This is a genomic window from Paenibacillus sp. V4I7 (assembly GCF_030817275.1).
Lineage (GTDB): Bacteria > Bacillota > Bacilli > Paenibacillales > NBRC-103111 > Paenibacillus_E.
The window spans coordinates 288,357-519,042 of the sequence record NZ_JAUSZD010000002.1 but is presented as its reverse complement, the minus strand read 5'-3'; the positions used below and the strand labels follow the sequence as shown (position 1 = coordinate 519,042).

Annotated in this window: 194 protein-coding genes and 6 pseudogenes (2 of these 200 only partly in view); 41 read left to right on the top strand and 159 right to left on the bottom strand. The window is 44.8% G+C overall.

The features are described from left to right. Both QFZ80_RS03515 and QFZ80_RS03510 read left to right on the top strand, forming a co-directional pair. Positions 1 to 630: the 3' portion of a helix-turn-helix transcriptional regulator gene (locus QFZ80_RS03515; protein ID WP_307557294.1), read on the top strand. Its footprint begins 696 nt before the window's first position; only the last 630 of its 1,326 coding nucleotides appear in the window; the start codon falls outside the window, past its left edge; it ends in the stop codon at positions 628 to 630. Beyond that, positions 593 to 1,405, top strand: coding sequence for a WYL domain-containing protein (locus tag QFZ80_RS03510; protein WP_307557292.1), 813 nt, complete (start codon positions 593 to 595; stop codon positions 1,403 to 1,405). Before QFZ80_RS03515 ends, QFZ80_RS03510 begins: the two co-directional genes overlap by 38 nt. A 1-nt stretch (position 1,406) precedes the next feature. Here the strand turns inward: QFZ80_RS03510 and QFZ80_RS03505 are convergent, their stop codons facing one another. The 6 genes from QFZ80_RS03505 to QFZ80_RS03480 all read right to left on the bottom strand — a co-directional run bounded on the left by QFZ80_RS03505 (position 1,407) and on the right by QFZ80_RS03480 (position 8,412). Continuing rightward, the gene (locus QFZ80_RS03505; RefSeq protein WP_307548790.1) at positions 1,407 to 2,933 is read right to left on the bottom strand and encodes a solute symporter family protein; all 1,527 of its coding nucleotides are present in this window, start codon (positions 2,931 to 2,933) and stop codon (positions 1,407 to 1,409) included. A 141-nt stretch (positions 2,934 to 3,074) separates the two neighbouring features. Next, positions 3,075 to 4,595, bottom strand: a complete 1,521-nt coding sequence (locus tag QFZ80_RS03500; protein ID WP_307548791.1) for a solute symporter family protein — start codon at positions 4,593 to 4,595, stop codon at positions 3,075 to 3,077. Beyond that, positions 4,592 to 4,909 (bottom strand): DUF485 domain-containing protein, encoded by a 318-nt coding sequence (locus QFZ80_RS03495; protein ID WP_307548792.1) that lies wholly within the window; start codon positions 4,907 to 4,909, stop codon positions 4,592 to 4,594. Before QFZ80_RS03495 ends, QFZ80_RS03500 begins: the two co-directional genes overlap by 4 nt. Positions 4,910 to 5,043: 134 nt before the next feature. Further along, positions 5,044 to 5,805: a LytR/AlgR family response regulator transcription factor gene (locus QFZ80_RS03490; RefSeq protein WP_307557289.1), complete on the bottom strand. Its 762-nt coding sequence runs from the start codon at positions 5,803 to 5,805 to the stop codon at positions 5,044 to 5,046. Then, entirely contained in the window at positions 5,792 to 7,558 is a 1,767-nt protein-coding gene (locus QFZ80_RS03485; RefSeq protein WP_307548797.1) for a LytS/YhcK type 5TM receptor domain-containing protein, read from the bottom strand. The genes QFZ80_RS03490 and QFZ80_RS03485 overlap by 14 nt, the downstream gene beginning before the upstream one ends. Positions 7,559 to 7,596: 38 nt before the next feature. Next, a complete protein-coding gene (locus QFZ80_RS03480; protein ID WP_307557287.1) occupies positions 7,597 to 8,412 on the bottom strand; it encodes an RQC-minor-1 family DNA-binding protein in 816 nt (271 codons plus the stop codon). Between the two features lie 113 nt (positions 8,413 to 8,525). Here QFZ80_RS03480 and QFZ80_RS03475 point away from each other — a divergent pair, with 113 nt between their 5' ends. Next, positions 8,526 to 9,740 (top strand): SEC-C metal-binding domain-containing protein, encoded by a 1,215-nt coding sequence (locus QFZ80_RS03475; RefSeq protein ID WP_307548801.1) that lies wholly within the window; start codon positions 8,526 to 8,528, stop codon positions 9,738 to 9,740. 555 nt (positions 9,741 to 10,295) lie between these two features. Here QFZ80_RS03475 and QFZ80_RS03470 read toward each other — a convergent pair. From QFZ80_RS03470 to QFZ80_RS03425, 10 genes are all read right to left on the bottom strand, one after another. Beyond that, complete coding sequence (locus tag QFZ80_RS03470) at positions 10,296 to 14,726, bottom strand: coiled-coil domain-containing protein (protein ID WP_307557285.1); 4,431 nt, start codon at positions 14,724 to 14,726, stop codon at positions 10,296 to 10,298. Continuing rightward, on the bottom strand, positions 14,710 to 15,471 hold the full coding sequence (locus tag QFZ80_RS03465) for a DUF6063 family protein (RefSeq protein ID WP_307548807.1): 762 nt from the start codon (positions 15,469 to 15,471) through the stop codon (positions 14,710 to 14,712). The genes QFZ80_RS03470 and QFZ80_RS03465 overlap by 17 nt, the downstream gene beginning before the upstream one ends. Continuing rightward, on the bottom strand, positions 15,455 to 16,981 hold the full coding sequence (locus QFZ80_RS03460; RefSeq protein ID WP_307548809.1) for a replicative DNA helicase: 1,527 nt from the start codon (positions 16,979 to 16,981) through the stop codon (positions 15,455 to 15,457). Before QFZ80_RS03460 ends, QFZ80_RS03465 begins: the two co-directional genes overlap by 17 nt. Before the next feature lie 420 nt (positions 16,982 to 17,401). Next, on the bottom strand, positions 17,402 to 18,304 hold the full coding sequence (locus QFZ80_RS03455) for a carbohydrate ABC transporter permease (protein ID WP_307548810.1): 903 nt from the start codon (positions 18,302 to 18,304) through the stop codon (positions 17,402 to 17,404). Continuing rightward, the gene (locus tag QFZ80_RS03450) at positions 18,304 to 19,185 is read right to left on the bottom strand and encodes a carbohydrate ABC transporter permease (protein ID WP_307557283.1); all 882 of its coding nucleotides are present in this window, start codon (positions 19,183 to 19,185) and stop codon (positions 18,304 to 18,306) included. The genes QFZ80_RS03455 and QFZ80_RS03450 overlap by 1 nt, the downstream gene beginning before the upstream one ends. 13 nt (positions 19,186 to 19,198) lie before the next feature. Beyond that, positions 19,199 to 20,509 carry an ABC transporter substrate-binding protein gene (locus QFZ80_RS03445; protein WP_307548813.1) on the bottom strand — a complete coding sequence of 437 codons (1,311 nt, stop codon included), beginning with the start codon at positions 20,507 to 20,509 and terminating at the stop codon, positions 19,199 to 19,201. 121 nt (positions 20,510 to 20,630) lie between these two features. Next, positions 20,631 to 21,806: a response regulator transcription factor gene (locus QFZ80_RS03440; RefSeq protein WP_307548815.1), complete on the bottom strand. Its 1,176-nt coding sequence runs from the start codon at positions 21,804 to 21,806 to the stop codon at positions 20,631 to 20,633. 4 nt (positions 21,807 to 21,810) lie between these two features. Beyond that, the gene (locus QFZ80_RS03435; RefSeq protein WP_307548818.1) at positions 21,811 to 23,094 is read right to left on the bottom strand and encodes an ABC transporter substrate-binding protein; all 1,284 of its coding nucleotides are present in this window, start codon (positions 23,092 to 23,094) and stop codon (positions 21,811 to 21,813) included. After that, a complete protein-coding gene (locus QFZ80_RS03430; RefSeq protein ID WP_307548819.1) occupies positions 23,078 to 24,919 on the bottom strand; it encodes a cache domain-containing sensor histidine kinase in 1,842 nt (613 codons plus the stop codon). The genes QFZ80_RS03435 and QFZ80_RS03430 overlap by 17 nt, the downstream gene beginning before the upstream one ends. A gap of 284 nt (positions 24,920 to 25,203) precedes the next feature. Beyond that, positions 25,204 to 26,388, bottom strand: a complete 1,185-nt coding sequence (locus QFZ80_RS03425; RefSeq protein WP_307548820.1) for an MFS transporter — start codon at positions 26,386 to 26,388, stop codon at positions 25,204 to 25,206. 696 nt (positions 26,389 to 27,084) lie between these two features. Here QFZ80_RS03425 and QFZ80_RS03420 point away from each other — a divergent pair. Together QFZ80_RS03420 and QFZ80_RS03415 are read left to right on the top strand one after the other, a co-directional pair. Next, complete coding sequence (locus QFZ80_RS03420; RefSeq protein WP_373460001.1) at positions 27,085 to 27,909, top strand: bclA protein; 825 nt, start codon at positions 27,085 to 27,087, stop codon at positions 27,907 to 27,909. A 125-nt stretch (positions 27,910 to 28,034) separates the two neighbouring features. After that, a complete protein-coding gene (locus QFZ80_RS03415; RefSeq protein ID WP_307556131.1) occupies positions 28,035 to 28,256 on the top strand; it encodes a hypothetical protein in 222 nt (73 codons plus the stop codon). A gap of 91 nt (positions 28,257 to 28,347) precedes the next feature. Here the strand turns inward: QFZ80_RS03415 and QFZ80_RS03410 are convergent, their stop codons facing one another. From QFZ80_RS03410 to QFZ80_RS03390, 5 genes and pseudogenes are all read right to left on the bottom strand, one after another. Continuing rightward, the gene (locus QFZ80_RS03410; protein ID WP_307557278.1) at positions 28,348 to 29,451 is read right to left on the bottom strand and encodes an ABC transporter permease; all 1,104 of its coding nucleotides are present in this window, start codon (positions 29,449 to 29,451) and stop codon (positions 28,348 to 28,350) included. After that, complete coding sequence (locus QFZ80_RS03405; RefSeq protein WP_307557275.1) at positions 29,448 to 30,404, bottom strand: ABC transporter ATP-binding protein; 957 nt, start codon at positions 30,402 to 30,404, stop codon at positions 29,448 to 29,450. Before QFZ80_RS03405 ends, QFZ80_RS03410 begins: the two co-directional genes overlap by 4 nt. 186 nt (positions 30,405 to 30,590) lie before the next feature. Further along, positions 30,591 to 32,174: an extracellular solute-binding protein gene (locus QFZ80_RS03400; protein ID WP_373460000.1), complete on the bottom strand. Its 1,584-nt coding sequence runs from the start codon at positions 32,172 to 32,174 to the stop codon at positions 30,591 to 30,593. Positions 32,175 to 32,272: 98 nt separating this feature from the next. Beyond that, on the bottom strand, positions 32,273 to 33,157 hold the full coding sequence (locus QFZ80_RS03395; RefSeq protein ID WP_307548826.1) for a carbohydrate ABC transporter permease: 885 nt from the start codon (positions 33,155 to 33,157) through the stop codon (positions 32,273 to 32,275). A gap of 20 nt (positions 33,158 to 33,177) precedes the next feature. Beyond that, positions 33,178 to 34,102 (bottom strand): annotated as a pseudogene (locus QFZ80_RS03390) (ABC transporter permease). Positions 34,103 to 34,350: 248 nt separating this feature from the next. Between QFZ80_RS03390 and QFZ80_RS03385 the strand changes: the two are divergent. Beyond that, positions 34,351 to 36,339 (top strand): beta-galactosidase, encoded by a 1,989-nt coding sequence (locus tag QFZ80_RS03385; RefSeq protein WP_307557271.1) that lies wholly within the window; start codon positions 34,351 to 34,353, stop codon positions 36,337 to 36,339. Between the two features lie 60 nt (positions 36,340 to 36,399). On the opposite strand, the gene QFZ80_RS03380 is transcribed toward QFZ80_RS03385, so the two are convergent. The 6 genes from QFZ80_RS03380 to bglB all read right to left on the bottom strand — a co-directional run bounded on the left by QFZ80_RS03380 (position 36,400) and on the right by bglB (position 46,906). After that, positions 36,400 to 37,200: a polysaccharide deacetylase family protein gene (locus QFZ80_RS03380; protein WP_307548830.1), complete on the bottom strand. Its 801-nt coding sequence runs from the start codon at positions 37,198 to 37,200 to the stop codon at positions 36,400 to 36,402. Positions 37,201 to 37,230: 30 nt separating this feature from the next. Further along, positions 37,231 to 39,516 carry a helix-turn-helix domain-containing protein gene (locus QFZ80_RS03375; protein ID WP_307548831.1) on the bottom strand — a complete coding sequence of 762 codons (2,286 nt, stop codon included), beginning with the start codon at positions 39,514 to 39,516 and terminating at the stop codon, positions 37,231 to 37,233. A 189-nt stretch (positions 39,517 to 39,705) separates the two neighbouring features. Next, positions 39,706 to 41,880 carry a glycoside hydrolase family 88/105 protein gene (locus QFZ80_RS03370; RefSeq protein ID WP_307557268.1) on the bottom strand — a complete coding sequence of 725 codons (2,175 nt, stop codon included), beginning with the start codon at positions 41,878 to 41,880 and terminating at the stop codon, positions 39,706 to 39,708. A gap of 21 nt (positions 41,881 to 41,901) precedes the next feature. Beyond that, positions 41,902 to 43,170 (bottom strand): FG-GAP-like repeat-containing protein, encoded by a 1,269-nt coding sequence (locus tag QFZ80_RS03365; protein ID WP_307548836.1) that lies wholly within the window; start codon positions 43,168 to 43,170, stop codon positions 41,902 to 41,904. A gap of 48 nt (positions 43,171 to 43,218) precedes the next feature. Next, entirely contained in the window at positions 43,219 to 45,813 is a 2,595-nt protein-coding gene (locus QFZ80_RS03360; protein ID WP_307557266.1) for an exo-rhamnogalacturonan lyase family protein, read from the bottom strand. Positions 45,814 to 45,826: 13 nt separating this feature from the next. Next, a complete protein-coding gene (gene bglB, locus QFZ80_RS03355; protein WP_307557263.1) occupies positions 45,827 to 46,906 on the bottom strand; it encodes a beta-galactosidase BglB in 1,080 nt (359 codons plus the stop codon). Between the two features lie 284 nt (positions 46,907 to 47,190). Between bglB and yhbH the strand changes: the two genes are divergently transcribed. The 3 genes from yhbH to QFZ80_RS03340 all read left to right on the top strand — a co-directional run bounded on the left by yhbH (position 47,191) and on the right by QFZ80_RS03340 (position 50,173). Beyond that, the gene (gene yhbH, locus QFZ80_RS03350) at positions 47,191 to 48,348 is read left to right on the top strand and encodes a sporulation protein YhbH (protein ID WP_307548842.1); all 1,158 of its coding nucleotides are present in this window, start codon (positions 47,191 to 47,193) and stop codon (positions 48,346 to 48,348) included. Then, entirely contained in the window at positions 48,345 to 49,775 is a 1,431-nt protein-coding gene (locus QFZ80_RS03345) for a SpoVR family protein (protein ID WP_307548844.1), read from the top strand. Before yhbH ends, QFZ80_RS03345 begins: the two co-directional genes overlap by 4 nt. A gap of 185 nt (positions 49,776 to 49,960) precedes the next feature. After that, positions 49,961 to 50,173, top strand: coding sequence for a hypothetical protein (locus QFZ80_RS03340; RefSeq protein WP_307548846.1), 213 nt, complete (start codon positions 49,961 to 49,963; stop codon positions 50,171 to 50,173). Positions 50,174 to 50,281: 108 nt separating this feature from the next. Here the strand turns inward: QFZ80_RS03340 and QFZ80_RS03335 are convergent, their stop codons facing one another. The 6 genes from QFZ80_RS03335 to QFZ80_RS03310 form a co-directional block, all read right to left on the bottom strand. Continuing rightward, positions 50,282 to 51,010, bottom strand: coding sequence for a nucleoside phosphorylase (locus QFZ80_RS03335; protein WP_307548848.1), 729 nt, complete (start codon positions 51,008 to 51,010; stop codon positions 50,282 to 50,284). A 1-nt stretch (position 51,011) separates the two neighbouring features. Next, positions 51,012 to 51,683 (bottom strand): sulfite oxidase-like oxidoreductase, encoded by a 672-nt coding sequence (locus QFZ80_RS03330; protein WP_307548850.1) that lies wholly within the window; start codon positions 51,681 to 51,683, stop codon positions 51,012 to 51,014. A gap of 24 nt (positions 51,684 to 51,707) precedes the next feature. Further along, positions 51,708 to 52,586 (bottom strand): ABC transporter permease, encoded by an 879-nt coding sequence (locus tag QFZ80_RS03325; RefSeq protein WP_373460367.1) that lies wholly within the window; start codon positions 52,584 to 52,586, stop codon positions 51,708 to 51,710. A gap of 28 nt (positions 52,587 to 52,614) precedes the next feature. Next, positions 52,615 to 53,682, bottom strand: coding sequence for an ABC transporter permease (locus QFZ80_RS03320; RefSeq protein ID WP_307548854.1), 1,068 nt, complete (start codon positions 53,680 to 53,682; stop codon positions 52,615 to 52,617). Further along, positions 53,675 to 55,180 (bottom strand): ABC transporter ATP-binding protein, encoded by a 1,506-nt coding sequence (locus QFZ80_RS03315; protein ID WP_307557258.1) that lies wholly within the window; start codon positions 55,178 to 55,180, stop codon positions 53,675 to 53,677. The genes QFZ80_RS03320 and QFZ80_RS03315 overlap by 8 nt, the downstream gene beginning before the upstream one ends. A 94-nt stretch (positions 55,181 to 55,274) precedes the next feature. Further along, a complete protein-coding gene (locus QFZ80_RS03310; RefSeq protein ID WP_307557256.1) occupies positions 55,275 to 56,309 on the bottom strand; it encodes a BMP family lipoprotein in 1,035 nt (344 codons plus the stop codon). Positions 56,310 to 56,574: 265 nt separating this feature from the next. Between QFZ80_RS03310 and QFZ80_RS03305 the strand changes: the two genes are divergently transcribed. Both QFZ80_RS03305 and QFZ80_RS03300 read left to right on the top strand, forming a co-directional pair. Next, a complete protein-coding gene (locus QFZ80_RS03305) occupies positions 56,575 to 57,912 on the top strand; it encodes a hypothetical protein (RefSeq protein ID WP_307557254.1) in 1,338 nt (445 codons plus the stop codon). 126 nt (positions 57,913 to 58,038) lie between these two features. Beyond that, the gene (locus tag QFZ80_RS03300) at positions 58,039 to 58,833 is read left to right on the top strand and encodes a hypothetical protein (RefSeq protein WP_307557252.1); all 795 of its coding nucleotides are present in this window, start codon (positions 58,039 to 58,041) and stop codon (positions 58,831 to 58,833) included. Positions 58,834 to 58,865: 32 nt separating this feature from the next. Here the strand turns inward: QFZ80_RS03300 and QFZ80_RS03295 are convergent, their stop codons facing one another. The 7 genes from QFZ80_RS03295 to QFZ80_RS03265 all read right to left on the bottom strand — a co-directional run bounded on the left by QFZ80_RS03295 (position 58,866) and on the right by QFZ80_RS03265 (position 66,465). Then, positions 58,866 to 60,308, bottom strand: coding sequence for a nicotinate phosphoribosyltransferase (locus QFZ80_RS03295; RefSeq protein ID WP_307557250.1), 1,443 nt, complete (start codon positions 60,306 to 60,308; stop codon positions 58,866 to 58,868). A gap of 5 nt (positions 60,309 to 60,313) precedes the next feature. Beyond that, positions 60,314 to 61,135: an ammonia-dependent NAD(+) synthetase gene (gene nadE, locus QFZ80_RS03290; protein WP_373460365.1), complete on the bottom strand. Its 822-nt coding sequence runs from the start codon at positions 61,133 to 61,135 to the stop codon at positions 60,314 to 60,316. Between the two features lie 81 nt (positions 61,136 to 61,216). Continuing rightward, a complete protein-coding gene (locus tag QFZ80_RS03285; RefSeq protein ID WP_307557248.1) occupies positions 61,217 to 61,750 on the bottom strand; it encodes a cysteine hydrolase family protein in 534 nt (177 codons plus the stop codon). Positions 61,751 to 61,819: 69 nt separating this feature from the next. Then, entirely contained in the window at positions 61,820 to 62,587 is a 768-nt protein-coding gene (locus QFZ80_RS03280) for an NUDIX domain-containing protein (protein WP_373460363.1), read from the bottom strand. Between the two features lie 112 nt (positions 62,588 to 62,699). After that, a complete protein-coding gene (locus tag QFZ80_RS03275; RefSeq protein WP_307557244.1) occupies positions 62,700 to 64,793 on the bottom strand; it encodes a class I SAM-dependent methyltransferase in 2,094 nt (697 codons plus the stop codon). A gap of 90 nt (positions 64,794 to 64,883) precedes the next feature. Continuing rightward, positions 64,884 to 65,204, bottom strand: a complete 321-nt coding sequence (locus QFZ80_RS03270) for an SPW repeat domain-containing protein (protein WP_307557242.1) — start codon at positions 65,202 to 65,204, stop codon at positions 64,884 to 64,886. 127 nt (positions 65,205 to 65,331) lie between these two features. Further along, positions 65,332 to 66,465, bottom strand: coding sequence for a stalk domain-containing protein (locus QFZ80_RS03265; protein ID WP_307557240.1), 1,134 nt, complete (start codon positions 66,463 to 66,465; stop codon positions 65,332 to 65,334). A gap of 332 nt (positions 66,466 to 66,797) precedes the next feature. Between QFZ80_RS03265 and QFZ80_RS03260 the strand changes: the two genes are divergently transcribed. After that, on the top strand, positions 66,798 to 70,553 hold the full coding sequence (locus tag QFZ80_RS03260) for a response regulator (RefSeq protein ID WP_307557238.1): 3,756 nt from the start codon (positions 66,798 to 66,800) through the stop codon (positions 70,551 to 70,553). Positions 70,554 to 70,638: 85 nt separating this feature from the next. After that, entirely contained in the window at positions 70,639 to 71,544 is a 906-nt protein-coding gene (trhO, locus tag QFZ80_RS03255; protein WP_307548877.1) for an oxygen-dependent tRNA uridine(34) hydroxylase TrhO, read from the top strand. Positions 71,545 to 71,841: 297 nt separating this feature from the next. Here trhO and QFZ80_RS03250 read toward each other — a convergent pair whose 3' ends face one another. Both QFZ80_RS03250 and QFZ80_RS03245 read right to left on the bottom strand, forming a co-directional pair. Further along, positions 71,842 to 72,372 carry a hemerythrin domain-containing protein gene (locus tag QFZ80_RS03250; RefSeq protein WP_307548879.1) on the bottom strand — a complete coding sequence of 177 codons (531 nt, stop codon included), beginning with the start codon at positions 72,370 to 72,372 and terminating at the stop codon, positions 71,842 to 71,844. Between the two features lie 130 nt (positions 72,373 to 72,502). Continuing rightward, a complete protein-coding gene (locus tag QFZ80_RS03245; RefSeq protein WP_307557236.1) occupies positions 72,503 to 74,704 on the bottom strand; it encodes a methyl-accepting chemotaxis protein in 2,202 nt (733 codons plus the stop codon). Between the two features lie 348 nt (positions 74,705 to 75,052). Between QFZ80_RS03245 and QFZ80_RS03240 the strand changes: the two genes are divergently transcribed. From QFZ80_RS03240 to QFZ80_RS03220, 5 genes are all read left to right on the top strand, one after another. Further along, positions 75,053 to 76,510 carry a circularly permuted type 2 ATP-grasp protein gene (locus tag QFZ80_RS03240; RefSeq protein WP_307548881.1) on the top strand — a complete coding sequence of 486 codons (1,458 nt, stop codon included), beginning with the start codon at positions 75,053 to 75,055 and terminating at the stop codon, positions 76,508 to 76,510. A 31-nt stretch (positions 76,511 to 76,541) separates the two neighbouring features. Then, positions 76,542 to 77,501, top strand: coding sequence for an alpha-E domain-containing protein (locus QFZ80_RS03235; RefSeq protein WP_307557235.1), 960 nt, complete (start codon positions 76,542 to 76,544; stop codon positions 77,499 to 77,501). Further along, on the top strand, positions 77,498 to 78,361 hold the full coding sequence (locus QFZ80_RS03230; protein ID WP_307557233.1) for a transglutaminase family protein: 864 nt from the start codon (positions 77,498 to 77,500) through the stop codon (positions 78,359 to 78,361). Before QFZ80_RS03235 ends, QFZ80_RS03230 begins: the two co-directional genes overlap by 4 nt. Positions 78,362 to 78,490: 129 nt before the next feature. After that, entirely contained in the window at positions 78,491 to 78,802 is a 312-nt protein-coding gene (locus QFZ80_RS03225; RefSeq protein WP_307557231.1) for a hypothetical protein, read from the top strand. Between the two features lie 195 nt (positions 78,803 to 78,997). Then, entirely contained in the window at positions 78,998 to 79,234 is a 237-nt protein-coding gene (locus tag QFZ80_RS03220; protein ID WP_047677188.1) for an AbrB/MazE/SpoVT family DNA-binding domain-containing protein, read from the top strand. A 74-nt stretch (positions 79,235 to 79,308) separates the two neighbouring features. On the opposite strand, the gene QFZ80_RS03215 is transcribed toward QFZ80_RS03220, so the two are convergent. The 5 genes from QFZ80_RS03215 to QFZ80_RS03195 form a co-directional block, all read right to left on the bottom strand. Further along, positions 79,309 to 79,584, bottom strand: a complete 276-nt coding sequence (locus tag QFZ80_RS03215; protein ID WP_307557230.1) for a hypothetical protein — start codon at positions 79,582 to 79,584, stop codon at positions 79,309 to 79,311. A gap of 120 nt (positions 79,585 to 79,704) precedes the next feature. Further along, the gene (locus QFZ80_RS03210; RefSeq protein ID WP_307548892.1) at positions 79,705 to 80,271 is read right to left on the bottom strand and encodes a peroxiredoxin; all 567 of its coding nucleotides are present in this window, start codon (positions 80,269 to 80,271) and stop codon (positions 79,705 to 79,707) included. 36 nt (positions 80,272 to 80,307) lie between these two features. Beyond that, entirely contained in the window at positions 80,308 to 80,547 is a 240-nt protein-coding gene (locus QFZ80_RS03205; RefSeq protein ID WP_029196850.1) for a glutaredoxin family protein, read from the bottom strand. A gap of 29 nt (positions 80,548 to 80,576) precedes the next feature. Continuing rightward, positions 80,577 to 81,500 carry an NAD(P)/FAD-dependent oxidoreductase gene (locus QFZ80_RS03200; protein ID WP_307557227.1) on the bottom strand — a complete coding sequence of 308 codons (924 nt, stop codon included), beginning with the start codon at positions 81,498 to 81,500 and terminating at the stop codon, positions 80,577 to 80,579. A gap of 767 nt (positions 81,501 to 82,267) precedes the next feature. Beyond that, positions 82,268 to 82,804, bottom strand: coding sequence for a reverse transcriptase domain-containing protein (locus QFZ80_RS03195; protein WP_307557225.1), 537 nt, complete (start codon positions 82,802 to 82,804; stop codon positions 82,268 to 82,270). 952 nt (positions 82,805 to 83,756) lie between these two features. Here QFZ80_RS03195 and QFZ80_RS03190 point away from each other — a divergent pair. Then, positions 83,757 to 84,293 carry a hypothetical protein gene (locus tag QFZ80_RS03190; protein ID WP_307548898.1) on the top strand — a complete coding sequence of 179 codons (537 nt, stop codon included), beginning with the start codon at positions 83,757 to 83,759 and terminating at the stop codon, positions 84,291 to 84,293. Positions 84,294 to 84,642: 349 nt separating this feature from the next. Here the strand turns inward: QFZ80_RS03190 and QFZ80_RS03185 are convergent, their stop codons facing one another. Beyond that, positions 84,643 to 84,789: a hypothetical protein gene (locus tag QFZ80_RS03185; protein ID WP_307548900.1), complete on the bottom strand. Its 147-nt coding sequence runs from the start codon at positions 84,787 to 84,789 to the stop codon at positions 84,643 to 84,645. A gap of 138 nt (positions 84,790 to 84,927) precedes the next feature. Next, entirely contained in the window at positions 84,928 to 85,497 is a 570-nt protein-coding gene (locus tag QFZ80_RS03180) for a hypothetical protein (protein ID WP_307557223.1), read from the bottom strand. Positions 85,498 to 85,732: 235 nt separating this feature from the next. Between QFZ80_RS03180 and QFZ80_RS03175 the strand changes: the two genes are divergently transcribed. Then, entirely contained in the window at positions 85,733 to 86,299 is a 567-nt protein-coding gene (locus QFZ80_RS03175) for a 5' nucleotidase, NT5C type (protein WP_307548904.1), read from the top strand. A 152-nt stretch (positions 86,300 to 86,451) separates the two neighbouring features. Here QFZ80_RS03175 and QFZ80_RS03170 read toward each other — a convergent pair whose 3' ends face one another. The 8 genes and pseudogenes from QFZ80_RS03170 to QFZ80_RS03135 form a co-directional block, all read right to left on the bottom strand. Beyond that, positions 86,452 to 86,808, bottom strand: a complete 357-nt coding sequence (locus QFZ80_RS03170; RefSeq protein WP_307557221.1) for a DUF3221 domain-containing protein — start codon at positions 86,806 to 86,808, stop codon at positions 86,452 to 86,454. Between the two features lie 401 nt (positions 86,809 to 87,209). Then, complete coding sequence (locus tag QFZ80_RS03165; protein ID WP_307557219.1) at positions 87,210 to 87,974, bottom strand: 2-phosphosulfolactate phosphatase; 765 nt, start codon at positions 87,972 to 87,974, stop codon at positions 87,210 to 87,212. A gap of 365 nt (positions 87,975 to 88,339) precedes the next feature. Beyond that, complete coding sequence (locus tag QFZ80_RS03160; RefSeq protein WP_307557216.1) at positions 88,340 to 88,978, bottom strand: SGNH/GDSL hydrolase family protein; 639 nt, start codon at positions 88,976 to 88,978, stop codon at positions 88,340 to 88,342. Positions 88,979 to 89,904: 926 nt separating this feature from the next. Further along, positions 89,905 to 91,389 (bottom strand): amidase family protein, encoded by a 1,485-nt coding sequence (locus QFZ80_RS03155; protein WP_307557214.1) that lies wholly within the window; start codon positions 91,387 to 91,389, stop codon positions 89,905 to 89,907. 248 nt (positions 91,390 to 91,637) lie between these two features. Continuing rightward, complete coding sequence (locus QFZ80_RS03150) at positions 91,638 to 92,096, bottom strand: hypothetical protein (protein WP_307557212.1); 459 nt, start codon at positions 92,094 to 92,096, stop codon at positions 91,638 to 91,640. A 141-nt stretch (positions 92,097 to 92,237) separates the two neighbouring features. Next, positions 92,238 to 92,432, bottom strand: coding sequence for a hypothetical protein (locus QFZ80_RS03145; RefSeq protein ID WP_307557210.1), 195 nt, complete (start codon positions 92,430 to 92,432; stop codon positions 92,238 to 92,240). A 495-nt stretch (positions 92,433 to 92,927) separates the two neighbouring features. Then, the gene (locus tag QFZ80_RS03140; protein WP_082596080.1) at positions 92,928 to 93,443 is read right to left on the bottom strand and encodes a GNAT family N-acetyltransferase; all 516 of its coding nucleotides are present in this window, start codon (positions 93,441 to 93,443) and stop codon (positions 92,928 to 92,930) included. 52 nt (positions 93,444 to 93,495) lie between these two features. Then, a pseudogene (locus QFZ80_RS03135) lies at positions 93,496 to 93,852 on the bottom strand (class I SAM-dependent methyltransferase); the annotation flags it as partial. Positions 93,853 to 94,015: 163 nt separating this feature from the next. Between QFZ80_RS03135 and QFZ80_RS38795 the strand changes: the two are divergent. Together QFZ80_RS38795 and QFZ80_RS03125 are read left to right on the top strand one after the other, a co-directional pair. Then, positions 94,016 to 94,186: a hypothetical protein gene (locus QFZ80_RS38795; protein WP_171688074.1), complete on the top strand. Its 171-nt coding sequence runs from the start codon at positions 94,016 to 94,018 to the stop codon at positions 94,184 to 94,186. A gap of 119 nt (positions 94,187 to 94,305) precedes the next feature. Next, the gene (locus tag QFZ80_RS03125) at positions 94,306 to 94,737 is read left to right on the top strand and encodes a DUF6326 family protein (RefSeq protein WP_171688075.1); all 432 of its coding nucleotides are present in this window, start codon (positions 94,306 to 94,308) and stop codon (positions 94,735 to 94,737) included. A 49-nt stretch (positions 94,738 to 94,786) separates the two neighbouring features. Here QFZ80_RS03125 and QFZ80_RS03120 read toward each other — a convergent pair whose 3' ends face one another. Continuing rightward, complete coding sequence (locus QFZ80_RS03120; protein ID WP_307557204.1) at positions 94,787 to 95,191, bottom strand: hypothetical protein; 405 nt, start codon at positions 95,189 to 95,191, stop codon at positions 94,787 to 94,789. A gap of 150 nt (positions 95,192 to 95,341) precedes the next feature. After that, positions 95,342 to 96,097 (bottom strand): hypothetical protein, encoded by a 756-nt coding sequence (locus QFZ80_RS03115; RefSeq protein WP_307557202.1) that lies wholly within the window; start codon positions 96,095 to 96,097, stop codon positions 95,342 to 95,344. A 180-nt stretch (positions 96,098 to 96,277) separates the two neighbouring features. On the opposite strand from QFZ80_RS03115, the gene QFZ80_RS03110 reads away from it, so the two are divergent. Next, on the top strand, positions 96,278 to 97,555 hold the full coding sequence (locus QFZ80_RS03110) for an IS110 family RNA-guided transposase (protein WP_307557200.1): 1,278 nt from the start codon (positions 96,278 to 96,280) through the stop codon (positions 97,553 to 97,555). A gap of 1,120 nt (positions 97,556 to 98,675) precedes the next feature. On the opposite strand, the gene QFZ80_RS03105 is transcribed toward QFZ80_RS03110, so the two are convergent. The 4 genes and pseudogenes from QFZ80_RS03105 to QFZ80_RS03090 all read right to left on the bottom strand — a co-directional run bounded on the left by QFZ80_RS03105 (position 98,676) and on the right by QFZ80_RS03090 (position 102,114). Further along, positions 98,676 to 99,668 (bottom strand): aldo/keto reductase, encoded by a 993-nt coding sequence (locus QFZ80_RS03105; protein ID WP_307557197.1) that lies wholly within the window; start codon positions 99,666 to 99,668, stop codon positions 98,676 to 98,678. Positions 99,669 to 99,727: 59 nt separating this feature from the next. Next, positions 99,728 to 100,390, bottom strand: a complete 663-nt coding sequence (locus QFZ80_RS03100) for an NAD(P)-dependent oxidoreductase (RefSeq protein WP_307548990.1) — start codon at positions 100,388 to 100,390, stop codon at positions 99,728 to 99,730. 10 nt (positions 100,391 to 100,400) lie between these two features. Beyond that, a pseudogene (locus tag QFZ80_RS03095) lies at positions 100,401 to 100,961 on the bottom strand (zinc-binding dehydrogenase); the annotation flags it as partial. Between the two features lie 211 nt (positions 100,962 to 101,172). Further along, a complete protein-coding gene (locus QFZ80_RS03090; RefSeq protein WP_307548994.1) occupies positions 101,173 to 102,114 on the bottom strand; it encodes a zinc-binding dehydrogenase in 942 nt (313 codons plus the stop codon). Between the two features lie 136 nt (positions 102,115 to 102,250). Between QFZ80_RS03090 and QFZ80_RS03085 the strand changes: the two genes are divergently transcribed. Next, positions 102,251 to 103,174 carry an MmyB family transcriptional regulator gene (locus QFZ80_RS03085; protein ID WP_307557195.1) on the top strand — a complete coding sequence of 308 codons (924 nt, stop codon included), beginning with the start codon at positions 102,251 to 102,253 and terminating at the stop codon, positions 103,172 to 103,174. Between the two features lie 134 nt (positions 103,175 to 103,308). Here QFZ80_RS03085 and QFZ80_RS03080 read toward each other — a convergent pair whose 3' ends face one another. The 7 genes from QFZ80_RS03080 to QFZ80_RS03050 all read right to left on the bottom strand — a co-directional run bounded on the left by QFZ80_RS03080 (position 103,309) and on the right by QFZ80_RS03050 (position 108,735). Continuing rightward, positions 103,309 to 104,463: an MFS transporter gene (locus QFZ80_RS03080; RefSeq protein WP_307557193.1), complete on the bottom strand. Its 1,155-nt coding sequence runs from the start codon at positions 104,461 to 104,463 to the stop codon at positions 103,309 to 103,311. Between the two features lie 42 nt (positions 104,464 to 104,505). Beyond that, the gene (locus QFZ80_RS03075) at positions 104,506 to 104,970 is read right to left on the bottom strand and encodes a DMT family transporter (protein ID WP_307548999.1); all 465 of its coding nucleotides are present in this window, start codon (positions 104,968 to 104,970) and stop codon (positions 104,506 to 104,508) included. An 81-nt stretch (positions 104,971 to 105,051) separates the two neighbouring features. After that, positions 105,052 to 105,750 carry a Crp/Fnr family transcriptional regulator gene (locus QFZ80_RS03070; protein WP_307549001.1) on the bottom strand — a complete coding sequence of 233 codons (699 nt, stop codon included), beginning with the start codon at positions 105,748 to 105,750 and terminating at the stop codon, positions 105,052 to 105,054. A 54-nt stretch (positions 105,751 to 105,804) separates the two neighbouring features. Then, the gene (locus QFZ80_RS03065) at positions 105,805 to 106,230 is read right to left on the bottom strand and encodes a DMT family transporter (RefSeq protein WP_307549003.1); all 426 of its coding nucleotides are present in this window, start codon (positions 106,228 to 106,230) and stop codon (positions 105,805 to 105,807) included. A 435-nt stretch (positions 106,231 to 106,665) separates the two neighbouring features. Continuing rightward, on the bottom strand, positions 106,666 to 107,034 hold the full coding sequence (locus tag QFZ80_RS03060) for a hypothetical protein (RefSeq protein ID WP_307549005.1): 369 nt from the start codon (positions 107,032 to 107,034) through the stop codon (positions 106,666 to 106,668). Positions 107,035 to 107,054: 20 nt separating this feature from the next. Next, positions 107,055 to 107,975: a pyridoxamine 5'-phosphate oxidase family protein gene (locus tag QFZ80_RS03055; RefSeq protein ID WP_307549007.1), complete on the bottom strand. Its 921-nt coding sequence runs from the start codon at positions 107,973 to 107,975 to the stop codon at positions 107,055 to 107,057. Positions 107,976 to 108,123: 148 nt separating this feature from the next. Further along, the gene (locus tag QFZ80_RS03050) at positions 108,124 to 108,735 is read right to left on the bottom strand and encodes a CGNR zinc finger domain-containing protein (protein WP_307549009.1); all 612 of its coding nucleotides are present in this window, start codon (positions 108,733 to 108,735) and stop codon (positions 108,124 to 108,126) included. 387 nt (positions 108,736 to 109,122) lie between these two features. Here QFZ80_RS03050 and QFZ80_RS03045 point away from each other — a divergent pair, with 387 nt between their 5' ends. From QFZ80_RS03045 to QFZ80_RS03035, 3 genes are all read left to right on the top strand, one after another. Beyond that, a complete protein-coding gene (locus QFZ80_RS03045) occupies positions 109,123 to 110,406 on the top strand; it encodes an IS110 family RNA-guided transposase (protein WP_307545751.1) in 1,284 nt (427 codons plus the stop codon). A gap of 549 nt (positions 110,407 to 110,955) precedes the next feature. Next, positions 110,956 to 111,948, top strand: coding sequence for a hypothetical protein (locus QFZ80_RS03040; protein WP_307557190.1), 993 nt, complete (start codon positions 110,956 to 110,958; stop codon positions 111,946 to 111,948). Next, on the top strand, positions 111,941 to 112,981 hold the full coding sequence (locus QFZ80_RS03035) for an ATP-binding protein (protein WP_307557188.1): 1,041 nt from the start codon (positions 111,941 to 111,943) through the stop codon (positions 112,979 to 112,981). The genes QFZ80_RS03040 and QFZ80_RS03035 overlap by 8 nt, the downstream gene beginning before the upstream one ends. Positions 112,982 to 113,471: 490 nt before the next feature. Here QFZ80_RS03035 and QFZ80_RS03030 read toward each other — a convergent pair whose 3' ends face one another. The 26 genes and pseudogenes from QFZ80_RS03030 to QFZ80_RS02910 all read right to left on the bottom strand — a co-directional run bounded on the left by QFZ80_RS03030 (position 113,472) and on the right by QFZ80_RS02910 (position 144,986). Further along, on the bottom strand, positions 113,472 to 113,882 hold the full coding sequence (locus QFZ80_RS03030; protein ID WP_307548945.1) for a hypothetical protein: 411 nt from the start codon (positions 113,880 to 113,882) through the stop codon (positions 113,472 to 113,474). Positions 113,883 to 113,934: 52 nt separating this feature from the next. Beyond that, entirely contained in the window at positions 113,935 to 115,356 is a 1,422-nt protein-coding gene (locus QFZ80_RS03025) for an FAD-dependent oxidoreductase (RefSeq protein WP_307548947.1), read from the bottom strand. A 501-nt stretch (positions 115,357 to 115,857) separates the two neighbouring features. Then, positions 115,858 to 116,343, bottom strand: a complete 486-nt coding sequence (locus QFZ80_RS03020; RefSeq protein WP_307548930.1) for a DUF4362 domain-containing protein — start codon at positions 116,341 to 116,343, stop codon at positions 115,858 to 115,860. Between the two features lie 32 nt (positions 116,344 to 116,375). Further along, positions 116,376 to 117,425 carry a DUF1835 domain-containing protein gene (locus QFZ80_RS03015; protein WP_307548931.1) on the bottom strand — a complete coding sequence of 350 codons (1,050 nt, stop codon included), beginning with the start codon at positions 117,423 to 117,425 and terminating at the stop codon, positions 116,376 to 116,378. Positions 117,426 to 118,224: 799 nt separating this feature from the next. Next, the gene (locus QFZ80_RS03010; protein WP_307548932.1) at positions 118,225 to 118,635 is read right to left on the bottom strand and encodes a Fur family transcriptional regulator; all 411 of its coding nucleotides are present in this window, start codon (positions 118,633 to 118,635) and stop codon (positions 118,225 to 118,227) included. A 110-nt stretch (positions 118,636 to 118,745) separates the two neighbouring features. Continuing rightward, positions 118,746 to 120,938, bottom strand: a complete 2,193-nt coding sequence (katG, locus tag QFZ80_RS03005) for a catalase/peroxidase HPI (protein ID WP_307548934.1) — start codon at positions 120,936 to 120,938, stop codon at positions 118,746 to 118,748. A gap of 407 nt (positions 120,939 to 121,345) precedes the next feature. Then, positions 121,346 to 121,900 carry a 2'-5' RNA ligase family protein gene (locus QFZ80_RS03000; RefSeq protein WP_307557185.1) on the bottom strand — a complete coding sequence of 185 codons (555 nt, stop codon included), beginning with the start codon at positions 121,898 to 121,900 and terminating at the stop codon, positions 121,346 to 121,348. A gap of 19 nt (positions 121,901 to 121,919) precedes the next feature. After that, positions 121,920 to 122,059: pseudogene (locus QFZ80_RS38790) on the bottom strand (DNA topology modulation protein FlaR); the annotation flags it as partial. A 102-nt stretch (positions 122,060 to 122,161) separates the two neighbouring features. Then, positions 122,162 to 122,752 carry a VanZ family protein gene (locus QFZ80_RS02995; protein ID WP_307557183.1) on the bottom strand — a complete coding sequence of 197 codons (591 nt, stop codon included), beginning with the start codon at positions 122,750 to 122,752 and terminating at the stop codon, positions 122,162 to 122,164. 134 nt (positions 122,753 to 122,886) lie between these two features. Next, positions 122,887 to 123,354 carry a hypothetical protein gene (locus QFZ80_RS02990; protein WP_307557181.1) on the bottom strand — a complete coding sequence of 156 codons (468 nt, stop codon included), beginning with the start codon at positions 123,352 to 123,354 and terminating at the stop codon, positions 122,887 to 122,889. Positions 123,355 to 123,806: 452 nt separating this feature from the next. After that, complete coding sequence (locus QFZ80_RS02985) at positions 123,807 to 124,937, bottom strand: glycosyltransferase (RefSeq protein WP_307549033.1); 1,131 nt, start codon at positions 124,935 to 124,937, stop codon at positions 123,807 to 123,809. Positions 124,938 to 125,270: 333 nt separating this feature from the next. Beyond that, on the bottom strand, positions 125,271 to 125,624 hold the full coding sequence (locus QFZ80_RS02980; protein WP_307557179.1) for a hypothetical protein: 354 nt from the start codon (positions 125,622 to 125,624) through the stop codon (positions 125,271 to 125,273). 125 nt (positions 125,625 to 125,749) lie between these two features. Next, positions 125,750 to 126,067, bottom strand: coding sequence for a hypothetical protein (locus tag QFZ80_RS02975; RefSeq protein WP_307549037.1), 318 nt, complete (start codon positions 126,065 to 126,067; stop codon positions 125,750 to 125,752). Beyond that, positions 126,039 to 126,260 (bottom strand): hypothetical protein, encoded by a 222-nt coding sequence (locus tag QFZ80_RS02970; protein WP_307549039.1) that lies wholly within the window; start codon positions 126,258 to 126,260, stop codon positions 126,039 to 126,041. The genes QFZ80_RS02975 and QFZ80_RS02970 overlap by 29 nt, the downstream gene beginning before the upstream one ends. A gap of 153 nt (positions 126,261 to 126,413) precedes the next feature. Continuing rightward, positions 126,414 to 128,309: a PrkA family serine protein kinase gene (locus QFZ80_RS02965; RefSeq protein WP_307557177.1), complete on the bottom strand. Its 1,896-nt coding sequence runs from the start codon at positions 128,307 to 128,309 to the stop codon at positions 126,414 to 126,416. Positions 128,310 to 128,539: 230 nt separating this feature from the next. Beyond that, positions 128,540 to 130,828, bottom strand: coding sequence for a glycoside hydrolase family 95 protein (locus tag QFZ80_RS02960; protein ID WP_307557175.1), 2,289 nt, complete (start codon positions 130,826 to 130,828; stop codon positions 128,540 to 128,542). Between the two features lie 11 nt (positions 130,829 to 130,839). Further along, positions 130,840 to 132,675 (bottom strand): cache domain-containing sensor histidine kinase, encoded by a 1,836-nt coding sequence (locus tag QFZ80_RS02955; protein WP_307557173.1) that lies wholly within the window; start codon positions 132,673 to 132,675, stop codon positions 130,840 to 130,842. After that, positions 132,672 to 133,691, bottom strand: coding sequence for a response regulator transcription factor (locus tag QFZ80_RS02950; RefSeq protein ID WP_307557171.1), 1,020 nt, complete (start codon positions 133,689 to 133,691; stop codon positions 132,672 to 132,674). Before QFZ80_RS02950 ends, QFZ80_RS02955 begins: the two co-directional genes overlap by 4 nt. Before the next feature lie 79 nt (positions 133,692 to 133,770). After that, positions 133,771 to 135,891 carry a glycoside hydrolase family 31 protein gene (locus QFZ80_RS02945; protein ID WP_307557169.1) on the bottom strand — a complete coding sequence of 707 codons (2,121 nt, stop codon included), beginning with the start codon at positions 135,889 to 135,891 and terminating at the stop codon, positions 133,771 to 133,773. A gap of 18 nt (positions 135,892 to 135,909) precedes the next feature. After that, the gene (locus tag QFZ80_RS02940) at positions 135,910 to 136,872 is read right to left on the bottom strand and encodes a Gfo/Idh/MocA family protein (RefSeq protein ID WP_307557167.1); all 963 of its coding nucleotides are present in this window, start codon (positions 136,870 to 136,872) and stop codon (positions 135,910 to 135,912) included. Positions 136,873 to 136,887: 15 nt separating this feature from the next. Then, entirely contained in the window at positions 136,888 to 137,910 is a 1,023-nt protein-coding gene (locus QFZ80_RS02935) for a glycoside hydrolase family protein (RefSeq protein ID WP_307557165.1), read from the bottom strand. 168 nt (positions 137,911 to 138,078) lie between these two features. Beyond that, positions 138,079 to 139,656, bottom strand: a complete 1,578-nt coding sequence (locus QFZ80_RS02930) for a type 2 periplasmic-binding domain-containing protein (RefSeq protein WP_307549052.1) — start codon at positions 139,654 to 139,656, stop codon at positions 138,079 to 138,081. A 458-nt stretch (positions 139,657 to 140,114) separates the two neighbouring features. After that, positions 140,115 to 141,689: an extracellular solute-binding protein gene (locus QFZ80_RS02925; RefSeq protein ID WP_307557163.1), complete on the bottom strand. Its 1,575-nt coding sequence runs from the start codon at positions 141,687 to 141,689 to the stop codon at positions 140,115 to 140,117. Positions 141,690 to 141,810: 121 nt separating this feature from the next. Next, complete coding sequence (locus tag QFZ80_RS02920) at positions 141,811 to 142,680, bottom strand: carbohydrate ABC transporter permease (protein ID WP_307549056.1); 870 nt, start codon at positions 142,678 to 142,680, stop codon at positions 141,811 to 141,813. 28 nt (positions 142,681 to 142,708) lie between these two features. Beyond that, positions 142,709 to 143,665 (bottom strand): ABC transporter permease, encoded by a 957-nt coding sequence (locus QFZ80_RS02915; RefSeq protein WP_307549058.1) that lies wholly within the window; start codon positions 143,663 to 143,665, stop codon positions 142,709 to 142,711. Positions 143,666 to 143,786: 121 nt separating this feature from the next. Continuing rightward, on the bottom strand, positions 143,787 to 144,986 hold the full coding sequence (locus tag QFZ80_RS02910) for a glucuronate isomerase (RefSeq protein ID WP_307557161.1): 1,200 nt from the start codon (positions 144,984 to 144,986) through the stop codon (positions 143,787 to 143,789). Positions 144,987 to 145,562: 576 nt separating this feature from the next. Here QFZ80_RS02910 and QFZ80_RS02905 point away from each other — a divergent pair. Next, a complete protein-coding gene (locus QFZ80_RS02905; protein ID WP_307557159.1) occupies positions 145,563 to 146,027 on the top strand; it encodes a DUF559 domain-containing protein in 465 nt (154 codons plus the stop codon). A gap of 378 nt (positions 146,028 to 146,405) precedes the next feature. Here the strand turns inward: QFZ80_RS02905 and QFZ80_RS02900 are convergent, their stop codons facing one another. The 8 genes from QFZ80_RS02900 to QFZ80_RS02865 are packed head-to-tail and all read right to left on the bottom strand — an operon-like array spanning position 146,406 to position 154,788. After that, on the bottom strand, positions 146,406 to 147,437 hold the full coding sequence (locus QFZ80_RS02900; RefSeq protein WP_307557157.1) for a zinc-dependent alcohol dehydrogenase: 1,032 nt from the start codon (positions 147,435 to 147,437) through the stop codon (positions 146,406 to 146,408). A 43-nt stretch (positions 147,438 to 147,480) separates the two neighbouring features. Beyond that, positions 147,481 to 148,473, bottom strand: coding sequence for a hydroxyacid dehydrogenase (locus QFZ80_RS02895; protein WP_307557155.1), 993 nt, complete (start codon positions 148,471 to 148,473; stop codon positions 147,481 to 147,483). Positions 148,474 to 148,505: 32 nt separating this feature from the next. After that, positions 148,506 to 149,534 carry a Gfo/Idh/MocA family protein gene (locus QFZ80_RS02890; RefSeq protein WP_307557153.1) on the bottom strand — a complete coding sequence of 343 codons (1,029 nt, stop codon included), beginning with the start codon at positions 149,532 to 149,534 and terminating at the stop codon, positions 148,506 to 148,508. A gap of 24 nt (positions 149,535 to 149,558) precedes the next feature. After that, complete coding sequence (locus tag QFZ80_RS02885) at positions 149,559 to 151,094, bottom strand: type 2 periplasmic-binding domain-containing protein (protein WP_307549071.1); 1,536 nt, start codon at positions 151,092 to 151,094, stop codon at positions 149,559 to 149,561. Positions 151,095 to 151,123: 29 nt separating this feature from the next. Further along, positions 151,124 to 152,005: a carbohydrate ABC transporter permease gene (locus QFZ80_RS02880; RefSeq protein WP_307557150.1), complete on the bottom strand. Its 882-nt coding sequence runs from the start codon at positions 152,003 to 152,005 to the stop codon at positions 151,124 to 151,126. A 33-nt stretch (positions 152,006 to 152,038) separates the two neighbouring features. After that, a complete protein-coding gene (locus QFZ80_RS02875; RefSeq protein ID WP_307549074.1) occupies positions 152,039 to 153,004 on the bottom strand; it encodes an ABC transporter permease in 966 nt (321 codons plus the stop codon). Positions 153,005 to 153,021: 17 nt separating this feature from the next. After that, positions 153,022 to 153,819, bottom strand: coding sequence for a sugar phosphate isomerase/epimerase family protein (locus QFZ80_RS02870; protein ID WP_307549075.1), 798 nt, complete (start codon positions 153,817 to 153,819; stop codon positions 153,022 to 153,024). Positions 153,820 to 153,849: 30 nt separating this feature from the next. Then, positions 153,850 to 154,788, bottom strand: coding sequence for a sugar phosphate isomerase/epimerase family protein (locus QFZ80_RS02865; protein WP_307557148.1), 939 nt, complete (start codon positions 154,786 to 154,788; stop codon positions 153,850 to 153,852). Between the two features lie 243 nt (positions 154,789 to 155,031). On the opposite strand from QFZ80_RS02865, the gene QFZ80_RS02860 reads away from it, so the two are divergent. Both QFZ80_RS02860 and QFZ80_RS02855 read left to right on the top strand, forming a co-directional pair. Continuing rightward, complete coding sequence (locus QFZ80_RS02860; protein ID WP_307557146.1) at positions 155,032 to 156,237, top strand: ROK family protein; 1,206 nt, start codon at positions 155,032 to 155,034, stop codon at positions 156,235 to 156,237. Between the two features lie 101 nt (positions 156,238 to 156,338). Beyond that, positions 156,339 to 156,599 carry a stage V sporulation protein S gene (locus tag QFZ80_RS02855; protein ID WP_307557144.1) on the top strand — a complete coding sequence of 87 codons (261 nt, stop codon included), beginning with the start codon at positions 156,339 to 156,341 and terminating at the stop codon, positions 156,597 to 156,599. A gap of 155 nt (positions 156,600 to 156,754) precedes the next feature. Here the strand turns inward: QFZ80_RS02855 and QFZ80_RS02850 are convergent, their stop codons facing one another. The 9 genes and pseudogenes from QFZ80_RS02850 to QFZ80_RS02815 form a co-directional block, all read right to left on the bottom strand. Further along, entirely contained in the window at positions 156,755 to 157,717 is a 963-nt protein-coding gene (locus QFZ80_RS02850) for a bile acid:sodium symporter family protein (protein ID WP_307549083.1), read from the bottom strand. Positions 157,718 to 157,802: 85 nt separating this feature from the next. Continuing rightward, positions 157,803 to 158,054, bottom strand: a complete 252-nt coding sequence (locus QFZ80_RS39305) for an aldo/keto reductase (RefSeq protein ID WP_483874709.1) — start codon at positions 158,052 to 158,054, stop codon at positions 157,803 to 157,805. Next, positions 158,048 to 158,332 (bottom strand): annotated as a pseudogene (locus QFZ80_RS39300) (aldo/keto reductase); the annotation flags it as partial. The pseudogene QFZ80_RS39300 and the gene QFZ80_RS39305, both read right to left, overlap by 7 nt. A 12-nt stretch (positions 158,333 to 158,344) precedes the next feature. Beyond that, positions 158,345 to 160,150, bottom strand: coding sequence for a glycoside hydrolase family 36 protein (locus QFZ80_RS02840; RefSeq protein ID WP_307557142.1), 1,806 nt, complete (start codon positions 160,148 to 160,150; stop codon positions 158,345 to 158,347). Further along, on the bottom strand, positions 160,147 to 160,521 hold the full coding sequence (locus QFZ80_RS02835) for a cupin domain-containing protein (protein WP_307549086.1): 375 nt from the start codon (positions 160,519 to 160,521) through the stop codon (positions 160,147 to 160,149). Before QFZ80_RS02835 ends, QFZ80_RS02840 begins: the two co-directional genes overlap by 4 nt. A gap of 4 nt (positions 160,522 to 160,525) precedes the next feature. Continuing rightward, positions 160,526 to 162,736, bottom strand: coding sequence for an alpha-galactosidase (locus QFZ80_RS02830; RefSeq protein ID WP_307557140.1), 2,211 nt, complete (start codon positions 162,734 to 162,736; stop codon positions 160,526 to 160,528). A gap of 23 nt (positions 162,737 to 162,759) precedes the next feature. Further along, entirely contained in the window at positions 162,760 to 164,142 is a 1,383-nt protein-coding gene (locus QFZ80_RS02825; RefSeq protein WP_307557138.1) for an MATE family efflux transporter, read from the bottom strand. Between the two features lie 13 nt (positions 164,143 to 164,155). Beyond that, on the bottom strand, positions 164,156 to 165,541 hold the full coding sequence (locus tag QFZ80_RS02820; RefSeq protein WP_307557136.1) for a family 4 glycosyl hydrolase: 1,386 nt from the start codon (positions 165,539 to 165,541) through the stop codon (positions 164,156 to 164,158). A 335-nt stretch (positions 165,542 to 165,876) separates the two neighbouring features. Then, positions 165,877 to 167,181 (bottom strand): sn-glycerol-1-phosphate dehydrogenase, encoded by a 1,305-nt coding sequence (locus tag QFZ80_RS02815; RefSeq protein ID WP_307557134.1) that lies wholly within the window; start codon positions 167,179 to 167,181, stop codon positions 165,877 to 165,879. A gap of 120 nt (positions 167,182 to 167,301) precedes the next feature. Between QFZ80_RS02815 and QFZ80_RS02810 the strand changes: the two genes are divergently transcribed. Beyond that, a complete protein-coding gene (locus QFZ80_RS02810) occupies positions 167,302 to 168,048 on the top strand; it encodes a DUF2161 domain-containing phosphodiesterase (protein ID WP_307549093.1) in 747 nt (248 codons plus the stop codon). Here the strand turns inward: QFZ80_RS02810 and QFZ80_RS02805 are convergent. The 5 genes from QFZ80_RS02805 to QFZ80_RS02785 all read right to left on the bottom strand — a co-directional run bounded on the left by QFZ80_RS02805 (position 168,045) and on the right by QFZ80_RS02785 (position 173,600). Beyond that, complete coding sequence (locus QFZ80_RS02805) at positions 168,045 to 168,995, bottom strand: NAD(P)/FAD-dependent oxidoreductase (protein WP_307549094.1); 951 nt, start codon at positions 168,993 to 168,995, stop codon at positions 168,045 to 168,047. The genes QFZ80_RS02810 and QFZ80_RS02805 overlap by 4 nt on opposite strands. Before the next feature lie 69 nt (positions 168,996 to 169,064). After that, a complete protein-coding gene (locus QFZ80_RS02800; protein WP_307557132.1) occupies positions 169,065 to 170,297 on the bottom strand; it encodes an MFS transporter in 1,233 nt (410 codons plus the stop codon). A 101-nt stretch (positions 170,298 to 170,398) separates the two neighbouring features. After that, on the bottom strand, positions 170,399 to 171,718 hold the full coding sequence (locus tag QFZ80_RS02795; RefSeq protein WP_307549097.1) for an ABC transporter substrate-binding protein: 1,320 nt from the start codon (positions 171,716 to 171,718) through the stop codon (positions 170,399 to 170,401). Between the two features lie 161 nt (positions 171,719 to 171,879). Further along, on the bottom strand, positions 171,880 to 172,716 hold the full coding sequence (locus QFZ80_RS02790; RefSeq protein WP_307549099.1) for a carbohydrate ABC transporter permease: 837 nt from the start codon (positions 172,714 to 172,716) through the stop codon (positions 171,880 to 171,882). Next, a complete protein-coding gene (locus tag QFZ80_RS02785; RefSeq protein WP_307549101.1) occupies positions 172,716 to 173,600 on the bottom strand; it encodes a carbohydrate ABC transporter permease in 885 nt (294 codons plus the stop codon). The genes QFZ80_RS02790 and QFZ80_RS02785 overlap by 1 nt, the downstream gene beginning before the upstream one ends. Before the next feature lie 157 nt (positions 173,601 to 173,757). On the opposite strand from QFZ80_RS02785, the gene QFZ80_RS02780 reads away from it, so the two are divergent. The 4 genes from QFZ80_RS02780 to QFZ80_RS02765 are packed head-to-tail and all read left to right on the top strand — an operon-like array spanning position 173,758 to position 178,763. Then, on the top strand, positions 173,758 to 175,578 hold the full coding sequence (locus tag QFZ80_RS02780) for a sensor histidine kinase (RefSeq protein WP_307557130.1): 1,821 nt from the start codon (positions 173,758 to 173,760) through the stop codon (positions 175,576 to 175,578). After that, positions 175,575 to 177,203: a response regulator gene (locus QFZ80_RS02775; protein WP_307557127.1), complete on the top strand. Its 1,629-nt coding sequence runs from the start codon at positions 175,575 to 175,577 to the stop codon at positions 177,201 to 177,203. Before QFZ80_RS02780 ends, QFZ80_RS02775 begins: the two co-directional genes overlap by 4 nt. Positions 177,204 to 177,255: 52 nt before the next feature. After that, complete coding sequence (locus tag QFZ80_RS02770) at positions 177,256 to 177,690, top strand: hypothetical protein (RefSeq protein WP_047677233.1); 435 nt, start codon at positions 177,256 to 177,258, stop codon at positions 177,688 to 177,690. Further along, positions 177,690 to 178,763 carry a phosphodiester glycosidase family protein gene (locus QFZ80_RS02765; protein WP_307557125.1) on the top strand — a complete coding sequence of 358 codons (1,074 nt, stop codon included), beginning with the start codon at positions 177,690 to 177,692 and terminating at the stop codon, positions 178,761 to 178,763. The genes QFZ80_RS02770 and QFZ80_RS02765 overlap by 1 nt, the downstream gene beginning before the upstream one ends. A 327-nt stretch (positions 178,764 to 179,090) precedes the next feature. On the opposite strand, the gene QFZ80_RS02760 is transcribed toward QFZ80_RS02765, so the two are convergent. Together QFZ80_RS02760 and trmL are read right to left on the bottom strand one after the other, a co-directional pair. After that, positions 179,091 to 179,345, bottom strand: coding sequence for an AbrB/MazE/SpoVT family DNA-binding domain-containing protein (locus QFZ80_RS02760; RefSeq protein WP_047677456.1), 255 nt, complete (start codon positions 179,343 to 179,345; stop codon positions 179,091 to 179,093). 183 nt (positions 179,346 to 179,528) lie between these two features. After that, the gene (trmL, locus tag QFZ80_RS02755; protein ID WP_307549107.1) at positions 179,529 to 179,993 is read right to left on the bottom strand and encodes a tRNA (uridine(34)/cytosine(34)/5-carboxymethylaminomethyluridine(34)-2'-O)-methyltransferase TrmL; all 465 of its coding nucleotides are present in this window, start codon (positions 179,991 to 179,993) and stop codon (positions 179,529 to 179,531) included. A gap of 143 nt (positions 179,994 to 180,136) precedes the next feature. Between trmL and QFZ80_RS02750 the strand changes: the two genes are divergently transcribed. Continuing rightward, the gene (locus QFZ80_RS02750) at positions 180,137 to 180,850 is read left to right on the top strand and encodes a response regulator transcription factor (RefSeq protein WP_307549109.1); all 714 of its coding nucleotides are present in this window, start codon (positions 180,137 to 180,139) and stop codon (positions 180,848 to 180,850) included. Positions 180,851 to 180,970: 120 nt separating this feature from the next. Here the strand turns inward: QFZ80_RS02750 and QFZ80_RS02745 are convergent, their stop codons facing one another. From QFZ80_RS02745 to serC, 10 genes are all read right to left on the bottom strand, one after another. Continuing rightward, a complete protein-coding gene (locus QFZ80_RS02745; protein WP_307549111.1) occupies positions 180,971 to 181,606 on the bottom strand; it encodes an SGNH/GDSL hydrolase family protein in 636 nt (211 codons plus the stop codon). Between the two features lie 33 nt (positions 181,607 to 181,639). Beyond that, positions 181,640 to 183,838 (bottom strand): glycosyl hydrolase family 95 catalytic domain-containing protein, encoded by a 2,199-nt coding sequence (locus tag QFZ80_RS02740; RefSeq protein WP_307557123.1) that lies wholly within the window; start codon positions 183,836 to 183,838, stop codon positions 181,640 to 181,642. Positions 183,839 to 183,853: 15 nt separating this feature from the next. After that, on the bottom strand, positions 183,854 to 184,732 hold the full coding sequence (locus tag QFZ80_RS02735; protein ID WP_307549114.1) for a carbohydrate ABC transporter permease: 879 nt from the start codon (positions 184,730 to 184,732) through the stop codon (positions 183,854 to 183,856). Between the two features lie 16 nt (positions 184,733 to 184,748). Continuing rightward, entirely contained in the window at positions 184,749 to 185,705 is a 957-nt protein-coding gene (locus QFZ80_RS02730) for an ABC transporter permease (protein ID WP_307549116.1), read from the bottom strand. Between the two features lie 110 nt (positions 185,706 to 185,815). Then, positions 185,816 to 187,450, bottom strand: a complete 1,635-nt coding sequence (locus tag QFZ80_RS02725) for an extracellular solute-binding protein (RefSeq protein ID WP_307549118.1) — start codon at positions 187,448 to 187,450, stop codon at positions 185,816 to 185,818. Positions 187,451 to 187,646: 196 nt separating this feature from the next. Continuing rightward, positions 187,647 to 189,965 carry a helix-turn-helix domain-containing protein gene (locus tag QFZ80_RS02720; protein WP_307549119.1) on the bottom strand — a complete coding sequence of 773 codons (2,319 nt, stop codon included), beginning with the start codon at positions 189,963 to 189,965 and terminating at the stop codon, positions 187,647 to 187,649. 633 nt (positions 189,966 to 190,598) lie between these two features. Then, entirely contained in the window at positions 190,599 to 191,585 is a 987-nt protein-coding gene (gene nrdF, locus QFZ80_RS02715; protein ID WP_307557120.1) for a class 1b ribonucleoside-diphosphate reductase subunit beta, read from the bottom strand. A gap of 22 nt (positions 191,586 to 191,607) precedes the next feature. Continuing rightward, a complete protein-coding gene (nrdE, locus tag QFZ80_RS02710; protein ID WP_307557118.1) occupies positions 191,608 to 193,692 on the bottom strand; it encodes a class 1b ribonucleoside-diphosphate reductase subunit alpha in 2,085 nt (694 codons plus the stop codon). Next, complete coding sequence (gene nrdI, locus QFZ80_RS02705) at positions 193,679 to 194,038, bottom strand: class Ib ribonucleoside-diphosphate reductase assembly flavoprotein NrdI (protein ID WP_047677314.1); 360 nt, start codon at positions 194,036 to 194,038, stop codon at positions 193,679 to 193,681. The genes nrdE and nrdI overlap by 14 nt, the downstream gene beginning before the upstream one ends. Before the next feature lie 589 nt (positions 194,039 to 194,627). Continuing rightward, positions 194,628 to 195,716: a 3-phosphoserine/phosphohydroxythreonine transaminase gene (serC, locus tag QFZ80_RS02700; RefSeq protein ID WP_307557116.1), complete on the bottom strand. Its 1,089-nt coding sequence runs from the start codon at positions 195,714 to 195,716 to the stop codon at positions 194,628 to 194,630. A 141-nt stretch (positions 195,717 to 195,857) separates the two neighbouring features. On the opposite strand from serC, the gene thpR reads away from it, so the two are divergent. Together thpR and QFZ80_RS02690 are read left to right on the top strand one after the other, a co-directional pair. Further along, complete coding sequence (gene thpR, locus QFZ80_RS02695) at positions 195,858 to 196,631, top strand: RNA 2',3'-cyclic phosphodiesterase (protein WP_307557114.1); 774 nt, start codon at positions 195,858 to 195,860, stop codon at positions 196,629 to 196,631. A 114-nt stretch (positions 196,632 to 196,745) separates the two neighbouring features. Next, complete coding sequence (locus QFZ80_RS02690; protein WP_307557112.1) at positions 196,746 to 197,606, top strand: DUF421 domain-containing protein; 861 nt, start codon at positions 196,746 to 196,748, stop codon at positions 197,604 to 197,606. Positions 197,607 to 197,622: 16 nt separating this feature from the next. Here QFZ80_RS02690 and QFZ80_RS02685 read toward each other — a convergent pair whose 3' ends face one another. The 20 genes from QFZ80_RS02685 to liaF all read right to left on the bottom strand — a co-directional run bounded on the left by QFZ80_RS02685 (position 197,623) and on the right by liaF (position 217,635). Continuing rightward, positions 197,623 to 198,243 (bottom strand): NUDIX hydrolase, encoded by a 621-nt coding sequence (locus tag QFZ80_RS02685; RefSeq protein WP_307557110.1) that lies wholly within the window; start codon positions 198,241 to 198,243, stop codon positions 197,623 to 197,625. Further along, positions 198,240 to 198,761, bottom strand: a complete 522-nt coding sequence (locus tag QFZ80_RS02680) for a mismatch-specific DNA-glycosylase (RefSeq protein WP_307563997.1) — start codon at positions 198,759 to 198,761, stop codon at positions 198,240 to 198,242. Before QFZ80_RS02680 ends, QFZ80_RS02685 begins: the two co-directional genes overlap by 4 nt. 122 nt (positions 198,762 to 198,883) lie before the next feature. Beyond that, a complete protein-coding gene (gene bioC, locus QFZ80_RS02675; RefSeq protein ID WP_307549131.1) occupies positions 198,884 to 199,768 on the bottom strand; it encodes a malonyl-ACP O-methyltransferase BioC in 885 nt (294 codons plus the stop codon). After that, the gene (locus tag QFZ80_RS02670) at positions 199,758 to 200,537 is read right to left on the bottom strand and encodes an alpha/beta hydrolase (protein WP_307557108.1); all 780 of its coding nucleotides are present in this window, start codon (positions 200,535 to 200,537) and stop codon (positions 199,758 to 199,760) included. The genes bioC and QFZ80_RS02670 overlap by 11 nt, the downstream gene beginning before the upstream one ends. Beyond that, positions 200,534 to 201,706 carry an 8-amino-7-oxononanoate synthase gene (gene bioF, locus QFZ80_RS02665; protein WP_307557106.1) on the bottom strand — a complete coding sequence of 391 codons (1,173 nt, stop codon included), beginning with the start codon at positions 201,704 to 201,706 and terminating at the stop codon, positions 200,534 to 200,536. Before bioF ends, QFZ80_RS02670 begins: the two co-directional genes overlap by 4 nt. Before the next feature lie 16 nt (positions 201,707 to 201,722). Beyond that, positions 201,723 to 202,721 (bottom strand): biotin synthase BioB, encoded by a 999-nt coding sequence (gene bioB, locus QFZ80_RS02660; protein ID WP_307557104.1) that lies wholly within the window; start codon positions 202,719 to 202,721, stop codon positions 201,723 to 201,725. Between the two features lie 53 nt (positions 202,722 to 202,774). Beyond that, positions 202,775 to 203,512 (bottom strand): dethiobiotin synthase, encoded by a 738-nt coding sequence (gene bioD, locus QFZ80_RS02655; protein ID WP_307557102.1) that lies wholly within the window; start codon positions 203,510 to 203,512, stop codon positions 202,775 to 202,777. Continuing rightward, the gene (gene bioA / locus QFZ80_RS02650) at positions 203,509 to 204,870 is read right to left on the bottom strand and encodes an adenosylmethionine--8-amino-7-oxononanoate transaminase (protein WP_307557100.1); all 1,362 of its coding nucleotides are present in this window, start codon (positions 204,868 to 204,870) and stop codon (positions 203,509 to 203,511) included. Before bioA ends, bioD begins: the two co-directional genes overlap by 4 nt. Before the next feature lie 216 nt (positions 204,871 to 205,086). Beyond that, on the bottom strand, positions 205,087 to 205,641 hold the full coding sequence (locus QFZ80_RS02645) for an NADPH-dependent FMN reductase (RefSeq protein ID WP_307557098.1): 555 nt from the start codon (positions 205,639 to 205,641) through the stop codon (positions 205,087 to 205,089). A 186-nt stretch (positions 205,642 to 205,827) separates the two neighbouring features. Further along, a complete protein-coding gene (gene glnA / locus QFZ80_RS02640; protein WP_307549146.1) occupies positions 205,828 to 207,252 on the bottom strand; it encodes a type I glutamate--ammonia ligase in 1,425 nt (474 codons plus the stop codon). Between the two features lie 241 nt (positions 207,253 to 207,493). Next, positions 207,494 to 208,537, bottom strand: a complete 1,044-nt coding sequence (aroF, locus tag QFZ80_RS02635; RefSeq protein WP_057304848.1) for a 3-deoxy-7-phosphoheptulonate synthase — start codon at positions 208,535 to 208,537, stop codon at positions 207,494 to 207,496. Between the two features lie 129 nt (positions 208,538 to 208,666). Continuing rightward, positions 208,667 to 209,212 (bottom strand): DUF2062 domain-containing protein, encoded by a 546-nt coding sequence (locus QFZ80_RS02630; RefSeq protein ID WP_307557096.1) that lies wholly within the window; start codon positions 209,210 to 209,212, stop codon positions 208,667 to 208,669. 36 nt (positions 209,213 to 209,248) lie between these two features. Beyond that, positions 209,249 to 210,205 carry a 4-hydroxy-3-methylbut-2-enyl diphosphate reductase gene (locus QFZ80_RS02625; protein WP_307549150.1) on the bottom strand — a complete coding sequence of 319 codons (957 nt, stop codon included), beginning with the start codon at positions 210,203 to 210,205 and terminating at the stop codon, positions 209,249 to 209,251. Positions 210,206 to 210,251: 46 nt separating this feature from the next. Further along, positions 210,252 to 211,724: a sensor histidine kinase gene (locus QFZ80_RS02620; RefSeq protein ID WP_307557094.1), complete on the bottom strand. Its 1,473-nt coding sequence runs from the start codon at positions 211,722 to 211,724 to the stop codon at positions 210,252 to 210,254. A gap of 1 nt (position 211,725) precedes the next feature. Next, positions 211,726 to 212,415 (bottom strand): response regulator transcription factor, encoded by a 690-nt coding sequence (locus tag QFZ80_RS02615; RefSeq protein ID WP_307549153.1) that lies wholly within the window; start codon positions 212,413 to 212,415, stop codon positions 211,726 to 211,728. A 143-nt stretch (positions 212,416 to 212,558) separates the two neighbouring features. After that, on the bottom strand, positions 212,559 to 214,163 hold the full coding sequence (locus tag QFZ80_RS02610) for a S1C family serine protease (RefSeq protein ID WP_307549155.1): 1,605 nt from the start codon (positions 214,161 to 214,163) through the stop codon (positions 212,559 to 212,561). A 141-nt stretch (positions 214,164 to 214,304) separates the two neighbouring features. Then, entirely contained in the window at positions 214,305 to 214,718 is a 414-nt protein-coding gene (locus QFZ80_RS02605) for a YugN family protein (protein ID WP_307549157.1), read from the bottom strand. A gap of 87 nt (positions 214,719 to 214,805) precedes the next feature. Continuing rightward, positions 214,806 to 215,456, bottom strand: a complete 651-nt coding sequence (locus QFZ80_RS02600; RefSeq protein WP_307549159.1) for a response regulator transcription factor — start codon at positions 215,454 to 215,456, stop codon at positions 214,806 to 214,808. Next, the gene (locus QFZ80_RS02595; protein WP_307549162.1) at positions 215,446 to 216,513 is read right to left on the bottom strand and encodes a sensor histidine kinase; all 1,068 of its coding nucleotides are present in this window, start codon (positions 216,511 to 216,513) and stop codon (positions 215,446 to 215,448) included. The genes QFZ80_RS02600 and QFZ80_RS02595 overlap by 11 nt, the downstream gene beginning before the upstream one ends. A gap of 9 nt (positions 216,514 to 216,522) precedes the next feature. Further along, entirely contained in the window at positions 216,523 to 217,635 is a 1,113-nt protein-coding gene (gene liaF, locus QFZ80_RS02590; RefSeq protein ID WP_307557092.1) for a cell wall-active antibiotics response protein LiaF, read from the bottom strand. Between the two features lie 266 nt (positions 217,636 to 217,901). Between liaF and QFZ80_RS02585 the strand changes: the two genes are divergently transcribed. Continuing rightward, positions 217,902 to 219,191 carry an ammonium transporter gene (locus QFZ80_RS02585; protein ID WP_307549165.1) on the top strand — a complete coding sequence of 430 codons (1,290 nt, stop codon included), beginning with the start codon at positions 217,902 to 217,904 and terminating at the stop codon, positions 219,189 to 219,191. Positions 219,192 to 219,233: 42 nt separating this feature from the next. On the opposite strand, the gene QFZ80_RS02580 is transcribed toward QFZ80_RS02585, so the two are convergent. The 5 genes and pseudogenes from QFZ80_RS02580 to QFZ80_RS02560 form a co-directional block, all read right to left on the bottom strand. Continuing rightward, the gene (locus QFZ80_RS02580) at positions 219,234 to 219,611 is read right to left on the bottom strand and encodes a hypothetical protein (protein WP_307549167.1); all 378 of its coding nucleotides are present in this window, start codon (positions 219,609 to 219,611) and stop codon (positions 219,234 to 219,236) included. A gap of 78 nt (positions 219,612 to 219,689) precedes the next feature. After that, positions 219,690 to 221,213 (bottom strand): methyl-accepting chemotaxis protein, encoded by a 1,524-nt coding sequence (locus tag QFZ80_RS02575; protein WP_307557090.1) that lies wholly within the window; start codon positions 221,211 to 221,213, stop codon positions 219,690 to 219,692. A gap of 148 nt (positions 221,214 to 221,361) precedes the next feature. Next, the gene (locus QFZ80_RS02570; RefSeq protein ID WP_307549173.1) at positions 221,362 to 221,490 is read right to left on the bottom strand and encodes a hypothetical protein; all 129 of its coding nucleotides are present in this window, start codon (positions 221,488 to 221,490) and stop codon (positions 221,362 to 221,364) included. An 86-nt stretch (positions 221,491 to 221,576) separates the two neighbouring features. Then, positions 221,577 to 221,984 (bottom strand): annotated as a pseudogene (locus tag QFZ80_RS02565) (3D domain-containing protein); the annotation flags it as partial. Continuing rightward, positions 221,929 to 222,231, bottom strand: coding sequence for a hypothetical protein (locus QFZ80_RS02560; protein ID WP_307557088.1), 303 nt, complete (start codon positions 222,229 to 222,231; stop codon positions 221,929 to 221,931). The gene QFZ80_RS02560 and the pseudogene QFZ80_RS02565, both read right to left, overlap by 56 nt. Before the next feature lie 264 nt (positions 222,232 to 222,495). Here QFZ80_RS02560 and QFZ80_RS02555 point away from each other — a divergent pair, with 264 nt between their 5' ends. Next, a complete protein-coding gene (locus tag QFZ80_RS02555; protein WP_307557086.1) occupies positions 222,496 to 224,064 on the top strand; it encodes an IS1182 family transposase in 1,569 nt (522 codons plus the stop codon). A gap of 105 nt (positions 224,065 to 224,169) precedes the next feature. Here the strand turns inward: QFZ80_RS02555 and thrS are convergent, their stop codons facing one another. Together thrS and ytxC are read right to left on the bottom strand one after the other, a co-directional pair. Then, entirely contained in the window at positions 224,170 to 226,104 is a 1,935-nt protein-coding gene (thrS, locus tag QFZ80_RS02550) for a threonine--tRNA ligase (RefSeq protein ID WP_307557083.1), read from the bottom strand. A 500-nt stretch (positions 226,105 to 226,604) separates the two neighbouring features. Then, positions 226,605 to 227,546 carry a putative sporulation protein YtxC gene (ytxC, locus tag QFZ80_RS02545; RefSeq protein ID WP_307549179.1) on the bottom strand — a complete coding sequence of 314 codons (942 nt, stop codon included), beginning with the start codon at positions 227,544 to 227,546 and terminating at the stop codon, positions 226,605 to 226,607. A 318-nt stretch (positions 227,547 to 227,864) separates the two neighbouring features. Here ytxC and QFZ80_RS02540 point away from each other — a divergent pair, with 318 nt between their 5' ends. Beyond that, on the top strand, positions 227,865 to 228,176 hold the full coding sequence (locus QFZ80_RS02540; RefSeq protein ID WP_307563995.1) for a GGDEF domain-containing protein: 312 nt from the start codon (positions 227,865 to 227,867) through the stop codon (positions 228,174 to 228,176). Positions 228,177 to 228,263: 87 nt separating this feature from the next. Here QFZ80_RS02540 and mqnC read toward each other — a convergent pair whose 3' ends face one another. After that, positions 228,264 to 229,400 (bottom strand): cyclic dehypoxanthinyl futalosine synthase, encoded by a 1,137-nt coding sequence (mqnC, locus tag QFZ80_RS02535; RefSeq protein ID WP_307549181.1) that lies wholly within the window; start codon positions 229,398 to 229,400, stop codon positions 228,264 to 228,266. Between the two features lie 136 nt (positions 229,401 to 229,536). Next, positions 229,537 to 230,686: the 3' portion of a trans-sulfuration enzyme family protein gene (locus tag QFZ80_RS02530; protein WP_171691880.1), read on the bottom strand. The gene runs 23 nt beyond the window's last position; only the last 1,150 of its 1,173 coding nucleotides appear in the window; the start codon falls outside the window, past its right edge; it ends in the stop codon at positions 229,537 to 229,539.

Sequence of the window (230,686 nt, the reverse complement as noted above, 5' to 3'; positions counted from 1 at the left end):
CATCTATCCATCCTTCTATCAGCGATCCAAAATCGCCGTAAGATCGATTTCCTATACTTTTCGCCTAAAAATTCGCAATCCTATTCCTCGAAAAACACAAACCCTTTGTTTGAACGTGAATTGGAAGGGAAGCTGCAGAAAACATTACCGCTCAAAATTGTCTACGATCACCAATATGGACGATGGTACCTTCTTGCTTATGATTCCCGGCATGGCATCAAGAAATATCGGATGGAAGGCATGACTCAGATTGAGCAAGGTGAGACTGTCGACTCAAGCCTTTTTGATGAGAATAAAAGGGTATTAGAGGAGAGTATAAAATATAGTTGGGTCCTTGATACCGGAAGATCGGTTATCTTGAAAGTAAGATTTTTTAACCCAGGCGATACGGGGCCGAATTTCATTAAAGATCGTGTCTTTCTTCAAGGGCAATGGGGAGAGATTACGGAAGAAGAGATAGATTCGTTTATTTTCGAAATTCAGGTCAATGGAACCACGGAAATTAAACCATGGATTAGAAGCTTTGGATCTAGCTGCGAAGTGCTTGAACCGATCTATTTTCGGAATGAGATGATTGCGGAGTGGAAGGAGCTTGAGACGTATTATGAACCTGTTCGAGAAAATTTTTAACTATCAAATGATTACGCGGCTTGAGAAATCAGGCACTTTCATGATCACCTCACAGGAGAGGTCATGGCTGAAGACCATGCTTAACCATCCCTCTGCGTCCTATGCTTTCACACCGGAAACGCTGGAGAAGCTTGAATTTGTGTTAGTTGATGAGAAGCCCTTTGATTTTTCTAATGCCTTTATCGAGAAAGCTCGAAGTAAGGAGAAGCTAGTCTATCACCCGCTGCTGCGCGCTTTACGTCGATTCATTACGAGTCAAGCTGCTATCCAACTTACTTATAGAGTGAAGGATGATCGGACTTTTACCAATGAAATGGCTTTTCCTTATAAGCTTGAGTATTCCTTAGTGAAAAAAGAATGGTACTTGCTCTGGTATCACATCAGGCATCGGGCGATGATGAGTACGAAGCTCGAAAAAATTGAATCGATCAAAGAGTTGAGCATTTCTCCAGAACGAGTCACCCAAATTGTTTCAGACATAGTGAAACTGCTGCAGAAACGTCAGATCCACGCAACGATTACAGTTATTAAGGAGTACAATCGAGAATTGTCCCGGATTTTATATGCCTTCTCTTGTTTTGAGAAGCAAGTCGATTACGATGAAACGCAAGAAACGTATACAATCCGTTTAACTTTTCTAAATAATGAAGCCGAATATGTCCTTAGCAAACTTCGCTTCTTGGGTAAGAGGGTGCGCGTCACCCAAGGCGAGCATTTACAAAGGAGAATGCTTGAATCGGCCAAAAAAGCTCTGGCTAGGTATGGGGAATCCTAGACTATTCTCTCAATTCCACCCGTGCCAATTGGGATTGAACCACCATCTTATCGTAATGATCCGGATCATTCTTCTTCGAAGACAGTAAGGTACCCAAAATCCCTCCAAGGAATCCAAGCGGTATAGAAACAATTCCTGGATTATTCAAAGGGAACAGAGCTTCACGACGAATCCAGCCAGACGATGGATCCATCACATTGGGACTTAGAATCACGAATAAGATCGAAGCAATAAGTCCCGTTAACAGCCCGATTATGGCACCAGTTGAATTGAATCGGCGCCAGTACAGCGTTAGCAGCAATAAAGGCAAGTTCGCGGAAGCGGCAACTGCAAAAGCCAGCGAGACAAGGAATGCCACGTTTAACCGCTGCGCACCTAAAGCAAGTACAATAGACAATACGCCTACCACTACCGCCGAACATTTGGCAACCAGCATCTGCTGGGCCTCCGTGGCTTTTCCCTTTTTCAATATACTGCTGTAAATATCATGCGAAAAAGCGGACGTTGCAGCCAGCACTAACCCAGAGACAACAGCCAGAATGGTGGCAAAAGCAACCGCTGAAATGAAAGCCATCCAAAACTCGCCGCCAAGCGCCTTTGCGAGTAAAGGTGCCGCCATATTGTCCTCACCCAATAATAAAGTTCGGTCAACGAAAGCGGCAGCACCAAAACCAAGAAAGATGGTCATCACATAAAAAGCACCGATTAGCCAAGTTGCATGAATGACGGAAGACCTGACGGTCTGCGCCTCCTTGACCGTATAGAATCTGGAGATGATGTGCGGCAGCCCTGCTGTCCCTAGTACCAAAGCCAAATTAAAGGAAAGCGTATCCAAAGGTCCCGAAAAAAAATTCCCAGGCTGTACAAACTTCTCCTTTAACGGAGTTGCTTGCGAAACATACACATACAGATCAAATAAATTCCAGTTAAATCTGGAAAGTACCATCAGACTGATCATAAAAGTACTGCACACGAGTAAAATAGCCTTGATGATTTGCACCCAAGAAGTGGCAAGCATACCGCCGAAAGCCACATAAATGGTCATCAAGCTGCCGACTGCAAGGATTGCAGAGGAATATTCCACCCCAAGCAGTAAATGAATGATACCCCCTGCGCCAACCAACTGAGCAATCATATAAAAGATCGTGATCAAAATATTGTTAATCGCCATCCAACCTCTAAGATTCTTCTCTTGAAACCTCACTGCTATCGCGTCTGCCATCGTAAAACGTCCCAGATTATGCAGCGGTTCAGCAATTATATAAAGTACAATCACGTAGGATGCTAAAAAACCTATTGAATAGAAAAAACCATCAAAGCCATATATGGCAATGGTCCCCGTAATACCAAGAAAAGATGCGGCACTCATATAATCACCGGAAATAGCTAGCCCGTTTTGAAAGCCAGTGAGTCGATTTCCAGCTACGTAAAAGTCATTCGTATTCATTGTTCGTTTAGCAGAATGGTACGTAATAACCAGCGTTCCAATCACTACGGCCACGAAAAAGACAAACGCGGAAAAATTCATAATAACCCGATTCCTTCCTAGGCTGCTCTTTTTTTACTACTAAAAGAATAGCATATTTAGGCTTACAAAAAAGCAAAAACATACAGCAAGCCTTAGTAAAGGCTGACTGCATGTTTCTTGGCGTTCAAGAGAATGGGCTGCTTACATGCCCGTATTTGCTTTTACATTAATTTCTGTATATTTGACATCATCTCTTTGTGTGGAAAGCATCGTTCCGATATAGGCTCCAAGGAATCCAAGCGGAATGGAGATAATGCCGGGATTGGCCAAATTAATAAGCGGATTGCCCACCAGAATCGCCTTTCCTGCCTCTCCCCAAATATTTGGACCCACAGCAACAAGAAGGATACAGCTTAAAAGTCCACTTAACATACCGACAATCGCGCCCGTCGTATTAAACCTTTTCCAGTAGACGGTGAAGAGAATGACTGGCAAATTGGCGCTTGCCGCAACAGCGAAGGCAATGGATACCAAGAAAGCTACATTGAGCTTTTGGGCAAACAATGCCAAAATAATCGAGAGCACGGCTACTCCAATCGAAGCGAAACGGGCTATTTTCAATTCTTCCTTATCCGTCGCTTTGCCTTTACGAACGATTTGTCCGTAAAAATCATGGGAGAAAGCTGAAGCAGCAGAAAGCACCAATCCGGTAACAACCGCTAATATCGTAGCAAAAGCAACCGCGGAAATAAAAGCAAACAAGAAGTCCCCGCCTAGCGCTTTGGCCAATAGCGGTGCAGCCATGTTTCCACCTTTATCAATCGCTGTGATATCCTTAGCGCCAACAAATGCCGCAGCCCCAAAACCAAGGAATAAGGTCATGACATAGAAAATACCGATTACCCATGTTGCCGAGACGACAGAACTTCTTGCCGTAGCAGCATTTTTCACCGTATAGAAACGAGTAAGAATATGCGGTAATCCGGCAGTTCCGAGCACCAGTGCAAGGTTGAGGGAGAGCGTTTCAACCGGAATCTTATATTTGTTACCAGGATTTAAAAACGCCTCTTTCAAGGGTGTTGCTGTTTTCATTTGGGTGAACATTTCGGAAATACTGAAATTAAACTTAGCTAGAACGATAAGTGACAGGATCAACGTACCACCCATCAGAAGAACTGCTTTTGTAATTTGCACCCAACTCGTGGCCCTCATTCCGCCGAATACCACATAGATAGTCATCAGGATGCCCACAATTAATACTGAGGTATAGTAATTAAAGCCGAATAATAGTTTGATCAAAGCACCCGCACCAACAAGCTGCGCGATCATATAGAAGATGGAAATGGTGATAGTGTTTAATGCGGCAACCCCACGAACATTCTGATTAGCAAATCGTGCCGCGATCATATCCGCCATCGTATATTTCCCTAAATTCCGAAGCGGTTCCGCCACTAAATAGAGGACGACAAGATAAGCAACTAGAAAACCTAAACTGTAGAAGAATCCATCAAATCCAGTCAAGGCGATCGTCCCTGCGATTCCCAAGAACGATGCTGCCGACATATAATCTCCTGCAATCGCAAGTCCGTTCTGCCAACCTGTTAATCCACCGCCACCCGTATAAAACTCATTCGAGCTGTCTGTTTTTTTAGCTGCATAATACGTAATAATGATTGTTAATAAAATAATGCAAAGAAATAGAATGACGGCTGTTGGACTCATAACGAATTACCCCCAATTTCCGATTTTATTTCTTCAATTTGTCGGTCGAATTCCTTGGATTTCCTGGAGTAAATGATACAGAGTGCCCAAGTCATCAGAAACTGGGCAAATGCGTACACCCATGCCCACGAAATAGGACCGATTGCCGGATTATTCAATACTTTCGTGTAAGAGGTTAAGATGGGTAGAGTAAAGTAAAAAAGGAGGAAAAAGACTGTCATCGGAATAATGAATCGTTTTTTGCTGCCGATTAATTTCTTGAATTTTTCTGACTGTGCCACTTCCCCATATTGAATAGGCTTGCCGTTTGACATTTGCTTAGTCCCTCCTAATGTAAGCGTCTTCAAGTTGATTATATGCGAATTTTTGCCCTTTGTATTAAGACTGTCGCGAATCGTCATATTCCCTGCCTGAATTGCCTAAAAAGGAGCTTTAAACGGTTTCATTTTCATTTAAGCAGCCTAAACAGCTCTTTGGCCATCTCCCGTGAAACGGGTATTTGCGTTCTTGTTTCATTTTTCAAAATCAAATTAAAAGCGCCATTGAACCACGGAACTAATTCATCAATACCATTTAAATTAACCAAATAACTGCGATGAGGACGAAAAAAAGGGAGTTCCCCGAGCTTATTTTCCAATTCCTGCAGGCTCATTTTGCTCATATAAATCTGGTTGGAATACGTATAGATATGGATGCTTTTCTCTTCCCTCTCGGCATAAAGGATGGTCTCAGGATCAAGCAGGACATGCTTTTCCCCGTCTATGATCAATAATTTATTCCAGTTCCTTGCTTTGGAGGAAAATTGCATTTTGCTATGCAGTGACGTCGTCAGTGGGCTATTGGAAAGCTTACTGCGAATCCGTGCCAGTGATTCCTTTAGACGCTCAGTACTATAAGGTTTAAGTAAATAATCAACAGCATTCAACCCGAACGCCTCAACCGCATGATCATCGTGGGCCGTTGTAAATACAATTAGGGGTGCTTGTGCAGCAGTTTTCAGCATACGGGCGGCTTGCAGGCCATCTAATTCCGGCATTTGTATATCCAAAAATATAGCGTCTGGCTCCCATTCTTTTACAAGCTCCAATAACTCCTTACCGTTGGAGGCATGCGGCATCAGCTCTATATCCTCTTCCATCCCCAACAGGTAGATCAGCTCTTTACGGGCTAACCACTCATCTTCAGCAATCATGACCTTAATGGTTCTCACCTACGTATCCCCTCCTTTCGGTACTTTTCCCAGGAATGTTAAATGAAAATCTACATCCGCCATTTACATTATTTTCGATAAAAAGTCGAGATTCCTCGCCAAACAAGCCGATCAGCCGTTGATTGACATTGTAAACACCAATCCCGTTCCCCTCGCTGCTGTTTACCGGACCTTTGCCTAATTGCTCTAGCAAATCAGGGGGTATGCCGCTTCCGTTATCTTCGATTGATATTTGTAAAGTATCCTCATGGTTCAACACTGCTATTCGGATTCGCCCGCCGTGATTCCTATCTTTCAATCCATGTTTGATACAGTTCTCAACCAAGGGCTGCAGCGTAACGGGAGGAATCATAGCTATCAGCAAATCAGAGTCTAACTGAACTTCCATCGTGATCTGATCCTTGAATCGAATCTGGATAATTTCCAAATACGAGCTAAGGTGCATGATTTCTTGTTGGATCGAAATCGTATGAGACGCAATAAGCTTTATGTTGAGCCTCATATAAGTACTAAGCTGCATAGTAATATGCCTTGCCATATCAGGCTCAATTCGAATCAGGGAGATTATTGAGTTCAAAGTATTGAATAAGAAATGCGGATTGATTTGCGACTGCAGGATCCTTAGTTCGGATTCCTTCATTAATGCCTCCATACTCTCATGCAGAGCCACACTAAGTTGATAAGACAATAGTTTGCCTAATCCTTCTGCAAGTACGATCTCAACCGAACGAATTTCTTGCGGTTTTTTAAAATATAGCTTGATCAAACCTGCAACTTGTCCAGCCTGCTTGATCGGAACTATGATCGCAGCTCTAAGCAATCTATGATTCGGTTGGATATCCTCGTGGTTAAGAGCGATTTGCAGCTTTCCCGTTCCAATGGCTTGCCTCGAAAGCTCAGAGCGAATCGGCTCACCGGGTATGAGAATCCTATCACCGAGCCCAGCGTGAGCAAGAATGTTCTCCGCATCGGTAACAGCAACGGCCGCCGTCTTAAGCTCCCTTAGCAGTAACCTAGTGATCGCATCTGCTGATTGATAAGTTAATCCCTGTTTCAGATGAGGCAGCGCAGCTTCTGCAATATGCAGGGCGCGCTGAGTTTCATAAGCAACAGCGCGTTCCTCTTCTCGAAATACAACACGCAGCATGGTTGTGAAAATCGCGATGGAGATGCTGTTCGTAAGCACCATTGGAATGCCGATCAAGTCCACAAGTTCAATCGCTTTCTCGGATGGCGCTGATACAATAAGGATAATTCCCATCTGCACGATAGGTGCGAACATGCCGATAAAAATAGCTTTAGCTGGAGAAATGACCCGTTCCTGCAAGAAGAATCTCGCCACTCCTCCCGCTAATAATCCGGTCAGCGGAGCGGCGATTCCGCCCGCCAAACCAGTAAATCCACCCATCATATATAAGTGGCTTCCAGTAATTAAACCCGCGCCGACCCCCACAAGAGGTCCCCCCATTAAACCTCCGATGACAACACCAACCAGAGCGGAATGGGCTAATGCTTGATCGGACTGCAGAGGAAAGATCCAAAAGGAAGACGACACAACTCCCCCCTCGATCACCACACCTGCATAGGTACCAAGAATGCCGAACAAGCCGAATAAACAGATGAAATAAATCGTATTCATAACGGACATTTTTCTGTCCAGAAGCTGACGAACGATAGGAATTCGCGTTAAGATAAACGTTACGATCAACAGAATACCCATACGCTCAAAGAGCAGAAGTGCAAGCGCCTCCATGTTACCCCTCCTGCTGTATAACATCATAACACGATGGCTTAATCAAAATCATTCCATGTGAAGCCTTCTTTTTGCCTACGGCGTTCATCCCGACAAGAAGAACAACGTTTTGGCGGATCCCATCCACGCATACGGAAAACATCCTGTTCCTCTACCATCCATTCAAAACGTTTTCCACATTCCCAGCATTTAAGTCGTTCCACTTCGCGCGGTTGATGGAACAGATCGGAAGTAATTTCCACTTGAGGTGCTTCACCTTCTAGAACTAGGGGACTCTTACCCTTATTTTGAAGATGAGCAATCACATCCCTTATCGCTTTCTTCACCTTCTGATAATCGACAAGCTGCCACTGCTTGAGCAGTGGAATGAAGCGTTCATCCGAAGTGCCAGCAACTTTCTGTAAAAAAAGCAGAATCAAGCCTCGGTTACGATCTTTCAGATAGGTCATATCTATGTCGCCAATTCCGGCTCCAATCCACTGTCTCCACTGATGAAGCAGCAGATCAGCCATCTGATCACACTGGATCAGCCATCCTTTTTTTGTGAAAATAAGAAGGGGCATATCGCGATTGTACTGCAATTCAAGAAAATCATTCTTGATCATCCAATCGACTCGTTCTGTAATTTGCTCTAGAGTCAAGTAACCATAGAAGCCATAAGCCATATTCGTGTTCAGTTCCAGCTCCAACAGCTTTTTATCGCGTGAACCCTTTAAAATTTTAGCCAACATGTTCCTTCCTCCACTACCGATCAAACTATCTGCTGCGTGAAGGATATAACGGATTTCCTCTTCTTTTAAACTAGCTGCCAACTCCGGTTTCGTCTGCTTTTTTTTATGATTCAACGTGGCCATGAACATCTGTTCCTCCTCGCCATACAGTTTCTTTTTCAAACTCATTCTAGTATTGTATTATAATTATAGACAATATTTTAATATAGCAAAACTAAAAAGAAAGGTTGTTCTCCGTGCTCACACCTATTCAGGTTAAACCGTTTATTTTACACCCGGAGCTAGTCGTTAGCCACGCTGCGATCAATTATTTTTCTAACAGCAATTTATATTTGAATGATGCTACACTTATGCCGCTCGTCCTTCAAAGGCTGAAACAAGTTAAGAAGGGTGAGACCTTCCACCTGTTCGCAGCCCGCTTATTCACTCAATCACAGGAAACGATCTCAGAGATCATGGAGCTTCTTCAAGCAGCGAATATGGATGCCAACACCAAATTTCATTTATTTAACATTCTCATTCATAGCGATCTATCTCTGCTTGAACCTTATCTGGATGTTCTGACTAAGACTGAGGAGTTAAATAAACGGATACAAACCAGAATGAACATTGCAATTTTGGAAAATGATGCTCTCTTCGATGCATTCGAACATTTCATTAAAGAAGCTTACGGCAAATACTATAATGACATTGATACATTTTATGGCGACCAACTGATACATGAACTCGCACACCGCAAGAGTGTATCGCCTGACTACATTTTGAATGTACTTGATTCCTACGATCCGGACGATTTTAGTTACGAGACGATCTTTTACACACAATTGGCAGGTGAAATGCAGCTGGAAACGGCAATTCCATTACTATGCAGCTTTGTGGGAGCTGAAGATGATGTTCTGCCGGAAACTGCTGTGAAGGCCCTTGTTCGGATTGGCACTGAATCTGTCATTACGACATTAGCTGAAAAATACACTGCAGCATCCGAGGAATACTATCGCCTCTTTGCATCGGATGTGTTCGGAAATATTAAGCTGCCTGCTTCTGAGAAAGCACTCCTTGCGCTGCTTCCCAGCGAGAATGATATCACTTATGCAACAAAGCTGGCCGACGGACTGTGCGAGTTAGGCTCCACTATAGGTATTCCCTTGGTGCAAGAACTCGTGGAGAATGGCTATGACAGCGGACACCTGAATCTCAAAGAAACGCTTTATGCCCATTGTATAATGTCTGACACTCTGCTGCCTCAGAGGAGTCTCTGGAAGCTGGAGCTAGAAGAAGAGAATAAAAGACGCGCCAAACGAACAAATGAGATAAATCGGCACTTTACGGGTAAAAGTCCAGTAAGTCCAGTATCAACCACCTCCTACATGAAGATGGATAAAGTAGGACGTAACGACCCTTGTCATTGCGGAAGCGGTAAAAAATACAAGAAGTGCTGCAGTAACGCATAGAAAAATTTGACTCTCATAAAAAAAACCATCAAGGAACAGGAACGCCCGGACAAAGGAAAACGCGCTTTCAGCGAGAGCTCTGCGAGCCAAGACTCGTTGACAGAGTCTGAGAAGTCGAAATTCGACTTCTCAGCAGACTGTCCTGCGCGTCCGCAGTAAATAAGTGCGGAAAACGCGCTTAAACTGGAGCGCCCAAACAACTAAGCGCGAAAACCGCGCTTTCAGCGAGCGCTCTGCGAGCAGAAGCTCGTTGTCAGATTCTGAGAAGCCGAAAATCGACTTCTCAGCAGACTGTCTCGCGCGTCCGCAGTAAATAAGCACGGAAAACGCGCTTAAACTGGAGCGCCCAAACAAATAAGCATCGAAAACGCGCTTTCAGCGAGAACTCTCCGGGAAGCGTACGAATAAAAAAAGTAAGCTTTGCTTACCCCAAACCCAAAACGTATAAATTCTTCCGTCAAAAAGAGCCTGCCTGATCTCCGATGCGTAACCACAGGAGATAGGGCAGACTTTCTTAATGTCTATTTTACTTTTCACCAGGAAATAAAACAGCAGCTATATGAATAACTCCATCTGCTTAACATCCCCTAATCTTTCTAATGAAATCGGTGCGTAATCACGGAAATAGGCCTGGTTAATTTCCTTCTCTTTGGTCATGACTAGTTTACTTCCATTTGCTGCTTGTCTGAGCCTGCAGCTAAAGACGACTGGAAAATAGTCTTTAAGAAACTTGCCTTCCGCATGCGCTGTGAGCGCTATGATCTGGAAGCCGAGCTGCTCGGCTATAAAAAATACAGGACTGAGTACATGGTCACTCGACGCTTTACCGAAGGGATTATCGAGGATCACGGTACGATGTCTTTTCATATTCGCTTGAATATGTTGACGTTTTTCGGCGACATAGTTGAGTAATCCCAAGAACAAGGTCATATTCTTGCTCCATTTTTCCCCGCCAGACCAATTATTAGACTGCTCCCAAGAGAAGGACGCCTTCGTTACGTTATTCTCATTAGTTACTTTGCGGCAGGATACTTTCATCGGCCTTTCCTGTAAAACAATGTGCAGAAGCTGCTTGGTATCCAGCCATTTCTCAATCTCCTTGCGTACCGTCGATTTCACTTCTTGACCGTTGTCATCACGGTAGGAACCTTTTTCCAGTTCAGCCAAAATCCATTCCAGATGCTTGCGCAGATGGTCCTTGGCTTCCAGCTCATCCCATTCGGGAATTTGAAACGAGTAAATGTGCTTCCACTGATCCTCGACCTTGACTCTGGTTTTGTTAGGAATATCTCGAAGTTCAGAAGCGATCAGCTTGATATGGCTGTGCACATGAATAATATACTGCTCGAGCTGTTGATTATGTGTACGCATCGTTTCTTCTGCGACATGGTTGACACGTTCAATCCGGCTGTGCATTTTCTGTTGAAATTGCGTTAGCTCCTGATAGTTGTCTTTTTTCTCGACACCTTGCTCAGCCATATCTCTCATTTTGATATCTTTGATTTGTTTCCGGCAAAAATCGATAAAATGAACTCTCGCCTTTTTTACCAATGTCTCTTCTGCTTCCAGTTCTTTCATAACGCCAGACAGCAAAGTCACGGATTTTCGGACCATTTTCATCCTGTCAAACGGAAACTCTGCTTTCAGCTCTTGCGTAATAAATGAAGCCTGAATAAGTGGATTTTCAAAACCATGCATGATTTTATATTGATTCAAGTATTGGATAACATCTTCGATTTTGCCTAATTGAGCCTGAATTTGTGTATGCAGCTGCTGTAATCCCATTTTCTGCTGTTGCAGACGTGTATCTTCGCTTTGAACTTGCTCATGCACCACAGTCAGAGACTCCATGAAGGCTACAGGTAGCTCACCCGAATGCGCAGCGCCATACTGCTCAATGAGTAGTTTAATTGTCGTCGCTAGTGCATCAAATTGCTTCTCAACTCGCGTAAATTCTTCTTTGTCACGAGACAACCGAGATTCATGTTCCTTGAGCTCCGATAACAGCTGCGACATCTGTTCTTCACCGGTCGCGGTAAACGCAAGATCTTCATTTAAATCCAAGTCAGCTTGCTCCAGTCGAAGCTTGTTCATCTCCTTCTCCAGCGTTGTTCTGCTGGTCTTGGCATGATTCCACTCCGCTTCAAGCTGTTGACGCCCCTGGGATATACGATTTAACTTGAGATCTAAATCCTTCCGTTCCGTTTTCAACCACTCTAAGCTATAATTCGCTTTAATCGGCTGCACATCGACAGTCTCCATATACAGCTCTTGATTTTGTTGACTCGCTTTCTCGGTTCTCAAATAGTTCATTCTGCTTTTCACGGATTCGATCTGCAGCTTCACTTGCTCCATAGAGCGCTGCCTGCTATCCCACTTGCTTTGCTGATCTTCTGCCTGTTCAACAAGCAGATCGATGACCCCGTTCAATGCGTCGATTTCTTTCCCCAGCTCGACATATGTCCGTCCTTTTTCAATCCATTGCTGAAGCTGAATCATTTCACCTTTTTGCTCGTCCATGATGCTATTGTGCTGTTGTATCGTTTGCTCAGCCTGTCGCACCGATTTCCTGATTGAATCCTCTTGGCTCTCTAATTCACGCACTAGTTCGCGCTTAAGTCCAACTTGCCTTTCCATCTCTTGTACGATCTCAAGCGGGTATGAAGCAATGAATCGAGAGAAAGAAGTTTGTAAATCAGACGTACGCTGCAATTCACTTTCCTTTACTTTACGTGCTGTCAGGACCTCTTCGCCTTTTTGAGATATCGCTTGTTTCCAGCTCGCAAATTCAACGACATCCGCATTTTCACGCCAATGCTGCGGTTCAACCCAAGCTTTTTCTTGCACAGCTATCGGTGTATCCATATTGGCTAGACGCGATGCTTTCTGCGATGAGATGACTTGAATCGGGAACTGCATATCCTCCGCATACTGCCGCAGCTTGCTTGTTAATAACCCAACCTCTTCTTCTGTCGTAATCAAAGTCACGGACCAGAGAGGATGTGTCATTGCCCGCTCGGTTAGGTCTAAGCCCTGCAAATATTGAATGCCTGTCTCCAATAACGCGAATTGATTACGCCATTTCTCCACCAATCCTGCCACATAGACATCTGCAAAAAAAGTATGCTGGTAGCTGTAATCATCGATATAGCGAAAAGCAAGGCGCTCTTTCAACAAATATGCTTCCTTATCCAGGTGCAGCTTTTCCAAATCCTCCCTAAGCCGTTCTTCAATCGAACTCTGCTTCTCATAAACGGATGAGAGTCTCCCCCATGAAGCCCTGTACGCAGCAATTTCAGTAAGCATGGATTGGTGTTCTTTTTTAAATGCTTCGAGATTTTGCTCTGAGCTGACGCGTTGCACATAGGCGATCTTAAGGTTTTCATTAACTCGTTCAAGCTCTCTTCCGCTTTCCTCCTTACCGAATGCCAAATCCTTGTTTTTCTGCACAAGCAGCACATTGCTGTCATCCAACTTCTGATAACGCTGAATCCAATCCGACATACTGCCTTCCATGCTCTCGACCGCTGGATTTGCCAGAACATTGATCTTAAGCACGTCCCTATCTTTCTCGCGAGCCTGCACAATGGATCTATGTTCAATGAGCTGCTTGTTCAATTCCTCTAGTTCGCTCGATAGATCTCTCAGAATCGTTTCCTCTAAGGCCGTCCTATTCTGATAAGCATCTAATTCCTGCCTGAGTTTCTCTTCTTCCACCTGCCACTCTTGCTCCATCTTGCTGTAAATACTGCGAATTTGCCCGCCGTTATTGATCCATGCTTCCCGGAGAACAACCTCATCCTCGGTATTTCCGAATTGATCAAGTTCGCGCTGCAAATAATTCATGCGCTCTTCTGCAGAGGTCCACTGCTGCTTGTAGTCGGCCAAACGCAGAGAGTAGTAGTGCTGCTTAGCACTTCGTACTTGCGCCTCTTTCCGTTCAACGTCTTCCTCGACCAATCTTAGCTTTGTTTCCAAAGCGGATTGCTCCTGTTTTTGCTTTGCAATCTGAAGGGAATCTTTCTTCCGAGCCAATAACAGCAACTGCTGGTCGCATTCTGACATTTGACGGTGCCATTGTGAAAGCTTGGCGCTTTCCTCATTTTTCTGCTCATTGACTAATAACCAATAGGCCTTCGTTTCAGCCTGGGCAGCTGCATAAGCCACCTGTTTGGCATCCATTTTGGCAAAATGAAGCACATAGCCATCCAATTCAACGAGGATTTTTTTATTTTCTTCGATTTTCTCTTTTAATTCTTTATATTTTTTGAAGCTGTCCCTGTGCATTTCAAAATTATTCGCGAACTCGCCTTGTTCGTATCCTCCCATCGCATCTTCGACCGTTGGGATCAACAAGCGATCGAACAATTGGCTCGTCGTTTTACATTCATCAAAAAAGCTCTCTACACCGCCCTCTGAGCTGTTGATCTTCGCAATACGATCCCACTCTGATGCGATAATGTGATAATCATTTTCCAAAACTTTCTTGTAATCTTTTATCGTAGGCGGTAGCTTCGCGTTCATTCTTTTCGACGTCATCTGGTGGTAATAATCATGGATTTCGCCTTTATCCGCTGCTCGAAGGTTGCCTGCACTTTCCTTGACAAAAGGTATCCGATCAATGCTATCTGCATCAAGCTCCGGATAATCATAGACATACCGAAAGGAATCTATTCCTGTTGCTGTCAGAAACAAACTAACGCAAGTAACCACATATCTCCGTGGCCGTTCACTCAGAATCCACTCAATTGCGATATGCGCAGGGCCGTTTTCGAGACTTAACGTATCCTTCATTTTACGACCAGCAAGCTCCGCATGCGGCAGTATGGCTTGAATCGCAGATTGAATAAAAACCGTCTTGCCTCCTCCATTTTCCAACAGAATCGCGCCATTATGCCCATCGAAATGAAACAATTCATCGTTGTAGCGCTTATTTCCATCCTCATAGACCACATTCGTAAAACGTATTTTAGAGATGGCTGGCATGTTCGCTTCCCTCCCCCTCATTTGCATCGCTTTGATATAAAAACTCCAAAATGCCACGGTTATATTCCAGCTCCATAAAATAACGCTGAACAACTACTTTGGCCTTTTCGGTTAACGTAATTTCCTGGTTGCCAATATCGATCACTAACTCTTGGGCGACCAGAAACTTGCGGACAGAATCCATAAAGCTAACCCTGCTAATCGTATTCCCGCTTTGCCTCGCAGCTGTTTCCTTGATATCGTCCATGGCACTCCATTTTTCAATCAAGGCTGTCCAGTTATAGGAAAATTCCTTCTCCATCTCTCTTAATTCAGCTTCAGGATGCGTCTTCAATAACGCTATTCGCTCATTCACAAGCTCCGTCCACTCTTCAATTCCGATAAAGCTTCTCGTTGGCTCCATCGTTTGGTAGCTGTCATAAAAGGCCCCAATCAACACAATGATGCTGACATACATCAGATATAGATCCGCATTCACGGCATTCGCCCGCAAATAGGTACGTTTAATCACTTCGTTGTTCATATGAAAAGGCGATAGCCGTGTCTCCGGTATCATATACAGCTGTTCGCCGGCAATAACCGTCACACAATCGACTTCACGCGCGAATTGATCCACAAGCCCACGCACCACATCGTCCGCCATGTATTCTTGGAGCCATTCTTTGCTGGCAGCGTTATCGCGAGCGAGCAAGGTATAGATGCGAAAAGCTCTCATTACTGTCCCATTTTCAAGTCCAATTGTCATCCTGTTCTCCCCATGAAATCAACATATTCTGTATGCTAAACCTATCGTTTACCTTAATAATATCCTCTTGCTCTATGATGACCAGACAGCGGTTTCCCAGAAGCATATACATGTCTTCCAGCAACGTACCCTGCTCTTCATTTTGCTGTTTATCCTTATCATCCGCCTGAAGCGGACTTCTTTGATGCAGATAGATCCAGAAATCATAGAAAGCTCTCTCACCCAGCAGTCTTGCATGCTCGCTCTCTTCGAACAATTGAATAAACGGTTTCAATTCAACGTGACCCTGCTCTTCCATCCTTTGCAGCAGCTGCTCCATAAGAAGCTTATACAGCTTTTTCTGCATCGTCTGGTACCGATATTCGTCGCTGTCTCCGCCAAGTTCCAGGAACCTGTCATCCCGCTCCTGACCGCTGCCGTCTTCCAGCATATTTTGCTCAGCCCATACCGTCAAAAGCGACCACATCTTCGTCTCTTGAACCGGCAGGAACGGTGCCAGCACACCTTTCATCGTCTCCAAAGGCAGTGGCGTACTAAAGATAAGAGAAGCTATATCCTGATCAAAATTAAAGGAATCCAACCCGGTATAATATAAGGATTCTTGCGCTGCGCCTAGTGCATGTGATTTCAATACCATACTCTGATGAAATAGATTCGAATGCTCGCCATGCACTTTCTCCAGCTCATTGGATATGCGTAAAATTAACTCATAAGGCCGTTGATCTGCTTGTCTAACCGTTTGTGCCTGAACGCGATCCTTCGTCTCCTTCACGAATTGCCTCAGTTCTTCAAACTCTTCATTCTCCATCTGCAAGCGCAAATAAATATCTTCCAGCAGTCCTTTATATCGTCCGAACGTTTCTTCCGACACGATGTTTCTTTTCAACTCATGCTCCAGCTTGACCATCCGCTCCTGCAAAGCTTCTACATCAATTCGCATTTCATTAATTTGCCGCAGTGCGCCTTCGAACTCGCCCTTCTCCAATTGCTTGCGCAGCACCAGCTGATGAATCGATAATTGAAATTCTGTATAAAACTCCTTGGTCGCAAAAATAAGCTCCAACCCATCTTCGTCGAGCGTGTAGTACTGCGTATTCGTTTTTAAGTCGAAGGCATTCGCTTTCAGAATCGATATGTAAATATGCTCCGACTGACCGGTTTCCCAATTCATAAATGTAAAATCCCGCTTCTTCCCTGTCGTTGGGCGAAATACTTGCGTGATCTGCCTGGCCAGATCCTCAAATCCGGCTTCATCCAAATCGATGAAGATCCCCGTCACCTTCAATAGAAACTCGGCTAAGTCTTTGACACCCGCCTTATTGTTTCGCATCAACTTCTGTTCAAAAAAGTAAAGCAGAGTCAGCAGACCAAGCTCCATGAAATCTATCGGTTTGTTTTGTCGGTCGGTTTGCCGCTTTCTCTGAAGCTCATAAAGAGGATCAAAAAGTGCCAGCTTGGTCATACGTTCCCGAAACCCGGAAATAACCTGACCAATTTCTACGTAATCCATGCTGTATGCCTCCAAATCGTACAAAGCTCGTATGTAGGTAATATTTCTTGGGGGAAGTAACCGCCAGCTGCTATGCAGCGGGGTCCATTCACACATGCTCCTGTTTGAGAATATATGCCTATTATATCAAAATTTCAAAGGTTGAAGGATTGGTAGGCCATTGGGAAGTAGTTCCATCCAATAAAAAAAGCCTGTTTGAGCGATTAAGCCCAAACAGACTTTATCAAACTGATGTTTTCACTTCGATTTCCAACCGATCTTTTTTCGTCACTTTTAGTATAGCACCATGGGCGAATGTTTGTACGCATTTTATGCAAAAAAAGGGCTATCCCTCAGCCATTTTTCATGGCTTTTGGGGCAGCCCCTTCCTGCAATAGCAACTATATCCTGCCTTCGATTGCTCCCATACTCACCGGATTGTCAATCCTTCACCGACCCCTGCATAAGCCCGGCAATAAACTGCCGACTGAAGATTGAGAACACTATAATGAGCGGTACCGTAGCCATCAGCGTTGCGGCCATGACCATAGAGTAGTCCGTGCTGTATACGCCATTCATTGAGGCAATCAGCATCTGGATCGTGAATTTGTTCTGTACGGAGATGACGACGAGCGGCCACAAATAATCATTCCAGGAGTTCAGGAACGTAATGATGCCGAGGGTCGCCAACGCCGGGCGAAGCACCGGAAGCGCTACACGATAGTACAGGTCAAAAGAGTTACAGCCGTCAATGCGTCCTGCATTGATAAGCTCATCATGCAGCACGGAGGCCGCATACTGCCGCATCCAGAAGATACCAAATGCACTCGCCGCCCCCGGGATGATCAAGGCTTTCAGATCATTGATCCAGCCCAGCTTTTGTATAATGATGAACTGGGGAATTAGCCCCAACTGCTGCGGCACCATCATGGTCATCAACAGAAAGAAGAACAGGAACGGCTTGGCTGGAAATGAAAATTTGGCAAAGGCAAAGCCCGCCATCGAGCAAAAAAACAGAACCAGAAGTGTGTGTACACCTGCCACGATCAAGCTGTTGCCGAACGATCGGAAAAACCCGACATGATCGATAACCTTTCCGATATTAACCAACAGCTGATCACTAGGCAGAAACCTCGGGGGAAACCGGAACATATCCGAAGTCGTTGCGGTAGACATCACGAACAGCCAGTAAAAAGGAAATAGCGACAATAGAGTACCGACCAGCATCCCGATGTGAATAAGGAACGTTCCTGAAGCCCAAGAGGACTTCGCTGGGGTCTTGGTTAGGGCGACGGCATCTCTGCTTCGGCGAGTGACCGTTACTTTGGAAGATTCCGATCTCATTAGATTCCCTCCCCTCTCGAAACGAATTTCCAATTCAAGAAGGAGAAAACACCGATGATCAGGAACAGCATCCAAGCGATAGCGGAAGCATAGCCGAACAACTGATTGCCGAAGGCTTGGTTATACAGATACAGCACCAGCGTTAACCCGCCTTTGGTTGCCCCGCCGGTATTGCCGACTAGAATTAAGGGTTCTGTAAACAACTGCATGCCGCCAATCGTCGAAAGGATCACAGTGAACAGAATGATCGGCTTCAACAGCGGCAGCGTAATGCTGAAGAACTGCTGCTTCCGGTTCGCTCCGTCAATCGTAGCTGCTTCATACAAGTCATGCGGGATACTCTGCAGCCCGGCCAAGTAAATGATGGCATTGTAGCCCGTCCACCGCCAAATGACCATGAGCGACACAGCGACCTTCACCCAGAATGGATCGTTGATCCATTCAATCCGGGGCAGCCCAACGACCTGGAGCAGCCCATTAATCAGCCCGAATTGGCTGCCGAAGAACGACCCGAAAATAATGGCTACAGCCACAATCGACGTAATATTCGGCAGAAAATAGACCGCTCGGTAAAAGTCCTTGAACCGCACGAAAGCGGCGTTGAGCAGAAATGCGACGACCAGTGCCAGAAACAGCTGCGGTAAGGTCGAAAAAAACCAGATGACGAAGGTGTTGCCGACCGACTTCCAGAAATCTGGATCATCGGTCAGCAGGTTACGGAAATTGCGAAGTCCCACGAACTCCATCGGCCCGAGCCCATCCCACGAGTGGAAAGCTAGGTACAGCGAGAACAGGATCGGAAACAAGCCGAATACGATAAACAAGATATAAAATGGAGATATCATCAGGTAGGGCGCCAGATACGTCTTCAACCCTCTCATCGCAGCCACATCCCTATTTGTTTTTCAATTTGGTCTTGGCCTTCTCAATGAGGGCCGCGAATTCTTTGTCAGGATCCTTGGTCTTATCGACCGTCACGGCCTGCATGCCATCGCTAATAATATCTTCCACGGTTTGATAGAAAGGTCCTTTACGCTGTACCTTCACGTCCTTGGCTACCTCGGAGAACAAGATGCCGAGCTTCTGGTTGCCCCAGAATTCATACCCCGCCTCTGTGAACGCTTTATCGCCATAGACCGACGGAGTCGAAGGGAAATTGCCTGAAATCTTGAATACCTCTAACTGCTGCTGGGGTGAAAGCATCCAACTAATAGCTGTGTAAGCTTCCTTGGCGTTCTTCGTTTCCTTCGGAATAAGTAAGAACGAACCACCCATGTTGCCGGTGCCCTCCGGAATTTTGGCTGCACGCCATTTGCCCTTCGTATCCGGTGCGCGGGTTTCAACGTGGCCTTTGCCCCATGCGGCAGAGATGTACGTAGCGATTTTGCCGGAATTCAGAGCGGCAGAGTACTCCTGCAGCGCATTTTTCTGGTCATAAGCTCCAGCGATGCCCATTTCACGGGCTTTCTTATAATAATCCAACGCTTTCTTGATTTGCGGGTTGGAATCCATTGTCAAATTCTCGTCTTTATCAAAGTACAGTTCATTGCCCTGGTCGCGAATCGCACCATATAATTCATAAGGGTTGGATAAAATACTAGCGCCTGTTTTCTCCTTTAATGTTTTGCCAGCAGCGAGGAAGTCGTCCCAATTCTTAATCTTGGCCGCAACATCGTTAGGCTCCGAAGGGAGTCCGGCTTGTTGGAACAGATCTTGGCGGTAGTAAAGCACCATCGGACCGATGTCCGTAGGAAATCCAAGCTGCTTGCTGCCAGCGCTGCCTTGCTTCCATTTCCAATCCAGATAATCCTTGGACAGATCCTTAGCTCCATACTCGTTCAGGTCGTAAAATTTATCAGGGTACTTCAAGAATTGGTCCATCTGTGAAATATCGATCATCGCAATGTCCGGAGCCCCCGAGCCTGCCGACATCGCCGTCAAAAGCTTCTTATGGGCGTCCTCCCACTTATAGATCTGTGGAACAATCTCGATGTTCGGATGGGTGCGGTTAAACTCTGGTATTATCTTTTCAAATGATGCCCCCTGCCAAAACCACATTTGCAGTTGAACCTTTTTCCCGCTGTTTCCACCTGCTTCATTTTTTACTGCGACTTGCGTTCCTCCGCTGCTGCTGCATGCACTTAGAAGAACAAGAAGAGAAACCAAGAGCAGAAACATGGACTTGCGTTTAGGCATCCAATTCATTCGATAAACGCTCCCTTCACCATTTTCAACTGGACTTTCATATTAGTAAGTCCTTACATTTAGTATAGGCAGGACTTTACAGCTCGTATAGGTAACGAATCTTCGATTTCTTGGACTCTTCTCAGGAATGTTCCACCGTCCGATAATCCCCGGGGGCCATACCGACGAAGGTTTTGAAGATGCGACTGAAATAGGCTGGGTCCTTATACCCTACCCTTATGCATATCTCATATACTTTCAGGTTCGTCTCGCGCAGCCATCGCTTGGCCTCCGTGAGCCTGATTTGCGTCAAGTACTGGGTATAGGTGAGTCCCATCTCCTGATGAAACAAATTGCTTAAATAATTGGCATTCACTTGGAATTGCTGGGCAAAATCGGACAAATTCACCGCTTCGTTGGCATATTCATTATGTACGTATTTCAAAAGCGCCTTAATAATCGGCGGAAATGAGTCCCCTCTTTCCTTCCTTGTAATTTCATTGAAGCCCAAGCTCATCATGCTGCGCATATACATCAACCCAAGATCACTTATCTCCTTGGTGCAGCCGCCATGACCTATCTTCACTTCAATGCGGAGCTTTGCTTCCATCCACTTCGAAATCTCCTGCACCTGCTGCTCCCAGGCCTCTTTATCATCGTTCTCGATGAACAGCACCACGGTGATGAGCCGGTCCTCAACGCATACTGCTGCCGTCCCCAGTCCGCTGAACGATTCCTGGGCACATTCCCGGATGAAGTAACGTACCGAGGTCTCCCCCAGTGACCGCAAATCCTTTGTCGAGAAGGAGACGAGCCGGATGGCGGCATATTGCGGAATTAGCCCTTCATCGAAGGTTGGCACCGGCACCCCGTGGAGCAGGTCGTGCATTCGTTTCTCCAGCAAGGCTCGGCTGCGGATCACATTCACCTGCTCGGACTCCATTCGCCGGCGGTAGTTCCCATAAGCTTCGTTGTACACTTCTAGCAGCTTCTCCTTGGAAAGAGGCTTAAGCAGGTAGGCTGCCACTTGATGCTGCATCGCTTTCATGGCATAATCGAATTCCGCATGCCCCGTCAGCACATACACATCAGTTTGCGGTGAATGCTGCCTTATATATTCGGCAAGCTGCAAGCCGTCCCCAGCCGGCATGCGGATATCGGTAATAACGAGCTGCACCGTCCTCTGCTGCAGTATAGTAATCGCCTCCAACCCGCTAGAGGCATCCAACACTTCACCCACGCCTTCGAATCGGACCAGTGTTCTGCACATTGGAAGACGTACATTTGCTTCATCGTCTACAATCAGAACAGTAAACATGCGGTTAGCCTCCTCCTTCTACATGGTTTAGCGTCTCAAACTGCTGCATAATCCCTTTCCACGTTAACTCAGGATCTGCACCGTCAGATTCAACCCGCCGAAGACCGTCGCGAATCCATCTTTCAATCGTCGTATAATCGTAATCATCATAGCCTGATTTGTAGCGAAGCGCCGTGTAAGAATAAATTTGACCAACTGGCGCATCATTGAAAAAGGGATCGTTAACCTCCAGGAAATCGGAAGAGGAGTACGATTCCGGTGTGGAAGGAAAATTCCCGCTGCCAATAAAATTCGCCAGCTGCTGCTGTGGAGCCGTTAACCAGCAAGCTAGCGAATACGCCGCTTTGGGAGATGAACTTGTCTTCGGCATCGCCAAATACGTCCCTGTTAAATTGGATGGCAGACCAGGTGCCCGGGTCAGATCCCACTTGCCCGCAGTAGCAGGAGCATTCTTCTTCATCATGCCGTGAAGCCAAGAAGGAGCCAATACGAGGGCGAATTTTCGATTGACCGCTCCTTCGGCCCAAGCTGAAGTTTGCGATGGCAACCCGGCGCTGAGGCCATGCTTGTGGAAATACACCGCCCGATCCCAAGCTTCCTTAACATGAGGACTTAATTCGTGCTCCACAGGCAGCACATATTGACCGTCAAACTGGTTGAGATAGCTAAGGAAGATATTCGTTATATTATCGAATAATACGGCCCCCGTTCGCTGCTTCAATAGGACTCCTGCTTGCTCCAGCGCGTCCCAATCGGACAGATAGGCCGCCACCTTCTCCCGTTCCGTTGGTAAACCGGCCTCCTGAAATAAGTCATGGCGGTACGCAAGTGCCACAGGCCCGATATCTACAGGCATGGCATACAAGAAGCCACCATTCTTGCTTTCCGCTTGCCGCCATTTCCAGTCCAGATAATGAACTCGCTCGTCGCCGTAATCATAGAGGTTATAGAACTGGTTCTGGAAGCGCTTTAATTGATTCAGCTGCGAAGCCTCCAACAGAACAAGATCGGGGGAATCAGCCTTCGTTGCTAGCGAGGTCATGAGACTCGGCACCACATCGTCGTATTGAAAAGTAACCATTTCGACATCCATCTGAGGATATTCTGCCGCATACTTCTTAATCAGCGGCTCCAGCCCACTTCCCGGCCACAGCCAGATACGCAGTGTACTGGGCTTCGGAGAGCTTTTCACACTCGGCATGACCATTTCGGGGGAGCAGGAGCACAGCAGGCTGATCATTGCCAGTACTAGCGAAAGCCGAAGAAATAAATTAGGCAGCACCATCATCCCCTCTTTTACCCAGCATTAACAATCCTTGCTCCCTATCTAACTGAGATGGCGGGTCCAGCAGAGGAAGTGATAATACCACTTGCAGTCCTCCCAAAAGACTTGGCATCAGGCGAATTCCGTAGCCTGGACCAAAGAAAGCCTGCAGCTGCTTATGCAGATTGCTTAATCCGATACCGCCCGCCTTCTTCTCAAAGCCTTGCTCCCGATGAATCGAGTCTTCAAGCAACTGCAGGGCCGCAAGCGGCATACCTACGCCATTGTCTTCCACTGAGCACAGGATCTTGCCGTCCTGCCGGTAGATCCGGACTCGAATGAGCCAGTCCCCCTCGTCCTTGTGCTCTAAGCCATGGTGGAAGGCATTCTCGACGAGCGGCTGCAGGACGAGCCGGATCACACTTTGCTGCTGCAATCCTTCTTCTACGTCGAGACTAACGTTGAATTTCTCACCGAAGCGCGCCCGCTGGAGCAATAAATACCGGTCCAGCTGCGCCAGATCCTCCCCGAGCGTCACGAAATCGGTCGACGGATGGACGCTATAGCGAAGCAGTTCACCGAGCGCGAGTGTCATTTCCTGCGCCTTCTCTGGCCTCTCGTCCTCAATCGTCCAGTAAATCAGATTGAGTGAATTGTATAAGAAATGCGGTCGGAACTGTGCTTTCAACGCGACAAGCTCCGCCCTCTGGGCACTGATCTGCTGCTCGGAGAGCCGTTGAACGACTTCCTCCAGCTGACGCACCATGCCATTGTAGTTTGAATACAGCTGCGTAATCTCCCGGCTCGCAAAAGGCCGGTCGATCGGCTTGATGCCTTCCTTGCTCAGCTTGTTCATCCCATCGGCCAATTGACGAATTGGCTTCGTAAGCGTCCATGTGAAGTACGCTACCAGTGCGAGGGCAATCCCGATACCTGCAGCCATGGTCAGCAGCGCATTCGCCCACATCTGCGAAGCGTCACTGTACACCGCTTCAGGTTTGAAATAGGCGATGGTGGTCCAATCACTGTAATTGGACTTGGCATAGGTCACAAGCATCCGCTTGCGATCCTCCCTCGTCGTCCATTCGAAGAAAGGCTGCGCATTCCCACCGAACTTGGAAAACAGCCCTTGATCTGCCGCCGTTCCAATCTCGCGAGGCTCCGTCGAATACACAATATTCCCTATGGAATCCATGACCTGCACCTTTCGCTCGATACGCTGTCCCGTTTCACCAATCATCCGGTTCATTTTCTCCACAGGAAACACCACGAACTGATCCCCCAAAACGGTAAGGTTTCGAGAGTCCTTCAGCTTTCGGGCCCCAATAATGGCAGGAATCTCACCATCTCGCCAAGCCGGACCATACACCCACAGCATATGACCATCAAGCTCCTCCATTTTCCTGTACCAAGTGACAGCACTCACAGCGTCATCCGCTTTCGGCCAAAACAACTGGAGCGACTCGTTAGACGAGTAAGCATTGCCTTCCCGGTCAAAAAGGTGAATGAGCATTTCACCTGCGATATAGCGCGTTTTCTCCGCAAGGTAGCGGTTCAACGCAAGCTGCTCTTGCCCTCCTTGCTTTGTAATCGGCTTGTTCAAAGCGGTCTGCACCTTTTCATCGAACGCAATCATCTGGGAGGCTTGATCATATTGACGCAGCAGCACATCAATCTTAGCCGACAATTGGTCGACAGACTCCTGCGTATAGCCAGCCGTACGATTCAGCGCAAGCTGTGAGGTTAAGCGATAGTTGAACAGATTGGTAAGCGCAATAGCAAGAGCCGCAATGAGAAACATACCGGCCAGCAACTGGATGAAGATAGGAATAGGTCGTCGTCGTACCATGGTTCACCTCGCTTCCACGCATTAACACTTAACGGATATGTTCTGACACATAATTCTAGATAAGGACAATATCCCCTTCTATCGATGTGAAAATGAAGAATATGAACTAAATCATCTGAATATTCGACATTTTTCGGCTATCTCAAAATAAAGGCTATCCTCCGCTCATTTTTTATTCCATGGGTATTTTAGAAGTAACTAAAAAATCTGCCTGATTTCCAGCGTAGCCACGGGAGATTAGACAGACTTTATTTACTCTAGAAGATCACTAATGGAATATTTTTTTATTCACTTCGAGACTTACCGTGCTTCGAGGAATCGGCTGCATCTCCCATTTTATTTGAAACAAGCGGAGTAATCACCGCACACAAAATGGCAACTATCATGAGCGAAATAAAAACAGGTCCCTGGATTTTTTCAACGCTAAGGATAAGAGCAAGCATAATGATTCGAGAAATCGTAAGGGATAACTCTCGCCAAATTAAAATTTTAGATTGTTCGATAATAGAGTGCTTCGCAATGATTTTAAATTGTTTTGTATTCCATATCGTACCAAAGTAAAACATACCCATGGTCGTCAGCACGTTCGAAGCAATGAGCATCCAAGGATATTGAAAGAGTGCAAGCAAAAAACCAAAAGAAATCATAACCATTCCGAGCGATAACCACGTTGAATCTCGAACTTTCTTCTTTCTGTACAAAATCATCGCCACAATTGTAGACAGCGTATAGACAATGCTTAATAGCGCAATAACTAGTTTGTTTTCGGAAATGGAAAATGTAAATACAAGTGCGAATAACCCCTGGAACTGCAAGAAAAAACCGGCAATCATACAAGAGAGCATGATCCACTGGATCGGGCGAATTCTTAATATATTTTTAATCTCCTCTTCCTGCTTCTCATCTTTTAAAGAGATAGCGGGAATGTAAAAAGAAACAACCATAAGAAGAGCGACAAATACAAACATTAGCAAAAAAGAACCGTTAAAACCAATGAAAGAAATGACTCCGGCAAAAAGAAGCGGATTTACAATCGAAACGATTTGACCGATGATGCTTGAAAACGAAAAATAGCTTTCAAAATCTTTGCCTTTTCCGAGTTTCGTCAACGATATATTTTGAGCTACAGCATAAAAACTCCACATGATGCCTACAGGAACCGCAATACAAGCAATCCAGAACATTCGATTTTCCAGTTCTAAAAAAGACAACATGGTAAATGTTACTGCCCCGCAAAGAGCCACGACGCGTATCAATAATTGTGTGGTCCATTTTTTTATAAGCTGAGTTCCGAAAATAAAAGCAAATCCCCACGTAGTAAACATCACTAAATTAAACCAAGTTACATCAAAAATACTCTGATTTTTTTGCCAGATATAAAGATTAACAAATATCCCAATAAAGTTAAAAATAATCATAGATGACGTATTCATCAACAAAAGTTGTTTTATATCTCTATTAATTCCCATCACTGCCTCCTTTACGCTTCCTATATTAAAGAGAAATGCGGATTATTTCCATAGGGTTGAACATTTTATTTTTGGAAAAATGAACGAGCCTAATAGGCACGATTGAAGCTCTGGTGATGCTCAACCCTCAAAAAGAAAACCCTTAACTATTAGTGAGGCCACTGAAAAAGTTCCTTAATGTCGGACAACAAGAACTTGTATCCTTGTTTGACAAGAACTTATATCCTTAACCGTAACCCGTATCTTGTACGTCGTAAAAAAAAAGATGAACGAAATATCCGTTCACCGCCCTTTATTTAATATGTACGATATTGTTAGAGCAATAATTCTTTGGATAATTATGTGCTCATATTTTTGGTTGGCAGCTGACTTATTCAGCAGGTTCGATGACATTCTACAAAAGGCGATACCCATAATGATAAAAATTACCCCTATCCATCCGAATACCGTTAACTTTTCATTAAGTAAAGTTACTCCAAGAAAGTGGCACTAATAAAGGACTTGTTCCTCGCATGATGGGATAAACCTGTGATAAATCACCTAAGGACCGCATCAATGGCGTATCTTTGTGACCGGGAATTTTGGTCAACGATTAACGCCCAATATTCTTAAAATGGTTTTTAGTCTAGCTATAGCCGGCTAATAGTCCATGCTAAAATAAACAACTCACGTACACTGAACTATCTTTATAGGGAGGTGTCGTTGTTGAGTTGTCCGGATAGAAAAAAACGGTGTAAAAAGAAAACCGCAATTGTGTTATCCAAAAGAAAAAAAAAGAAACGTCGTCTTCGAGTTATTAAAAAAATAGTTATAAAAAAAGTAGTGCGGGTGCCGTGTCCCCCGCCAGAAGGACAGCAATTACTTCAAGGGCTTGCGGGAGCAATTGCAGAAGCTGGACCTGAAGGGCTTGCAGGAGCACTTGGACCACAAGGACTTGCAGGACTTGCGGGAGCAATTGGCGCTGCTGGACCAGCAGGACCACCAGGACCACCAGGACCACCAGGGCCATCAGGAGTTCCAGGACCATCAGGACCTGAATTTAGTGTTTGTGATTGTTGTGTTTCTCCGATGCAGAATGTCTTAGAACAATTAATTGGTGTGACCGTTATTCTTTCTACTGTTGCAGACGCACCTAATGTGCAACCCTTATTATTTCAAGTCACCATCAATGAAGTGAATGATTTTCTGGTTACGGTAATAGACGAAGAGACTAACACAACCTCTATAGTCAGCATTGCAGATGTGAATGCAGTCCTCTTTTTACCTGGTCCTGAAATCGAATTGGATACTCCTATCAATTTCCCGGGCGAATGTGATTGTCGTGAAAGACCTCTTAGAGAGTTATTTGATACACTTATTAATACAACAGTTAATTTTCGGAGCAGTAATGGCTCAATGGCGGAAAATTTTAACGTAGAAAGAACGGGACTTGGAATTATTTATGGACAATTGGATATAGGAGGAGGTACAGTAGTAAATGCTGCTATTTCAATATGCCAAATTACACAGGTGAATCCATAATAGTCACTAGTACCACTAAAATAAAATAGAGTTAAGTTTACAAATAGCACTCATCTTAATCACAAGGTGTGGGCTATTTGACGCTTACCACTATAGTGCATTGTAAATATAAAGGACTCTCCCAGTTGATAATTATATCCTTCGGTAAATCCCGTACAGCTGATCTAGGTGTGGAATACCGAAAGGTTCTCTCCGAACTGCATGCAGCCATTGTCACAACAGGAGAAAAGAATGACGGGAAGCAATTGCAGACATTGATAGAAAAGAGCAAGGCGACTAAAAAGAATTACCAAACAGGGCTTTACATAGGGAAAAAGACGGCGTATCCCCCCAGAATGTGGGAGTAAACGCCGTCTTTGTCTATAGAGCATTAACTTGATTTAGGAGGACACAGTTTTTCAGTGGCCTCCTATTAGTTAAGGGCTTTCTTTTCTCTTCCTACTCCCACTTAAAAGTAAAAGTAGCAATAATGAACGACACCACCAGCCAGATGCTAAGCAGCAGCGCTTCCAGCCACAGATCACCAAGTCCCGCTCCCACATTCATGACCTGCCTTAAAGCGGTGCTCAATTGGGTTATCGGGATGGATTTCACGATCGGCTGCAAAAACTCCGGCATGTTGGATACGGAGAAGAAGACGCCGCCTAAGAACAGAAGCGGAAACGATATGAACCCGGCTATTGGCCCGGCGCTTTCCGGCGTTTTGGCCACACCGGCAATGATAAAGCCGATGGACATGAACGTCAGCGTGCCCAGCACGACAAAGAGCAGTAACAGCAGCCACGAGCCGTTCACTTGCGTTCCGAAAATCAGGGAGCCCACGAGCAGCACAATCATTGCCTGCAAATTGTTCAACACGAGGCGCGCCGTAATTTGTGCAGCGATAAACGTCGATGCTTTCAGCGGAGTGCTTTGCATCCGTCTCAGCACCCCCCTCTCCCGCCAGGAAGCAATCTGTCCAGCCACCCCGTTCAGATTGTTCGACATGATCATCATAGCGAGAATTCCGGGTACGAGGAAATCGATGTATCGAAGTTGCAACGCCTGTACGCCAAGCGGTTCGATTTGGACGATAGGGACGTAATTCGTAATGCTTTTGGATACACCGTCAGCAACCCTCTCAACGGCTTGCAATCCGATCTGTGAGTTCATTTGGTTCGTCTGATCATAGTAGACCTGCAGAAAACTCGCCTTAGAACTATCCAAGCCCTTCTTCGCGACAGCACTGCCATAATTTTTCTGAATAACGACGACTAGCTTCTGATCACCATGCTTGAGCTGCTCCAGAGCAGCATTCAAATCTTCGGCAGGCTTCAGCTTCAACACCTGATTCGCCTGAAGAGCTTCTACCATAACCCGGGACTCCGCACTTTGATCTTGGTCGATGACTACTCCGTTCAAGCTGATGTCATTGCCATTGCCCAGAAAGGAGCCGAGCATAATCATGAAAAACAAAGGCATAAACAGCGTAAAAAACAGTACTTGCCGGTTCCGCGCAAATAACCGGAGCTGCGCCAGCGTTAATTGAATGTAAGCTTTCATTTTTCTTCCAGGCTCCTTCCGGTCATCGTAATAAATACATCTTCAAGTGTAGCCGTGCGGGTCTGCAAATCAGCCAGCTCAAGTACGCCGCCAGCACTTTTCTCAATAAGGTCTGTAAGCGATACCTGAAGCTTATCTGTATATAACACGAATACGTCCTTACGCAGTTCTACACCTTTCACTTCACGTACTTCGCTGAGCTCACGAAGTAAGTGTTTCTTGTTCTCCTCCGTCCTTTCGTCCAGCCCTTTGAGCCGGAACTCGATCGCGCTATCGGACTGAAGGCTCAGTACCAGATTGCGCGGCGTATCGAGCGCCACTACTTTACCTTGATCCATCAGGCAAATGCGATCGCAAAGCACATGTGCTTCTTCCATATAATGCGTCGAGAGAACGATCGTCTTGCCTCTCTCCTTCAGCTTCAGGATGATGTCCCAAAGCGTACGGCGGGCTTGTGGATCCAGCCCCGTCGTCGGTTCATCCAGGAAAATGACCTTTGGGTCATTAACAAGGGCGAGACCGATAGCAAGACGCTGCTTTTGGCCTCCGGAGAGATGCTTGACGCGGCCGCTTCTTTTGTCCGTTAAAGTCAAATCTTCCAGCAGCGGTTCAACCGGAACCGGACTAGGATAGAAGCTTGCGTACATTTTCATAATTTCCTCAACCGTCAACAGTTCAAAAAGCGAGGTCGACTGAAGTTGAACGCCGATGACTTCTTTCACTTTTGCCAAGTCCTTTTGCGTATCGTATCCGGCCACTCGGGCATAGCCCCCATCGGGCCTACGCAGGCCTTCGATCATTTCCATCGTTGTCGTTTTGCCTGCGCCGTTAGGACCAAGCAGACCAAATACTTCTCCTTGATATACCTGGAAGTTGACTCCCCGTACGGCCTGAAAGGTACCGTAGTTTTTCACTAATCCGTCCGCTTCAATAACAATCTGTGTAGACTCCAAAGTCCTAACCCCTTCCGCTTCCCATTCTTATATATGTATCGCTTTCTATAATCTACCATATGGTTTAGGCAGATGCACTTCCGTATGGAATATGAAGCGAATATTTGCCACACTCAGGAATGTGAAAGGACGCCGATAGCAGTCGGCGTCCCTGATGATATCTATGAAGTTGAAAATTATTACCTGCTACTTTTTGATATTGGCGTAAAGGTCATTGATTTCTTTCACATAGTCGTCGCCGCCACTCTTCTTCCAGAGGTCAAGCGCCGCTTTGAAGCCAGCTTCATCGATTTGACCAACAATGAATTTAACACGTGCATCGTTAATGATGTTATCCAATTGCGGACCTTTTTGTGTATATACATTCGAGATTAACGGTTCAGCTGGATTAGCGAGAACGATTTTCTCATTATCTTTTTGAACCTGATCCTGCTTTTTCCGAATCGGTGTCTGCACTACGGTCAACGCCTTACTTTCCGGAAGGAAGTTTAGTATTTGATTTAAACCTTCCAATTCTGATTCCATTAACGCTGAATCCTTACTAGGCTCGATACCGCCTTCAACTTTCTTGTAATGCTTTCCTTCAATCCCATTGCTCGCGAGGATTTGCGCTTTTTCATCATTCATTTTATCGAGGAACGAAAGTACTTGGCGAAGCTCTTTTTCCGTTTTCACGCTTGATTTGGAGATGGCGATCAAACCTGCATACCCGGAAGTTGGTAAAGCTCGCAGCCCCTTCGGACCACTTACTGAACCGATAACATCCATATATTGCTTATTCTTATCGTCCTTGCCTGCCTTCTCCATCGCTTGATGGATTTTATCCTCATTGCGCGCTGCAGAATCTGCCACGTCAACGATCACTCCAGCTTGGCTGTTAAAAATAGGATCATTATACTTGGCTGTATCAAATACAGCGAAATCTTGGTTAATCAATTTTTCATCATACAGCTTTTTCATGAATTTGACTGCATCCAAGTATTCATTAGTTAGAAAATTAGGTTGGAGCTTACCACTGGCATCCTCGCCCCATTTGTTCGGAGCGCCAAACCAAATCGCAATTTGATCAAGAGGGCCGGCCCAGCCGCCACCCCATTTAGATACAACCATCCCATAGGTGTCATTTTTCCCATTTTTGTCCGGATCGTTTAAGGTGAACGCTTTCAACATGTTATAAAAATCATCAATGGTTTGCGGCGGCTTCATACCTACGTTCTCAAGCCAATCTTTACGATATACGATTGCGTTCCTGCCCAAGGCTCTTCCACGATATAAACCGTAGATTTTGCCGTCTATTGTCGTATTATTAAGCACGATCGGATTTGCTTTACTGAGGTTCGGATAATCTTTCAAATAAGGTCCAAGCTCCCAGAAAGCTCCGGTTCTTGCCGCATTAATAAAGCTTGCTCCTTTATCTGTAGAAACAAGGATTGTCGGAAGCTTGCCTGATGCCAACGTGATGTTAAATTTGTCACCATAGGAAGAGTTTGCAGCCCATTCGAAATGAATATTAGCGTTTGTATATTTCTCAAGTTCCGCAGCTACAGGGCTGTCATCCTTCGGAAAGGTTGGTTTAAATATAGGCGCCATGATACTGATATCGATTGGAGCTTCTTTCGCCGGACTTCCAGAATTAGCTGGAGCTGAATTAGAAGGCTTCTCGTTTCCACTGCTGCCTGAGGAGCATGCTGCAACAGATAATGCCAGTGTAGTCATCACAATGCTAGACGCCCAACGTTTCATTGCTTTTTTGTTCTTATTCATGTTCATTTGCCTCCCTTAATTTTAAACTTCATTATGCTTATTTAAGCTTATAATAAATCCGCGCTGCCTTACCTATTCTTGTGGCAATGCGAAAAACTACTAAGTTAGCCCTTGATGGATCCGATTAATACCCCTTTAGCAAAATGCTTCTGCAGGAACGGATATACCATTAGAATCGGAAGTGTACCCACTACGATGACCGCCATTTTAACCGTTTGATCCGGAGGCAGAACGAAATTCGGATCCAACTGTGACATATCACCAAGCGTCCCTTGGGATAGCAGAACAATTTGCCTCAACATAACCTGCAGTGGCCATTTGGTTGGGTCGTTGATGTACAGAAGTGCAGAAAAAAAGTTATTCCAGTGACCGACTGCGTAAAAAAGGCCAAATGTAGCAAGTACCGGTTTAGATAATGGAAGAACAATTCGCCATAGGACACCGATCTCTGTGCATCCATCGATTTTGGCCGATTCCTCCAGACCCGGAGGAAGCTCTTGGAAGAAATTCTTCACGACGATCATGTTAAAAGCGCTTATTGCACCTGGGAGCATTAAAGACCAGAAGGAATCCAGCAGCCCCAAGCTTTTCACTACGAGATAGGTTGGAATCATTCCTCCGGAGAAGAGCATAGAAAACACAACCATATTTAGCACCGTATTTCTGCCCCACAGATTTCGGCGGGCTAACGGGTAAGCCATCGTGACGGTAAAGAATAGGTTAACTAAGGTCCCTACAACCGTGATGTAGATGGTTACACCAATGCTTTTAAACAACGTACCCGTTGAGAAAATAAATTTATAGCCTGCCAGAGAGAATGTTTCGGGAATCAAAAAGAACGCTCGTTCAGTAAGTTCTGCATCAGTAGCAAACGAACCCGCAATAATGTAAATGAAAGGCAATATCGTACATAATGCGAAAATTCCTAAGAATGCATAGTTAAAACCGTCGAATAGGAAGCTAGAGACGCTTTTTTTATGTCTTACCAATGGATTCAAGCCCCCTCTTATCAATAAATGCCGGATTGGCCAAATCTTCTAGCCAAATAGTTACTCGTAAATACCAGAAAGACTCCGACCAAAGATTTAAACAAACCAACCGCGGTACTGTAGCTGAAAGCTCCTTGGGTAATGCCCATTAAGTACACATAAGTATCGAATACATCTGCGACCTCACGGTTCAATGCGTTCGTCATTAAATAAATTTGCTCAAAGCCGTTTTCCAGCACATCACCCATTCTAAGAATCAACAGGATGACAATTGTGCTTTTAATAGAAGGCAGCGTGATGTGCCAAAGCTGACGCCAGCGGTTAGCACCATCTACAATCGCCGCTTCATATTGCTCCGCATCGACCCCAGCCAGTGCAGCCAAGAAAAATGATCGTTCCGAATCCGCACTCTTTCCAAATCGTTTGAAGAATAATGATCGGCCGGAACCACTCCGGATCCGCCAAAAAATTAATTTTTTGGCCCGTAAACTGCTGCAGCAGCCCGTTTACAACGCCGCCTTCCGTTGTTAAGAACACGTATGAAATACTTGCTACAATTACCATAGAAATGAAGTGTGGTATGTAGATCAACGTTTGAATAGCTTTCTTGTACAACGCAATTCGCACTTCATTTAACAACAGGGCGAGAATAATCGGAGCCGGAAAGAAGAATATCAAATTATATAAGGAAAGGAGTAATGTATTGCGCAGCAACTTCACAAAATCAGGATTTTGGAAGAAATTGCGGAAGTGTTCCATACCAACCCAATCGCTTTTCATAAAACCTAAGAAAGGCTGATAGTTCTTAAATGCTAGAACCACTCCCCACATAGGAATGTACTTAAAAACCAGAAAATACAACACTCCCGGCAAAAGAAGCAAGTACAGCCATTTATCTCTTTGCCAACGCCTTATCAAGCTGCCATTAGATGCCGCGCTCTTCATAGGGACTGTTTTACTTACGTTCGTATGCTCCATAGTTACACTCCTCATTCGTTTCGCTTCGTATCCTGATTGTGCCCCCTGCGTCGTTTTACTTCAATTAGACATTTTTGTAACTCTTCCATTTCTCAAACAACACAGATTAGGATGATCCCGACAAAAAAGTGCAAGCCGAGTAAAAAAATGCAATTGTTTATAAACGGAAGATTTATTATAGTCAATATCAAAACAACAAGGATGGAGAGAGTGAAATGGACAAAAAATTATTCCACGGGACCGCTTATTATCCTGAGCTTTGGAACGATGAACAGGTTATTGAACAAGATATCCTTTTAATGAAAGAAGCAGGAATGAATGTCGTTCGGATTGGAGAATTTGCTTGGTCAACGTTAGAAAAGGAACAAGGAAACATCGATATCCGTTTTTTTGTTGACATCATCAATAAGCTATATGAGAACGGTATTGAAACCGTCATGTGCACCCCAACTCCCACACCTCCGATTTGGTTATCACATGGCCATCCAGAGCGTATGTTTGTTGACGCTAATGGTAAAGTAATGGGCCATGGTTCCAGACAGCATGTTTGTACGAATAACGCGTTCTTTCGAGAACGTGCAGCCATTATTACAGAACATATCGCGAAAGCAGTTGGAAGTTTGCCGGGTGTCATTGGCTGGCAGATTGATAATGAATTTAAAGCACATGTAGCAGCCTGTATGTGTGAGACATGCAAAAGCTTATGGCACCAATGGTTACAAGAACGTTATGGGACAATAGATCAATTAAATGATGCGTGGGGTACGCAAATCTGGAGTGAATATTACCTTGCGTTTGAACAAGTTCCACAGCCAGGTCCAGCACCATTTTTGCATAATTCCTCATTAAGCACCATGTACCAATTATTCTCAATGGAAAAAATCGCGGAATTTTCCGATGAACAGGCTCATATCATCCGCCAGCATTCCAATGCACCGATTACACACAATAGCAGTGTCGCCTTTCATGTAGATAATGAACGATTATTTAAAAACTTGGACTTTGCTTCGTTTGACACCTATGCGAATTACGATAATACTCCCGCTTATTTAATTAACTGTGATTTGTGGAGAAATTTTAAAAAAGGCAAAGATTTTTGGATTATGGAGACAAGCCCGTCGTTTAGCGCATCACTAGAAAGCTATGCCATGCCTCACCCCAATGGCTATTTAAAGGCTGAAGCTGTAGCGGCATATGCCTTAGGAGCAGAGGCTTTTTGCTATTGGCTATGGAGGCAGCAACGAACAGGATGTGAACAACCTCATGGATCGGTCATTAGTGCATGGGGAAAACCGACCGTAGGATTTCAGAATGTAATCGAAGTTGAACAAGCGAGAAAGGAAATTGAATCCATCATCCTTTCATCGAGACCTTCTCAAGCTGAAGTAGCGATGACTTATTCGGACCGATCGAAAGCATTTTTGCAAACGGAGCCACATCGAAAATTAAATCATCGGGGTCTGGTAAGCGCCTTTTATGAGCGGATTTTATCCATGGGCATTCATCGAGATGTCATACCAGAAGGGGCGGAACTGGACGGGTATAAACTGTTATTTACACCGTTTATTCATTATTTATCATCCGATTATATAGAACGGGCACAAGCTTTCGTCCAAAATGGCGGGATCTGGGTAGTTGGTCCGCTTACAGGAGGCAGAACAGAGAACCATACGATTCATACCGATGCAGCTTTAGGAGAGTTAGAACATCTTGCAGGTATCGAAACCTTATTTAACTATCCAATGGAAGGTACAGGTACAATCGGACAAGCATTTGGCGTTAGCGCCCCTTTAGGAATGTGGAGTGCTGTATTTGAACCGAAGGAAGCCATAGCTATAGGTATCCTTGAGGAAGGGTTAACGCCAGGAAAAGCCTTTATTACGGAGCATCAGCTCGGCAAAGGAAAAATAGTTATGCTCGGTTCGATGCCCATGGGTGAAGATGGAGATGTGATGTTAAAGAAACTCATCGACCACTATGCAGTTGATGCTCATGTACGCCTTAGAACAGATGTCACTGTAGGCACTATTGTCGCTCCAAGGCAAGGTGATGGTTATCACCTATGGATCATCATTAATATGGATGGTAAAGGAGGCAGCGTCACTATTCCGCATGAGGGATATGATCTATTGGCACAAACCGAAATAAAGCCAGGGAAATTAGGAATCGGAAAATATGAATATCGCATAATCCGATTTATGTGAACGAACTGAAAAAATGAGCTGCTGCAGCAGCTCATTTTATTTGCCAGAGAAACCCTGATTCTATCCGAATAAAAGTTGACTTCCACCTTTCACTTCGCGAATGTCATTATCGACACGAAGCCAGACGGAAGACGCATTAGGGTTGAATACTAGATGACCTGATGCGGAAAATTTCAGGTTATGAAAGGCTTTCAAATAATCAACAATCTCGATATTGGTTGCATACCATATATCTTCCCTCTTGCCGATATACTCACAAAATTCCTCCATTACTCCCCAATTACCATCTAAATCAAACTCATAACTATGTCCCCATACGTACATCATGTAAAGATATTGTTTCTTTTGCAAATTCACGAAATCCTCCGCCAGTTTCATTAGATTTGCTTTGTGGTGGCAGGTGGGTTTCCACTCATATAAATCATCTGGCATGGAGAAATTACCGGTGCTTTCAACTACTCTTGCGTATTCTATGCCTAGAACAGGGAGCATCTCTTTGATTTGTTGATTAAAAGAACCGTTGGGATAAGACATTCCTCTTACTGTATAGCCTACAATTCGCTCTAAATTTATCCTGTCTTGAAATATCTCATCCACTATTTGTTCTTTGGGGCACCTTGCTAGCGTTGGATGGGTTACCGTATGAGCGGAGACCTCATGTCCTTGATATCGTTCTGCGACCTCCTTCTGTGATAACCGGTCCTCTAAGCCAATCAAGCCTGAATTAATATGAAAGGTACCTTTTACCAAATGTTTATTAAAAAGTTCAACAAGCCTAATATCTGCTGATTTACCATCATCATAACTCATGGTTAGAACTTTATGCTTTCCTTCAGGGAAAGTCATTACGATTTTGGGCATTCCCGTATACCTCCTTGAAAATAGATGACTTTACGCATTACGGCTGGTTTCACGATATTGGCTAGGCGTCACGCCCTCATATTTCTTAAATAACCGATTAAAATAACTGTGCTGATAGCCTACCTGCTCCGCGATATCATTGATTCTCCGTTCAGAATCACGAAGCAGAGCTTTTGCTTTGCTCATCCGCAGTTCCGTTAAATAATCAATAAAATTTTTCCCGGATACCTGTTTGAATGTTCTACTAAGGACGAAGACATTGGTTGTACAATGCTCTGCACAATCATCCAAGGAAATATCCTTCATGTAATGAGCGTTAATAAAAGTCATTGCTTGCTCGATCACTTTCTTCAGCTTATAATCAGAACGGTGCTCCATTTCTGTCATGAACGGATGAATGATTTTATCCACAAACCACCGCTTGATCTGCTCTGGCTCCCGAATCACCGATAATTGCTCGAACCGATTGACGGACTTAAATAGCTGATTGGGATTAAGTCCGGACTGCATAATGGTATGCTCCAGACTTCCTAATAAATTCAAAACACAGGTCTGCACATCAAGTTCCTTGGCTCGCTCCAGTACCAAGGCCTCTAGAAATGCTTGAATATGCTGCTCGGCCTCATCGAGCTTGCCTGTTCGCATGGCTTGAATGATCTCTCTTTCTAACGTAAAAGGATATTGAAACCCTGACTCTTGAACATTGCTCTTCAACGCTGCAAGATCAATGATTTGATTCTCATCGTAAATGCCCCGGAAACTAAGTGCAAGCTTGGTTTCCTCAAACAACAGAGGAATCTGCTTTACCTGCTCACTTATTCTTCCGACGGATAGCGTTACTTTCATTTCCAGAATCCGATTAATCGCTTGGATCAACGTATTGCCCAGCTCATCGATGTCGGAATAAGCATCTTCTCCACTCGGAATACTGAGCAGCAACCCCATCGTTAAATCGTGAAAGTTGATGACATGACTTTCTTCGAATTGCTCTCGCGCCATTTCCTCCACTACATTCGCCGCTGCGAACGTAACAAGCCCTTCGTCACCCAGAGAATATCTGCCCGTCTTTCCGACATGGGCCATTCCGGTTAGTTGAATATAAAGCACCCGATAGCTTCGCTTATCAACCATCCACCCGTACTGTCTCATTCTCTCACGAAGCTCTTCCTCGGAGTAGGAAGACAAATAGCCTTGCGTTAATTGATAAAGAAAACCTTGCTGCACATGGGGAAGTTGGTTTTGGAGCTTGCTTTGAAGGGCGAGGCTCTCTCGGGTTAAATTCTGCCACTCCTTTTCAATCAAAGTAAACTCATCTTCCCTCCCACCTGCAGAGGGTGGCGTTCCACTGGTCAGCAGCCTTACCAGCCGATCCAGCGGAGAATAAATTTTTCGGGAGGCGATACTTGCGAGTAAGAGCGCGAGAAGCAGTACCGTACAGCTTATCATGATAATCAACTTAGACAGAAAAACAACCGGCTTTGTAATCGCATTGATTGGAGCCGCTGATACATAGATCCACTGTGCTCCAATTCGGTCCAAACCCCCAAAGGACACTGAATAGGTTACATGATCCCATTCCATTAGAAAGGAGGTCTGGTTTTTGCCCTTAAAGGTTTTTACATTCTTCTTCATCGCTTCCATTAGAGGAGAAGTGTCGCCACTCCCGGTCGATACCAATACGGTTCCATCCTCCTGCATAAGAAAAGCTTCGCCCCCCTCATAGGGTGTTAGCGTTTTCAACAAATTAAGTACTTCATCATGGTCTATATGGACACGCAGCAGCGCAAATGGCTCTGAAGCTCCACCGGGCATTTTATGCACAATGGTTAAATCAGGGTTCCCCGAGCTCGCCAGGGAAGGCATTAAGGTCCAATAAACAGAGGAACCTTTTCTCATCAGCTCCATCGTGTGCAACCAATCCATTGAATCCGGATCCATGCGGTTAAAATTCGGGTGAAACAGAACAGGAATGGAACCGTTTACATAAAACTCTATTTTATCTATTAATGGCAATGAGCCTTGCATGATGACAAGGGTTTTGGATATATCATTGGTCACTTGAAAATTACGGTAGAAATCAACTTCCTTTAATGCGAAACCAAACTTTGGATCAAAAGCCCAATGGGACAAAAATAGTTCCAAATTATCAAACTGACTATTGATGCTTTCCGCACGGCGAACAATTTGGTTTTTATGAAGCGACACCATTTCATTCTCGATTCTTCCACCTGCAAACCAATAAATGAGCAAACCCGTTATTAAACCCGGAATGCCTGTAATAAGTAAAATAATAGCCCATATTTTTCTATAATGCATTCTACGGCTTCCGTTCATGAATGGAAAACCAGCTTTAAATCGTGTTCCTAGCCTTCTTATCACCTCATCCTCACCACCACCCATTTGATTATTGAACATTATATATGAAATCCAGCACTCCTTGCCTTTAAAATATCATTTATTTTGTTCAATAATCAGTGTATTTTCTATCATCGTCCACACCGCGCCTCAATCCCGTCCGAGGTACTTGCTTAGCTTTATTGTTTCGATACCTGCCAATAGGACAATGCCAATTCCATGGGTGTCATTCAATTGCCAAGATAACTGTTCCTTGTAATAACGACTGGAAAACGAGTAGCCTGAACCCCGGCAAACGCCAAAGATGTTTCCATGCTTATCAATGGAAATTCGTGTCAGTCCCTCCCAGCCTTTCCAAACAGCTTGAATGTAAGCTTCAGGCTGCAATAACCACCCGTATCGAATCCCACGTGCAAAAGCATAGATAAACATAGAGGTGCATGAGGTTTCTTCATAGGATTGCGGATCAGTTAGCACCTGATGCCAAAGTCCGTTGTCCCCTTGTAATTGTAAGTATCCCTCGCACAATTCACGAAATAAGTTCAGTGCCTCTTCACGAAGCTCGTGCCCCTCAGGTAAAAGAGCCAAAACTTCCGTAAGCGAGAAAAGCACCCAGCCATTACCGCGACCCCATGGAACATCATTTTGCCGATGAAACTTAAAATCATACACGTGAGACATAATCTGATGTTCAGGCATATATAAATATTGCTTGTAAAGCAAAAATTGCCGTACTGCATCGGTTATATAGAGCTCTTCCCCTGTAAGCTTAAAGTATCGGCAAAGAAACGGGGTGCTCATATACAAATCGTCGCACCACATCGTATCTTGCATGAAATCAACACTGCCTTGCACACGGTATAAGGCACCATCCTTACGCCTATCCTGAACATGGGAAATATAATGTGCGATCCGATTAGCCGCCACTTCAGCTCCTTGGAGCATTCGCTCTTCCATAGCAACCAGCATAGTTGCACCAAAGGAACCGCAATCGTCCAAACTGTCTATGCTTGTGAGCTGGTGATTAACAGCCGGTGCTCCATATTGCTCAACGTCCCATAAAGCATAAGCGTCAAGCGACGTGATTTGCTCAATATGATCCGTTACATAATTGGTATAATGTGTGATATTCAGTTCTTTGCCCGTTTGCAATAAACCATACAAGGTAACACCCAACGGGTAGTTCCAACGTCCATACATGGGATTCTCCAGATAGGGCCTAATCCAAGTATTTCGCAGATCGGCACGCCAGTAGATGCCCCCATCTTCCTTTTGGAATACCTTGTCCATGAAAGGTATATGATCTACTTGATCCGAACTCTCATACTTGAATGGACCGAGGTACAACCAGGGATCTTGAAGTCCCTCCACGGGATATGGCTTAGTCCACTTGAAGCCGCTCTGCTCGGGGATGTCCTCCCAATCCACACCCCACCGGACCCCGCTGCAAGTAGATTGAACTATAACATGCTGTGAGCCATAGGATGGGAGCAGCGAAATCTCAAAGCGCCCCTCTGTCTCGATGGTGGCAAACACCTTTGTCCCATTTACGAATATTGAGATTGGACCTTGGTGAGTACCCCTGAGCTTAAATTTCTGTTCAAGCCCATGGTTACATGCAAGCTTAGCCCACGCATAGGCATGCTGACTCACAGGAGTACCATACAGCCTCGTGAACACACCTGCGTTACGTTCTGTTTCGGACCAGCTTACGTTCGGATACCATCGAATGCCCGTGTCTACTTCTGCTATTTCTTCCCGGGGAATAGAAGGCCAAGCCTCCTGCAGCGGTTCACTGTATATCCAGCCTTCCTGCCCTGACCTGTCCGCCGATGGTGCCAAAACATGCAGGGGGAAGCCCTTTATTGAGCCAGTACCAAATTTCCCGCCGCAGCCGGTGCCCGTCTTTACAAATTCCAGAACGATATGATTCCAGCCCTTCTGAACCTTTGCTCGAAAGCCTGTTTTACGATCTGGGAACACATCATCGTTCAGATTCGATTGAAATTGTGCTTCTCCTTGGATAAAAACACGAACCGGACTATAGCAGCTTAAGCTAAACGGCACTTCCTGCTCCTGCTCGCTCCAAAGCTTGGACCAAACATAAACCAGCTGCCCCGCCTGAAGACCAGGTAGTTTCTCATCTAGGTTAATCTCATAGCGATAATCCTTCTCTCGCAAGAATCCATCCTTGCATATCGTCCGATAAACGGGCGGATGCTTCGGATGTAGACCAATAAAGCGATTGGAAATCGCAGTTAATACCGATTCCGTACGGTTGTTCCATTTGGTAAAAGCTGATTCCATATCATCAAAGTAGTTCATGGATATCCTCCTGTGCTGCATTCATTCCACTTCTCCGCCCGGGTACAGCGTCGAGCTGTAAAGGCGTTTTGGTTGCGGCATAGCTTTGCCTGCTCGCTTCGAGGCTATATCCCCAGCTTGGTTCGAAAAGATATGGGCCGTTTCATCGTCGTATATAATAACTTGTTCATTGCCAGAGCCAAACAAGTCAGCATGTACCACATAACCGTCAACGGGAAATTCGGTCACTAGGTTCATATGTCCGTCATAAAGGCTTGGATGAACACCTCCACCTCTGCGGTAAGCCAAAATATAATCCATTGGCTCTTCATCCCAACCGCGAAGCGTTTCAATAATTGTCAACCAGCCGTCCGTCTTTCGATTTTCCTTCCAAAGTTCTTCCCCTTGAGAATCAAGCAGGAACAATCCATCCTTGCCTTTATCGAAGCCTTGGTCACCCCGAACGATCCGATCCAGCCCAGCAATTTGAAGACCAGGCAGATCGTGCCGAAATTTGCCTAAAGCTACGTGCTGTGACTCTATGGAACCATCGTAACGCCAAAGCTCTGTACCCTCCCGATCGTACATGACCGTCACACTGCCACCAATGACTAACTCAGGTTGCCCGTCGCCATTGACATCGCCGATCCAAATGCAGTCCGCGTGATCCTCTAAATCCTGGCATGACCACACAATCTGGCCGTTATGATCCAACAGATCATAACCTGCCATCACCTCATCGTATCCATCCCCGTCCAAGTCGTACACCCACGGAAAATGGCCGGGATTTCCTTTAAAGGTCCATAGCAGATTAAAGTCCCGATCCATCGCCCACAATTGTGAATAGCGGTTTTTCAATATAATATCGCTAGGTCTTTCTCCACCAGTGAGATTCGCTATAATGATGCAATCGTGAGCCTCTGGATCTGGGAGCGCGTAGACCTTTTTAACTTCTCCCGTTACTCCATCGATAATCTGGAAGCTGCCATTCATAACGCACAGCACTTCCAAGCATCCATCCCCATCAATATCATACAGCTGAGCCGGATAATCAGATCCAGGTTTACCAGCCTCTGGATGAGGAGTGCCCGTTTGCCAAAGAAGGTTCCCTTCCAAATCGAACGCGGTTAAGCACTGCACCTGGTGAGGGATATACCTGACATCCTGACGATTGTCTGGCTGAACCAACACCATTTCCATTCTTCCGTCTCCGTTCAAGTCTCCTAAGAGCATCTTACTGTGAAGTCCAGCTGCCCGGATATCTACTTTTCCTAATAAATGGGGTACCTTTTGTGAAGTTCGATTGACCATGGAATGCCCTCCTATAACCGCGTATGATGCCGTTTAGCGCATCTATATTTAATTGTTACCTATCTTCTCCGGCAGCCATTGTCCGATCAGTTCTAAACAAATCATCATATTCAGTGACCACTGAGAAGCGGTATTTGTGGAGATACCCTGCAGTTCTTTAATTTCTCTGATATACTCAAGCGGCTGTACATCTGTTGTTTCTACTGGCAGGTTAATCTGCCAATGCGCTTGATCCTTAAGAAGGTAAGACCAAGCTTGCTCTGCTAGAGTCTTATCGTTATTTCTGGCAGCAGCAATCGCCATCATCGTGGTGGACAGCATTGGAATGTTCCAATCCTTGCCTTTAATTGCTCCAGAAGTTCGCTGAATCTTCTCTTCTGCGGAGAGATTATAGAATTCTCCGAACTCCGCCAACATCTCCTCCCATTCCGGATCCTTAATCATCGCAGCCAACTCCATCCAAACTTGTGGGGCTCCCATACAAATGATCAAATGATGACCATAGTTCTCATCACCCATGTAATGGAGGACACCTGTTGACGGATCGTATCCGAAGGTAGGTCCTGTGAGAAGGCGATACGGCATGTTCTTCAAGCATTCAATACCCGTCAAAATTTTATCCCGATAACATGTATCCTCATATCGCTCCCAGCGTGTAAGCCAGTTTGAACTGAAGGCTGCCCAATCTGGTCCGCTGCGTGCGTGCGTAGGAAATTCATCCTTCGGAAAATAGGAGCGCATCGGATCGATATGCACTGTTGTATAATCGGAGTCCTTCACTTCATCCATGATATCTCCGATCCGTTCATCCGCTGTCAAGTAATAATAGATTTTGTGCAGCCCAGACATCCCTATCCGTGCTTCCTTGCAGCCGCAGCCCCAATGAAGCACATTATGTCTTGAACCTAGACCTGCGTATTCGCCAATGTGGTATACATCGACCTCACTGGTATGCCTTGCCATCGCTTCAGCCATCCGGAATACATCTCTCCTGCCGGACCTTAGGAACATGTACCAGAGCCACAAATTGGGCACAAGCTCTGTATTCTGCCATGCGCAGCCTCCAATATCATAACGCCAAGTGTGACGCACTGGATCATAACTGTGCATAACATCTCCGTAATCCCAAAAGCCGTACCACCTTCGCTGCTCGATCTCATCCTGATAAAACTGAAATAACGTATCTAGTCCGTCTTCGATCATTTCTTTGACCTGAGTGCTTCGGTCTGGCAGACTCCAGACTCCCATTGCCCCAGACTCATAGTAATATGCCGGATTGCATACAAGCAACGATGGATCTTCCTTCTCCTCAAGCATCTCGTTTAGACTCTGCAAAGTGGGGGTTTCTTCCAAACACCAAAGATTGAGTTCGCTTGTGTTACCGATCCCGTAAGGCGTACTCCGCATCTCATCAGCCCCCTCGTAAGCTGACTTTAGATGAGTAACCGTATCATAATGCCGTAAGTCCATGGCCTGTACGTCGGGAGACCAGAACCAAGCCGTAAGGTCCGCTTCATCTAATGAAAGATGACTTGCTTGCAAAGATGAGGGCGCTTTCTGCCAAAAGTTCCTTACCCCTATAGCTAGACCACCGTCATCTGATCCCACATACATCAGTCCGCCTGCGCGATTCCCTACCGCTGCTTTGACCCAGCAGCATTCTTCCTTGGTTTGTTTAGAAATACTGTAAGAATCTGCCGTATACTGAACTAGTTTGAAGCTGTTCCAAACCGCTAGGTCATCCACCATTTCAACAAATTTGGCATCCTGCTCAAGGTCAAAATGGATCTTTTTGCCCTCGGTTTGCTCTTGATACAGCTCCTTATACTTCCCCGTGGTACGAAATGTTTCCAGCCCTTTGGGAGATTCACTAAAGAAGCCTGCATCTCCGGCTATCCGGACATGACGGTTATATAACTCGCCCTTCATCGGCACCTTAAAGGAAATCCCTAACCCTTTAATGAAATCATGATGCGGATCACCATCATATAGAAAGGTATGTACAGCTTTAATACCCTCCTGTTTTGCATAGAAATAAAGCCGTAGGGTGAACGGCAACCAATGACGGCCGCCCGACTCCATTTGATGTCTACCCGTAAACTTTATCACCACGCGCACAGGTCCCCGTTGCTCAACTTCCGCGTTATCCACGATGCTGTGAAAGGGTTCCTCCTTAAAGCTCTTAGCGCCATCGATCGTTAAACGCGCTTCACGGATGCCTACAAGCTTACCATCCGAGCAAAGCTGCCTTCCTCCGCGATTGATCTCTTGAATCAAGGAAGAGCCTTGACGATGAAGACGGCAATCCATAGAACCTGTATGGACATCGATATAGCCTTCCGTTTCCTCTACGCTTAGTGCGCTATTCTCTAAGTTAGACTCACCCTTTATCAAGGTATAGGACAAGTCGCTTGCTCCCTTCACCATAGCAGCCGCGTGAGCCGTCCATTTGACACTGCCGTCCGCCCAGTAAGCTGTTGGCCAGCTTTGGACAGCTACCTGCCTCGCCCGATCATCCAGTAGAATAAGATTCTCACTCCGCTGCAGAGCGCCTTCCTTCCATGGAACTCCCCAGGTCACTCCCTTTTGCAGTTCAGTCTTCTTAGTTAACCAATGCAGCTGCACAGCAATATGATTATTCATTCGTATTCACCGCCTATCCGTTTTTTTTCAAGACATCCGCTCCTATAGGTGATAGCAATTCCATTGCCTCCGTCAGAAGCAATAAAGCCAGTGATTGCCCATAAGCGGTCGGACATAGGGGAATATTCCTATAATGCTCATCATTCCAACCAATGGCGGTTCCATAAGATACCTCAAGCACAGTACCATCCTCATCGATTCGAGAATACACCGCTTGGATCGCCTTTTTTCCCGCTGTAAGATAAGTTTCTGGCAAATAACCCGCTCGAATGCCCTTCAGAATGCCATAACCAAAACCTGCAGTAGCGGAGGTCTCCGCATAAGAGGAAGGATCATTCAACAATGTATGCCACATCCCATCCTCACGTTGGAGCTCTACCAAAGCTTTCACTTGCACTTCCAAAGCCTCCAATAAGAATCGTTTTACTGCTCCCTGGACACCACTAATTTCTATAAATTCCACGACTCCAGCGGTAAACCAACAATTCCCTCTCGCCCATAAGGTTTTCCCGAAATGGTGTCTCCCGATAAAGCTCCACCCATGAAACCAAAGTCCGGTTTGTGCGTCTTGCAAATATTTGATATGCAGTAAAAACTGGTAAACCGCTTCTTCCATGTAGGCTTTCTTACCCGTGGTTGTTCCCATTTTGGCAAGAAAAAGCACCGTCATAAACAGCGTATCGTCCCATAACTGTTCCTCGTTCGCAGCCACAATCGTTATATGCTGAAGCCCGCCTTCTTCTGTTCTCGGCATCTCGTGTAGAACCCAATCGGCCCATTCTGTACACACTTCCAGATAAGTTTCCTCTTTCGTAATTTCATATAAATGAATCAAAGCCAACAAAGGGGCTACCGTATTCACATTTTTTTCCGGCAATCCATCGGCCAAATGCTTGTTAAACCAGTCCTTCATAAAAAGCAAATATGCCTCTTTGCCCGTATTCTTGTAATATTTGAAAAGCCCGTATAAGGCAACTCCCTGCGGCCATTCCCATGTATCGAAATCCATGTGATCATTCGAATTGTCCCGATTTGCGGAAATGAGCCGCTGAAATACTTTATTAAGCTGTTCTCCATACCGTGTTGCTTCCATTCCACACTCACTCTCCCTTTTGAAACAACCATAACGCCCATATCCTTTGCAAACAATCATACATTTTTGAAAAGAGGTATTTTACGTTAACACTTTCTTGACTGGAATAAGACTTTTTTGCCGCGAAAACCCCGAACCCCCAATTAGTCAAACCGTAGCCAAGTCGAAAATTCCTACTTCCCTACCACATATCCACATATTCCTTGAATATATTAGTAACAAGCTTTTTTTGTCTCTGCTGCTCAGCGTTAAGCTTGCCATAAAGCATCCAAGGAGGTGTCCTCATGACAGAACCCCTTTTTATCGTTTCCAAAGAGGATTGGTCCTTGCATCGCAAAGGATATCAGGATCAGACCAGGCACCAAGAGAAGGTGAAAGAAGCCATTAAACAGAATCTTCCCGATCTGGTTACCGACGAAAGTATTGTCATGTCCAATGGGAAGCAGGTCGTAAAGGTACCTATTAAGAGTCTGGACGAATACCGATTCCGCTATAACTTTAGTAAAGGAAAGCATGTCGGTCAGGGTGATGGTGACTCTCAAGTTGGCGATGTATTAGGAACAGATCCACAGCCTGTCCAAGGCCCTGGGAAAGGTGAGGGTGCAGGCGATCAAGCCGGTGAAGATTACTATGAAGCGGAAGTGAGCATGGAGGAACTGCAAGCCATGTTGTTCTCTGAGCTGGAGCTGCCTAATTTGCAGAAAAAAGATAAGCGCAATATGACCACGACGGAAGTGATTTTCAATGATATCCGCAAAAAAGGGATTATGTCCAACATCGATAAGAAACGGACAATTTTGGAGAATATGCGCCGTAATTCGCGCTCGAACTCCCCTGGGATTCATCATATCAGCCCCGATGACCTTCGTTTCAAAACGTGGGAAGAGATAGAGAAGCCGCACTCGAATGCGCTTATTATTGCGATGATGGATACGTCAGGAAGTATGGGATCCTTCGAAAAGTACATAGCGCGCAGCTTCTTCTTCTGGATGACGCGCTTCCTTCGCACGAAATACGAGAATGTCGAGATTGTATTTATTTCCCACCATACCGAAGCTAAAGAGGTCACGGAGGAAGAGTTTTTCACCAAAGGTGAAAGCGGAGGTACGATTTGCTCCTCGGCTTACCAAGCAGCGATTGATATTATCGACAAACGGTATCCACCGTCGCAATTTAATATTTATCCGTTTCATTTCTCCGATGGAGATAATTTGACGTCAGATAACGAACGCTGTGTGAAGCTTATTACGCAATTAATGGAGCGCTCCAACATGTTCGGTTACGGAGAAGTCAACCAGTACAATCGCAGCAGTACCCTTATGTCCGCTTTCCGCCATATTCATGATCCTAAATTTCTTCATTATGTCATTCGTGAGAAAGGTGAAGTGTACAAAGCACTGAAAACCTTTTTTACAAAGCAGGAAGGAGTGGCTGTTCAGTGAGTAAAACCGAAATCCAAAAGCTCGAATACGCCATTGATGAAATAACGGAAATTGCTAAAGGTTTTGGACTTGATTTCTTCCCGATGAGGTATGAAATCTGTCCCGCCGAAATTATATATACCTTCGGTGCTTATGGGATGCCGACGCGTTACAGTCACTGGAGTTTCGGTAAAAATTTCCACCGTATGAAAACACAATATGATTTTGGTTTAAGCAAAATTTACGAATTGGTCATCAATTCTGACCCCTGTTATGCCTTTTTGTTAGACGGGAATTCTCTCATTCAAAATAAGCTGATCGTCGCGCACGTTCTTGCCCATTGTGATTTTTTCAAAAATAACGCCCGTTTCGCAAACACGAACCGCAATATGGTAGAAAGCATGTCCGCTACCGCCGAAAGAATTCGGCAATATGAAATCGAACACGGCATTGACGAAGTCGAGCAATTCATTGACGCCGTACTAGCGATTCAGGAGCACATTGATCCTGTGCTGAAACTATCCTATAGACAGACGCGTAAGCGTCAGGAAACCCATAAAGCCTCCACACCAGCCGCACGCTCCGTAGCTACCTATGGATATGAGGATTTATGGGATCTAGATGTTAAGAACAAACCCCCTACACCTGATAAAGACGAAAACAAACGCTTTCCACCTCAACCTGAAAAAGATATTTTGCTCTTCATCGAGGAGAATGCCCCCTATATGGAAGAATGGCAGCGGGATATTCTGACGATGCTCCGCGATGAAATGCTCTATTTCTGGCCGCAGCTTGAAACGAAAATCATGAACGAAGGCTGGGCTTCGTACTGGCACCAACGCATACTGCGTGAGCTGGATTTGACTGAAGAGGAGACGATTGAGTACTCCAAACTCAACTCCTCGGTCGTGGTTCCGTCCCGTCATACCTTAAATCCTTATTATCTCGGGCTCAAAATTTATGAAGATATCGAGAAGCACTGGGACAATCCGACGGATGAAGAAATAAGAAGGCATGGGCGCAAACCCGGAAATGGTCGTGCCAAAATCTTCGAAGTCCGCGAATACGAATCAGATACCTCGTTTATCCGGAATTATTTGAATAAGCCTCTTGTGGAAGAACTTGATTTATATGTATTTGAAAAGAAAGGCCCTGAGTGGAAGATTACCGATAAAACGTGGGAAAACACCCGGGACCAGCTCATCTACTCACGTGTAAATGGCGGCTTCCCCTACATTGTTGTGGAAGATGGTGATTACCAGCGCAGTGGCGAATTGTATTTGAAGCACGCTTTCGAAGGGGTTGAACTTGATCTCAAGTATGTCGAGCGAACGCTCCCCTACATTTACAAGCTCTGGGGCAAGTCTATTCATATGCATACCATCGTCGAGGATAAGCCCGTTTTATTCACCTATGACGGTAAAAAGCATCATCGCCGTTTTCTCTAATACCGGAGAGGCCACTTGAACGCATGGGTTCAAGCGGCCTCTATTTGCACCTGTTTTTATTTTCCCGAACCTCGACAGAAATAGTGGTATTCCGACAACGACAATCGACGGACTTAGTATTTAATAGATGGTATTCTTAATTCTCAGGCTAATCATATTTATTTTTTTATAGGAGATGAGTTGAAGTGAGAATGAATATTCTATTTAACAAAACGCCGATTTCTGTCAATTTCGTTGGAACGGACCACAAATTAATTCCCTCTCTGATCAACGCTCTTCGTTATAACAAATTTACAACGATGAGCCTTGCTCAACCGTTAGAGCACGTTGATTTATTTAGTTCAGAAGCCATTTTATATGCCAAAGATGGGAATAAAGCAAGAATCCCTATTTTTTAATTACATAATGGTTACATATGCATAAAGCCCATCCGATAGTGATTAGATCACTAGTCGGATGGGCTTTTTAACTTAGCGGATTCAGTGTCATCGGTCATCCCAATGTGTCTACGCCTTAGCGTGCAGTTTGATAACGGCACGAATCGCCGTCATAATTTCACGTTCAACCGCTTGAGCGACAACATCGGTATGAGGGTTGTAGACTTCTCTCAAATCGGCATCGGCATAACCGTCCAGCGCAACAATCGCACCCGCGCGCACGCCGCGCAATGAAGCAATCACATAGAGCGCTGCGATTTCCATCTCAACGGCAAGGGCGCCGGCTTGCTTGTACTTGCGGTGTGGAAATTCCTCGACACCTTGGAAGAAGGCATCCAGGGTAACGGTAATTCCTTTGCGCACAAGACCATCCGTCTCTGATGCGGTTTCGTACAATGCCTGCACGACATCCAAGTCAGCAACTGCTGGGAAGCCATGCGGAACGAGTTGGCGGGTTAAGCCCTCTTCCCTCACGGCTGCCGTACTGACAACTAAGCTGCCTGGCGGCACTTCAGCTGAATATGAGCCTGCTGTGCCAACGCGAATCAGTGTCTTTACACCGCCTTTGATTAGTTCCTCGAAGCAAACAGCAGCACCCGGTGAGCCTACGCCATGACTTACAACCGTAATCGGAACTCCTTGGAATTCACCGACAAACGTGCGGTATTCACGGCTGAAGGCGAGTTCTTTGCTCTGATCAAGCTTGCTGGCTATGACTTCCGCGCGAAAAGGGTCACCGCATACGATTGCATAGGGTGATAAATCCTCTGAATGAACCTGTAAAATTGGCAATAGCATGTCAATCAAACTCCTTCTTTTCCCATTCATCTTCTGGAATCGGAATCGCTTCTCCTGAGAAACGCTGCTCTTGGAATGGATCGGCTACATTATGGAAGCCGTTTTGTTCCCAGAATCCTTCGCGGTCAGCTGTCATAAATTCGACGCCTCGAATCCATTTTGGACTTTTCCAAAAATACAGATGAGGTACTATCAGTCTTAGAGGCCAACCATGTTTAGGGGTCAGTGGCTTCCCATCATATTTCAAAGCCAACAAAACGTGATCGCCCATCAGATCCTCTAACGGAACGTTCGTTTCGTAATCATTGTCGGCATGCAGCATGACGAACTTGCCTTGCGGCTTAATTTCCAGCAGTTGAAGAAAATCGCGAAATAGAATCCCTTCCCAGGCTGTGTCAAGCTTAGACCAACGGGTTACGCAGTGAATGTCACAGAGAACTTGCGTTTGAGGCATCGTGAGCAATTGTTCATAAGTGACAACTTTGTCCTCTTCGACCTCGCCAAACACTCGCAACGTCCACTCCGTCATGTCGTACTCCGGTACTTCTCCTTCATGCAAAATAGGAAACCGGTCTGTCAAAACCTGTCCCGGCGGGACTCGGTTTGACATGGAGGAACCTACGGAGGGAACCTTCATTTTTCTGATTCGATCAGCTTTGGTGTCTTTTGCCATCTGTTATTATCTCCTTTTAGCAGCCTAGCGCGAGCTTCCGTTAGCTTTTTGAGCATCTGCCATATAACTGCTCTTTCTAAAAAAGAGCATCGCCAGCAGCGTCACAAGATAAGGAAGCATTTGTGTGAAATGAGTCGGCAGCGAGAAGCCCTGCAGCCTGATACTGAATGCATCCATCAGTCCGAACAGGAGGCTTGATGCCATGACGCCAAGCGGATTGGCTTGTCCTAGCATCGTTGCGACCAGCGCAATAAAGCCTCTGCCCGCCGTCATGCCTTCGGTAAACATCGTGACTTGACCGAGTGAAAGCTGAGCGCCTGCCAACCCGCAAAGCAAGCCGCAAATTAATACGGCTAGATACTGCATTCGGCCCACTTTAATGCCTATGCTTTTCGCAGCAACTGGGTTCTCACCCACGGCCAGCAAGCGGAAACCAAGGACTGATTTAAATAAAAAGTACTGCAGGCCAAGCACCAGTGCAAAGGCCAAATAAATAAGGGGGGAATGGCCCGAAATAATACCGCCAATCACTGGTATATCTTGAACAATCGGAATATTCCACTTCGGAAGCCCAACCATATTTTTATCGTAGAAGGCGCCTTTCACATGGAAAATGGCTTTTAGGCAGAACGCTGTTAAGCCAAGCGCCAGAAAATTAAATGAAATACCGACGACGATCACGTTCGCTTGCAAATGGATGCTAATATACGCAAATGCGAGTGAAAATAACATCGTCACCGCAATGGCAATCAAGACAGCTAGATACACATTGCCGGAAAAATGATTGCCTACAATAGCAGAGAACGCGCCTACAAGCACGAAGCCTTCCAATCCAACATTGAACAACCCCACTCTTGAGCAAATCGCACCGCCCAACGCAGCGAGGAGAATTGGAGCAACCATCCGAATCATAGAATTAAATAAAGAAACATCAAGAAGATGCTGCACCGCTTCCCCCTCCTTTCCTGCGTTTCCATAGGGTATAACTGAACTTGGCCGTTACGAACAAGATCAAGAGAGACTGAATGACACTTGAAATTTCGAGGGGTATGCTGGTGTTTCGTTCAACACCCATGCCACCTGTCTGCAGTGCAGCCAGAAGGACAGCGGCAACAGTCGTACCTAGCGGATGTGCACCAGAAAGGAGCGTAGCCATAATACCGGACCAAGCGAAACCCGGATTCGTTATCATACCGTCCGTATAGCGATACTGCATGCCGAGTACTTCGACTGCACCTGCCAAACCAGCAAAGCCACCACTTGCGAACATGCTCGCGAGCATTAATTTACCGCGGTTTACGCCTCCATAAGCGGCAAACAACGGATTGTACCCAAGCATACGGATTTCGTAACCGGCAGCACTGTATTTAATAAACAAAAATAAGAGAACTGCAAAAACAATGGCTATGATGAAGCCCGCATGCATGCTCATCCCTTGGAAAAGCTTGGGCAGCCATATACTTTTATCAACCATCATCGTTTGCGCTAGTGCAGCTGAACCTGTTTTATCCTTGAGCGGATAGGCTACCAAATAGCCTGCAAACAAGGCTGCAATATAATTGAGCAAGAGTGTGGTGACAATCAAATTCATTTTAAATCGCGCATCAAGCCAACCAGCAAAGGCTGACCATATACCGCCAACTGCAATGCCGCCTAGCAGTGCGGCGAATAATTTAAATACAGGAGGTCCAGGAAAGTAGAGTGCAATCATCGCGCTGGTTAAAGCACCGAGGATCATTTGACCTTCAGAACCCATGTTGAAGAATCCGGCGCGGAAGGCTATTGAAACGCCTAATCCGACTAAAATAAGAGGTGTCGCTCGCGTCAACGTATTTGTTAAAAAGTAAAAATTGCCGAAAGCGCCTTTCCACATTTGTGCGTATGTGTCCGAAATGGACCCGCCAATCAAAACGATGGCAATGGCTCCGCCAAGTAAACCGATAAATACCGCAATAAGCGGCTGCAGCAGTGCGCCAATGTTTCCTTTCCAATTAAGCATGGGAACCACCTTCACCTCCTGCCATCAACAGACTGATTTGCTCCTCAGTCGCGTGCAGCGCTGATAGCTCTCCCGCAATTCGACCTTCGTACATCACGATAATACGATCAGAAAGCTTGAGAATCTCCGTCAACTCCGAAGATACCAATAGAATGGCACCCTGCTCATCGCGTTTTTTCAGCAGCTCATCATGGATCACTTCCATCGCTCCAACATCCACACCACGCGTGGGTTCAGCTGCGATAAGAAACGGCTGTTTTTGGGCAATTTCTCTGGCTACAATCAGCTTCTGAAGATTGCCTCCAGACAGAAATTTGACTTTCGTTTCCTGGGAACCCGTTTTAATCTGGAATTGCTGAATGAATCCGTCAACCATATTTCGCAGTGACTTGCCTTGCAAAAATCCGTTACGCCGATGCGTTCTGTGATGCCCCATTATGCCGTTTTCAAGAACGCTGCCTTCTTTAGCAGCTCCCCATTGGTAACGATCCTCAGGAATATGCGAAAGCCCGCTTTCTCTGATCTCACGAACTAAACGGCCTGTAATGTCTTTGCCCATCAAACGAATGTGACCTTGATCAATCGGTAGGAGTCCTGTAATGCTTTGGATCAGCTCAGACTGTCCGTTACCGGAAATACCAGCGACGCCTAAGATCTCACCAGCCTTCACCTCAAGACTGACACGACCCAGCACAGGCTTTCCTTTCTTGCCTTGTATGGTAACCTCTTTCACTTCGAGAACCGTTTCACCAAATCTTGCGGCACTTTTGCTCGTTTGCACCAGTTCTCTTCCTACCATTAATTTAGAAAGTTCTTCTGCGTTAGTTGCCGAAGTATTTACAGTCCCTCTGATTTTACCGTCTCGAAGCACCGTAACTCGGTCTGCAACTTCCATGACCTCATGTAATTTGTGCGTGATGACAATGAAGCTTTTACCCTGGCTCGCTAAGCTCTTCATAATGACAAGCAGTTCCTTGGCTTCCAGCGGCGTCAAAACACCCGTAGGCTCGTCCAAAATAATGATATCCGCACCTTGATAGAGCACCTTCAAAATCTCAACGCGTTGTTGTAATCCTAGCGGAAGGTTAGCAACTTTCCTCAATGGATCAATGGGTAGTCGGTACATGTCACACAATGCCTTAACTTGCTGGGCAGCTTTCTTTCGGTCGAACTTCACGCCAACCTGCGGTTCATTGCCGATGACGATATTTTCAGCCACCGTAAAAGAAGGAAACAGCATGAAATGCTGATGCACCATACCGATGCCATGACGAATCGCATCCGTAGGGTTTACGAACTGGATTTTTCTTCCGCGTAAAAGAATCGTGCCCGACGTTGGCTGTTCCATTCCGTAAAGGATGCGCATCAGGGTTGTTTTACCCGCCCCATTCTCGCCGACTAGCGCATGGATTTCACCTTCGCGCAGTGAAAAATCTACGTTGGAGTTGGCTGTCAAGCTTCCATAGGCTTTGGTAATTTGGTTCATTTGAAGCAGCATAACGGGTTTCGCACTCCTTTCCTAGAAATGCGGAAACTGCCTACGTCGCCGTAAACAGTTTCCAGGGTCATATTATGGTTGTAAGGACGTACTACTATTTAAGAGGATTCGGAACCGTAACTTTGCCAGATACGATATCGTCTTTGATGGCTTTAACTTTATTCACAACGTCTTGTCCAATAAACGGACTCAGTTTGGATTTGCTTTCTTTTGTTACGAAAGTAAGACCAACGCCGTCTTCTTTCAAGCCGTAATCCATAGCGCCAAATCTGAAGGTGCCATTCACGAAATCTTTCACGGTTTGGTAAGCTACGCTGTCAGTACCTTTTAATTGAGAGAGAACGATATGCTCAGGATCCGTCACCGTACGGTCGATATCTTGACCGGATGTGTAGAAGCCTTTTTCCTTAGCCGCTTCGAACACGCCTAAATCGCCTACAGCTGATGCCGCTGCGATGAAATCTGCTCCTTGAGCGAATTGCGTCAACGCCAGTTCTTTCGCTTTGGCTGGATCCGTGAAGCTGCCTACATAGTTCACGATGAATTTTGCATTCGGATTCGTTGATTTCAAACCTTCTTGGAAACCGACTGTGTATTTTTTGATCAAAGGTATATCCATTGCAGCCACCATACCGACAACATTTTTCTTAGTCGCAAGACCCGCAGCTGCACCAAGCAAGTATGCTGCTTCATGCTCACGGAATACTACGCTTCTAACGTTCGGCAAATCAACAACTGTATCAATAATAGCAAAAGATTTCTTCGGATTTTCAGCAGCTACCTTTTTCAGAGCATCCTCGGATTCAAATGAGCTGGTAATAATAAGATCATAATTATCTGCAACAGCAGCACGCAGGTTTTGTTCAATCGCGCTGGCATCCGTAGATTCTATTGTTTTCACATCAACACCGAATTCTTTACCTGCTTTTTTAACACCCTCATCCTCTTGAGCAAAGAAAGGGTTCACACCAATTTTTTCTGGTGTTATTAGAACGATTTTTTTGGATGATTTGGTTTCAGGCGCTTTTGTTGCTTCTGCAGCTTTTGTAGCTGCTGTATCATTTTTAGCGGTGCCGCAACCAGTCAGTATTAATGTAACGGCGAAAATGGATAATAACGTTTTTTTCATGTATGGCTCTCCCCTTTTAATCTGTTTTTAGTGGACTCATTGACAGTTATCTACGAAATAACACAGATATAGTCAAAGCTTTTTTTATCCTATTCGACAAAGTGCGACTTTTCAACTAAGACTGATAGTAGTGGATTCCATAAGTCATGTCAAGAATAAAAACGACAACCATTATGATTGACACCTATAGGCTTAACTGATATATTTCAATAAACCATACTATTCCTATATGAATTAAAAAAACCGGAGGTGTTTTATTATTCTTATGAAACAATTGAAATCCCGCAAATCTATGCAAATAGCTGTTTTAACAGCTGTCCTCTTCTCCTCAGTGAGCACATTAAGCACTGCCGCTGAAGCGAGTGATTCCGTAGCCGCATATAAACAGTTTTTGAAAGACCAGTATACCATCAGCTTGTCAGACTCCTTATCAAAGGGCGATTTCGTTATCGCAGTCGACCGCATCTTGAAAGCTGAAGCGAAATCTCAGACCCATGCATTCACAGACTTGCAAAAGGACAGCCCTTATTACAAAGCAGCACTTGCTTTGCACGAAAAAGGCATTCTGTCCGAAGGCAAGCTGCAAGGGGATCAGTCCCTTACCCAACTGCAGGCGACATTCATAGCGTTAAAAGCCGCTGGCTTGAAAGAACTCGCTTATACCTATCCCAAAGAAAAAATCAAAGCCGCTCTGGCGAAAGTACATATTGACTACGATCAAAACAATCAACTGACGCTGCAAGCCGCCCAGGAGCTGGCCGCCGCTATTGATACTGGCCTTGTCTCCTCCGATTTCGAAGCGGATGCGGCGGCTGGCGAAAGCTTTGCGAACGAACTGCTTGGTAAGATTCTTACTTTCCAGGGACAATATAAGCACTATATTGGAACAACTTCCGATGATGATATTTTCCGCAAAATTAATGATGCCTGGCGTACAGAGGATCTTATTTCATCAACTGATTTGCGTGCTGTCTTCGATGAAGCCTTGAAAAAGAATCTAGTTACCGGCTACAACTTGAAGGATTCTCGTTTCGATGCGAACTTTGATTCGTTGCTTTCTCTCACCTATGGACATTCTGACATTACGCACGCGATTCAGTTAATCGGACTCTTGCGCAGCGAGAACATCCAAGCGAAAGTACAGCTGGAGCCCAAAACATCTGCTTTCATCTATTTGAAAGAATGGGGCGAGCCGACACAATCCGACGATTATCAAGTCGTCCAAATCGAGAATGGCAATTTCATAGCCTACGCCAAGGAATACGACATTCAGTTCGAATTCGATAACGCCGAGCAAAAAAACAAGTTCCAGCAGGTCATTTTCCAATATGCCAAAAAGAACAGTAAAGACGAGACAGGACTTATTTATTCTTCCTGGTGGCAACCGCTCTACTATTCATTAACCGATGTGAAAGACTATAAAGTGATTGCTAATAATAAAATCAGTAAGGGCCATTATTATGCACAGTCCTTCTCCCTCAGCGATAAATCCGACGATGTCGTTACTGGCCTAAAGAAAATCAACGCCAGCTTGACTGTCGACTCCTACAAGTTCTGGGTGGATGAACCCTTCTACAATTATTTGCTAGGCGATTTTAAATAAAAAATAAACAGTTGCACGGGATCCATATGCTCCCGCTCAACTGTTTTTTTATTTACAAGCATAATTCAAAATTTAGTTTCATAGACTCATAGAAAGGATCTGATCTAAGAGAATAGGAGTTGCCCCATGTACATGTTACGACTTGTAAAAATGAATGCAGCCCACCTACTTATCTATCTCCTTATTATGATAACTAGTTTGATATGGACCATCATCTGGGGAACTCAAATAAAGGTGAAGCCACCGCCAAGCCTCCCTGTTTCCGAATACAGCATCAAGCAAGCTAGTAATGGCGTTACGCTCCATAGCATTCGGACTCCACCACAGAACATTGGGCTGAAGGCAATTACAGGCAATGTGACAGAAAGGCAGGAAAATGGGATTAACGGCGGGTTTTTCTGGCAGGGCTATCTCCTTAGTATTGCTGTCGTTAATGATCGTCCCGTCAAAGGGGAACCTGGCGATTATGGCTCTGGCTGGTTTAATATAGACCGCAAACGGGGAACGCTCGTATGGGATGAGAAGGCTCAAACCTTCACCATTCAAGTCGTTGAACATGCGGACGAGCTGAAGGTGATGGATCGCGCTCATTATTGGGCGCAGGGAGGCGTGAGCATGGGACTTACGAATCCAGACGGATGGGCGGACCAAGCGATAGCGGAAGAGATGCCTGTCATTAACGAGAAGCGCATGCGCTCAGGTATCGTCTACGACAGGAATAACAACGTTTATCTAGTCGTGGCTCCAACGCCATGCACCGGAGAGCAGTTCCGCACAGCCCTGCAAGAGCAGGTTGGAAATGGACAGCTGGTGGATGGGCTGTTCCTTGATGGCGACGGTTCCTCCCAGCTCAAAGTTGCCAATTACTTGCTCCCCGGCGATCATCGCGAGGTGTATCAGATGATAGCGTTGTTGAATTGAACGAAAGGGGCAGAACACCTACAGTGCGATAACTACCCTTGATGCTCATGAATTAAATCCATCTTCAGCTTCCATAAAGCCGCGCTTAAATTCACACGATAAACTTCCGGATTAAGCTTACGCAAATACTGCGGCCAAACGGACTGCAACTGCTGCGCATGATAATCTCGAATTTCATCCAACGTGGGCTCCTCATAGACAAGCTTCCCTTGGAGAAAGATGGGGTGGAGCAATGGAATTGCTTTATAGTCATTAATATATTTGTAGATATAAGGGTGGATGGGATCGAACAGCTTGATTCGTTCCCCCTTCTTGATATCGACTTCATGCTGAAGTGCCAAATAGTCGGCTTCCGCTTTGCCTGTCTTCTTGTTGATGATCCGGTAAGCTTCCTTGAAGCCCGGATTGGTTACTTTCTCAGGATTGCCCGAAATCTTAATGACCGGCTCGAATTCGCCGTTCTTCTCACGGGCAACTAGCTTGTAAACCCCGCCCAGCGCAGGTTGATCGGCTGCAGTAATGAGCTGGGTGCCGACGCCCCAGACGTCGATCTTCGCATCTTGGGCTTTCAGCCCCTCGATGATGTTCTCATCCAGATCATTCGATGCGACAATCTTCACCTCGGGAAAGCCCGCTTCATCCAGCATGCGCCTAGCTTGCTGAGATAAATACGCCAAATCGCCGCTATCCAAGCGAATGGCGTTCATGCTCTTGCCGTGGCTCTGCAGCAGACGCGCGGTCTTGATTGCGTTCGGTACGCCGCTGCGCAGCGTATCGTACGTATCGACGAGCAGCGTCACTTGCTCCGGCAGCGCCTCAGCATAAGCACGGAAGGCTTCCTCTTCCGTGTCGTGCGCCTGCACCCATGCGTGAGCGTGCGTGCCTTTGGTCGGGATGCCGAACAGCATCCCGGCTCGGAGGTTGGATGTCGCATGAAACCCTGCGACATAGGCCGCTCTTGCGCCCCAGATAGCAGCGTCAGCTTCTTGGGCGCGTCTTGTGCCGAACTCCAGCAGCACATCGCGCGGAGCAACTTGTTTGATCCGCGAAGCTTTGGTCGCGACAAGTGTCTGATAGTTCACGAAGTTGAGAATCGCCGTCTCAACCAGCTGCGCTTCGAACATGCTTGCCACTACGCGTACGAGCGGCTCATTCGGGAAGACAAGGGTACCTTCCGGGACAGCCTGCAAGTCTCCACCGAATTTAAATGCGCGCAGCGCCTCCAGGAAATCTTCCCGATAATTCTCTTCCTGTGTCCGCAAGTAGGCGATCTCCTCATCGCCAAAATGTAGATTTTGAATGTAATGAATCACCCGCTCTAAACCAGCGAAGACCGCATATCCGCTCCCGAAAGGCAGCTTACGGAAGTAGGCTTCGAAAACAGCTTTCTGCTGATAAGTGCCCTGCAGCCAATGCGCGTACATCATATTAATTTGGTATTTGTCTGTGTGCAGCGTCAAATTGTCGTATTTCATAGAATTCATCCTTTCCACCAATTGTCATAGCAGTTTACTTGACCCCTGCGTTTATGTTCGGTAATGACGTAGCGCTCCTCAATCTTCTGCACAGCAGAAGCGAGCAGGGGGCTTCCTTCCAAGTAGTCATCCAACTGATCGTAAGTGAGTCCCAGTGCTTCTTCATCCGGAAGACCTGGTTTTAAATCTTCCAAATCTGCCGTAGGCTTTTTCAAATACAAATGTTCCGGGCACCCCAACTGCTCGAGCAGCAGCTTGCCTTGCCGCTTATTAAGACCATAGATCGGAGCCACATCGCATGCACCATCTCCATGTTTCGTGAAAAAACCAGTAATCGCCTCAGCCGCATGATCCGTCCCCAAAACAAGCAATTGATAGTGCGCGGCCAAGTCATACTGCACCTTCATGCGCTCACGAGCCTTCACATTCCCTTTGTGAAAATCACTCAAAACCTCACCCGTAGCTTCGGCAAATTGCCGTACAGACGCATCCACCGCGGATTGTATGTTAACCGTTACGACGCGGCTAGGCCCAATAAAACGTATTGCAGCCTGTGCATCATCTTCATCTTTCTGGATACCGTAAGGCAGCCTAACAGCCATGAATGGATAGGTTTCCGTGCTGCCTTCCGCATTCAGCTCTTGGATGGCTATTTCGGCCAGCTTGCCAGTTAATGTGGAGTCTTGACCTCCAGAAAGCCCAAGCACGTAGCCTTTAGCCCCCGTATGAATCAGATAGGCCTTAAGGAATTGTACTCGACGCTCGATTTCGTAGGCCACGTCGATGTTTCCCTGCACAAATAATGAAGCTTGAATCGTTTCCTGCATAAGATTCCGCATATTCATCATCTCCTCATTCTCCGTGATTTCTGTCTGATTCATACCTCATCTGCCATCGCAGCTACCGCCTTAACCTCGAGCGACTTTCGCCCCAAGTGTATTTTGAAAATGCTGCAAGGCCCATTCATGCCCTGTCTGATTAAAACTAGCGACTGCATCTTCATGAACAACAATGTCGAAGCCTTTGTTGTAAGCATCCATTGCTGTATGCAGCACACAAATATCTGTGCAAACCCCAACCAAATGCACCTCATGAATTCCTCTTGCCCTTAAATTAAGCTCCAACTCGGTGCCGCAGAAGGCGCTGTATCTTGTTTTGTCCATCCAATTAATCGTATTCTTATTACGCTCATGTACGGTTTTCAACCTGCCATATAAATCGCGCCCCGCTGTGCCGCGAATATTATGTGGAGGAAACAGCTTCGTCTCTGGATGGAAAGGGTCTTGTTCATCGTGGAGATCAACGGCCATGACCACAAATTCCTGCTGGGCCAAAAATTGCTCTGTAATTTCACAAATTCTCGCTTCAATCGCAACGCCCGGTTCCCCACAGTTCCCAACAACAAAATCCACCGTATAATCAATGATAATAAGAGCTTTCATCCTAAACACTCCTTCATATTGTATGATTGATAGTATTATTAAGACAATATCAAAACGAAAAAGAGAGGCCTAGCTGTAAATAGACAGCTGAGGCACATAATCCGTAAATCGGTACAACTGAGCAGCTCGCTGGGAGTAACGGTTAGACATTTTGCCCTGTCCGTTATGATCCAGCACTTCTTCGATAATCCCTTTGCGACTTTGGGTCGATGTAATTTTACGAATGAAATTCCGTTCCTTGAACGTCGGAACGACCGTTTGAATGACTTGATACAGCTCACTCATCGTGAATTCTTCGGACAGGAACTCTCTGGCAATCGTCGTCGTCAGCATCTTCTGCTGAATTTGAGCAAGAGCATCTTTCATTATGATTTCATGATCAAAAGCGAGATCCATCGCCAGTGCTTCATCGATAGGGAAGAGGCGCACATCAGCTGCATCATCCGCGGCTTGACGTTTCTCAAGATGACGTTCGTGCACGAGCGCGAAGAACGCATGTGAGATCATCCACCCCCGTGGATCGCGCTGCGGCGTACTATATACATTGAAATATTCAATGTGTACGTCCGAAACCCCCGTCTCCTCCGTTAGTTCACGCCGGGCGCTCTCTTGAATCGTTTCGGTTTCCATCGTGAAACCACCCGGAAGTGCCCAGTGACCTTCGAATGGCCATTGCTTTCTTTGAATCAATAACACTTGCAGCTCCCGAGTAGGAAGCGACTTCTTCACTGATCCTTTTCCTTCTGAGGTAATCGTAAAGATGACGATATCCGTAGGCGCGCCGTCAGGTGTGCGGTATTTACTCGCTTGGTAATTACTTTCATTCTCTATCGGCATGCTCATTAGATCACCTGCTTAGTCACATTTCTTTCCATATTGTCAATTTGATATTTTCATTATGACACAATTGAAATCCTTTTACAATAGGAATTCATCGATGGTCTGCTGCCTACTTCTCTATCACAATCAAACACGTGCTATCCGGCAGCGGAACCACGTTTCCATCTTGATCCATGATCCTTACTTTATCCGCCAACGCGTCCGTATACCCTTCCTGGAGGAAGTGCTTGCTCTCCACAATTTTGGCCCCATTACCTAATGTATCCAGAATGAAAGCAGTAAACTCGCTTGGGGTAAAGTAACCGAATTGTTCCTGCACTTCATGCACATAAGCTTCTTCCCCCCACGTATAGGTATAAAGGAATTCCATCGCATCATTCACGGGCATGATGACTTCATCCGCAGCTACGACCTCATACTGAATCGTTCGCCCTGCGAAATCCTTCGCATACCGCTGCAGCCAAGCCATCGCCCCTTCTTGCAAAAAGCGAATGGTCCGCTTCTGTTCCGCCGGTTCCGTCATAATACCATCGCGGATAACGATTCGGCCTCCGGGTGCGAGAACATCGAAAGCGCTTCGCAGCGCAGCAGCAACCGTAGCATGGTTGAATTTCTTTCCGCCAAAAGGGATGTAGGAATACAATTCATGCAGGATCGATGAGAAAATGACCGTGCCGATTGTACCCGGCTCTACATACAGCTTGAGATCAAGTGCATCCCCCTTCATAACGTCCCACCGATGCCCCTCCAGCTGTTTCTTGCGTTCCAGTGCTTCAATTACATTCGACGAAATGTCGATCCCAATCGGATGCTTGTCCGGCAAATACTGCTCAATGAGATCCAGCATAACCCCACCGCCTGGGCCTATATCGACAACCCGCTTCCCAACAACATAATCCAGCATCATCTTCTTATAGTCAGCCGTTTGGTTCATCGTGGCTAAGTATTCTTCCTCGTTATGAAACCGGTCATAAGCATCTCTTCGCAATTCGAACAGATCGAACAGTAGCAGAACAGCCTTTTCATATAGAGGAGATTTCTCTGCTTCTACACAAAATTCAATCAGCTTCTCAGCTGCAGGAGAAAAGTGGAAGGTAAAGAATAACGTGTCCGGGAGCTGCGGCTTTCGATCAATGAGGTGCTTCAGATGGGCATTGCCCCACTTCCCATCGGGGTTGAACCTTTGCGATAATTCCAACGGTTCCTTCATCAAATCATTCCAAGCAAGCTCACCCAAATATTTCTCAATCATCCTCTTCTTATACACGTTTACTTTTTTGCTGCCTTTGTAATCGTAATACATCGTATTCATCAAAGGTTCGAAGCTAATATGTTGAATGGAATCAGTTTGACTTGAAACCTGAATAATCAGGAATACTTTTACCAACTGCTCCAAAGAGAATTCTTGCAGGGCCGCTTCTACGAACCATAGAGTTGTACCATTCAAAAATGCCTTCAATGCGTCTAATGGCACTTCATCCAGCAGTTTCCCATATTCGGCATCGAAATTTTCTCCCTTTAGAATCGTGTTTCCCCGTAATCTGGCAAGGCGATCCTTTATGGCAGGCTCTTTTTCCAGAGAATCGGATACGATCTGCTCTATTAATGATTCTACTTGAGCACGAACGGATTGCCAGAGTTCTTCTGACACACCTGCAATAATGCATTGATTTAGCGGCAAGAGCAAGCCTCTTAATTCATCAGCTGAAAACAAGTTATCCTTTATCAAACGAATTAACGGTGCATGTTCTTTAAGCGGAACTTCGCCACGGATCGTTTGGCCAATTAGCCCATGGGTGTAGATTAACGTATGTATGACAGTTGACTTATCGCTTGGATTTCCAATATCAAGCTTATATAGCTGCGCGGAACCCAGGTTATGGGCATAAAGATGAATACCTGCTTCTTGCCACATGAAACGGTCTCTTGAAGTCCCCCCCTTCGCTACTTCAGACCAGATCAACACCTCTTCTAGTAAATCTTTCTTCCAAAAGGACAACGCTAGCCCGTCCAAAATATGTAATGTCCGCTCAACATAATCAAGCACAGGGTTCGCCTGTGCCAGCTCTTGGATCGACTGAATCCGCTCAAAGTTAACGATGCGCTCCTCCGCCGAAACGATATAGGTTAACCATTTAGGTTGGTCTGCGGCATTTGTGTCCCCTGCCCGATACCTTTTTATTAATTCTAATGAACTTAACATGCCGGTATTTATCCTCCCATTCCTACCTATCACTTTATGACTAGTATAAACCAACCTCATGGCAATCTCACGTTTACGCATTCGACTACTTCATTGATGATCGGCATATAGATTGGCATAATTGACAAGTATGGTCATAAAGCCAAACACGACAAATGAAAAAAAGGCCAGTAAATCCAAATGATACACGTTGGGAACGACAATGAAAACAGCGCCAATCATAAAACAAAGCCAATTTTGCCAAACTTTTTTACCGGTTTTCCCAAGGGCCATCAGAGATCCTACGAACTGCAAGCTGCCTAGCAGCGCGCAGGTATAAAGTGCATTCGTATGAGCTTCAAAGCCGAACACCCAGGGACTCACCAGAAACCAAAGGCCCATACAAGCGGACAATACGTTTTTCAAATACATCGTCTGCTTCCACCTCCTACTTTACGAGATGCAATAGTATACGCAAACGCTTTCAGTATGGTGAAATGGAAAAGCCTCCAGCTCACCCAAATAAATAGGCAGCAAGAGGCTAGTGCTTTTAAATTTCTTATTGTTCAATATGAATGGCACCTGTATCGCCCGTTTTCACATCTGCACGTAGGATGTCTGTTACGAATTTTAAAGGCACATACAGCGTGTCATTCAGAATAACTGGAGCTGTACTTAGCGTAACCGGAGCCATTTTCGCGAAGAAATAACTGTCTTGACCCACGGAAACACTCGTCCAGCCAGCACCCTTTTTCAACTCAGCAGCGTATGTCTCTTGATTCCATTTCACTTCGTAGCCAAGTCCTTCTGCTACTTTGCGTAAGGGCACCAGACTCACGCCTTCGGCATTGGCTAGGCTGTCATTTGCTACTAAATCCAGCTTCATTTTCTCCACAGGCATAGGGGCAACGGGTTTAGGTGTGATATTCAATTTCTCTGGCAAATTAAAACGGAATTCCGGCGTGCCTGTTGAGCCTGGCGCGATTGCATATTTCGGGAACACAATAACCACTTGGCCTTTTTCCACATAAAAGCTTTGCTCTTCGCTGATGCCTTTAAATCCATCTTTGAAATAATTCTCAGGTTTTTCATTGATTTTGCCCTGAATTTCGGCATTTACATGTTCCTTGAAGTTATCACCAAGTAAATCCTGCAAAGTAACACGCTGTCCTTGTGCGCCATTTAGAACATTGTACGTATCAACGCGTGGCATACCTGTACCGCCTGTAGCTGCATACGTTGTGACTTCAAGTGAGACAACACCCGCCGGGTTACTCGAACCATCCGATTTCAACACATATTGAATCGTCAACTCGTAGGGACGATATGTGAAACCATTCGTTTTTGCATCAGTAGCGGCTTCAGCAGCCTCTTTCTCCCAATTCGCCAAATCTTTGTTCGCATGAGATAAAATGATGTGATTCGTTTGCTCTTGATACTTCGTATCCAACATGCCTGAAAGCTGAGGTACTTTGATATTGGTTTTTAGATCTTGCGTTTTAGATGTGAGATCTACTTCCTTCATTTGAACTAGGGAAGTTGATTCTGGTGCAGCTGGTGAAACAATTGGAACTACGGTAACTGTTTCCGCTGATGCCATACCTGTGAATGGTAAGACTGCACCACTAACACCCACCAGCATGGCACATCCGACTACACTAAGTTTCAACATGTTAAAAGGATTTTTTTTCATTTCATGTTCACTCCTCATTCGTTATCGTGAGTAATCTTGGTTGGTTAACCTTCACGATAACTAGACGCGCCAACGTTCAAGAAAGTCTGAACGTCAACCTACTTTTATGAAATTCGAAATGAACTCACAGCTTGATGCGAATCTTGCTGGCAACTTCTTGTGAAGTCGCATATGCCAATTCCCCTCAAATAATGAATGAATGATCCAACTATGATGTATACTCAATTCATCTGCTGCAATCATCATAATATTTATTCATTAAATTTCTTGCCTTACATTCATTGTGAAACTGTTAGCTTTGCTAACCGTTAGAAATTTCACGGAGGTTACCCATGTCATCATCTTTACGTTTCAAGCTAGTCTCATTACTTGTTCTTATCACTTGTATTTCCTTAACTGTCGTAGGGATTACAAATTATTGGCTCTCGAGAGATAAACTAATTCACCAAATGAAAGAGCAATCGATCACTTCCGTTTCCAATTCCGCACAAAATTTTTACGATTTCTTATCCATTCGTTTAGCAGAAGTGGAGTTAATAAGTCGTGTGGATGTTATGAAGCATGGGACACTTGAGGAACGGCTCCAATTTTTGACCAAAGAATTAAAAGCAGGCGCTAATCGCTATCATTCCATGGGTATTATCGATCTCAATGGTTATATGACTCTCACTTCCGGACAAACGTTCTATATAACAGGTGAACGAAGATTCCAAGAAGCTCTAAAAGGGAAAACATTTATCTCTGATCCTCAGATAGGTAAATTAACCGGCAAATACATCATTTCCATTACCGCACCTGTCTTCAATGAGAGAAACGAAGTGACAAGTATCGTAAACATCTCTCTTGATGCGGAACAAACCTTTTTCGAGCATCTTCATACCCCTTTGGATAAGGGCGAAATACTTATCGTGAACCATGAGGGACTCATTCTGTATCATACCGATACACCTTTAATTCTAAACCTTAATATTTTTACCGAATACCCTTCACTTGTGCCAGCCTTTCAAAAAGCGTTGCAGTCAAATGAAGGCTTTCTGGATGAATCTTATTACGGCGGTCAAAAAGCTCGGTGGTTTTATGCGCGTGTACCTCAATTAGATTGGTACCTCGCTTACTCCATGCCACTTTCAGCTTTCGAAGCTCCTACGAGCCCCTTGCTTTGGTCGACTATCGGATTAATTATGATGACGGCCGTGGTTATTTTTATCCTCATTTACTTGACTGCTAATACACTGATTATTAAACGCATCAAGCAAATTCTCCATGTCACAGAATCAGTCGCTGCGGGTAATTTCTATATAAAACCGCTTATTTTCAAAAGCAAGGATGAGCTGGGTGCTCTTGCACATTCTGTGAATGGCATGATAGAAAACTTACGTGAACTATTCGAACCGTTCGAAGCTTTTATTCATCACAATCAATACGCCATGATCGTGACAGATCCTTCCTTCACCATTAATCATCTCAACAGTAGAGCTGTACAGCTTCTTGGCTATTCTTTAGCAGAAGTTCATAAGAAAGCGACTCCCCTCTTGTGGTTGGATCAAGAACAACTGATGGAAAGAGCCGCGCAATACTCGTCTGAGCTGGGGGAATATGTTCCAGCAGATTGTACAACTCTCGTGATCCGAACATTACGTCACCTGAAAGAAGATTCTGAGTGGATCTGGTATCACAAAGATGGCACTCGTTTCTTCGTTCAGGTTAGTGTCAGCAGCATTACACATCCGAATGGTGAGCTGAAAGGGTTCGTATTCATTGCTCGAGACATTAGCGATATTAAGGAAAGCAATGAGTCGAGGGAGAGGTTGCTAACGATTGTAGAAAGCGCACGTGATTCCATTGTCTCATTTGATGAGCAAGGCTATATCTTTTATATGAATCAAGCTGGCAAGAACATAATTGGATTAGATAAACAGCAAACCGTGGGCAATCATTTCAGTGAGTACGTAGATATCCAGAATGACATCAATTTTGAAGAGGGTCTGAACACTGCCATTCGGGTAGGATTCTGGGAATTTGAAGCTGAGGTCCTGACGAAGGATCAACGGCAAATATTCATTTCCGTTATCATCGTGCCCCATTGCCCAACAGAAAAAGGAGAGCCATATTTCTCAGCCATTACACGAGATATTACGGACCAAGTACAATCCAAAGAGGAGCTCATTCGAGCGAAGCAAGAGGCGGATGAAGCCAATCTAGCTAAAGGGATTTTTCTGGCTCGTATGAGTCATGAAATTCGGACACCTCTCAATGGTATTGTCGGACTTTCCTACTTGTTGGAGCGAACGATCATGTCACCGCTTCAGAGGGATTATATAAGCAAAATAGTGAGATCCTCGGTGTCTCTATCCAATATTATTAATGACATTCTAGACTTCTCGAAGCTCGAGGTGGACAAGCTAGCCATTGAACATCATGCATTCCAGCTGGATGAGACCATTGACCGTGTTTGCGAAACCCTTAGCGTGCTGCTCGGCCACAAACCGGTTGATTTTATTTGCGATATCCATGACAATGTGCCGCTTGGACTCATTGGGGATTCACTACGCATGTATCAAGTCTTGCTGAATCTAACTAGCAATGCGATAAAATTTACGGAGCAAGGAACAGTCACACTGCGTGTTTACGTGGAACAGCTCCGAGAGGAAGAAGTCAGAATTGGCTTTACCGTCAGCGATACAGGCATCGGAATGGATGAAGAGCACCTATCCAAGCTGTTCCAGCCGTTTGTACAGGCGGATGAAGTAACGAGCCGGAAATTCGGGGGTACGGGTCTCGGTCTTGTTATCTCAAAGAACATCATTGAGAACATGGGCGGCACCATCGAGGTGTCAAGCCAACCAGAGCTCGGCAGTGAATTCCGGATTAGCTTGCCTTTCTCGATGTCCTTGCAACCTATGAAGACTCAGGCAATCCTCCCGCTGCGCACATTAATTGTGGAAGATCACCCTGGTCTGAACCAAGTGCTTGTTCATACCCTTCAATCCATGTGTACAGAAGCAGCTGGTGTTTATTCTTGGAAAGAAGCAAGGAATGCCATTGATGTTATTCCCGTAGATGCGATTCTGCTTGATATGGAAGCTGTCGATATGTACGGAGAGGAAGTATGGCTGGGCATGCTTGAAGCCTGCAATCGAATGAACATTTTAACGATTATTTACACCACATTATCCGGAAGGGATGCCTTGGAGCAGCTGCCTACACGGTCGGCTCCGCATGCCATTTTGGTCAAACCTATCTCACGGATTGTCCTGTACCAGACGCTGCAAACACTAACAGGCTCCCCTGCCGATAAGGAGCTCTTATCTACGACAGACTTCCTGCATACAGCAGAAACAATGACATCCTTTCATCGCATTCTGCTAGTCGAAGATAATGAAATTAATCAGACTGTTGCTCGTTCGCTGCTTGAAAGCTGTATGAATTGTGACGTTCAATTGGCTTCGAACGGTTTTGAAGCATTAAATAACCTAGAGAATAATGGGTATGACTTGATTTTAATGGATATCCATATGCCCGTTCTAGACGGCATTGAGACTACCAAACGAATTCGTCTTGAGCCTAAATGGATGCACATTCCTATTATTGCATTAACCGCGGACTCTACTTTGGAGAAGCGTTTAGATTGTATTCGCGCTGGTATGAACGAAGTGATCTCCAAGCCTATCATTCCTAGCCGATTGTTTGCAGCCGTCGATGCTGTTCTTAGCGAGAAGAATAGGATGACCATTCCAGGACTGGATATGGAAGAAGCACTCGGACGGCTTGGCGGAAAAACCGAGATCTATCACGAAATGCTTCGGAAATTTCATAGTCAATCCACTCCTATTATTTCGCAATTAACCCTTGCGATTCAGAAAGGTGACTATACCGAAGCCATAAGTCAGCTGCATGCGCTGCGCGGCTCTTCTAGCAACTTGTCAGCTAATCGGGTATTCGCCGCGGCAACTGCCCTAGAAGAAATGTTAGAACATCACGCTGGGCCCGATGAAACAAATACCAGCATGATCCAGAACCAACTTCAATCGGTTGCCATTGCTCTGGAGGAAGTATTTCATTCTATCCAAAAATTGCTGTTAGATTGAAAAATACGCTGATTTATGTCACTATATGCTTATGCTTTTTTCTGTTTGAGCATGCAATTTATACGTATAGGTGGTTAAGTTAAATATGACAGTAGAAGGCGCTCCATATCGCATTTTGTTGTATTATAAATTCGTTACCGTAATAGATCACGAAGCTTTGGCTCAGGAACATTTAGCTTATTGCAAAAAGCTCGGAATTAAAGGCCGTATCCTTATCGCTCCTGAAGGCATTAACGGGACGCTTTCAGGAACGGTTGAACAAACCGAAGCTTACATGGCGATGATGCGTCAAATGCCGCTGTTCAAAGACATGATCTACAAGATAGATGAAAGTGAACAACATGCTTTCAAAAAGTTATTTGTTCGTCCGAAAAAGGAACTCGTCACTTTCCGACTTGAAGAAGACGTGAATCCGAACGAACTAACCGGTACACATCTGAAGCCAAAGGAATTCTACGAGAAGCTCCAGCACGAAGATGTCATTGTCCTTGATGGACGCAACCATTATGAGTACGATATCGGACATTTCCGAGGCGCCATTCGTCCAGAGGTTGAGACTACGAAGGAATTCCCTGAGTGGATTCGCAACAATCTCCAGGAATTTAAGGACAAACCCATTCTCACGTATTGTACCGGCGGTATCCGCTGTGAGAAGCTCTCAGGTTTCCTTTTACAGGAAGGCTTCAAAGAGGTTTACCAGCTGGATGGCGGGATTGTGAGCTATGGGAAAGATGAAGATGTTCAAGGTCGCTTATTCGATGGCAAATGCTATGTCTTCGACGAGCGGATTTCTGTCCCCATCAACCGTACAGACGAAGATATCGTCGTAGGCAAATGCTACCACTGTGGAACAGCCGAAGATCGCTACATCAACTGTGCGAACGATGCTTGCCACTTGAAGCATATCAGCTGTGAAGCCTGCGAAGAGAAGCATAATAGCTTCTGCTCGAAGGAATGCGAAGAGAAAACGATGAGCACGCTTGAGGCTTAAGCGTTACGCCAACTATTAAAAATAACCTAAGGCGCTGGCGCTGCCTTAGGTTATTTTTGTTGCAAAGCGTTTCAATAACACTTCCCCACCAACTTACTCAGCCCTTATTCTGTTCTACGCATTGGTAACCTAATTCTTACGGCGACTAGCTGAGATGTCCTTTTCAGACGTCTCGTGCCACTTTGGCTTCATTCCGGGCATCCGTGACAGCCTTTTCAGACGTCTCGCACCACTTTATCTTTCAAAAAAAGGTCCTCTACAAGCCAAATGACTTGAGAGGACCCTCTTTTTATGTACTTAGGCTAATTGTTCCACGATACGATCGGTGAGCGGATACACAAGTTCCTCTTCTAAGGTGAAATGTTTGAGCAGTATTAAGCAAGCCGTCATTAGTTCCGATGCCATCAAATGTAAAAATTCCTCATCTATCGGCACTTTCATCGCATTCACACCATCTACGAAAGCCTGCACGACTCTTTTCGCCAAGTCATGATCCTGCTCTATAACCGTCATGGAACGAGAGACAGACAGCGCTGTTGTTGGTTGTAAATAAGATTGCAGAAGAGGAAACAGTTCTTTTTCTTCCCATTCCGAATGCTGTTCCAGCTCTTCAACAAGGGAAAGAATCAAATCTTGGAGTTCAATCAGCTTGCACATTCCTATTGAGCAATCCTCGAGGGAGTACAAGGAAGCAGCCATCGTTCGGATCTCGGAGAGCTGCTCGCGCATCTGCACATGCTCCTTCTTCAGACGCTCTACGAGCATTGGAAAATAGCCGGGATCCATCATGTACTCCCTATTCGTTCGAATGCTCAAACGGTCATTCATTAGACATCCTCCTTCGAGTTTTCGTTAGAAAACTTACTCGTAAGCATAATAAAGCTAACCCATTCCGCATTATCATTGTATGCAGGATGGGTTAACTAACATGCGCAGGAAATGTCTTAGAAACAAACCGTTATCGAATACGGTTCTCCGTTAAATGAAACTGATTTACAAGCAGGAGCAGCGACTCCGTAATCGCGCCAACATCCCCCGTCGTTTGGCGCACGTGAAGCATATCCTGCAGAAGCTCTTGCACGGTACGCTCAACCTCCGCCGAGATTTGGCGATTCTCCAGGCTTACCGCCGCTACCTTCTCCATCAGCGCCACCACTTCATCCACCACCTGTGTCTTCATGGTGTCGTGCGCGTTCGCGCTGCTGAGAATCTCAGACGCCGCCGCCACAATTTGCGTTCCCTCCAGAACAACCTTGGTGCCTTCTTCCATTGAGATGAAGGCTTCATTCGCATGACGTTCAATATGCTCAATGGTGTCATTGATTTCCATTGTCGACTTCTTGGTCAACTCAGCCAGCTTACGAATCTCTCCGGCCACGACAGCGAAGCCCTTCCCGTGCTCACCTACCCTCGCTGCTTCAATAGAGGCATTCAGGGAAAGCAGATTGGTTTGAGCGGAAATCTCTTCGATGACTTTAAGCAGCTTCGGAATTTCTTGCGTCGTTTGCAAAAAAGTTTGAATGGTACGATTCGTTTCAGCTACTTTCGCCGAAATATGATTCATCTTTTCGCCAATACGGTCCACTTCATCCTGCGCTACAGCAATTTGACCCGAAGCCTTCTCTTCCAATTCGCGCAGTGTCCCGCTCATATTCTGCGTTACATCCTTCGCAACATCGATGTCCTTGAGCTGACCACGCAGCGAACGAATCATATCATGTATCTTGGTGCTCATTCGTCCAGTTGATTGTTCCGTTGAACCCGTCGATTCGTTCATACGTTCCTGGCTTAGCTGAACTTCAGCCGCGGCTTGTTTCACCTGCAGCATAATACCCTCAAGGGAATCAATCATATTATTAATCCATTTCGCTAATTCCCGCGTCTCATCGCCAGCGAACTCCTGCACTTGCAGGCGCTGTGTCAAATCACCGCTACCCTCTGCGTTAATGCGGATGAACTTATTCATTTGCGCGAGCTGCCTTACAATCGGCCTGCTGCCTTTTTGCCTTATAAGGCTTGCGCCTATTCCTCCATACACAAGGCTTACAGCAGCCATTATGACTGATCCCCACCTACTAGAAACTTGTCCATTTAGCAGCCAAAAGCCGCCTGCTGTGAGTAATATATATCCTACAATGAACCGCAGCTGCAGCTTAAGCAATTTCCAGTCGATACTGCGAATCCGGTATACTTCCTCTAGATCGCCTTCACACATCATCCCCCAAACATCCGGGCAGTGCGGAAGCTGGAAAGTAACACCTTTGCCAATGACAGAAATATGCCGATAATCGGAATAACCTGGAAACTCCACGAATAAATTATGTCCCTTTGCAATCGTTCCTGCAACCCCCGGATGCAGCTGTCCCGTTGCCGGATCCGTAAAAATGAGCTCAAGCTCCGTATGCTCCTTTACACCGACAATGCCGTAATCTGTGCGCACGCCATCTTTTAAATTGTCACCATGGGTAAAGGTAAGATCCTCAAAACGGCTTCGAGATAATGCTGTGCCTGGGGCAATCTGTTTATTTAACACAGGCTTCGCCATAAATAAATAATTATCTCCAGAGTCTGGATACACATGTCCTGATTCACGCTGGATCAGATCGCCGAGCACATCGTTCGGGACACGTCCGCAAATGGCCCCTTTCCATATTCCCTTAACCATTATAGGAGTAATAAATGCAAGTGTCATAGCATCGTGAAACGGCGAAGTGCTTGGACCTAGCTTTAATGTAAGGGGATCAGAATAAGGTCCGTATAAGCATTTCTTGCCTTTACGTGCTTCCTCTAGCCCTTTTGTAAGATCACTACCTGAATCATAAGATTTCCCAACATGAGTGGGGGACGTGGAGTATATCACTTCTGCTTTCTCATTCACTATGAAGATCTCCGAGAAATCGGCCCCGCTCTTTGACGCAGCTGCCAGGAGCCGTTGTACCATAGAACCATCTTGTGTCGTTAGTCCAGGTTCAGAATCAGTGAGCTGCTCGAGCAGTCGATCCAAATTGGACCAATATGCCTCTACCCAGCTTCGCAAAATTTCAATTCTCGTATGCGCAATCCCTTCGAAGATATGTTCCACATCTTCCTTGAGGTGACGATTCAGACGATACGACCACCACAAAGGCAGACCTTTACGAAATCCAAGCCAATCAAACATACCCCAACCCCCTATATTCACAATTATCGTGTGACATTATGTAACATTTACATATTCGACATTCTATAGCTGATTTCGACGTAAATCAAGATAAAAACAGAAAATTCTTGAAAATTTCAAACATTTGATCTATTTGCGCATTTCTTGTCAGTTAAATTATACGTCAGGTATATTGACATAATTTTCTGATAAATTTACAATATAATAAAATCCATTGTTTCTTCATCAATTCATGTCATATTTCCTAACACAAAATAAGAACTTAGATCAGAAAGGAGGCCTGGTTTCTGCTTCGGGCCCTCTAACGTAACTTCCACTCGAAGTATAGCTAAGAAACCAGGAGCTGCGATGTCCAAACCTGAGAATCTGGTCACCACCCCCTATGATCCCCGTCCTTTTTTTGATGAGATGTTTGTGAACTCGTACTCGGTAAGATCACATTATCAAAATGTTTTCCTTCAGTTCATGTCGATGAAGGCGGGAAATTTGAGCAAGCGCCAAACGGCCACCATGAAACGCATGATGGAAGAAGGAATTACGTTTACACTCTACAGCCCCGATCAAGCAGAAGCATTGGAACGAACCATCCCTTTCGATCCGATCCCACGAATCATTCCACGGGATGAATGGCTCAAGCTTGAACGAGGGCTTCAGCAGCGCGTTAAGGCGCTTAATCTATTTCTCAAGGATATTTATCATGACCAATGCATCTTAAAGGAAGGTATTATCCCTAGAAAAATGGTTCTTTCCAACTGCTATTTCCGACCTGAAATGATGCGTCTATCCATCCCGAATGATGTGTATGTAACGGTATCAGGTATCGATTTAATTCGTGATGAGCATGGCGAATATTTCGTTCTGGAGGATAATCTACGATCACCTTCAGGCTTCTCTTATTTGTACAAAAGCCGTTCCATCATGACGCACTTATTCCCTGAACTCGTTTTTAGCCATTCGATTCAAGACATTGAGCATAGTTTAAATGTGTTTCTATCCGCATTACGCAGGCTAAGCCCTTCGGGCAAATCCGATCCTGTCATTGGCCTACTGACCCCAGGTTGCTACAATTCAGCCTATTTCGAACATACGTTCCTTGCGCAGCAAATGGGCATACAGCTTGTAGAAGGACACGATCTTGTCGTCATTGATCATAAGGTTTATATTCGCGGGATCAAAGGGCTCCGCCAAATCGATGTCTTATATCGAAGAATCGACGACGATTTCTTGGATCCGCTCGCTTTTGATCCGAACTCGATGTTAGGTGTCGCAGGGATCATGAATGCCTATCGCGCGGGTAATATTAACATTGTGAATGCCCCTGGAACAGGCGTGGCCGACGATAAAGCCATTTATGCTTATGTTCCGGATATGATTCGTTACTATTTGAACGAAGAACCGATCCTGAATAATGTGCCTACTTATATCCTTTCTAGACCGGAAGAACGTGATCATGTCCTGCAGCATCTAGATGAAATGGTCGTCAAAGAGACATCGCTCTCCGGTGGCTACGGTATGCTCATCGGGCCTTCGGCCTCTGAAAGTGAATTGGCTGATTTTCGGCTTAAAATTATAGCGAATCCCGAGCGTTATATCGCTCAACCAACGATCCAGCTTTCCAGAGCCCCTGTCATGTTGGACGGCCAAATGGCTGCGCGGCATATCGATCTTCGGGCCTTCGTCATCGCTGGCGAGAGCATTCAGGTTATACCTGGCGGACTTACGCGGGTAGCGCTTAAAGAAGGTTCACTCGTAGTGAACTCCTCGCAAGGCGGGGGATGTAAGGACACTTGGGTCACTCATTCATAAAGAAACAAATATTGATTGGAGGCAAGCGTTCATGGTGATGATGGGACGTACAGCGGAAGCTTTATTCTGGATCGGCAGGTATACGGAAAGAACGGAGAATCACGCAAGACTAATCGATGTGTATTATCATATTCGCGAGGAGAAGGAGAATAGCAGCGATCAATCGTGGAGCCGTTTAATTGATACGATTGGCGATCGTGCCGCATTTACTGAGCAGTACGGGAGCTTCACCGAGCAGCATGTCCTCCACTATATTACACTCGATAAAAATAATTCGAATTCTTTGCTGGCTTGCACCAACCATGCCCGCTCCAATCTTCGTAATATCCGCGAGAAAATGCCCGCAGAGCTGTGGGATATTATGAATGGCTTGTATCTGTGGCTAAAAGAAAAAGAAGTACGAGATATCGCAAACGATTCGCCTCATTTGTTCTATCGTTTTATTCGAGACACCTTGTCTATGTTTCAAGGGGCGGCCACATCCGTCATGCCGCGTCAAAATGAATGGCACTTCGTGGAAGCCGGACGATATTTGGAGCGTGCTGAGAATTTGCTGCGCCTACTCCAATCGTTATGTCATGATTACGCCAGGGAAGAGCTTTCTTCTTACCCGCTTATGCTGTCCGTATTGAAGTCGGTTAGCGGTTATGAGTCATATCGCAGGGAACATGCAGACACAGTTAATCTAAGCAGCATTATTAAATTCCTGATGCTTCATGAAACATTTCCACGCTCGGTTAGCTTCTCTTTCCAATCCTTGGAGCGTTCCTTACAGGGCATTCAAATGGAGGACCCCGATTTAAACCTTGCTGTACACAGGCTCGCTAAGCTGGCGGGAAAAGTAAAGGCTAACCTTGCTTGCATGGACGAAGATGATATTTTATCCGGCAAACTGGAAATGACTTTAAGTGCACTGCGGGAATCCTGTAACGTGATGGGTTTAAGGATGTCAAAAGTCTTTTTTCCCTCCCGGGAAGAGGTCATCGCATGAAAAAGCTGGAGATTACGCATATCACGCGTTATTCCTACACCGGTACAGCGCAGGACAGTGTCAATGAAGTTCGTTTAACACCTCTAACTGACAATCGTCAAGCCTGTTATCACCACTCCATCACCACGGAACCTGCTTCTGCTTTCTTTACATACTCGGATTTTTTTCATAATCGCGTACATGCTTTTACAGTCAATAAGCTTCATCGCGAGCTAACCATTAAAATGGTGTCCACTGTCGTCACGAACGACAACGATAACATCCCATCAGGCGTCACTTCTCCCTTAGAGGAGAACGCGATGAGACTTAGCGATGATTTCCAGAATCAACATGCGGAGTACTTACTGCCTACCAGTTATACGGGTTTGACCCCTGAACTCAAGGCTTACTCAGACGCCATTTCTGATCAAGATATAACTTTATACGAATTACTGCGTACGATCTACACAACGATTCATCGCGACTTCACCTATGATCCCTCAGCCACTTCCGTACAGACCACCGTCGGAGAAATGCTTCAATTTAAGCGTGGCGTTTGTCAGGACTACTCTCATTTCATGATTGCCATATGCCGAGATAAAGGGATTCCTGCTAGGTATGTTAGCGGTTATCACTTTGTTGGCGATCTACAAGGAGGCAGCACGGAATTCACCCAAGCCTCCCATGCATGGGTGGAGTGCCTGATCCCGGGAACGGGTTGGTTCGGTTACGACCCTACGAACAACTGTGAGGTCAATTGGCGCTATATTAAGCTCGGACACGGCCGCGACTACAACGATATCGTTCCCGTCAAAGGCGTCTATCGCGGTGCCGGTCAGCAAGATTTGGAAGTCATTGTTGATGTAAAGCTAATTGAGTAGTTCATTCCACATGAAATTCAGCGTTGCCGCCCCGCTTCACACCCCTCTTTTTCATCCCCCTTTTGGCACGGACCATGTATTTAGTGTAGAATGGTGTGAAGCTACACTAAACTGCTAAGAGGTGTTTGAATGGCTATAAGTTTCACTTTATCTATCATAAATCGCTTAAAAAAAGAAATTGCTGAAATTCAACAAAGAAGTATCGACGAACAGAAAAAAAAGGAAAAAGCACTTTCAAAAATTAATCAATTACAAAGGGATATAAAAATAAGTACTTCACCCAGTGATTTAAGCAGCAAGATGTCTCGACTTAGTAAATTAAAGGATGAGATTAATAAAATCAACCTTTTACAAGTTGAATTATCCAAACAGTTGGTTCTTAAAAATACGGCACTTAAAGAGCAAATCGCCAAAGATCAACAACAGGAGAACAAAAACTAGATCCTTATACGTATAAAGGGCTTAAATGTGTTCAATGAAACACGTTTAAGCCCTTTTTTTGCTGTCCACTTTCATGCATTAATCAGATAATTGACTAAAATGTTTGAAGTAAATAAAAGGAATTCAAGTTTATATGTGGAATTGAATATACAACATAAATGATCGAAGTCAATGAAATAATTAGGAGGCTTTCAGATGAAATCGACGGGAATAGTGAGAAAAGTAGACGAGTTAGGCCGGATTGTTTTGCCGATTGAGCTGCGACGAACACTTCATATCGATATCGGTGACGCGATCGAGGTTTATGTCGATCCGGAGCGCATTACACTCAAGAAGTATATGCCGGCCTGTGTATTCTGCGGTAATTTCGAGAATATGACCTATTTCAAAGGCAAGCTGGTCTGCAGTTCCTGCGTAGAAGAAATTGTTTAGATCATGATTCCGGTTAAATTAGGATACCAACAAAGGCGTATAACACTCATCCCGAGGGTTATACGCCTTATATTTTATTTAGAGCTAAGCCAAGAAAGTCCAATGGATATTAGAATGCCTGCTATCGCGATCCAAAATAAGTAGGAACGCAGCACACGTCCCAAGCTTTTATCTTGCCGATCCATAACGGCCTTCTTTCTAGAACCGCTATCTTGCGTCTCCCCATCTAACTCATCTGTCACTTGTGTGCGCCAATTCACGAATTGAAAGCCAATTCCGCTAACCACAATGGAAATCATGAGTAAAATCAATGAACCCATAAACAGTTTGTCCGATATGGACTGCATCATGCATCTAACCTCTCTGTCTTCAACTATATAGTTCTTCTATTATACTTCAAAACAGACTTTGAATACACACAAAAGCCCCAATCGAGTGAGAGTCGATTGAGGCTTGTTTACTTTTGCAGCTTATAGTGTTTTATCGCCTGGTTTCCAATTCGCTGGACAAAGTCCACCAGCTTGAAGCGCTTGAAGCACACGCAGCGTCTCATCTACAGAGCGCCCAACATTCATATCCGTGACCACTTGGTAGCGCAGCACGCCTTCTGGATCGATAATGAACAATCCGCGATGCGCAGCGCCGCTTTCATCGTCTAACACGCCATATGCGCGTGCTGTTTCTTTGGAGAAATCACTGACCAGCGGAAACTTCACAGGACCGATACCGCTTTGGTCGCGCGGCGTTTGAGTCCAAGCTCTATGTGTATACACACTGTCGACAGAAGCCCCAACTATTTCACAATCCAGTTCAAGGAACTGCTCGTAATTGTCACTGAAAGCAGTGATTTCGGTTGGACACACGAATGTAAAGTCGAATGGCCAGAAGAAGAAAACAAGCCATTTTCCTCTATAATCTTCAAGCGTTATTTTCTCTTCTAAGGTTTCCATATTCTTCGTCGATAGCAATGAGAATGAAGGCGCAGGAAGCCCTATTTTAGCAAAAGAAGGTGAGGGTTGTACGGTTAATTGTGTCATGGTTAGCTCTCCTCTATCTATTTATATTGTATGGTATTAGCTTGCGATTTCGGCCAAAGCTTTTTTAAGTTTGGTAACGTTGAGACCCAAAATTTTGTGTTCGCCAATGACTGTCACAGGCAAAGACATCAAGCCTAAATCGTGAAGCTCTTGTCCGAATTGATCATTCAGATCAATGTTTCTTTCTTCGTAGGAGACATTTTGTTCCGTTAAATATTTTTTCAACTGTTGGCAGTAAGGGCAATTTGTACTTGAATAAACAATGACATTAGACATCGGAATTCATCTCCTTGTAGAGTATAAGATTATTTGTATTGCGGAATCAGCTGAGCCCGCTTATTAATAAATTTATCGACCGCCATGGCTGCGATGGCTCCATCAGCAGCTGCAACTACCGCTTGCTTCACTGGTGTGCGTCTAACTTCTCCAGCCCCGAATACACCTGCAATAGGTGATTGCATCGAGCTATCCAGAATCATAAAACCATCCGCGTCCAGCGGAACCTGATCCTGTAGGAAATCTGTGCCAGGCTTACTGCCGGATAGGAAGACAAACACACCATCCACATGGAGTACTTCCTCTGCACCAGAACTCGTACGTATTCGAAGTCCCTCTACATGCTTGTCTCCAAGCACTTCAAGCGGTTTGGCTTTGTAGAGAAAGTCAGTGCCCGGCAATACTGGAACGTGATGAACACCCTGCAGTTCAGGTCGTGGAACTATGAAATATATTTTATCGGTAAATTTACTTAACGCTTGTGCTTCTTCCAAGGCTTCCTCTGAATCACCAATGACAGCAACCGTTTTGCCATCGAAAAAGGCTCCATCACACGTTGCACATGTACTAACGCCACGGCCTAACAAGCTTTCTTCCCCAGGCAGCATACGGTTGCGTCCTTTGGAACCCGTCGCGATTACGATTGACTTACCTTCATAGATACCGTCAGCCGTAAATACATACTTCGTATCGCCTTCCACATCTACAGCTGTAATCGTTGTTTGGATGAACTCCGCCCCAAAACATTTGGCTTGCTCCCGCATCGTATCGAGCAAATCTTTACCTGATAGCTCTCCAATTACACCCGGATAATTCGCAATTTTGTGAGTGATGGCCAAAGCTCCTGTATTCGGTGCCTTGTCAATAACGAGTGTCTTCAGATTTCCTCTTGCTGTATAGATAGCAGCTGAAGCTCCCGCCGGTCCAGCTCCAATAATAATGACATCATACATCGCTGTGCACTCCTTTCAACCCATACTGACTGCTTGTCCAATGAGAATCCATATCAGATAATAATTATTATAAATAAATAATAACAAAAGTCAATCCTTTTTAATAATAATTATAAATAAGGAAAGAAGAAGTACAACGACAAGAAAATCTCCTCATTAGCGACAAAAAAATCCCGACATCATTAAAAATGATTAATATTAACGACAAGAAAATACCAATAATACAGAAAATCGGTTTTTCCACGACATAAAAATCACAAAAATAGGAAATATGAATGTATATCTAGTGCCCTAGGATGGAAATTAATATATCTAGAAACTCATTTGAGGGGATTCTAACGACACAAATGTTCCTACTTAAACGACACAAAAGTGCCTACATTACCTTCTACCTCCTCAACATAGGTCCCCTAGATCCGTAAGCGTAAACAGCCCTCACCTTTGTTGTTAAGATGAGGGCTGTCTTCTTATTTTAAGACTTAATCACCCACGCGAGATATACCAGCGGTAGTAGCGACGATGACAATAGGCTGTCCATTTTGTAGTAATTCGACTATTACAGATGTACTATAGCCTTCCAAGTTTTCGACCTTGTCGGCCCCCGGATATCTCACGAGGCTCTATCGCTTCACTTGCGTTACGGCCTGGACGTCGCTCTGTCTACGCTTAACCCGTATCGTTACCTTTACGTGTTCAAGACTCGATTCCGGGTAGGGCGGCTTTTCCCTTTGCCCGGGTGGGAATTACACCCACTGAAAGCACCCAGCTTACCTAGGCGCACCGAAGAAACCCAATATGTCGATGTCGACTACATAATGCATCGACGCTTGATTGAGAAGAAACTGGACTCTTGCCATGGCATGATGTGTAGATCGAAGGGGTCTGAACCCGTAGCTATGGTTGTAAAAATGGGCTTCTGCTATGGGCTCAAGGACTTGTTTGAAGCACTGTTGAATGATCCGGTCGAGGATACACGGGATGCCAAGTGGTCTCATTTTGCCGTTGTCTTTTTCGATAAGCTTCCGTCTGACCTTCTCAGGGTGGCAATTTTCAAGTCTGTTTTGGATTTCACTCACTAATTCGTATTCGGGTCGTTGTTCGATGTCTTTGATGGTCAATCCATCTGTTCCTGGTGTCTTTGATCCTTTATTGGACTTCATCGTACGGTATGCCAGCAATATATTTTCTCTGGATGTGACGATCTCGTAGAGATGTGAGAAAGTCTCCTTGTTTGTCGCTCTTGCGTGCAAATCCGTAAAAGATTCCGTCATGCCGTAATACTCCCAATTTCGTAAAGTTTGCACTGTGGCACCCCTCCTAAATGAAGCGATGTCCCCACGTTCCTACCTGATCGGTGCAATTCACGCATGGAAAATGATCGTTCTTTTCAATTAGACTTGGGGCTGTTCCTCCACCTCCATTACAGAGGTTTCTTCGGTCGTGCCCCTACCCTCACAAGGATAAATTCATTTCGGCAAGTGCCTTATTGCAACCGTTTCGGGTAACAGCCCTTGTAGCAACGTCCCTTGTTTTCCAAGTCCCTTACAGCCTAGCTATCTTTTCTGAACTTAGGTGCTTCCTCTGAGCCTGTGAGACCAATGCCACCATTGTTCGGCATAGCGTATTTCAGAGCAGAAAGTTTTACTTTACGCCACTCACCCCATCGTTTGATGGTACATACGTTTCCGCATGCTCTAACTTTAGACCTGTACATTCGGAAGTTCGTCAGATCGCTTCTATGCGAACATTCTCACCATATCCAGTTTTTCAGCCGCGCGACATATCCGCCCGCATACCTTTTCTATTCGAATGGCTACAGCCTTCGTTCTGTCGAATCTACCTGTACTTCACACCTCATTATTCTGTTAAACATTGACCGTGCAGGAGTATTGGCGGGATGGTTTCAGGATACATGGTTCCGTCATTCCCATCCTTGGTTGTAAAGTTAAAATTACTGCTGTAATTTCCTGCTTTTCGCACTGTTTGGTGCTTATAGCAGAACTTGTCGTACTTCTGCATTAGCTCAATACTTAATAGAACATATAGTCAAAAGAAAAACAAAAGCCCATGAACACGTGTAAGTAGGAATAGAGGATGCTCTATTAAAAAATGATAAAGAACGGTTGTCCAAAAAATTTAAAATCGGTTGGATAATTTGGACGTAGACTTGTTCATCAAATATATATTCTCCCAATATAACTACCCAATCCAAACTATAAGAATTCAATATACTATATAAGTTTAATAGGAGGGGAGTTGGAACTTAAATTGAGTATATTAACGGTAGTAGCGCTGCGAAAAGCGGCTACGAAAACGATCCCAATTTACCGTGAAATTGTTTGTAATCCGGTATATGCAACACGCTTAACCATCGCGATCCGGAACAATAATTTGGATTCACTCAATCGTTTACTCAAGGAAGTTACATCTGGTTTCAACGATTTTGGAACCAATAGTTTTGGATTTAGCATCGGCTTTAAGGCTCCGGCTCCGGCGAATCAAGTAGAAAATGCGACCAACACAAAAGGGAGAGTCCGCTTAACGGTAATCAGCTTGAGAAGCATTTCTAAGAGGATTCTGCCGTTATACCGTAAAATTGGCAGTAACAACGCATTCGCCACCCAGCTCGTCCTAGCTGCAAGAAATAGAAACAATACCATACTTCGCGCATTAATATCACCATTGCTGCCAGCCAATAGTTTGGTATCTGTACGGGGTGACCGCACAGGTATTATACTTGAGATTAAGTCAGTGACGGGCGTTGTGTTTATTACTCAATTTTTTGTATTATAAACTTTTATCCCAAAGCAAAGACCTCCAAATCAAAGAGGTTGGGTTCATTTGTTGATCTGATTAAAGGCATTAATGAAGAAACGGAACATCTCGGGTTCATTCCTCCCGTAATGCTCCGTTTCTCTTGATTTTACCGCCTTCATAACGTTCATGAAGGAGCCGACGGACAACCATCTTATTACTTCCCTGTTAACCCAGCCTGGTTTAACAGGGCAGAAGTTATAGTCGCTCCTTTACGTCATCTTGGATGGATTGTGGTTGAATGCCCTACGCTGTGGCTTTATCGGCAATCGGACGATATTCTTGGCCTGGATCCGATAAAATAAAAAAACCGCCATTTAGGCGGATACTAATTTTGTATAACTTCACTATCCTCTATTAAAACAGATATATCGTAGTCAATTACCAAGTGACTTTGACTTTGTTCATCTTTTGAACATCCAGATATAACACCAAGTAAGTGCAATAATATAATGGCAATTAAAAGAAATTTCATATAGTCACCTCCAGATGAATTAAATAAGGCCATTGAAAGGACAGCAAAGGGCTGCAATCCGCAGCCCTTCTGAAATTGAACTATAGTTTTTCGGTAGAAAAGTAGAAATACCTCTATTCTCGGTTCTAATAGAATTAACTATTTGTTATGCACTTGAGCAACAACACTGCCAAAAAGCTTCTCTTCAATGTAAGCATCTAATCTCCAAAGCCCAGAGGGTATTGACATCATAGTAACTCCTTTAGCAACTTTATCGTTATCTAGAATAGGAGGTTGAACATTAGGATTTGGTATTCCGATCCCACCCTTAAAAACACTAATTTCTTCTCCCGTTTGCTTGCTAACTCCTCTTATTTCCATTTTCTTTCCGAATAATTGTTGCGTCTCTTCTAGCGTACTACCCCAAAAGTACCACATATATTTATTAGATTTCCCTGCAATAATAGGTTGTCCTCCAGTAAGGAAACCTAACTTTCCTTCATTTCCAATCAAAATATATTCGCCTTTTGTTCCATCACCAAATGTAACTGGAATATTAAATGTTGGACTTACTTCCCATCCTTTTGGATTGATGTCTACTTTTAAAGCTGATTTATTTTCTTCTTGAACATTAATTTCTTTTTCTATCCCTGTCTGAATCGAACAACCTGTTAGGACAAATACAGATATTAAAAGGAATATTAAATAAAATGAATTCTTTTTTACCATCATACACCTCCAAAATGATTCATATTAGATTAGACGGTAATAAATTGAGAATCTATTGTAGATTCAATAGAATTATTTCGTTTCTTATGCCCGTTACTTGAATAGGCAAAAGGAGGAGCTACCGCGAAGTAAGATTCTCCACTATCGTTTCTCGTTAGCGGAATTACCAGAATCCAGCATATGGTAAACTGGGTTTACAGAAATAGTTAGTCATTTAGTTAGGAGGTTGTTAACCTTGCATATTGGAATAGATTTAGATAATACAATTCTTGATGCCACTTCAGCTTATTTGCAATATTATAATAGAGCATCTGGATTATCATTAACACCCGACGATGTTAATGATTTTTATCTCTACCGTTTATATGGGTGGGATAAGGCTGAACGAGATGCAATTTATAATAAATATGGGCATGAAATTCATTGGAACTCATCACCTTTGCCGATGGCAGTTGAAATATTACAGCAACTGTTTAATCAGCATCAATTATCAATTATTACTGCTCGACCATTACTTTTTCGCGATGTTACCATTGAATGGCTTAAACACTATAAGATTAATTATCACAATATTACACTTGTTGAAAATAAACTCCAAGAATGTATTAATTCAGAGGTAGATGTGTTGATTGATGATGGTCCTCACTATGCAGAGGAATTTGCTCTAGTAAATAAGCCAGTTATTTTGTATGAACAGCCATATAATTTATCGGTTACTCATGACTTCGTGTTTCGTGCTTCAAATTGGATTGAGGTAAAAAAGCATATCGATTACTTAGAATCTAAACCAAACTTGATATGATAGGAATTACTTTGTTAATCTGCCCGTTAACCCGGAATAGGCCACCGAATTTATCACCGGCAGCCTGCTAGATCTTGTTATGAAGCTATCGTATCTTCGTTAGCTTAACGACGATACGATTATTATTATGGTTCTCGTTCATAATAACCTAATCAATCCTTTTGTCTTTCTATCTCACCAGCTACAATTTGAGGGGGATCGGATTGCATTACAATATATTCGCCTTTGTCATTTGTTTTAGGAGTTACATTAACTTTTTCACATACCCTAAGCTCGTTGTAGAGTTGGGAATCTTCTACAATATAATAGACTAATTCGATATTACTCTTTTTGAAGGTAGCAAAGGTCTTACTTTCTGCATCCTTTTTAGAAATTTGCTTCGCCACTAAGATTCTTTGCTCTTCCTTTGCGATAATGTAATTCCCCTTTTCAGCTTCAGACGAAGCACTACAACCACTAAATGCACATACGGCAAGTGTTAAGGCTACGCCTAAAACTAACTTTTTCAATATTTTCACTCCTCCCGGTAAAAAAAGTATTTATCCTACCCACTTTATTAGACGAATCTCTGGTAATAATTTGTTGCGTTAAACTGGACGTTACCTGTACAGGCTGCCAATAATGCTGGCAGCCTGTTGTCATGGTGTTATCGTTACCCGTTAGCTTAGGGTCATTGCAATCATAAGGATATCTTGCAACTCTGAGTGCCACGTTCAAATGATTCTACATCTGGCTTTTTTCGTTTGCACTTGGAGTTGCATGGTACATTTCCGTAGTTATTTGCAATCCAAATGTTTTTCGTAAATATCAATTTGATTATGCTTATCCATGCCATAGGCACTTCCATCGACCGACTATGTGTAAAACTTTTAGCGAAATGACCACGAATCCCAACATATGGTATAAAGGCTTAGCGATTTAACAAAAATGGTTGTACATAAGCTCCGTTATGGAATACGGGAACCACTTGGCTAACATTCAGTTCACTTGCAATAATAACATCCTCTGGAAAGCCCTTTTCTATTAGCTCACGACCAGACGAACATTCCTTCAAAATCGTTTTTATGTCATGTTCTGCATGTATAAAGGCACTAACAGCAATTTTGGCTTCTGGCGAAAGACTCGATTGGTCAAACTGACTAAGAATTGCACCAGCCGCAATTAAATCCTCGATAGCTGGACGCAACATACCATTTTCCCACTGTTCACCACATGCAATTACACTTATCACATCACCTGGATAATGCCTCTTAATAAAATCTGAAACAGCAAATGCGTTCCGTAAACACCCAGCAATCGTAAACGCATTAGACTCATTAGCGACGACGGTGCACGTTGAACCATTCGGGGAAGGTAATACGATTCGTGATTGAGGTGGCAAGGATAGTAACGATTCTGGAGATAGTGATGGAGTCTTGCCACGTTTTTCAGCCAAAATAGCACTAACAGACTGAGCAAATTTTATGGCGGACTCATCTTTGTATCGATATGGATAAACCAAAGATTCTCTTGAAACTGCAACTTCAACACATGTTGTAAACGATAAAACATCAATTATGACCACAACACTTGAAATTGGAGCTAGTCGTTTTACCCCTTCTGCTCCCCATTCAAATCGAACATAGTATTGACCTTGATTAAAAACATCGTCGTTGTGGCAAGTATTATTATCCATTGATTAAACACTCCATTTTTAAGTTTTGCCGGCAACCCAATAGTAAATAATATCCATCAAAAAGTATAGACTTTTTCTTTATGAATTGTTATGATGTTGAATAAGGTCTAGAAAAAAATAGGCATACAAAAAGCCCTTGGATATTATTCCAAAGGCTTTTTTAATGAAAGTCCAGCACTCCTTGGCATACCTCTTCGCTCAACTATCCTGCCCTTTAGCTTAATGATAACAAAAAGAACGGCTACATTGTTAGCCGTTCTCGAAGTGATTACCACGTAAATTTAACTGACGATTAAAAAAACATCGGGCCCCCATCCTTATCGTATCGCCTTCGATCCGCGACTGTGGAACCCTAATGCCAGCAACTAAATCCTGCTCTGCACGACGGATAGCCACTGCCGTGCGATCAGATCGTGTCCCGCCGCCGTCGGGTGCACTCCATCCCAGAGCCAGTACGATGCATCAGCTCTCTTGCAGGCATCGTATAGTACAGCTTGTAGCGGAACAAAGACTGCTTGAAATTCGTTGGCGAGTGTCCGGACGGTGTCCTGATAATGGGCGATCCGTTCCTGCCAAGCTTCCCATTTTTCCACGGTTCCGCCGGTTTTGAGTATGAACGGCTCACACAATATGAGGCGGGCGGCTGGAAGAACCTCTTTCGTTTCCCCCAGCAGGTGACGGTAAGAACGCTCAAATCGATCAGTCGCACCGCCGGGGTCGCCATTTACGATCCTTCCTGCATCATTGACCCCGATCAGTATACTGATCACATCGGGACTAAGACTGAATGCGTCCTCATTCCAACGTGCATACAAATCCGATACCCGGTTCCCGCTGATACCCCGGTTAATAAAAAGCGGCTGTTTCTCCGCCAGTTCATTTCCAAGCTTGCTTGCGATAAGATATGGGTAACCATGCCCCAATATATGATTGAGATCATCATTGCGTCCTCTTGCCCCATCTGTAATCGAATCACCTTGAAACAATATCCTTCCTGCATTCATCTTGTAGCCTCCTTCGAATAGCAATATATTCACATTTTAGATGAGAAATTAACAAATAGAAAGCACGATCTACGGTATTGTTCAGCAGGTTCTATAGCACCTTTACATAGGGTCTCGCCAACATTCGTTAATTAACTAAACGAGCGCGTGAAAAAACCTTGAAATATAAGACTCTGCACATTTTTTACATGTATTCTATGTATTCTTGTGGGAGCATCACAAAAAGCAGTCCAAAACTGGAACAATACAGTCTTGGCCTGCTTTTCTTTCAACTATCGTATCCGTCCCTCGCGAAGTAGATGTACCATCTAAGTTTTTTTCATAATCATCGATATTACCCCTCAACAATCTCAATTTTTAAATAAATATTCCCATAAAAGCCTAACGATGGTATTCCTGATTTCTTTTCTAGAAATATGATCCGTCAGTTACTCTATATCCTTATCGAAGTTTTCGGCAGGAACGAATAGCCGACCATTTCTCTTTTGCATGGAGAGCCTCTAATCCACTACCTTCGAGATTATTCTGTTAATCTGCCCGTTACTTCAACAGACAACGGCAGCCGATCGTGTGTCGGCTGCCGTCATGTCATTCTTGAACTATCGTGTCCCGTTAGCGTAACGAAGGCATTGATTGCCAGAGTCTATCCACCGAATGAAATTCTGAACTGTGTCAAAGTTGCTACCTTCCACATGAACTTCATCTTTTATTTCTACCTGACATACTCAATAGAACAATTGCTAAAGCAATTATTGGGATTCCGAAAGTTACAAACAAAATAAAATGAGCAAGATCATTCAAGAGTATCACCTTCTCCCTTATCGAACTCTCGTTTCCCGTTAGCGTAATCATGATGGTTAAGTCCAATGCACTGACATGGTCAGTACGTAGTTGTTAATTCTAACGGTGTCATTGGGAAACAGTAATTACATCAATTCGCCTAGATCTGGCGGTCGACGGAAAAGTGTTGCCTGCTCAAAACTATAGGCGATGCTGATTAGCGTGGGCTCACTGAAGGCCCTCCCGGAAAAGACAACACCAAATGGACCCTGTGTCGAATCGCCATCCGCATCAATTGTTCCTTTTTCTGAATAACCGGCGGGCACCGTAATAAGGGGATACCCTAACCGGGCAGCAATGTACATGCCATCAATGTCACCGGGTAACATTAATGCATCTAAGCCGTGTTGATCGAGTGTATAGTCAATCCCTTGCGTTACAGCCGGATGGTTATATTCTTGACGTTTAAGTTGATAGGTTGTCTCGTTTAGCGCATTTTGTTCCGAGCGAATCAGATTGTCTTGGCCAAACTTCAATGCGGAAGCAGCGTGCTTCTGATTATAAGCAATCAGTTCTTGAAGCGAATGTACGGGTATATCCGAGTTCAACTTCGACAAATAGCGATTCAGGCCTGTTTTGAATTCGTAGCAGATAACATCATTGTTCCATGGATGCTGTTCCAAATGGAGGTTCACAGGATCGATAACTGTAGCACCTTGCTCACGCAGAACATCGATGGCGGATTCCATGATGGAAAGTCTTTCTTCATCCAATGACCGATAGTAATGTCTGGGAATCCCAACACGAGCTTTACGCAGAAAGTCTCGATCAAGATAAGTTGTGTAGTCATGAAAAGTACGATGCGGGCTAGTCCATGTTGCCTTGTCGTTTTCATCAATCCCGACGATTGCCCCGAGTAGAGTCGCTGCATCAGTGACTGTTCTGGAAATTGGTCCTGGTGTATCCTGACTTATGGAGATCGGGATAATACCGCTGCGGCTCGCAAGCCCTACAGTAGGCTTTATTCCGACAAGAAAATGTTGGCTGGCCGGCCCAATAATCGAACCTGCGGTTTCTGTTCCGAACGCTGCTGCTGCCAGGTTTGCCGCTACGGCTGCAGCCGATCCTGAACTTGACCCGCTCACGAAGAGCTTGCCAGGTCCATATGGATTCAATACATATCCGCCTCTGGAACTGTATCCAGCTGGCATACGGTTGGACATAAAATTCGACCACTCGGTCATATTTGCCTTACCTAGAAGAACTGCACCGGCAGCGCGGAGCTTTGCGGCTATGAACGAATCTTCATGAGCAAACGACTCAGCCAATGCGATTGAACCAGCGCTCGTATGCATCCGGTCGTGCGTATCGATGTTATCCTTGAGCAGGATTGGAATTCCGTGCAGCGGCCCCCTACTACCTGTTGTATTTCGCTCAAGGTCAAGATTCCTTGCGATTTCAAGCGCATCTGGATTAATCTCTAATATGGCATTAATCAAAGGATTATAACTATTAATGCGTTCGATATATGCAAGAACGAGGGCTTCAGATGTACATTCACCCGAAGTCATTGCCTTTTGCATGCTCACCAAATCGGCTTCCTGAATCCAATATTGTAAGTTGATGCTCATATATTAAGAAACCCCCGGTACTGGTAAATTTTCGGACAACAGTAATATGGTAACATGCTGCCTTACCAAGGGTATAGGGAAAGTTTTGATTAGATAAGAAAGTATCGGTTGGGCATAGCAGTAGAGCTTGTATTTTCCCGAACGTCAAAGTTGTAACTAAAGAAATCTGCCCGTTAGCGTGGAAACGGCAGCCGATCATCATGGCCGGCTGCCGCGGTGTCATTATTCAACTATCGTTCTCCGTTAGTTCAATCGTAAATTTTGCTGAGTTGAGAATAATATTGGTCAGCCACAAAAGTCATTGGGGGAATCTTTTCAAGCCAATCAACTCTCGAACCAATCCCATCACACCTCAATAGCTTAATTTCCTCATGACTCCGATCAATACCGATTTTCTTCCAAATGATACGTCCACCGGCTTTGACTACATTTGCAACAATTACAGTACAAAACAAATCGCAATCGTCTGGGCACATTAATACTGGCAAACTAACCTCTTTGCCAACTGAATTGAACCTTCCTTTAAGTAGTTCTTTTTCTTTCGGGCTATCAATCCAATCAATGATGGTTGGGATCATTCCCAGGAGAAGATCTGTAGGATATTGACTATGAAGCATTATATCCAGAGGGATACCATCAATGGCGATCGTATGATGTTCAACACTGCAATACTCACTTTTCATAGACACGACTTCAATTTTATTCACCAGCGCATCTCCCATTTATAATTCCACATCAATAGCAGCTAATCGTTCTTGCCGGCTGCCCTCGTAACATGATTGAGCTATCAATCCTGCGTTAGCGTAATAAGATTCCCAAAATAACCAATCATTCATCAGTACGCTCTTTCAGGAACCTGTCACAGCCACAATATTTCCTTCATCATCGAATGCTTTCGCAGATAATTTCCATTCCTTAGATAGTTTTATTTCAGACTCGAAAAAATCCTGTGTAGGATAACCTATAAATACATTATCTGCTACTGGCATTGTCACTTTAATCTGACTGTCAGAAGCATTTCTGTTAATAAATGTGACCTCCACAGTTGCTACCTTTTTATCGTAACCGTGATGGCTTCATCAATTCCCATAATAATTACCCCCGCTAAATAAATAGACATTAGAAAATAATATCACATTGGAGTGGACTTAAGTATTGTTTTTATAAGCTATGCTGCCAGTTACTTCAATAAAAAAAGAGGAGTTGCTGATATCTTATTATAAGTAATATATATACTGAATAAGCTTGAGCCCTTTAGAATAAAGGGCTTAAGATTTAGTATATATACTAAAACTTATACCAAAACTTTATAGTTTAAGTGCTGATACTCTTTATATCAATTAAGCTCTGTTAGATAATAATATTGGTATATGGATATGCTTAAAGGAGGGATGTAATTTTCCCTCCTTTTATATTCGCAATTGAAAACGATTGAGAATCAAAATTATCTCTACAACTTTGGAATTTATCAATTTGACTTTCATAATAGCATTTAAAGGCATATTACATTATCAATTGTTTTTTACTTTGTATTATGCTCATTTTGTTCGCTCTACAGAATACAGAAAAAATTCCATATCTATATTCCTAAAATTCTTAGTATCTTTATCAATAATATTCATACCGTTTCGAACAGCAACTTTTTGAGAGGCTATATTTGTGTCCCTAATAATAGAATAAACCCTATTTGCATTAAGAACTGAGAAAGCGTATTCCTTGCAAGCAATTGCCGCTTCTGTTGCGTAACCTTTGTGCCAATACGCTTTTTGAAACAAAAATCCTATTTCCAAAATTTCTTTTTCTCTCCAGCCTTGCATTGTCAAGCCACATTGACCAATCATTTCGTTTGTTTCTTTTAATACAACAGCCCAAAGTCCAAAACCATACTCTTCATATCTTTTAAGATGTCTGTTAAGCCAATTTTGTGCTTCTTCTAAGTTGAATGCACTTTCATAAGCAGCACGCATTACTTCCTCATCACACAATATTCCGCACAATGCATCATAATCGGACTGCACCATTTCTCTAATTATAAGACGTTTTGTTTCTATCAAAAATCTCCCACCTTTCTATTATATCAATAACCTTTCAAAAATTCCTTTCTTCTCGTTGTTCTATGAGTAAAAATGACCCGCCAGGAATAATTATTGCTTCATATTTGTGTGGTAAAGAAAGCACCTGTATATCCGACTCATATAAGGTTGTGTTTAATCCTCGTTCGTCACAACGTTTACGACAAGAAGCTAACATTTCGGGAGAATAGTCAACACCGTCTATTACAAGACCAGATTCCAGTAATGGAATTAATATTCTTCCAGAACCAACCATTGCTTCAAGAATGCGTCCCTTTGTATGTTTTAACTGATCTCGATAATACTCTACATCCCCACCAAAAGAATCACCAATTTTCTTTGTGTGGTCATATACCTCTGTACATAATGCACCATATTTACTGAAAGACATTTAGTTATTTCCCCTCCATATTTGGTATCTTAGAAAGGTGAGCGTATTTGAGCTGCTAGATTGTTTTTCAGGTGCTGGAGGGTCTTTTATGCATTAACTTTGAATAAATTTAATATTACAGGTAAGAATTCTAATAAATAGTAGTAGAAAGAGGTGACTAGAGTTGGGTGATAAAAAACGTGAGGACTCCTGGAATGACGAGCATGATCAATTATTAGCCGAAGTAGTATTATCTCATATTAGGACTGGCAGCACACAATTGGCTGCTTTTGAGGTGAGTGGAAAACCACCAATGGATGTGGATGGACTTGTTGATGAGCGGCAAAACCCATGAACCCTCAAAATGTTATATTTTAGAAAATTTTTAGAATTGCTTTCGAGGGTGTTTATACTTCTCATTTAGACTAAGGTTGTAGGCAAGAGAAACCATATAACCTTAAAGGAGAGATTAATATGAATACACAAAATAAAGCACAAAATGCACTGGAAGACATCAAAGTCAGTTCGAAACTGAAGATTGCTACGCTGTGGGCGAGTTTTATGTTTCTCTATATTTATGTTGATTATTTCGCCTTATATATGCCGGGCAAAATAGAAGGTATTCTGGCAGGAAAAATATTTATATTTGACATTTCATATGTATTTCTATTGATAGCACTGATTTCGGTAACAATTCCAGCTCTTATGATTTTCCTTTCTGTTGCCCTGCCGGCAAAAGTAAGTCGCTGGGCAAATATCATTATTGCCGCGGTGTATATTCCCTATACATTGTTTAATTTGACAGGAGAGGCTTGGGTGCACATGGTGTTTGGCGCTGTTGTAGAAGTCGCTCTTCTTTGTCTAATTATCTGGTATGCATGGAAATGGCCTTCTTCGTTACGGTAATTACGTTACTAATTATCTTTACTGCATGGAAGTGGCCTAGGCAGGATAGCTAGCAACGCGGGTTTCGGGCATTACTAAGAAGAATGATGATGACATAGTCGCAACTTTTGCATATCTTTTTATCTGTCTTTATAGCACCCCAAAACACGTTACCAACACTTTTTGTATTAAGTGACCTAAACAAGAAGGGAGTCAATCCATTGTTTGCAGTAAATGTCCACCCATCTTCCCCATCAGTAGAATAAATGTATTTATCTCCTTTTTTCTCGAAAGTGTTAAACACATATTGGTCTTGGTCTAGAAAGACTACCGTGTTTTTCTTTTTATCGCTGTAAAGAACCTTTATTGGTGATTTCCACTTACTCTGTATAGCTTCATCTAATGATTTGTAAGTGTTACAACCAGTTATAACTAATAACATAATTAAACACACTAAATTGATTTTTTGTCTCAATAGACCACCACCTCAAAAAAGAATTTCGTTATATTTTATTTGAATATCCTTTTGGAAATACCTCCTGCACTAACCTCCGATTAACTTAATGAAGGCCACCAATCATACCGGCAGCCTCGTCCTGGGTGTTCATTCCACTATCGTTTACCGTTAGCGTAACAATCGAGCGAGTAACGACTCTGCCTCATGGGTCATTCTCATTTTAAAAAGTTCATTCGCATGGCGCTCAATTATAACCTTGTTAGAAGAGAATGTATGTTGCAAGTTCCGAATCGAAGCAAGGAATAATTCTTTCTCCTGTGCTTCTGAGGGCGGAGCCATTATGCCCAGAGAATCTTCCGTCAAAGTTGTTATCTGTAAACTCCGTTCAAACCGAATCTCTTGCAGGTATTGGACAGGCTTCGGAATAGGTGTCAGGTTAAACCTTCCCTGGACTTCGTTCAACACCTTCTGTTTCTCTCGTTTCCAGCGATCATGATCAAACCATTCTGAATTCAGATCTCGAGCATCTTCCTTACGAACACTCTCAAGATACGCCTCTTCACTCGAAAATTCATTAAGTAATGCTAGTTCGTCAAATAAGTGTAACGAAAAAAAGTCATGCAGATTTCGAGCAACAAGCCGTACGCGATCTGAATCCATTGGTGAGACTCGTATCACTGGTGCTTCATCCAAGTCTTTGACAAGACCAAAATCAGTTAACAACGCGTAATGTATACCGTCTCCTCCAGTACGTGCAAACGGAAAAGAATCCACTGGCGTGCAGAAATACCCTTCCTTCTCATTAAAATCAACGCCTAGGAAAAGCCCCGTAGGAGTCTCTAAATATTCTACTTCTCGGGAAAACTCTCGTTCCCAACGAATTATTTGTTGAAGCAACGTAGGGGTCCGATACTCAATGATCATTACACGTACCTCACGATTAAATAAATTTCTCCTTATGAATTCAAGGTTACTATCACGTTATCCTGCCCGTTAACATTCCTGTAGGTGTTAGTAGATTGAACTTGCAGAAAAAAGGACGCCTCGCTAGGATGAGTATGTACTGGGTTGCAGCCCTCAGAACTCACCTTAGGAGGCGTTATCATGAAGTCTAATCCAATTAAGTCTCAAAATCAACGCGTAGAACGAATCTCCACTACCACTCTGGTCATAGGCATCGACATTGCCAAAGAGAAGCACGCTGCACAAGCCATTAATTTTCGAGGTATTGTCCTCACCAAGCGCCCTATTCTATTTTCGAATGACCTAGCTGGCTTTGAGCATCTAGAAGACAGTATTCGGAAATTACAGAAGATGCACGGCATGAATGACTTGGTTGTGGGAATGGAGAGCACCGGTCACTACTGGTTCAATCTTGCCAACTGGTTGGTGGATCAAGGAATTGATGTGGCTCTTGTCAATCCAATGACAACCAAACGCAATAAGGAAAACAGAGATAACTCACCTTCCAAGAACGACCCAAAGGATGCTCTGGTCATCGCCGATGCGGTGAGTCGTGGGTTCTACACAGCCTTCGCTCCAAAGGATGAAGCATTCCGCCGTATACGGGTTATGGTTACAAACAGAGAGCACTGGGTTGTTAAATCAGGACGGATTAAGAATAGAATCCACCGCTGGCTCGATATCCGTTTTCCAGAATACAGACAAGCATTTGATGATATTTTTAGCGATCGTTCCTTGGCCACTTTGCGCCGGTTCCCAGCCCCTTCTGACCTATTGCAGCTAACTCCGGAGCAAATGGTACAGATCTGGGGTGAGTATATGGCCAGACCTGGCGGGGTGCGAGGTACGAACAAGGCTTTGGAACTTCAATCACTCGCTAGACATAGCGTGGGAGACACTACTGCCCTTGAAGAAGACAAATGGGAGCTGAGGCACCTCATCGAAGAGTATGAAAGGATCCGCCGAATTATTGACGAAGCGGACGAGATGATTGAAAAGATACTGCCTGAAATTCCTTGTTCTGATCTCGTTCGATCTGTCGGTACTTCCGTTCCTGCAACGGCTGCCATATTGGCATTTGGCGGGGACTTACGTAAGCTGTCTCACGGAAATCAATTATTGCGCAAGGCAGGATTGAACTTAGCAGAACGAAGTTCAGGCAAGTATAAGGGGCAAATCAAGCTCACCAAACGAGGCAACTCGCTACTGCGCAAGCATCTCTACTTCACTGTGTTTCACCTGTTATCTTTCAATGAAGCGTTCCAAGCCATGCATACGCATAATACCGAAGTGAAACGAATGACGAAAATGCAGTCCATGATGAAGCTGATTGGGAAACTAGCCCGTATGCTTGTAGCCATGGCAAGAGAAGGACAATCATTCTCCATGGATAAGGCCCAGCTACCATTATCTGCATAAAAAATAAATCTTAACTCTGACACGTAAATTGGCTCATTCGCAGGAACTCATAAAGAAAGCACGGAGTACCGATATTTTTAAGCTTTAGGGCATAGACCCGTTCCGTTAACGTTGATCGGACTCCACACCTTGGAAAGATAGGACGAAGGAATGTGAGGGCAAAGACCCGTCGAGATTTGGGAGAGTGAATCCCCAAGGACCTTGTGGAGAGAAGCGTGCAGCATAACTTTTCTTATGGAAGATGTTGTAAAAATATTCAGCACCTTCTGTTCCCGCATGCGCACTAACGGAACTGCCTGTCCCACACTACCCAAACACCTGAACTCCTGTTTAACAAGCATATTGAAATCCTGCGAATGAGCGAGCATTCGTGAGATAATCCTTATTCTCTGAGGGAGTTTAACGATGCAGTTTGTAACGCCCATTTTTTTACAACATGATTGAAAGTTGGCTGAAGTGAATGAGATAATGATAATCAGTTGCTGCAGCGCACTTAATCAAAACTCTGATCCATCTGTGGTTTCTTGCCAAGATTCGAAATCCTACAATGTTGGTAGTTTTGTGTCACAATACTACAATGTAGGCACTTTTGTGCATTTTTTGCTGACACAAATCTCCCTACATAAAAAAATAAAAGCTTGATTTCTCAAGCTTTTTCAAATTGGTTTATGTAGGCACTTTTGTGTCATTGGACAAAAAAAAAAAAAAAATCGAGGACAAGAATAATGTCGGATGACAAGAACATATATCGTTCGCCGCCATCTCACAAAAAAAAGCCGTCAATTTATTGACGACGACCCCCCTCTTTAAAATCTAAGTTTTGACACATAACGATCAATTTGTTGTTGGAGTTGCTTATTTTCTTTGCTTGGGTTCCATCATTAAAATCGTACTGCGAGCAATTTGGAAGACAAGCCAATGATCGGGGTTTTTGTATACTGAAAAGAAGGTAAAAGTACGGAATTTGCATTAATTGTTCTGTTAGTCTTGATCAAATCATCGAAATTTCCATACCCAAACTCAGGTATACAAAAAAGGAGCTAACTCAGGAAGCTCCTCAACTATCGTTTCTCGTTGAACAAAGGCTGTCGACAGGATCCGCAGCCGCCCCTCCTCGTCCTTACAGAGTACGTCTGAATCTCTCTTGCATCCGTGCCGGATACTCGCTTGGCAGACTGCTGACGCTATCCAATTGCTCCCACTGCTCGGTGGTAAGCGACCAACCGACCGCACCCATGTTATCTTCGAATTGCGCGATGCTGCTGGCGCCAATGATCGGGGACGTGATGCCCTTTTTGCCCAATAACCAATTCAATGCAACCTGGGAAGACGTCTTCTCGGTTTGCTGCACCATTTCTTTAACCGCATTCACAATTTCGAAGTTTTTCGGTGTGAACTTGTTATTGTAATCGAACTCGCCCTTTAGCCCCAAGGAGAATCGGCCGAAGTCCGGCTTTTCCATATTGTTGTATTTGCCGGTTAACAAGCCTCCCCCAAGCGGTCCCCATGGGATGATGCCGACATTCTCCTCCAGACATAAAGACATGTGCTCGCGATCCGCATCACGGCTTACCAAGCTGTACTGCTGCTGAATCGCGACAAAACGGGCATAGTCCTTGGCATCGCTATAGGCCAGTGACTTCATCAGCTGCCATGCGAGAAAATTGCAACAGCCGATATAGCGGACTTTTCCGGATGAGACCAGGTCGTCAAGCGCTCTTAAGGTTTCTTCAATCGGCGTTAGATCATCCCATACATGCAGATAGAACAAGTCGATATAGTCTGTATTCAAACGGCGAAGACTGGCATCAACACCATCCATAATATGCTTTCTGGAATTGCCTCTATCATTCGGATGCGGACCAACGCTTATGCCAGCCTTCGTAGCCAAAATGACCTCCGATCTGCGCTCGCCAATCGCCTTCCCGACGATCTCCTCGGAGACCCCTTCGGTATAAATATCAGCCGTATCTATAAAATTCCCGCCGGCATCCAGAAAACGGTGCACCATTCGCGTCGATTCCTCCGCATCGGTCGAACTTCCAAACAACATCGTGCCTAAGCACAGCTCAGATACGAGTACTCCACTGTTTCCTAATTTCCGGTATTTCATATTCATTTCCTCCTCAAAATGTCAAATACGATAGTTGCATTGGTTTGGATGTGTCCCGGCTACTTAATAAATTCGGCATAGGGAGACGCGGCAGGAGAATGTTGAATCATTTGAAATACAAGCTCTCGATTAAGTGAAAATGCTTCGGCCAAAACAAGGGATTCAACGAGTCCTTGCATTATCGTATCAATGTAAAGTTTTTTTACTATCTTTGCTTCCGATCCCTTTCCGGCCTCTCCAAAGTAAATGCTGTTTTTGCCCAATATTTCAAAAATATCGATCAAGCTTTGATAGGCTCTCTGTTCTCCCCCAACCATAAAGACTAAGTTTCCTTCTCTGGCATGAAGGGTACTTCCCGAGACAGGGGCATCAAGTTTAACAATTCCTTTCTGTTCAGCCAATTCAGCTAAATATCTGGAAGTAGACGGTGAAATTGTGCTCATATCAACGACCATTGTGCCCTGCTCCACATGACGATAAACACCATTATCGTCTGTTAAAACTTGTGTAACAGCCTCATCATTCGCTAGCATCGTTATAATAATATCCTGTTCTTTTACACATTCAGCTATTGAATCAACTACTCGAACGCCCATATCAGCAAGAGGCTTTGTTCGTTCGTTATCATGATCATATGCGGTTAACTTATAGTCTGCTTTATGCAACCGGGTCGCCATGTGTATTCCCATCATTCCAATACCGATAAAGCCGATTGTCTTCATATAAATCAAATTATCCTTTCGTTATTTTTGATTCGAAATTTTGCAAATTTGCGACTTTTACGATTAGTTTGCCGATATTCTCCCCATTGAATAAGTCAATTAACGCTTGGGGTGTATTTTCGAAACCTTCGATAATATGCTCAACGTTCCGCAGCTTGCCCTCCTGTAACCACTCTAATAACCTGCTTCGTGCATGCTCGAATTGTCGCTCATAATCATGCATCATAAAACCTTTCATTTGTGCGCTTCTCTTCCACATTTCAAAAGGCAGATTGAGGCTTGGAGCAACTGAACGATCGTTATACTGAGATATTTGACCACAAACGACGACTCTCGCGTATCTGTTCAGCAGTGTGATTACGTTGTTTGTAATGTTTCCGCCGACATTATCGAAATAGATGTCAACTCCGTTTGGGCAAGCCTCTTGAAGTGCTGTTGTAATATCGGCAGCCGTTTTGTAATTGACTACAGCATCAAAGCCAAGCTCATCCAGCAGAAATTGGGCCTTGCTGTCCGAGCCTGCAATACCAACGACGCGGCAGCCAAGCAACTTGGCAATTTGTCCGGCAGTTGATCCAACAGCGCCGGCTTCGGACGTTTAATCAGCAGGATTTGACGATTTAGTTCGATTTTCATGTGATTCCCTACCCTTCGTTTTGCATGGCTTCATTATTTTTATCGGAATAATTCGCTAACCGAACTCGGTTTATCCCTAGATCCCATCCTGACGACGCTTGTTGAATAGGGCGGAATGTACGTAGAGCAGCGATTTCTCACTTATCTTACTCGTCTATATGCAGAACTGCCTTTCCGGTATACTGCCGTTCCATCAACTGGGTGGCTATCGATTGAATCTCTTTCCAGGATGCTTCCACTTCAATTCGGGGATGAAGCCTTTCGTCTGCGACCAACTGTGCAAGAAGACGCAAATCATCGGCTCCCGAATAGCGGTTTAACTCCTCCAATAGGAACAGCCCATACAAAGTAGTTCCTCCCGTATGGATTAAATCTCTAACATCAATGGAAGCGTATGGAGAGTTGGAATACCCCATCGTCACGCAGATTCCTCCGGATACCAGCTGCGAAAGAAGACCCGCCAGGATATCTCCTCCCACCGTATCTAAGATCAGGTGAAATGGCCCGAGCTGGCTTGCTGCAGAATAGGATTCTCCCACAAGCACTTCGCTCGCTCCGGCACTACGAACCAATTCAGCCTTCTTCTCCGTTCTGGCCGTTCCGACAACATATGCTCCCGCCAGTGTAGCGAGCTGATGAGCGAACAAACCGACGCCACCGGTCGACCCTGTAATCAAAACCCGCTTTTGCAGCAGAAGTCCCCCTTTACGGAGAGCATACATCGCACTCAATCCCGCAACCGGCAATGTGGCTGCTTGTGCAAATGTAACCGTTTCTGGAATTTCGCTTAACCAAGAAGTTCTGGCCGCAACCTGTTCGGCCCAGGCACCCATAGGGATCAGACCGACCACTCGACTTCCCTTTTTCGGACCGGTTCCGTCTTCCGCAGACTTCAATACAACTCCGGCAAAATCCCAACCGGGTTTTGTAGCAATTTCCCCATTTAGCGCGTCTCTTACTTCTCCGCGGTTTAGGGACACGGCTTTAACCTGAACGATTGCTTCTGATGGGGCCGGTGTCGCCATCTCTACTTCCCTAATGGTAAATCGTCCAGCAACAAGTGGGTCAGATATAATAGCACGTACCATCTCTATCTCCTCCAGATCCTTAATAAAGCTCCGGGTTTGACCGGCTTCTTATAGGGCAGTATAATATATCGATAACTTCTGACCAAGTGTAAAACTACACCTAACCTATTGGTCCTTTAGGTGAGGAGCTGGAAATATGGACGTTCAGTTGAATCTTCATTCGGAACCTAAAGTGTTAAAAATGCTTCTTGGCGAAATCGAAACGATCCGAACAAGCCGTTGGCAACAGTACCGGGAAGAATCTCATCCAATGCTGAAACGTTTTACTCAACAAGAACTAAACGACGAGGCGTATGCAACTTATAAAAATTTGCTGACTAATCGTTCGCGACGTCTGCCGAGCCGGGAAGCCGTACTTGCGATTTCCAACTATCTCGAATGTACATCCTCGGAGAGGAACGACTTGCTTCTTGCTGCCGGTTATCTTCCGGAACATCACGAACTTGAAGGGCGCTCGTTGAAACTCGCACTGGAACAGTCTCATTTGATTATGAACGCACTTCCTCTTCCGGCATTTATCGCGACCCATAAATTCGAAATCGTTGAAGCGAATAAAGCCTTCTGTCTTTTATATGAGATACCGATCGAAGAACTTCCCCCCCAGCACAGGAGTATGATCCATCTTCACTTTAATTCCGAATATCCAATCCGTTCACGTTCCACTTTTGATGCTACTGCATTTCAACTATGGGAATCGCATGCGGTATACGGTATTCAAACTTTCAAGCAGAATAATATATACTCCCGTTATGATGCCTGGTACCTCAGTTTAATCCGGCAATTTAATGAGATTAACGATTTTAAAGCGTATTGGAGCCGAAAAGCGCCAGATTCCGAAAGCGATATATCGCAATCAAAAGTCGTGATGGCCCGGATGGGTGAAGGAAACGAATGGATGCCGATTCGTCTCCGGCAAATCCATATATCCGTCAGCAGCCGCATGTATCCTCGAATCGAAGCTTTCCTACCCGAGGATGAGCCTGCTCGAAAATTGTTTACCTGGTTGGGATGTCCATTCGAAGGGATTCTTCAAGACAAGTTGAAAAGTTACATCTGTTAGCTCCAGCCATTACCAGTTGCGCGATGACATGGAGATCGTATAGGCTGCCTGTATTCTTGGCGTCGGAAAAGCTCGGGAACTGAGTCATGCCCCAGTCCAGATCGGATTTGGCCATTTTTATTGGCGTGAAGCACTTAAGAATTTTCAGTCAGTTGATTATTTTTAGAGCTTCGCTCAAACGCAAATAACATAATTGCCATTAGTAAAGCTAGAATAACAATGCTACATCCCACCCAGCTAAGGTTTAAAACAGATGAATTATTTATAACAAGACCCCCTATACCTGAACCTAATGCGAATCCCAACTGAATGAAAGATGTATTTATACTTAAGGCAATATCGGGAGATTTGGGAACTAGTGTAACTAAATATAATTGCTGTGCTGAAGACGTACCCCAAGTAGCCCCCATCCAAACCAATATAACAGCAATTAAACCCACTAAATATCCTCCGACAATAGTTAGAAAAAGTAATATAACTACCTGTAAAGATAATCCAGTATAAATCGTAAACTTGGGTCCTTTTTTGTCTGCTGTCAGCCCCCCGACCCTTGAGCCGATGAAACTACAAATACCTGCAAGAAAAAGAATGCCACTAATTTCCACCATTGCGAGGTCCGATGAAGCTTGTAAAAATGGGGTTAAATAGGTAAATATAGTCGAGTAGCCACCTATATAAAGTAACGTTATGACGACCGCCGTCACAATTCTCTTGTCTTTTAATATTGATAGTTGAATACCAATCGCTACAGGTTCTTGTTCTTTTAGAATAGGGACATTTCTATAGACTACGATAAGCGGAATGAGAGTCAATAAACCGATATATATAAATAAGGATCTCCAACCCAGTATATCGCTAAGGAATGTGCCAATCGGAACTCCGAATACAAGAGAACTACTTAGGCCCATTAAGATGATTCCAATTGCATTCCCTCTCTTTTCTTTCTCAACAAGTCGAGTAGCCACCGCCATTGCTACCACAGTAACAATCCCCCCACTTACTCCCTGTAAAACTCGTGTGAAGAGCACCATTCCATAAGAGGAGCTAAAAAAGGTCATAAAGTTGCTACATATAAAAACGGCGAGCATGGCAAGCAATATTTTTTTTCGGTCAAAATTAATGGTAAGGGCGATTACAATGGGTGCACCTATTGCTGCAGAAAGAGCAAACGAAGTCACAAGCAATCCGGCTACAGATGTAGATACAGTCAAATCTATCGCCACCATTTGAATAATACCTGTGATAATGTATTCAATCGTTCCTATTAAAAAAACGGCAAGGGCAAGCAATTAAACTACAGTTTTATTGTTCATTAGGTCTCTCCCCTGATTCTAAGTCATCTTAGTCGACTTCCGGGTTTCACGTCCACTTAATTTAAATACAAGAATACCACCGACTATGACCAGCACACCTATCAACTGGTTGAATGTAAAAGAAACCTTGTCCAGACCAAACCAGCCTAGTGAGTCCCACAATAAAGCAAACCCGAGCTGTGATATCAGAATGATAGAGACGGCATACGTAGGACCAAGCAGCCTGATCCCTTGTACCAGGCAAATTACTACTCCTATTCCGATCAAACCACTGATCCAATACCAGGGATGCATATTTTGCAAGGTAAACATATGTTTCCCTTCAAAGATTAGACCGATAGTCAGTGAAGCTACGAATCCCATACCCAACACTAAGGTGGTTGTTGCCCAAGATCCCGCACGTTCATTCACCTTACTGTTGAAAATATTTTGCAATCCAACCAGTGAACCCGCGATAAGCGCCAATATTAGACCTGAATTCATAACCTTTGCTCCCCCATTTGCTGATTATATTCCGATGCTTAATGGTATAGCATTGTTTGCCTGCTACATGAATGAATAAGTCTATTTGTAAATATTTTGACTTGCCAACGCACTTAATCCTTCTCTATCCTTAACAAGGATGAACTCTTTGTTGCGCTCAATCAGACCTTCTGTGCAGAACTTTTGGATGACCCGATTCAGATGTCTGTAGCTGGTTCCAATTAAGTGCGCTGCATCCGTTAGACTGGATGTGCTTAGTTGCCCTCTAAATAAAGAATCAGATTCATCAAAGGATACAGACAGCAGATAACTTGCCAATCTCACTTCCACCGGATACATCAAATTGAAACTCAGGGAATTGGATTTAATAAAAAACTTTTTTGTAATTATTTCCAATAAAAATTGCAGCAGCGGGGAATAATCGCTGCCGTATTTTTTCAACCAGTGCTGATGAACACCGATCATACATACAGACGATACCGCCTCAACCGTATTGATAATGTCGATACCTTGTATATATTCAATGTCCCCGATAACCTCAAGCGGTGTTTTAAAAGAGATAACAAGCGTTCTGCCTTCTGCCGAAGTGGTATAGATTTTAATCTTCCCCTTTACAAGCACGTACAGATACTTTGAAGGTTCTCCTTGGGAACAGATGAGTTCCCCTTGATCAAAGATGAATAGCGACAAATGCGGTATTAATGCTTCATTAAATGTGGATTCCAACTGATAAGCATGCAAATAACGATTCAATTGCTCACGATCTTGAATTTCTTTCATTACCCGGTTTCACCTCTATCCTTTCATCCGTCACAATCCGGAATGTTCGATCGATCAAAATTTCAGTACAATTACACCGACCATCATCATTCCGATACCGATGAACTGCGGCAGCCTCATCTTCCTCTTCACCACGCCGAACCACCCTTTACTATCGATTAAAAAAGTCAGACACAGCTGGGCAATCAGAAGAGCAGATATAGTAAAGGTAACACCGATCTGCTGAATAGCCGTGACATTACTGAAGATAATGACCGCGGCTAAGGCGCCGCCAGTTAGATATAACGGCTTCACTTGCTTAAGCCCTTGCCAATTTCCATCTCGGACGAACATCAGGATAAGTAAGGCCATCATGAATCCGGTTAACTGGGTAACCGTCGCCGCTTGCCAAGTGCCAATATCCTGACTAATCCGGGAATTGGCTACTCCTTGCAGTGTAATACAGGCTCCGCCTAAAAAAGCAAATACATTCCCTCTCATGTTTTATTTCTCCTTCATTTGGACTTATCCATTATTAAATAATAGATTCAGGTACTTGGGGAAGGACAGATGTCCTCAGCTAGCCAAAGATTGTGTTCTTCTTCCCCATGATTAAGTATGATGCAGCGAAAATTGGTCGCTTGGGTACATGGTTTCCTTCACTATGCTCGATACCCACAACAAGGTCAAATGTGTATTCGTTCAATGTGTTGATTTTGTCCGTCTGATTGTTAACCTCATAGTAAGAGCGCCTCCTTGATGATGTTGGGTTATAAACCCTTTGACAAACCCATCATACCGAGGCGCTCCTTTTTTGACAAAATGCTATTTCTTAGGCCCTACAAGAATGTTGTCAGTGTCCGCGGCTCGGGATCTGGCAGCACAAAAGCAGGCCACCGAGGCAGCCTGCTATATGTCTTATATTCGATTCTGTGCTTAAAGAATAATGGGGAAAAATCCGTCTTTTATATATTGAGCAAATGGAATATGTCCTCCGGTCTTTTCATTACCTACCAGCGAGACCCCTGCTTCTTGGATTTCCTCTTCAATATTGTGGAATCCGGAACAAGCTTGGCATCCGCCTTTAATGATCCCCGACTTCATAACTTGCTTATATAACGCGTTAAAAGGATGATCTGCCTTACTGAGTTCATTTGGCCATTCAGTCCCAGCCCCGTCAAAAAGGATTTCTACTTCAAAGCCCTCATCATGCAGCTCTTGTCCATACAATAATCCATGAACCGCTTTGCCTACATCCTGTTGATTCGCTTGAACGATAATCACATACTTGTTTGCTGTTGCCATTTTCAATTCCTCCTCAAATTTTAATTATTACGCTGCAACGTTGGATTTGCAGAGGAAAACTCTACAAAATCCCAACGGATCGGCGTGCCGTTTTCCGTATACAGAACCTCATCGATCTCAAATCGAACCAACCGTTCCGCCCCCGAGAAACAGGAAATTTCATTCTCATCCCATATGATTTGGGATCGTCCGGTTAGCTGCAGGGAGTGGCCGGTATCAAAATCAATAAATAAAAGACCGGTGCTCGGATTACTATAAATATTCCCGAGGGTATTAAACATAGAGTTGCCGAAATAATCGGGAAAAAGCAGCGTGTTTTCATCGACAACCTTTATAAACCCGGGAGCACCTCCCCGGTGGGAAGCATCAGCGTTCCCTTCCGAGCTGATACTCCCAATAAAGAACGTGTCCGCATTGCGAATCCATTCTTGTTGTTCTGGACTTACATGGTAGCTTCGATGCGCGGACATCTGAGTTCTATGGAAACCGCCACTTGGCTGCAACGATCTTTTCTGTATGTACTTCGGGCAGTTTCCATACACTTGCTCCGTTGATACCGCCAATCGTCGATCCGCATCGAATTCTCCCTTTCCGTTAATCCTCATTCGAATCCTTCTGTTGAAATCAATCGCCAGCAAGCCGATCTCAGGACTCGATAACAAATTCCCGACCAAGGGATCGCTCGTAACAGGGCTGGATGTTATGGTTAACGCTGCCTCAGACTTTACGTCGATAAACCCCGGTTCGCCAGTTAGAAACGAACTCCATACTCTTCCGTCCCAATCAACGGATGACGCTATGATGAGTGATTGCGTCCTTAGAAATGCCATCGCCCCTTTGAAAATAGTAGGAGTTATGTTCGTACCATTATGTTGTGCAACGATATCCGCACCAGCTAGCTTTTGTACAGTCAATTCTCCTGCATGGTACACGCTGCTCATTTTTTCTCACCCCCTTTTTTAACCTCCATAAAGGCTATATGGGTATTATACATTAAACATTTTAACTTGCAAACATTAATTTTGGGTATTAATAAAAACAACGCAAAAATGAGCCTTAGAAATAATTCTAAGACTCATCTACGCTTACTTATTGATTTCGACGCCTTTCCAGGAAAGCCGCCACCTTCATTCGGTTGCCGCACGTTTTTTGGCTGCACCATCGGCGGGTGTTGTTTTTGCTGTTGTCATAAAAGTGAAGCACACAATCCGGATTCTCGCACTTCTTTACGAGATGAAGATCGTAATGACTGAAAAAATCGATTGCCGCCTCTGCAATGGGGATGAGAAGATCGATCGGCTTTTGGATCTTAACATGTCTTTCACTAGTAAATCGGCTATCCTTTCTAACCAGCCTAGTTGTAATGACCTGATCCGTAAGAAGGCTATTAATGCGCTCCATATCTTCCTCTGAAGCCTTGTCCTCTTCCTTGCATTTTTGAATCATGGCCAACAAACTGCTTCTGAGCGCTCTGGCAGCCGTCACGACCGGTTCTCCTTCTCCGCCACTCCCCCATCGTTGTTCATATTCCTCCATTTCTTTTTTACTAAGAAGATCCGCTTTGGACAACCAGCCCATCACATCCGAAAACTTCTCCAGTAAATCTACAGGCTTTCCATCAACCGCAATTTTCGTATTTGTAAAGTCCAAGACCGTATGGTTGCCAATAAAATAAAAGGCAGGGGCAATTTTTTTAGGCATGTTAAACTCCTTACTCCGCAACATCTTAAGCAGATTTACACTGCTCTTCTCCAGAACACAGGAAAAAGTACGACCTTATCCGAGGCTAATGCCTTGAGATCATTATACACCGCGGAAGAGGCAGATACACGTGTTGGTTGCCCTTCTGTTAACAAATCTGGACGACTGAGAGGTGACCTAATGAAAAAAAACGCTCGCAGAATTGTTTTTTTGGTGATACAAAAAAAGGATTAATGGCGGTTGGTTGTGGTATCGACATCTTCAGCTTTAATAAGCATTCCTGTAGATGCTAAGATTTTGGCTTTGAAAAAAGTACAAGCGTCCCTGTATGATGGATCATGTCACCGCCAGTGACTTACAGACCCATATTGAGGAGGACGCTTTACTATGAAGTTTAAACAACGTTACGCGGAAAATCAACGTATTGAGAGAATTACAACTCAGCATCTTGTAATCGGCATCGATATTGCTAAGGAAACACACGTTGCACGTGCGGTCAATTTTCGTGGAATCGAGATTGGACGATACATTTCCTTTAGAAATTCCGATGACGGCTTTACGAAACTGCTACATTGGTATCAGAAACTCCAAGAAAGTCACGGTTACACTTCCGTGCTTATTGGACTTGAACCAACAGGTCACTATTGGTTTAACTTAGCGGATTGGCTGACTGCCAGGCAAATCGAACTGGTGCTGGTGAACCCGCTAACAACGAAGCGAAACAAGGAAAATCGAGATAATTCCCAGTCCAAAAATGATGTGAAAGACGCTCTGGTGATCGCAGATGCCGTATGTCGCGGATTTTACTCTCTCTACGCCCCAAATGAAGCGATATATCAGCGTTTACGCACAATCATGAACAATCGGGAGTCCTGGTCGAAGGACCTTGCCCACATAAAAAATCGAATCTTTCGCTGGATAGACATCAACTTCCCTGAATATGGAAAAATATTTAAGGATTGGACAATTCCGCGTTCGATTGCAACACTCAAGTCTTTTCCCTTACCGATAGATCTCAAGGCTCTATCCGCTGAGGAGATCATTACAGGTTGGCGGAAGCATATGAAACGTGCCGGCGGTTCCAGCAGTCTACAGAAAGCGGCTCTACTTCTTGCTGTATCCCGTCGTTCCATTGGACGTACCACTTGCGAGCAGGAAGAAAGGCAAAACCTGAAGTACCTCCTTGAAGATTACGAGAAGCTTGCAGCAAGGCTGAAAGAGATTGAGCAGGAGATCCTGAAGTTGCTGGATATGATTCCCGACATCACTACTCCTCTACGCTCCATTAAAGGGCTCAGTACGCTCTTCATCGCCGCCATTTTGGCCGGAACCGGAGACCTACGTAACTATACACACGGCAACCAAATACTTTCTCATGCCGGTCTAAATCTTGCAGAGGACAGCTCTGGTAAGCATAAGGGTAAAATCGTTATCTCCAAACGAGGAAGGCGTCAGTTACGCAAGTACCTGTATCTCGCCGTAGTGCATCTAGTTACGAACAATCCGGCTTTCCGGTCATGGCATGACCACAACGTTCAAGTGAAGAAAATGAAGAAGAACCGCTCCATTTTTAAACTCATTGGCAAGCTCGCCCGTATTCTGATTGGGATTTCACGAAGTAAGGATCATTTTGATCCTACAATTGCGATGCCTCTGCAGGAGGCAGCTTAAAGTCGTTTTAATTGCTAAGTCGTCGTAACACATCTTTGTTTTTGCATGTTGGCTCATTCGCAGGATAAACAGCTATAAATAGCGCTGGCAGTACCGAGTGAAACATTCAAAAGGGCACAGACCCGTTGCTTAACAGCATCACCGGCCTCCACCTCTTGGACAGGTATAACGAAGGAATGTAAGGGCATAGACCCGTTGAGACATGGGAGGGTGAACCTCCAAGGGCATCGTGGAGAATAGCGCTCATACTGGATGAATATGGGAGATGGTACTTTCCCTCTGTTCCCGCATGCCTAAATTTCATAGAGTCTAGTAACTATCCTAGAAATTCAATCGGTATCCTCCATAAAAGGGGCAGATATCCTGCGAATGAGCGAGCATTAGCGAGAAAAACCTTTCATACAGAGGGAGGAATGTTTAAGTAATGAAGCTTCCGCAAAACCTCGTTGTATGGTTTACTCTGCTCATGTTCACTCTACGCAAACATTTTGTCGAATGGATGGGATTAATGGTATAATTTTGTAAACTATTATCGAAAGAGGGCATTCTATGCGATTGCATTTCAAACTAGACTCTCGCACAATACTAATTACAATTGTCATATATATGTTAGCTTTTTATGCTTGGAATTTCTCCGTTCCCCTGTCTTCCCGCTTGTGGTCGGTCGGTTGCAATTTGTTCTCGACAATTGGATCGTTAACCGCAGCCATTTGGCTGGCCATGGGCAGCCGCACCTACGAACCGACAGAAAGACGCTTCTGGCTTATTGTGACGTTCAGTGCATTCTGTTATTTTTGCGGTGACGCAACTTGGTTCGCGATTCAAGTAGTGCTCTCAAGTGAGGTCCCGTCTCCCGGTTTGCCCGACGTTCTTTATTTGCTGTGTACGTTGTCTTACATAATTGCGTTTATTCTAAAGATCCTGAAGCGGAAATTAAAGTTTAGTTTGGACCCGATGTTTGATATCGCAATCATTATGGCGGTAGCCATAAGCATGAGTTGGGAATTCATTGTTAAGCCTATTTTCTTACTGGGCGGAGGCGCTATTACGTCATCTATACTCGTCTCCCTCGTCTACATTACAAGCGACTTAGTTCTTCTTCTCGGTGCTCTCTGTTTGTATTGGGTGATAGAAAATGTTCATAGCAAGAAATCAATGCTTTGTTTTATTTTTGGAATGATTCTCCAAATTACCGCGGACTCGGTTTATTATTCTCCTTTTGCAAACTCAAACGGGTGGATTTACGCGATCGTCGATCCTCTTTACACACTCTCCCTTTTTCTTATCGCGTTCGGGGGCTATCTTAGCCGCAAACCAGGAACCAAGAACAGAACACCAGAAAATCGTCAGGTCTATAATGGAGCGATCCGCCTGGCGCTGCCTTATGTGATGATCATAATTCTGCTTGTTACCTTGTTCCTTTCAACAGGAACAAGTCAGCATCGTCATATGGGGATTCGCTACGTCCATTGTTCTGATTATTCTCCGGCAGTTCAGCAGCTATCGGGACAAGCTGAAGAACGCATCAGAAGAATTGCGTAGCACCCGCAATTACTTAGACTCCTTCGTGAACCATACGTCTGATGCCATTCATGTGGAGGATCTAAACGGAAAAGTATTACAAATGAACAGCGCCTTCGAAAAAATGTATGGCTGGAGCGCAGATGAAATATTGGGCAAGCCTCTGTCGAACATTCCGGACCAGCTTGAACAAGAATACGAGAAAATACTAAGGTCAATCTACCAACATGAATCTATTACAGATTACGAAACGGTCCGGTATACCAAAAGCGGACATCACATTGATGTCAGTATCACGATCTCTCCGATCCGAGACGACAAAGATGAGGTCGTCGCTATTGCTTCGATTACGCGGAACATCACAGCCCGCAAACAATCGGAAGAAGCTCTGCTTCAGTCGGAAAAACTTTCCGCAATCGGCCAGTTGGCCGCTGGTGTCGCCCATGAAATCCGCAATCCGTTAACAACACTCAAAGGGTTCGTCCAGCTTCAGCAGAAAGGCATTTCTGTAAAAGAAGACAACTTGAAGGTAATGCTCTCTGAATTGGACAGGATTAACTTAATCGTCAGCGAATTTCTCTTCTTGGCCAAACCGCAGGCAAGCAACTTTCAAACGGTGGATATCAAGGCAATCTTGGAGGATATCGGGGTATTTTTGCAGCCTCAGGCTATTTTACATAACATACTATTCACAATGACCTTCCCAGCAGAACTGCCACCCGTTTATGGGGAAATGAATCAACTGAAGCAAGTCTTCATCAATGTACTCAAAAACGCAATGGAAGCAATGCCAAGTGGCGGTACTGTAAGGATTGAACTGTTAACTGAGACACCCAAGCATAACATCGTGCGGATCATCGATCACGGATGCGGCATCCCACAGGAAGCGCTAAATCGTCTTGGCGATCCTTTCTTTACGAGCAAAGAGAACGGAACAGGCCTCGGTCTCATGGTCAGCAAACGAATAATCACCAACCATAAAGGAACAATTTCGTTCGAAAGTAAACCTGGACAAGGCTCAACTGTCGATATTCGTTTGCCCACAGCGCACTAACGTGCGGTTGTTTGATTTCTTTCTCATGCCGACAGCAAACTCTACTATAAAAAAATTTAATCAGAACAGTACTACGACTATTGATCACTGCCGTTCAAAATAACTTATCTTATGTATTGTAAAAACCAGTCCCTCAAAAGGGACTGGTTTTGCTGCCTATATTCAATCGTTCTCTTTTTGTTGAAGAATAGGTTTTATATTAATAACCCCAAATCAACTGATGTCTCTATTCGTACATCACCTATAAAGAAATGTGATGCGTTATTAGGTGAAACAGCATCTGGAGCAATGCTTCCAAGTAATAATGCTGTTCTATCTCTGGAATGTGGATTGGAGAGGTTTACCACATTAACCTGCCCGTTAGTTTAACGCCCACGGCCAGTCTAAAACTTTATTTCCATCGGACACCATGATTACATAGCACCCTTGATAGACGCAAAAAAGCGGCTGCGACAGGAATGTATTGCTACAGTTATGAACTGTTTGTGAGCTAGGTAGTCTTTTCACACTTCTCTACATTTAATATTTTCCACTCATTATTCTTCTTCATCAAAGTAATTACAATGACCTCATTTGAATCATGATTTCCTTGGTCTAAAGAATGAAATCCATCATTGTACAAAAAACTGACCTCCACAACAGCATTTTTATTGTTTGCTTTAAGTATATTTATCGGCTTTTCAATCAGCTTACCTATGTAAAATGGCTCGTCTGTAAAAATCTTCTCGGCAGGACTATTTTTCTCAGTTAGCTTTAAAAGATTCAGTTTATTATTCTCTTCTTGTATAGCATTGAAGAATAAATCAATGACCGTTGTTATAGTTTGATCTTCTTTCTGGCTGGAACAACCTATTCCTGTGAAAAGAATAATATGAATGATGATGAAAGTGCGTACTAACATATTTCAACCAATCACCCCAAACAACAATATTAATAGTGTTATAAGGAACTAACTATTTCACTACAAAAGAACCCCGATTAAGCTTTTCCAACTGCTCCGGTGTCAGGTGTTTGATTTTATCTTTACCTTGCACTCCGGAAATGGTTAGACCTCTCTTTTTTAGCGACTCATGAAAGTCATTCATCTGCTTCTTAGTAAGGAGTGTCAATTCATGTTTATCCTCAATATAACCTAGCAAATAGCCAATAACCTCTCCGGCCAGAGCAGTGTTAGGTTGAATTCGGGCACTACCATACGCAGGTCCGGTTGCCCCAACGTTTTTTCCTGCAACAATTACATTTTTAAATCCTTTTGATATAAAAGACCGTAGTGGCATGCCGTACAAATCAGGATCTCCTTTAGAACTTCCCCATACAGAGTTTTGTGTCCCTTGTAGGTCGAGCGGGTATCCGGCAATGCTTACGTTATCCCAAAAGGTCTTACCGCTCATTAGATCTGAAGCCTCAAGTACATACTCCGTTTCGTATCGGTCATAATCTCTTATATATAAATAATCGGGATAACCGTTCAGCTCTGCTTTTTCCCAACCAGGTAACTCCTTACGAAGGTGTTGAAGTACCAGTGCGGTTTCACTTCTCCCTAGTTCCTTTGCCTTTTGAAGACTATCTGGATTCGCAGCGTCTACGTTATAGACGAGCAGTGCGTTAATCATTGCTTCACCGTTTAGCTGATTCACTGTATTAAGACCACGAAGGAAAACTTCTGAAGTGGTTGGCTTATATCGGGCTCCTACTTTACTGAATCCCCAAGTAAACATTTCTGTAACGGTCGTACCACTACCGTACTTTTCCTCAATTTCTTTTCGACTCAAGTTGTTTACTTCTTTTTTAAAGGTATTCCAATCAACGTTCTTAAACTTCATCATAAGCGAAGACGCCATATAATCCTTAGCCCCACCAAATACAAGTTCTACCCCCTGAATGCGGCTCAGCCCCAAACGGCTTGTCATCGCTGCAAAATCTGTATTCTCTACAAAATATTTGGCGGTAATACTTTTTTCCTGGCCATCTTTTGTGCGATAGTGAAGCTGGTTGATCTGCTTTAGGGATGTACTCGAATCAGTTGCAACCTCAAGTTTTGTGATGGTAATGCCTGATTCCATCGGAATACCCTCGATGAGCTTATTATAATAAGACTCAAATTCCAAAGATTTGCGGATACTGCCGTCTTTATAAGCATCAAATAGTGTCTTCACTTTACCTTGAAGAAGCGATCTACCACTATCCGACTGAGGTTCGTCCAAGTATAACATTTGCCCTTGGATTAATTGCCCACCTGGTTTCTCTCTTGGATCCAAAATAACCACTGAAAGACCTTCTTCCCGCGCAGCATCGGCTAAATATATACCTTCAATTTCAGAACCAATTAAAACAATGTCTGGACGGCTGGGATCGGCAGAAACTGTTTTTTTCACTGCACTTTCTTTATCCTTACAACCGGATATTATTAGGATCGTTACCAACAAAATAACCTTAACCGTAGCTTTATGCATAAGCATGCTTAAATTTATCTCCTTTTCCTAAAATCCACTATTATCCAGTAATACTAATAGTTAGACGATAACCACGAATAATAGTTGCACTTACGATTAAAAGTTTACATAATCATCTAAATGTGGCCGCGCAATCCATTATACTGAAAAGGCTTAAGCCGAGAATCCGACTAGATTCGATTAGTCCCTGGCAGCCGATTAACCTTCCATGGAACAATACAAAAAGAAGCTCCTTTCCCAGTGAGGGACAAGCTTCTTTTTTCTTTGATTTTCTCTTGTTTTCTATACCGTCGATTTCCGGACCCACCTGCCAGTTGCTGAACTATCGTTTTCCGTTAGTTCAATACAATTTTCAACTGACTAATCAATCTAAGCCACGCTAGTGTATGTTATCAGAAGATAATGCCTTCTTCTAAGCATCAACTATAATATCTCTTTTCTAAATGATATTAGCCTCAGTTGCTCATCTTCCTTGAAGTTATTACATTTAGACAATGCAACATCAAAGAACTCATCGTCTCTTTCATTCATTCGAATTGATTTACAGACATATTCCGTCTTGCCTTTGTCTGTACTCCATGCGTCTCGTGTGTTATCAACTATCCAATTTATTTCTTTACCATTTGAATTTACGTCATGAATCAATGGACCGCTATCCATTGTCGGAGAAATAATCATTAAGTTATCTCCTTTACCTTCATTAAATCTTTTCACCATTTCATCTACACGATCCAAATCCACTTGGTCAAGGTTAATAATAATTGACTTGTTTTTGTTTGTTTTTTCTTTATGAGATTGTTGATTTAAGAGTATAAAAATGACACCGATCAATCCAATAAAGACGATTAGTTGAATGTAAATTATCGTTTTCTTGTATTTAACGATTTTCCACCTCCGCAATAATTCCATATTTTGACTCCATAATATTGTACTACCTGAATTTATTTTTCTGCCCGCTGTTTTCGCCGGATGCTGTAAAATCTCATTCCTTCAGGAATGCCTTTGATTTCGAGGATACCGTCATAAATCATCTCTCTCAGTCGGTATTCAAAATAAGAATCACCGATATCCTGTTCGCAATAAGCAATAGCTTCTCCAATCAGACGGGGGGATATCAGAAATCCGTTATTGCCACTGGGTGGCTTCAGATCGTCCAGTTTCTCAAGCAAGTATTGGTCGTAATAATCGACAGATACAGAGAACACTACACCATCCTGCCAATTACGCAACGTTCCGCCTTGATCCGAAATGGCCAGCCATTCCTTTGCCAGCAGCGTCATATCAGCAGTGCCCAACTTATTGTTACCGTTCATACGGATAAGCGCTTCCTGAAGCTTGTCCGGCGGTATTTCACCTGAGTGCCTATATTCGATGAAGGCGTCCGGGCGGTTGTAAAGCTCTTCACATGTCGCGCAAGCATCACACACACTAATAATGTTTCGTTTATTGCGCAGCAGGTGTATCGCGTGTCGCATCCCTATCTGCTCACGTACACTGCGGCTGATCCAGACAATTACTTCTGCCTGTTCCGGAATTTGTTCCAACTTGTATAGCAGATCGTTGTACTCTTCTTCAAATTGAATGTAAGTCTCGAATGATTCCGTGATATTCTCGTGAAACCAGTCGCTCCGTGCCTTTCGCCCTTCTGTCGAGTCCAGATTGCCGAGTGGACCAATGGTGTAATTCTCTTTCATCGTAATTAGCTTGTGCGTTTCCGTCCATCCGACTCCTTTGAGTGCTTGCTTCATACCACCTGCAAAGGACTCGCCAACAACGATGTGCACATGCGTGCAACCTGGATCAGGATCCCAGAACGCCTTTTTTTCTTGATCTCCCATCAATTCATCGTTCAGCTCAATCAACTCAGCATCTGTCCCTTCTTCCTGCTCTTTCAGTAATCTAATTTGCTTTAATGCAAGCCTGAGATATAACATCAAATCTGTGTCCTTGAAACTATCGACTGCCATTTTTATTTCAAGTTTATCTTTCATTTGCTTTCCCCTCCTTCACGATTAGAGGCCTCATACTCCTAATCGGCTGGCTAACTCTCATCTACCACCATCCAATTTTAACATATTTCTCCACTAACCTGCCCGTTCGTAACGCGACTACCGTTCGGCGTTGTTATTTAGCTCCCCCGTCAGTTAGATCAACCAGAAATTGACGTGATCAAGATTACTAAACTCTTGAAAACAAAAAAAGCCCTCGTCCTCGAAAAGGACGAAAGCTGTTGCTCACGTGTTTCCACCTAAATTTACCGATCCCTCACGGTGACCGGCCTCTACAGGTACGTCAGTCACCGCATGAGGTGATTATACCCTGGCACGTTAACGGGTGCGCCCGGTGCGGCCTACTACCTCACCGGGAGGGTTCGATGCACAGCTCTGAGACCATGTTCGTCAGACGTTTCTTTACTCCTTTGCACCTACCGGAGCTCTCTGTTAAAAGAACTGGGTCCTACTACTCTTTCTCGTTTGCCTTATTCATATTCCTTATATATCCTTGGCGGTAAGTGGGCGACCACGGAATTCCAAGCTGGCGATGTGCTTAATTTCGGTATGTTCTTGCTGCACTGCTCACTCAAAAATACGACCAATCAGTATCGGATCAGCGTTGATGCGAGGTATCAGTCTGCTAACCAGAAGGTAGATGAAAGATGGAAAGACAAAAAGACACGGGGACATTTTAAATAAGTTCCTTAAAGTTCAAATAACATTTAAAAAAACCACAGCATGCAGCAGCCTGTTAAATCTTAACTGGCTGTTGCATACTGTGGTTTTCTCACAAAGACTACATGCATTTCGCACATACGCCATAAAACTCGACCTGATAGCTTTCAACCTGGAACGCACCTTTTTGGTTACCGACTGCCATCAATGCTTCGGTCTTTGCCGGCTCCAAATCGTAGATCTCACCGCAAACCTTACAATTGAAATGCCAGTGTTCCATTTCGTTGACTTCAAAGTTACTGGATTTGTCGCCATTCGTGAGCTCTTTGACGACTCCGATCTCTTTCAACTTCTTTAGCGTGTTATAGACTGTCGCTTGACTGACATAAGGAAATTTCTCGGTCATCAGGGTATAAATCCGATCCGCTGTCGGATGTGACAATTCGAATAAGAGCTCGACGATATGAACGCGCTGTGGAGTAAGACGCAGCCCTTTTTCTTTCATATGGTCTAATATCGTCTCCTTACTCATTATGATCCCCCTCTTTTCCTTTATTTTCCTTTTTGAACTTTAATAAAACTATAGCAAAGAACAGTATTTGTCGTTAAATACTGCTCCTTGCTTTACGTTATAAGTGCGTTTTACTTCAGATCGAAACGATCCGCATTCATTACTTTAACCCAGCTAGCTACAAAGTCGCGCACAAACTTTTCTTGGTTATCGTCTTGCGCATATACCTCTGCAATGGCACGCAGAATGGAGTTTGAACCGAATACAAGGTCAACAGTAGTCGCTGTACGCAGGATTTTACCCGTCTTGCGATCGCGTCCTTCAAATAGATCTCCGCCTACTGGGTTCCATTGTACGTTCATATCAAGCAAGTTAATGAAGAAATCGTTGGTGAGTGTGCCTACACGTTCGGTGAATACGCCGTGTTTGGTTCCCTCGAAGTTCGTACCTAATACACGCATACCGCCAACAAGAGCTGTCATTTCCGGAGCAGTCAGGTTGAGCAGATGTGCCTTGTCTACTAGAAGCTCTGCTGAGCTGATGCTATAATTCTTCTTCTGATAATTGCGGAAACCATCAAAGATTGGCTCTAGCACTGCGAAGCTTTCTACATCCGTTTGCTCTTGTGTTGCATCACCGCGTCCAGGAGTGAAAGGAACAGTTACGTTAAAGCCTGCATCACGGGCAGCTTTTTCCACCGCGGCGCTGCCGCCAAGTACTATCAGATCAGCGAGGCTCATTTCAGCATCAAGCTCTGATTGAATACCTTCTAAGATCGTAAGCACTTTAGTCAGTTGTGCAGGTTGGTTCACTTCCCAGTACTTCTGTGGGGCAAGACGGATACGAGCACCGTTTGCGCCGCCACGCATGTCAGAACCACGGAAAGTGCTAGCCGAAGCCCAAGCTGTAGTTACCAGTTCACTGACGGTAAGGCCTGAGTTTATAATTTTTGTTTTAAGATCTTCTACTTGTGCGTCTGTTAACGTATATCCAACAGCCGGCACAGCATCTTGCCAGATGAGAACTTCTTCAGGAACTTCTGGCCCTAAATATCTGGCAAGAGGACCCATGTCACGGTGAGTAAGCTTAAACCATGCACGAGCAAATGCATCAGCAAACTCATCTGAATTCTCATAGAAACGACGAGAAATTTTCTCGTAGGCAGGATCCACACGCAATGCCATATCTGCGGTAGTCATGATCGTCGCAACACGAATGGATGCATCTTCTGCATCAGGAGCTAGATGCTCTGCAACAGGATTGACTGGCGCCCACTGATTTGCGCCTGCTGGGCTTTTCGTAAGCGTCCATTCATACCCAAACAGTAGTTCAAAATAACCATTATCCCACTGTGTCGGATTCGCTGTCCAAGCACCTTCAATTCCGCTGGTGATGGTGTCGCGGCCTTTACCGGAGCCGTGCGAGCTGAGCCAACCTAAGCCTAGTGCTTCAATAGCAGCAGCCTCCGGCTCTGCACCCACATGCGCAGCATCGCCTGCACCATGTGCTTTACCAAATGTATGTCCACCGGCTACGAGTGCAACGGTTTCTTCATCGTTCATACCCATCCGTTTGAACGTTTCGCGAATATCACGAGCACTTGCAAGTGGATCTGGATTGCCATTAGGACCTTCTGGATTCACATAGATAAGTCCCATTTGAACGGCAGCAAGCGGATTCTGAAGCTCGCGATCACCTGTATAACGCTTATCCCCTAGCCACTCCGTTTCAATACCCCAGTAGATGTCTTCTTCTGGGTGCCACACGTCAGCACGTCCGCCGCCAAAACCAAATGTTTTGCCGCCCATCGATTCAATAGCGACATTACCAGTTAGAATGAACAAGTCGGCCCAAGAGATTTTGTTGCCATATTTTTGTTTAATCGGCCATAGTAATCTACGAGCTTTATCAAGGTTGCCGTTATCCGGCCAACTGTTAAGGGGAGCAAAACGCTGTGTTCCGGTTCCGCCACCTCCACGGCCGTCACCTGTACGATATGTACCTGCGGAGTGCCAAGCCATACGAATAAAGAACGGACCATAATGTCCGTAGTCAGCTGGCCACCAGTCTTGACTGTCAGTCATGAGAGCAGTTAAATCCTGCTTAAGCGATTGATAGTCTAATTTTGCAAATTCCTCTGCGTAATCAAAATCGTCTCCTAAAGGATTCGTTTTCCGGTCATGCTGATGGAGAATGTTCAAATTCAACTGATTAGGCCACCAGTTTCTATTCGTCGTACCACTAGATTTGTGCGTTGAAGCGCTTCCAGTGCTTCCATGCGAGAACGGGCATTTTCCTGAATTAGCAGCATCCATAGAGTTCATTTAAACCTCTCCATTCAATTTATAATAAGTTCTTAATAATAATAACTCTAATATAAGTTATAAACCTTTTTGGGATAGAAATCAACGTATTTATCTATGACTGACCAATCCACTAACAAGGATTTCCAGACACCTCTGCGCTGATAATCAGACATCCAATACACAACCTAATCCAATTAATATTGGGGAGTTGGCTCCAGATTGACCGTAATACCGTTAAACCCACTTTTAACAAAAGTCACTCTATGATACTCTGTTTTAAAGAAATCCTTTTCAAGGTTAACTTGCTCATAACCTATATTCCGGTTAAAACGTTAACGTATTTTCAGCAAAATAGGGACCGTCAGACTACGCGGCAGCCGGCGATCCCTATTTAAGTAACGTTCGCCGTTAGTTCAATGATCTGATTAGAACAACTTGGCAAGTTTGATATCTTCAAAAGGTACGTTTTTTTTGATATCAAATACCCGCACGAATGTTACATCGAAGCTTGGAAAAGGAGATAATGCTTCTCTCGCAGCCAATTTCATTTCTATAATTTCTGCTTCATTCATGCCCCATTTTGTTTGACCCAAAGTCAAATGTGGAATGAAGTGATCCAACTCTATATGCCTTTCAATAAGTTCGGGCGGTGGGGAAACCGCATCTACCAAGTTCTTGTGTAGGTTATATATCTCTTTCGATTCAACGCTAAGGAATGTAACCGCTGTTCCGAATGTTGCTGGTTCAGACAAAGTTAACTGGAAGATTGGAAATGAAGAACAAGTTTCTCTTACTTTTTCAAGCCAATTCATATCCTCCGTAAGTCCACTTTGGGCTTTAACAGTAATATGAGGCTCCACAAGATCCCTAAAGCAGTTATTAGCCCATCGATTTCGAAATGTCTTAGCCCATTTATTACGAAATACCGAAATTTGTTCTTTATAATCTTCAGGTGGAACGATTCCTATGAAAAAATGCATTTTTACACCCCTTTATTGGTTTACTTCGCTTCCATAAAAAATTATCCAATTCGTAATGTGGAATATTCAATTTCACAGATAAGTTTCTTAGCTAAAGTTGTTTTCCCACTCACCAACGGAACCAATAATATGTATTTTTCTCGGAGCATTCCTATTCATTTCGATCCGAACATTTAGTGTTAAACTGCCCGTTAGTTCAACGATCTGGAGCAGGTCGCTATGGCGCCTGCTCCAGTTGTAGTCATTTCACTATCGTTTCCGTTAGTTTAACGAGTTCATTTCTTTTCCATTGTGTCTGTTCTGTAAGGCTTCGATAAATCTACTTATAAACGCAATAAATAAATAGCCAATAGTACCGCCTAAAGTATTTAATATGAGGTCGTCAACATCAAACTCGCGACTTCTTACAAAGCCTAAATATCCGAGTATAAGCTGGGAAATTTCAATGGTAAGGCTTACGAGAAAGACAGTGAGTATAGACTTCGAAATTCGTTTAAGTTTGAATAACATCGGCAAATAAATTCCAAGCGGCATTAACACAATTAAATTATATAACGATAACTTTACGGAATTCCAAAAGGACCAATCCAATCCATTATTTCGATAAATACTTAACCAGTCACCTATAAAATAAAATGGAATTAGTTGCATCAAAACTGGTACGGAATCATTCTGAGGAGGAAATATAATACCTCCCGTTGTCACTTGAACTACATTTAGTAGATAAAAAATAAAACTATAAAAAACTGCTCTTCTAATAACGTTCTTGGCTTTATTTCTAATAAAATCAATAAGAACATACATAATCAAGAATAATGAACCTATTGTGACAACATCATAAATTGAATACAATTTTCTCCACCTTGTTTCTACAAAATTATGTTATTTGGTAATTTTGATATTCCTATTTATCAAAATTACCATTCATTCGGCATATTTCCTATTTGAGTTGCCCTTTCGTTATGGAACTATCGTTTCTCGTTAGCTTAGTGACTCGCCTTCACAATGAACTCCTTTAACAACAGATACTGTTTCATTGGGAATTCATGATTTATCCATTTTTCTTTATATCCATCTACTCCGTGCTTCTGTAAGATTAAATCCAATGCGATTATAACTGCTTGAATAAACTCTATGTATAGACATGTTTCATTCAAATCGGTTACTAACTCCTTTTTCGAGTACATATCTTCATAAGAACTAATTTTTACATTAAGGTGTTTACTGTCAGCTCTTTCTAACGTCCAAACTGTTCCGCCTGGTTCCTCCATCCATTCGAAAGTTGCTTGCTTCACAGGAAAAGGAGTCAAATCAGGAGTAACGGAAATCAAAGACTTCAACAGTATATACAATGCATCTGATAAATAACTTGGAGAAAAATAGGCTTCTTGTGAGTTAATCTTAATTGAACCAAGAGCCCAGCCAGCACCATCTAACGTATAAATAAATTCCATATTCCATCACCATCAAAGAAGATTTATTTCATTTCATAAATGATTGATTGGTAACAAAGAACAACGGACAAAGAGAATCCCACGTACTAGTTCGATATAATTAACTTCCTTTAAGAATTTTCTCTATGACCTTATAAAAAGCAAGTTCCGCAGTACCACCTTTACCCTTAATTATCCCTCCGTTACTTTCGTGTACATGAACTACATAACCATGACCCATTGTTTGCATTCTAAAGTAAAAGTAAAGCCGTTATCTGACAACCAATTCATTAAGTCGGATAAACTAGGAAGCCAAGTCCCTTCTTTATAAACAGATGATGGTGCTAGCAAATCTCCTTGTGGTAAGATTCGACCTCCTACTATCCATTCTTCATTATTATATTTGTAGAAATCGAAGGGTGCCTTCTCAAAAAGAACCCTCATGTCATCCACATAAGGGCTCTCACTATTTCCTATTGGGCAGCGTAGACGTGTTCTAATTCTAGAGCTACCTCTTTAATATCATAGCCGGCTAGTCGAATCGCTCGGATTCGCTCATCAACCGGGACAGGATCACTGCGTATCGCCTTCATTAACCATTGCACCCATACGGCAATGTCTTGCTTCAAACACACGAATGCGAAAAAACCTGCTCTCAGATTCGCTTCTTCTGGTAAAACATCGGATACCACACAGGGAACTCCTGCCGCTTGCGCTTCAATCAAAACCATGGGTAAACCATCTTTGAATGAAGGAAGGACCATGACATCGAATTCCTGAAGGAGCTCAGAAATATCATCCCGCAGTCCTAATAGATGAACGCGGTTTTGGATCCCTTTTTGCTCGATCAGTGCTAGAATCTGAGGCCGCAATGCACCATCCCCAACCAAAATAAGCCTCGCATTCGGCACACGATACAGCAGCTCTTCAAAAATCTCAATCAGGAATGAATGATTCTTAGCTGAGCTAAACCGTCCAATATGACCAATGATTGGCTCCTCCAATGGAATATCCAAGTGCTCGCGGAGCGTCATGGTCTTCTGTACTCTACTTGTAAATCGATCGACATCTATCCCATTACGGACCATTCTGCCGCGTTTATCTTGAGACCATTGGTACCCGAATAGCGCCTGACTTGCCGTGATCGAGCTGCTTACCCAATTGGTGGCAAATCGCTGAATCATATTTCTCTTCAACCATCGAGATACCTTAGTAGTTGAGGAAGAGTATGTATAATCACTTATGCTGTGACAATGTACAATACGAATTTCAATGCCAAACAGCCTTGATGTTAACAACGTTAAGACACTAGCCTCATAGGTATGACTATGTAAAGCATGGTAGGGACCGTGATGTTGAATCGCCGACTTTAACTCATATATGTAACCCATCCAGCCCGCCCTAGGCTTCTGCAGGATGAATATCCTCCCACCGAATGCTCGTATTTCTTCATCATAATCTGAAGGATTATGTGTGTGGACAACGAAATCGAATTGAATCTTCGATCGATCCATGTGCCGATATACATTCATAATAAAGCTTTGCGCTTCTCCACGATTCATATCACTAATATGATGTAATATCCGAACGGGTTGATTGCTCAACACACTTTTCCCCCTTAGATTTGCACAAGTGAAGTCCTCATAAGCAAAAGCCAAGATGGTTTTTCCATCGTATCGATGAATACAATGACTTGGAATATAAATGATTTTGAAAAGGGGAGCGAGAGGATTAGTAAACGAGAGGGTAACAAATGTAAACGCTATATCAATAGAATTGTAGCATGAAAATTACACAATGCCTATATGATTATTAAGATTTGATAAAGATTCGTAGTCGTACATGCCCATTTTTAGTAGAAAATAGAAAAGTACAGAGAAACTCTCTGGATAAAGAAAGCTTCTCTGCTTTGTTTAAGTGCATGCCAACTATTGCGTTTAAATCCCTGGAAAACCGGGTTTATACGGCGGGTAGTAGGGGCTTTGCGGGTAGGGATAAGGCGGATATGGCGGCGGAGGGTATGGATATGGATAGTAAGGCTGCTTCGCATATAAGTATGGGGCCACTACCCACGGCAGCAAATTTGTCAGTCCGCCATATCCATAGTGCGGATGAAAACCATGGCCATAGCCACCATAACCAGGGCCGCCATGTCCAGGACCGCCATAACCAGGGCCGCCATAACCAGGACCGCCATGTCCAGGACCGCCATGTCCAGGGCCACCATAACCAGGACCGCCTCCGTGCCCACCTTGTGGCGGACGTAATTCTTGCTCTTCTGGTTTCGTCATTTTCTGGATCACTCACATTCTTGTATAGTTAACTGCCTACAATACTGTATGTGTGCGATTGCCTAGTTGGTGATCACTTCTCCAAAAATTGGGCGGATACTTTCTTATGCTTGGTAACAATCTTATTACTTCCGATCTTTCCAGATATCGCAGAGTCCGACGAAAAAAACAACAATTGTCGTGATCACAATAAACCGAATATCCCAAGCATTGGGAAAATCATTCACATTAGTACCCGAAGCACGGAGAACAAGAACAAATAAGAGCAGTACTAAATCAAAAAACATACAGTAGGCCATGCGAGCTGAAAGCTTATGAAGTGGTAGTTTGTCCAATATTTTGCCGAATCCAAAGACGTCTGACCATCTGCCGGGTTCGTTGGATTTTTTCTGGGGGGAATGGTCCTCTTGTCGATCAGAGATCGGCTTTTGCTCGTTTTGCATCTTTCTTGCCAGCACCTTGCCTAGACTCGTGGACATCCAACCACATCAGGATGGCTCCGCCGAAGCTAAATCCCGCTATACAAATTCCCCCCAAAGGAGATAATAACCCCATCTCCCAAGTCATCACGAAAGCTAGAAAACTCACCACAAATAAAAGAAGTGCACCTGTCTTTTTCATTGAGTTGCCTATCATAATCTCTTGCACCTCCTCTATCGTAAGATCTTATAGTATATGAGAGATTACTAGATTCGGTGATAAACAGTAGACCGTGCCTTTACAAATGAAAAAAGGACCTGAGGGGTCGTCTGAACCGCCTCAAGTCCTTTTTATTTCCACTATGAAGTTTTATCTGTTCAGCAAACTCCCTACATAACGCAGCAGCTCATTAGCACATACAGGGCAATATCCGTGCTCATCAATCAATTGCTTTGTCACATCATTAATTTTCTTCAATTGCTTCTCATCCGGTGTCTTCGTGGAAGTCGTTATTTTCACGATATCTTTTAAATCAGCGAAAAGCTTCTTCTCAATTGCTTCACGCAGCCGCTCGTGACTGCTGTAATCGAATTTCCGACCTTTACGGGAATAGGAGGAAATGCGGATCAGGATTTCTTCTCGGAATGCTTTCTTAGCATTTTCAGAAATGCCAATTTGCTCTTCAATGGAGCGCATCAGGCGCTCATCCGGATCCATTTCCTCACCGGTAAGCGGATCCTTGATTTTCCCCCAGTTACAATAAGCCTCAATATTATCGAGATAGTTATCGAAAATGGTTCTAGCTGATTCTTCGAAGGAGTAAACGAACGCTTTCTGCACTTCTTTCTTGGCAATATCGTCGTATTCCTTGCGCGCCACAGAAATGAAATTAAGGAACCGCTCACGCTCATCCTTCGTAATCGACGGATGCTGATCCAAACCATCTTTCAAGGCACGCAGGACATCTAGCGCGTTAATGCACTGAAGATCTTGGCGAATTAATGCACTTGAAATTCGATTGATGACATAACGCGGATCGATCCCGCTCATACCTTCTTCTTGGTATTCATTTTGCATTTCTTTGAGATCCGCTTCTTTGTAACCTTCCACAACTTCACCATCATACATACGCATTTTCTTGACTAAATCCATCCCTTGCTTCTTCGTTTCTTTCAAGCGGGTAAGAATGGAGAAAATCGCAGCAACCCTGAGCGCGTGCGGAGCAATATGAATATGAGACATATCACTCTGTCCGATGAGCTTGTAGTAAATTTTTTCTTCATCCGAAACCCGAAGGTTATACGGAATTGGCATAACAATCATCCGCGATTGCAAAGCCTCATTTTTCTTGTTCGCAATAAAAGATTTATACTCGGTTTCATTCGTATGCGCAATGATCAGTTCATCGGCACTAATGAGGGCGAACCGTCCTGCCTTAAAGTTACCCTCCTGTGTGAGAGATAGTAAGTTCCAGAGGAATTTCTCATCGCATTTCAGCATTTCCTGAAACTCCATAATCCCCCGATTTGCCTTATTCAGCTCCCCGTCGAACCGGTAGGCACGCGGATCGGATTCGGAACCAAACTCCGTAATGGTAGAGAAGTCTATACTTCCCGTCAAATCGGCAATATCCTGTGATTTCGGATCGGATGGACTGAACGTACCGATACCTACACGCGCTTCTTCTGAAACGAACACACGCTCAACATGAACATCTTCAATACAGCCGTTGTACTCGGTTTTTAAACGCATTTGACAGGAAGGACACAAGCTGCCTTCAATCTTTACTCCCAGCTCTCGCTCGATCTCGGGACGCAGCTCCATAGGGATCAAATGAAGTGGTTCCTCATGCATCGGACAACCTTTAATCGCATAGACAGCCCCTAAGTCAGTTCTAGCAAATTGCTCCAGCCCTCTTTTCAGCATGGTCACAATGGTTGATTTACCACCGCTTACAGGACCCATCAGCAGTAATATCCGCTTACGAACATCCAATCGACGGGCAGCGGAATGGAAATATTCTTCCACCAGCTTCTCAATGGCTCGATCCAGGCCGAAAATCTCTTTGTTGAAGAATTTGTAGGATTTGTGCCCGATTTGGTCATTGATTCCTTGCGAAGCAATCATATCATAGACCCTTGAATGCGCTGTTCTCGCGAGTCCAGGATTTTTGCGAAGCAATTCTATGTACTCCGCGAACGTACCGGTCCAGCTCAATGAATCCTTCTCCGTACGATGCTCCGAAATTCTTTTGAATATGTCCATGGGTACCTCCTTTCACTGCTGCCTTTCTTATCTAGGTCAGCTCGTGATGGTGAATTGTGTACTACAATCCTATGCACTCATGGAGGATAACTTGCCCGAAATTTTTTAACTGTAATGGATTTCTCGCTTTACTATTATTGGTTAACGTAATGGATTAGCAGTTGCGAATCCAATCATCTAATGAATGACAATAACTGGAATTAGATACCCGTCCATACAAGTCTCAACGATTATTTTCTATAAAGCTCATACGTTCTGCCAGCTTCAACTCGAAACTCTACAACTGACTGGTCCCCGCCTAAGGCGATATCTTCTCCCCCGCAGCGGACTAGAACGTCATGACTTGTACGGACTCTACATAAGCCAGCCTTCGCTGCGCTGATGATCGCTTCCGATAGTTTTCCATCGGTCCACTTCAGGTCGACGACGTATCCGCCGCGCCCCCTTAGTCCTCTCACTTCACCCTCAGACCACACAGGCGGCAGCGCAGGAAGTAAGTTCAACTCATCGGCATGAGATTGCAGCAGCATCTGGGCAATGCCAGCCGTGGCACCGAAATTCCCGTCAATTTGAAAAGGAGGATGCGCATCAAAGAGATTGGGATACGTTGATTTGCACAGCATGTGGTTTAAATGTGCATACGATTGTTCGCCATCTTCCAGTCTTGCATACATATTGACAATCCACGCACTGCTCCAACCCGTATGCCCGCCACCATTTTCCAATCTCCGCTGCAGTGTGGCTGCAGCTGCTTTGGCTAATTCCGGTGTGCGATGCGGGTTGATTTGGGTTCCCGGATGCAGCGCAAACAACTGTGAAATATGCCGATGACCTGGATCATCCTCCTCATAGTCCTTCAACCATTCCATGATCTGTCCGTGTTTGCCAATCTGCGGCTTAGGCAGCCGCTCCAGCAGCGCGGAGTACCGCTCACGAAGCTCACTATCGACCTGCAGCAGGAGACTGCTCTGTTTACACGCCTCGAACAACTCACGGATGATCTGCGTATCCATAGAAGGCCCCATGGTCAATGCCCCTCTAGTTCCATCCGCCAATACATACACGTTTTCTGGAGAGACTGATGGTCCCGTCACAAGCTGTCCATCTGGCGATTCCACCAAATAATCAAGGAAAAAAGCTGCAGCATCCTTCAAGATCGGGTAGGCTCTATGCCGTAAAAAATCCATATCTTCGGTAAAAACAAAATGCTCCCATACGTGTAAGCTTAGCCATGCAGCTCCCATCGGCCATATCACACATGTCGGGAACAATCCTTCAGGCCGCGTCTCTCCCCATAAGTTCGTGTTGTGATGAGCGACAAAGCCCGAGCAGCCATACAGCTCGCGCGCTGTTTGCCGACCACTGACCTGCATTCGTTCGATATGGTCGAACAGCGGTTCATGACATTCCGATAACCCGCAAACCTCAGCTGGCCAATAATTCATTTGTGTATTGATATTAATTGTATATTTGGACTCCCAAGGAGGTGTAAAGCTGTCATTCCAAATGCCTTGGAGATTCGCGGGCAGACATCCTGGGCGGGAGCTGGCGATCAGTAAATAACGGCCGTATTGAAAGTAAAGCTCCATCAAACCGCTATCCACAGTCGATTGATCCCCTTGTAGAAGCTTCAAACGCTCATCCGTTGGCAAATCATCAAAAGGATCGTTTTCCGTCAAAGACAAACTCACCCGATTGTACAATTCCTGATAATCTTGAATATGCCGGCGTTCTATTTCGTCAGCATTGAACCGATCGGCGCCATCAATTTGAAGCTTGCAGGCTGCTAATGGATCTGACTCTCGAAATGTGCTGGCTGCGGCAAGCATCAATGTCACAGAGCTAGCCCCTTCCACAGACAGGAAGTCGCCAATCACGGACACATGACCATCCTTGGATTTGGCTTTCAACACACAAGCATATTCAACACCATGCTTCCCGCATTCTCCGCCCATCCAAATACTACCCTCCGACAATGCGCCGGTTTCCCCCTCAAAAGGTCTGCGATTCAGATTCGCAGAGAAATGAAGTTTGCCTGGTTGATCGCACTCCAATTGAATCATCATCACTTGATCGGGACAGCTGGTAAACATCGTACGACGGTAATTGACTCCGCCCACCCTATAAGTTGTACGAGCGATGGCTTTCTTCAAATCCAATTCTCGCCGATAATCTTCAACTTCGCCTTTCTGGTCATGAAAATAAAGCCTTAGGTCTCCCAAAGGCTGATAAGGATTATAATATTTAGGTGTGGAAAAGAGCGCCATTCGTGTTAATCGCGTAGCTTCCAAGACGTTTCCGGCAAAAAGCAGCTCTCGGATTTCTTCTAAATATCGAGAACCATCGGGGTTGATGCCATCTTTAGGACCTCCGTACCAGATGGAATCTTCATTTAATTGAATTCTTTCCTCTTGCACTTGACCAAAAATCATCCCGCCCAGTCGACCGTTACCGATCGGAAGCGCTTCTACCCACATCTTAGCAGGCTGAAGGTACCACAATTTCTCGCGATTGTTCAAGTTTATGCCCCCTATTCAAGATTTGGTTTTTCATAATGTTTAGGTGATGCAGGCATTACCATGATCATTTTAGTTCCCTGCTCAGCCATACTTTCAATCCTCAGTCCATAATTCTCCCCGTAGACCATTTGAATTCGGCGATGGACGTTCAGCACACCAATACCGCCTTTTTTACCTGCTTCATCTATTTCAGCATCTGCCAGTCTGTTTGTGCTCAACTTCTCTTGGAGCTGCGCAAGTTGTGTCTCCGACATCCCTGAACCATTATCCTCTACACTAATCCAGAAGATTCCGTCCTCTACCCCTCCGTCGATTCGGATGAAATGATAATCTTCCAATCCTTCCGGAAATGCATGCTGGAACACATTTTCGACCAGAGGCTGAAGGGTCAGCCGAACCATGGCATGTAGCAAATATTCGGGTTTAATCGCAACATCAATCTCGAATTCCCGGCCAATTCTATGCCTCAGCACGACCAGATAATACAAAACGTGCTTCAACTCGTTCGCAACCGTAATTTCTTCCAGATTGGTTTGGACCGAGTAGCGCAGCATATAAGCCAGTGCCTTAACAATTTCGGATATCTCCTCTGAATCCTGAATCGTGGCATAGCAGACAATCGTCTCCAGTGTGTTGTACATAAAATGAGGATTGATTTGCAGCTGAAGAGATTGAAACTCAGCCTTCTGCCGCTCCATCCGAATTTCTGAATTGCTTAATTCGACCTGAACCACGCGATCAACCGCTTCAGATAACCGATTGACCATCACGTTATAGCGAACCATGAGTTCGACAATTTCGTCCCTGTGAGAGGGGAGTGGAATGGTCGCCCAATTTCCTTTTTCCGTCTCTCGCATCCCGGATTTAAGTACTTGAATCGGCTTGGTAATCGACTTACCGAATCTGTAGGCAAGTAAAATCGCTAATGCCAGAGTAAATAACCCGACTACAAGCGTTGTCGAACGGATGTTAGCCACCGGTTTACGCAGTTCATGAAGCGGCATGGAGACAACAAGCTGCCAACCCGAATAATCGGATTTGCGGCTTAGATACATGCGCTGATCCCCTTCATTGCTATCAATAAAGGAATGATCCCCGGCCTGTTTCAGCTTTTGCACAAAATCATTGGGAACATCGGATCCGACTTTAACTCCTTCGGGGTGATACACATAACGACCCTTATCATCAATGATAAACAGGTAACCGTATTTACCTAAATCAATTCCTTTCCATAGAGCAGACAAATCAGCAGATCTCATCTCAATGGCGAGCAAGCCACTCAATTCAGGCGAGGTGAAGCCTCGGATACGACGGACAAGCGTGAGCATTTGATTCTCCTGACCTTCAATAATGGTGTGGTTCAAAATACTTAATTTTCCGTCAGGCGTTGTATTGGCGAGTAAATATTCCCGCTGCTTCCGTTTATCCTCAACATTGAAGGATTGCTCATTCACACCATTATAGTAATAGACTGCATTCAGCTTATCGCTGAGCAAATAAACAGAAGCTAATTTAGGATTGCGAATAAATAACGGATCGACACTCGTTTCGAGAATCATTTTCCGATAGGTAAAAAAGTCATATTCCTCCCGATTGGCTTTCAAATCAATAAACTCCATAACCTGTCTGTTCGTCAAAATAGAGACAATCGAGCGCTCATAATCAATCAAATACAGATCCGTATGATGAACCGCGTTCCCGACGATTTGATTCATTTGGTTCTCAACCATTTCCGCTAACTCATCGGAAGATGTCATATAAGAGAAAATACCGACACTGCTAAGAGAAAGAATAATGACAATTAGAAAATAGACGAATAGCTTTTTCGTTAAACCTCTAATTTTCATTTAATACCAAGCCCTGCACGATATTCAGAAGGCGAAACGCCAACAATTTTTTTGAAGGTTTTCGTAAAATGGGGGTAATCGTCATACCCGACATCGGAGGCCACATCCACGATTCGAACATAAGGGATAGCCAGCATTTCCTTCGCCTTCGTCATCCTTTTTTTGATCCGATACTGAACAAAGGTTTCCTGCGTTACTTTTTTAAAAAGCGAGCTGAAATAGGTAGGTGTCAATCCGACCATCGCAGCGACTTGATCCAGCGAAATGTCCTCTGATAACCGGCTGTCGATAAAGCCTTTGGCCTCTTCCATAGGATCTTTGAAGCTGCCGCTTCGAACATCTTGAAGTCCTTTCGCCATTTGATTCAAACCTTTCTCAAACGCTTCGAGGGCTTCCTTCACACTATCCGCCTGCAAGTGAGCTTGCACGGAGGACGGGGAATAATTGCGGCCTTGAAAGCGTTTGACAAGAAGCGCATTACAATCATCCAGAAGCTCCTTAAGCTGGGCCAATGATAAATTGGCAGATAGGCAGTATTCACGCCAGCGGCTGATTAAGCTGCTCAGTTCCTCCATTTGCAAAGCCCATATTTGCTGTTCCATTTGATCAATCCACTCGATATAACGGGAAGGCGGCATATAGCTGCGTGATGGCTTTTTGATCAATTGATCCAGCATGCCATGCACATCTGATTTGGTAACCGGTTTCAGCATATAGTGCCGAACACCATAATCCATACTTTTTTGGGCATATTCGAAGTCACTGTAACCGGATATTACAACGGTCTTAATGTGAGGAAATTCCTCATGAATGATTCTGCAGAGCTCCAAGCCGTCCATTTTGGGCATGCGAACATCCGTCAACACTAGATCAGGCTCGCAGACGCGAATCCGCTCTAAAGCAGCCACGCCGTTCTCAGCCGTCTGTATTTTCGAGAAAGAAGGTGTATACATTTCCGCCATCTTTACCATTCCTCTGCGAATGACAGGTTCATCGTCTACAATCAGTACATGCATGTCCAGACCTCCCCTATGTTTCTCGGAATCGCTATCCAATTATGATAACTCACGGATAAAGGTTCTACAACGGAAGGAATTACAAACGAGTTTGTGCGAAACGCCACGTGACGGAACTGAAGGATGTCGGTTCCCCGTCTGTCCCTATAAGTTCCCCGAAGTAGACACCAGCTGCATTTTGCGTGACTGCCGCCTTCCACCAACCGAACTTACCTTGTTCATAATCGAACGATTCGCCGTCATCATCGTACAGATTGCCTTCACCCATTCCATCACCGAAATGAACGAGTTCAAGTGGAACGCGCGTGTCTACGCGTGGGACATGCGATAACGCAGGCATCATCGGAATGACGGACCCGTTTCTAACAAATACCGGAATTCGCTCTAAGCCTGCTTGAACGCGAATGATACATCCTCCGGTATAGCGTTCTCCTGTCTCTAACCCATACCAGATTCCAGATGGCAGTAGGACCTCCCGCTCGGACTCTCCCTCAACCAGTGGAGCTACTAGCAACGTATCGCCGAACATGTACTGGTCGTCCCACTCTCTCACTTTTTTCTTGCCGTAGGCGGCATCAGTCGTATTCAAGATTTGCTGTGCCGCTTCAGCTTCCAAAGCCTCGGCTTCTGCGATTTCTGATGCCGACATAACGAAAGGCATTGCGCGGAAAGGAGGAATACCCTGCTCTCGGTAGGTTGCGAAAGCTGTATACAAATACGGCAGCAATCTCATCCGCAGCTTGATATAATGGCGGACAGTACCTTCCACTTCAGGGAAAGACCAAGGCTTCGTTCCATCTCCCCATGCATTCAGCATCGCGAGTGGCGAGAAACATACTGTTTGCATCCGCCGTACCCAATCTTCGGCATTTCGGGCTCTGCGAACCTCCGGTGTCCACAGCAGCCCGCTGAAGGAGGAGCTGCATAGACCGCGAATAAATTGTTTGTGATCATAGAGATCCGAATATAGGACATAAGGCATCGTTGAGGCTGCGGCATTCGAAGCCCTAACAAGTCCGTACGTTCTCCGATTTTTGCTGCGGAACAGTTCAGCTGTCATTTTTTGGAACATCAATCCGTACATTTGTCTCATCTGCTCGCCATCCAGACCGGATGGAAACTGAGCATGTCCCGGGAACATCCAAGAATTGTTGGTCAAGTCACTGCCGTCACATTCATCCAGCTTGTAACCGGATACTCCGATATTGACATGCCGCTCTTCATGCTGCTTCTTATAAAGCTCCACAGCTGCCGGCAGCGAATAATCCGGCGCAAGCCCGCCCCATACCGAATGACTCCCCGAAAGCGGCTTCAGTTCCTCGTACAGCTCACTCTTCGGCGAAACGAAGGGATGCTCCCACAGGTTCACCCGAAAGCCGCTTTGGTCCAAAGCTTTCACGAATTTCTCAGGCTCAGGGAATCGGCTTTTCTCCCATTCGTAACTGACTGGGTAGCTTTGGCTGTGCCAACCGGGTTCGAGCCCGATCACATCACAGGGAATATCGTGCTGACGGAACTGCTCCGCTTCTTCAAGCACTTGCTGATCCGTATACAGCGTCGGAACTCGGTGCCAGAAGCCAAGTCCCCACTTCGGAGGCAGTGTGCCGCCACCGCAAAATAAATTATACCTAGCAACCACATCCGAAAGAGTAGGGCCGCCAAACACATACACGTCTGCACCTTCGAGAGGAAGCCGGATCTCCACCCGCGAAGCGATTAGCGTTGCCTTCCATCCCTTATCGGTGTTGCGATCACGAATATCCTCGCTTTGCGTTTCCTCCTGCCTCATGGTTGATCCGCAGTACAAAGTAACGATCCGTGAAGTATCCACCAAAACGCCATACCCGAGATCGCTTACGTAAAAAGGCACAGGAGCATGCGTCTCACCCGTATCCTGCTTGGGATCGCTGTTCACACGTAAATAACGGTTTCTTCCCCGTTGATTCATTCTTAATAACTGAAGGCCTGTCCCGTATAGCTTTTCCGTTCGATCAAGCGGAAAAGACAGAATGAGACAGTCATTTGCTTCCTCGAGCTGAATACTTTCCCGGGGAAAAGGCGGCTGTACCTGCGGCATTTGCTGCAAGGCCTCGACTTTCGGCGAAACGCCCATCAATGAGAGCGGTGTAATTCCTTGCGGTTCTCCGATCGTAAGACGCCATACGCCTGGCGCCGATTGTTGCCAATTCGTTATCTGCATGCTAGTTTCCCCATTCATCTATAGAGTTGGAACCTCAATGGCCTTTGTCTGACCGGATTCGCTTGCTAGCTTCGTGTAATGAACAAGGGCTTGGGTTTTCAAATAGTCCCTACCGCTTGTCTCCGCTTCTCGCCCCTCTTGAAGCGATGCCAAAAACTCAGCCAGTGTATCTGTTTCATCTACTCCACTCAGATCTTCGACGAGCAAGACCTCTCCGTCCCGAATTAGGCGGATTTCCTTATCGATTACTTCCAAAGCCCCTTTGGTTCCTTCTATTCTCCAATTACCGCTCCACGGCGTCTCTGTCCCTCTTGCAGCGATGGATGCATGGTAGGCAGCTGTGATGCCATTATCCATTTCAAGGAAGGCATAAGCATTGATGATCGCCCCTTCCTCTTCCCAGGCGCCAATTGGATTGTACAGCTTGGCCTGCACCGATTTCCCTTCTCTTCCGGTTAAATATCGGAGCATATCCAAGTGATGTACACCAATGTCATCCAGGATACTAACGGTATATTTCCGCTGCACATGGTGGTACCTGTAGAACTGTATATCCAGCGAGGAAAGAGTGCCAATTGCACCCTCATCCAATAGCTGTTTCATTTTACGAATATAAGGCATCCTGCGGTAATTTTCTGCGATCATAAAAGGGATGTGTTCCCGAACAGCTCGTGCCACGACCTCAATGGATTCCTCATAATCAAAGGAAATCGGTTTTTCACACAAAACAGCTAACTTACGGTCAAATGCCGCATGATTCACCCTTGTGTGCATCATCGGCGATGTCACATTGACAAGAAAATCCGCCTCTTCGTTTTGCAAAGCTTCTTCTAATGACGTGTAGAAAGGGAACGGATCATCCTTCATCTTCTCTTTCATGGCCATATCAACCTCAACAACGGCTGCTAGTAATCCTTTATCTCTTAGACGTTTATACCAACTGAACCCTGCAGATCCCAAACCAACCAGTACAGCTTTCATATGTAAACTACCTCCCTAAGGCCTCAATGGAATAACCATATTCCAAGTGTTCGCTGCGCCCAGAAATCCCCCGGGTCCATCGGCAACTGCAGCGAACAGGTGCGTCGGTTTCCCCTCATGAAATAACAGAAAAGGACGTTCCAGATTACCCATCGTCTGCTCCGTTCCATCGTCCCAAAGAACCGTTCGTGAGTAAGCCTTTGGCGTCTCAGATAATTGCCATTTCAGCCCGTCCGGAGAAACAGCATGAATGCCTCCATGCCTTTCCCCGCAAAGCGTCCCCTCCATATCCTTGGCTAACAGCTCATACCCTTCCGTCGTCTTCCAAATGAAAGGGTCCTCGATATGAAATTGATTCGGCGGAAAAATGGGCTCCTCTGTTAATACGCGATAAGGTCCTTGATAGCTATCTGCTGCGGCTGCCCCGATCGTCATTTTCCCATGAAGATTACCTTCATATTGACGGGCTTTGTAGACAAGCAGCACGGAACCGTCTCCCTGTATGCAAGGTGCCGGATTGGAGGTCAAGTAGCTATCAAACCGCTTTGGTCGCACAGGGAGTATCGGGTTCTCGCTTCTTTCCCAAGGCCCAAAAACACTGTTCGACATAGCAAGACCCACTCGTTTATTAGAACGTGCTACGATGCATCGCGGGTCTTCCAACCCGAATCCATCACCGGCGACCACATCAGGTAGCGGGTGCGTAGAACCCATATAGTAGAGAAGATACTTATCTCCGAATTTGGTGATATGTGGATTATGCGTACTGCGCCCGTCCCAATACTGGGCTCCTCTGGCGGGCAGAACGACCTCTTGAAAGGTATATGGCCCTTCCGGGTTATCCGAAACCGCTCGCACAATTTCCGAAGCAACCAGCCATCCAGGATGCATGGGCAGCGACTTGGGCCAACGAGAAGCAAACATATGATAGCGTTCATCCTCTCCCCGAATAACTGAACCGCACCATACCCAATAACCTTCCATCCGAAATCCGCCTTCGCGAGGCGCAGGCAGCATACGTTCTACGATACTTTCCATTCAGACACTCACCTCTCCATCGATTTATTGACTTCATTATAGAAATTAATTCGCTCTAGCAGTAAGGATAAAATTAAGATATGTATGTATTTTTTTACGATTTATCATAGGGAAAGACATCCTTCCGCAGAATACTCTGCGTGAAGGATGCCCCTTTCTAATGGCAGCTTATTTATTAATATCGAGCATAATCGCGCCTTGCTTCTTGTTCCAGCGATCGGTCGCTTCTTTAATAATTTCATTGCCGCCTTTGGCTTTATACTCTTCGATCACCTTCGGCCAATCGGAGATTGGTTCTTTGCCGTAAATCATTTTAATCATGTGATCGATAATAATTTTCGGGCCTACGTCAGGCTGAGGAGCAGCAAGATCCGGGAACTTAGCGAAGCTGCTCAAATCTGGATAAAATCCGATACCGGACAGCCCTTCCTTCGATAGAACCTCATCGAATGCTTTCAAGGTCGCTTTTCCATCTTCGTTCAGCAGAAGTCTTGGTTTATTGTAAGTGGAGTCATGCACCGCCCACATCGTTCCGCTGCGGAACCCTTCTTCATCTGTTTCTTCCTTCGTCGTCGGGAATTTATAAGTAATTTTGCCGCTGCTGTCTTTGGTGTAGGTATCGCCTTCAACCCCGAAGGTGAAGAAGGTTTCGGCTTCCGGCGAAACCATCCAATCAAACATTTTAATAATTCCCGCCGCTGTTTCTGGCTTCACATTTTTATTAATAAAGAAGGAACGAATGACAGGGGCATAATAGAAATATCCGCCTTTTCCTTCCGGGCCTTTTGGCGAAGCAATAATATCAATTTTTGCTCCTGGGACAGCTTGTTGGGCCTTCGTACGGTAACCTGGTAATCCGGAAGCATTTTGCGACCAGATTCCCGCTTTGCCCGACTCAATGCTTTTCGTAAAATCGGTAGAAGTGATGGTTGCGAATTCCTTTGGAATCAAACCTTCGTCATACATCATTTTGTATGTGGTGAGTGCCTTTTGAACATTTTCTACATCGAAAAACTTCGGGACTACTTGACCATTTACAAGCTCAAATTGATCCTTATAAGGCAAAACATCGAAAGCTCCTAGAATAACGTCCGCATACTTGAAGTTTTCCCTCATTTGATATGGATTCTCTACACCCATCTTCTTAAATGCCCGCAGCACATTCAAAAATTCGTCTACGGTTTTAGGAGCCTGAAGCCCGGCCTTCTCCAGTAAATCCGTACGAATGTACGTGGAACGTCGGGATGGATTGCTCAAAAATTCAGGAACGGCATAAATCTTCCCTTCATACGAAACACTATCCCAAGCTGCTTTGGGTACCGCTTTTAACAAATTCGGCCCATTCTGCTTCAAAAGTTCATCCAGCGGCATGAAAACACCGTTCTCTACAGAACCGGACATCGACTTACTGCCAGGACCACCGATACTGCCAACAACGTCGGGAATATCGTTACTAGCGAACATAACGCCGAATTTGGCATCCTCCACGACCTTAACGTCCAAATCCGTATTCGTTAACTCCTCTAGCTTCAAGATCCATTTATCCTTGTTCAAATCAGGCACTCGGGTATGGTATCCCGTACTGACTGTCGTTGGATAAAGCATCGAGAATTTAACTGGTGCTTTCTTCACGTTATCTGATGGCTGTGGTGAAGCATTTCCCGCAACCTTTCCATCCGAAGAACATGCGGTTAAAGCAGATGCTGTCAGCATGACAGCCAGGGTAAGACTGATTGTTTTTTTCATATAAACTCCCCTTCTTTCCATTCAAAGTGCAAGCGGTTTCACTACTCTATATGTATCATAACGAAAAGTTATCGTTTCCTGTATGTATAAATTTAAGACGCTATGTCATTTTATACGATTAAACACAGCTGTTTTCTGAACATCAAATACAGATAAAGAGCTGGTAAAATCCATGGATGAGTGATTCGGACATATAAACGGAGGATCGGGGGAACGAGGATTCGCTATTTCGGTGATTATGCCTATGCAGGACCGATACGCGGAACGTGAGTGCGCTATTTTGACGTTTTACCAGTTTTTACACCTCGAAAATGGGAAATAGCGGATCCTCGTTCCGCGAAAACGTGAAATACCCGGTTTGAGCAAAATAGAGCATCTTGTGATCGGGCTTGGCTCATCAGCAACTCCACCAAAAAAATAAAAAACTGCCCGCTCACGGGACAGTTTCTATCGACTTGCTATTCCTGTTTCTTACCCAAAAAAAGCACGCCTTTTTTATTGTTGTAACGGTCCGTCGCTTCTTTAATGATCTCATTGCCGCCTTTGGTTTTATACTCTTCAATGACCTTTGGCCAGTCGGAAATCGGTTCCTTGCCGTAAATCATTTTAATCATATGATCCATAATAATCTTCGGCGCAGCATCCGAACCTGGTGAAGCGGCATCTGGGTACTTGGCATCGGCCTCCAGATTAGGCGAAAAGCCAATACCTGATAAACCTTCTTTTGCTAAAATATTATCGAATGCATTCAAAATATAAGGTCCGTTAGGATCTGTTTGCATTTTCAGACGGTTAACCGTACTTTCATGGGAGGAGTGCAGTGTACCACGGTGATCCTGCTCCTCTTGTTCTTCTTTGTTGGTCGGTTCCTTATACTTCACTTTACCGTCAACTACCGTATACGTATCGCCTTCGATACCGTAAGTAAAGAACTTGAATGCTTCCTCTGACGTCATCCAGTCGAAATATTTAACGATTTCAGCGGCCGTTTCAGGCTTCACATTTTTGCTGATGTAATGAGCGCCAATCACTGGCTGGTACATCAGATAACCGCCTTTGCCATCCGGTCCCTTCGGCGAAGTGATAATATCAATCTTGGCATCTTTCACCGCATTCGGAATGTTCGTCCGGAAATCATTCAAGCTGACTAAGTTGGAGGACCAGATACCAACATCGCCGGAGCGGATATTTTTCAACCAATCGGTCGAAGTTGTCGTCGCGAACTCTTTGGCCATCAAACCTTCATCAAACATGATCATGATCACATTAAGCGCTTTTGTCATATTTTCCACATCAAAAAACTTCGGAACAACTTGACCATTTACAACCTCAAATTGTTCTTTATAAGGCAGCACATCGAATGCTCCTAGAACGGTGTCGGCATATTTCAGGTTCTCGCGAGCCCCATATGGATATTTAACGCCCATTGCCTTAAACTTCCGGAGTACGTTCAAGAATTCATCGATCGTTTTAGGTGGCTGTAATCCTGCCTTTTCAAGCAGATCGGTACGAATAAACGTAGCACGTCTGGAAGGATTCTCTAACCAGTTGGGGATCCCATAAATCTTCCCATTATAGGATACGGCGTCCCACGCTTCCTTTGGTACTGTTTTCATCAAATTAGGGGCATTTTGTTTCAGCAAGTCATCCAGTGGCAAGAACATCCCTGCTTCTACGGAACCTGACATCGCTTTATCTGTTGCTGTGCCCAAGCTGCCTACCACATCCGGAATGTCACTACTCGCGAACAAAACGCCCATTTTGTTTACTTCCGTTACTCTAAGCGTAAGATCGGTATTCGTCAGCTCCTCCAGTTTCTTCACCCATTTGTCATTGTTAATGTCAACTCGAGTGTGGTATCCAGTGTTAGTCGTGGTCGGATATGAAATAGAAAACTTGGTCGCTGCCTTTTTTGCCGCTGTTGTGACTGATGACGGCGTTGCTTGTTCCTGATCGGTTTTTCCCGTTGAACAGCCCGCTAAAGTACCGATAGACAATACAGCGACGAGCGCGACACTTGTAACTTTTTTCAAAAGAACCCCTTCTTTCCAAAAGTTATGAATGGTCCTTCCATTCAAAGCATACACAGGATACTGAAATTAGAAGATTGGTAAATTTACGATATACGGTTGTTTTTTGTGATTTACGAGATCATCAGGATTTCACTGATCCTACCATCATCCCTTGGATAAAGTGCTTTTGCAGGAACGGATATACACAAAGGATGGGGATCGTAGCCACGACAATGACCGCCATCTTAATCCCTTCCGGTGATAGTAATAGCATTAATTCCGAAGAAACGTCCGATTGCCCCATTTGATCTGTAAATACAATTTCTCTTAGCCGCACTTGAAGCGGAATCCAGTTTCGATGATCGATATAAAACACGGCCTCGGCATAACGGTTCCAATGACCCACCGCATACATGATGCCCATCGTAGCCATCGCAGGTTTAGATAGAGGCAGTACAATATTCCACAATATCCGAAACTCTCCGCATCCGTCAATTCTTGCCGAATCCAGCAGCTCCGTCGGTAGGTTCAGGAAGAATGAACGCATAACGAATAAATTAAAAGCGCTAATCGCCATAGGAAGCATTAAAGCCCAAAGCGTATTAAGAAGTCCTAACTGTTTCACCAACAAATAGTTTGGAATTAACGGTGCGCTGAAAATAAGGGTAAACAGCACCATCACCAGTATGGATTTACGGAACAAATATTCAGGTCTAGATAAAGGATAAGCTAGCGTTGTTGTCATAAATAGGTTGATCAAGGTTCCAAAAACCGTAATAATGACACTATTTCGAAACCCAATCCATATCGTCGGGTCCTGCAAAATAAGTTTATAGCTTCCCAGTGTGAAGCCAACTGGCCACAACGATACTTTCCCTGCATTAATGGCAGCGTTATTACTTAATGACTGCGCAATAATGTGAATGAGGGGAAGCACCATGCTCAATCCGATGATACCTAACAAAATGATATTGAATACATTAAAAATTTTATGGCCTCTTGTCATAATCATAGCAATTCACCTCCGTTCTCCTTCCGTATCAGTACAAACCTTCCCCGGTCATCTTTTTACTAAACGTGTTACTGATCATGATTAACATTAGACCCACAACCGACTTGAACAACCCGATGGCAGTCGTGTAGCTATATTGCCTATCAACGAGACCTGCCCGGTACACAAACGTATCAATAATCTCCCCATTCTCATTGTTAAGCGGGTTAAGAAATACAAAGACGCGTTCGAAACCGAAATCGAGAAAATTACCAATTTGAAGAAGGAATAGAATAACAATCGTTGGTAGAATACTCGGAATCGTGATGGAAAACACTTGACGAATCCGGCTGGCTCCATCAATTTGTGCTGCTTCATACAAATCGGGATTGATGCCAGCAATGGCGGCCAAATAGATGATGGTCCCCCAACCGCTATCCTTCCACACCCCGGAACCAATTAGAATGGGCCGAATGTATGTATTTTCCCCTAAGAAATAAATGGGCTCGACACCAAATAAAGCTAGCAAATGATTGACGATCCCCGTGGATGGCGATAATACCCCTACGACAACTCCGCCTACGATGACCCATGATAGGAAATGCGGCATATAGACTACGGTTTGAACAATCCGCTTATACATCATCACTCGCACTTCATTGATGAGAAGAGCCAGAATGATCGGAACCGGGAACGCGAAGCACATATCGTAAATACCGATTAATATCGTATTTTTCAAAATCTGAAGGAAATCTGTATACGCGAACATTCGTTGGAAATTTTCTAAACCCACCCATTTACTTCCTTTAATTCCTTTGAAAATGTTGTAGTTTTGAAACGCGATGATGGAACCGAATAACGGGATATATTTAAAAAGTAAGAAATAAATAATTCCCGGTAATGAGATCACATAAATCGGCCAATGTTTTCGCACAAAAGCCCATTTCTGACTCTGCGATGAGAAATCGTAAACCGTTCGATCGGATGGCTGTATTTTACTGGCCATGGTTTCCTCCCCTTCTTGTATGCTGCTTCAATTTGTCTTCTTCATCTTACTTGGGTTGTCTGGAGGTAGCGATGGTGAAACTTATAGCGCTTTGTGTTTTTTTACGATTGGTAAAACAGAATCAATGAGCGATACCATAGCGCTTTGCTGCACTTCCGTACAGCCAATTCTCCGCTACAAACAAGGCCGTGTCCTGATCAATCCAGCCAGCTTCAATTTGACCCCATAGGAAATCGCTCACAATCCGTTTGACAAGCAAAATCTTGCCGTAGCTCCACTCCATACAGCGGGCATCGGATACGATGAGAGAGCTTTTGATTGCCGGAAGCGCTTCTAACCGGTACTGCATACTATCTCGGTACGTGCTCGTCCGAAAGTTAAACCACCAATGTCCGCCCACATGAACATTCGGAAAATTCCATGCTGCTTGCACAATATCCAGATTGTTAAGCTCCGAGGCCACCACAAGTTCGAAGGTACAGGCATAGGCTTCAAACAAAGCAGATAGCTTCAAGATACGGGCCGGGTCATTGACCGGGGTGGCTGTTCCACACCAGGAACGTTCCACACCGAGAAACAATTGAATGAGAAGTCCCCTCTGCTCAGCTGCAGCACCTAATTCGTGCAGAAGCATCATTAAAATCTCATCCTTCGTGCTGCCTTGCCCGATCACAACCTTGCGGTTCGCTCTGGCTTCATAGCTTGGCAATGTCGTCATGATGCCCACGTAACCGGCTTCCTTGTAGGTGTCGAGTAGTTGCGTAAGCTTCTCACGCGCTTGAGCGAATACCTCAGCCGGGTTATGCGACAATTCAACTTCTTTGACCCAACCGCCCAATTTTCCGTCAATTCGCGGGATCAGTATGGCGTTCTCTCGCATGCCTTGGAACTCCGCATGCTCGGGCATATTCACGACGAATCTGCTAACGTTCATTCGATCCGCTACTTCTTGCGCCCACGTAACGTTTTGCGCAGACTGTTTGACAGCAGCGTCTGCTTCCAATACGGAGGCAGCGTCGCTTATAACAATGCCGTATAGATTTTTGAAAATTTGCGTCAACACCACATTCATCATCGTGTTTCTTGATCCATGGTAAGCTTCCAAAAAGGCAGCGATTCGTATGTCCTCCGGGAGCTCCATGGCATTCGCCGGATAGCCCGCAGCCTGCAGCTCGCGAAACAACCAGAAATAATGCGCAATCTCCCAGAAGTCGCTAGCACAAAGACGATCCCCCACAAGGTGGGTGTGCGTATCCAAAACAGGCAGCTGCATGATACGTTCCTCAAACGCATCCTTACCGTGATTCAACTCCATATTCATCCCTTATCCTCCTCTATAGCAACTATGTCCTGATGGTACAATGGTTACTCTATCTGTTCCATGGGATAACTTCCGCTGGGTTGTGATTTTTTATGATGGCTTCCGGTCGAGAGATAAACAAAAAAACCTAGCCTGCGACTAGGTCCGATAAGATTACTGGTTATAGTCTTTAGTTCGCGGGTAGGGACTATGCAGTAAAAACACCACTTCAAAGACGGTCCGTAAATCTTCATCCCCCACCATCTTGCCACTGAGTCATTTATTCGTGTAAAATAACCGTAATAGGATCACAGGTCGTGAAGCACACAGACCGCTCTCTCCAACAGGAGAGAGCGGTCTGTTCTTTAGGCGTTATGATCAATAGGGGGCATTGATATGTTATTCGACGCATGCTATGAGAAATTTATGCAATTGCAGTTACAAACGAGATCAGGCGAATCTCTAAGGCGTCTTCAGGAGGGCCACGGTCATGCTGAGAAGTAGTTCCTCGAGCAGGTTTGGTGGCCGTCTGTCGGTCGATTTGATTTTCTTCATGCCGAATATCAGATTTCGGACTTTAAGGATGGTGATCGATATTTGGACTTCGCTTATATTCGCGGGAATCACTTGGTCTGTATAGAAATTGATGGCTACAAGGCGCACCATAAGGATATTAATCGTTGGCAGTTTGCAGACCAGTTAACTCGTCAAAACCGTCTCATTCTGGATGGGTGGAAGGTGCTCCGCTTCGCCTATGATGAAATGAAAGAAAAGCCACGTCGATGTCAGCAATTGATCCTCCAAATGATGGGCAGCTGGTTTGGCGAGGAGTATTTGGGTCCAGCGTTAACACTGGAAGAAAAAGAAATTCTGAGAATCGCCGGACAAACGGGTGAACCCCTCCTGCCAAAAACCATCTCCAAGCGTCTGCACATTAGCAGAAACCATGCCGTTAAACTTCTGCGCAAGCTTGCTCAGATGGAGCTATTACAACCTACTTCCGGTACTATACGTATTCGCTCTTACAAGCTATCTGGCACACACCGAGCCCTCTACGGATAGTGTTTTATCTATGAATGAATAAGCAAGCTAATCTCGCTTATCCATTCTAATTCATTGGCACCTCGTGAGATAAGACCACAGCACATGCTTATTATCTGCACAACGTTACATTCTAGGGCCCATTAGCAAACAATAAACAAACCTAGCTTGCTTATGCAATCATATCAGGGGCTATTAAGACAAATAAGCAACTTCAATTGCCTTACTAACTTAATGAACTCCGTAAATGGGGCCCAAAGAGGATTTTGCATGCATGGTATACGAGTTCCCTCCCCAAACCGAGATGCTTTGCTTACCCAAAACACGAAACATATAAATTCTTATTCTTCAAAAAATAAACCGCCCTAAGGAGGTTTCCTTATGGCGGTTTGTCTTGTACTATTTGACTTCGCAGTCAATCATGACGTGAATGGTATCACCTTTATGTTCATTCCTCAATTGGAATGCCCGGGCGACTTCCGCGAGGGGAACGACGTGAGTAATCATTTCCTCGGTGTTAACTAATCCGTCAAGGACCAGCCGCAGCCCTTCATCGAAGTAGCGTCGGTTGTCGATGTCCCGTTTAGGTTCCGTGGAAAGGATATCCAACCGTTTTTTGTGAACCTTGAAGAAATCAACTGGCTTATGACAGGTACCGATGCAGCCGTACATCACAATACGTCCGTTCTGCGCTGCTGCGTTAATAGCGTCTACCATCCCCGCTCCCTCCAGAAGACAAGGAATGACCACGTCAAAGCCATCTGGGAAGTCTGCTCCAACAATATCCATGGTATCCGCATGCTCATGAGGGATTTTATAAGTATGTGTGGCGCCATATTTGCGAGCAAGCGCCAGTTTTTCGTCAAACAGATCCGTTACGACCAAATTTCTCGGGCTAAACATATTGATCACTTGAGTCATCACTAGACCACTGACGCCTTGCCCAGTGATCAGTACGTTCTTATTAGGGGAAATGTCCCCGAGTTCTGCTGCATGGATGATGCCCGGAAGCACTTCAATCAGCGAACCCTCGATTAACGGCAGGTCTTTGGGCAGAACCTTAAGAGAAAACGGGGTGCAGCATACATATTCGGCAAACGCGCCCCAAACATACCGCAAAGCCACATGATCGCCTTCCTTGACACCAATCACATTAGGGCCGATCTTATCAATAATCCCTGCAACTTCATGTCCCAGCCTGGTAGGGTACGAAATAAATTCTGGCTCGCGCGCACCACGAAATACCTCAACGTCACTTCCACAAATACCGACCCACTTGACCTTGACACGTACTTCGCCTTCCTTGGGTTCCGGAATCAAAGCTCGTCTAACACTAATCTCTCCGATAGCGTCCATAACCGCACACATCTGCGTTCCGGGACCATCATAATCTACCAATTCCATAGGAGGAACGGACATTTTTCTAACCATTCTGAGTATTTCTCCTTCCGATATAAAAGGACTCTGCGACCTGTTAGGCCATAACTTCCCACATTTTCTCGTTTACTTCATACGTCGTCTTTTCTTCCCGCTGGCTTCTGATGATATCTTCGACCACTTCCTCCATCAGCGCAAGATGGCCTTGTACCGAGGCTCCGGCAATATGGGGAGATAGAAGTACATTCGGCAGCGACCGAATAGGATGATCCACAGCAAGAGGCTCCTTCTCAAACACATCAAGTGCAGCAAAGAATCTTCCGCTTTGAAGCCCTTCCATAAATGCCTGCTCATCTACCACAGGGCCTCTGGAAGAGTTAATGAAGACCGCACCATCCGGAATAAGTGCCAACAATTCACGGGTTAGCATTCTTTCGGTAGCGGGAAGCTTTGGTGCGTGCACCGAAATGACAGGGCAGCCCATTACTTCCTCTAGTGTGGCCCTCTTAGCATTCAACCGGGCTGCTGCTTCATCCGTCAAATAGGGGTCGTAAATGATAACATTGACTTGAAACGGCGCAAGCAGCTTGATAAAAGCGCGAGCCGTAGAGCTGGCTGAAATGATGCCGACCGTGCTGCCGGTAAGCTCCCTTCCCTTCAAACCAGCAATCTTCCATTTCCCTTCCCTCATCGTGGAATCGAAAGCAGGCAAATACCGCAGAGAGGCAAGCAGCGCCGCCAAGCAATATTCCCCTACACTTAGCGCGATCCTTGGAGCTGCAGAGAATACTTTAACTCCTCGAGAGAAAATCTGCTTCGGAACAAGGTTCTTCACCGTTCCGGCCGCATGGCCAATGGCTCTAAGCTTGACGGCCTTCTCTAGCATGTCGTCGGTCAGACTGGGGGAGCCCCAACTGGAAATGATCACTTCCGCATCCGCAACCAGCACTGAAAGCTCATCCTGTGTATAGTCGCGTCCTGTCTCATTCCACACCGGCTCGAAATGTTCATTTATTTTCGCACGGCAGGCCTCCGAACATACTTCGTCCAAACGAGATTGCGGTGAAAGCACCAAGGTTTTTAACTTCATTACAAAAGTCCTCCTTCGTTTTCCCTCAAGGATTAAAGCTGAACAACCTGACCGGTCCGCATCGATTCAAAGCAACCATCGATGACCCTCATCACCTGGATGATTTCCCGGCCTGAAGCCAGAGGTTGACGTCCCTCTCGTATGGCGTCGGTAAATTCCTCAAGCTGCCATGTGAAATTAGAGAAAGTGGTTTCACAGGTTTCCAGCTTCTCTCCATTCAAACTAAGCTCATATTCGTCTTTCAGATGCAGCAAGCCGTTCGACCCGATTAAATATCGGTCGTAAATGCTGTTCTGCGTAGACCATATACGCTTTCCTGTAAGACCAACTTCATCCGTCGGGCGGCAGCCCGCATTGAACGACATCCACACATTCGCCATCCGGCCTTCCCCAAAATTCATGGAAATGGCGACTTCATCTTCCCCCGTCCAATTCGGGTTGTTGGAATGTCCCTGCGCATAGACCGAATGGGGGGCTCTGCCGTAAGCCCACTGAATATAGTCAAGAATATGGCTTCCCCAAAGCGGAATAATAAATCCGCCGATTTTAGATTCGTCCTTCCACCAATCTGCTGCCGGCTTATCCATATGCGCCAGAAGCAATGCGTTGATATTGATCAAATTGCCGATAGCATTCTCTCTCACCTGACGGATCGATTCCATTACCGGTTTATAAAAACGGCGGCTTTGCCCGATCATTAAGGTGACGTTATTTGCTTCCGCAGCCTCTGCCATCTCCTCTGCTTCCTGCACATTCATCGCCATAGGCTTTTCAACCAGCACATGCTTGCCGGCATGAAGCGCCTTAATCGAATATTCCGCGTGAATATCATGCGGCAGAAGCAGCAGGAAAGCGTCGATATCCGGATCATTAACCGCGTCATCATAGGAAGTATAGGTTTTCACCCCTTCCCACTTTTCGGCTTCCTGCTGCAGTTTACTTTCATCACGAGATATAAGGGCAACCAATTCAATTTGTTCAGCCAGCTCTCGTACTGCCGGAAGATGGGACTTCGATACGCGTCCCAATCCGACAACGGCCAATCGCAATTTTTGCAGCATGGACTCTCGACTCCTTTTCTCTATTTACTTACCGTTCTTTCTGTCCTGATAGGCTTGGTTGAACTCGTCGGTCATCTTCATGTAATTGGCATCCGCTTTGAACGTTTTGACCATAGTATCCCATGATTCGATCGGTTCTTTACCCATGATCACTTTAACTTTCATATCGTCCATCTTCTTCTTATAGTCCGGTCCCATTTTCAAATCGACGTCGGACAACAGACCGATCGATACATCTGCTACCCCATAATTTGCTCGATCGTCAATAATTTTCTTGTTACGCTCGAAGGTTGCTTTTGGCATACCTACGCGGTAGGCCCACAGGTATGGATCGAATCTTTCGAAGATTTTGCCGAATGAGCTTTGCGATACACTGTCTTTGACTGCTTGCTCAGTAGCCGTTTTGAAGCCGTCTACCACCTTGAAGTGGATATCCTTAAGACCGTAGCAGGCCAATTCAAAGCCTTCCTCGGATGCGCCGTAATCCATCAAAGCCAGGATTTTCTTCATTTTGGCTTCAGGGACTTTTTTCGGGATCACGTATAGCCCGCCAAATCCGGAACCGGTATGAACCATTTTACCTGCCGGGCTTTCAAGATACGTCATAGCCACAAAATCGGCTTTCGGATCCAGCTTTTGTGCACCTTCCGTAGAACGGAAAACACCTTCCGTGGTATCCATTTGGACACCGACTTTGCCCGCTTTCGCCATGTTTTCAAAGTCGGTTGTTTTCATAGCAATGAAATCTTCAGGCATTATTTTATCCTTGTACATCTTGTTTAGATAAATAAGTCCGTCTCTTGTTCCCTGTTCCAGATCGGTGTCAACCAGCTTTCCGCCCGCTTCTTTCCATTTACCGTTACTTTTATTGAAAATATCGATCACTTTTTCCCAGTTCTTGCCGTTATAACCATACGTGTCAGCCTTGCCGTTCTTGTCGGGATCTTTCTCAACAAATGCTTTTAATGCCGTATGGAACTCATCCATGGTATGCGGCATCTTCAGCCCTACATTATCCAGCCAATCTTGGCGGATATTGAAGAAGCTGCTTCCATGGAGCGGACGTACCGACGGCAGGATGTATTGTTTGCCATTCACTTTGACACTGTCCATAATTTCTTTCGGATAAGCCGATAAATTTTTATAATCCTTCAGATAAGGCGTCAAATCCCAAAACGCACCTTGCTTAATCATGTTGATCGCCTGCGTTTGTTTCATGTCCTTGATCTTCATCAAATCAGGCATATCGCCCGAAGCCAACATAACGTTTTGCTTCTCTTCCCATGCGTTTGGAGATGCCCAAGTAATATTCAACTTGGTATTCGTGCGCTTCTCGAATTCCTTCGTAACCGGATTATCAGCTGCCGGAGGTTCCGGTGTGCTAAACTCCGTGAAAATGCTGATTTCCGTTGGTTTACCGCCGTCAGCAGTACTAGCTGTTCCTGTTGTTGAAACTGGCGCAGCACCGCCGGAACAAGCCGACAGGACCGATGCTACCATGATGAATGCTAACGATGTTGGCGCTGATTTACATGTAATAAACCCCTTCTTTTCTTTCATATTAACCCTCCTCATTCATTTTAAAAAGATTATCCTTTCACCGAGCCCAGCATGACACCTTTGGCAAAATGCTTTTGCAGGAACGGATAAACACACAGGATTGGAAGCGTCGCTATGACGACAGCAGCCATTTTTAAAGTTTCGGTAGGGATATTTTGTTCTGCCATCATTTCCGCTGCAGCTGATCCCCCCGCTTGAGTCGACGAGTCGATCAACATATTGCGCAGCACGAGCTGAAGCGGCCACTTGGCATGATCATTGATGTATAATACCGCACTAAAGAATGTGTTCCAGTAAGCCACTGCGTAAAATAATCCGAAAGCGGCAAGTGCGGGAAGTGACAGTGGAAGGACGATCCGAAAGAAAACTCCGATATCCGTTGATCCGTCGATGATAGCGGATTCCTCCAACTCAACCGGAATGCTGTCGAAGAAGCTTTTCATCAAGATGACGTACCACCCGCTGGTCAGCACCGGTAAAATCAATGACCAGATGCTGTTAATCAATCCCAAATCGCGAACCAGCAAGTAAGGCGGGATCAACCCCGGACTGAACAAAAGTGTGATAAGAATCAATAGCATGATTAGTCTTCTACCCTGCAACCGCTTACGGGATAAACCATATGCGAGTGCAGCTGTTATCACCAGGCTGAGTGCGGTTCCGACAGTAGCTAGAAAACCACTGATCATCGTTGCGCTTTGAAAAGCCGACGTAGACAACAAATATTTGTAAGAATCCAATGTCCATTTTTCTGGAAATAAGATATATCCTTGCTTCTGGATGTACTCTGCCGGATCCGTAAATGAAACGACAAACACATAATAAAGCGGAAAAAGTGTAATGATCGCTATAATGCCAAGCACAATGATATTCGCCGTATCAAATATGCGGTCTCCTATGCTTCGTTTCATTATTCTCACCCCGTTTCCGAAATTTAGCGGTGATTAATACACGCCTTCTTCGCCAAAACGTTTTGCCAGCTTATTGGCTGCAATAACAAGAATGAATCCGACCACGGATTTGAATAAACCGACGGCGGTACTAAAACTGAATTGTCCCTGCTGAATACCCAGACGATAAACGTAAGTTTCAAATACATCCGCGACATTGGACACTGCGCCGTTCATCATCAAAAATACTTGTTCAAATCCAACGTCCATAATGTGGCCGAGCCTCAATATGAACAAAACGACAATGACACTGCGGATTGCTGGCAGCGTTACGTGCCAGGCTTGCCGTATACGGTTGGCTCCATCCATTTTTGCCGCTTCATACTGCTGAGGATCCACGCCTGCGATAGCGGCAAGAAAAATGATCGTTCCCCATCCGGCTTCCTTCCAGACGTTCTGGACGGTAAGCATTATCCAGAAATTATTTTGGTTCGTTAAAAAGTCATATTTGGCAGCCCCTAAACTGACTAGCATCTTATTGACAATCCCCGACGACTGCGACAACAACAAGAAGGTAATCCCTGCGATAATAACCCACGAAAGAAAGTGCGGCATATACACGATCGATTGGATCCACTTTTTGTAGATTGCATTGCGCAGTTCGTTCAATAAAAGTGACAGTAAGATCGGCAGCGGGAAAAAGAACACCAGGCTCAGCAAGCTGATAGCCATCGTATTTCGAAACAGCAGGTAGAAGTCTTGGTTTGAAAAAAAGCGGATAAAATGGTCAAAGCCAACCCACTGACTTCCCGTTACACCTAAGTATGGTGAGTAATCTTGGAAAGCGATGACGACTCCCCACATTGGAACATATTTGAATATCAGAAAAAACAACACGCCAGGAGCAATCAACAAATAAAGAAATTTGTCTCGTCTAAGTCCGTGCATCACATGCTTCCATCTGCTTTGCGGTGCGGTTTTTGCGAGACTGCCCACATACAACTCACTCTGAGCTGCCATGGTACTGCACCTCCTTTTTACTTAAAAAGCGATTTCGCATAAGCAAGATCTTCGGCAATGTAGCGGTCTTTATTGTCCAAATCCGTGTACTCTGCAGTCAAACAAACAATACCGGCATAATTCCGTTCTTTCACATAGTTAGCAATCCGTGGCCAGTGGGCCATTCCGTGCCGACCGGTCGTAAAATGACGCTTCCACTCGGCTATTTCGGCTTCGGGTCCGTTTCCTCGAATAAAAAAACCGTTCTTCAAATTCACCATAGCAAGGTGGGACCAAACGATGTCCAATCCATATTCGGGTTGCTGTCCCGCGAATGCATCGTGCGCCGCATCCCAGACTACGCCGACATGGCCCGGGCTGAGGTTATCCATCAACCGCATAATGCCATTGGAATCGATGATAAATTTTCCATAATGCTGCTGGACGCCAACCTTCACGCCATACTTCTGGCAAAGCGGAACAAGCTCTTCCAACTTCCGCTTGGTCCGTTCTTCCGTGGCCTTATAGCCGTCCTGATCAATGTTGACCATGATCCGGATAAGCGGTACTCCAGCCTCCGCACATGCTGCGAAAATCGATTCATCTGTTGAAGCGGCAACGCTGTATATGTTGACCCCTTGTTCACCGAGCTGCTTAGCGAATTCCGGCAGCTTTTTCCCGACGGTTTCAGGCTCAACCTGAAACCCGGCACGCACGGGAAGCTCGATGCCGTCAAAGCCGATACCGCTTACAAAGCGGGCCAGCTCGAGAGCCGATTTATCTTTCCAATGCTTAACAAAGAGTGAAAAAGAAAATGGCTTCTCCGAATTTTCCACAGTAGCGTTACACTCCCTCAGTCGAACTTTTTATACGTTGACATTAGATTTGGTGATACTTAACAATTGCTGCACATCCTTGTAACATTGCTGCGCCAATACGGTATGTACAGGAAGATCGGAGCCAGGCTTGCTAACACTTTCAACAGTAAGGTAGCCGCTGTACCCGATTTGCTCCAGCCCCCGGAACACTTCGTACCAGTCGATGCCGCCTTGATTAATAAGCCGGTGACAAAAATATTGTTCTTCCTGTTTGCCCTGTTTAGGTATGACCCTGTGATATCGACCGATATGCGGCACATAATCACTATATTCGAAGGCCCAAGGATACTGGTTTCCTTTCAATGCCACAATGTCTTTGATATGAACATTAAAGAGGTATGGCTTTAAGCGTTTAATGGTTTCTATCCCATAATAAGTCGGTACCTGATACAAGTTGACCGGATCCATGATCAGCCCTACATTACTTCGCCCTACCGCTTCAACAAAAGCGATTGACGAATCCGCAGTATCACATAGTGTTCCATGGTGCATTTCAATAACCGCTCGGATATTACGTTTGCTTGCGGCATCGGCACAGAGTTGAAACCACTTCACAGCTTTCGCAAAATCATCCTTGGAAACCTCATCGGAATGCTGGAATCCTGGATTCAATCTCATCATGCCGCATCCGATCGTTGATGCAAAATGGAGATAACGCTCCCATTTCAGAGCCTCAGCATTATTTTCCTCCTCTGTATTACAGGCGAAATTCCCTACAAACAGAGACAGATTAATAGGTGTTAGACGATAGCCTTCAAGCAACTCTTTAATTTGCTCCGCCCGCTCTTGCGGAATAAGACCATCTTTCAATTCACCAACACCACGAATCTCAACACCCTCATAACCAATCGCAGCCGCATCTTTCAAAAAGTGCTCGATTGTAGAATCATCATACATATTGCCGCCTAAGACGATCATCGCTTTCATCCTTTCTCCTCCGTAATAGCGCTTTCATTAATATGAGGATATCATAATTCAAAACCAATACTTACGTCAATATTTAAATTAAGTATTAATTTTATATGAAATTTATAGTGAAACATGTCTATATTAAGTAAAAATACATTGAACTTTGTTCTAATTTTTATTAAAGTGAGTACATTACCATTATAATTATAGGTTCAGGTATAATCGATTTAATCACATAATGATATAGCGACGGTGAAGTTCATGATAATTCCTAACAAAAGTGATCAAAAGGGCAGCAAAACCAGTATCATTCAAGCCTTGCGCATGCATGGATCCATGCCTCGGATTAAATTAACCAAAGTTACGGAACTGAGCAGGGCTACCATCTCTTCAACGATTTCCGAGCTAATGGATTGGAATCTTGTCAAAGAAACGGAAAAAGCCCCATCCACGGGGGGACGTCCAGCTATTTCTCTAGAGCTTGTCCCAGGATCCCATGGCATTATGGGTGCCGACTTAGATAATCAAGTATGGACGCTAGGTGTGTTTGATTTACTTGGCAATGTCTTGCATATGACGAAAATACCAGTCAGCTCGTCCCAACCCGAGACAGCGATACAGGAGTTGACTGATCAAACCTCAAAGTTTGTTAAGGAATTGGACATAGAGGTCATCAAATTGTTCGGTCTGGGGGTACCCGGTCTTGTCGATACGAGACGAGGTATTATTAGGAGCGCATCCGATTTGGGCTGGTCTAACGTGGACATCGAGGAAATGGTAAGCAAAAAGCTTGGTTGGCCCACCGTGGCCATAAACAGGCATCGCGCCCGCGGGCTTGCCGAATGCCGATTCGGTTCAGGAAGCGGCTACAAGCATATGATTTATGTCGGGGTCGGCTCCGGCATAGCTGCCGGAATCTTTAATGATCGGCAGTTGGTATCCGGTTCGTTCGGCGGAGCTGGTGAGCTCGGGCATATTACGGTTGAACCTGACGGACCCGTATGTCCTTGTGGGAATAACGGTTGTTTGCACCTCTATTCTACAGCTTCAGCAATCGAACAGGAAGCCCGCAGACAGCTTCGCTCCGGACAAGAGGAAAGTTTGCTTAACGGTGTGGTACAAGGAAACGACCTTCAACTTCTCCAGGCAAGGGATGTCTGCTTGGCCGCAGATCAGGGCGATGAATTAGCGATACGCGTTATTAATCATGCCGCCACTTATCTCGGCATTGCTTTGGCTAATCTGGTCAATTTGCTGAACCCCGAGGCTATCATTCTTGGAGGATCCATCCCCAGCATGTGCAGCACCTATGTACAAACCGCTACTAGAGTTATGAAGCAGCGGTCCATGATGGCCCTTTCTGCCGGAATAGCGGTAGACACCGCCGTATTGCCTGAAATTGGCGGAGCACTCGGTGCAATCAATTTTGCGCTAGACCGGCATTTTTCTTTTACAATGATTCAGTAAATAAACTTTGAAGTCTGGCAGTTTTGATTTCATGTATGATGAACAATCCCTCGGAATATGATTAATACTGTATCATTCATCATTCCCAGGGAGGTCCTATAATGGAAGTGCTAAAAGTCGCAGCAAAATCCAATCCTAATTCTGTTGCCGGTGCGCTTGCAGGCGTATTACGTGAACGTGGAAAAGCAGAACTCCAGGCGATTGGTGCAGGAGCTTTAAACCAAGCAGTAAAAGCAGTAGCCATTGCACGAGGATTTGTAGCTCCGAGCGGTGTTGATTTGATTTGCATACCCGCTTTTACCGATATAATCATTGAGGGGGAGGAACGTACAGCGATTAAATTAATCGTAGAACCAAGGTAAAGTTAAGAGATGAATAATCATAACCCCCTGTCCAAATAATTTTGGATAGGGGCTTTTCAATACGGAAGGTAAAAAGGAGCCTGCCACCGTATTTCAGTGGCAACTCCTTTTCGTTTTTGTGGATTTCTATATCTCTTTAAGTGAAGCCTCATTTTTTAGGCTGCTTTGGCTGTATGACCATTCAAACCATACCTTTTAGCCAAACGCTGCCCGTATAAAGCCGCTAGGATTTGTTGAAACAGCATACCCGCGACAACCGGAAGCGCAACAGGCGGTGGAAAAAAGCTGATAGCGAGCACTGCACCCGCACTCAAGTTTCGCATCCCCGAATTGAAGGTGAGGGCAATTGTGACTTCACGGTCCCATCTCATCATCCGGGACACAAGCCATCCTGCCAAATAACCGATGGTTGCACATGCGAAAGAAACAGCAATGATTTTCACCAACTGACCGTTCATATCTTTCAAATAGGGAGCTATCACCGATGAATTAATCGCGACAACCACAAAAAGTCCTATTTTTGAAAAAGGCGCCAACCGCGGCCCCCAGGTTGTTTTAATTCTGCCTTTCGTCCATTGATTAAGCAGCATGCCAATCAGAGAAGGGATCACAACCATTAAGAATAACCCACTCATAATATCCCATGGATCCATATGCACCTTAGCTCCAACGATGAGTGAGAGGCTAAGCGGCACAATCAATGGAGATAGGAGCGTGTCCAGTAGAATGAGCGCCAAAGTGAGCGCTATATTCCCACCGTATATGGTAACCCACACCAAGCTGACAACTCCCGTAGGAATAACAAACAGGAGCACAAATCCAGTCTGTGTCAAATCATCACCCGGGAAAAATATCGAACCGGCCCCCCATCCCAGTATCGGCATCGCAAGATGCAGAATGATAAAGTTGGCTATAATCGGCAGCGGATGCATCATCACCCTACGTAGATCCTTAAAATTAGAACCAATGCTTCCGGCAAACGTCATTACAGCAAATATCCATGGCACTAGAAAGCTAAGTTGATGCAGCCAAGCTGAGCAAATTAACCCAACAATAACAGCAGATGGCGTTATAAAAGGCATCGCTTTTTCGAGTATTTTATTCAATCGGATTAACATAGACAACCCTCTTCTGCCTTTAGTAATGAGGCTTTCCTATCGCTCCGTATACTTCGCTTCCCAGTAAAGCAATCCCTGCAATACTTCAACTACCAAGAATTAGATCAATAAGATCCAATTCTTCCTGAGTGAAATTAGGCTGCTTCAAGGCTGCCACATTATCGTCAAGCTGACTCACTTTACTTGCCCCAATTAATGCGGAGGTAACATATCCCTTGCGAAGAACCCAGACTAAAGCCATTTGGGCAAGGCTTTGCCCACGCTCATTAGCAAGTTTATTCAGAAGTCGCGACTTTGCGATCTTTTCCTCGGTGATATCCTCAGGCCTTAGGAACACATCAGCTCGTCACGGTACGGATGAAGATCCTTCTTCAGAATTTGTCCGAACGTTTCCTCCGCAGACCCTGCCGATGGACCATAGTTATTCGCAAGATCGAAATGGGTAATTCCCAAATCAAATGCATGGCGCGCTAGGGCCCTGCTGTTCTCGAATACATCAACGCTTCCGAAATTATGCCATAATCCAAAAGAAATCGGAGGCAGCTTAAGGCCGCTCTTTCCGCTTCGATGATACGGCATTTCTGCATATCTTCCTTCATTAGCTAAATAGTTCATCGATGATCCCTCCTAGTGTACGTGCGATGATTTGTGGTTCTGCAAAATAGAGATAGCTGCGAGGCCCGAGGGCGGAATCGCAAGCTTATGAATGCCTGACGTCAGCATGGTAGACAGTTCCTCTACAATGTCTCCGCAGCAATTTTTAATAATCACTTTCGCTGCCCCAACTTCACCAGTAACCTCTACATAGAGTCCGTCCTGTCTTCTGCCGTTCACCACGATCCACTGGGAAACTAGCGTTGATGCATCTATAGGCACAATTTGCTCATGATAAGCGACAATAATCCCTCTATCCTCTTTAACAGCACGGACTAGCGGATACAATAGTTCCGGATTCATAGGCTCAATCGGGCCGTCCAACAGAAGATCACGGTTCTCCTTCCAGAAGGATAGCCAGTATTCGAGCATCCTCAACTGATTAGAAGGCAGCTTATCCAAGAGGACCGATACTTGAGGCACCGAAAACAGACAATTAATGATCTGTAAGGCTGCGCTTTCCACGGGTTCCTCCGGATGCCACATGATCATATCCGCATGAGCAGCCGTATCTCCGCAAATCAGCCTGATATCCAACGTACGCACTCGGTTCTGGATGCTGTCGTTCGGACAATCGGCTGCACGGAACATATTGCCGTATTTGCGCATGGCAGGACCGATATACATCTGGCGGAATTCAATCATGATATTGGGATTCAATTCTCTCAATCTGCCGATAGAGTCTGTCAATAGACGGTCAACGGCTTCCGGTATGGACTCATAATCTTTGCCGGGGGTGGTTGAGGGAAGCTGAAGTTCAGGCGAATAGAACGTATCAATGAAATCAAGCTTGAAGCCGTCCAAGCCCCATTCTTTCACTGCATCTTCATATTTATTTATGATATACTCTCGGACATCAGGGTATCTCGGATCGAGCACCGCTGCCCCATGATTTTCATTAAATCGCAGAATCTTATCTTTGAACCGATCCCACACCTTACTGTATTTACCGATAAAAGGTACCGAGTACCAGAGGATAAATTTCATACCTAACTCATGAACCGCATCAACATGCCGCTTCATATCGGGGAACTTACCCTCATAAGTCTCCCAATCGCCACAGTAAGCATACCCCCTGCGATTATCTTCCGTCTGCCAGCCATCGTCCACAATGACAGCTTCCATCCCCAACTTCTTGGCCAAACGGCACTGCTCTTCGATATGGGTGTCTGTTACATTCTGATGCATACTGTACCAGGTCGAATACATCGGTTCCTTGGCAGCCGCAGGAACGAACGCCGGACGATATTCCGGCATGGCGCTCCACCACTTTTGAACGCCCTGAAGGCTTTCATAATAAGGAATATCTCTCGTATCTACGAGAAGCTTGGCTTCATAAGAAGTGAAAGGCGACGTCGTTTCTGTAAACAATTGAACGCGGCAATGGAAATCAGCCGTTTCCTCGCTGATGCCTCCCGAGTAGTGCACCGTGTTAAGTGCATCCGAGTAAGCAAATGTCAGTCTATTGCGACCCACGCTATTAAACAAGGCGTAAACCGGAGCCGACGCAGCCGCGTTGGAACGTAATGTGCGCATCCAGTCGGCCTTGAAGCTCTTATTCCGGTCCTGGGCAGGATGCCAGCTGCCCTGAATATCACAAGCAGGATGCGACCAACCGAGCGTAAAGACGGGAGGCATCAGCGCCTCCACCGCTTCCAATCGCAGCGTGATGAGATCGATGCCCTCCTGCATTTTTTCCGTAAACAACGTGACGGTAAACCCATGATCCTCACCCGATAAAGTAAATGCATGGGTATCCGTGCTTATGATTTTGTTCATACTGCGTCCTCCTGCTGTTGATTCTTATGACGATTCGGGCCTGCATGGCACCACACGGTGACAATCGGGTCGTCCTCACTCGAATTGAGGTGATGATCCTCACCTGGTTCAACAATCACGATATCCCCGGTTGTCACCGGAATATGCTCCCCGTTTATTTCCATCGTTCCAGTTCCCTGCAAAATAATGAAGGCTTCACAATCTCCGTGGACATGATAATCCCTTCCATCCGGTCCGTCGTTTGTATGACTGCGCTCTCCCCGTTTCGCGAAAGATAGACCGCCTGAAGATAAATAAGTACCTGGTAGAACATCCTGCAAAATATGGCTGTTCCTCTTATCCTGCAAATCGCTCAAACGCAGCTTTCTCATCTTGTCATTCCTCCATTTTCAAGCGGTAAAGGCGGCTTCTGAAATCGCCTTTCCAGATCGGTAATTTAAGCCCCACATGCATGAGCTCATCACCGCCAAAGATTTCCATACCTTCGTCCTGATCTTCCGCATCATGGAGTAAGTAATTGCTCTCTGCCGCTAACCCCTTTAATCGCAGCTTCCTTAGCGGTGCATTCGGCTCAGACAGTACTTGAAAAAAAGCAACCAACGCTTCCTTCTTATCCTCGGAAACAAACATCCAAGCAGCGCTAACGTGTTCAAAAGGGCTGATCAAACGGTAAAATTCGCCGAATTGGATCAGCGGCCGCAATTGTTTATAAAGCGCAACTTGCTTCTTCACGGTTTCCTTTTCCGCTTCCGTAAATGCGGTCAAATCCAGCTCATAGCCGAAGTTACCTGACATCGCCACATTCCCCCGCATATCGAGCGGTGTCGTACGATGCACTTGATGGTTAGGGACTGCGGAAACATGAGCGCCCATCGTGCTAATTGGATAAACGATACTCGTGCCATATTGAATTTTCAGCCGTTCTACCGCATCCGTATTATCGCTCGTCCACGTCTGCGGCATATAGTAGAGCATCCCAGGATCGAACCGACCGCCACCTCCGGAGCAGCTTTCGAACAACACGCTCGGGAATGAGGAGGTTATCCGCTCCATGACTTCATACAGCCCAAGCATATAACGATGAGCCGTCTCGCGCTGCCGCTCTGGCGGAAGCTGGGCGGAACCGATTTCCGTCATATTGCGGTTCATATCCCATTTGACATAGGTAATTGGACTGCTCGCAAGAATATCGGTGATTACCGTTACGATGTAGTCTCTTACATCTTGGCGCGAATAATCGAGAATCAGCTGCTGCCTCGCTTCTGTTCTTCGCCGACCTGGCACGTGCAGGCACCAGTCGGGATGAGACCGATACAGGTCGCTATCCGGGGACACCATTTCAGGCTCGAACCATAGACCAAACTCCAGCTCTTGCTTCATCACTCGGCTTACCAAATCCGGCATGCCTTGTGGCAGCTTGTTACGATCAACAAACCAATCTCCGAGCGAGCTTTTATCGTTGTCACGCTTACCAAACCAACCGTCGTCCAGCACTAGAAGCTCTAATCCGAGCTCCTTGCCGACTCGCGCAAGCTCTTCGATTTTATCTGCGTTGAAATTAAAATAAGTGGCTTCCCAGTTGTTGATGAGAATCGGCCTGTGACGATCGCGGAACTGTCCACGGCATAACCGTGTGCGATACAGCTTGTGATACGTGCGCGACATCCCGCCGATTCCTTCCGCGGAATAGACGAGAACTGCCTCCGGCGTTTGAAAGGTTTGCCCAGGCTCCAAGAGCCAAGAAAAATCAAACGAGTTGATGCCCATCACTACACGGGTCGTTCCGTAAGGATCCACTTCGGCTTGAGCAACAAAGCTGCCGCTATAGACAAGACTGAATCCGTAAGCTTCTCCTTGGTCTTCATCCGCCTGCTTGGAAAGCAGGGCCATAAAGGGGTTGAGCGAATGGCTGCTGGAACCCCGTCGGCTTTCAATGACAGACCCGCCTGTTAGAATGGGGCGTCTTTCGATATGACGCTCACGCGCCCATGTGCCTGATAAATGAAGCATATCAAAATCGCTGTGGGATAGATCGATACCGAAGCTCAATGCTCGAAGCAGCTTGATCGACTGATTACCCACATTTATGAATCGAACAGACCGGGTTATCGCATCCAAATCGCGAAAAACGGTATACGTGAGAATGGCTTTCAAACCAATCATCGCGTCGACCAGCACGATATCGATACTCTCTGCTTCGCTGTCATCCTCCGTATAGGTGGAAGGCAATCCCTCTAGCGGTGTTTTTCCCGCATAAATCCGGTGAGACTCATAGATGAATTCGCTAACCGTCGTTCCGTCTTCCAACTGAACCTGATAGGCCGGAACGCGAAAATCACTGCCTCCGTATGCCGGAAATTCCTGCGACAAGGTGTCCAACGACAGCGTTAGATCATTCGGGTCCGTGGATGGCGAGAATGAGCAGCGACGTCTTATAGCGAGCAATCCTCCCGGATTGGTTCCACGTACCTGGCGTCCCCAATGAACGTGAGCCAAATATTTGGATTTGATTAGCTGCATGATGTAACTCGATGACTTCCCTTGAAGATGGAAAGTTTGCGAATTCGAATCGTACACAATTCCCATAATTCCGCTTCTCCTTTTGTGTATTAAACCTTTAGATGCTTCCATGCCCCGCGTTTAAACCTAAAATAAATCAAATTAGATCTGAGAAATTGATCACAAGCAACAGCACTCCATAATCCGACCATACCCCAATGAAAGACGTAAACAAATAAATAACTAAGTACAACCCTGATTCCCCACACGCCAATGAATGTTGAATATAAGGGATATCGGGTATCACCTGCTCCTCTTAACGCTCCTCCAAGAACAAACTGAGAAATTTGAGAGACCTGGATAAAACCTACGATCCGAAGGGCCCATGCCCCTTCACGGATAATCGTCTCGTCATTCGTATACAGCATAAGGATATGGGGAGCGAGCAAGAAGAAAAGCGCTCCCATAAAACCCGCCACGAACATGCCGTATTTTCTGACCTGCCACACATATCGTTCGGCAAGATCGGGTTTGCTTACGCCAAGAGTTTGCCCAACTAGCGTAGAGGCTGCGATAGCAAAAGCAGCTCCCGGCATAAACGAGATCCCGATAATACTCGTTACAATTTGTGATGCCGCGACGGCAACGGTCCCGAGTCCAGCACAGATTTTCACAAATGTCATAATCCCTAAACGCATAATAAGCTGCTCAAGACTGCTCGGTATCCCTATCTTCAACATGCGTCTGATCATAGCCTTATCCAATCGGCTTATATCCGACCAGCCGATACGGACTGCAAATCTTCCGCTGAACATGACGGCCATAAAGCAAATCATAGCCCCGGTCTGAACCACTAAGGTTGCTATTGCCGCCCCCGTAATACCCATTTGCGGAAAATCGAGGTGACCGTAAATCAACACGAATCCGAGAATAACATTGATGCATCCTGACAGCACGTTGATTTTCATCGGAGTCCGTGTGTCCCCCGCTCCTCGCAGAATTGCGGATAAAGCAGACGAGACAGAGGAGAAGCCAATGGAGAAAAACATTAACTTTGCATATGGCAATCCATATTGAACGACCTCAGCGCTTGCTCCCATCAAACGGAGCATGCTCTCCGCAAAGGTGACTCCAAGAGCAACAATAAGGACAGATAGGACAGTGCCGAGCAGCAGCGACTGCCCTGCGGCCAAATTCGCGTCCCCCATCTTCCCCGCTCCCGTGGAACGGGCGACGATGACCGTTGTACCCGTATTGAGCGCTGCAAAAAGGACGGTCAGTAATAAATAAGGTTGGCTTGTTAAGCCCACAGCTGCCACGGCAATGGCCCCAAGGTGTCCGACCAGGATCATCATCACCATTTGAGTCATATTTATGAGCAGCATTTCCGTCAAAGATGGACCTGCCAGCTTGAAAATCATCCGGCGAACGGCCTTATCATCCTGCGGATCAATCGAGGCGGACTCGCTGAATAACTCTAACCCTGCACTCATGTCTGGCCTGCCATCAGATGTTCCATCCTGGCAAATAAGCTTTCGTATTTTGCAGCATCTGCTCGAATAATACCTCGGCATCGTGGATATCGATATTTACAAGCGGATCGTTCATAAACGCCTTGAATGCTAAGTCTTTGTCCTTTTGGAGCGCAGCCTTCAAAATAAGCTCCTGATTCATCGTATGTTGCAGGACCAGATTACTCACTTCCATCGGAAGCTCTCCCGCATAGACTGGACGCAAACTGTTCGCTGAGAACACAGCATTCGTTTCTACTACCGCTCCCAGAGGAATTCCTTTCATTTGTCCAACATTGGGAACGTTAATATTGGTAACAAATTGTTCAAGCCCGATTAGACCTTTTAACTGTCTAACCTCTTCTTCTCCAGATGCCTTGAGCGGCAGTTTCTCCTCGCCACTAAGCAGTTTACTGTAAAAAAGTTCCGTTGCTGCATGCTTTTCAACTCGGCTTTGTACCGTCGTTAAGCCAAACTTCCATGAGCGAACCGTCTCCGGATCTTTCATGTACCAAGGAGGCATAAATTCCGCCAAGTGGCGATCACCTGCCGCTGCAATGACGCCATAACGCCGAAACAAATCAAACTTCACGCGGTTTGCGGCTGTATATGTATTCGTGACCCAGGCATCTTTGTTGATCTCAAATCCGGATTCAAAGTATGTATCAACAAACTTTCGATACATCGGAATTAAATCCATATTTTGATATGTCGCTTGATCGATCCAAGTAAAATGATTAATGCCCAGCACATTCACTTTGACTTGATCCCGATGCACACCTTCAATACCTTCCATATTGCGCAGCATACGAATCAAAAGGCCTTGCACACCAAAAATTTCATGGCAGCAGCCTAGTGCTTTCATTTTTGGAAACACTTCAAAAAGCGTCCGAGTACAGAGCGTCATTGGATTCGTGTAATTGAATACCCAAGCATCCGGTGAAAAGCGTTCAATCGCTTGTGCTATTTCCACATACATGGGAATGGTGCGCAGAGCTCTGACGAGGCCCCCAGGTCCAGTCGTATCGCCAACGGCTTGATAGATGCCGTATTTTTCCGGTTCATGCACATCGGATTCCATCTCCCGGAATGTACCGGGAAGGATCGAGATAAACACAAAATCGCATCCGCTAAGCGCCTCTTGGAGCGTCGGATACGCCTTGTAAGTCCATCTGGATTTCGTCTCCGCATAATCGGAAACCGAATTACCCAGCTTTTCATTATTTTTGGCCTTACCGTAATCAAGATCGTACAAACGAATGGTGCCTGACAATTGACCATCAAGCGCCAGATCGGCAATCAGATTTTTCGCCCAATACATCGAGCCTCCACCAATATAAGCGATTTGGATATCGCTGACTTTCTCATTAGCAAATTTCATGTAGCCCCTCCTTCGTGTCTTCGAACCGTCTTGCATACGCTACCAGTATAGAAAACAATTCCACATTGCGGGATGGCAAAAATTAAGTCAGGTTGTGGTTTTTTACACTTTTACACGCGAAGGGTGGATATATCCGGAAAGGCTATAGTTCGGCAGGGTAGTATCCAAGTTCTATACTTGCCAATAACAGCACGAGAGTCCATTTCATTGGATTTACTCCAATAGATTTGCAATTTCGTTCTGAGACCCCGATCGGATTACCAGAAGGTTTATAAAAAAAGACTGCCCCTCAGGTAGATCTACTTGAGGGACAGCCTTATATAAAGATAAAGCGTCTATAGCAGACGCTTTAAACGTAGGATCGTGAATCGGTTGCGCACGAAAAGCGCATCCTGCAGAGACGCCTCCACCAGCTCCGGCTCCACTCCGAGCTGCTCCGGTGTCACCGGTCCCTGCACGGCCTCGAGCCAAGCGATGAGCTGCGCTGGGGCAGGGACCGCCCGGACGATGGCTTGCACATCGCCCCACTTCTCCGCGATGCGCGCCTTCAGCGCCTGCGCATCAACAACCGTGCCATTCGCCGGGAAATTTTCGGCGATGACCATCTCGGCCATGTCCCCATAGACCTGCCGGATGCGCCCCGCATCCGTAAGTTCACTGGGGACATGGCCTTGCGCTAACCGCGCAGAGGCCGCGTCGGCCGTGAGCCCCTGCAGCGCCTGATAGCGCTGCGCCATGAGCACGGTCGCGACGCCGACCTTCGCGCCGTGCAGCAGCGCCCGGCGGCGCTGCTGCAGAAGCACCATCTCCCAGTAGTGGGAGAGATGGTGCTCAGCCCCAGAGGCCGGCCGCGAGTGGCCGATCATGAGCATGGAAAGGCCTGATAGGATCAGGCCTTCTATCAACCGGAGCAAGCCGAGATCAGTGCGCTGCGCAATCTCGTCCAAATGAGCCGTGCAGAGCTCCATGGCCTCCAGCGTCAACCGAGCGCTCAGCTCGCAATAGTGCTCGCCGAGGAGCACACGGCCAAGCGACCAGTCGGCCAGCGACGTGTGCTTGCCGAGCATATCGCCGAGGCCGGCCGCGATCATCGCCTGCGGCGCTTTCGCCAGCACCGCGAGGTCGGCGAAGATCGCCTCCGGCGCGCAGGCCGGGATCGTCTGCTTGAAGCCGCGGATGATAAGCGGCGCGCCCACTGACGCGAAGCCGTCCACCGACGGTGCCGTCGGCACAGACAAGAACGGCCGCTTCGTGCGATGCGCCACGAAGCGCACGATGTCGTGCACGGTGCCCGCGCCCACGGCCAGCAGAACCTTCGATGAAAGCGGCGTGTCCAGCATCACCTGGACAATCGCTTCTTCATCGGCCGACACTTCCCCCATCGCGTTCTCACGAATCACGCTGATGCTCACCTTCACCTGCGCGGCTTCCAGCAGATCGCGCAGCTTCTCTCCAGCCGCTTGATACGTCCTCCCGTCCGCGACAAGCGTCACTTCCTCGTAGCCGGCTTCTTTCACATACCCGGCTACCTGCTTAAGCGCATCCCGTTCTATAACAATCCGCTGAATCGGCACTTCGTGCCGCAAACCGCAAATGCAATCTATACGCTTTCCTAGCCAGGCATCTAAAATTTCACTCATCTCTACCATCTCCCAACATGTACGTACAAGTGATTCTTCCCCTATTCTAGCAAAAGCTATGCTATAATGGAACACATTCTGGCTGCAATTATTGTAACTAGAGAGGAGATCATTAACCTCATGCCTATCCAAACAGAAACGGAGCTTTACGCCCCGATTAAACAATATTTCGAGCAGCGAGGATACACTGTTCGCGCCGAGGTTAAGCATTGCGACTTAGTTGCCATTCGCGGTGATGAGCCGCCTATCGTTGTCGAATTGAAAAAAAGCTTCAATATCCCGCTCCTCGTACAAGGCATCGATCGTCTGCGGCTGACGGATCAGGTTTATGTCGCTTTCGAGCTTCCCAATAAAGGACGAGCTCCGCATCGACTGCAATGGGAAGAGATTCGACGTTTATGCCGCATGCTTGGCCTAGGGGTACTGACCGTTCAATTTTTCAAACGCAAACAGCCCGCAGTGGATCTCGTCTGCGAGCCTACTCCCTATCAATTACGCCCGAATAAGCGGGCTGCCTTGAAAGTCGTAAATGAATTTCATGAACGCAGTGGGGACTACAACGTTGGAGGCAGCTCAAAACAGAAGCTCATGACTGCCTATCGCGAAAAATCGCTGCATTGCGCATACTTGCTGCAACAGCATGGACCCCTCAGCCCGCGTCTTCTGCGTGATTTTACTTCCAACAAAGCCGTAAGCTCCCTGCTTCAAAAAAACTACTACCGCTGGTTCGTACGCCAAAGCCGTGGCATTTATCATATCACCCCACTTGGGGAGCAAGCGTTAGCGGAGTATGCCCATGTATTAGCTGCTTTTCCTAGGGCGGAGACGTCCGACTCGTCTACTATCCTATCTACTTTAAACCCTTAAGAGCGAACAACAACGCGATGTATGTTCGCCTCTTCCTTCAACATCAGCAGTGCTTTGTTCATCCAAATCGCCGCCTGCGCCCCTTCGCCCATGGCAATCGTCACTTGCTCCGCATGAACACCCACGTCCCCAGCTGCCCAGACGAATGGCACACTCGTCATTTTACTGCGGGGATCCGTTACAATGTGGCGATTCTCCATTCGCTCTGCGCCTAACTGCCTGGCCAAATCCGATTTCACTTCATTCCCACCGAAGGCTATAAACCCGCGCTCCGCACCGATTCGCTCCCCATTTGCCAAAACAACACCGCGAAATAACCCATTCGTTTCAGCCATCACCTCTTGAATATCTTCCGCTACATAGGTGATTCTCTTTTCCTTCAGCTTTGCTAATAGCTCGCTCTTCACAGCTTTCTGCTCATGATTCACATAGGTCAGCTTGTCCGTACGCGTACTAAGCGTCAGGGCCATTCCCGCTCCAGAATCACCAGATCCCATCACAATGGTCTGTTTGTTCTTAATCTCATAGCCATCGCAATCTGGACAGACGTAAATAGTCAGACCTAGACAGCTTTTCAGATTGGGCAGCTCGGGAATACGGTCCAGAAGTCCTGTAGCCAAAAGTAAAGTTGGGGCTTCATATCCCTTACCCGACTTCCCCCATAGCTCAAATCCATCCCCAGGTTTACCTTTGTTTACAGCTTGAACAACTTCATCTTTAGCGAAAGTTACACCCAGCTTCTCTGCTTGAAGCCTCCCTAATCGGCGAAGCTCTTCGCCCGATACACCATCTGGCCACCCCAAAAGATTATGATAGCTTTTACAAAGAGTAGACCGACCATAACCGGCATCTATCACAAGCACACGATACTCATATCTCCCTAATTGAATTGCCGCTTGAAGTCCAGCAATACCTCCGCCAACAATCATGCTGTCATACTGTTCCATAACCGCACGTCCTCTTCTCCTGTCATCTACTTCCTAGGATATCCGAGTTAACACGCTTTCATGCTCATCTCATTGATTCTTAATCGACCATACAAGGGCAATTTGTGACATGGCTGCTATCATTAAGATCCATGGAATCCAGCCCCCATCCAAATCACTGCCAAATGAGATTAGACAGGTAATTGAAATCACACGTCCAACATTTAAGAAAAATTCCCGAACAACGACACTTTCTACTTTCAATTGGCCTTTAAGCGGCAGCTTCGCAATGAGGCCATAGTAATAGCCTGTCATTGTATTCCCTTGTAGCGGGGCGAAAATAGAGTGCAAAATCATGAAACTTACAACGGTCCATACATTAACATTCCCTAATAGAAAAGATACACCAATGAGGTAGCCGAGTGTTGATATGGCTAAATAAAGACGAGCTTTACTAGCGTTTGCGTATTTAGATATAAAAATGCCCATTACGATCGAAAGACTTGAGTATAATACACCTAGGTAGCCTACAATATCTTCACGCGGCATCACTTTGAAAAGTAGAATATTCGGTAAGAAAAGCATCGTCCCTTGGAGCAAACCCATTCCCAAAAATCCAAACAACGCTTTCAACCAGTCACGTTCTTTCTTCATAATAAGACCAGTAAACTTCAAATAATAAACTCTATGATGTCCACCTGCAGCTTTAATTTTCAATGAAATCAGCGCCGCTAGTAAGAACATACAGAACGCAATGGAGAAGACGATCGTATAACCGCTAAGTCCTTCTTTTAAACGGATAATAAAACCGGCAAGTGCCGGCCCCGCTAAGGTTGCTGCTGTGAAAAAAATCATATTAAATGCAAGATATCGAATCCGGTTCTGTTCGTTAGATACATCATACATCAGAGTTAAATAACCCACCCAATAAAAAGCACCTGCAAGTCCATTAAAAATGGCAAATAGTATATAATATTCGACCAGTGTCTCTTGGGCTAGAATGACGCTCAAATAAAAAAGACCTATGAGCATGATACCTAGACGATACGATACCATTCGGTCTTTCTTCTTAATCATGAGACCGCCAAGTGCAAAACCAATCGGTGTTAAGATGAAAACGATCATGCTGTATGTACCATTTACTACGACACTATGCGTTAACCGCCATAAGTATAAGTTTAAGAATACGCCCGACATGGAAGCGCCAAACTGAAAAATAGAATGAATAATTAATGAAATTACGGCCTCACGAGACAATTGCTTCTCACGCGGAAGTGAATTTCCTCTGCTATGCAGCCAAGACCTGATTCTTATTATCATCATAGACCTCCAGTCTCCTTTATTGTAACAGCCTATTCCCTTTCTGTTAAACAGCAAAAAGCCTCAGCATTGGCGCTGAGGCTTTATTACCACCCATTATTGAGTTACTTCTTAAGGCTATCCCATGTTTTCTGGAATTCCTCAAGCATTTGATCCTTCGTATACTTCTTCGCTACATAACCTTGCATAATATCGCCGAATTTTTTACTGGAAGCTTCGCCGCCCGGGAATTTAAACCAGTTCCAGCTAAGTGTTTTTCCAGCTTTGCTGTAAGCGATAATGTCAGCTGCCAAAGGTCCTAGAACTTTCTCATCAGCAGGAATGGATTTGAATGCTGGAATGAATTTGAACTCTTCCGTAATGTATTTCTTACCTACATCAGAGCTTACCATCCAGTTCAAGAATTTCTTCGCTTCGTCTTTCACAGCAGAGTTTTTGTTGATAACCCAGTTGTTTGGTACACCAACGAACAATTTATCATTCGCTGCAGCGTCATCGCTGATCGGCATTGGCAAGAAGCCAATTTTGATGTTCGGGTTCGTTTTCGTGATTTGGACTTGTGTCCAGTTACCTTGTTGGGTCATTGCCGCTTTACCAGTAGCAAAATCAGTTACTTGCGTATTGTAATCCGTTTGAAGCGGATTTTTGTTACCATATTTCAATTGTAGATCAAATAGTTTTACCCATTGGTTAAATACTTCGTTACCCGGAATTTTAGCAGTTCCTTTGTTCAAACCGTCGATGAAAGCATTTGGATCCTTCTGGTAAGCAAACGGAAGGTTTACGAAGTGGTTACCTAGAACCCACCACTCGCCATAGCCAGTTTCAAAAGGTGTAATTCCTTTTGCTTGAAGCTTCTTAGCTGCATCTTCCAATTGTGTGAGTGTTTTTGGCAATTCGGTAATGCCGGCTTGTGTAAACAAGTCTTTATTGTATTGGAAACCATAACCTTCAAGGTTAAGCGGTTGTCCATATAGTTTACCGTTTTTCGTCATTGGCTCTTTAGCCACGTCTACAAGATCATTGACCCATGGTTGATCGGAAAGATCTTCCAGGTTTTCGATCCATTTGTCAAGATCCGTGAAACCACCGTTGTTGAAAATATCCGGTTTGTCGCCGGAGTTGAACTTCGCAAGCAATGCAGCGCCGTAGTCAGCTCCGCCGCCTACAGTGTCTACTTGAATTTTAACGTTAGGATTTAGCTTTTGGTATTCTGCAATCATTTTTCCTAGTTGATCAGCAATTTCCACCTTGAATTGGAACATTTTAATCGTAACTTGTTTACCGCCTGCAGCAGGTGTTGCTGTTGCTGCTCCACCCGTCGTTGCAGGTGGAGTTGGCGCTGTTTCTTTCTTCGCGCAGCCAACGGCAACTAAAGATAGTGAAAGTACAGCCGCCATACTGATCATTGTTAATTTTTTCATTTAGGTAAAGCCTCCCTTTTAAGTTTCAATCAGCTTACCCTGATAACGTTTCGGTTGCTCGTCATCAGCTTACATGGTTTATTGTAAACACTTACTTAAACCCTTAACACAGAGGATATTGAACATAAAGGTGGAAGATTTTGAACTTATTTGTAAAACTGTTAACCTTTTACCGACCCTGCCGTAATGCCTTCTACAATATGTTTCTGCATAGCCAAGAAGAAAATAACGATCGGCAGGACGCCAAGTGTTAGACCAGCCAAGGCTAAATCCCATTGCTTCGTATATTGACCAAAGAAAGAAAACGTTGCTAAAGGTATTGTTCTCAGCTCAGGACTATTTAACACGAGTGAAGGAAGCAAATAATCATTCCATATCCATAAACTGTTTAAGATAATGACTGTTGTAGACATCGGCTTTAACAGCGGGAAAACAATTCGCCAAAATACCCCGTACGGCGAGCAGCCATCCACTGTCGCTGACTCTTCAATCTCAAGCGGAATGGATTTAATAAAACCATGAAACAAGAAAACGTTCAGTGAAACACCGAATCCAAAGTAACAAATAATCAATCCGAACTTACTATCCATAAGTCCAACCTGACTTGCAACACGCACAAGCGGAATCATGATGGATTGAAACGGAATAACCATGGCAGCAACGAAGGCTATAAAAACAAGATTATTGAATTTACTTGATTTGCGCACCATTCGATAAGCGGCCATGGAACTAATCAATACAAGCCCCACATTACTGAGCACTGTAATAATTAAAGAGTTCATAAACGCACTTGGGAACTTCATGATTTTCCATACTTTCGTATAGTTATCAAGATATAAGCTTGACGGAAGCTTCGCTGTGCTGGCCGCCAGCTCCGGAAATGTCTTAAGGGAGTTGACGATGACAAAGTAGAAAGGGACTAGAAATAAGAGACCAATCAAAATGCCAAGCACCTCGAGTGTGAATAATCGTCCAGAGTATTTTTTGACAGATTCCATTACACTTCAACCTCCTTGCGTTTCGTATACATGACTTGGATGGTCGAAATAATGGCCACTACAACGAAGAATACTAACGCTTTTGCTGTACCTAAACCATAGTTGTTATTCCGGAATGCTTCTTGATAAATATTAATGGAAACTGATTCTGTTGAGTTGAACGGTCCACCTTTGGTCAAGGAGAAGTTCAAGTCAAACATCTTGAAGTTCCATGAAATGGTGAGGAACAAACATACGGTAACAGCCGGCATGATGAGTGGAATGATAATGTTCTTAAGCACTTGTAAACGTGAAGCACCATCAATATAAGCCGCTTCAACCATATCTTTGGGCACATTCGAAAGCGCCGCAATATAAATGATCATTAAGTAGCCGGAGCCTTGCCAAATACTAACGATGGCGATCGCCCAAAAAGCTGTTGGAGCATCACCTAACCAAGGTAATTGAAAAAAACTTAGATTCGTTAATTCGCCTAACGTCCCGAACCCTTTGACGAAAATAAACTGCCAAATGAAACCAAGCAGTAATCCCCCAATAACGTTCGGCATGAAGAAAATAGTACGCAGTACATTTCTGGTTTTCAGTGCCTGTGTGAGCAAGAGTGCCAAAAGAAACCCGACAAGATTCGTGAGAATGACATCCGTCACGGTTATTCTTGTTGTAAACCAGAATGCGTTGCGATAGTCTGTGTCGTGAAACAGAAGGTGCTTGAAATTGTCTAGACCGTTGAATTTCACGGTTGTTGTCACACCATTCCACTCAGTAAATGAATAATAAATACTCATGAGAAAAGGAATGACAACAATGAGTGCGAAAAAGATCAACGCTGGTCCGATAAACACCCATTGTTGTATATATCCTGCTAACCCTTTGCTCTCTTTCATGGGAATTTCCCCCTTACGATTATATAACTATACCTTAAGTATAAAGCCCTTGTTCTTGGCAAAACACAGATTATCGTGATGCATTAGGTGGAATTTGTTGACCTCTCCTGCTACAATGTAGGGTGAAAAGTCTAAAAAGAAACCGAGTTGATGTACCTTGTTTCGTCATAGTATACGCAATAAATTAATCCTTTTTCTGCTCATTGCGACCTTAGTTCCATTCACTACATCCATTGTTGTTTCTTATATATTCACCAAGGAGAAAGTCACAGAAGACACAATTACGAATAATTCGGCCCTGTTATCTCAAGCAAAAATGAATTTGTTGAACTACTTAAATGGTGTTGTCCAGGCATCCACTACGATTTATACAGGTCAGTATTCATCTGTTGGTTATCTTTACGATATTCTGCAAACCGAGCGAGAAATCGACTACATGAGTGATAAGGTTATCAAAAGCGGACTGCAGGTCATGTCCCACTCGGTTAAAGAGATCAAACAAATTTATCTTTACGCCTCCGTTAGCGACCGTTCTTATTTAGCGAGCAGCGACATTCAAGGAAGCATGATCGGTAAATATGAATCTCTTCGGCAGTTCCCCGAGAACAAAACCGTTTATTTTGAAACCACTCATGAAAGCCATAATTACAATATTGCACTTAATGTGTATTCTGCTCCAACCCCTGTCCTATCTATGCATCGTAAAATTATGTACTCTCCAAGTAACATCTCGATTGGTGAGCTGATCATTGATCTTCAGCTGAATCTAGTCTCTGAAATATCTCAAAGCTTATTCACCCATGACCAAGAAGAACTTTATATCCTGGATGATAAGGGGTTCATCGTGTTCGGTCCTGATGTTTCTAAATGGGGACAACCTCTTGAAGCAAGCTGGGGGAATGAGGCGATTTATAGTGATCTCCAAAAAGGTTCCTATGAATGGAAAAACGGCGCTTATGCGGGGATAAATATTTATGAAAAAATGAAAACTGACTATGTTAACTGGACGATCGTGAAGCGGCTTCCCTATGAGCAATTAACGAAAAGTGCCCGACAGTTAACTTTAATTAATTCTTTGATCCTTACTTTGTTTATGTTGATTGTCATTGCCGGAACCATTTATATCAGCATTAAATTTACAGAGCCTATCAAACAATTAATTCGTTATATCACACGCATACAGGCGGGACAAGTTCAGTTAGGCCAATTGAATGCCGATATCGAGCTCACTCGAACGGATGAAATGGGTATTCTCGCCAATCGATTCCATGGCCTGATGCAAGATTTAAATCAAATGGTCATGCGCGAATACCGTTTAGAGCTTGCAAACAAATCGAATCAGCTCATGGCACTCCAAGCCCAGATCAATCCGCATTTTCTGAATAACGCACTGCAATCTATTGGTACATTAGCTTTACAGCACGAGGCTCCAAAGATTTACGCCTTAATTTCGTATCTGGCTAAAATGATGCATTACAGTATGAACACCAACGAATCGGTTGTTCCTTTGCGTAAGGAAATTGAGCATATTAAAGCTTATCTCGAGCTGCAAAAACAGCGATTCGAGCATCAATTTGAAATCATTTACGACATCGAAGAAAGCACAAAAGCAATCTCTGTACCCAAGATGATCCTTCAACCGCTTGTGGAAAATTATTTTAAGCATGGTTTTAAACCAAGTGAAACCACAGGCTTATTACGCATTCAGGCAACGATGCCTACAGATCGTGAGGATGAATATTTAAAGCTCATTATTGAGGATAATGGGATTGGTATAACGGAGGAGCGGTTGCGCGAGGTAAAAACCCTGCTGATTACCCCTTCCATAACCGATGCAGCTTATATTGGACTTAGTAATGTGCTAACCCGAGTACAGCTCTATTTTACCGATGATGCAACTCTTGATATTGAACATGTACAACCACAAGGTCTTAGGATTGTCATTCACATTCCTATGAAAAGGGAGCAAACGGAATGAAAGTATTACTTGTCGATGATGAAAAGCATGTGCGCGACGCCATCCGTCTGCTAGTCAACTGGAAACAGTATGGCATAGTAACCATTCTGGAGGCCCAAGATGGTGAATCGGCCATTGATATGGTGAGCACCCATCTTCCTGAGATTATCATGACGGATATGATGATGCCCATTATGAATGGCGTAAAATTGCTCGAGTGGCTGCATACGCATGCTCCTGACTCGAAGACGATCGTCATTAGCGGCCATGACGACTTCTCTCTGCTTCGCCATACGTTAAAGTATGGGGGAACAGACTATATATTGAAGCCCATTGATCCCGAGCAGTTAAATGAAGCGTTAGATAAAGCCATTCAAGCTTGGAATAAAGATGAGGAGCTTCGTCATACCAATCGAGAGCTGAATATCGAAATGAACCAAATTAAGCCCATGTACTGGGATAAGCTGCTATCGAACTTAATTGCCGAACCTTCCGCTTATGATCAAGCGGCTGAGCAGCTAGAGAAAGAGCTTCATTTATCTCGGACAACGCGAGAATGTCGTGTCGCTATTTTATCTTTAGATACGATGGAACGCAGTGTGAAGAACAAATTCAGTCATAATCTGGATTTACTGCTCTTCTCGCTGATTAACATATGTAATGAATTCCTCGTTAACGATCAGCGCGGTTATGCATTCCGCCATTGGAACAGCGATAACGAAATTGTATTGCTTTTATGGAAGGATCAATCTGGCTCTGAGGCATTTCTAGCTAAAATCAATGAGGGTATACGCACCGCGCTTCATACCCGCGTTGACTTCGGTATCGGAAGCTCTCGCTCCTTCCCCACAGATCTGGCTTTATCCTATCAGGAAGCCCGTGATGCCCTTAAACAGCGAAACCTCAAATCCAAGGAAACATGGATTCATAGTACATCGAAGACAGCTAAAACGGTTCAGCCTACGCTTAATTTCAGCAAGTATGAGGAACGGATTCAACTCGCTATTCGCAGTGGCAGCCTTGACCAAATTCAAGAAACGGTTCAAGAATGGATGGACGCCGTCAAACTGAGCGAAGCCATTACACTCGAACAGCTCGACCATTGGTGGCGGGAGTACAGGGTGATGAAGCGCCGTTGGGTGCAGCAATTTTTCTCTAACATTAGTGAAGATCAGGTCAAACAGCTGCTCCTTGATGAGCCTTCCAGTTTGATTGTTCCGCTGGATGAGCATGGGATCCTTTCCCTCTCACTGTGGCAGCAGGAACTCACTCGGAGTATTGTTCACCTGTCGAAGCTGCTCCTCGAGAGTCAACAGAAGGACAAAAGCGTTATTTTTGAAATCGCCGAGTTCCTTGAGAAGCACTATCACGAAGATGTCTCGCTTCAGGATATCGCTAATCGATTCTACCTCAGCCGCGAGTACATTTCACGGAAATTCAAACAAGAGTTCGAGGTAAACCTTTCTGACTATTTAGGTCAAATTCGCATGAGTAAAGCAAAGGTCTTGCTGCGCAATCCACATCTTCGGATTTCACAAGTAGCGGAAATGGTCGGTTACCAGGACGAGAAATATTTCAGCAAAGTTTTCAAAAAACTAGAGGGACTCACCCCAAATGAATATCGAAAAACAGCGAATTCTATCTAAAATTCTGTAAAAAATATGGAATATGTTATACTAGTAAACAGAGGTGATTTTCATGAACATGCCCATCGAGACTACGACTGCGAATTCTTTCCCTCGCGCTGCTTCGAAGGCTACCAAGGTAAGAAAGAAAACGTACGTCTACTTATTTGTGGGTTGGGTCATGCTGATCGCAATCGGAGTGGCAGCAGCTATGATGTACACCGAGCATTTGAGGCAAAAAATTGCAACCGATATCGCACAGCAAACCCAGCAACAACTGCAAGTGGTTCAACAAGACTATCAGAAGCAAGTTACCCAATTGAAAGATAGCGTTACGACAGATATGAAAGCTCTACAGACCAAGGTAGATTCACTGAATGAATTGCTGGCTTTCACGAAGGACAGCGCTAACAGCAAAACCGATAATAGCAACCAGCTTTATACGCAGCTTGCCGACGTAAAGAAGAAGTTGGAAGAACTGCAAAAGAATCTGGATGTGCTAAAGTAATGAACGTAAATAGCATTCAACAAATCAACCGCGTCCTTCTACTTGCAAGCGCCCCGTTTCTGGGGATGCTGATTTGGCTGCTATTCGTTACGGCGATTGTCCCAATCAACCCGTTGGTACATAAAGTGTCTACGCCGATCTCTTTTCATCAAGAAACGGTCACGCTCGATAACTTGCTGACCAAAGCGAATGCCGATGCTGTGCAAACCAAATCCACCATTCAGCAATATTTCGAACTTTATGAGAAAAGCGCTGCGGAAGTAGCGGCCATGCTCCAGAACGCTGCAGCACAAGCAGCCAAACCGGGCATTATCTATGATGCACGGATAACGGCCAAGCTCGGCAGCCCAATCAGACAAGCTTCTTCCGGGAATATTGACTTGAAACTATTCGCTTTGAATGAAAGCAACTATAAAGGTTATGCGCTTAAAGTAAACCTTAAGAGCGATAAGGCCATTAAGCTTGTACTTGGCAAGGATAAAATCGGCTCCAGTGAAACAACGCTAGATGCCGTCACACGTTATGGGGCTATCGCCGGTGTGAACGCAGGAGGCTTCGCCGATGACAACAAAGGCAAACGTTATCCGCTGGATACAACCATGATGAATGGGAAGTATGTGAATGGCTTCTTTCCTACCAACAACGATACGACCTTCATTGGCTTGAATAAAGACCGCAAGCTCATTGGCGGTAAGTTCATCTCTCAGTCTGAGCTTGATAAGTTAAATCCACTCATGGGATCTACCTTCGTCCCGGTTCTCCTGAAGAATGGTAACAGGACGTCGATTCCCTATCAGTGGCAAAGTTCTCCGGCAAGAGCAGCGCGGACCATCATGGCTAACTACAAGCACGACCAGCTGTTGTTTATTGTGACCGACGGCTACGATGAGAGCGGTAATTCGGGAGCAACTCTTGCTGAGCTGCAGGACAAAATGCAGCAATTAGGCATTGTCGATGCGTATAACTTGGATGGGGGCGGCTCTACCACTTTAGTCATGGGAGGCAGCGTCATTAATCGCCCATCGGATGGGAAGCTTAGACCGCTGGCCACCAACTTTCTATTTTTTAAATAACCGAAATTATTCACACTTTATTCGTTTCTTTTTTTAGAATGGTTGGGTATAATAAGCCTTAACTATGCTCGAAGATCCCAAAGCAGAGAGACTTTTAGCACGTTAAAAGATCCCAAAGCAGAGAGACTTTGAGCACGCTCAAAGGTCCCTATATATGGAGGTGCAGCAATGTTTGGTTTATCAACAACATTTTGGCTCGTTAACACCGTTTTTGTATTATTCATCGTCGCTATGTTGACGTCTTCCTATAACGATGACAAAACAAAAGGTCTATAGAAATACAAAAAAAGCATCTGCTTCTCCTTAGGAGAAACGATGCTTTTTCTTTTATGCTCTTACCTTTAGCAAGTTCATTTCAGTTACACATACGCCGCAAATATAGCGCTCTTTGAATTCACTTACACTTTCCATACTTCCGCAAAATACACATTTTGGACGATATCTCTCCAGTATGATATGGTCACCCTGCACCAAAATTTCGACAGGATCTCCCTCATTCATTTGATATCGCTTTCTTAGCGATTTAGGCAGTACAATACGTCCCAATTGATCGACTTTACGCACGACTCCGGCTGGCTTCATCATAGGACTTCACCTCTCTTCCGCTCACGTTTTCCATGCTCTCTACTTCATCTAGCATATCTATACGGACTGATACGGAATACTATTCGCCGTCATTTAAGAAACTCCTGCTAATAACATGCTGAAACTTTCTTTTCCTGTCAAATATGTCGGCTCAGCCCTAATATTGATAGGCCTTAAGTTCTAATCAAGACCGACGAAACCGATCTGCCGCAAGCCCTCATACAGCATGATTGCTGCCGAATTCGATAAATTTAGCGATCTGACCGCATCTGACATTGGCAACCGCAGTAATGTTTCGGGATGCTGAGCTAACAGATCCTCAGGAAGTCCTTTGGTTTCTTTGCCAAATACAAAAAAATCTCCGTCCTGAAATGTAAAATCTGTGTAACGTTTAGTTGCCTTCGTTGTTGCAAAGAAAAAACGATGTTCTTTGTAAGCCTCTAGCACCTCATCAAATGAGTCATGATACTCTAGCTTAACCGAGTGCCAATAGTCTAATCCAGCGCGTTTTAACGTCTTGTCATCCGTCTGAAATCCAAGCGGTCTAACCAAATGGAGATACGTGCCTGTAGCTGCGCACGTCCTGGAAATGTTACCTGTGTTTGCAGGAATTTCGGGTTCTACTAATACAATATGAAATGCCATCTCTGTCAAATTCACCTCAATCTCTATCCTATTATAAGCGAATGCGGAATGCAATTTTACACAGGGTTAACTTTATCTTAATATCTCGATGATAGAGCGCTGTCATAATAGAGTTATCCTCGATAAAAGGAGTCCACCCATCGATGAAAAAGAAAATCCTAGTTGTTGATGACGAACCTTCCATTTCCATGCTTATAGAGTTCAACTTGAAGCTTGTAGGCTTTGATGTCCATTGCGTGTTTGACGGCGAAGCTGTCTTCGATGCCATCCAAACGTTTCGCCCCGATCTCATCGTTCTCGACTTAATGCTGCCGAAGATGGACGGGTTCCAAGTGTGCCGCAAGCTTAGAAACCAGAATAACCTCGTACCTATTATTATGCTTACAGCTATGCAAGATCTCACGGATAAAATTGCCGGCTTGGATAACGGCGCTGACGATTATATGACCAAACCCTTTTCACCGCAGGAGCTCATTTCTCGTATACAGGCCATACATCGACGAATCCAAACCTTACCGTCCTCGACAGAAAATGCGCCCATCACGATTGGCCAAATCGCTATTAAAGCCGATCAACGCGAAGTCATGGTGAATGGCTCCCCGATTGAACTTACACCTAAGGAATTCGAGCTGCTGCTCTTCCTGTGTAAGCATCGCGGCAAAGTCCTTAGCAGGCAGCAGCTTCTCCATGGGGTGTGGGACTATCACTTCCTTGGAGATACCCGCATCGTCGATGTGCATATCTCTCATCTGAGGGATAAAATTGAGAACAATGCACGCAATCCGGAATATATTATGACCATCAGGAACGTTGGCTATAAGCTAACGGCGCCTGTCGTGAAGGAATCGCTGGCTTAATTGCCTCTTCGCCTTTCCCCTTCCGCATTCGGCGGAGCACCAATACGAAAAAGCCCCTGACAACTCCAACTCAGGGGCTTTTCTCTATGTACAATGAACGCATATATATAAGGCCATCACTTATATTGCCGCCCCGACCGCCTTAATCCAAGCTTTGGCTATAAGCGCATGTCCTGCCGGTGACGGGTGCACGCCGTCTGGCGCCCAGAAGCTGGAGGGTGCGAGCATCGAAGCCTGTGCGAATATACCATCAAGCGGAACCAAAAGGGCACCAAATTCCCGTGCTAATTCCCGCACGACATTAATTTTGGGATCGAGATCCTCACGCCATAGTTTCCTGTCTTCCGGCACTGGCAGCACGAATGGCTCGATCATAATAAGCTTGGCCCCAAGCTCCTCTTTCGTGCGGACAAGCAGTTCCCGGTAACCTTCTTCGAATTGTTCCACAGATGTAGGATCGTTCCGGTCATATCGTCTCCAGCAATCGTTAATACCGATATAGATCGATACCCAGCTCGGCCCCAGTTCGATACAATCCTGTTCCCAACGAGAACGAAGATCTTTCACTCGATTCCCGCTAATCCCCCGATTCAGAAATGTAACCTGTTGTTCAGGATAAGATGAACCGAACAATGCTGAAGTCATCAGCGCATATCCTTTGCCCAAATCAGAGGGATTTTCCCTAACCCTTCCGGCATCCGTAATACTGTCACCTTGAAATAATACGATGTCTCCTTGCTTGAATGGCACTCCCATTTTGCACATCCTCCTACTTTGAATTTTCACCTGTTAAAATCCGTAAAGACGCCAAGGCTTATGTCCGCCGAAATAGCGGGCAACCTTCCGCGGTGATTCTACGGGAACGATTCGCCAGTCAGACACCTCATCACCTCGGGAAAGGATCGCTTCATCCCCCTGGCTCAAATCCAATACGATCTCGTCCTCACCCGACTTTACATAAACGGTGTGCTCAGCAGCTTTGGTTCCGGTTATCGTCCAGCAAACTACACCGTTCCAGCCTGTCTTGATGATACACGGCTCCCCAGCCAAACTTTTCACTCGAATCATTTGGGTTTCACCGTCACGACGTACAGCGCTAATTAAAAATGCTCCTTCGGTTCGCAAATTTTCGAAAGACACATCTTGCCACTCGCCCGGCACAGCTGGGAATACCCGTATCTTGCCTCCCCAGCTTTGAAGCAGCATGTCGTGTATCGCTTCTGCACCGGCAAATGGCGTTTCGATAACAGGTCCTGCTTCTTTATACATTGTATTCGGTTTAATCATCAACATCAACGTTTGCAAATAACGCAAGGCCTCATCTCCTGAGCCGAGAATAGCAGCTATTGAAGCCGCCCCAGTTAGGCTGAACCCGCGCAAGTCGCCTTCCTTCCCGATCCAATGACGAAGCGAGGTTGTGATCAGCTTCCGATCCTCTTCCTTATCGCAACCGATCAAATGGAGTGGAAAAATCGCAAGCAGATGGCTGAAATGTCGGTGACCGTATGCTAAAGGCGTGTCTTGTCCAATCATAAATCCCGTCTCATCTACAGGTAACGGAGTCAGCCTTTCCAGAACTTCCTTCCATTTCCCGGTAAGCGGATCTTCCACCGTTAACCGCTGGCATATTTCCAAAAGGGTTTGGCAGCCCCAGCGCAATAAAGCAAGATCGTAATGAGAATCGCGTACCTTCGTTTTCATAAAAGAGCCATATTCAGGTGAAATGGTAGGCGGAAGATGCAGACTACCGTCATCGCCTTCTTCAAGAATGTGAAGATAATAATTTACACTTCTACGTAAAAGAGGAAATAAGATGGTGCTTAGCATCTCATCATCCATGCTGTACCGATACTGCCGCCACACATTATGGCAAATCCAATTCAAATTCCCTACTTCATCATCTACCTCAGCCAGCAAATCATAGCTGCAGCTGCGACCAAGTCCTGAGGAATCATGCCTGCAGGACTCCGGCACGTTGTTTATTAGATTTTCTCTGTTTTCATCTAAAGCGCGAACCAGCGACATCCCGATGTCCAATCGATTCGCGGTATAGACCGGTGAATAACTCATTTGCACATTCATATTAAACCAAACGCCCGGCCATGGCGTTGAAGTAAGCCACGGACCTTGATTATCGATCAAGGGCTGATCCGCACGTGTGGCTGAAGCCAACTTATACATTTGTATCCAATAGAAGCTTTGGAGCCGCCCATCCGGAACCGAGATGAAGCTTAGCCGATAATAGTTGTGCCACCACCGACGGTGAACGCCTATCCATGCATCGAAATCACCGCTAGAGGCTTGAACAACCGCATCCAGCGCTTTACCAATTGCAGCTTCTTTATGACCTTTAATAACGGAAATGAAGCAAACTCGGCGATTCGGCGACACTTGGACTTCCTTCCAGGCAGTTACACAGCCATCCTCGCCTGAATAACGCTGAATATTAAGGTTCACGCCATCTCTAACCGTTTTTTCCACATCAGTTGCAGGTATATATTGATTTAAATTAAAGCCATCCGCATTTTTCAGTACGTGATCAACTTCCGGATAGGCGTACCACGCAAACTGCGCAGCCCTTTCCCCTTCTGATCTCTCGATCTCGATCGCCATGACCGGTTCTTCGCTATGAACAATGGAACGAAGCTTTACCTCGCCCCGGGTCGTCGTCAAAATAGCACGAAGCTCTGCGTTCCATAAGTCCACCCGCATACTCGTCGGGTGATAAATCATGCCTTCCATCTCAAGGTCAAGCTCACCAATGGGTACGCGTGGAGGAAATCCGGGTTTATCAGTCCGGCTTGCTGTAACATCAGTACGTCCCGTGACAAAACGGAGCACGTGCCGTTTTTTCGCATTTTCCTCCCCATATACCATAGCGCCGATCGAACCATTACCAATGAAAGCCCCTTCATCCCAACTGACAGGCTTCACGACCCATTCCATATCATTGTCGGCCATAAAATGTTCCCATTCTATGTCATTCATTGCAAGCACCCTCCCCTATCCTTTAATCGCTCCAATCAGAGCGCCTTTGACGAAATATTTTTGGAGAAACGGATAAACAAGCAGAATCGGTACCGTTGCCACAATAATGGTCGCGTACTTTAACGTAACCGAGAGCATTGCTGAGGCGCCATCCGAGGCCCCTAAGTTTGAGCTTGCTTCCCCTTGGAGTAAAACTTCGCGCAGCACGAGCTGCAGCGGATAGAGCGACCGGTCCTGCAAGAAAATCATCGCATTGAACCAAGAATTCCAATGACTGACGCCATAATACAATAACATAACGGCAATAACCGGCATGGAAAGCGGCAAAATGATCCGAAACAAAATGACAAAGTCATTCGCGCCATCTATTTTAGCCGACTCCTCCAAGGCATCAGGAATCGCTTCGAACGCCGTTTTCATCAGAATGAGATTAAAGGTGTTAATCGCTTGAGGAATAATGAGCGCCCATAGTGAATCGACCAATCCTACTCCTTTAACCGTCAAGTAGAGAGGAATCAAACCACCGCTGAAAAACATGGTAAACACGATAAACAGCAGAAGCGGTTTACGGTAGGCCAAGCTTTTCCTTGATAACGCATAGGCCCCGAAAGCTGTAAGCACGATATTGAAAAACAGACCCACCAGCACAACAAAAAACGTATTCCCGTATCCTTTCAGGATCATGGGGTTTCGAAACACATTCGTGTAAGCATCCAGTGAAAATCCGAGCGGCCGCCATAAAATGCCTTTGTGCCCCATCAGAGCTCCAGCGTCACTAATGGAGGCAAAAGCCACATAAACAATAGGATATATCGTAATGATCATCAAAAAGGTCAAGAAGATCACGTTGATGGAATCGAAGCTTTTTTCTGAAAATGTGGTCCGGTTCAGCATAAATATGCCCTCCTCTCTACCATAAGCTAGTATCATTAAATTTCCGACTTAACCAGTTGGAACAAATCAGCAGAATAAAATTGATCACCGAGTTGAACAAGCCAACTGCTGAGCTAAAGCTATAATTGAAATCTTGTAAACCAACCCGGTACACGTAAGAAGATATCACATCCGCGGTTTCATAAGTGCCTGGATTATAAAGCAAAATGATCTTTTCGAACCCGATGTTCATCATTCTTCCGACCTCCAAAATGAGCAGAATGATGATCGTCGGCATTAAGCCGGGAAGCGTCACATTCGTCATTTGCTTCCACCTGCCTGCGCCGTCTATTTTAGCAGCTTCATATTGCTCCTGATCAATACCGGTCAAAGCCGCCAGAAAGATGATCGTACCCCAACCGATATGCTGCCACACACCCGACGTTACATAGACGGAACGGAAAAAGCTCGGTTCAAGTAAAAATGTCGTTCGTTCCCCGCCGAAAAAGACAATGATGTCATTCATTACGCCATCGCTGACGGTGAAATCCTTGATGATGCCGCAGATGACAACTAGTGAAATGAAATGAGGCATATACGTAATAGTCTGCACCGTGCGTTTAAATAAGGCATGTCTCACTTCATTGAGAAGTAGCGCTAGTACGATCGGTGCCGGAAATCCGAACAAGAGCTGATAGAAGCTGATAAGTATTGTGTTTTTTATTGTCCTCCAGAAATAAGGTCCGGTAAAGAATGCTTGAAAATGTTCAAAGCCTACCCAATCACTCCCCCAAATGCCAAGGCGTGGAGAAAAATCCTTAAAGGCAATAATAGCACCATACATCGGTCCATAATGGAAGATCACATAATAAAGCAGCACGGGACAGAGCATCACATATAGCAGTTTATTTTTACGGATATCGATCAATATCCCTAGTCGGGATCTCTTTTTCGGTATGAAGGGCATAACCGTTTCAGGACTGATTGTGTTCATTTCTCTGCTCCCTCTCTATCCTTGGGCTACTTCCTTGCAGGTGAATACGAACCGCTTTCTACAGAGACGGCGTCATATTCCGTATTCACCTGCAAGATGCCCGAAGGGTGTTATCGTTTGTTGTAGCGGTCGAGTGCATCTTGGTTTATTTTCGTTACCTTGTCGATACCCATTTCTTGAATGCGTTTTACATACTCATCAAACTTGTCGAGAGGTTCCTTGCCCATAACGAACTTCACAAACATTTCTTCTTTATAACTCGAAATCGCGGTATTCAATTTGGCCAATTCTTTACTTTCCTCTATCGTCGGAGTTATGAAAAGTGGCATTACATGCTTAGCCGCGTCCGTTTCACCCCAAATTTTAATCGCTTCGTCCTGCTCCTTGAATGTATTGAAGCTTTTTCGGGCGTCACCTGGAAATGGACCATTTGGCTTCGTATACTGAGATACCATTTGTTGAAGATTAAACTTCTCGTTTTTAGTAATTTTTTCGGTAAATTTCGGGACATTGTTTTCCATCTTGTAGCTCTCGCCTTCAATTCCGAAGTTGAACAGCAAGCCACCTTTTTCACCGTAAGCATAATCCAACCATTTAACTGCAAGCTCTGCATTCTTCGAATCGCCGGTTACCGCTTTACTGGCAACCGGATTGTACTTGAAGTCACGCTGTCCGATAAAAGCGCGTTCCCCTTGCTTCAAGGTCGGATATGGTGCTGCAACCAGCTGGAATTTCGGGTTTTTCTTCTTCCCGGTATCCATCCATCTGCCCATACCGCCGCTTAATAGACCTACAGTTGCTCCCGCACTGTCACTCATTAATTTGTTGTCCAACGCTTTGGAATCCGTGTTAAGTGCAAAGTCTTTATCAAGCAGTCCTTCCGCATACCATTTACGCAGCAAGGTCAAAGCATCTTTAAACTGCGGATCGATTGGACCGTATCTGACTTTGCCTTGATCATCGATATAGAACCGATTGGCTGTTTTGAAGGCGCCAATGAATGCGTCCTGAATGTTCAGCTCACTGCTATACTGAGCAGTAAATGGTGCGGTTGCGCCTTTCTTTTCTTTGAACGCTTTTAACACCGTATACCATTCATCGATGGTCTTAGGAACCTGCAGATTCAATTCATCCAGCCAGTCCTTGCGAATCATAGGTCCTCGGAATACTAACCCATTGTCGGGACGAATCATCGGAAATGCGTAATATTTGCCGCTGTCCGTTTTGATCATCTTGTCTAATTCCTTGTCTTGCTGAAGCAATTTCTTTAAGTTCGGCGCATTCTTGTCGATCAAATCATTGAGTGGAAGAATGACTTTATCTGCAATCGCCTTCTCAGGTCCGCCTGGATAAGCGGCAGTCCCGCCTCCGCCCCAGTTATATTCAATAACATCCGGTAATTTATTGGATGCAATCATCAGATTGAACTGCTCCTTTGATTGCCCGTCAGCCGGATGTGTATACTTCACTTTCACACCGGTTTCTTTCTCAAGCTGCATGCCGAACGTTGATTCTGCCAGATTTGGAACAAAAGATGCCAAGTTCGTGTCCATCTGTTCCCAGGACGTTAACGTTTCTTGCGTACTAATTGGATACTTAGCTCCAGCCGCTGTTGGACCAGCAGATGCTTTAGGTGAAGTAGTGCTCCCACCTGCCTCTTGTTTGGAACAACCAACGAACACACTAGATGCGACTACAACACTTAATGCCATACTAATAGACTTCTTGTTCATATATTTCCCCATGTAAATCCCCCTCGTATGAATTGGTTCTATGCACTTCGGTGCACCGTGGTTTCATTATGTAACGAAAACGATGAATCGGATATCGTTAAAACCGAAACTGCATCATTAAAATCGATAATAATCAACCTTCAATTTACGCAATTGCTATGTAAAAACGGAAAAGCCGCGCAAGCATGCTTGTACGGCCCCTTGTATGTCATTGAATATCTTTATATTTGCCCGGTGTAATGCCCTCGAATTTCTTGAAAATCCGATTGAACGTATTCATATCGGAGTATCCGACTCTTTTCGCAATGTCCGTGACAGATAAGACTTGAAGAGAAAGCAGCCGCTTTGCCTCTTCTAATCGGGTTCTGCTGATAAAATCAAGCAAGGCTTCACCTGTCTGTGCTTTGAACTGTTTGGATAAATAGGAAGGCGTTAACCCGAACTTATCACCCACCATCGAGATGTTCAGATTCTCCTCAGCGTAATTGCTTTTGACATACAGGGTGACCTGCTGACTAAGTTGGTTGTGCTCCTGTTGACGGTCTTCTTGAATGAATCGGCACACCTGATTCAGTACTTCACGAATCTGTACCTTCATCTCTTTGATGGTTGAACTGCTCATCAATCGGTCGATTTGGTCGGTTTTTACGATTAACGCTCGATTATTGCTGCTCGTACCGATTTCATCCATCGTTTTCAGAAGCGTACTGATCAAATCAAACATGAGACACTTGGCGAGCGGTACAGATAAGGACGCATCCGATACGTTAATCTCGATAATTTCACCTATGATCGCACTCGATTTTTCAAAATCCCCTGACTTCACAAAATTGATCAGCTGATGCTCAACAGGTAATGGATAGTAGTAACTTCTGGATTGCCTAATCGTTTCTGAACTCGGTAAATCATCGTACCCAATAATTTCACCGCTCCCCATAACGAGCCGGTACTCCAAGGCTGCCAAGGTTTGCTGGTACGCTGTAGGGATCCCATATAGCTCCTGATGGATGCCGCTGATCGCCACTGTCAAATGGACATGGAAATGGTCCAGCAAGAATGACTTCACCTGCTCGGCAATACGCTTCAACTCTTGCGAATCCGGATCTGTCCCGAAATTTACAATGCACGCTTGCATATTGTCTACTTCCGTAATGAAAGCCCGATTATCATGAACGATCACTTCTTCAGCGACATTCATAATAATGAAATGCAGCATCCTCACCTTCTCAGGAGCAGCATACTCGTCGATCTCAAACTTGCCGAAATGCTCGATGTGAAATAACAGAACAGCAAAATACCGTGAAGCCAACCGAATATCGTGGGCAGCAAGCGATTCATGAATCGGGACATTTTGTTCCAAACGACCTTTCAGCAGCCCCTGTAGAAAATGGGAACGAATGGCATCACGATGCTGATGCAGACGACGGTCAATCTGTTCTTTTTCCGCAAACGTATTATTCAATGCATCTTGTAGAAATCCATACTCGTTCGAGCCTTCATGAAAAGATATCCCTGATTTCACTGAAAAGCTTCGAATCAGTAGGTTGATTGGGTTATAATTTTTTCTCAAAAAGAGGTAGGTAACAAGTCCGCCCATGATAAGGCTTAAAATAACACTGGCGTAAATTAGCTTCTTCATGTATTTCATCTTGTCGTCAAATAATTCAGCGGGTATCGTCGATATGTATTTCCACCCTGTGCTGCCAGAGGTGATATAGGAAACAGCTGCCTTTTTACCAGAATCCGCGCTGATAAACATCCCATTTTTTCCAGAGAGCTTGTCGTAATCCAGAAAATCAGCTCTAGATTCGAAACCAGTCGAAGCAACTAGACGGTTTTCCTTATCTAAGACCGCTATCGAGGTTTGATCCGAAGTGGATGGAATATTATCCAGCAATTTGGAATCCTTAATGACAAATAAAATGACCGCGCCTGGATGATCTGGGTTGGCGAGTATGACGGATTTGGCATACATCACAGCTTTGACTGAATGGCCGTCTTCCCTAAACGTAATGGGTGCGTATTCCTGGATGTAAGGCTTATCAAAAAACTTCGCCCACTCCTCGTAGCTCATCGCGTCTTTCTCGCGAATCTTTTCGAACAACATACGGCTGTTCGTGTGATCACGTGTGGATATAACCGTGTCGCTATTCCGGTAGTAAATGTAGATTTGTTCAATAAAATCATTCGCAGTCTGATATACTCGCAGATCGTTGGCAATGCTGACCAAATCGTAATAGTCACTATCCGTCAATGGCTTCACCGTATTCATGAAACCGGTTACCAATTTACTTAAAGCGATTTCCAAGCTTAACCGTTCAATACCGCGAAGGCTGTTATCGATCGCTTGCTCCATCTGCTCCAGGGCTGATTTGTTCGCACGGTTGACTTCCGATTCCACCACATGCCAGGCAGCTGCGTATAGAATCCCACTAATAATAATCGGGATAAGAAGTACAGAGATATAAGATATAAGCCACGTAACGATAACACTACGTTTGTTGAACCGGATTCGAGCAAGACTCATTGGATTACCCCTCATCACCATGTTGTAACTGCTTTCACCATCATTATACAGAAAATATGGAAGGATTGAAGTTATTTCATATATTATCGGCTATTCCACTTAGCTTCAAAGCTAAGCATATCCGAAACATTTGAATAGAACTTTCAATTACATGGAATCCACCCCACCTGAATTTCAAAGTAATGCGGATCCAACTCCATGTAAACAATCCCGTTTCAGATTACACCGTCATTGTATGATCGAGTGTTTATTAATTGTTGCAATTTCTACAACAATTCACGCGCCCAACGGCTTTTTTGGTCTTTGAAGTTGCAGTTTGTACAACATTTCGAACCCATTTGTTGCGAAATGGCCCGTTTGGGGCCAAATTGTTGTACATTATGCAACAACGAAGGGTGAGAGGCGGGATCTAGGCAGCAATTGTTGCACTTTCAACATCATTCAACCGAGTATATGGAATCATTCATTCATCCGGCAACCTCATGTCAACATATTTGATGATGGATTCCGATTTAAACAACTCCATGTAGAACAAGGATGGATGAATGAATCGACAGTGAGGTCAGCCCGCTTACCCCTTAACTCAAAAGACAACAAAGGACCTGACGAAAACCGTCAGGTCCTACTTTATGTTCAATCCCCAAAAAGGAAATCATCATCCGTCAACGCTTCAACGTGAATCGTACGTACATATCCATTTCCCTTTTTCGAGAAAAAGTCATGCTGCTTCGTCTTCGTGCTCAGACCGTTAAGAACAATCGGATTAATATCCTCTTCTTCGAAAATTGGGTCTACGCCCAGGTTCATGAACGCTTTATTCGCGTTGTACCGTAAGAAAGCTTTCACTTCTTCTGCCAAGCCCAAGGTTCCATATAGACTTTCAGTATAGCTTTCCTCATTGGCATGAAGCTCCTTCAGCAAGGCACACAATGTTGTGTATGCCTCATCCTGTTCCGCAGGGCTTAACTGCGCATAAACCTCTTGTGCCAGGACACCGATATACAGACCATGAATACTCTCATCGCGTAAAATCAAATCGATGATTTCGCCACTGCTTGTCATTTTACCCTGTCCGGCTAAGTAAAGCGGATAATAGAAGCCGCTATAGAACAAGTAGCTCTCCAGCAAGACAGATGCTGCCATAGCTAAATACAGCTCTTTAGTCGTTCTAATATTTTCATAGAAAAGGGAAATTTTATTTGCCTTGAACTGCAAGTAAGGATTACGCTCCACCCACAGGAAGAGCTCATTGATTTCTTCCGTTGTAGACAACGTGGTGAAAATACTGCTGTAAGACTTCGCATGTATTTGTTCCATCATACCCATGAAGCTTAGCACAGCTTTGCGCTGCAGCCCATCGACATGCTCAAGAATCTTCGGCATGCCGACGCCGCCTTGCATGGTATCAAGCAGCGTAAGCCCACCGAGTACTTTCATGTATAGCTCACGTTCTTCACCGCTTAACGTGATCCATGACATTTTATCATCAGATAATGGGATTTCCTCATCTGTCCAGAACTGCATAATATTTTGATTCCAGAAAGTGATCGTAAAATCATCATCGGGACGATTCCAATTCACAGCTTTCCTGGCATTATTTAGGGTAGTGGCCGTACTCATTTATATTTAATCCCCTTCCAAATTACACCGAGCAGCTGACGCATTCCTCAACGGATAGCTGATTCGTTCGCGTGTAGTAGAGCGATTTAAGTCCTTTGTGTGCCGCATAGAGGTATAGTTTAGCAAGTTGTCTCGTCGAAACATCGCTATTTACATGTAAAATCGTTGAAATCCCTTGATCCACATGTATTTGAATTTCTGCAATAAGATCAAGAATCTTAAACTGATCCATTTGATAAGCAGATTTATAGTAAAAGAAATTATCACGTGCCATGAAAGGCATCGGATAGTACGTAGTTGAGTTCGCATAAGTTCGAGTCTCGATCGGTTCAACAATCGGCATGACACTCGAGGTTGCATTTTGAATATAAGAAATGCTTTGTGTTGGAGCAACGGCCAATCGGTAAGCATGATAAAGACCATTGGTTTTTACATCTTCGTTTAACTTGGCCCAGTCGCTTGGTGATGGAATCGGCATTCCCTCAAACAAGGACTTCACTTTATCCGTAAGCGGACGGTAATCCGTCTCTATGTACCGGTTGAAATAGGCGCCATTCGCATACTCGGATAGCTCAAAGCCTTCGAAGGTTTGCCCCGATGATTTGGCAATTTCCATACTTTGCTCAATCGAATAATAGTTCATAGCCATGAAGAACGTGCGGACGAAATCTTTGGCTTCATCACTCTCATAGCTAATTTTGTTCTTAGACAAGTAGCCATGAAGATTCATAACACCGAGACCAACGGAGTGCAGCTCACGATTTGCTTTGGCAACCCCCGGCGCATTGCTGATCGTCGTCATATCACTAACCGAAGTCAAGGCAATCATGCCCTCGTGAACGGTTTCGCGCAGCTTCTTACGATCCATTACGTTTGCAATGTTCATGGAAGCAAGGTTACAGCTGATATCTCTAAGAATAAGGTCATCTTGGCCGTAATCGTTGATTTCCGAAGTTTCTTGCAGTTGGAAAATCTCAGTACAGAGATTAGACATTTTAATCGTACCGATACCTTTCAGGGCATGATCCCTGTTAGCATTCGAACGGTTCATCATATATGGATAACCGGATTCCAGTTGGGTAGTCGCAATTTTAACTAGCATGTCACGCGCACTCATGACAACCTTTTTCTTCACTTTCGGATTGGCCAGCAGTTCATCATACATCTCATCGAGATCAATATCATCCAAATGCTTACCATAGGTTTGTAGTACCGTGTAAGGAGCAAATACATGCAGCGGCTTGTTCTCTTCAGCCAACTTGTAAAACTTGTTCGGTACAATGAGACCGATGGACAGTGTCTTCAGGCGAGATTTCTCATCCGCATTAATTTTCTTACTATCTAGGAACTCCATAACGTCCCAGCCGAAAATGTTGTAATAAGCGGCTCCGGAACCTTTACGCTGCCCCATTTGATCTGCGTAGGAGAACGCATCCTCCATGAGCTTAAGAACCGGCATAATACCTTTTGCGGCGTTTTCCACACCTTTAATCGTTTCCCCGCGTCCACGAAGCTTGGACAAGTTAACGGCTACGCCACCGCCAATTTTGGAAAGCTGCATGCAGGTAGCTAGCACGTAGTTAATAGAATTAAGAGAGTCGTCCATCTCCAGCAGGAAGCAGGATACCATTTCGCCTCGGCGGCTCTTACCTGCATTAAGGAACGTTGGTGTCGCTGGTTGCAAGCGTTGTTCCATCATCGATACTGCAAGCACTCGCGCAGTTTCTACGTTCCCACGTCCCAAGTACAAAGCAACAATAGCAACGCGATCCGGGAAATGTTCCAGGTATAAAGATTTATCATCACTGCGTAACGCGTAATCCGTATAGAATTTCGAAGCTGCCATGTAGGAGGCGAACTCGAATTGATTATCGTGGGCCACTTGATAAACATCGTTAACTTCATCTTGCGTATATTTCTCATATACGTTCTCGTAATAGTTATGATCGATCATATAACGAACTTTAGAAGAAGTATCGGGGAAAGTGAGGCTTTTACTGTGGACTTCCTTCATAAAAACTTCAACAGCTTCTTTATCCTTCTCTAGTTGGAAAAAGCCATCCGCTCCGCGTTGCATCAATAAATTATTCAGCTCAATGTGCCGCAATTGCATGTACCCCCTGAACAAATCGTTCTACGTCATTTTTGGTGCCGGATAACTCAAACTTGGTTAACACAGGCACATCGTACTGCTGTGAGATCGTATCTGCGCTTTTGGCAAATCCGTCTCCCCAGTTACGGTTACCACTTGCTGCTACTCCGATAAGACGAGAGGCATTGCTTTCTAGGAAAGAAGCTACCTTCGGAGGAACTTGACCAAAACCGGTTGTATAGGTAACCAGCACGAAGGGCTCGTCCATCTTCATCGCTTCCTCAATTTGAATCGCTGGCATTTTGAGTTTAGCAATAAACCGGCGAACATTTCCCGTCTTCGAATCGTAAGCAATCAGCATGGGCTTCCGTCTCCTAACACTCTCTTATTCTCTATTTAGTACCGCTTATGTAAGTAACCCTATATGTAGTAAACAAATGAATCATTCCGTGCAATTTAAGAGGAATACGCCATGTCTTTTCGACAATATATGCGAATTTCAGGATTACGCGACCTAGGAAAAAGGCGGTAATCACGCGGTTTATCACGGAATTTGATTCTATTTTTTCACAAATTCTAGTAGTTGTGTGTTTCGCTTTTTTTACGATATCTAGTTGATAGATTCAAATTTATATCAATATATTGTGTTTGTCAACGAGCAAAATGGCTCGTTTTGACTATTAAAATACGTAAACCTAGACAGGACGTGGCTCGGAAGGCTTTGAAAATTTATTTTCAATTTTGACTTGAAATTTTCGAATTTGTCGAAAGCAAGACTAGGGCTTTGATCTCACTAGCTATAGATCTATCCCGCCCCAAATACAAGCTCACCAAACCGTCCCAGAGTCCTTCTAAGGTCGTTAATAGCGATGATGCCACATTCCTATCCAGAAGCAAAAAAAGCTATTCACGCGCACACGAGGGTGCCGTGAATAGCCTAATCTTATTTCTTAACCGTTGCGTTTTTGGAAATCACTCATGAATTCAGCGAGCGCTTTGCATGATGCATAAGGAACAGCATTATACGTAGATGCTCTCAAACCGCCTACACTGCGATGACCCTTCAACCCAACAAATCCGTTCTGTTCGGTTTCCTTAATGAACTTCTTCTCCAGCTCTTCATCCTTCAAGCGGAACGTGATGTTCATCGCGGAACGACTGCCCGCATCAACTGGTCCACGGTAGAAACCGCCGCTTTGGTCGATTGCGCTATAAATTAGACCTGATTTCTCAAGGTTATTTTTTTGGATAACAGCTAGTCCACCTTGTTCCTGAATCCATTTCAATACCAGGTTCATCATGTAGATTGAATATACTGGTGGTGTATTGTATAGGGAATTGTTTTTGCTATGGATTTCGTAGCGAAGCATGGTTGGAATCGTTTTAGGCAGATCTTGCAATAAATCTTCCTTGATAATAACCACCGTTACACCAGAAGGACCTAGATTTTTTTGCGCTCCTGCATAAATCATGCCGAATTTCGAAATATCAACAGGACGGCTCAAGATATCGCTGGACATGTCCCCAATTAACGGCACATTCCCTGTATCTGGAAAGCTTTGGAACTGAGCACCTTCAATCGTTTCGTTCGAAGTCAGATGCAGATAAGCAGAATCCGGATGAATGTTGATTTCATTCAAGTTCGGAATTTTCATAAATTTCTGTTCTTTCGAGCTTGCTGCGATGGCAACTTCTCCGAACAAGCTTCCTTCCTGAACAGCTTTCTCCGCCCATGCACCTGTAAGCACATAGCTGCCTACTTTACCTGGCTTTAGAAAATTAAGCGGAATCATGGCGAATTGTGTACTCGCACCCCCTTGCAGAAACTGCACTTGGTACCCATCAGGGATGCTAAAAATTTGTTTCAACAATTGCTGCGTTTCATTATGTACTTGCTCGAACTCCGCGCTGCGGTGAGAAATTTCCATAATGGACATGCCGATGCCTTTAAATTCGACAAGCTCCTCTTGTGCTTTCTGCAGTACTTCGAGCGGTAATGCCGCAGGCCCTGCGTTAAAGTTATAGGCCCTATTTCCCATGAATGACCACACCTTTGCTTTTTTGTATTATCGCTATGATAGCAATATTCTCCTCATGCATCAAGTAAAACCTCAGTTGGCAATGCTAGGAGAAGTACGAAGAAGAGAACAGATTTGGATACAAAAGGAGCCTAATTACTTATGATAATGCTTGATTCGATAGGAGAAAGATCTACAAACGCTGCAAATTCTGAACAATCAAACACCTCAAATCACACAAACGCTTCAAGTTCCACGAACACACAAAGTTCAACAAAAACACAAAGTTCAACAAACGCTTCAAGTTCCACAAACACACAAAGTTCAACAAAAACACAAAGTTCAACAAACGCCTCCGAAATGTATCGGCTGTTCGTAGGGATTCAGCTCCCGCAAGACGTCCAGCGGGTGCTCGACATATGGAAAGACAGCATCCAAAAGGTGCTGCCTTTCCAAAAGTGGACGCATCCGCAGGATGTCCACGTCACGTTAAGCTTCCTCGGCGACGCATCCGCCGAGACGGCTGAAGCGCTGGCGGCCGACCTGCGCCAGCTTGCTGCAGCTGCGCTGCCGCTGACCCTGCACGCCGAGGACCTCGGCGTGTTCGGACCTCCGGCGGCGCCGTCGATTCTCTGGGCGGGCCTCTCCGGCGACCTAAACGCGCTTGCTGCGCTGCAGCGCGAGGTCGCCGGCGTCTGCGCCCGCCACGGCTTCCCGGCCGAGGCTCGCGCCTACCGGCCGCACCTTACACTAGCCCGCCGCTACCGCACAGCGGCGGGGCCTTTCAAGCGCTCCGCCCTAGCAGCGGCTGGGGCGCCTGCCGGCGGCTGGCCCTCATGGCGAGTAGAGGACATCGTCCTCTACCGCAGCCACTTGGGCCGTCAGCCGGCGTACGAGCCGCTAAACGTGCTCCCTTTTGGGGAACCGTCTACTTAATACTTTCACTTTATTACCGGCACTGGATTTAATATCTTGTTTTTGTATAACTTTCAATAATTATACAAACAATTAAACCAATTGATTAGGGTTAATAAAAGAGGAGGACCCCCTGTGCCAACTTGGCTTGAAATTGTTTTACGTACATTATTAGCAGTAGTCGTGCTTTTCGTTATGACAAAGTTGTTGGGTAAAAGACAAATTTCTCAGCTTTCCTTCTTCGAATACATTACGGGTATTACAATTGGCAGTCTAGCAGCTTACATCTCATTAGATTTGGATGCGAATTGGTTTCTAGGTTTGGTATCCATATCCGTTTGGGTTGCATGCTCTTTAATCATTGAATTCTTGCAGCTTAAAAGTAAAAAAATGCGGGATTTTATTGATGGTAAAGGAACCGTACTGATTAGAGACGGAAAAATTTTGGAAGATAATTTAAAGAAAGAACGACTCACCCTCGATGAACTCATGGAACAATTAAGAAAGAAATCCGCATTTAAAGTGGCTGATGTTGAATTTGCTATCATGGAAGCAAGTGGAGATATTAATGTTCTATTAGCTCGTAAACACCAACCGCTGACTCCAAGTCATTTGGGCATCAAAGTCGCCCCGGAGAAGGAGCCCCAAACCGTTATCATAGACGGTAACATTATGAACGAAGCATTGGCCACCATCGGTTTTAGCCGGGGATGGTTGCAAACAGAATTAGATAAACTGGCTGTGACAGTTGAAAATGTATTTCTAGGTCAAGTCGATTCTTACGGCCAATTGTTTGTGGATTTGTATGACGACAAGATCAAAGTCCCCCTGCCGCAAGAAAAGGCATTCTTATTTGCTACATTAAAAAAATGCGAAGGCGATCTGATGTTGTTTGGGCTTACTACGAAAAATAAAGATGCAAAAGAAATGTACGAACAATCCTCAAAGCAAATGGAGGAAATCATCGCACAATTGAAACCTGTACTTAAGCGTTAAGACCTTGAGCGTTTGGCTAGTCGAGCAGCGTCTGCGCTGTATGGTCACGGGCAAGTTCGAACATCCGCTGCAGTTGCTCAGCGGTGTTTCGCTCCACCGAGAGCGGCGGCAGCTCGCTCTCGCCGAAGAATTGGGCACCGGTCGTTTCCAGACCGGCTTCAAGTGCTTTCCCGCCCACCAGCTCGCACAAGATAAACATCTTGTACACGTGGTTTGCCGAGGGTGGGTGTGCGTGGCGCTTCTTATCGAAGACCGCCAGCAATCGCACCGGCTTGACATCATAGCCAGCTTCCTCGCGGGTCTCCTTGACGGCGACCTCCGACGGTGTAAGGCCGATGTCCGCCCAGCCCCCAGGCAAAGCCCAAGCACCGTCAGCTCTTTCCTTCACAAGCAGCAGCTTGTTCTCTCTCAAGACGACGGCCCGAATATCTACTTTCGGCGTCTGATACCCCGTGTCGCTGGCGAACAAAGCCGTCACCTTATCGATCGGTGTCTCTGAGAAATAACTCATCATCTCCACGCTGATCTTGCGCAGCGCCTCGTATCGCTCCAAGTCATAACCATTCTCACCATAGGTAAGTCCGGCTTGACTAATCGCCTGAATTTCTTTGGCCCACTCCAACCATGGGATATTCATCCGTTCCCCAACTCCGTTTCAATATATTTCTTGATGCCGCTATAAATTGCTACCATATCTTCAAGCTTCATCCGAACAAGCCCACTAGAGGAGGGACATACATAGTCGATCACACCTTCAACCACCGGATCCTGTTGACTCCCCCAACTCATCCCCCTACGGCCGCTATACTGTTCATATACCCCTTTTCCTACAAAACAGGTAACACGAGGTCGAAAAGCCTTGATCTTTTGTTTCAAAATAAGTCGACCTTCTCGGTATTCCTCAGGCGTAATTTCAGCAGCCGTTAACGAAGGGCGAGCCACGATATTCGTAAATCCATACCCAAGCTTCAGCAGATCCCCATCCTCTTGAGGTTTATACAGCCGAGGTGTTAATTCCGCTTGGAAAAGGATCCGATAAAAGCGATTGCTTGGATTCGCATAATGATGACCCGTTTCTCCAGATCGTATACTGGGGTTATACCCCACGAAAAGTATCCTTAAATGCTCCTGCAGATGATCCGAAATAGGCTCTATGCTCAACGTTTAGGCACCTCCACCGGCACGACGAATTTTTTGTCTTTTCAATAGGTTACCATGAACGCCTAAAAACCAAAAGCCGAGGTACAGGACCCCGGCTTCAGAAGATATCTGATTTTCTATCTATGAACATATGAATGAGAGACCCTAGCTTGGATCAAAAGAAGATCATAAGTGGCAGCGATGCCTCCCTTTATGCTGAATTTATCTTCATATGCCTTATACATGTTGGCGAACAGCCGTCGCGAGCTGAGGCCAGGCGTAGCGACTGCTTCTGAAGTGCTAGCTCCCATTGCTTTAACCGAATGGAGAAAATCTCTAACGGATGAATACGTTTCTTTTTGAATCGAACGCTCTTTTTGGATACTAGAAAACCCTGCTTCCATGAGCAAGTTTTTCCACTGAGTATCGGATTGAAAAGACAGTCCGTGCCGCTGTGGATCCATGCCGCTGGCTCTATACACATCATTAAATGACTGATGCAGCTCGATAAACGTTTCCGGCCCGAATGTTGCGAACACCAGTAAGCCTCCAGGACGAAGCATCTGCCGAAGGTGACGTATTGTTTGCTTCGGATTTTCAAGCCATTGAAAGCAAGCATTGGAGACAATGAGGTCGAACGAGGCTTCTTGTGCATCTGCCGACCACCTTTCTACATCGGCATGAATAAAACTTACTCGATCCGGTTGACAACTGTTGGTAGCTAAGTGACTTGCCATACCTGATCGGACACGTTGCTCCGCGACTTTGATCATCCCTGGTGCAATATCGAGTGCAATAATGGATGCTTTGGACCATTCGTTAACCAGAATTCCGGTCAGAGTACCCGTTCCACAGCCAATCTCAAGAATGTTAGATGCCTCTATAACTCCTTCTTCCTTCCACGGGATGAGAGATTTGGCAAGCTGCTCTGCCATAAGGCGCTGCACTTTGGCGTGAACATCATACGAGCCCGCTGAACTTCGGTTAAATTGACACTCAATATCAGTCATCCTACTGTTCATCCCACCACCGCCTCAGTTCCTCAGCTATCTCATCTTCTCTTCCCAAAAACGACGCATGACCGCAGTCGGCTATGGAAAGTAACTCTGCTTGAGGCAATTGTGCCACAAGCTCTGCCGCAGCGTTGAAAGGACAAATCTTATCCTCCCTGCCGTGAACAAGAAGAACTGGACATTCAATTTCCGGCAGCCCAGACAAGACTTCCTCACTTCGCAAAATCTGAAGACCGGCAATTAGTGCCGGAGTTGTCCAACTGCCAATGAGAGGAAATCTTTTGCCAAGACCGGCCTCCCATTCCGCTTCCGTAAACATATGCTGTCGAAATTTGGTTTCAACGCCCTGTCGGTCCTTCATGAGTCCCTTCATCATCTGCCTAACATAGGCATCTGCCCAGCCGCGGTCCCTCTCTTCAACGGAACGGGTAAACCGAGCTGTAGCCGCAAACAACACTAGACCATCAGCAAGTCTTTTGGCCGCTAGTCTCAAAGCCAGTAATCCGCCGAGCGACCAGCCTCCGATCAACAGCTGACCACGGTCAGCCCTTGTCTTACACTCTGTAATCATCAAATTTTGTGCCGCTGTTTCAGTGAGCAGCAGCATTGTCTCGGGAGAATCGGCATCACTGTAATCGACAGAAATATGATGAAAATCCGGCAGTAACTCGCGAAGTCGATCGAAAACCGTATCCGGCATGCTCCATCCGCTCAGCCATAAGATGGTCCTGCTTGGCTTTTGCTGAATTTTCACTTGATTGCTATCCGAAGCAATCATAGACTCAACACTCCCAGTTGAAGCCCGACGGTACGGATTCTCGCAGCAGCATCGATCAATTCCTTATCCGTATGAACGGCTGACAATGAAAAGCGGATACGAGCTGTACCCTCAGGCACAGTAGGTGGACGTATGGCAACCGCCGCGATCCCTTCCTCTTCCAGAGCACCACTGAAACGCAGAGTTGTATCATTATCGCCGATGATTATCGGTACAATTGGAGAATCGCCGGCACTGACATCAAAACCTGCCGCGCTAAGCGAGGATCGAAAAAGCGTAACAGCTTCGCGAAGCCGTACACGGCGCCAATGCTCAGTTTGTACCAATTCTAATGCTTTTGAAATACCAGCTATAAGAGAAGGAGGCAGCGCTGTTGAATAGATGAGCGGCCTTGCCTTATTTACCAGCCAACGAATGAGTGTGCGGCTACCGCATACATAAGCTCCATACACGCCGAACGATTTACTGAACGTTCCCATATGAATATCCACATCCACTCCGAGCTCATGACACAATCCCTCACCTAGATCACCGTAGATCCCACCGCTGTGCGCCTCGTCCACCATCAGCATCGCCCCGTACTCACATTTGAGATGAGCCAGTTCACGCAAGGGTGCCTGATCGCCATCCATGGAGAAGACGGCGTCTGTAACGATCAACTTTCGCCGTTTATCACGGTATTTATTCATTAACGTACGCAAATGTTCCATATCGTTATGACGATACCTGGCGAGCTCCGCACGGCTCAATATAGTGCCGTCCACAATGCTGGCATGGTTTAACTGATCGCTGAAAACAACATCCCCCCGGCCTACTAGAGCACCAATAACACCAGAATTCGCCATATATCCATTTGCAAAAACAAGCGCTGCTTCGCAGTTCTGCCAACCGGACAGTGCTTCTTCAAGTCGGCCATAAGACGCCCGGTTCCCTGTTACATGACGCGAAGCACCGGCTCCAGATCCTTCGATAAGCAGCTCCTCGCGCATCACTTCAATAATGGCGGGGTGTTGGGAGAGTCCAAGATAGTCATTGGATGATAGGTTGAGCAGCCTGCGTTCTCCACGAACCGTATAGCCAGGACACCCCAGGATTGAGCTACTTAAACATAAAGTACGCATCAACGAGGCGTCTTCCATTGCCGATAGTTCTTTTTCCATCCAGTTCATAGTCGAGGACACCACCTTAAAGGGCACTTAATTCAATCTCAAACCCCAAATCTTCAATCATTTGATGATCCGTCGAAACATCTTGCCCAGCTGTTGTTAAATAATCACCTACAAAAAGTGAGTTTGCAGCGTACAGTGATAGCGGCTGCAGCGTACGGAGGTTGACCTCACGGCCGCCAGCTACTCGGATTTCTTTAGACGGACAGATGAACCGGAACAGGGCCAGTACCTTTAGAGCTTTCATTGACGGCGTTCGGCCTGCATGTTCCAAAGGAGTTCCCGGAATAGCATTCAAGAAATTAATCGGAATCGAATCCGCATCAAGCCCGCGGAGTGCATAAGCCATTTCAACAATTTCCTTATTTGTCTCGCCCATGCCGATAATGACACCGGAGCAGGGCGACATGCCGTGCATCTTTACTTTTTCCACTGTTTCAACACGTTGGTCGTAAGTATGGGTCGTGGTGATAGATGGGTAATTGGCTTTGCTTGTATTTAAGTTGTGGTTATATCGATGTACGCCCGCTTCTGCAAGACGTTCGGCTTGCTCGTCCTTCAGAATGCCTAGACATGCACAAATTTTTAGCGGCATCGTTTCACGGATTTCTCTAACCGCATCCACCACTTGATTTAGCTCTCTGTCTGTCGGACCTTTTCCTGCTGCTACGATGCAATAAGTTCCAGCTTTGCGTGCCATGGCTTCACGTGCGCCGGCAAGCAACGTGTCTTTATCGAGCAGGGTGTATTTATTAACTGGCGCCGTCGAAACGATGGATTGCGAGCAATAGCCGCAATCCTCGGGACAAAGGCCGCTTTTGGCGTTGATGATCATATTCAGCTTCACTTTTTTACCGTAATAATGTTTTCTGACCTTAAATGCAGCCTCTAGCAATGGCAGTATCTCATCATTGTCGGCATTGAGCACAGATAGCCCTTCCTCTAGCGTTAAACATTCCCCACTCAATGATTTATTGGCTAGCAATTGCCACTCTATCTCGGTTGCACTTATGTTCATCTCCATCATCCTCCTTAGATCTTTCATTGGAAAGCTGTCTTCGCAAGCATTCGCTATTGGTTGAACTGCAAAGCCTGTCTGATAGGTACAAGTTGGATTGTTTTTCGTATGATATGTATCAAATTCTCTGAATTGGCTTCGCTGTACAAACGGGGAAAGCGTCCGAGGACCTTAAGGCCGCTATACTGTTCGATTAATTCCGCATTCGCAGCAACGCTCGGATCGTCATACCGCTCCAATAATCCGCCGTCGTTCATAATGACGCCTACAATCGGGATTGCACGATGCCGCAGAAATGATGCAGTCAAAAGCGTATGGTTAATCGTGCCGAGACTTGAACGGGCTACAATTAGAACGGGTACTTGGAGTTCCGCGATCAAGTCCACCATGAGGGCTTCTTCGGTCAGAGGAACAGCAACACCGCCTGCGCCTTCAATGAGCAGCGCTTCATAACGTTTAGAGAGCGGTTCACCAGCAGCGATAAGCTCCTTCAGCGTTAAGGTCACACCAGCATGCTTTGCGGCAAGCATCGGAGTAAGCGGAGCTTCAAATGTAAATGGTGCCACCGCCTCTGGCCGCTCATTGATCCCCGAGCCTTGCAGCAGCCGTTCAGCATCGGTAACTCCGCTGCCAAGAAGTGCACCGGACTGCACAGGCTTCCAAACACCTGCGTTCAAACCTTCGGCGCGGAGCGCAGCGGTAATGGCTGCCGTCACCATCGTCTTCCCAACGCCAGTGTCCGTACCTGTTACAAACAATCCGCGTATCGTTCCTAAGTTGACTTTGTTCATGGAATTACGTTGCCTTCCGTTACGTTAATTATCGATTCTGCCAAAATATTTGTCATTGCATCAAGCTCAGCTTCTGTGCTAACAAGCGGAGGGATGAAGACAACCACATTGCCAAGCGGCCTCGTAAGCATCCCGAGCTCTCTGGCTCTCATGCTCGTACGAACGCCGATTCGTTCTTCCCAATCGTATGGCTCACGTGATCCTTTGTCGCGTACGAGCTCGATTCCGATCATCAGTCCCTTTTGCCTGATGTCACCGATATGCGGCCGTTCCATAAGTGCTGCGAGCTTATTCTCGACAAAAGACGCCTTAGCTCTAACTCCTTCAATAATCTTCCGCTCTTCAAATAGCTTCAAACTGGCCAAAGCAACAGCACAACCAAGTGGGTTTCCCGTGTAGGAATGACCGTGAAAAAAAGTTTTCTGCTCTTGGTAATCAGCATAAAACGCGTGGTAGATCTCGTCCCTTGCAAGTGTCGCGGCCACAGGCAAATAGCCGCCGGTCAACCCCTTCCCTACCACCATCAAATCAGGTGATACGCTCTCGAGATCACAGGCGAACATAGCGCCCGTTCGACCAAAGCCGGTCGCCACTTCGTCGGCGATGAGCAATACGTCATGTTTGCGGCACAGCGCAGCCATCTCACGAAAACAGCCCGGCGGCATGACAATCATCCCGCTGGCCCCTTGCACAATCGGCTCCACAATGAGAGCCGCGATCTCATCCGCGCTCGTCTCGAGCAAGCTGCGCAGTGCGGTTAGCGTACGTTCCAACGCTTCCGTCGCACCACCTTCATGGCGGTAAGTGTTAGGATACGGAATAACGTGCGAAGGAAACAGCATGGGACGAAATACATCATGGTACAGCGGTATCGCACCGACACTAATCGCGCCAATCGTGTCTCCATGATACGCTTGACTCATCGTGATAAACGTTGTTTTTCCCCGTGCTCCCTGGTTGTGCCAGTATTGAAATGCCATTTTGATCGCAATCTCGACACCGGTTGCTCCTGAATCAGAATAAAACACTTTATTTAATCCTTTTGGAGCGATCCCCACCAGCTTCTCTGCAAGCTCGATTGCCGGTATATTGGCCATTCCTAGAAGGGTGGAGTGAGCTACACGCCCTAACTGGGTGACAATAGCCTGATTCAACTCAGGTACGTTGTGGCCGTGTACGTTGAGCCAAACCGACGAAAAACCGTCGTAATACGCTCTTCCATGAACGTCATAAAGCCTGATACCCTCGCCGCGTTCAATAATTAGAGGGTCTGCGTTGTTGTAGTCTTTCATCTGAGTAAATGGATGCCATAAGTGCGACTTGTTTATTGCAGCAAGACGTTCGTAATGCGTTGTCACAAATAATCACCATCCGTATATTTAATTGTCAACTTAAAATTTCAATATAGGTTGACAATAGATTGTGGTTATTTTAGCAGATTGGGACGTTCCTGTAAAGAGAATTCAATTGCATCACAACCTGTTGTTAAACATAAAAAAGTGAGCAACACAAAGCGTATTTTACGCTTTGAATTACTCACACTATATCTAATGGCTTATTGTTATTGGAAACTTCTAAACAAGTTTAACTGCCAACTGTTTGGTCAATTTAAGGAATGAACCCACAACACGACGAACACGTTTATCGACATCTGGATGGATATCTTGATAGGTTACACCCGTTTGGAAGCTCTTCCGCTGGTCGCCTCCAATAGATAGCCAATCAGGACAATTAATGCCATGCAGATTGCGTACAATGGTTTGCATCTGCGTCAGAGAGCTCACAGCAACGGCTCCGCCTGCTGAACTTACAGATAAGACAACCTTGTTATTGAAATGATCTTGTCCTAGATGATCAAGCGCATTTTTCAAAACTCCGGAAATTCCACTATGATACTCCGGTGTTGCCAGTACGATTCCCTCTGCTTCAAGCATGGCTTCTTTTAATTTCTCTAGAGCTTCGTGCCCCGCATTGGCATCATCTGGTGAATAGAAAGGGAGCGGTGTTTGATACAAGTCAATCAATGTCACCTGGTGACCCTCTTGGGTCGCAAGATGCTTGATATATTCAGCAAGTCTTGTACTTGTCGCTGATCTCTGATTACTTCCTGCTATCATTGTAATTTTCATAATGATCTTCCTTCCACATCTATCATTGATTAATGCCTTCATTATACCTCAATCTCAGTCCGATATCACCACTAATTGTAATTATTATCAAAAGAGATTTAATACAGATGAATAAAAAGCTGCTTCCTCCATAGAAAACTATGAAAGAAGCAGCTCGTATGTTATTCATGTATAAGTGCTAAGGAATTAGCAATCAAAGTAAAGGTTGTACTCGTGTGGGTGAATACGGATTGCTACAGCTTTCGCTTCGCCACGTTTCAATTCGATATAGTTATCGATGAAATCTTGTGTGAATACGCCGCCTTCAGTCAAGAAGTCAGAATCCGCTGCAAGAGCATCCAAAGCTTCATCTAATGTACCAGGAACGCTGCGGATTTCAGCTTTCTCTGCATCGGACATTTCATAGATGTTTGTATCGAAAGGACCGTATCCAAGAGCACGTGGATCGATTTTCTTTTTGATACCGTCAAGACCTGCCATCAGCATTGCTGCGAAAGCGAGGTATGGGTTAGCCGTGCTATCCGGTGTACGGAATTCAATACGACAACCTTTAGGTGTCACAGCCGCGATTGGAATACGAACTGCCGCGGAACGGTTACCTTTGGAGAATACAAGGTTAACCGGCGCTTCGTAACCAGGAACCAGACGTTTGAAGGAGTTTGTACTTGGATTTGTCAATGCGATCAATGCTGGTGCGTGATAAAGAATACCACCGATATAGTTGATTGCCATTTCACTCAGGTTTGCATATGCTCCTTTTTCATAGAACAAAGGCTCGCCTTCATTGAAGATGGACATGTGTACGTGCATACCGCTACCATTGTCACCAAACAGTGGTTTAGGCATGAAAGTTGCCACTTTACCGTATTCTCTAGCCGTGTTAGCAACGATATATTTGTATTTGAGCAGGTTATCTGCTGTTTTAGTCAATGTGTCAAAACGGAAGTTAATTTCAGCTTGACCAGCTGTAGCCACTTCGTGATGGTGACGCTCAATACGAAGACCTGCATCAGCAAGCTTGTTGCACATTTCGGAACGAATGTCTTGTTGGGAATCCATTGGAGCTACCGGAACGTAACCGCCTTTAACTGGAACTTTATAACCAAGGTTTCCGCCTTCTTCTTTACGGCCTGTGTTCCAGCCTGCTTCTTCGGAGTCAACTTCGAAATAAGACTTATTCATGCCATTTTCGAAACGCACATCATCAAAGATGAAGAATTCGGACTCAGGTGCGAAGAATGCTGTTGTACCTACACCCGTTGTTTGCAGATATTCTTCTGCTTTTTGAGCGATGCTGCGTGGATCGCGATCATAACGCTCGCCTTCAGGTGTGTGGATGTTGCTCATAATAATTAAAGTTGGGTGAGCTGTGAAAGGATCTACATAAGCAGTTTCCGTATCTGGCATCATTACCATGTCAGATTGTTCAATACCACGGAATCCTGGGATGGATGAACCGTCAAAAGCCACTCCGTTTACGAAAGTTTCTTCATCTACTTCAGTAGCAGGCAAAGAAATATGCTGCGCTTTTCCAGAAAGACCTACGAAACGAAAATCTACCCACTCAATATTTTTTTCCTTGATAAGGTTCAACACATTTTGAACTGACATTTTAAAAACCCTCCCATTTCCGTACATTCAACGTACTTTACATGATTAATGTTCAACTTTTGGTTGTTATCTTGCACATATTATATAGCGATTAACCTCACACAGTCAATACTTATGTCAGGTATTTTTTAAAGATGTGTAAGCTATGCTCACACTAATTCACATTTTTGTCCTATATCCAAAAACAGGAAAACTGGCTTCCTCATTTTCGAGGAAACCAGTCATCTTAGAACTATAACCGTTACGCCAAGATAACTTCTTTATGTGTATCAAACTTTTTACCAAGTAATGGAGCAAGCTTCTCAAGATCAACAAGCAAATTAGCGAATTGATCAGGGAATAAGGACTGAACGCCGTCTCCCGTCATTGAATTGTCTGGATCCGTGTGCATTTCGATGATCAAACCATCAGCTCCAGCGGCAACGGATGCCTTCGTCATAGGAACAACAAGCTCTCTACGGCCAGTACCGTGACTTGGATCAGAGATGACCGGAAGATGGCTCAACTGTTTAAGAACGGGAATGGCTGATAAATCCAATGTATTCCGTGTGTACGTTTCGAATGTTCGGATTCCGCGTTCACAGAGCATAACATTCGGGTTACCACCAGCAAGAATGTATTCAGCAGCATTCAAGAATTCATCGTAAGTGGAGCTGAATCCACGTTTGAGCAGGACTGGCGTTTGAATGGTTCCGAGCTTGCGAAGCAAATCAAAGTTTTGCATGTTACGTGTACCTACTTGAAGGATATCTGCGTATTGTGCACAAACATCAACGTACTCAGGTGTCATAACTTCCGTAATTGTAAGAAGTCCATGCTTCTTACCCGCTTCAGCCATCATGATTAAACCCTCTACACCAACACCTTGGAAGCTATAAGGACCTGTTCTTGGCTTAAATGCACCACCACGCAGAACTTGACCTCCCGCTGCTTTCACTAAACGTGCGATCTCATCAATCTGTTCTGGCGTTTCTACCGCGCACGGGCCGCCCATGACAACAAGCTGCTCGCCACCGATTTCAACACCCTTAATCTTGATAACCGTATCAGCCGGATGGAAATCACGACTTGCTAATTTGTAAGATTTCGAAATCTTCACAACTTGCTCAACTCCTGACATTTGACGCAACTGTTCTGCTAATTTAGGATCTGCTTGACCGATGATACCGATTACTGTGCGATCCTCACCTTTGGAGACGTGAGCTTGGACACCTTGCTTTTCTATAAATTGTACAATTTCCTGAATACGCTCATCTGAGGTTTTGTTGGATGTAATGGCGATCATCTTAAACACGCTCCTTAGTATATGGGTTGGTTCACTTACGCACTTCAACGCTTGTTCGCTTCTACGCTTTTAATCACTAAAGTAAATATACAACGCTTGACGAGTCTTCGTCAAGCGTTAATTTATTTACTATTCATTTGTATGGGAAGGGACTAGTTGATCTTTACGGATTCTGCGTTTTTCTTTGCGACGATCCGTATGGAGTTTAAGTAAGAGCATAACCGGGAAATAGGCAATGATGCCGAGTATTAACCCAACCACCATACCGCCTACAAACAAATCCAAACCGCTTCTAATAATATTAGAAAGCATGTGGGGTAAATGATGGATCAAGTAAATTTTGAAGTGCTTCGGTACCAACCAATTACCAACCTGCTTATTAAGAATAGAGAATGGAATATAAATCACTTTCCCAAACACAAAACCAATTAAAGCCGCAGGTAAATTAGCTCTCAATAAATAGACCAAGGGAAAAATAAGGACGAAAGCAAACCCGGCTGTAGGTAAGGTAAACATTTCTATGGCCAAGCCAATTGAAAAACCGCGTGCTACCTTGGAAGGACCGCCTTTGGCACGTAAGAGAAGTAAATATTTGTATCTAAACCATCGCTTCGTGCTTTTCCAATCGTAGCGAGCCTTCACTTTCAACATTTTCACCTTCTGAGTACTTTGCATGCTAGTCTCAATCCCGCCCTGTGAAATAAATAAAAATCACTCACTACTAGCTGCTTTGGATTTAACAGCTGGAATGAGCTTTTTCATATTGATAGTACGAGTAATATCCCAACTGGTTTCATCTTTTAAATCATAAGCTTCCAAATAGGAAATTACCTCTTTGGTTATAGGTGTCGGAGTTGAAGCACCAGACGTAACACCGACCTTGCGTACATTGGTTAACCATGTGCGATTAAGCTCCGTGATATCAGATATTCTATACGCTCTAACTCCTGCAATTTCCTCTGAAACTTGCGCTAAGCGATTCGAATTATTACTTTTCGGATCTCCAACTACGATAACTAGATCGACTTCCTTCGCTTGTTCAGCTACCGCTTCTTGTCTAACTTGCGTGGCTAGACAGATCTCATTATGAATCTCAGCTTTCGGGAATAGTTCCAGTAAACGATTCATAATATGCTTAATGTCCCATTGGCTCATTGTTGTTTGGTTCGTAATAATAATACGATCGGCTTTAATGTCTAGTTGATCTGCTTCTTCAAGCTTCTCGATGAGGTGTACTTGGTCCGGAGCTACACCTACTGCGCCTTCTGGCTCAGGATGAGCTTTCTTCCCGATATAGATAACTTCATAGCCGTCGGCTACTTTTTCTCGAATTAAATCATGTGTCTTCGTTACATCTGGACAGGTTGCATCCACAACCGTTAGGCCCTTGTCTCGGGCTCGGCGTCTTACCTCAGGAGATACCCCGTGGGCCGTGAATATGACTGTCCCTGTTTCGATTTGTTCTAATATTTCAAGTCGGTTCTCACCATCTAATGTGATGACACCTTCTTCTTTGAAGAAATCAGTAACATGCGCATTATGAACAATCATGCCTAATATATAAATAGGTCTCGGAAGATTTAAGTTTTTAGCAGTTTGCATTGCAAGTGCCATAGCGTCTACTACGCCATAACAATAGCCTCTTGGTGATATTCGAACTACTTCCATTTCATCCACCTGCCTAAGAAACATTATTTTCTTTCATTATAGCTGATTATACAGAGAGAGGAAAGTTTGCTGGCAGCCAAATCATAAAGGTACTTCCCTCGTCTTTGCGCGTTGTCACTTCAATAGACCCACCGTGCTCATCAATAATCCACTTGGCGATCGATAAACCGAGTCCAGTTCCAGATGTCAGTCCCCTGGATAAATCGGCGCGATAAAATCGGTCGAAAATATGAGGAATATCCTCTTTATCTATGCCAATTCCCGTATCGGTAATCCGAATACCAATAAAGCTATCCGTTCGCGACGCTTCGAACCTTACGGTTCCAACGGGTGTATATTTGAACGCATTCTCGATGAAAATAAACAACAATTGCTGCAAGTAATCCCTGTTCCCTTGCACAACCGCATGTTCTAATGCATCTAAATCACCCACTAGCCAATCAGCGGTATGCTCGAGCAAATGAGCCCGCCTTACCACTTCTTGAACGAGAGGCATCATCTCAACAGGCTTCTTTTCCATAAGAACGCCGGCATCTGCTCTCGCCAGAGCAAGAAGATCATTGACTAATCTGCTCATTCGCTGTGCTTCTCCTGCAATATCATGCATAGCCTCAAGTGACATCTGCATTTGATCAGGCGTTGCAAGTTCAGTGCTCCCCGAAGTTTGCTTCCACATCTTTTCCAACAAGTCGACATTTCCTCGAATCGTAGTAAGCGGTGTTCTCAGCTCATGCGATGCGTCCGATACGAACCTGCGCTGGGCTCGGTACGCTTCATCTAATTCGAGATAGGTAACCTGAATACGAGAGAGCATCCCATTGATCGTTTCGGTCAATCGCCCAATTTCATCTAGTGGACCATCGTAATGGATCCGTTTCTCCAGATCATCACTGCTTCCAATTTGATTCGCGGCTTCAATGACGCGTTCGATCGGCTTGAGCGCCTTACGCGCCAAAAACCAGCCTAAAGAAGCTGCCGCGATAATCGTTAATAATGCCCAAATCATCAACGTATACCGAAGGGTAACGGACGTTCTTTCATAGCTGCCAATCGGTACAGCCGCTTGAAGAATCCCAATGAGTTGATTCTGGTCATCTGACCTAATCCCATGATTATAAATGAGGAAATCTTGCCCAAGTACCTTGGTCTTTTCGTAAAAACCATCTTCCTGCTTTAATTTATCAATCGTATTTTTCTCTAAAGGCAAAGCAACATCATAGAATTGTAAGTTAGCCGAGCGATTATAGCTTTTAAGTGCAACATTATATAATTGCAAAAACGTATTCGTTGAGTAGAAATCTCTGCTTTCCAGTTCCAAATCAACGACGAGTCCCTTCTTTGAAAGTGCGAAGCTCTTCTGAATACGCAAAGAGGTATTGGTCGCTTCCCTTTTCACATCTTGGCGAATTTGATCGTACAGGAAGTAATTCAAGAAAAAATAAAGAACAATGCCAAAGAGCAGCATGGTTAGTGCCAATATACCTGAATACCAAAGCGTTAACCGCAAGCGAAGAGACATATCAAGATTCCCCTCTCAATACGTAACCTGCCCCCCGAACCGTTTGAATCAATCGTTTATGGCCAAATTCTTCCGTCTTTTGGCGCAGCAGCGCGATATAAACCTCCAGAACATTGGATTCACCGCTATAATCGTAGCCCCATATTTTTTCCATAATAATATCCCGTGAAAGGACACGCTTCGGATTCTGCATGAACAAGTGAAGTAAATCAAACTCCTTGGTTGTTAACTCAATCAGTTTCTCACCGCGAAAAACCTCACGTGTATCCAAATCCAAAATTGTATCCTCATAATTCAATCGATTCGTCTGCTGCTCAGGACGCTCCGTTCTCCTCCTAAGAAGTACACGCACTCTTGCAAGCAGCTCTTCAAGCGCAAAAGGCTTAACCAAATAGTCGTCTGCACCGAGATCCAAGCCTTTCACGCGATCGCTGATTTCATCTTTTGCTGTAAGCATAAGAATCGGCACCTCGCTGCCACTTTCACGAACTCGACGAACGACCTCCCAGCCATCAATATGCGGCATCATGACGTCCAAGATCAGTAGATGTGGTTCCGCTGTCAACATTTGTTTGAGGCCATCCGCACCATTGGTCGCAGTGACGACCGAATATCCTTCAAAAGCCAAACCTCGTCTCAACATTGACGTAATTTTCTCATCATCATCAATAACCATTATGTTCTCTCTCATCGACTTTGACCACCCTTCTTTCAACCATTGTAACAAATTCAGCCTCATGCAAAAAGAAGCAGAGCCTGCAAGCTTGCGGCCGCGGGACTCCACTTCCTTTTATTCCGAACTAACCTTTATTTATCTCTCTAATTTTTCTTATATTATTGGGCAGGCGTTTCGGCTAGCGTGTTTTTATCCCCAACCGTAATAGGTACTTCCATTCGCTTGCCGTCTCGAATAAGTCCCAAAGTAACCTTGTCGCCAACTTTTGCTGCCTGAACTTTGGTAATCAATTCCTGCGAATTTTTAACCTTAGCTCCATTAATATCTACAATCACATCGTATTGACGAAGACCAGCTTGGAAGGCAGGACTTTTACGTTGAACGCTGCCAACTAACGCTCCATCTGTGTTCGAAAGCTTCAATTCACTTACCCAGTCTTGACCAATATCCTGTAGACCTACACCTAAGTAAGGAACCGGTTCTTTAGGAATTTGAACATTGTTTTTAAGATTTTCAAGAACGGAAGAAATTGTACTAGTAGGAATGGCGAAACCAATTCCTTGGGCTTGGGAGCTAACAGCTGTATTAATGCCGATCACTTCACCATTCAAGTTAAGTAAAGGTCCACCGGAGTTACCAGGGTTAATGGAAGCATCCGTTTGTAATAAGTGTTTATACTCACGTGTACCTTTGGCATCCGGAATGCTGATCGGACGTTCCTTTGCACTAAGCACTCCTACAGTAACTGTGTGGTCGAAACCGTATGGATTACCGATGGCAACAACCCAATCCCCAACATTCACATCCTCAGCTTTACCAAGTGGGAGGATTGGAAACTCTTTCTCGCCCTCGATTTTGAGAACAGCCAAATCCAATTCGTAGCTGTTACCTAACAATTTAGCTTTAAATGGCTTGTCATAACCTTCTACCGTGATTTGAATTTCATCAGCGCCATCCACAACATGCTCATTAGTTAAAATATATCCGGTTTTTTCGAAAATAAACCCTGTTCCCATACCGCCTGGCTGCAGCTCGCCACTGCCAGAGTCGTTCTGACCACTCTTAGGTGTTGTAGTACCTCCGCCATTATCTCCAAAGAATTGACGGAAGAACGGGTCATCGAAGAGGGAATTACCGCTGCGGCTTGTTTGCTTCGGTTTCACAAGAGCTTCAACCTTAACAATAGCAGGGCCAGCGTTCTGTGCAATAGCCGAAATGTTCCCCGGGCGAACAACATCTAGCCCAACATTTTTCACTTCGCCTCCATTACTGTTCCCGCCATTCGTTGCCGCAGCTGTGGAGCTACCAGAGTTTAGAGGCTGATTGCCAGTAAACAAATTCAATTTATCAGCACTGAACATAAGTGCACCTACGACCAAGGCGCCTGCCATGAAAGCCGCGAAAACGCTTTTCACAGATGAACGCTTTCTTGCGTTTGGATCCCAAGGACCCGAGCCTTGTGGAGCGCCTGCTTCAGGTCCAAAACTGAAAGGACGCAAGTTCTTAGGCGGAGTAACTTCAACACTGGAGGTTCCTTCAGTTCCCGATGATGAAGTTGTAAGCGAATGCCCTTCGTTTTCTTCGTTAAAAGCCGACTTGTAAGGGCCATACGAATAATAGTAGGAAGGTCTTGCTTTGTTAGGATCTTGTGGATCTTGCGGGTCTTGATGATTAGACTCATTTCGATTAACGCGATCGTTGTTACTGCTATTGTCATTCTGCGGCTTAAAGAAGTCGCTATAGTCTTTCTTGTTGTCTTCCATAGTTCTTACCTCCATTTGATTAGAAAAGTTATAAGTGCATGCTTCTTGAAGGGTTATGTCTTGTTCTCTGTAGTTCTATCATGCACCTACAACCTTAAACGAATATTAAAAAACAATAAAATGGAGGTAAAAAAAGCTAACTCATTGTATCCAAGCTTGTTCCACTTTATGGAGCAGACTAGCTGCTTCTTTCACCCATTTATCTTCGATTTTGGCATCAGGATCGAGTGGAGTTTGGAATTGATCGATCAATGCACCATAGGTTTCAGCTTCCGCCTCCTGATCAAGTCCATCATTATAGACATGCTTCAGTACGAAAGGAGTCCCAACTTCGACGATCGCATCTGTTGATTCGGCGTCGCCATCAATTCTTCCTGTCACAACTTGAAAAGGAATACGAAGCCAAACTAGATGCTCTTCATCTAAGTAGTGGTCGAAATAGCCATGATCGTAATCCCAATTGCCACCCAGAGCAAAATCGAATTCATGCAGGTGCTCACGGACACTGTCAAAAGATTCTTGCACCTGCTCCAATGATGATGATAATGTTTTCATTCAGACACTCCTTAAGCGCTCATATTATTTTACTTACGCATAGAATGTGTCAAAATCTAGTTTTTATGTGTGTTACGTTCCTTATTATCAAACCAAGCCTTTACGGTGAGCGAAGATAGCAAGCTGAGTCCGATCTTCTAATTCACACTTCATCAGAAGGTTGCTGACGTGTGTTTTGACCGTTTTAATACTAATAAAAAGCTCTTCTGAAATGTCTTTATTACTCTTTCCCTCTGCAATCAAAAGCAATACTTCTCTCTCGCGTGAGGTCAACCCTTCTTCCTCGGGTATACGATTACGTTGCCTAATCCCTCTTGTAAGCGCCAAGGACACTTCTGAGTTCATAACCGGCATACCGCGGTAAGCGCTCAGAATTGCATGAATCAATTGGTCGGATGAAACCGTCTTCAGCATATAACTGATGGCACCCGATTCGACAGCTTCAAGAACCTTCGCTTCCTCCAAGAAGCTGGTCAGCATAATAACCTTAATCTGTGGAAACTTACCGCAAATCAACTTGGTGGCGCCTATACCATCCAGAACCGGCATGGTCAGATCCATCAAAATAACATCCGGCAAATGCTGAGAGAGTTCTTGATTTAACTTATCGAACGCGTCCTGGCCATTGTTTGCTTCCCCCACAACTTCCAAACCGGGTTCCAATGAAATGTAGGTACGAAGCCCAACCCGAACCATGTCGTGATCATCTACGATCATCACTTTAATGTTACTGCTCATTTGTTTCTCCCTCTCTTTCCTTCATAAGAAAGCTTGACTGTCCCGTAAACCGCGGAATGCGTACTCTAACTCGTGTTCCTGATCCTAACTTGCTGTCGATCTCCACTTCGCCACCAAGCTTTTGCGCTCGCTCTCTCATTGTCGATAAACCATGTGAAGCCGATGGGATGTCTCTTCGTTCAAACCCCTGACCATCATCCTGCAGCTGAAGCACATACTGGTGCTCTCTTTCATAGATAGCTAGTCGAACTTGTTTGGCAGAAGCATGCTTAACTACGTTAGCCAGACCTTCTTGTATAATGAGGAAAAATTGATGTTCAATTGCTTCAGATATCGTTTCACGCAAAGAAACATCAAGCTGGCCCAGCAGCTCATGGTTTCGGCAATATTCCGGAAACCATTTCTCTAGGGCTTCTTGTAGGCTCATATCCCCCAGTTCGATGGGTCTTAATTGCGAAATAAGACCGCGCATCTGCTTCTGGGCATGGTGAGACATTTGAATAAGTTGATTCATAACACCCGGCGCCGCATCCGGGTTTCTCTCCAGAATTTTGGGTAAAGAGGATGCTGACATATGAATGGCGAACAGCTCTTGACTGACCGTATCGTGCAAATCCCGCGCCAAGCGACGTCTTTCCTCAAGCACAGCATTTTCAGTAAGCTCCTGATCCCGAATTGCCTCAGCCTCACCTAATTTTTGAAGCAGCTGAATGCGCTCTTCAACGGCAGAGGCCATGTTATTAAAAGCATCATACAAATACAAGAATGGTTCTACGGGTTCCATTTCAATCCGACTGGAGAAATTCCCCTTGGACAATTCGAGCATAGCTACATGCAGTTCATCCACTTTGCGCTGCCATCTTTTGGTCGCAACATAACCCACCGTTAGACAGACCAAGAGAATGGCTATGACGTACCCCATTCGGAACTGCCAAGAAACAAGCTCCTCCTTATAATATTCAAGAACAATATATATGCTGGATACCGTGAGTAAACTCGAGATAAGAAAATAATTCAGCAGCTGCCACTTCATATTGAACATTCGCAATTTGTACATGCTCCATCCTTAACCTATCTTTTTGATTGTAATGTCACCAATAAACATGCTCGTAGTTACAATTATTTTCCGGTCAGCCTCTTCATAGTGCGAGGTCTGAGTTCTCACACTGCGCAGAAACCCACTCTCACGGCGATCAAGTACTTTCATATCTCCGATAAAAGAACTTGCCATTACGCGAACCTCAACATCAATATCATTGGGAATGAATATTTTCACATCACCAATAAATGCTGAAACATGAATAGTTGTCTCTCCCAAAGGAATGGCTGCGCGTGTAAGATCTATCACAGAATCACCAATGAAATGTGAGATCTGAATCGGCTTCAGTTCCCAAGCTTCTTGTCCCAGATGCACATCTCCGATAAAACCATGTCGATGAAGTACATCACCAGAGTCGAAGTTACGTACAAAATCATCGTACTTGTGACCATGATGGTTAAAAGCATGCGTTTTCGGTTGTCCCGGTGGCTGAGGTAGCCTTGGATCTGGTGCTCCCGGCGCCTCAGGCACATCCCATATATGCTTATCATGAAACTCGCCATGAATATCCTTGAGTACGGCTTTCTCTTCGTCACTTAACTCATGCTTTACTTCATTAAAAGTTGATTTACTTTCGCGCTCCTTATCATTTGTTGGCGATGGCGCACCATCAGTGCCCATAGGTTGATCCCATGGATTTCTATATTTTTCATGCTGCAATCTTCTAGCTTCACGTCTTGCCTCTCTAACTTGATTTTTCTCTTCTTTAATAGAAGGCCAATCCGGTGACTCTTTCTTGCTAGGTTTAAAAATCACATTCAATCCAAATAAAATTAAAGCAATAGGTCCCAAAATCTGAAACATCTCTCCAAGCGATCGATCGGTCAGCTTTAAATTCTTCAGCAGAAAGATCGTTCCCATACAGCAAACGAGTAAACTCCAAATTGAGCCTCCCCAATGATACTTACGCTGCCAAACAAAACCAACGAGACCGTAGAAAATAAGAATGACAGGCCAATAAGTGGAAAACATATAAGCAAGATCAATATCAATAAACCCTAATTGGTTAAGTAAATAAAGGACACCTGCCGTTACGAGGACAAGCCCCCAAATTATTCTTTGAAACATATGCGGATTCATACTTCTTCCTCCATTTGTATACAACGTTGTTAAGATACCTCTAGTTTATAAGATACAGCTAGGAATGAAAAGAGACGAGAGATTGATCGCTTCCTCGGTCTAGAGACTGAGTTTTCGCAGAATCAAATGAATAACTGACATCAATTATTTAAAAACGAACAATAACCTTCATATGTTATGTATTCTTACGTATATCGTTGACATAATTATCATCAGAACCGTATAATTGGTGCAAAGAATTCCTCAAACATAAGGAGAGATTGATTATGGATGAAATCCAACAGCTTTCTAGCGGCCTAGATACCATATGGGTGGTTCTGACAGCTGCCATGATTCTATTGATGGAAGGCGGCTTCGCTTTATTGGAGGCAGGTTTCGTCAGACAAAAAAATGCGGTAAGTATCATTATGAAAGTGTTTGTTGATATCGCTTTCGGAGCACTTATTTTTTACTTCTTCGGCTTTGCCCTTATGTACGGTAAAGATGTATCTGGTTTGATTGGCACCACCGGCTTCTTCATGGGAGGAGATTTAACACATATCGTTTTAAATATCTCACATGAGACTTATTGGCTATTCCAGTGTGCCTTTGTTATCGCTGTGATCTCGATCGTATCTGGGGCTGTAGCTGAACGCATCAACTTCCGCGCTTACATTCTATACACCATCGCAATGACTGGTTTAATCTACCCCATTGCTGGCCACTGGGTTTGGGCTGTCAATGGATGGCTTGGCAAGCTAGGCATGGTTGATTTCGCAGGTTCTGCCGTCATTCACGCACTTGGCGGATTCTCCGCCCTTGCCGCAGCGATGATCATTGGTCCACGGATTGGCAAATTTTCCGCTGACGGTACGGCTAATATTGTCCCACCATCCAATTTGCCGCTTGCCTCCGTAGGCGCATTTATCCTTTGGTTCGGTTGGTTTGGCTTTAACTCAGGAAGCACGCTAAGTGCCACCAATACTTCGATCGGCCACATTGCAGTAACGACCATGCTTGCAGCAGCAGCGGGCAGCGCAACGTGCATTCTATTCACCATGATGCGTTACCGCAAAGCGGATCCCCCTATGGTCATCAACGGCGCTCTTGCAGGACTCGTTGGCATTACCGCAGGCTGTGCTTTCGTTAGTGATGCTGCGGCCATTTTCATCGGTGCAATTTGCGGGATCGCAATGGTTTATGCAACAGAAATGCTAGAAGCTAGGCGGATTGATGATCCAGTCGGTGCTTTTCCTGTTCATGGTATCAGCGGTAGCATCGGGACTCTCGCTGTAGGATTATTTGCTCAGCCTGATGCCATTCGGGAAGGTACTGCTGGTTTGTTCTATGGCGGGGGCTTCAGCCTACTAGGTGTTCAAGCATTAGGTCTTGTTACGATTTGTATATGGGGATTCGTCATTACATGGGGTTGTATGAAGCTAATTCAACTTATCGTTCCATTGCGAGTTAGTAGAGATGAGGAATTAGTCGGATTGGATGTCGGTATCCATGGTGTTCCGGCTTACAGCCAAGAGGATGGATTTCTGGACTTAGAACAACTAAAGAAAGGTCAATGAGAACAATAAAAACCTTCCAAATTGGAAGGTTTTTTGTTTGTATTAAGAAAGCAGCTCTTCAATCTCATCCGGTACTGAGATCTCATCACCTGGTTTGGATTCATTCATAATTTGTCTCGCATGGGCAATTTCAGCTCGAAGCTTCCTAACTTGCTCCATGGGCTTCTTCACATAGTGGATATATTCGACAGCAAGATGATGGTCAGGTTTCTTACCAGAAAACATGCGGCGAAATGATGACATCGTCTGATAAGCGCGCTCTTCTTTCATTCTTTTGATTTCGTAGCGCTCTACTACCTGCTCAATATCCAGGACCTGCTGTTCCTTGCGGACAATGTAAGCTTCCAAGAAAGGAAGTACCTCTGCAGCTTTCCTTGGTGTTTTTTGAGGTTTTCCGTCCAATCGCAAAGCATTCAGCATGATCGCTCACCTATCTCCCCATGTCAAGATTTATCACAGTAATCTTATTTTACACCAAAATAAACGATTTGAGAACCTTTATTTCAATATTAAATCGATTCCTACAACACCAACAGGGGTTCCCGTGTCATCTATTATCGCTTTTGACATCGTGATACATGGTTTTTTGGTAATAGCTGACACGTATTCCGGAGAAACGAAGAGTTCTCCCCCCATCGCACGCTTCCACCACTCTCTGCCCTTTGCATTAACTAGACCTGCTTCAGGCATCGAATAGATGAAAGTTCCATCCGCGCGGTTAGACCAGATGGCTTCAATCCCGGCCGTTTTCTGCAAAACAGCACCTAAATGAGAAGCATGCTTACCATCAAGCAATGAAGTTATGTCAGGTATTTGTACAAGTGAGCTAAGTACTTGCTTCATTTCTTGAATATTTACATGAATCGTTCCTTCTTTATTTTGCATACCTACTGCTTGTATCGCCTGTAATAGTTCCTTAGAGGAACGATCTAAATTTTGGTTGATATGCTGCAGCATCGATACTTCATGGCGCTGCTTTGTCAGTTGATCCAAGGTAATCTCCACACTAGACATCGTCTCATTCATCAAATCAACAACTTGGCCAAGTAGAGTTCTTGTACCTGAGACAAGCGAAGACTGATGTTGAGTGGAGCTTGTTGTACTCGATACAAGATTATTGACATTCAGAATCAACGCGAAGATCGTATCGATCTTATCTTTTATTATTTTCATCTCAGCAATCCCATGCGCGACAGATGCCTTTTCCTCAGCAACCGCTGTCACAACTTGTGAAACACCGCTCTCGATAGATGCCAATAGTTCGGAAGATTTCGTAACCGCTTCATGACTTTGTGTGGCCAGCTTCTTAATTTCCTGTGCGACGACAGAAAAGCCCCGTCCATGCTCACCCGCTCTGGCTGCTTCAATGGATGCATTAAGCGCGAGCAGCGAGGTTTGAGACACTACTTCCGCAATAAATGTATTGATTTCTTCAATCTTAGAAGTATGTCCTGTCAAATCCTGAATCTTCTTCTGCATGGTATCATTATTAATATGTAGATCATTCATGACTTCATCTGTGGCATTCAGTGACCGGCATACATCGACCACCGTATCTTTGGTTTGCTCACTCTCTCGATGCATATGTAAGGATGAATCTAGAATTTGGTCGGCTGCAGCTGCTACCTGCTGAATCGCAGCGAATGCTTCTTGCAGCTGTCCAACGGCTTGATTACTTCGAATCTTCAGATCCTCTTCTCCTTGAATCGAAGCATCAGCTATTTGCAAAAGATGTCCGATCGAACGATTGACTTCCTCAACAGCGGCTGCTAATCTATCCGCTACCACCTGAGATTCTTGTATAAATGTTCGGAATTGCTCTTGTTGTCCCTTATTATCGTGGCTATTAGATGACCTTGATGATCTTGTACTAAGCCAAGCAATAATACCTATAAACAAAAAAACAGCCAAACTTGCAGCCGCAAACCATCTAGAGGAAGTAAATAGCGCGAATATACTTACCGTAATACCAATGAGAATAAGAGCATAAAACCCAGCTTTGTGTTTCATTTCTACGCGCATAAGAAATTGGAACTCCTCCCAAAAGGAACCTAAATGTTAGTTTTTGTTACATTATATCGAAAATAGGAGAAGTTGAAAAGAAATAAAAAAGCAGAGACCTTTTCAGATCTCTGCTCTTCTATCGCTTTTTCAGCTTATTGATATTGCATTATTTATTTTGGTTTTGTGTATTCGTTTGTTGCTGATTGTTCGCTACTGATGTTTCCGCAGCAAATTCTACATCTTGAGCAACATTAGCGCTCAAATTTTTATTCTTGTTATTCTTGTTCTTAGCCATGTTCAATCACCTCCTGTAAGTATAGAATTTCCCAAACAGGAGAATTTATGATGGAAATGTTCGGCTTAGTAAAAAGCTGATTCTTGTCATAGTGCTTTGGTTGGTGCGATAATCTCATCCTTTAGCTGATTCCAGATGAGTTCGGTCACTTTCCCATGCCCTTCTTTGACGATAAATACTTTAACCGTCTTCTTGCCCCATTCTTTATAAACCTGATCCTTTGTGTCGAAATACAGATCAATTTTCTTTCCTTTAATTGCGCTGCCTGTATCTGCAACAACACCATACCCATAACCGGGAATAAACAAGACAGTGCCTAGCGGAAAAACGTTCGTGTCTGCTGCGATCGTTGATAAGGACTTATCATCCCGCTTTACTTTAATTCCCGAATACGTGATCCCATACTCAGGATGATCCGGATTTTTCCCTGTTGATTCCTTACCTGCAAAATAACCGGTGGCTGTCACTTCGACTGCCTTGAGCTTGGACAAATCTGAGTCTAACTTCGGAACATAACGATAATTGATTTGTTGCAGGTTTTCTTGCGCTACCCGGCCGTGAAGCAGGCGTCGTTTTGTCCGGAATAACCTTTTGCTGCTGATCTTGTATATGGGTGACGGAGTTTGCCGTCGTGTAACTTTGGTCGCTTTTGCCCGTCGTCTCTTGTCCGAAAAGTGCCATCAGAACAACGATGATCGACGCACTAAACCATTTAGACTGAGCCAAAAAATTGGTTAACATTACTATTTTTAATACCTCCCCTACTATTGCAGGTTGTCCAATACCTACCACCTTTAAACATCCGGATGCAGACTCACTGTTTAAGGTGTCCTAATCACGCTCCCCTATACATACCCATTAAACTGAATTTCCAAACAAAAAAAGAGGGTGTCCCAAAAGTCATAAAATGACTGAGGGGCATCCTCTCATTTTGTAAACAAAAAGAAACCGTTCTTTGGTAAAATGGAGGTACCACCCAACCACTTACAAAAGGAGACGGTTTCTTTGTACATTCAATATACCATGGATCAACTTTGCCTGCCAATGGACTTGGAGGAAGATATTCCTCAAAATCACCTCGTTCGCATTGTAAACGCCGCCGTGAATCAACTGGATGACGTCATTTTCGACGCAGCTTACCCTGGAGGCGGAAGAGATAGCTATCACCCTAAGATGCTAACAAAAGTGATCATTTATGCCTACACCCAGCGTATTTACTCCTCCCGACAGATCGCCAAGGCTGTCCGCGAAAACGTCATGTTCATGTGGATTGCAGGCAGACAACGACCCGACTTCCGCACCATTAACCGTTTTCGTTCTGAACGGATGAAAGCCCTGCTGGAGACCGTATTTACCGCGGTTCTTCAATTTTTGGCCGACGAGAAGTACGTTCAACTAGAGCACTATTTTGTTGACGGTACTAAAATTGAAGCGAATGCCAATCGGTATACCTTTGTTTGGGGTAAAGCGGTTGTGAAGCATAAGGCCAAGCTTCAGGAGAAAGTGCAGACGCTGTTTGCCACGATCGAAGAAGCTGAGAAGCAAGAAGAGCAGATGCATGTTGGCCAAGACCTAAGCGAACTGGGCGGAGCGTCTGAGATCACAAGTGAAAAATTAGAGATCGCTGTCAAACAATTGGAAGAAAGACTGCAGGAAAACCCGAAGGACAAGTCGCTAAAGAAAGCCGTGCGCACACTTCGAAAAGATCTTCTTCCTCGACTTCAAAAGTATGAAACACATGAAGAAATTTTAGGGAGTCGGAATAGCTACAGTAAGACCGACAAAGATGCTACGTTCATGCGGATGAAAGAAGATCATATGCGAAACGGCCAACTTAAGCCGGGTTACAATGTACAGATCGGCACTGAAAATCAATTTATCCTCGGCTACAGCGTACACCAACGGCCTACCGATACACGCTGCCTCATCCCTCATCTTGAAAAAGTAAAATCGCAACTAGGCAAGCTGCCGAGCACGATCATCGCTGATGCGGGGTATGGCGGCGAAGAGAACTACGACTATTTAGAGCAAAATGAAGTCGAAGCCATCGTCAAATATAGCACCTATTACCGTGAGAAAAACAAAGCGTGGCAAAAGGATATTAGTAAAATCGACAACTGGACCTATGACGAAGAACAAGATACGTGGACATGTGCGGCAGGACAACCCCTCATTTTCCGCAGAGCAAGCAAAGAGAAAACGGAGAGTGGATATGAAATCGAGTACCGCCATTACCGGAGTGCAAGCTGTGAAGGTTGCCCGCTGAAACCACAGTGTACGAAAGCCCAAGGTAATCGCGAAGTTAAAGTAAGCATGAACTACTTGCGATTAAAGAACCAAGCGCGCAACAAACTCCGTAGCGAAGAAGGTTACGCGCTAGCAGTACGGCGTATGATTGAGCCAGAGCCTGTGTTTGGTGACATCAAGAACAACCGCGGATTCAAAAGATTCCTGCTTCGAGGCTTACCCAAAGTAAGTCTAGAGGTCGGGTGGCTTTCGCTTGCCCATAACTTGCTGAAGAAAGCAGCGATGGACGCTAAAAATAAAGGAGCTAAGCACGTACAAGCCGCTTAGCTCCTTTTTCATTCAAATATTCACTTTTTCTAACGATCTTGAGTGTCCTACACACCAAGACTATCATGGCTTTTGGGACACCCTCTTCATTTATAGGTGTGGTGCTTAAAGTTTCTTGCTAATTTCCTCGTTAATCATGCCAATCACTTGTTCAATCGGATGGGTTCCAAGATCCCCTTGACCACGTTTTCGAATAGATAAGCTTTCGCTCTTCACTTCGTTTTCACCGACGACTAGCATATAAGGAATCTTCTCCAGCTGCGCTTCTCTAATCTTATAACCCAGCTTCTCATTACGATTATCTGCCTCAACACGAATACCAGCTTCCCGTAGACGCTCAGTCACGTGATTCGAGAATTCTTCGAATGCCGGAGATACCGGAATGACTTTCGCTTGAATCGGCATTAACCAAGTTGGCAGCGCACCTGCAAAGTTCTCAAGCAAGAAGGCTGTCATACGCTCCATAGTACTGATAATCCCTCTGTGAATAACCACCGGGCGATGTTTCTGACCATCTTCACCTGTGTATTCAAGCTGGAAGCGTTCGGGGAGCAAGAAATCAATTTGAGCTGTTGAAAGTGTTTCTTCTTTCTTGAGTGCTGTTTTGATTTGAACGTCAAGTTTAGGACCATAGAAGGCAGCTTCACCTTCAGCCTCGAAAAAAGGAAGTCCTAATTCTTCAACAACCTCACGCAGCATGCGTTGAGAAGTTTCCCACATTTGATCATCTTGGAAATATTTTTCTGTATCCTTAGGATCCCTATAGGAAAGACGGAAACGGTAGTCTGTAATTCCGAAATCCGCATAAACCTGACGAATCAAGTTCACAACGCGGGAGAACTCTTCTTTAATTTGATCCAAACGACAGAAAATATGAGCGTCATTCAGGGTCATGGCACGAACACGGTGTAGACCGGTTAAAGCTCCTGACATTTCATAACGGTGCATGGTGCCAAGCTCAGCAATCCGAATTGGCAGATCACGGTAGCTGCGCATATCGCTTTTATAAACCATCATGTGATGTGGACAGTTCATTGGACGTAGGACAAGTTCCTCATTGTCCATCACCATTTTCGGAAACATATCCTCGCTGTAATGCTCCCAGTGACCGGATGTTTTGTACAAATCAACATTAGCCAGAACAGGTGTATACACGTGTTGGTAACCCAGACGCTCTTCTAGATCGACAATATAACGCTCCATTGTACGTCTTAATTTAGCGCCATTCGGCAGCCAAAGTGGTAACCCTTGCCCAACCTCACGTGAAAAAGCAAACATTTTAAGCTCTCTGCCCAGCTTACGGTGATCACGTTTCTTCGCCTCTTCCAAAAGATGCAAATGCTCATCCAGCTGCGCTTTCTTAGGGAAAGCAGTGCCGTAAATACGTTGCAGCATTTTGTTCTTCGCATCTCCACGCCAGTAAGCACCAGCAACGCTCAATAATTTAAATGCTTTGATTCGTCCAGTTGATGGAAGATGCGGTCCGCGGCATAAATCAAAAAATTCACCTTGGTCATAGATGGTAAGTACCGAATCTTCCGGCAGATCACGAATCAATTCCAGCTTAAACGGATCTTCCATTTCAGTGAAAATGCGAATCGCTTCCTCACGAGAAACAACGCGGCGAGTAATCGCTAGGTTCTCACCGGAAATACGCTCCATTTCCTTCTCGATTTTCACCAAATCTTCAGGATTAAGCGGTGTTTCCAAATCGATATCATAGTAAAATCCGTCTTCAATCACAGGTCCAATTCCTAATTTAACCGCTTTTTCACCATAAATACGTTTAATCGCCTGAGCCATCAGATGCGCTGTGCTGTGACGATACATCTCTAATCCCGCTTCACTATCGAGCGTTAGAATCTCTACGTCTGCATCATTTTCCAATGAGAACGACAGATCCACGGATTTCCCGTTAACTTTGCCGCCAATCGCATTTTTCTTCAGTCCGGATGAAATGGATTCCGCCACTTGTTCAATGGTCGTTCCAACTGCGTACTCTCTAACCGCGCCATCTGGTAATTTCACTTGTACAACCATTTTTGTTCCTCCTAATATAGGGATCTTTGAGCGTAGGCTCAAAGTCTCTCCGCTTTGGGATCTTTGAGCGTAGGCTCAAAGTCTCTCCGCTTTGGGATCTTTGAGCGTAGGCTCAAAGTCTCTCCGCTTTGGGATCTTTGAGCGTAGGCTCAAAGTCTCTCCGCTTTTGGTACATTTTTTGAACGCAAAAAAGCACACTGCATCCCAAAAGGGACGAGTGCGCTCAGCTCGTGGTTCCACCCTAGTTCGATTCGCTGCATGCCCAAAGGGGTAAGGCGAATCCTCATCAGCATTCGGTAACGGGAATGACTCCGGTATTGTATACTAACGATCCTGCAAGTCAGGTCGAATTCCACAATACGGCTACAAAGGGGTAAACGATCTGAATAGCTGAAGGAGATTGCAGCCTAGTCTCCTCTCTCTGAGCAGTTCTTGCAGAAAGTTCATGTCTTTGATATTAACGCCTTCGATCACTATTATAATTGCCTCTTCGCTCAAGGTCAAGGGGATAGTTGATCCTGTTTCTTGGCTTCACCCAAGAAGATGTCACAAGTTCGGCAATAGGAGCAGACTGTTGTTCGATCCTCAAATATTTGTCTAATCGTCTTGATGATCGTTAATTCGGGATCTCGCGTATGGATGTAGATATTTGCTGGAGATACCGTAATGAGGGTGCTAACGATCATGTCCTCGAAATTAATATCTTTCTCAAGTACTTCTAGCTTAAAAGTTGTATCAAATTCATTCGCGTCGATGAGTTCAAGTTGATCATTCAGGATGACAAACTCATGCCCGCCTTTATGTATAAGATGAGCAACGGGGATCTTAGCTTCCTGAATATAAACAAAGTACTGCAACAGAGAAATAAATTCCTGATACTGGCGATCCATCATAAATTCATCAATGGCATACTCAGCTATCTCTCGCAGCTCCTCGGTATAATCCTGTAAACGAAATTTAAGAAAACCATCCAAGCTTAGCCGAGGAGTTTCCTCTAGAGATTGCATGAGCTGTTCCGATAACATTTGTTTGCGGCGAAGTCGTGCTGAGCTGCCATTCAAAATTGGCAATTCCTCGATAACCGTCTCCACACACATGGACTGCTTGCAGTACCCTTCTATTGCTTCCAAATCATCAATGGCTTCATATTTAAATTCTTTAACAATCAAATCACGCAAAATAAGCGACTCTTTCTCTGCAATGATATGATCCGCCAAAACGCCAGCTAGTCCTTCCCTTACTTCTTTGTGAATGGAAGATATTTCTCTTTCGTTCATCCTCACTTCTATTCGAATATAAGCATGTGTTTCATGTAGATCAAATGGGGCTGTTACTCCACTTTCAGCGATATGTAAAAGCTGCAGCTCACGTTCTATCTGAGCGCTTAGCGAACGTACATAGGCCTCATCGGCATTCATTACAACAATGGCAAACAGTTCCATAGGCTAACTCCTTTCATCAATACGTCTTCCTCCTAAGAGTATATGGTCGATAGGAATCAGATATACAACGAACAATTTGCCATTTCCATTCCTCATTTTTTGTCAAACCTTTAGTTAATATATGCCAATATCGCAGATAATCGTGTTATGATACCTGTAATAGTGCTTAAGTAGCATATCTTTTGGAGTGGGTACCTATGTAAATTGACGCATTCGATCAGCACAAGCAGGACTGGAATCGGAAGTTACTTAATGCCTACTGGTTGCTTGTTTCTATTCAATTACCATTCGAATTGCTCTATTCTTTGAAGCAGCACACTGAAAACCCGAGTGGGCTTAAACGATTTTGTTGCTAGATATAGCGGAGAAGAGTTTGCTATTATCTTCACGGAGAAAGCTACCGAAGAAATATTTGAAATATTGGAACGAATTCGCTGGCAAATATCTCAATCGAAATATGAGGAATTAAACAAACAATCCGTGACCATTTCCATCGGATTCAGTGAGTATCGCCCGGGGACTAGTAAAGAAACCCTATTCTCAGGCGCAAATCAATCGTTGTATAAAGCCAAAATGACAGGTAAAAACAAAACGGACATTCATACCGCTCCGCTTAAGGAAGCAAAATAAACTGCCCCAAGCAAATGAAAAGAAGCTTCCGTATCCACGGTTAAAGTGGAAAACGGAGGCTTCTTTTTATTAATGAAGGTCATTAAATTAGTTCTGCATCACGAAATCTTTATCAATAACGAGCGACTCATCATCAAACACTCGCAAAGTTTGGTATTTTGTATTCCGCTGTGCAGGAATTTTACCTGCTTCACGAATAATTCGCAGCGTAGAGTTTACGTTGACCTTGTGCGTTGTACCTGCCGCGGAGACCACGTTCTCCTCAATCATCGTACTTCCAAAGTCGTTGCAGCCATAGCTGAGCGTTTGCTTGCCTACCTCAGGTCCCATTGTCACCCAAGACGATTGGAAGTTAGGAACGTTATCCAGCATAATTCGGCTAATCGCCAGCGTCTTCAAGTACTCCTCAGGCGTGACTTTCTCTGCCTTCATGTTCGTATTATCTGGTTGGAATGTCCAAGGAATGAAAGCTAGGAAGCCAGGTGTATTGAGCTTCTGGAACAGCACATCATCTTGCGCATCACGAATACGCAGCATATGAAGCGCGCGCTCTTCCATGGATTCGCCAAAACCGATAACCATGGTTCCCGTTGTATGCATACCAATTTTGTGAGCGGTTTGCATAACGTCCATCCAATCGCGCCATGAACCTTTTAGCTTACTAATTTTGCGTCTAGTGCGATCATCCAAAATTTCTGCGCCGCCACCTGGCAAAGAATCGAGTCCTGCTTCGTGCAATTGACGAACGACTTCCTCTAAAGATAGACCATCTGAAACATCTTTCATTTTCATAATTTCAGCTGGCGAGAAAGAATGCATCGTGATGTCAAAACGTTTCTTAATCTCTCGAAGGATATTCGTGTAATAGCTGAATGGAAGATTCGGATTCGTGCCGCCCTGCATGAGGATTTCGGTCCCATCTACATCCAGAGTCTCTTGGATCTTCTGGAAAATGGTTTCATCCGGCAATACGTAACCTTCTGATGAACCCGGTGGACGGTAAAACGCACAAAATCTGCAATAAACGTCACAAATATTCGTATAGTTAATATTCCGCCCAATGACGAATGTCGTTATTGGATCGGGGTGCCATTTCTTCATAATCTGGTTGGCAGTGTCGCCAATCTTCTCTATTTGATCGGATTCGAACAGCGTAATACATTCCTCTACATCAATTCGTCCGCCTGACTGTGCTTTATATAAAATGCGATCAATCGGTTTCACAGCTACTCACTCCTTTACTTTCTGAAGGCTTGTATCCAAACATCGTATCATATTCATGCCAAAAAAGCAGCAATATGCTGCTTTTACCAAGGCGTATTCCATTTCAAATATGACTAATTTTCGAAATCATGGAAGTCTAACCGCGAAGGGCTTGTTCCAAATCTTCAATAATGTCTTCGATATCTTCAAGACCTACCGAATACCGCACAAGACCGTCCGTAATGCCGCGAAGTAAGCGAACTTCCTTCGGCATCGAGGCATGTGACATCATAGCTGGATAGGACAAGATGCTCTCCACTGCACCCAAGCTTACCGCAACGAGTGGAATACGCACTTTGCTTAATAGCTTTTTCGCTTTCTCGCCGGAACCAACATCGAACGAAACCACTGCTCCATAGCCTAAAGACTGCTTTTCATGAACGTCTCTACGAGGATGGTTCGGAAGTCCTGGGTAGTACACAACATCAATATCAGGCTGCTCTGAAAGCCAATTTGCCAGTCTACGGGCACTAGTTTCGGACATTTCCATACGAGCTCGCAAGGTTTTCATCCCACGGATCAACAGCCAAGAATCTTGAATGCCTAGTACATTTCCCATGCCATTCTGGATTTGTTTCATTCTGCGACCTAGACTGTCATTGGCCACTACGGCCAAGCCTGCGAGTACATCACTATGTCCGCCGAGGAACTTCGTTGCACTATGCAGCACAATATCAATGCCCAGCTCGATTGGACGCTGATGGTAAGGTGTCATGAACGTATTATCCAGCATCGTAAGCAAATCGTGCTCTTTAGCAAAAGCAGCAACTTCGGCGATGTCTGTAATTCGGAGTGTCGGATTCGATGGTGTCTCGATGAATACCGCTCTAGTGTTAGAACGCAGTGCTGCACGTACTTGGGCGATATCGGTCATATCAACGAATGTCGACTCAACGCCCATACGATTCATAATCGTTGTCAGCAGGCGATATGTACCACCATAAACATCTTCCGTACAAATAACATGATCACCCTGCGACAAAAGCATGAAGGCTGATGAAATAGCCGCCATACCCGAAGCGAAAGCAAATCCGCGAGTACCGCCTTCAAGTAATGCAATGTAGTCTTCCAAAGCTTGACGGGTTGGATTGCCCGAACGTGTATAGTCATACTCTGGTGAGACTTCTAAGTCGGCTTGATGAAAGGTTGAAGCTTGGTACAAAGGCACACTGGATGCTCCTGTCGCTTCATCGATCTCTCCACCGAAATGAATGAGCTTCGTTGCAAATTTGCCATGCGGTTTACGT

What these genes read in the sequence shown, in the direction of transcription:
- QFZ80_RS03020 (WP_307548930.1), bottom strand. Translation starts at nt 116,343, where the DNA reads ATGGAATTATTGCGGAGGTGGAAAATCGTTAAATACAAGAAAACGATA.
- QFZ80_RS02630 (WP_307557096.1), bottom strand. Translation starts at nt 209,212, where the DNA reads ATGCAAAGTACTCAGAAGGTGAAAATGTTGAAAGTGAAGGCTCGCTAC.
- nrdF (WP_307557120.1), bottom strand. Translation starts at nt 191,585, where the DNA reads ATGAGTACGGCCACTACCCTAAATAATGCCAGGAAAGCTGTGAATTGG.
- QFZ80_RS02900 (WP_307557157.1), bottom strand. Translation starts at nt 147,437, where the DNA reads ATGGTTAGAAAAATGTCCGTTCCTCCTATGGAATTGGTAGATTATGAT.
- QFZ80_RS03240 (WP_307548881.1), top strand. Translation starts at nt 75,053, where the DNA reads ATGTCCAAACCTGAGAATCTGGTCACCACCCCCTATGATCCCCGTCCT.
- QFZ80_RS03050 (WP_307549009.1), bottom strand. Translation starts at nt 108,735, where the DNA reads ATGCCTAAAAAAATTGCCCCTGCCTTTTATTTTATTGGCAACCATACG.
- bglB (WP_307557263.1), bottom strand. Translation starts at nt 46,906, where the DNA reads ATGGAAGCAACACGGTATGGAGAACAGCTTAATAAAGTATTTCAGCGG.
- QFZ80_RS02895 (WP_307557155.1), bottom strand. Translation starts at nt 148,473, where the DNA reads ATGAAGTTAAAAACCTTGGTGCTTTCACCGCAATCTCGTTTGGACGAA.
- QFZ80_RS02965 (WP_307557177.1), bottom strand. Translation starts at nt 128,309, where the DNA reads ATGGACATATTCAAAAGAATTTCGGAGCATCGTACGGAGAAGGATTCA.
- QFZ80_RS03075 (WP_307548999.1), bottom strand. Translation starts at nt 104,970, where the DNA reads ATGAATTCAGGTCTAATATTGGCGCTTATCGCGGGTTCACTGGTTGGA.
- QFZ80_RS03015 (WP_307548931.1), bottom strand. Translation starts at nt 117,425, where the DNA reads ATGAAAGATAAACTTGAAATAAAAATGGCAGTCGATAGTTTCAAGGAC.
- QFZ80_RS02750 (WP_307549109.1), top strand. Translation starts at nt 180,137, where the DNA reads ATGAAAAAGAAAATCCTAGTTGTTGATGACGAACCTTCCATTTCCATG.
- QFZ80_RS03030 (WP_307548945.1), bottom strand. Translation starts at nt 113,882, where the DNA reads ATGTTAGTACGCACTTTCATCATCATTCATATTATTCTTTTCACAGGA.
- QFZ80_RS03220 (WP_047677188.1), top strand. Translation starts at nt 78,998, where the DNA reads ATGAAATCGACGGGAATAGTGAGAAAAGTAGACGAGTTAGGCCGGATT.
- QFZ80_RS03465 (WP_307548807.1), bottom strand. Translation starts at nt 15,471, where the DNA reads ATGACAATTGGACTTGAAAATGGGACAGTAATGAGAGCTTTTCGCATC.
- QFZ80_RS03330 (WP_307548850.1), bottom strand. Translation starts at nt 51,683, where the DNA reads ATGGCAAAAGACACCAAAGCTGATCGAATCAGAAAAATGAAGGTTCCC.
- QFZ80_RS03180 (WP_307557223.1), bottom strand. Translation starts at nt 85,497, where the DNA reads ATGGTAAAAAAGAATTCATTTTATTTAATATTCCTTTTAATATCTGTA.
- QFZ80_RS02740 (WP_307557123.1), bottom strand. Translation starts at nt 183,838, where the DNA reads ATGAATGACATAGAATGGGAACATTTTATGGCCGACAATGATATGGAA.
- QFZ80_RS02890 (WP_307557153.1), bottom strand. Translation starts at nt 149,534, where the DNA reads ATGCTGCAAAAATTGCGATTGGCCGTTGTCGGATTGGGACGCGTATCG.
- QFZ80_RS02855 (WP_307557144.1), top strand. Translation starts at nt 156,339, where the DNA reads ATGGAAGTGCTAAAAGTCGCAGCAAAATCCAATCCTAATTCTGTTGCC.
- QFZ80_RS03425 (WP_307548820.1), bottom strand. Translation starts at nt 26,388, where the DNA reads ATGGGAATTAATAGAGATATAAAACAACTTTTGTTGATGAATACGTCA.
- QFZ80_RS02980 (WP_307557179.1), bottom strand. Translation starts at nt 125,624, where the DNA reads ATGACGAAACCAGAAGAGCAAGAATTACGTCCGCCACAAGGTGGGCAC.
- QFZ80_RS02625 (WP_307549150.1), bottom strand. Translation starts at nt 210,205, where the DNA reads ATGGAAGTAGTTCGAATATCACCAAGAGGCTATTGTTATGGCGTAGTA.
- QFZ80_RS03155 (WP_307557214.1), bottom strand. Translation starts at nt 91,389, where the DNA reads ATGAGCATCAACTTACAATATTGGATTCAGGAAGCCGATTTGGTGAGC.
- QFZ80_RS02745 (WP_307549111.1), bottom strand. Translation starts at nt 181,606, where the DNA reads ATGGGAGTGCCATTCAAGCAAGGAGACATCGTATTATTTCAAGGTGAC.
- QFZ80_RS03385 (WP_307557271.1), top strand. Translation starts at nt 34,351, where the DNA reads ATGGACAAAAAATTATTCCACGGGACCGCTTATTATCCTGAGCTTTGG.
- QFZ80_RS03325 (WP_373460367.1), bottom strand. Translation starts at nt 52,586, where the DNA reads ATGGTTGCTCCAATTCTCCTCGCTGCGTTGGGCGGTGCGATTTGCTCA.
- QFZ80_RS03270 (WP_307557242.1), bottom strand. Translation starts at nt 65,204, where the DNA reads ATGTATTTGAAAAACGTATTGTCCGCTTGTATGGGCCTTTGGTTTCTG.
- QFZ80_RS03000 (WP_307557185.1), bottom strand. Translation starts at nt 121,900, where the DNA reads ATGCATTTTTTCATAGGAATCGTTCCACCTGAAGATTATAAAGAACAA.
- QFZ80_RS02935 (WP_307557165.1), bottom strand. Translation starts at nt 137,910, where the DNA reads ATGGAAAGTATCGTAGAACGTATGCTGCCTGCGCCTCGCGAAGGCGGA.
- QFZ80_RS03295 (WP_307557250.1), bottom strand. Translation starts at nt 60,308, where the DNA reads ATGAAATACGACAATTTGACGCTGCACACAGACAAATACCAAATTAAT.
- trmL (WP_307549107.1), bottom strand. Translation starts at nt 179,993, where the DNA reads ATGGCATTTCATATTGTATTAGTAGAACCCGAAATTCCTGCAAACACA.
- QFZ80_RS03500 (WP_307548791.1), bottom strand. Translation starts at nt 4,595, where the DNA reads ATGAGTCCAACAGCCGTCATTCTATTTCTTTGCATTATTTTATTAACA.
- QFZ80_RS02570 (WP_307549173.1), bottom strand. Translation starts at nt 221,490, where the DNA reads ATGGCTAAGAACAAGAATAACAAGAATAAAAATTTGAGCGCTAATGTT.
- QFZ80_RS02990 (WP_307557181.1), bottom strand. Translation starts at nt 123,354, where the DNA reads ATGGAATTTATTTATACGTTAGATGGTGCTGGCTGGGCTCTTGGTTCA.
- QFZ80_RS03235 (WP_307557235.1), top strand. Translation starts at nt 76,542, where the DNA reads ATGGTGATGATGGGACGTACAGCGGAAGCTTTATTCTGGATCGGCAGG.
- QFZ80_RS02955 (WP_307557173.1), bottom strand. Translation starts at nt 132,675, where the DNA reads ATGAAAATTAGAGGTTTAACGAAAAAGCTATTCGTCTATTTTCTAATT.
- QFZ80_RS02910 (WP_307557161.1), bottom strand. Translation starts at nt 144,986, where the DNA reads ATGAATATGGAGTTGAATCACGGTAAGGATGCGTTTGAGGAACGTATC.
- QFZ80_RS03065 (WP_307549003.1), bottom strand. Translation starts at nt 106,230, where the DNA reads ATGAGAGGGAATGTATTTGCTTTTTTAGGCGGAGCCTGTATTACACTG.
- QFZ80_RS03400 (WP_373460000.1), bottom strand. Translation starts at nt 32,174, where the DNA reads ATGAACATGAATAAGAACAAAAAAGCAATGAAACGTTGGGCGTCTAGC.
- QFZ80_RS02940 (WP_307557167.1), bottom strand. Translation starts at nt 136,872, where the DNA reads ATGAAAGCTGTACTGGTTGGTTTGGGATCTGCAGGGTTCAGTTGGTAT.
- QFZ80_RS03205 (WP_029196850.1), bottom strand. Translation starts at nt 80,547, where the DNA reads ATGTCTAATGTCATTGTTTATTCAAGTACAAATTGCCCTTACTGCCAA.
- QFZ80_RS02730 (WP_307549116.1), bottom strand. Translation starts at nt 185,705, where the DNA reads ATGAACACAATCAGTCCTGAAACGGTTATGCCCTTCATACCGAAAAAG.
- QFZ80_RS03300 (WP_307557252.1), top strand. Translation starts at nt 58,039, where the DNA reads ATGTACATGTTACGACTTGTAAAAATGAATGCAGCCCACCTACTTATC.
- QFZ80_RS03440 (WP_307548815.1), bottom strand. Translation starts at nt 21,806, where the DNA reads ATGTTTACTGTTCTGATTGTAGACGATGAAGCAAATGTACGTCTTCCA.
- QFZ80_RS02825 (WP_307557138.1), bottom strand. Translation starts at nt 164,142, where the DNA reads ATGAGTGCAGGGTTAGAGTTATTCAGCGAGTCCGCCTCGATTGATCCG.
- QFZ80_RS03320 (WP_307548854.1), bottom strand. Translation starts at nt 53,682, where the DNA reads ATGCTTAATTGGAAAGGAAACATTGGCGCACTGCTGCAGCCGCTTATT.
- QFZ80_RS03380 (WP_307548830.1), bottom strand. Translation starts at nt 37,200, where the DNA reads ATGCCCAAAATCGTAATGACTTTCCCTGAAGGAAAGCATAAAGTTCTA.
- QFZ80_RS03210 (WP_307548892.1), bottom strand. Translation starts at nt 80,271, where the DNA reads ATGACACAATTAACCGTACAACCCTCACCTTCTTTTGCTAAAATAGGG.
- QFZ80_RS02605 (WP_307549157.1), bottom strand. Translation starts at nt 214,718, where the DNA reads ATGAAAACATTATCATCATCATTGGAGCAGGTGCAAGAATCTTTTGAC.
- QFZ80_RS02820 (WP_307557136.1), bottom strand. Translation starts at nt 165,541, where the DNA reads ATGAAATTTGCTAATGAGAAAGTCAGCGATATCCAAATCGCTTATATT.
- QFZ80_RS02775 (WP_307557127.1), top strand. Translation starts at nt 175,575, where the DNA reads ATGAAAGTATTACTTGTCGATGATGAAAAGCATGTGCGCGACGCCATC.
- QFZ80_RS02875 (WP_307549074.1), bottom strand. Translation starts at nt 153,004, where the DNA reads ATGGCAGCTCAGAGTGAGTTGTATGTGGGCAGTCTCGCAAAAACCGCA.
- QFZ80_RS03245 (WP_307557236.1), bottom strand. Translation starts at nt 74,704, where the DNA reads ATGTTTGATTGGCTTGGATTTCGTAAAGGTCTGCCTTTGTGGTGGTCG.
- QFZ80_RS02920 (WP_307549056.1), bottom strand. Translation starts at nt 142,680, where the DNA reads ATGATTATGACAAGAGGCCATAAAATTTTTAATGTATTCAATATCATT.
- QFZ80_RS03100 (WP_307548990.1), bottom strand. Translation starts at nt 100,390, where the DNA reads ATGAAGACAATCGGCTTTATCGGTATTGGAATGATGGGAATACACATG.
- QFZ80_RS03435 (WP_307548818.1), bottom strand. Translation starts at nt 23,094, where the DNA reads ATGATGGTGCTGCCTAATTTATTTCTTCGGCTTTCGCTAGTACTGGCA.
- QFZ80_RS02885 (WP_307549071.1), bottom strand. Translation starts at nt 151,094, where the DNA reads ATGAAAGAAAAGAAGGGGTTTATTACATGTAAATCAGCGCCAACATCG.
- QFZ80_RS02560 (WP_307557088.1), bottom strand. Translation starts at nt 222,231, where the DNA reads ATGTTAACCAATTTTTTGGCTCAGTCTAAATGGTTTAGTGCGTCGATC.
- QFZ80_RS03505 (WP_307548790.1), bottom strand. Translation starts at nt 2,933, where the DNA reads ATGAATTTTTCCGCGTTTGTCTTTTTCGTGGCCGTAGTGATTGGAACG.
- serC (WP_307557116.1), bottom strand. Translation starts at nt 195,716, where the DNA reads ATGGGAAATAGGGCCTATAACTTTAACGCAGGGCCTGCGGCATTACCG.
- QFZ80_RS03115 (WP_307557202.1), bottom strand. Translation starts at nt 96,097, where the DNA reads ATGATCATTGAGTATCGGACCCCTACGTTGCTTCAACAAATAATTCGT.
- trhO (WP_307548877.1), top strand. Translation starts at nt 70,639, where the DNA reads ATGACAGTAGAAGGCGCTCCATATCGCATTTTGTTGTATTATAAATTC.
- QFZ80_RS02615 (WP_307549153.1), bottom strand. Translation starts at nt 212,415, where the DNA reads ATGAGAGAGAACATAATGGTTATTGATGATGATGAGAAAATTACGTCA.
- QFZ80_RS03055 (WP_307549007.1), bottom strand. Translation starts at nt 107,975, where the DNA reads ATGAGCAGCGTGTACCATGCAGGAGAATTGACTGTACAAAAGCTAGCT.
- QFZ80_RS03105 (WP_307557197.1), bottom strand. Translation starts at nt 99,668, where the DNA reads ATGAAATACCGGAAATTAGGAAACAGTGGAGTACTCGTATCTGAGCTG.
- QFZ80_RS02585 (WP_307549165.1), top strand. Translation starts at nt 217,902, where the DNA reads ATGGATGAAATCCAACAGCTTTCTAGCGGCCTAGATACCATATGGGTG.
- bioF (WP_307557106.1), bottom strand. Translation starts at nt 201,706, where the DNA reads ATGAACTGGATGGAAAAAGAACTATCGGCAATGGAAGACGCCTCGTTG.
- QFZ80_RS03280 (WP_373460363.1), bottom strand. Translation starts at nt 62,587, where the DNA reads ATGCCGATAGAGAATGAAAGTAATTACCAAGCGAGTAAATACCGCACA.
- QFZ80_RS02620 (WP_307557094.1), bottom strand. Translation starts at nt 211,724, where the DNA reads ATGTCTCTTCGCTTGCGGTTAACGCTTTGGTATTCAGGTATATTGGCA.
- QFZ80_RS02765 (WP_307557125.1), top strand. Translation starts at nt 177,690, where the DNA reads ATGAACGTAAATAGCATTCAACAAATCAACCGCGTCCTTCTACTTGCA.
- QFZ80_RS02975 (WP_307549037.1), bottom strand. Translation starts at nt 126,067, where the DNA reads ATGCAAAACGAGCAAAAGCCGATCTCTGATCGACAAGAGGACCATTCC.
- bioD (WP_307557102.1), bottom strand. Translation starts at nt 203,512, where the DNA reads ATGAACAAAGTCAACTTAGGAACGATACGCGGATTGTTTGTAACAGGT.
- QFZ80_RS03250 (WP_307548879.1), bottom strand. Translation starts at nt 72,372, where the DNA reads ATGAATGACCGTTTGAGCATTCGAACGAATAGGGAGTACATGATGGAT.
- QFZ80_RS03480 (WP_307557287.1), bottom strand. Translation starts at nt 8,412, where the DNA reads ATGGCCACGTTGAATCATAAAAAAAAGCAGACGAAACCGGAGTTGGCA.
- QFZ80_RS03315 (WP_307557258.1), bottom strand. Translation starts at nt 55,180, where the DNA reads ATGCTGCTTCAAATGAACCAAATTACCAAAGCCTATGGAAGCTTGACA.
- QFZ80_RS03230 (WP_307557233.1), top strand. Translation starts at nt 77,498, where the DNA reads ATGAAAAAGCTGGAGATTACGCATATCACGCGTTATTCCTACACCGGT.
- QFZ80_RS03430 (WP_307548819.1), bottom strand. Translation starts at nt 24,919, where the DNA reads ATGGTACGACGACGACCTATTCCTATCTTCATCCAGTTGCTGGCCGGT.
- QFZ80_RS03215 (WP_307557230.1), bottom strand. Translation starts at nt 79,584, where the DNA reads ATGATGCAGTCCATATCGGACAAACTGTTTATGGGTTCATTGATTTTA.
- QFZ80_RS03445 (WP_307548813.1), bottom strand. Translation starts at nt 20,509, where the DNA reads ATGAATTGGATGCCTAAACGCAAGTCCATGTTTCTGCTCTTGGTTTCT.
- QFZ80_RS03040 (WP_307557190.1), top strand. Translation starts at nt 110,956, where the DNA reads ATGCGATTGCATTTCAAACTAGACTCTCGCACAATACTAATTACAATT.
- QFZ80_RS03460 (WP_307548809.1), bottom strand. Translation starts at nt 16,981, where the DNA reads ATGGATTACGTAGAAATTGGTCAGGTTATTTCCGGGTTTCGGGAACGT.
- QFZ80_RS03360 (WP_307557266.1), bottom strand. Translation starts at nt 45,813, where the DNA reads ATGAATAATCATATTGCTGTGCAGCTGCATTGGTTAACTAAGAAGACT.
- QFZ80_RS02685 (WP_307557110.1), bottom strand. Translation starts at nt 198,243, where the DNA reads ATGAATATCCCATGGTTGGAGTGGGCCAAAGAAATTCAGGCGATTAGT.
- QFZ80_RS03070 (WP_307549001.1), bottom strand. Translation starts at nt 105,750, where the DNA reads ATGAAAGAAATTCAAGATCGTGAGCAATTGAATCGTTATTTGCATGCT.
- QFZ80_RS03370 (WP_307557268.1), bottom strand. Translation starts at nt 41,880, where the DNA reads ATGAACTACTTTGATGATATGGAATCAGCTTTTACCAAATGGAACAAC.
- QFZ80_RS02770 (WP_047677233.1), top strand. Translation starts at nt 177,256, where the DNA reads ATGAACATGCCCATCGAGACTACGACTGCGAATTCTTTCCCTCGCGCT.
- yhbH (WP_307548842.1), top strand. Translation starts at nt 47,191, where the DNA reads ATGACAGAACCCCTTTTTATCGTTTCCAAAGAGGATTGGTCCTTGCAT.
- QFZ80_RS03365 (WP_307548836.1), bottom strand. Translation starts at nt 43,170, where the DNA reads ATGGTCAATCGAACTTCACAAAAGGTACCCCATTTATTAGGAAAAGTA.
- nrdI (WP_047677314.1), bottom strand. Translation starts at nt 194,038, where the DNA reads ATGCTGATTGCTTACGATTCGAAGACGGGAAATGTTCGCCGGTTTATT.
- QFZ80_RS03310 (WP_307557256.1), bottom strand. Translation starts at nt 56,309, where the DNA reads ATGAAAAAAACGTTATTATCCATTTTCGCCGTTACATTAATACTGACT.
- QFZ80_RS03375 (WP_307548831.1), bottom strand. Translation starts at nt 39,516, where the DNA reads ATGCATTATAGAAAAATATGGGCTATTATTTTACTTATTACAGGCATT.
- QFZ80_RS03085 (WP_307557195.1), top strand. Translation starts at nt 102,251, where the DNA reads ATGGACGTTCAGTTGAATCTTCATTCGGAACCTAAAGTGTTAAAAATG.
- QFZ80_RS02735 (WP_307549114.1), bottom strand. Translation starts at nt 184,732, where the DNA reads ATGCTGAACCGGACCACATTTTCAGAAAAAAGCTTCGATTCCATCAAC.
- QFZ80_RS03495 (WP_307548792.1), bottom strand. Translation starts at nt 4,909, where the DNA reads ATGTCAAACGGCAAGCCTATTCAATATGGGGAAGTGGCACAGTCAGAA.
- QFZ80_RS02580 (WP_307549167.1), bottom strand. Translation starts at nt 219,611, where the DNA reads ATGCTGAATGCTTTGCGATTGGACGGAAAACCTCAAAAAACACCAAGG.
- QFZ80_RS03305 (WP_307557254.1), top strand. Translation starts at nt 56,575, where the DNA reads ATGAAACAATTGAAATCCCGCAAATCTATGCAAATAGCTGTTTTAACA.
- ytxC (WP_307549179.1), bottom strand. Translation starts at nt 227,546, where the DNA reads ATGGAACTGTTTGCCATTGTTGTAATGAATGCCGATGAGGCCTATGTA.
- QFZ80_RS02785 (WP_307549101.1), bottom strand. Translation starts at nt 173,600, where the DNA reads ATGAAAGAGAGCAAAGGGTTAGCAGGATATATACAACAATGGGTGTTT.
- QFZ80_RS02860 (WP_307557146.1), top strand. Translation starts at nt 155,032, where the DNA reads ATGATAATTCCTAACAAAAGTGATCAAAAGGGCAGCAAAACCAGTATC.
- QFZ80_RS03265 (WP_307557240.1), bottom strand. Translation starts at nt 66,465, where the DNA reads ATGAAAAAAAATCCTTTTAACATGTTGAAACTTAGTGTAGTCGGATGT.
- QFZ80_RS02850 (WP_307549083.1), bottom strand. Translation starts at nt 157,717, where the DNA reads ATGTTAATCCGATTGAATAAAATACTCGAAAAAGCGATGCCTTTTATA.
- QFZ80_RS02575 (WP_307557090.1), bottom strand. Translation starts at nt 221,213, where the DNA reads ATGCGCGTAGAAATGAAACACAAAGCTGGGTTTTATGCTCTTATTCTC.
- nadE (WP_373460365.1), bottom strand. Translation starts at nt 61,135, where the DNA reads ATGCAGGAAACGATTCAAGCTTCATTATTTGTGCAGGGAAACATCGAC.
- QFZ80_RS02760 (WP_047677456.1), bottom strand. Translation starts at nt 179,345, where the DNA reads ATGAAGCCAGCCGGAGTCGTGCGTAAAGTCGATCAATTGGGACGTATT.
- QFZ80_RS02865 (WP_307557148.1), bottom strand. Translation starts at nt 154,788, where the DNA reads ATGAAAGCGATGATCGTCTTAGGCGGCAATATGTATGATGATTCTACA.
- aroF (WP_057304848.1), bottom strand. Translation starts at nt 208,537, where the DNA reads ATGATCGCCATTACATCCAACAAAACCTCAGATGAGCGTATTCAGGAA.
- QFZ80_RS02945 (WP_307557169.1), bottom strand. Translation starts at nt 135,891, where the DNA reads ATGCAGATAACGAATTGGCAACAATCGGCGCCAGGCGTATGGCGTCTT.
- QFZ80_RS02810 (WP_307549093.1), top strand. Translation starts at nt 167,302, where the DNA reads ATGCCTATCCAAACAGAAACGGAGCTTTACGCCCCGATTAAACAATAT.
- QFZ80_RS03455 (WP_307548810.1), bottom strand. Translation starts at nt 18,304, where the DNA reads ATGAGATCGGAATCTTCCAAAGTAACGGTCACTCGCCGAAGCAGAGAT.
- QFZ80_RS02600 (WP_307549159.1), bottom strand. Translation starts at nt 215,456, where the DNA reads ATGAGCAGTAACATTAAAGTGATGATCGTAGATGATCACGACATGGTT.
- QFZ80_RS03125 (WP_171688075.1), top strand. Translation starts at nt 94,306, where the DNA reads ATGAATACACAAAATAAAGCACAAAATGCACTGGAAGACATCAAAGTC.
- QFZ80_RS03260 (WP_307557238.1), top strand. Translation starts at nt 66,798, where the DNA reads ATGTCATCATCTTTACGTTTCAAGCTAGTCTCATTACTTGTTCTTATC.
- QFZ80_RS03410 (WP_307557278.1), bottom strand. Translation starts at nt 29,451, where the DNA reads ATGAAAGCTTACATTCAATTAACGCTGGCGCAGCTCCGGTTATTTGCG.
- QFZ80_RS03090 (WP_307548994.1), bottom strand. Translation starts at nt 102,114, where the DNA reads ATGGTACGTGCTATTATATCTGACCCACTTGTTGCTGGACGATTTACC.
- QFZ80_RS03045 (WP_307545751.1), top strand. Translation starts at nt 109,123, where the DNA reads ATGAAGTTTAAACAACGTTACGCGGAAAATCAACGTATTGAGAGAATT.
- QFZ80_RS02835 (WP_307549086.1), bottom strand. Translation starts at nt 160,521, where the DNA reads ATGAGAAAGCTGCGTTTGAGCGATTTGCAGGATAAGAGGAACAGCCAT.
- QFZ80_RS02720 (WP_307549119.1), bottom strand. Translation starts at nt 189,965, where the DNA reads ATGAGTCTTGCTCGAATCCGGTTCAACAAACGTAGTGTTATCGTTACG.
- QFZ80_RS02950 (WP_307557171.1), bottom strand. Translation starts at nt 133,691, where the DNA reads ATGCATGTACTGATTGTAGACGATGAACCTGTCATTCGCAGAGGAATG.
- QFZ80_RS02790 (WP_307549099.1), bottom strand. Translation starts at nt 172,716, where the DNA reads ATGGAATCTGTCAAAAAATACTCTGGACGATTATTCACACTCGAGGTG.
- QFZ80_RS03185 (WP_307548900.1), bottom strand. Translation starts at nt 84,789, where the DNA reads ATGAAATTTCTTTTAATTGCCATTATATTATTGCACTTACTTGGTGTT.
- bioB (WP_307557104.1), bottom strand. Translation starts at nt 202,721, where the DNA reads ATGAACATAAGTGCAACCGAGATAGAGTGGCAATTGCTAGCCAATAAA.
- QFZ80_RS02815 (WP_307557134.1), bottom strand. Translation starts at nt 167,181, where the DNA reads ATGAGTGAAATTTTAGATGCCTGGCTAGGAAAGCGTATAGATTGCATT.
- QFZ80_RS02805 (WP_307549094.1), bottom strand. Translation starts at nt 168,995, where the DNA reads ATGGAACAGTATGACAGCATGATTGTTGGCGGAGGTATTGCTGGACTT.
- QFZ80_RS02645 (WP_307557098.1), bottom strand. Translation starts at nt 205,641, where the DNA reads ATGAAAATTACAATGATAGCAGGAAGTAATCAGAGATCAGCGACAAGT.
- QFZ80_RS03275 (WP_307557244.1), bottom strand. Translation starts at nt 64,793, where the DNA reads ATGTTAAGTTCATTAGAATTAATAAAAAGGTATCGGGCAGGGGACACA.
- QFZ80_RS02915 (WP_307549058.1), bottom strand. Translation starts at nt 143,665, where the DNA reads ATGGCCAGTAAAATACAGCCATCCGATCGAACGGTTTACGATTTCTCA.
- QFZ80_RS02670 (WP_307557108.1), bottom strand. Translation starts at nt 200,537, where the DNA reads ATGATTGCTTCGGATAGCAATCAAGTGAAAATTCAGCAAAAGCCAAGC.
- QFZ80_RS03160 (WP_307557216.1), bottom strand. Translation starts at nt 88,978, where the DNA reads ATGAATGCAGGAAGGATATTGTTTCAAGGTGATTCGATTACAGATGGG.
- QFZ80_RS03200 (WP_307557227.1), bottom strand. Translation starts at nt 81,500, where the DNA reads ATGTATGATGTCATTATTATTGGAGCTGGACCGGCGGGAGCTTCAGCT.
- QFZ80_RS03335 (WP_307548848.1), bottom strand. Translation starts at nt 51,010, where the DNA reads ATGCTATTGCCAATTTTACAGGTTCATTCAGAGGATTTATCACCCTAT.
- QFZ80_RS03060 (WP_307549005.1), bottom strand. Translation starts at nt 107,034, where the DNA reads ATGGCAACAGCAAACAAGTATGTGATTATCGTTCAAGCGAATCAACAG.
- QFZ80_RS02840 (WP_307557142.1), bottom strand. Translation starts at nt 160,150, where the DNA reads ATGAACAAAATCATAAGCACGGATACCCATGCATTTACTTTATCGGGT.
- QFZ80_RS02595 (WP_307549162.1), bottom strand. Translation starts at nt 216,513, where the DNA reads ATGTACAAATTGCGAATGTTCAATATGAAGTGGCAGCTGCTGAATTAT.
- QFZ80_RS02725 (WP_307549118.1), bottom strand. Translation starts at nt 187,450, where the DNA reads ATGGGGAAATATATGAACAAGAAGTCTATTAGTATGGCATTAAGTGTT.
- katG (WP_307548934.1), bottom strand. Translation starts at nt 120,938, where the DNA reads ATGAACTCTATGGATGCTGCTAATTCAGGAAAATGCCCGTTCTCGCAT.
- QFZ80_RS02830 (WP_307557140.1), bottom strand. Translation starts at nt 162,736, where the DNA reads ATGGGAATTGTGTACGATTCGAATTCGCAAACTTTCCATCTTCAAGGG.
- QFZ80_RS03450 (WP_307557283.1), bottom strand. Translation starts at nt 19,185, where the DNA reads ATGAGAGGGTTGAAGACGTATCTGGCGCCCTACCTGATGATATCTCCA.
- QFZ80_RS02930 (WP_307549052.1), bottom strand. Translation starts at nt 139,656, where the DNA reads ATGAAAAAAACAATCAGTCTTACCCTGGCTGTCATGCTGACAGCATCT.
- QFZ80_RS03110 (WP_307557200.1), top strand. Translation starts at nt 96,278, where the DNA reads ATGAAGTCTAATCCAATTAAGTCTCAAAATCAACGCGTAGAACGAATC.
- QFZ80_RS03010 (WP_307548932.1), bottom strand. Translation starts at nt 118,635, where the DNA reads ATGAGTAAGGAGACGATATTAGACCATATGAAAGAAAAAGGGCTGCGT.
- glnA (WP_307549146.1), bottom strand. Translation starts at nt 207,252, where the DNA reads ATGTCAGTTCAAAATGTGTTGAACCTTATCAAGGAAAAAAATATTGAG.
- QFZ80_RS02795 (WP_307549097.1), bottom strand. Translation starts at nt 171,718, where the DNA reads ATGAAAAAATTAACAATGATCAGTATGGCGGCTGTACTTTCACTATCT.
- QFZ80_RS02970 (WP_307549039.1), bottom strand. Translation starts at nt 126,260, where the DNA reads ATGATAGGCAACTCAATGAAAAAGACAGGTGCACTTCTTTTATTTGTG.
- QFZ80_RS03470 (WP_307557285.1), bottom strand. Translation starts at nt 14,726, where the DNA reads ATGCCAGCCATCTCTAAAATACGTTTTACGAATGTGGTCTATGAGGAT.
- thpR (WP_307557114.1), top strand. Translation starts at nt 195,858, where the DNA reads ATGATAATGCTTGATTCGATAGGAGAAAGATCTACAAACGCTGCAAAT.
- QFZ80_RS03285 (WP_307557248.1), bottom strand. Translation starts at nt 61,750, where the DNA reads ATGAAAGCTCTTATTATCATTGATTATACGGTGGATTTTGTTGTTGGG.
- QFZ80_RS03165 (WP_307557219.1), bottom strand. Translation starts at nt 87,974, where the DNA reads ATGGATAATAATACTTGCCACAACGACGATGTTTTTAATCAAGGTCAA.
- QFZ80_RS02610 (WP_307549155.1), bottom strand. Translation starts at nt 214,163, where the DNA reads ATGGAAGACAACAAGAAAGACTATAGCGACTTCTTTAAGCCGCAGAAT.
- QFZ80_RS03225 (WP_307557231.1), top strand. Translation starts at nt 78,491, where the DNA reads ATGGCTATAAGTTTCACTTTATCTATCATAAATCGCTTAAAAAAAGAA.
- QFZ80_RS02800 (WP_307557132.1), bottom strand. Translation starts at nt 170,297, where the DNA reads ATGATGATAATAAGAATCAGGTCTTGGCTGCATAGCAGAGGAAATTCA.
- liaF (WP_307557092.1), bottom strand. Translation starts at nt 217,635, where the DNA reads ATGAATCCGCATATGTTTCAAAGAATAATTTGGGGGCTTGTCCTCGTA.
- QFZ80_RS03485 (WP_307548797.1), bottom strand. Translation starts at nt 7,558, where the DNA reads ATGGAGGCGCTTGCACTTCTGCTCTTTGAGCGTATGGGTATTCTGTTG.
- bioC (WP_307549131.1), bottom strand. Translation starts at nt 199,768, where the DNA reads ATGAACAGTAGGATGACTGATATTGAGTGTCAATTTAACCGAAGTTCA.
- QFZ80_RS02880 (WP_307557150.1), bottom strand. Translation starts at nt 152,005, where the DNA reads ATGAAACGAAGCATAGGAGACCGCATATTTGATACGGCGAATATCATT.
- thrS (WP_307557083.1), bottom strand. Translation starts at nt 226,104, where the DNA reads ATGGTTGTACAAGTGAAATTACCAGATGGCGCGGTTAGAGAGTACGCA.